Source organism: Bradyrhizobium sp. USDA 3311, assembly GCF_054062495.1.
This window is the reverse complement of sequence record NZ_JBSSFI010000001.1, coordinates 6,038,244-6,259,485: the sequence shown is the minus strand read 5'-3', so window position 1 is coordinate 6,259,485 and position 221,242 is coordinate 6,038,244. Positions and strand designations below refer to the sequence as shown.

The following is a 221,242-nucleotide window of genomic DNA, read 5'->3' as shown; positions in this document are numbered from 1 at the left end:
CATGCCCGGGCGGCTCTGTCGCGAACTGTCTCGTCGGCATCGGCGAGCATAATTGCGTAGGCATCGACGAGCGGCATGCCGCGGAGATGCGGGGGGACAGTCTCGGAAAAGCGCTCCCATTCCCTTGGAAAGATGCGCCCGACATCCCCCGTGATCCATTGCACCTCTGCACGCGATGTCGTCGTCACGAATCCGAGCACCATCGCCTTCACGCGTCGCGGATGAGCTTGTGCGTAGGCGAGGCCCAGCGTGGTGCCCCAGGACAGGCCCAGGATGATCCAGCTTTCGACACCGAGCAGCTCGCGCAGCCTCTCGATGTCCGCGACAAGGTGAGCGGTGGTATTGCTTGCCAGGTTCGACCCAACTGACTTGCGAGCGGAAGGCTGCGACCGGAGCCACGCTGATCGAACAGCACAGCCCTGTAGACATCAGGATCGAAAAATCGTCTTTGACCGACAGAGCAGCCCGTGCCCGGACCGCCATGCAGGAAAAGCGCCGGCTTGCCCGCGGGATTGCCGCAACATTCCCAGTAGATCTGGTGGCCGTCGCCCACATCCAGCAATCCAGTCTCGTACGGCTCGACAGGCTGGAACTGGGCCATCGCTTTCTCCTCGTGCCTTTTGGCAGCCTTTCTCTATGCCGCAATAGCGGGCTTTGGCAGGCCGGATCTATCGGGCGAACGAATTTAGCGCGGCCACCGGATCGCGACGGCGCGGATGAACCCACGGAAAAGCCGGCGCGACCAATGCTCGGCTTCATAAGGTCCTCATCACATGAGCTGGAAGAAGAAATACGCGATCGGTTGCCTGATTGCCCTGTTCGTTTTCACGGCCATGGACTCCTACGATCGCCCCAACAGGGACGTTCGCTTTGGAGCTGTCATCGTGATGGCGGCTGTATGGCCCGTCACAGTGTCCGTCATTTTGGGCGGAGCCGTCGGCGGGATGGTTCGCGATGGCTTGCCCAGCGAGAGCTAGGCAGGCCCTCGGCTCCCGAGAACCGAGGCTTCGACCTGTTCGGCGCCGAGCAACGGCGAACGAACCTGATGCGGCCCGCCGCTGAATTTCTCGCCGTCTGCGCTTAGGCAGCGATCCGCTGCTCGGCAGGCGCCGTCAGGAGCTTGAGCACTTCGGCATGCTCGAGGTCAGGGACCGCGATCGCCGTATGGCTGTAGGTCGCATGGCTGCGTGATTTGGCGATCTTGTCCAGGATCGCTTTGCCCTTGATGACGTGGAGGCCCATGCCCTCTTCGGAAGGGAAGATCGCCAGCACGACGTCATAGGCCGCGATGACGGCTCTGAGCGCCTCGGCCTTGTCTTCGGCGACATCGACAAACACGCGAACATCGGCCGCGAGTTCACGCAGCTCGTGAAAATCCAGCACTGTGGGGATACTCCAACGCAACGATACCAAGGGGAGCTTGGATGCGTTGGGTTACTGAAGTGTCAACAACACGGCTCGAACCACAGGTTTCACGGTGAGGTGTCTTGCTGAGCTGGCTGGATGAGGTGGCTTGCGGCCGCCCGTGAACGCCGTTTTCGCGCGCGAGCGCTACGTCACTTGCGTTAAGTCACTTGCGCTAAGTCACTTGGCGTAGCCCTGGGACCGGAGCCACGCGATCTTGCGATCGCCGTTGATCCAGTCGTCGGCATCCGCCTTGCTGGTAAATCCGGTGATTTCGCGCTGCTCGTGGTCGGGGTAGTCCGCCAGGATCTTCCAGTCGCCATCGGCGATCCGGACCGCTCTAAACGTCACTTTTGTTTTGGCCATGCGCCACTATGCAACAAATGCTTTCGAAAGAGAACCGGTTAGGGGCTTTCGTGACTTCGGCTAATACGGGCATCGCTGCTGCCTGCTGGCGAACCGGCAGAACCCTCTATGGACATTGCTGAATTCGATTCGGCGCGGGTCGATGCAAGCGCTGTCATCCCGCCGAAACAGGCGGAACCGACGTCAAACTGCGGCTTGCGTTTTCGGCCCCGATGGGTTCTAAGCCCGGTGACTTCCTGACCGCTGGCATGAACACAAAGCGCGCTGCGCGGCTTTGTCGCGTGCCCGGCACGGTTACCCCACAGCCCGCGCGCACCCCATTCAGAAGGACGTTTGACATGGCGAAGATGACCAAGACTCAATTGATCGACGCGATTGCCGAGGGCACGCAGCTTGCGAAGAACGACGTGAAGTCGGTCATCGAGTACATGGCGACGGTCGGCTACAAGGAGCTCAACGAGTCCGGCGAGTTCGTCATTCCCGGTTTCGTGAAGATGTCGGTCGTGAACAAGCCGGCGACCGAAGCCCGCATGGGCGTCAATCCCTTCACCAAGGAGCCGATGCAGTTTGCGGCCAAGCCCGCGAGCAAGTCGGTGAAGGCATCGCCCCTGAAGGTCGCCAAGGACGCCGTCTGATCCTGCCATCGCGCACCGCTTGCGTGCCCAGAGCCCCGTTCCGATGATGTCGGAGCGGGGCTCTTTGTTTTGTCTCTTTGTTTTTGTCTTGGGCGGCGCGATGTCCGCAAAAGCGAAAGCCCCGCCTGGGGGGAGCGGGGCTTTCTGATGGGGATGAAGCCTGGGGGAAGCTTCAGGAATGAGACGCGCCAGCCCAGTAAAAGGTTCAGCCTTCCGAAGAAGAGAAAGAGAAAACCCCGCGCTTTCGCGCGGGGCTTTCCAAACTGACGGCGATGGGATTTCAGCGCCTGGCCGTCAGCCGTAGATCAAACCTGGGGTAGAAAATCCAAAAAGCAACAGCGCCGCCGTGACGGAGTATGTTCGTCAGGCGGCGCTGCCGTATGACTGGGCGCTGAAATCCCCAGCCTCGATGGGTCTTTGCGGCGCCCAAAAGGTTCAAGACGATGGGCGTGGGAAATCGCGCGAGAGGGCTGGACTTTTTGTTCTCATTTTGTTCCTATGGGCCATCATCTTTTAGAATCCTTTGGGAGGTGACTCATGACCGTCGAAAAACAGCGCGAAGTGATCAGACTCTGGAACGAGCTCAGGAAGGTCGAGGGGCCGGCCGCAGAAGAACTCCGCATCCAGATTCTCGAATGCTTCTCCGAGAAGGCCAAGGAGAAGCGCGCGGCGTGATGCGCGCGCGGGCGGACGCCGGCCGCGATGGCGCACGAGATCGCCATCGTGGTTGCGGCGGTCTCGATATTTCACCACCGAAGATGTCTGCCGGCGAAGACGTGAGCGCACGCGGTTTCATCGATCGTTAGGAATCGATTCTCGCTTATTTTCCCGACTCCGATTCGTTCTTCGAGAACGAAATGGAGTCGGATGCAGAACAAGTTGCGCGTCCTCGATGTCGATGCGAGCGTGCGTGTCAGAACGAGACAGCCTGAAGTCTCGCACAGTGCCGTTCTCGTCTTTCGCGCAGGAGATGAGCGAGGAGAGAGCGACATGGATGCATGCTGGTTGATCGGGATGTTCGCCGAAATCGCAAAGGTGTTTTGGTCTGACAGGAGTGCAAGGCCATACGCGAGACTGCGCAACGGCGCTCGATCGGTGCCGCAGGTGATGCCGCTGCGATCGACGCCGGCCGAGACGACGTGACGAGAATCTTCGCGCGCGACACCACCCGTTAAGAGTTGCTCCGCGCCGATTTCTTCGATTCCGATTCGTTCTTCGAGAACGAAATGCGGGCGAAGCTGGAACAAAAACGGTCGGCGAGGGGCGGGCCTGCCTCGGCGATCGCGCGATGCCTCAAGCGGCTGGCCGAGATCCAAACGGCGCTGCGCCAACTCCTAACGAAAGCTTGCGCGGGAAACGATAACCCTATTCGGTTAGGTTAAAAGCCCAATCGCGTTGCGCTTGCCGCGGGTTGGAGTAGGTGTCTGGCAACGACAAGAAACGACTTTGCCAAGAAGCCACTTTGCCATGACACCTTTTTCAGAGCCGTCCTTTTATCAAGGCGACCGCCACACCTACCGGCGCGTTGCGATCGTCGGCACGCTGTTCTGTCTCGCTTTCGTGCTAATCAGTTTTTCGCTGCGGCAGCAAGCCGAGGACACGCGCGTCGCGGTCAAGGCCGACCGGCTGGTGCGCACGGCAGGCCAGGCGCCGCACACCAACTAGCGCTCGTCACCACCGATCCGGTCGTCGGCCGCTGCGCGCGGGCACGAGGTGCCGCGGCTCGCGAGCGCGACGAAGCCGGCATAGCCGGACAGGTTGAGCAAGACTTCGAGCCACACGGGCATGTCGAACATATCGAACCTCACTTGCGTGAAGACAACCTTAACTTGCATGCGCGGCGCTTGTTCCCGGCTCGCGCAAAAGAGATCCGCTAGCAAGAAGTCCGCCTAGAGCCGGGAGGAGGGATCGAGCCGCCGGCCGAGGGTCGCGACGGACTCGGAGGAGGGCTGTTCCCTGAGGAACTCGGCGATGGCCCGCGCCAGCTCGCCGTCGCTCATCGGCGTCGGCGGCGGGCGCAGCGCGCCGACACCGAAATTGCGGACGATCTCGTCGTAATGTCGATCGCCGGATCCGGGAACGAGCCGGCGGATCCGGGCAAGCAAAGCGGATATCGGCAATCCTTCCTCCTCGGCCTTCCGCCCCGCCGGCAGCCGTTGTTCTCTGCTGCCCATTTGCTCCCGTGGAACAAAAACCCCGCCAGCATCGCGGAGGATACTGACGGGGCTTTCGTGCTGGGCCTTCACCGGATAGCGGAGGCTTCGCACTTGCAATTCCAACCGCCGCACGGCGACTTCGTTCCGCCTCGCATCGATTTTTTTTGACCGGCTCCGGTTCCGCGCCGCGCGCAACCATCAAACGGCACTCGCGTTGTCACCCCAGACGCGAAGGAGGAGCTCATGAAAAAGACACTGGCAGTTCTGGCCACCGTCGCAGCCGTCGGCGTGACCGCGGTGGCGGCGCCTGCGCCTGCTGAGGCGCGCGGCCGCGGCATCGGCCCGGGCCTCGCGTTCGGTCTTGCCGCCGGCGCGATCACCGCGGGCGCGATCGCCGCGTCCCACCCCTACGGCTATTACGGCCCTGGCTACGGCTATTATGACAGCCCGGGCTACTATTACGGACCTGGCCCGTACGCCTATTATGGCGACGGACCGTATTACTATCGCCGCCACTATTACCGTCACTGGTAACGGCGGGGGTAAGTGAAAAGCCCGGAGCGATGCTCCGGGCTTTTTTCATGCGTGGCGATCAGGCGCGTGCTACGGCCAGAGCGAGGGTCGCTCGACCTTGCGTGCGTTCTCAAGCGTCGACACGAAATACTCTTCGCGCTCGCGCTTGAACTTCTCCTGGGTGGCACGGAAGGCGGCGACACGGGCGGCGATCTCTTCGCGTTCACGGATCTTGCGTTGTTCGTCTTCGGTCATGTCCATCCCCTCTGTTCACACTTGGACGATGTTACTCGGGTTGTTTTTACAGGGTCGTGTTTACGAGTGTCCTCAAGCGCTGCCGCCGCACCGGGCCTTGAGTCGCATAACACATGCATTGGCGCTTCTGATTGGGGCGTCAATGGGGAGGAGGCATTGCAGGATTGTGATATGCGATGGGCGGAAAAAATTGCCGAGCGCACCTGCGTTCGCAGTTGATAACAGCGTCAACAATCTTGTCGCTTGCGCATCTTGCAGCTAGCGCAAGACCAAAGCGGGAGGCGTGCGATTGATTGCATCGGATCTTCGCAGCGGCGTTGAACGTCTCGGCGACATGATCGCCGAGGCGAAGACCATCGTACCGTTCACCGGCGCCGGCATCTCGACCGAATGCGGCATCCCCGACTTCCGCTCGCCGGGCGGCATCTGGACGCGCAACCGTCCGATCCCGTTCGACGAATTCGTTGCGAGCCAAGAGGCCCGCGACGAATCCTGGCGCCGGCGCTTCGCGATGGAGGAGACCTTCGCGGCGGCAAGGCCCGGCCGCGGCCATCGCGCGCTCGCCTCGCTCTACCGCGCCGGCAAGGTCCCCGCGGTCATCACCCAGAACATCGACAATCTGCACCAGGTCTCGGGCTTCGCGCACGAGCACGTGATTGAACTTCACGGAAATACTACTTATGCGCGATGCGTCGGATGCGGGCAGACCTATCAGCTCGACTGGGTGAAGCGCCGATTCGACCAGGACGGCGCTCCAAACTGCACCGAGTGCGACGAGCCGGTGAAGACCGCCACGATCTCGTTCGGCCAGATGATGCCGGAGGAGGAGATGCAGCGCGCAACCGCGCTGTCGCGCGCCTGCGACCTCTTCATCGCGATCGGTTCCTCGCTCGTGGTGTGGCCGGCAGCGGGCTTTCCGATGATGGCGAAGCGCGCGGGTGCACGTTTGGTGATCATCAATCGCGAGCCGACCGAACAGGACGACATCGCCGACCTCGTCATCCGCCACGACATCGGCGAAACGCTCGGACCCTTTGTCGGCAATTGAGGCGTTAGTTTGATTCGCGGCTGTGCAAGCTGTTCATAGGTTCCGGCGAATCTCTTTTTTGTCTATGCGCCGCAACCGGGAGTGTTATCTTTTGAGTCGAAAGATTCGCGTCGCGTCGAATTGAGAACATTCTCTTAAGACGCGTGATTCGAGCTCCGCCAATGTGGCGGGTTGCATGGCAGTGTGGGGTCCGGGGTTATGGGGTCGTCGGACGGATTTGAGTCCAAAAAGCTTGGAGTTCCCGGACAGGGCACGTCGCCGGGGCGCATGACGCCGGGCGAGCACGGCAGCGGCCGCGAGAGCGGGCTCAGCCCGTTCACCGGCCTTGGCGAGGCCAGCGCCAACCTCGTCGAAGTCCACGGCGTCATCAAATGGTTCGACGCGTCGAAGGGTTACGGCTTCATCGTTCCCGACAATGGCTGGCCGGACGTGCTGCTGCATGTCACCGTGCTTAGACGCGACGGCTTCCAGACCGCCTATGAGGGCGCGCGCATCGTCGTCGAATGCATCCAGCGCGCGAAGGGCTACCAGGCCTTCCGCGTGGTCTCGATGGATGAGTCGACCGCGATCCATCCGGCGCAGATGCTGCCGCCGCGCACCCATGTCACGGTCACCCCGACCAGCGGGCTGGAGCGGGCCCAGGTCAAATGGTTCAACCGGCTGCGCGGCTTCGGCTTCCTGACCTGCGGCGAGGGCACGCCCGACATCTTCGTGCACATGGAGACGCTGCGCCGCTTCGGTATGACCGAATTGCGCCCCGGCCAATATGTCCTGGTCCGCTTCGGGCCTGGTTCCAAGGGCATGATGGCGGCCGAGATCCATCCCGAGACCGGATCGCCCGGACCGCAGTCGCACTAGCGGCGGCAGGATCGCCAATTCCCGCAATCGTGAGCAGGCGCGCGCCGGCTGACCGGCGCGCCTCTGGCTTTTCGGGCGGTCGCCGCGTAGGACTGTTCCATTCCCACGCCCTGAGTGCCATCCCATGAATCTTGATCGAAAGGCTGTCTGGTCCGTTGCGAAGGGCTGGCTTGCCGCCATCCTGCTCATCGCCGGCGTCGTCGTGGCGGGCGGACCTGTCCGAGCCGCGAGCTTCCAGCCGCTCGAGATCGTCACCAAAAGCGGCGTGCAGGTGTTCTCGGTGGAGATGGCAACGACCGAGGAGGAGAAGCAGACCGGCCTGATGTACCGCAAGGAGCTGGCCGACGGCAAAAGGCATGCTGTTCGACTTCAATCCCGAGCAGGAAGTGTCGATGTGGATGAAGAATACCTATGTCCCGCTCGACATGATCTTCATCCGCGCCGACGGCCGCATCCTGCGCATTGCCGAGAACACCGAGCCGCTGTCGACCAAGATCATCTCGTCCAAGGGCCCCGCGCGGGCCGTTCTGGAGGTGGTGGCGGGAACGGCGCAGAAATACGGCATCCGCCCCGGCGATCGCGTCGGCCACCCGCTGTTCGGCAGCAAATAGAGCCGTCCGGTGGGGGCCTTCCCGGCCTTGCCGGCGCCTTTAGGACGCTTGCTGGCGCTTTGGGAAGCGTGTATCGACAGGGCTCGCCGGACATTCGGGGTATAGCGCAGCCTGGTAGCGCGGCAGTTTTGGGTACTGCAGGTCGTTGGTTCGAATCCAGCTGCCCCGACCACCTAACCTATTGATTCCTCACGCTGCGATTCTGACTTTTCGACCGCGATTCTGACATGCGGTTCTGACGTTGTTCTTCTCCTGAACGAACGCCTCGATGTCGGGGGTTAGGCGAAACCACTCGCCGGTGACGCGTGAACACTTGAAACGCCGGTGCAGCTGTCTCTCGGTGAGAGCGGAGCCGGGCATCGAGAGCAGCAGCTCTAGCTGGAACGGAAAGAACGTCTGCAGCTGGCGCTGGCGTTGCTGCACATCCTTGGAAAAACCGATCTTCACGTTCTCGCCCGCCTTGATGACGTAGATGCTGCCACGAGCCGAACGGACCTTTCGGTCCGGCTGGGCGAGCCAGTCCTCCAGGTCGAGCGTAAGCTGCCGGGCCCGCGCCTCGACCTGCTCCAACTCGACCTGGGCTGGTTCACCGATGCCGTGCCAGAGCCGGACGCTGCGCGGCTGGAAGCCCGTTGATAGCCGCGAAATTTGGGAGGCCGACCAGTACCAGGTGAAGAAGCCGTTCGGCTTTGGCAGCCTTTGAACGCCAGGAATACGCTTACGCGCCGTCATCATTGCCTCCGTTTTCGCCGCCGGCGCGCGCCTGCTTGCGCGCCTCGGCGATGGTGACGATTTTCTTCTTGGCCCGATTGCGCAGGTAGCGCCCCGTCGTGGTGACGTTGGTGTGAGTGAGGCCTGCCGAGATCAGCGTGGTATCGACTCCGGCGTCGTCGGCTTCGCCGGCGCCGCCGGCGCGGGCGTCCATGCTCCAAACCTCGTCGGGGATCTTCGCCACCTGGGCGATCTTGCGGAAGGCCTTGACGAAGGTGCGGTAGCGGATCGGCTGGCCCAGTTCGCCCTTGATGATGGCGCCCGTGCGCTCCTCCATCGGCACTTGCTCGAGCAGCGGGAACAGGAGGTCGTAGATCTGCAGATCGAACTCGACCGCGGCCCTGTATTTCGATTTCGAGGTACGCGTGCGCCAACGCCAACCCGGGATCTTCTCCCAGGTGAAGAAGCCGGCCCATGTCTCGTTGTCGGTGTGCAGCAACGCGATGCCAGCCGGGAATTTGGCGCCTTCCTTGCGCTTCTGCCATTTGCCGATGATGTCGCCCTGGCGGAGCATCAGCTCGAACTGCGCGGCCGTTGCGATGGAGAGATAGAGCGCGCGGTCGCGACTGATCAGGCCCTTGTCGACCATCTCGCCCGCGGCACGTACGAAGTCGCGCACCTGCTGGTAGGTGAGCTCCTGCTCGCGCGCGCCCTCGCGCTCGAACTGGATCTTGGCGAGCTCCTCCGCGAGCAACTTGCAATCCGCATGGCGCAGCGCCGCCATGAACCGCAGCACGGTCCGCACCATGGCGACCGCGTTGTGCGCCCGGGCGATTCGCTCGGGTCCGAACCAGCGCTCGCCGTCGTCGATATATTCGACGCCTTTCCTCCACTCGCGGTACCAGGCCTGTACGTCGAGCACTGTGCAGTTTTTGACGCGTCGGTGGCCGACGCTCTCGATGATGACCTTCAGATCCGCGAGATAGCCACGCCGCGTGGTGTCGCTGATGTTGTAGTTGAAGGCGGAATTCGGGTGCTCCTGGTAGATCTGGCACGCCGTCTTGATCGTCCCGTCGTACCGCGTGCGCGTCAGCGAGGGCTCGTTTGTCTCGAGCTTCTTCTTCTCGGCTTCGATGTGGGACCGCAGTTGAGCAGTGTAGCCGCGACATAGTTCCCCGATCTCCTCGTCACTCGCGCCCGGTGGCAACGGAATGCAGGTGTCGGGAAACCCCATGGGGTCGCGAGTGACTTGGCTGGCCACCCAATACGGGAGGTTGTGGCGGCCGATCTTGAACCCTGGCCTTTCTCCGCGGCGGGGCATGCTTGAAACCCGGTTCGTCTTCTTCGGCAGCGTCTGCGACTGCGACTGCGACCCCTCCATGTGTTCCAACCCCGTTCTGAGAGTCCAGCCACTCCTTGACCTTCGGGTAGTAAAAACCGCCCCACGTCTCGCTCTGCGGTGGAAAACCCTTGAATTTCTGTGCGTTCTTCACAGCCGCGCGGAAGCTGTCGCGGCCGAGCGCCGGCGCCACTCGGCGGTGTAGCTCGTCCCAACTGACGTAGAGGCCCGCCGATTCGTCGCGCGTGCGCCTGGCCTCGGGCTCGTTCATGACGCCGGCATCTCCGACATGCGCCTGACGCACTCGCGGATCATCAGCTGCGCGTTGCGTAACTGCTCGGCGCCTGGTGGCGGACATTGGGACAGGCGCATCGCGAGCTGGGCTTCAGCGATGCGCAGTTTGAAGATCGTGCCAAGCTGCCAGGGGCGCTCGTCGCTCATGACGTAAACCCCAATTGACACCGCGCGCAGTAGCCGGACGTCTCGTTGAGCCAGATCGGCGCGTGACCGGCGCCGGTGATGGATGCCTGGCAACGCTGCGCGCTGAACAGCCCCCCTTCCACAGGTGCCTCGTCGTCGGGCGGCAAGCACTGCGAGCACATCGGCGTGGGCTCGAGCGAGACCCAGAAGCAGCCGCCAGGGCAGGCGGCGTCATCGGTGCAGCCGCAGCCAGCGCAGGAAAGACCCGCGGTGCGCGGCCGCGTGTTCAGCTCGACGGGGTCGCAGCGCATGCCTTCCTCCTGGGTGAGAACTGCCGCGAAAAAGCGAAGCCGCTGGCGTAGGAAAACAGGTCCCAGCCGAGCGGCGCGAATTCGGCTTCCTCGCCGTCCTTGCGGCCAGCGGCATAGGCGACTGCATCGATGTGCAAGCCGGCCGCGGTCGCCTGCAGCAGGCGCGAGCGCGTCTCCGCCAACAGCACGTCGCGAAAGGTGGAGCGGGATGCGGGTTCGATACCGCGATCTCCGGAGGGGAAAGTCTCCGGCGCTTTGCTTAAGCTAGTCCCGCGTGAAAGATCTCTCATCCGACGGCTCCCACGACCTTGCGGAGAGTCGCTTCCTCGAGAGCGTGGACGTCGTCGAGGCAGAGTGCGGTAAGCCCGGTTCGCGCCAGGATGTAGGAGGCGCAAGCCGCGCGGACGATGTCGATGTCGACGCGCTGCAGCTCGCCGGCTTTCAGAAGCGCCATGAGCCGATCGGCGATGTCGCGGGAGCCATAGTGAAGCTCGTCCGAAGAGAGGAAGCGCCTCATTGCTCCGCTCCCCGGACAAACCCGTAGCGCTTCTCGTTCAGCGCACGCAGCTGCTGCGCCAGCGTCAGGCGTGGCACGACTCCGCCGCCGATCTTGGCCTTCTGCTTCGAGCGCCGGCCGCAACGCATCGAGTGGCGGCCGAGACCGGGACCCTTGATGCCCAGGTGGCGCTTGCGCACTTCGTTCGCCTTGGCGGCCAGCGGCGTCACGACCTCGTTGTTATCGCGCTGGTTGCATTTGCGATGACCGACGCCAACGCAATTTCCGCCGAAGCAGGCGGGCACGTCGATGTGCGAGCGGTCCCACGCCTGGTCGGGCGTGACGGGCAGATCGCAGTGAACGCAGATGGGATGCTCGCCGCGGCCGGCCTGGTAGGCCTTGAAGGCTTCACGCGAATACAGGCGCTCGCGCGCCTTCGATCCGAATTGCCACTTGTACGCCATGCTTTCCCTCATGAGCGCGATGTGAAAAGGCGCGGGCCGGATCGGGGGTATCCGGGGCTGGCCGGGATTTGATCCGACCCGCGCGTGCCGCCGACCGACGCGTACGGGGTCAGCGGAAGTCTAGGGAGGGACCCGCGTTCGACCTTCGGGCCATCGGGGCAGGTAGGAATCGCTCCGACGCCGAACACGCTACGCATCTTGCGTAGACATGTCAACGCAGAATGCGTAGTAGACTGTACGCAAGATGCAAAACACGGCAGATGGGAAAAGTTGGGAACTAGCGCGGCTTAATCCAGGTGATGCGGGCGGCCCACGCGATTTCTTGGTCCCGCAGCGTGGGTTCTGTCGACGATTCAAGGTCGTAGCGATCGCGCTTACGGCCTGGCTGAAGGGTGCGAATCAGCACGTCGCCGTTCTTCACGGCGACCACGCACAGCTTTCCAATCAGATCCTGGGTCGGCTTCTTTTTCTCATCGTCGAAGAAGTACAGCCAACCGCTATCGGCTACCCCCCGCAACGAGGCCCCCGCGTCCAGCGCAACGGTGGCAATCCCTGCATGAGGTGGGACCTCAGTGCAATCCTTATATGCGTCGACCTGGTAAAAGACGACTTTCCCGCCCGGTTCAACTTTGCCGATGATTTTAACGGGTTGCTGTTTCGTGATCGGGGATCCCTCCGCCTCCAGGATCCATTCCCAACGAACCCCGTAAGCGCGGGCATAGCGCTTCGCGGCGGCGCGGGACGGGGCGCGATCGCCATTTTCGTGGCCAAGATAGGTGGAGACAGTCCAACCGAACGCACGCGCAGCCTCGGTTGGTGTTTTGTAGCGCCCATGATGGTGGCGCGCCCAGCGCAGTCGCTCGGAAGGCGATTCTAACCCCATGACCCCAATCTCGCAAAATGCGTTACGCAGGTGGCGTTGACAGCGCTACGCAAGATGCGTAGCGTTCGCCGCATGGACTGGATTGCAGAGATCATCGATTCGCGGGGCGGCACCGTCGCAGTTGCAGCTGCGATGGAAATCCCGGAATCGACTGTTTCTTCGTGGAAATCTCGGGGGTCTATCTCGCCCGGGTACTGGCCCTTGCTGCTCCTGCTCCCCGTTAAGCGCGGGGGGAAAAAGATCTCACTCACTCAGTTTGCAAAACTTGCCTGTGCGGCCGATGCCGATCGCCTTGCCCGCGATCGGCGGAAGACGGCCGCGTAACGCCGGAACCTTAGTGCGTGTGCGACCGAGAGTCGAATCGCTCCGGTTGCGAGCGGCTGAAGGAAAGTTTGTGTGCGTACGCGTAGCCCCTTCAACCAAGCTAAGGCCGCAGCATATGAACTCCCTTCGCGACCGCTGGCACCGCTCCGCCTTCGTCCGCTACTTCGCTGATTTACCCGCGATCGACCGCGCAACTTTTTGGGTCGCCGTGGCGCTGGCATTCGCGCTCGCGATCTCGATCGAGCGCATTGCGCACGCGCCGGCGGCCGAGATCCTGGCCCCATTTGATGTCGACGTGAGGCTCGCAAGCTCATGACAGACGGCGCCGCTGATCCGTTCGACGTCCGCGGCGAGGTCGTCACTCAGCATTTCGATGGCACGGCGGGGAGCTGGCCCTTCGGCTCGCTGCGGCCGATGTCCTACGACCTCATCATGATCGACCCGCCTTGGCCCACCCAGATGCGTTCGAAGAAGGGCGAGGGGAAGAGCTCGAGCAAGCACTATGCTTCAATGTCGTTCGAGGCGATCCGGGCGCTTCCGGTGCATCAGCTCGCGGCAGACGATTGCATGCTGTTCATGTGGTGCACTTGGCCGCTGCTACTTTGGGGCGGCGATCCCACGAAGCACTTCCGCGATTTTGACGCGTCATATTCGCCGGTCGGCGCCTGCCTGAAGGCCTGGGGCTTTCGCTATGTGACTGGCGGTGCCTGGTTGAAGCGCAAAGCGCGCGGCGGCATCGCCTTCGGGCCCGGCTATCGCGCGCGGTCGGCCTGCGAGCCGTTTCTGCTCGCCGTGTATGGCGAGCCGAAGAACTCGCGCTCGCATCGCAACTTCATTGACGGTCTGGCGGAAGGGCACTCGGTGAAGCCGGCCGAGGCCTACGCCTGGTGCGAGACGTATATGCCCGGCGCCCGCCGCGTCGAGCTGTTCTCGCGGACGCCGCGGCCGGGCTGGGACACCTGGGGCAACGAGGCCGGGAAGCTCGGGGGCGCACCATGAAGCCAATCGGCAAGGCAATCGAGCAAGCTGAGAAGAAGCTCCGCTATCGCCAGTATCACTGGTGCCGCCGCCCCAACGGTTTCTCGGACATGCCGGTTTGGCGCGTAGTGGCGCAATATGCCGGCTTGCCGCTGGTCGCTGTGCTCGCGGTGGTGAACCGCCTCGAGGAGCTCGCCAACAACGCGGCGAACTTCGGAGAGGAGCGGGGCAGCGTCGCGAGTTTCGACGCCGACGAGTTCGGCGCGGCCCTCGGTCTCGCGAGCGAGGAGGTGGCGCGGATCTTCGCCGCGCTTGAGCACGAGAGGGTGCGCTGGGTCGAGGAAGGTTGCGTGCGCACCTTCCACGACCGCAACCCCGACCGCGAGGAAGACAAGCAGGATGTCCGCGATCGCCAGCGCCGGTCGCGCTCGCGGAAGCGGATCCGCGAGTGCCTGGCGCGGCTAGCCGCCATGGGCAAGCTGGACGAGCGCGAGCGAACTTCGATCGAGGTGACGCTAAAGGGGCTGCCGGATGGCGAACTCGTCGAGCTGCAGGTGCGGCTTGCAAAGAGGGAGCGGGAGCCGGTCACGCTGTCACAAAGTGACCGATGTGACAACGTGACGGTCACGCCAGAGAAGACCAAACCATCAGATCAGGACCAAAACCCTGTGACGCAGCTTGGCGCGACCGCCGTCCCTGTCGATCCCGCAGTGTTCGCGGAGACAGCGAAGGCTCTGCAATGGCTTAAGGGTGACGGCGAGGCCCTCGTCACGCACAGGCTCGGCGGGCTGCGATCAAGTGCCGGCAAGGCGATCGAGCGCTGGCAGGTCACGATGTGTCACAACGCGCCCGCGCTGGCACAGACCATCTACCGGTCGCTCGCCACCCAGGCCAAGGGCGAGGCCTTCCGCACGCTCATCGAGAACCAGGTCGCGCGGCGGGCGGCCGAAATGATCGCGCCGGCGCTGCCGTTGCCGCCGATGGCGCTGAAGAGGAGGGGCGATGGCTGAGGAAACGACGAACGGTGGCGGCATGCCCGGGCCGGGCCCGGCCAAGAGCCGCGGCCAGGAGATCCTGGAGCGCATGCTGGGGCAGTTCAACCGGGTGCTCCGGATTCGGCATCAGCTCGAGAAGGTCCGCGACCAGATCACGCCAGGGGAGACGAGGCCACCTACAGCGGCGCGGGCGGCGGCGACCGGCCAAGCCACGAGCTTTTTCGGCGCGCTGGATCTGCTCTGCGACAGCAATGACGAGCTGCTCGACGAGCTCGAGCGGTCGGTGATGGAGATCGGGGATCTCTTCTAATCCTCAGGTTTCACGCGAGACCAGTACTATAACTAGTTGCAATTCAGGCCTTTTCTCTCCATTTTTGACCCGAGGGGAGGGGCTTCATTTGCCCATTGATAGCCCACCGGGATTTCCTCCCGGCGAGATCGGCGCACGGTTCAACCAGGTGCGCGACCTGCGCGCCGGGGAGTTCGTCTATGTGCGGATGGAGGTTTGGCGGGACCCGGCCAACCTCGACATCATCTCGTGCAAGTTGCTGCGGCCGGCAGCAGATCAGAGAGCCTTCCGCGATCGCTGGTCAATCCTCCTGGTGCCGCACTCCCAGATCGTCTGCCGCGAGCCGAAGGTGATGGAGGCGGACGGCGGCCTCGTCCGGGCGGTCTCGATCGAAGAGCGTTAACCGCGCGGCTTAACCGTTTGCTTAGCAGGTCCAGCTAACCCTTTCTCACCCAAGGGGTTATTGTGCCATGCGTCCCGCCCCAGAGGCCTTCCGCCTGACATTCCTGCTGCCCGATGGCGCAGCGGCGCTTTCCGGCTTCCACCAGCCATCGCCGGAAGGCTGCGCGCTTGACGTGCGCTGGCCGCTGGTCGCGATCGCAGGTCCGTCGCGCAAAGCCGTGTTCGACCACGCGGCGCGGCTCCTGCGCGCCTCCTGCCGGCATCTGCCGCCCACCTCGGTCTCGGCCTACCTAACGACACCGGCGCAGCCGGCCGGGCGCGACGCCTGGTCGATCGCCGTCAACGCTGACGTCTCGTTCTCGCCGACCGGGCTCGACGCCGAATTTCCGATTCCCCCGACCGGGCAGCCGCCGCCGCGGCGCCTGCACCTGGTCGAAGGGGGACGCGGCTCGTGAGGGCTGCAGCGGTGGAGGCGGCGCCGGAATTCGCGCGCCAAAGAGGGGACTCAGTATGGCGCGCGCAGGCCGCAAACGTAAGAACGGACCACGCCACCCCAACGGTCAGCTGAAGAAGCCGAAGAAGAAAGACGTCGACGACCGCGTGCGCACGCTGCGGCAGCCGCACCGGCGTGCGTTGGCGCACGAGCTGCGCGCCGCCGGCGCCGATTTTGACGAGGTGCAGAAGTACACCCGCGGCGAGGAGGCTGAATCGCCGATCGGCCGGCTTTGGGCTGCAGGACATCTGAAGCTGCCGGCGGATGTCGACGACCAGCCGGCGCGCGATCGCTACGACGCCGGCAACATGTTCGCGCAGGTGGTCGGCGCCTATCGCAGCGTGATCGAGTCCCCGCGTGACGTCGCCGGAAGCGGCCGCGGTTATCCGTGCGATCCGCTCGGCTGTCATGCGCAGGAGCAGCTTCCGGAGGACGAGCGCTGGATTCGCTGCGAGTGCCGGGCGCGCCGGCGCCGGTACACCGAGGCTTACGAAGCGCTGGCGCACGGGCTGCGCATGCTGCGCGTCGAGCTCGAGCACGGCACGAAGATCCACCCGCTGCTCAAGCGCTCGATCGCTGAACATCAGCGGCTGTGTGAGGACGAGGCCTATGTGCCCGCGGCCGCGGAGCGCCGGCGCGTCGTCATGGCGGTCACTCGCGTTGCGATCCACCGCGAGGCGATCCCTGAGCAAGAGCTCATTTACCTTGTTTCCGGGCTCGAGGAGCTGCGCCAGCATTTCGGGTTGACCGCGAAGCGCAGGCGGAGGCACTCTCGAAATGCAAAATGAGAAATTGCGCCTGCGGGGCCGATCGGCCCGGCAGGCGTTGGTATTTCGGGGGTGGTGATGTGATCGATATCGCCACCGCCAGGGAGCTCGATGAGCTCGCGGCCCGCATAGCGCGGATCCGCCCCATCTCGAACTCGAATCCGCACGCCTTCTACGAAGAGCGATCGGAAGTGGCCAGCCAGGTCCGCGCCCTCGCGACGCGTCTGCGCTGCGGCGACCAGGTCGTGCCATCGGACGCCGCGGATGTACCGGCGCCGATCGGCCGACAGGTCGAGCGGAAGCGGGTTGTCCATGTTGGCGGCCGAACAACGCTGGTGCTCGAACGCCTGGCGCGGGCCAAGTTCGTGCTCGAGCGCGCTGGCGTCCGATAACAGCGTTTCACGGACGCCAGGCTGACAAGCGTTTCCCCGCGCTGTGACAAGTGGATCCCTCTTTTCGTCAACCCCATGCCAAGCGGAGCACCCCGATGGGCAACTGCACTCTCGTCGTTCACCTGACCGGCTCGCACCACAACCGCAAGAACCGCGATGCGAACCGCATGGCGGCCAAGTTCGTCGACGAGCTGAAGGCGGCCGGCCACAACGTCGAGCATGCCTCGTTCACGAGCGGCGGGCGAGAGGACCTGCTTAACGAGTACACGGGTACGCGCGCCGCACCACACGACGATTAGGACGCCGATCGCGGTTTCTAGAGCCGCGGTTGCGAGAGGGTTGGCCCGCCGCAGCACCCGAATGGGCGGCATGGCCTTAGGCTTGCGGAGGAAGATCGGGACCGGCTCGCCGACGGGCGAGGGGTCACTGGTTTCCGGGAAGCGCCCTCGAACCTTTCTTGCAGGGTAGAGCAGCGGTAGCTCGCTTGGCTCATAACCAGGAGGTCGTCGGTTCGAACCCGACCCCTGCAACCAATTCCCGACCCGGGACCGCCCGGGCGTCGCGCCGCCTTTCCGGCTTTAGCGGGCCGCGTCGAGAACCTAGAAGCCGGCGCGCTTACGGCGCCTCAACAGAGGGCCACAAGGGCGCGGTGCGCTGGAAGATGCGCCATGGCCGGCCTCGTTCGCGAGGCGTCCGGAGCTGGGGCTTCCAGCCGCGAATTTCACCGTCATCACCGGGGTAATCGGCGCGAGATGCCCGGCATTATCAGGTGAGGATGGACAATGGCGTCGACCGAGCTCGTCGACCCGATGGCCTCGGTGCGGGCCTATCTCGAGGCGGAGAAGAGCGACAACACTCGCCGCGCTTACGCGAGCGACTGGGCCGACTTCGTCGCCTGGGCAGAACGGGTATCATGCCCGACCTTGCCGGCGGCACCGATCGACGTGGCACGCTACCTGGCGCAGCTCGCCGACGGCGGAAAGAAGACGTCCACCATCCAGCGCCGCACCTCGGCGATCGCCTCGGCTCACAAGGCGGCCGGCTTGGAGCCGCCGACGAATTTCGAGGGCGTGAAGGCCGTCATGCGGGGCATCCGCCGGCGCGTCGGGAAACGCAAGCGCAAGGCTGCGCCCGCGACGGCCGAGCTGCTCGTTCGGGCCATCGAGGCGATTCCCGCCACGAAGCGCGGCCTGCGCGATCGCGCGCTGGTGCTGATCGGATTCGCCGGCGCATTCCGCCGGTCCGAGCTTGTCGCGATCGATATTTCGGACCTGGAGCGGCATAAAAAGGGCCTGCTGGTGCATATCCGGCGGTCCAAGACCGATCAGGAAGGCGAGGGCGCCGATCTTCCGATTCCCAACGGCAAGATGCGCGTCGTCGACGCCCTCGATACCTGGCTGGCCGCGGCCGGCATCACCGAAGGGCCGATTTTCCGCAGCGTCGATCGCCACGGCAATATCGGCGCCGGCGCGCTGACCGATCGCCAGGTCGCCCGCATCGTCAAAGAGGTTTGCTGCCGCGTCGGGATCGATCCCGAGACCGTCGCCGGGCATTCGCTGCGCGCCGGGTTCATCACCAGCGCGCTCGAGGCCAAGGTTGATCCGCTGAAGGTCATGCAGCAGTCGCGCCACGTGAAGGTCGACACGCTGAAAGAGTACGACCGGCGCGAGAACGATTTCGAGCACCACGCCGGCAGCGAATTTCTCTAGGCAGGATTCCACCGGCAGCGCCGTTGCTGTAGGAACGTCGCATGGCGACACGTCGACGGTTCTTGGCTCTGCTGGGTGTTGGTTCTGTTTCGGCTCCGATCGCCGCGAAGGCGGCCGCAGAAGCTGAAGCGGCGAAGCTTGCCGGGATATCGGGCGGTCTGTCGGCCGGGGCGGGAGGGTCTCTACCTTCGACGTGTGCTCCTAGCGCTGACAGCGGATTGCGGTGGCTTCCTTACGAGGAGCGGCTGGAGAAGATCGCGCTGTATGTCCGCACTGTCGGGCTACCGCGAGTCGTCGAGCAGGAGTTTTGGGAGAGGGCGCGCTCTGTCACTGCCCTCGATCCCGATATCGCAGGCAAGCGCTCCTGGAGTCTCGCGGCGAAAATCCACGAGCAGCGGCAGCGCAACTACAGGCGTCTGCTGGATGAGATCGAGGCGCGCCCGGTGCAGCTCGCGAAGCGGTCCGCCTTTCAGAAGCTGCTTGGCTTCGAGCTGCCCTGGTAGGCTCACGCGGGCGGGTAGGGTCCTAAGATCTCGGCGCGCCGGTTCTTGACGTTGTGCGCGGCGCACATGGCGCACATTCGATAGGGGCCTTCTTCTCGATGCTTCCAGCCGACCATCGAGACGGCCGGTGCGTTGCACGGGATGTACTTCTCGCGCGAGAGGATCGAGGCCTCCTCGCAACGATGCTCTCCGGCTTTTAGGTCCATGGCTTCCACCAGCGGGGCTTGGGCTTGGGCTTGAGCTTGTGCGGGACAACTCTGACCGCAGCGACGCCGGCGTAGCGATTGTCGACCTCAAGTATGTCGGCCCCGACCCATTCGAATGGGATCGGCGCGCCGGTCTCGAGATCGACCACTTCGATATCGTCGTATCGGCCTAGGACGAAGCGGTGAAGGTTCAGTCGGCACTTCTCGGGCATGCCGCTCTCTATAGCACGTCTGGTGTCCGATAATCGCTCTTCCCGGACGTCAGGATTTGACGCGGAGAGTCGGCCGTGATTCCCTCTTCCCGCAATACTCCGAGCGCGCTGTCCGACAGGCGCGGCACATGAGGAACGGCTGCAGCGGACAGGCGGCCTTCCGAGGGGCCGGCAGCAATGCCGGCCCTTTTCATTGAGAGGTGCTGATGCTCGCAGCAAAAATCCTCGAAAATTTGCTGTGCTGCGGGCTCGTTGATGAGCTTTTTGTTCGCTGATGTCGGAAAATGCTGCTGTTCCGCTGCGGAAAGCTAAGCATGAGGCCGTTTTGCAGGCCTATTTTGCCGACCCGGCCCGGGTTGGTTTTAAGGCCTATCTCGCTGTTTATCCTCGATCTTCTGACGCGGCGGCGAAGACCGGTTTCAGTCGTTTGCTCAAGAATGTTGAGTTCGCAGCTCGACTTCAATTTTTGGATGCCGGCGTAACCGAGAAGGTCGTCGAGAAGGCGGCCATCACGATCGATGACGTGATCGCCGAGCTCGCCAAGATCGGCTTTGCTAACGCCAAGGATTACATACGCGTCACCGCCGACGGTGACCCGTATGTGAACCTCGGCGAGATGACGCCGGAGCAATCGGCTGCTGTGTCGTCGATCACGGTCGAGGACTACAAGGACGGACGCGGCGATGATGCGCGCGACGTCAAGAAGATCAGCTTCCGCCTTCACGACAAGCGCGCGGCGCTCGTCTCGATTGGCGAGCACCTGGGCGGCTTCAAGAAGCGCCACGAGCACACCGGCGCCGACGGTGGTCCGATCAAGCACGACGTCGATGTGGAGCAAGTGTCCGAGGTCGAGTTTGCCCGGCGCATCGCCTTCGCGCTCGAGAAGGGCATGCGGGCGCCGAAGCCGACGCCGTCGACGATCGCCAGACCTAACGGGACGAAGGGGAAGAGTTCATGAGCGCTTCGCTACCTTGGATGACAGCGTCCGACGGAGAGCCGGCTTTGCACGCGCAGCTTCGCAAGGCGTTTAACACGCTGTCGCAGAACGGCTGCTCGCTTTCGCCGAGTGAGTTCTTTCCGATCGCGTTCGGGATCTACATGGTCGGGGCCAATGAGGGCGCTGGCTCCCAGATTGAGCACGCGCAGGCCTGCGCGGAGCGCGCCCTCGGCCGCAAGGTAGACTTCACCCCGATCGGGTAGATTGCCCTCTGCCCTTGACGAGCTGCTGGCGCGCATTCAGGCGCTGCCGGCGGACGTCCAGGACGAGGTCAAGAACGATGCGATGTCGGCGACGGCTGAGCATCGCTGGGTGCCGAACATCGGGCCGCAGACCGCGGCCTATTTCTGCGAGGCGGACGAGCTGCTCTACGGCGGGGAGGCCGGCGGCGGCAAATCCGACCTGCTGCTTGGCCTGGCGCTCAACGAGCACAAGCGGGCGAGGGTGCTCCGGCGCGTCAACCAGGACGCGGCCGAGCTCGGCGATCGCCTGGTCGATATCCTCGGCACCAGCAAGGGCTATTCGGCGAAGCCGCCCACCTGGCGTAATGGCGGCCAGCTGATCGAGCTGCGGGGCTGCGAACACGAGAAGGACAAGCAGCGCTTCAAGGGCAAGGCCCGCGATTTCATCGGCTACGATGAGCTCGCTGACTTCCTCGAGAGCCAGTACGTCTTCATCAACACTTGGAACCGCTCGGTCGACCCGAACCAGCGCTGTCGCGTTGTGGGCGCAACCAACGGCCCAACCACGGCCGAGGGGCAATGGCTCGTTCGGCGCTGGGCCGCCTGGCTCGATCCGACCCATCCGAAGCCGGCCAAGGACGGCGAGCTTCGCTGGTACCTGCAGACGGAGGACGGTGAGGTCGAGGTCGACGGGCCGGGCCCGCACGACGTCAACGGCAAGCCGCGGCGCGCCACCTCGCGGACGTTCATCCGCTCGCGGCTGTCGGACAATCCGGATCTCGCGGCCACCGACTACGGCTCGAAGCTCGACGGCCTGCCGGAGGAGCTGCGCAGGGTCTACCGCGACGGCGATTTCACGTCGTTCCTGAAAGACGACAACAACCAGGTTATTCCGACGGCCTGGATCGAAGCCGCGATGCAGCGCTGGGAGAACAAGATCCCGGCGCGCACCGCGATGACGGCGATGGCCGTCGACGTCGCGCCTGGTGGCGGCGACCAGCGCGTGATTGCGTGGCGTTACGGTGGCTGGTTCGCGCCGCTCGATGCCGAGAAGGTGGTCGACAAGAGCGGCCGGCTGACAGCCGCGTCGGTCGTGAAGCACCGCCGCGATCGCTGTCCGGTCGTGGTCGACCTCGGCGGCGGCTGGGGCGGCGACGCGGTCATTGCGATGAAGGACAACGGCATCGCCGTCTACGCCTTCATGGGCCTCAACCCGTCGACCGCGCGAACGCGCGACGGCAAGCTGAAGATCTTCAACAAGCGGGCCGAGGTCGCCTGGAAATTTCGCGAGGAGCTCGATCCCAGCCAGGAAGGCGGCTCCGCGATCGCGCTGCCGCCGGATCCCGAGCTGAAGTCGGATCTCGCGTCCTATCGCTGGTTCCTGTCGCCGCAGGGCATCAAGCTCGAGGACAAGGATGACCAGAAGGATCGGCTCGGCCGCTCGCCGGACCGCGGCGACGCGGTGCTGATGTGCCTGGCTGAAGGCGAGCGCGTCGTCGAGCGCGAGCTCCGCAAGAGCCGCGGTGGCGGCACGCCGCGCGTCAACATCGGCCACTCCCAACTGAAGAAGAGGCGTTAGCCAATGGCCAATCCGCTCTACACCGTCGAGCCCGACCGCTACATGAGCGCCGGTAACGCTCACTGGCCCGCGCGCTACGCGACGGCGATCACGCCGAGCGATGTCGCGAACGTCGCGATCGGTCCGGCCGGCTGCTACGCGAAGAAGCTCTACATCGGTGTTGCTGGCGACGTCACGGTGATCACGGCCGGCGATAACTCCAACAACGGCCTCGGGACGCCCGTGCTGTTCAAGGCCGTACCTGTTGGCATCCTCGACGTGCAGGTTCGCGCCGTCATGGCGACGGGCACCGCCGCGACCAACATCGTCGGCCTGGCCGACTGATCTCTCTCGTCCCCATCGTCAACCCGGAGCGCCGCCATGGCCCTTTCACGTGCAGCTAAAGCAGACGACGTCCTCGTTTCCATTCACCCGCGCCGGCTCGGCATCGTCGGCGACGGGCTTCCCGGCTCGACCAGCGCATTGCTGCTCGACGGCAAGGTGATCGGCACCTCGCGCAACCCGATCAAGGTGTGCCAGGTCGCCAGCAACGGCGCCGGCGCCGTGACGCTCGCAGGCGCCGTTGTCGGTGACGTTGTTGAGAGCGTGGTCAACCTGACCACGCCTGGCGACGTCACGAGCTCGTTCGAGTCGGTCATCTCAGTCGCGGGCCAGATCCAGCAGACCGCGGCGACGAACCTGTCCGCCGCGCAGTGTCTCTTCCAGGTCAGCCCGCGCAGCTAATCGCTGATGGGCCGTTTCGACACCGCTGACGGGGAGGTCATCCCCTACAGCGACAAGCGGCCCGATCGGTCTGAGCCCGCTCGCGGGCCCGAATTCCTGCTGCCCGGCGAGGATGCGCCGCGGCGCTGCGGCGTCGATCCCGACATGCCGCCAGTGAGCGATCGCCGGCCACGCGTGCGCCGAGGATACGAGGAGCTGAAGAGATGAGCGATCTGTTTGGCGGCGGCTCGACGGTGGTCCAGGCGCCGACGCCGCTGCCTCCGCCCACCATGCCTGATCCGAATTCGCCGGCGAACATTGCCGCAGGCCGCTTGCGGGCCGCGCAGAATTCTGCGCGCGACGGTCGGCAATCCACCATTCTCACGGCTGCGGGCAGCCGCCTGCCGACGATCGCTGGTGGCGCGCTCGGCGGCTCCCGCGCATCCGGTGGCTCGAGCCCGGGCACCGGCCCGGCCGCGCAGCCGTATTCTTCAACATCACTCTGAGGGGTTCTTGATGGCTTCGAAGGTCAACCCGCTGCTTGCAGCGGTGCTGAAGGAAATTCCCACGGCCGACTCGTCGCGCGCGCAGCGCATCGCGTGGCTGCGGCTCGTCGCGATGACGATGGACACGGTGTACGGCGCGCCGGAGGGCGCGCTCGAGCTGCCGGACTTTCTCGGCGCGCCGAGGTCCGAGCCGGCTGCCGCCGCGGCTCCTGTCGCGATCGTAGCGGCTCCGCCGCCGCCGGCGCGACCGCAGGTAGTGCGCAGCGTCGAGCCTCCGCGCTTCTTCATCGATCACGCCGGTTTCGCCCGCCGCAACTTCGATACCGGTAGTGATGGTCGGATCGAGATCCTGGCTGAGGCGGTCCCGATCTCCTCCAGCGAGGTCGGCGGCGACACGCTTTACGATGACCGAGGCGAGCACGGCGATCTAGGGTCGATCGTATGGGCCGATGGCAGCCGTGGCGTGCTCGGCAAGCGCCTCAACATCTCCGCGACCCCCGATCGGGCCTGATCGCATGCGCGCCCGCGTTCGCGAGCTGATGCAGCAGGGCGATGGCGAGTTCGCGAAGTGGTATCCCGTCCATACGCTATGGCAGACGCTCGCGGACAACTTCTACCCGATGCGCGGCGACTTCACGCGCGAGCGCTGGATGTCGGAGGAGTTTGCAAGCTACCTGATGACGGGCCGGCCGGCGCTGGCGCATCGCGATCTCTCCAACTCGCTCGCCGCGCTGCTGCGCCAGAAGGACAGCCAATGGTTCGTGGCGCGGACGCGCTCCGATGAGGTCAATAACGACAGCGATGCCCGGCGCTGGCTCGATCGCGCCAGCGGCATTCAGTACCGCGTGATGTACGCCCAGCAGGCGAACTTCGTCCGTTCGATGAAGGAGGCCGACCAGGACTATTCCGCGTTCGGCCAGGCGGTGCTCGAGATCCGCCCCAACGGCCGCTATGACGGGCTTTCCTACGCGACGCACCACCTCAAGAACTGCGTCTGGTTCGAGAATTCCGAGCACCACATCGACGGCCTGCATCGCAAGTGGCGGCCGCAGGCGCGCCAGCTCAAGCAGAAGTTCCCGAAGACGATCGCCCCAAAGGTCGACAAGCTCTGCACTGACGATCCGTTCCGCGAGCTCAATTGCCGGCACATCGTGCTGCCATGGGACGAGTACGACTACCGGGATCCGGGCGGCCGCGGCGTGCGCGCGCCATTCGTCTCGATCCACATCGATATCGAGAACGAGACGATCCTCGAGGAGACGCCGCTGCGGGTGTTCTCCTATGTCGTGCCGCAGTGGGCGCGTGTTTCGAATTCGCCGATCGCCTATTCGCCGGCGGCGGTTCTGGGCCTGCCCGATGCCCGCATGCTGCAGGACATCACACTCACCATCCTCGAGGCGGGGCAGAAGGTCGTCGACCCGCCGATGATCGGCGTTGGCGAGGCGATCAACGGCGACACCAATCTGCAGGCCGGCGGCGTGACCTGGACCGACGCCGATTACGACGAGCGCACCGGCGAGGTGCTGCGGCCGATCACACTCAATCCGGAGGGCCTCAAGTTCGGCGCCGAGCGTGAGGAAGTGATCACGCAGATGATCGACCAGGCCTTCTATCTCAACCAGATCCGGATGCCGACGGTCACCAAGGAGATGACCGCCGACGAGACCGAGCGGGTCTACCAGGAGTTCATACGCCAGGCGGTGCCGCTGCTCGAGCCGATCGAGACGGACTATTCCGGCAAGGTCTGCGACGTCACGTTCCAGACGCTGATGGACATGAAGGCCTTCGGGCCGCTCGAGGAGATCCCGAAGATCCTCTCGAACCACGACATCAAGTTCGACTTCGATTCCCCGCTGCAGGCCGCCAAGGACAAGCTCAAGGTCGGCAACTTCCAGCAGTCGATCAAGATCGTGGTCGAGGCAATGCAGGTGAAGCCTGACGTCGTCGACAATTTCGATTTCGACAAGGGCACGCGCGACGCGGTGATGGCCCAGGCCGGCGCCGAGTGGATCGTGCCGGAGAAGGTGCGCGACCAGACCCGTGCCGACCGCGCCAAGCACCAGGCGATTCAGCAGGGTGCCCAGACCGTCGCCGCGGCCGGTGATGCCGCGCAGCGCGTCGCCGGCGCCGTCAAATCGGCCGGCGATGCCGCCCAGGCGATCCAGCAGGCGGGTATCGGCCAGTGAGAGCTCCGCGGCCTCGATCGACGGCGCCGACGAAAGTGAAGGGCGCCGGTCCGTCGTGGCCCTGGTCTCCCGTCGTCAACTTCGAGGACGCTGACGTGTTCGCGCTGCAGGCGGTCGCGAATGGCAATGCGAGCTCCGGCCAGCAGCAGCGCGCGATCGCCTTCATCCGGAACGCCATCTGCGAGGGCGAGCGGCTGTCGTTCATGCCGGGCGGGGAGGACGGCCGCCGCGCCACCGACTTCGCCGAGGGCAAGCGCTTCGTGTCCGTCCAGATCCGCCGCTTCCTCAACATGCGGCCCACGACCGTCAAGACCAACGGGGCGCCGCCGGCGATGCCTGCGCCAGTCCCAGCCCCTGAGACCAGCACCTGAGGTGACCCATGCTTCTCCGTAACCTGCTGACCACCACCGCGCCGTTCCTGATGAACGCTGAGGGAGGCGCTGGGGGCGGTGGCGCCGGCGTGGTCGTTCCGGCCGCTGGCGGTGCTCCCGCTGGCGGCGCTGCTCCGGCCGCGGGCTCGGCCGCTCCAGCCGGGGGTGCGCCGGCAGCAGGCGCTGCGGCACCCGCTGCAGGCGCCCCTGCCGCGCCCGCCGGTGGCGCGGCTCCCGCGGCTGGCGCTGCTGCCCCTGCCGCTGGAACGCCTCCCGGTGACTCAGCCCCGGCCGCTGGTGCGGCGGCCGCACCGGGCACCATCGCGGGCGGTGCCGCGCCCAAGCCCACTGACGGCGCTCCGCCGGCGCCGGCGACCTTCCCCGAGAAGTGGCGCGAGGAGCTCGCCGGCGGCGATGCCGCCTTCGCCAAGGTGCTCGAGCGCTACGCGAGCCCCAAGGCCTTCGCCGACGCGCACCGCGCCCTCGTCGCGAAGGTATCGTCCGGCGAGCTCAAGAACGTCGCCAAGGCGCCTCCGGAGAACGCCACCCCGGAACAGATTGCCGAATGGCGCAAGGAGGCTGGGCTTCCGGCCGACGCCAAGGGCTATGTCGACGGGCTCAAGCTGCCGAACGGCGTCGTGCCTGGCGCGGCCGACAAGCCGCTGCTCGAGGGATTCGCCGCCCACGCGCTCGCCAAGAACATGTCGCCCGACGCGTACAACTCCGCGGTCGATTGGTACTTCGCCAACGTCGACGCCCAGACCAAGGCGAGGGCGACTGCCGACCACAACTTCGCCAGCGAGGCGGTGCGCACGCTCGAGGCGGAATGGGGACCGGCCTTCACGGAAAACCAGAACCGCATCGGCGCGCTGTTTGCGGACACTCCGGAAGTCGCCGAGATCCTGTTCAACGCGCGCGATTCCAAGGGCCGAATTATCGGCAACATCCCCGAGGTGAACCGCGCGCTCGCGCAGCTGCACCGCACGGCCTATCCGGCCTACACGCCGACCACGCCCGACAACGCCTCGTCCGCGCAGGCGGTCGCGACCGAGATGTCGCAGATCGAGGCGCTGATGGGCGATCCGCGCTCGAAGTACAACGAGAAGAATTCCTCCGGCCAGCTCTCCGAAGGCGCGCTCACGATGCGCGCGCGTTACCGCACGCTGATCGAGCAGCAGGAAAAGAACAAGCAGCGCGCTGCTTAAGAGATACGAAGTCCGCGCTGGGACTGACGGCCGCCCCCCGCCGTCCTCCAGGCAAACGCAGCGGCGCCGTTTCGGCGCAGCGCACGACAATAGCCCGCCAGGTTCCCCACCGGCGGGTCGCGGCAGAACAATTCGCAACGATGTCGACCGGACACCCTCGAGCGAGGCGAGAGCTTTGCGCGAGCGCCGGCGCTCGTTCGATCCCACCCGCCAAAGCGTAGCCCCGCACATCGCAACGAGCCGGCCCCGCGCGTCACGCGTGGTCACCCCGGCGCGCGCGATCGCGGTCACCCGAAACGGAGGCACCGACACATGCATCTCAGAGGTGTAGCCAAATGGCTGACACAGCCTTCCAGGTTCAATACCGCAAGGAAGCGATCATGGGTTTCGAGTTCGGCGTGTCCGATCTCCGAACCTGCGTCACGACCGAAGCGGTCATCAAGGGTAACCAGGCCGTCTTCGAAGTAGCCGACTCGGGCGGCTCTTCCGCGGTCAATCGCGGCGTCAACGGTCTCATCCCGGCCCGCTCCGACGATCTCCAGCAGTACACCGCAACCCTCGTCGAATGGCACGACCTGGTCCGCCGGACCTCGTTCAACCTGTTCGCTTCGCAGGGCAACGGCTCGACGATCATGCAGCGCACCACCCGCAAGGTGATGAACCGCAAGATCGACCTCGACATCATCTCCGCGCTCTCGCTCGGCACCAACCACACGGCCTCGAGCGGCGCCGGCAACGTCATGAACCTCGCCACCACGGTGAAGGCGCTGACGATCCTGGGCAACAACCAGGTGCCGACGGAAGAGGAAGACAACATGTTCTTCCTCGCGACGCCGGCGGCGCGTGCGTACCTGCTGCAGACGCCCGAGTTCACCAAGGGCGGCGAGTATGTCGAGATCAAGCCTTTGGTCGGACCGTCGCGGCGGTTCTATCGCTGGGCCGGCTTCAACTGGATCTTCTCGCCGTTGCTGCCGAACATCGCGACCAACAACGAGACCTGTTTTGCGTTCCACCGTGAGGCCATCGGCCACGCGGTGAACACCGGCGAAATGCAAGCCCTCGCCGGCTATCACGAAGAGCAGGACTACTCCTGGGCTCGCACCACCTGCTTCATGGGTTCGCAGCTGCTGCAGAACAAGGGCGTTGTCCTCGTTCCGCATGACGGCTCGGCCTATGTCGCCGTCTAAGGGAGGGCTCTGAACATGACGTATCAGACCTCTCAACTCTCCCTGTGGACGCAGACGATCGAGGGCAACTTTAAGGAGTGGCTCTACATCTCTGCGGATCCGCTCGCGACCATCCTGGGCACCGGCTATTTCTCCGACGCGGGGCAGAAGCGCCTCAACGTCGGCGATCTCGTCTGGGTGATGTCCGGCACGCTAAATGCGGCGACGGTGACCGAAGGCGCGGAAGTGTTTCCCGCGACCCCCGGCGTCGGCGGCGCATTCTCGTCCGCTCCGACCTGGCAGCCGTGTTTGGTTGCCTCGGTTAGCGCGGCGGGTGCGGGCACGCTGGTGGCGGCGGCACTGCCGGCGTCGTCTGGCGTCGCGAACTTCCGCAACCTGCTCGATGGCGGTGATTTCACCGTCAACCCGTGGCAACGCGGCACGTCGCAGGCGGCGGATATCACCAACACCGTCACCTACATGGCGGACCGCTTCTTCACGGTCGGCGGCGCCTCGAGCGCCATCAACTGGTCGAAGCAGGCCGACACCGGTGTTGCCGGGTTCGCGCAGGCGCTGCGGTGGCAGCGCAAGTCGGCCAACGCCGATACTGCGAAGATCCAGATGGGCCAGGTCCTCGAGACCGCGGACTCGATCCGCGCGCAGGGCCAGCAGGTCACGCTGTCGTTCTACGTGAAGTGCGGCGCCAACTTCCTGGGGTCATCCGCGAACTTCACTGCGGCGATCGTGTCCGGCACCGGCACCGACCAGAGCGCAGCGAACCTTGCTGCGGGCACCTGGACTGGGCAGGCGACGGTGGCGTCACAAGTCGTGGCGCCGACGACGAACGACCAGCTGGTCATCCTCACCGGCACCGTGCCGGTGGGTGCGACCCAGCTCGGTGTCCTCCTGAACTACACGCCGAGCGGCAACGCGGGCGCCAACGAATGGCTGCAGTTCAAGGGCTTCCAGCTTGAGATCGGCGGCCAGGCGACGGTGTTCGAGCATCGCGATGCCCAGGTCGAGCTCGAGATCTGCCAGCGCTATTGCTGGGTGACCAACGAGCCCGCGGCTGGCGTTGTCGTCGGCGCCGGCATGAACACCACCGCTGCGATCCAGGTGTTCTACATGGCGACGCCGGTGCAGATGCGTATCGCGCCGACGGTGACTGTCACGGCTGGTACCTTCAAGACCAACCAGGCCTCCGTGGCCACCGCGACCACGATCACCGCGGGCACCACGCACACGCCGAACGCGATCTCGATCAACGGCAACTCCGCCGGCACGCAGGGCCAGGCAACCCTGCTGCAGGGCGGTGGTGGCGCGGGATCGATCGTCGCCAACGCCGACTACTGAGACTTCCACACCAACAGAGGCGGCGGGATCCTTCCCGCCGCCTTTTCCATTTCCCGAAACCAGAGGTGACCGATGGGTGCTCCCGACGACGAGAAGGCCAAAGCTGACGCTGCGGCGAAAGCTGCTGCCGAGGCCGCTGCCCCGAAGGGCGCGAAGAAGGCGAAGCCTGACGAGGCGGACGCCGAACCGCGGCGGGTCGTGCCGCTGCCGGTCACGCGCTGGCAGCTCGGCGAGTTTCTCAACAACCGCCATTCGGTTTCGCCCGCGGTGGGTACGCCGTTCGAGGACGTGCTGCGTCCCGAATTCTGGGCCAACATCGTCCGCATGCAGCCGGGCGACATCATCGAGGTGCGGCCCGAGGACCAGAGCTATTACGCCGAGCTCTACGTGCTCAAGCGGGAGCGCAACTCGGCGACCGTCGCGGTCATCCGCGAGCCGGTGAAGCTCGAGGCGGCTTACAAGCCGCTGCCTGGCGAGGTGCTGTTCTCGGTCGAGTTCGCCGGCCCGATGGCGAAATGGCGCGTCGTGCGCCGCTCCGACAAGTCCGTCATGAAGGACAAGTTCGGCACCGAGGGTGACGCCCGGCGCTGGCTTGCCGATTACGAGCGCGTGGTGGCGGCATGAAGACCGCCAACGAGAACGTGCTGCGACTGCTTGCCAGCGTGATCGCGAATGCGCGCGCCGGCAACGTTGAGGCCGTGCTGATCATCCCGGTGACGCCGGAGGGCGCGCCGGACGTGGTGTTCGGCGGCTCCATGGACCTGATGCCGTCGGTCAATCTCGGCGCCGACATGTTCAAGCATCAGCTGATGGTGCAGGCGACCCGGATCGAGCACAAGCCGACGACGTCGATCGTGCGGCCGGTGGGCGGCCTTCAGTCGTGACCGACAAGCTCACGCTCTACAACCTGGCGCTCGCTCATCTGAACGAGCGCCGGCTTGTCTCGCTCAATGAGCAGCGTGAGCCGCGGCGGGTGCTCGACGATTTCTGGCCGAGCGTCGCGGGCTACTGCCTCGAGCGCAAGATCTGGAACTTCATGCTGCGCACGGTCCAGATCGACGCCTCGTCGACCATGACGCCGGCGTTCGGCTATCTGTTCGCGTTCGCGATTCCCGACGACTGGGTGCGCACACGCTGGATCTCGACCACGCCGGAGATGCAGCCGCCGCTCAACGACTACAAGGAAGAGACCGGCTACTGGTTCGCCAACTTCACGCCGCTCTTCATCACCTACACCTCGAACGATCCGCTCTACGGCATGAACCTCGGCGTGTGGCCGTCCTCGTTCGAGGACTATGTCAGCCTGCGCCTGGCGGGGCAGGCCTGCGGGCGCATCACCGGCAAATCGGAGCTGCTGCAGGGTCCACAGGGCCTGATCAAGCGCGAGGAGAAGGCCTACAAGATCGCGGCCTCAAACTGCGCCATGAACGACGCGGTCGGCTTCGCGCCCGTCTCGAGCTGGGTACGCGCCCGCCGCAGCTACGGCCGCACCGGGCCCGGCGGCGACACGCCTGGCTCCAGCCTGATGAGCTGATGATGTTCGGGCGTTTCCGCGGCGTGATGGCGTATGGCAACGGCCTTGCGCTCGAGCGCGCGCCGGCGCCGGTCGATCCCAGCAAGCCGGATCCGCGTGCACGCGCCGAGATGGAGGCCTTCGACCTGCTGCCTCCGGAGGCCAGGGAGGCGGTTCGCAGCAGCGCGAACGATGTCTCGTTGGTCGGCAAGATCGTGCGCATCCGAAACATGGGCGCGCCGCGCTCGGTGCTCGAGCGGCTGCGATCGCGGAGCCTGCTGCCTTACCAGGTGGGCGAGGGCGGCGTTCTTGCCGAGATGGTTGCCGAAGAGCTCGGCGGAGCTGGCAAGCAATAGATGGCGCGCATCAACGCCTCGATGTTCGCCTTCAACCGGGGCGAAGTGTCGAGGGCTGCGCTTGCGCGCGTCGACAACGAGCGGCTCCGCCTCGCCGCCGAATGCCAGCTCAACTGGCTGCCGACAGTGATCGGCGAGATGACGCTGCGGCCAGGCCTGCAGATGATCAACGAGGTCTATAACGACGCTGCCGGCGTGATGGTCCCGTTTATCTTCTCCAAGACGGACACGGCGCTGGTCGAGCTCACGCCTGGCATCATGCGCATCGAAATCGCGGGCCAGTTGGTCACGCGAGCGGCGGTCGGCACGGCGGTGCACGATCCAAGCTTCTCCGGCGCCGGCGGCTACTGGACAACCGCCAACACGACTGCCGGCGCTACGGCCACCCTCAGCGGCGCCCAATGCGCGCTGGCGGCGCCTGCGATCGGCTCGATCGCCCAGGTGCAGCAGGTCCTCAGCGTCTCGCCGGCCGATTACGGCAAGGAGCATGGGCTCCGCGTCGTGGTCTCCAATGGTCCGGTGACGCTGCGCGCCGGAACAACCGCGGGCTTTGCCGATCTGATCCCGCAGACCTCGATCGACACCGGCACGCATTCGCTCGCCTTCACGCCGAACGGGCCAAACGTCTATCTGCAGATCGAGTCGGTCGACGCCTGGCAGAAGGTGCTGACGAGCTGCAGCATCGAACCCGCCGGCGTCCTCACCCTTCCGACGCCATGGCTCACGATCGATCAGCTCGATTCGCTGCGGTACGATCAGTCCGGCGATATCATCTTCTGCACGGCGTACGGCCTGCAGCCGTACAAGATCGAGCGGCGCTCGGCCCGCGGCTGGTCGGTGGTGCTCTGGAGGCCTTCGCGAGGCCCGTTTACGTCGGTCTCCGACGGGTCGGTGCGGCTCGGCAATGTCATCTCCGGAAACGCCACCATGCAGGCGAGCCGGCCATTCTTTACGCCGGGCTGCGAGCAGCAGATCGTTCAGTTTTTCGCCGAGACGCAGTTCTATCCGACCTCTGTGGCCGGGCAGGGCGCCTGGTCGCCGGCGGTGCGCGTCACCGGCGTCGGCGCGACCCGCAACTATGCATGGACGGTCAGCGGCACCTGGTCGGGCACTGTCAGCCTGCAGCGCTCCTTCGACGGCGCCGACAGCGGGTTCACCACCGTTGCCACCTTGACCAGTAACGGCACTCTCAACTCCACGACCGGCGGTTCGAGCTCGACGCCCGATCTGGACAATGTCATCGCCTGGGAGCGCGTGGGCTTCGACCAGGGCGGCTACACGTCCGGGGTCGCGAACGTCGTCAGCAGCTACTCCAGCGGAGGCGCGTGGGGCGTCGCGCGGATCCTGCAATACCTTTCGCCGACGCAGGTCAGCGTCGAGGTGCTGGTGGCGGCGCCCTCCAATACTCCGACCGGCAATTTCATGATCTCGGACTGGTCGACCGCGAACGGCTGGCCGACCTCGGTTGGCTTCTTCGAGGGGCGCCTTGGGATGGCCTCGGGTGTCGAGCTCGCGCTCTCGCAGTCGGACAATTACACCGGCTTCGCCGACACGGACCTCGATGGCAACGACCTTGGTGACGCCGGGGCCATTATCGAGGTGTTCGGCTCGGGCCCCCTCGACCGTGTCAACTGGCTGCTCCCGCTGACCCGGTTGCTCTGCGGCCGCGAGCAGTCGATCGAGAGCGTCCGTTCCTCGAGCTTCGACCAGGTGCTCACGCCTTCGACGGTGTCGACCAAGCCGTGCGCTACTCGCGGTGCTGCCCGTGCCAAGGCTGTTCGCCTTGATACATCGGGGATCTTCATCAGCGAGGACGGCAGCCGCGTCTACAAGCTCACCTTCACGCCGCAGGCGATGGACTACACCGCGAGCGACCTGACGCGGCTCAACACGGATATCGGCGAGCCGGGCTTCGTCGACATTGCCGTGCAGCGCCAGCGCGACACCCATGTCTGGCTGCCGAAGGCGGACGGCCAGGCGGCGGTGTTCATGGACGAGGCCGCTGACGAGATCGCCTGCTGGTGGAGAATGCAGACCCTCGGCGTGATCGAGAACGTCTGCGTGCTGCCGGCGCCCTCGGGGCCGGAGAACCAGGTGTTCTTCACCGTGCGGCGGGTCATCAACGGCATCACCAGGCGCTTCCGCGAAAAGCTGGCGCCGCGCCTCAATTGCATCGGCGGCCCGATCAACCAGCTGTTCGACTGCCACCTCGTCTACCAGGGCGCGGCGGGTGTCGACCGTGCAGGTCCCCTGGCTGCCGAGCACCGTTGTCGGCGTATGGGCTGACGGCGCCTATCTCGGCTCCGCGACATCGGACGGGAGCGGCAATGTGGCGATGCCCGATGGCAGCAAGCATGCAAACATCGTGGTCGGGCTGACCGGCGAAACCTTGCAGGGGACAGCGCAGGAGCCGGATCGGGCGCCGATCGCTTCGGTCACCGTGCCGGCCGCCTACAACGGCTATCCCGCCGAGGTGTTCGCCGACGGCCGCCGCATCGGTGTCATCGACGTCTCAGGGGGCGCCATCACGTTGCCCGGCGGCCGCACGGCGTCGGCCATCACAGCCTGCGTCGGCTACGTCGCTCCGTTCATGAGCGCGAAGCTGGCCTATGCGGCCGACGGTGGTACCGCCATCAACCAGCGCAAGAAGATCGACCATGTCGGGCTCTTGCTGCTCAACACCTCGCCGCTGGGCCTGCAGATCGGCCAGCGCATGGATCTGCTCGATCCGCTGGCCGCCATCGACCAGGACGCGGCCGTCGCCGCTGGCGCCATCTGGGACCAATACGATCAGCAGATGCAGGAAGCGCCGGGCCAGTGGGATACCGATGCGCGGCTTTGCATGCTGGGCGCCGCGCCGTATCCCGTCACGGTCAACGGCACCGTCATCGGCGTGACGACCAACGGCTAAGGCGTGCGGGTCCAGCTTCGTCCGACCGTTGCCGCGGATCTCGCGCAGGTCACCCATGAGACGCTGCCGATACGGATCCGCGCCATCACGGCGCTGGTGTGGGATGACTACGAGCAGCGCGATCGCGTGCTCGGCGTCGGTGGCATCGGCTACCGCGAGGACGGCGTCATCATTGGCTTTGCCTCGATCAATGACGAGTTCCGCCGCTACCCGGCTGCGCTGCATCGCGCGGGACTCGCGATGATGCGGGTGATCCGCGAATCCGGCGTGCCGCAGGTGATCGCTCTCGCCGATCGGCGCATCGCCGCGGCGGAGCGCTGGCTCGTCCGGCTCGGCTTCGAAGCGGTCGACGAGGGTGGCGTTCGTTTGTTTGTCTGGAATGCGGTGAGGTCGCGGCATGGCTGATCCGATCACCGGCTCGCTGATCCTTTCCGGGATCGGCGCCGGCGTCTCCGCGGCCGGCACGATCGCAGGCGGCGCCAATGCCGCAGCGCTCGGCCAGAGCCAGCAGAACGAGGCGAACTACCAGGCCGCGCAGATCCGCGAGAACGCCTCGAGCGAGATTGGCGCGGCGCAGCGCCAAATGCTGGACACCCAGCAGAAGACCCGCCTGGCGCAGAGCACGCTCACCGCCAGTGCCGCCGGCAGTGGTTTCGTTGCCAGCGTCGGCTCGCCCGAGGCGATCTCCGAGAGCATCGCGCGCCGCGGCACCTATGAGGCCGCGATGCAGCTGTTCCAGGGCGAGAACGCCGCGACCGGCGATCTCAACAAGGCTGCCGGCGTCGAGATGAGCGGCAAGCTCGCAGCAGAGGGAGGCCAGATGCAGGAAGAGGCGGCCGACTTCTCCGCAATCGGCAATCTCGCCTCCGCCGGCGGCTCGATGTTCAAGAACTATTCCACCATGAAGACCGGCTCGACCGGCGCGACGGCGTACGGCTAGGGCATGGCGAAGCTTCCTGATCTCGCCACCTTCTCGTCACGGGTCGGCGTCGAGGGCCCGCGTGCCGTCGGCTCGTATGACCTGTCGCCGCTCGCCCGCGGCAATGCCGCCATGACGCAAGGCGTCGAGACACTCGGCAAGGGCGTGCAGGCGGTCGGCAACGACGTCGCCGCGGCCGCCGAGGCCAACGATCGCTATAGCCTGGCGATCGCCAAGGCCTCGTTCAACATCGACCACTCGAACCTGCAGGACGGCCTCAAGCACGACCAGGACTATGCGACGCTGCAGCCGCGCTACATGGAGCAGGCGCAAGCGCTGCAGACCAAATGGGCCGACACGCTCTCAAATCCGAACCTGCGCGCCCGATTCAATGCCGAGACCGGCCAGTCGATCGCCAGCACCAACTCGGTGGTGAAGGATCACGCCTGGACGCTCGAGGGCAACACCAAGCTCGCCGACATCGAGGACCGCGGCAAGGCGCTTTCCGACGCCGCGATCGCCGACCCCATGAACGAGGCCAAGTTTGGCACCGGCCTGCAGAACTACGGCGACATGGTCGACGCGATGGTCGCTAAGGGTTGGCTGACGCCAACGCAGGCCGCGCAGAAGAAGGACGCCTGGGCGCATTCCGCCGGCGTCGGCGTCGGCCTGGCGCGGGCCGATATCGACCCGACCGGCGCGCTGAATGAGGTCCGCGCTGCGCCTGGCACGCCGGAGCAGATCGACAACCGCATCATGCATGTCGAGGGCCCGGGCAAGGATCCGCGCTCGAGCGCGGTCGGCGGCTTCATCGACCAGACCTGGCTCGACCTGGTGCGGGCAAAGCGTCCGGATCTCGCCGCCGGCAAGAGCGATGCCGACATTCTCGCGCTCCGCGCTGACGCTGGCCTGCGCACCGAAATGACGCGGGCCTATCGTGAGGAGAACAGCGCTGCGCTCAAGGCACAGGGCCTGCCGGCGACGCCGGGCAATATCTACCTCGCGCACTTCCTCGGGCCTGGCGCGGCCACCGCGGTGCTGAAGGCACCGCCCGGCAAGCCCGTCGCCGACGTGCTGATGGACGTCTATGGCGATCCGAGGAAGGTGCAGCGGATCATCGACGCCAATCCGAAGGTGCTCGGCGGCCAGCTCGCCGGCTCGGTCGTCAACTGGGCGAACGGCCGCATGGGCGGCGCCGTTCCCGGCGGCAATCACCTCTATGACTGGCTTGACGACAACCAGCGCCGCCAGATCGCGGGCTACGCCCAGAACAAGATCGACGCTCTTCAGCTCGACCAGCAGTCGACGCTGAAGCAGCGGGTCGAGGACACCGCAGCGGAGGCCGCGCGCACCGGCTACGCCACCAACCCGGTGACGCAGTCCGAGTTTGTCGCGGCGAAGGGCGTGGTGGATGGACCGAAGGCCTACGCCGAATACCAGGCCGGGTTGAAGACCGCGGCCGACATTTCGAACCTCGCGCGCATGTCTATGGCCGAGCAGGACGAGCTCCTCAGGAGCTACGAGCCGAAGCCAGGCGAGGGCTATGCCGCGGCGGCCGAGCGGCAGGATGCGATTCGCAAGGCGATCGTCGCGGTGCGCAAGGAGCGCGACGCGGATCCCGCGACCTTCGCGATCAACCGCGTGCCGGCGGTCAAGGCGGCGTTTGACAACTTCTCGGAGATTAGCCGTGACCAGGCGGCGACACCGGAAGCGAAGTCGCTCGCCGCGCGCGACTACGTCAACAAGGCTACCGAGCGGCAACTCGCCGCCGGCGTCGCTCCTGAGGACGTCAAGGTCGTCCCGGCCGGTTACGTCGACAATCTCGACAAGGCGTTCACGTCTGTTGCGACGTCCGAGGACCCACAAGCCCGGGTCGGCCTGATCGCACGCGTCAACCAGGAGAAGGCGCTATGGGGCGATGTCTGGCCGAAGGTCATGGGCCAGCTGCCTGCAACGACCCAGCCGATCGTCCGCGCGATCGCCGCCGGTGCCAACCCCGTGGCAATGTCGCGGCTGCTCTCGCTGCCGCCGAAGGAAAGCCCCGTCGCCATCCTCAAAGAACAGGATGAGGTCACCGCGCGCAACATGATGAAGGCGACAAACGCCGCAATGGCGCCGTGGCGCTCGACGCTGGTCGGTCCGCAGCAGGAAGCCTACTTCAATGGTTATAACGGCCTCGTCCAGAAGCTCGCCGCGCTCTACATCCGCGATGGCAACACGTCCGCCGAGACGGCTGCGACCAACGCGTTCAACGCAGTGATCGGCGATCGCTACGAAATCCGCGACACGTGGCGGCTGCCGAAGGACCCGAAGCTCAAAATCGATGCCGACGCCGTGCAGCTCGGCACACTGATCGCGCGGCAGGAGCTCGAGCGCGGCCCGCGTTCGGAGGACAGTGCCGCGCAGGCCGCTGCAGAGCTCAAGCTCACGCCGCAAGAACAGGCGCTCTATGCGCGGCACCTAACCAATCTGCGCGGGCCAGGCGGCGTCGACAACGCCGACGGCTCCCGCTCAACACTCTATCAGTCGGTCGTGGAACATAACGGCCGCTTCTACAACGTGCCGACTGTTTGGAACGGCAAGATCGAGGCGGAGAAGTTCACGCGGCCTTCTGATGGCAAGGTCTTCGATGTTCCGAACGCCACGGCGAAGCGCAACATCGAGAGCGCTGGCTGGGACAGCTTTCCGTCCTACGCGACGGCCAAGGAGGCCGACGACCGCTACGAGGCGATGCACAAGTACATGGAGCAGGACACGGCGCGATACCGGGACGCTCGCGCCGGCAGCCCGTTCGGAAGCCTACGCCTGCAGGTCAATGATTTGGGTGTATCCGACAACGAGGCCGACTCGCGCCGCAACTTCGCGCGCAACGGCGTGTTCGTCACCTCGCCGAACGAGGACGGTCTCAACATCGCCTACAACACGGCATCCAGCCCCGGCTTTGTTAGCGACAAGGACGGCAAGCGGATCCTCCTGACCTGGGACCAGCTCGCGAAGATCGGCGGCAGCAAGGAGGCGCGCGACGCCGCCTTCATCGCATCAATCAACACGGCGGCTCCGGGCCTGTGAGCGACGTCCTCCCCGAGCCGGAAGACTTCGGCGCGCCGCTGGCGTCGGAGGCTCACACCTCGTTCGGCGGCCAGCTCACGGCCGAATGGGCCAACACGCTTGACCCGAAGAACTCGCTATCCGGCAGTTACATCTACCGCCGGATCCGCGAGGGCATCGCTGGAGGCTACACGCCGCATGACTGGGACGGCGTCGGCACGCCCGAGCAGCAGATGGCCCTGCAGGACATCGAGCAGCGCGCCCGCGACGCCATCCCTGATACCTCGATCGAAGACGCCAGGGCGCGGCTCAAGCAGGAGGGCCTCGAGAAGGACGTGCACCTTCCGGCCGACCAGCCCTCGATCAAATCGCCGGTACTGGATCTGATGATCCAGGAGGCCCATGACCGCAGAGATCGCGAGGCTGCGATCTCGCGCGGGCCGGACAGTTTCTTCCCCAACGCCCTCGGCTTCGTGACATCGATGGGCGTCGGCATGATCGACCCCGTCAACATCGCCGCGTTCTCGATACCGGTGCTCGGCGAAGCGCGTGTCGCCCGCATGGTCGCCGCCGGCGGCGACAGCCTGCTCGGTCGCGCGGCCATCAAGGCCGGCCAGGGCGCGCTGCAGGGCGGCGTGGGGACCGCCGTACTGCAGCCGGCCGACTGGTGGCTGCATACTCGCGATGGCCAGGACTACACCATGGCCGAGGCGATGCGCTCGGTGGTGATGGGTGCCGGCATGGGCGCCGGCTTCCACGCGATCGGCGGCGGCTATCGCGACCTCCGCGCCAGAATGCGCGGCCTGCCGCTCGAGGGCTCGCCGCAGGACCTGCTGCTGCGCGGTCTGATGACCGGCACCCACGTCCACGCCGACCAGCTCGATGCCGACGGCGTGCCGATCGGCGACGTGCCCGGGATGGAGGATCACGAGGTGCCCGGCGTCGCGCCGGCGCCGCACCAGGTCGCGGCCGTCATCGCCGACCTGCCGCCGGCGGCAAAGGAAGACGTGGTGCACGCGGCGATGGCCGACGTCATCAACGGCACGCCAGTGCGCGCTGCCGAGGTGCTCAACATCGCGGCCGATCACGACCCGCGCATCGCGGAGAGCTTCGAGGCCTGGCACGGCTCGCCGCATGATTTCGACCGGTTCGATATCTCGAAGCTCGGCACCGGCGAGGGCGCGCAGGTCTACGGCCACGGCCTGTATTTCGCTGAGAACGAGAAGGTCGCGCGGAGCTACAAGGCGACCACGAGCGACAAGGCCTTCGTCAACAAGGTCGCGGAGCTCTACGACCAGTACATGTCCCCAGGAGACGCGTGGGCCGAGATCGAAGGTCACTGGGATGAGTTCTCGCCTGGAGAGCAGCGGCTAATGAAGGCGCTGCAACAGGACGACTGGCTCGGTTACGATTATCCGCATCAGGCGGTGAATGCCGCGCTCCGCAGCCTGCATAGCTACGACGCCTCCCCGGAGACCGCCGCCGCCGCTCGCGCGATAGGCCACATGTACCGCGTGAAGATCAACGCGAACCACGAGCATTTCCTAGACTGGGATGCCGACCTTTCGGTGCAGCATCCCCGTGCCCGGGCAGCGATTGAGAACCTCTTCAGCGATCATGGCGTGTTCCGAGGCGGGGCTATAACGGGTCGGGAACTGTACGAACATCTCGCGGCGGAGCAGCTGCGAGCGCGTCGCGCAGAGCAGGATGGCGTGCATCGGAGCCAAGGCTACCTTGGCGCGTCTGCAGCGCTCGCTGAGGCCGGCATTCCGGGGATCAAGTATTTCGATAAGAAGTCGCGAGCCCAGGGCGAGGGCACCCGCAACTTCGTCGTATTCAACGACAAGCACATCGAGATCACGCACAAGAACGGCGAGCCGGTCTCGATCGAGCAGCTCCGCGGCACTCCGGAGGCGCGGGTTGAGGCGGCCGGGCAACCGAAGATCCCCGACCTGACGGACACCACCGAGGCCCCGGTTGCGGTACGTGGGGCGCCGGAAGCCGCTGCGATTCCCGATTTGGGGACCACGCCGCCCGAACCTGCACTCGACACCACGGTGACGATCAATGGCCAAACGACTAGGATCCGCGGGAAAGCCGCCGCGCCGGAGAAGCCCGTTCCGCCGGCGCCAGATCGCGGCACCCAACTCGCGGCCGCTGCGCAGGATCCGCGCTGGCGCGAGCTCGCCGACGTAACCCCTGACTACAACGAGCCTGACGTGCTCGAGGAATCGCGGGCCGCCGACCACGTTGAGGAGCCGGCCTCAGTCGCGGCGCCGGAACGCGCGCTCACCGCCCTCGAGCAGGAGGCCAAGCGCGCCGATGAGATCTGGCGCCAGATCGAACCGACCCTAACGGAGTCGGAGCGGAAGCTGTTCGGTGACGCGCTCGACCAGCTCAAGCTCGACAAGGACGCCCGGGACAAGATCATCTCGGACGGCGTTGCCTGCCTACTCGGAGCGATCGGCTGATGGCCCGCAAATCCCGCAAGGACTGTTTCGACGAGATTGCCGAGAAGAGCGGCCGGCCGCGCGAGGAGGTGCAGGACGCGCTCGACGAGATCTTCAATCGGGCCGAGGGCTATGAGCACGACGGCATGTCGCGCGACGACGCCTATGACCGCGCCCGCGATGAGTTCCTGAAACAGTCGATGGAACAGGATCTGCTGCGCCGGCGGGCTACGATCCTCGACATGCGCAAGGAAATCGCGCTGCATCGCTTCATGACCTCGATGAAGGAGGCCATCACCAAGCTTTCGCCGAAGCACGCCAAGACCGCAATGCGGCTCGCGCTCGAGGCCAAGCTCGTCGGCGTCAACCTGCCGTTCCTGAAGAACCGGCTTTCGGTCGACGCACAATATGTGGCGCTCCGCCGGCAGCTGATCGGCGGCTTCGCCAACGACCTCGAGCGGGCGGGACTACTGAAGGTGTTCGCGACCAAGCACCTCGAGGACAAGTGGACGGATGAGCTGTTCGAGCTCAACCGCGAGGCGCTGGGCAAGCCTGGCATCACCAAGGATGCCCAGGCGCTGGCGATCGCCAAGATCGTGCGCAAGTGGCAGCGCCAGTCAATGGCGATGCTCAACCGCGAGGGCGCGTGGGTGCGATCCTACTCCGGTTACGTAACCCGCTCGTCCCACGACTCCTACCGAATCGGAAAGGCCGGAATGGAGAAGTGGGTCAACGAGACGCTCGATCGGCTGGACCTCAAGCGCACCTTCGGCACCACCGACCGGCAGGCTGCGCTCGACGCGCTGCGCCAGATGTGGGAGCCGATGCGGACCGGCGAGCATTTCGACTACGGCAAGCCGATCGAGGAGCCGCTTTACCCCAACGTCGCCAAGCGAGCGTCCGCCACCCGCGAGCTGCACTTCAAGAGCGGCAAGGACTGGCGGGAATATAACCAGGCCTATGGCGTCCACAATCCGACCCACACCATCGTGCAGTCGCTATCGACCGCGGCGCGTCGCACGGCGCTAATGAAGGAGTTCGGCACCAGGCCGGCCGAGGCGTTCGAGCGCACCATCGCCTTCGCCAAAGCGACGATGCAGGCGGAGGCCTCGGCGCGCGTCTCGAAGCTGAACGCAATGGAAGCCGCCAACCGCGAGCAGGCGACGCCGGCGCTCCAGGCCAAGATCGACGCGCTGAAGGCCGAGATTGCCGCTGCCCCGGATCAGATGGGCGACTGGAAGAAATGGGAGCAGCCGCTGCGCAATCGGTTCGCGCAGATCGATGGCTCGAGCCAGCGCCCGGTCAACAAGACCCAGTCCGACGTGCTGTCCAACTGGATGGCGATCCAGCGCATGTCGAAGCTCGGCCGCGTGGCGATGACGCACTTCGCCTCGCTGCCGACCAAGGCGATGGAGGCCCGCTACTGGGGCATTCCCTTCGCCGAACGTTACATCTCGCTGTTCCGGGGTCTCACCGAGGGTGCTGAAGGTAGCGCCAAGCGCGAAGCCCTCGACGCGACGCTCGTCGCGTTCGAAAACCGGCTCGGCCACATGATGGCGATGTACGACGTCGCCGACGCGCCGAGCGGGATGATTGGTCGGATGGAGGCCATCTTCTTCAAGCTGACCGGCGTCTCCAGCGTGATCGACAATCAGCGCGGCGATGCCGAGGCGATGTTCGCTTCGCACCTCGGTGGCAAGCGAGGGCAAGCCTGGGCCGATATCGGCCCCAAAGAGCAGCGTGTGCTCAAGGGCTTTGGCATCGGCGAGGCGGAATGGAAGGCGCTGCACGGCGTCGAGTGGACCAAGGTGGGCGACCGCACGTACCTGTTCGCCAACGACGCGCTGAAGCTCTCCGACGAGCAGATCAAGGCCTACATTGCGGAAGCCCATCCGCCTGGTACCGGGCTGATGACAACCGCGGAGGACATCGCGAAAGTGCGCGAGGATCTCGCGCTGCAGATCGCCACCGCCTATACCGACCGCGCCGGCTACGCGATCCCGATGCCGGGCGCGCGCGTGCGGGCGATGCTGTTCGGCAAAAACTTCGTGCCCGGCACCGCGATGAACACGGCGCTGCGGCTGTTCTACCAGTTCAAGATCTGGCCGGCCGATATGATCACCCGCGCTTGGGAGCGCGAGATCTACGGCACGATCGGCGACAGCCGGTACGATCGGGTGTCCGGTGTGGTCGAAGCCGCCGTCGGCGCCATCATCTTCGGCGTTGCCGCCGAGGGCGTGCGTGACCTGGTGCAGGGCAAGGACCCGATCGCCAAGTTGCGGGAACACCCGATCGCATCCGTCCTCGAGGGCATGCAGCGCTCTGGCATTGGTTCGCTGATTGGCGATTACCTGCTCGGCCAATTCGATCGCCATGGCTTCTCGGCTGTGGCCTCATTGGCCGGTCCGACCTACAGCCAGATCGATACGCTGATGGGCATCCTGCATGGCGATGGCAATTCAATCATCGGCGCCGGCTCCGACGCGTTGTTCGGCACCAACACCGCCGAGCACAAGGGCCAACATCCCTGGCGATCGCGCGCGACCGAGCTCTTGAAGTTCACCCGCGATAATACGCCCGGCATGAACCTCTGGCTGACGAGCTGGGCGACCAACGCCCTGATCTGGCACCGCCTGCAGGAGTGGATCAACCCGGGCTATCTGCAGCGCGCCGAGCGCCTGCAGAGGGAAAAGTCAGGGATTTCCTACCTGGTGCCCCCGAGCAAGATCGACCGCTTCATCACCGGCCGTTAATCGCCCGCGATCCAGCGCCCGAACCTGCGCCGCAAATGCCGGGCCGATGGCGCAAAAGCGAATCGCATCCCGAGCCAGAATAGAAGCGCGACGCCGAACCAGATTAGCGGCACGATAAAGGTATGGGCGTCGGTGACGATGCGCGCAACTTCCAACGCGTGGCCCTCCGAAGCCTTCGGCGGTCCCCAGTCTTCCGGCTCGGGCAGATTATCGGTCACTGCCGTTGCCGCATCATGCCGGCGAGGGTGCCGCTGCCTTGCAACGCCATCGAGATCAGAGCGACGATCGGGAACGGAAAGGCCAGCAGCGCGGCCTGCCACCATGGCCAGTGCCAGCCGTGATTGGCGCCGTAAAACGCAAGGGCCGCCGTGGCGATCGATCCTAGCGGTACCGAAGCGGCGATGAAGAACAGGATCATGGCCACGATCCAGCCGAAGCCGAGCCATTGCTCGATGCCTTCGAAGAAAGCCGCCAGCTGGAATAGGCCGAGAAGGCAGTAGAGAACGAAGATGATGGGCATGGCGTTCGGTGTCCATATTTCATGATTCTAGCTTAGGTCGCGCGGACCGTTTCACGCCGCGGCCGAAGTCGGCAAGTCCCGTTTGAGCCAGTTTACCGTCGAGAAGGCCGTCCTTTTGGGCGGCCTTTTCGCTTTTGGAGGACCTCGATGGCAATCGTAGATCGTCGGGGAACGACGCTGGTGAGCGTTCCTCCGACGCTGAACATCAACACGACTGCGCCGCTGACAGGTGGCGGAAATCTGTCGGCCGACCGGACGCTCGGAATAGCGCTCAACGGCAGCCTGCAGGTCGTCGGAGGGCTGCTCGCCGTCGCGCAATCGAACGCGCTCTCGCACCAATGGGTGACCGGGTTTGACACCAACGGCCTGCCGTTGCGGTCGCAGCCGGGTGTGGCCGATATCGCGAACGGGCAGGGGCTGACCGGCGTCAACGATACCAACGTCACGATCGGAATCAGCGTCGGCGGCGTCGCAGCTCTGCTGTCGGCGACGCAGATCACGATTGGCTGGAACGGCACGCTGGCGGCGGCGCGGCTCAACTCTAACGTCGTGCAGGGTGTAACGAACGACACCAACATCACGGGATCGATCGCGGGCCAGGTCCTCACCCTCGGTTGGACAGGAACGCTGGCGGCCGGCCGGCTCAACTCCAACGTCGTGCAAGGCGTTACGAACGACGCCAATGTCACGGGCAGCATCGCCGGCCAGAACCTTACGCTCGGCTGGACGGGCCAGCTGTCGCCGGCGCGCGGCGGCACCGGGGTGAACAATGGTACGTCGACGATCACGATCGGCGGCAACGTCACCTTCTCGGGCGCCTTCACCACGACCTTCACCGTCGGTGCGGCCACCAACGCGACGCTGCCCTCGGGCACTCACACGCTCGCAGGCCTGGACGTCGCGCAGACCTGGAGCGCGGTGCAGCAGTTCGCCGACGGCGACTTCCAGCTGAAGGGCGCGACCTCCGGCACGTTGACGGTCAAGGCCGCGGCGGTGGCCGGTAGCAACACCATCACGTTTCCCGCGGGCACGACCGACTTCTCCTCGACCGGCGGCGCCTCGCAGTTCGTCAAGCAGAACAGCACCGGCGGTCCGCTGACGGTTGCGCAGCCCGCGCACGCGGATCTTTCGGATTACGCGACCGGCACGTGGACGCCCGTCCTGCAGGGCGCCACCACGCCCGGCACGTTCACCTATGCGGTCCAGGTCGGGAGCTACGAGAGGATCGGGCGACTCGTGGTCGCGCGCTTCAACATCTCGATCTCGGCAACGAGCGTCTCGCCCGTCGGAGCGCTGTCGATCACTGGCCTGCCGCTCACAAGCGCGAACGTGGCCAACGACGACGGCGCCGGCAGCATCATAATCATGAAGGGCATCAATCTCGATGCCAACTACAGCTGGCTCGCGCCAGTGATCGCGCCGAACAGCGCGGCGATTCTCCTTTTCGAAAATTCCAGCAGCAGCAACACGAACAGCCCCATCCAGATCGTGGGCGGGAATGTTGCCGGCGCGACGCCGCAGCTGGCTGGCGTGGTCATGTATCACCTGTAAGAGGCCGAAGTGGGCATCAACTCCATCAGCGGCAACACGCTGCTCGCGACGGGATTCTTTCCTCCGTGTCGCGTCGCAACGACTGGCGCCAACATCACCCTTTCCGGGCTACAGACGATCGACGGCATTGCCCTCAATTCCGGTGATCGCGTGCTGGTCAAGGACCAGGCGGACCAGACGACGAACGGCATCTATGCCGTGAGCACCGGCTCCTGGGTGCGCACCGGCGATGCACAGAGCAACACCCAGTTCTTCCAGGGCATGGCGGTGTGCGTCGCCGTCGGGACCATCAATGCGCGGCTGATCTTCATCTGCACCACGACGGATGACCCCGTCGTCATCGGCACGTCGCTGGTGACGTTCTCGCCGTTCGGCAACACACTGCTCAATACCGGCTTCTTTGCTCCGTGCCGGGTTGCGACCACGGGCAGCAACATCGCGCTTTCAGCCCTGCAGGTGATCGACGGCGTGCAGCTCGCTGCCGGCGATCGCGTGCTGGTCAAGGACCAGACCAGCACGATCCAGAACGGCATCTATACAGCTAGCGCCGGCGCCTGGTCCCGGTCGACCGATGTGCAACCGAACACGAGCTTCTTCCCCGGTATGGCCGTGAACGTGGCCTCGGGCAATGCGAACGCCGAGATCATGTACATCCTCAATTCCACCGACGATCCGGTGGTTATTGGGACCTCGCACATCAGCTTCGCGCCATTCGGCGTGACGCCAGCGCTGATCGCGATTGTGCGAAAAGAACGCTGGCTATCCGACGTTCCCGGGGTGGATTTCACTGGCGCGACGGACTGCACGGCACTGGTGCGCCAAGCGATCTTGGGCGCCCAGGCCGCGAGGATGCCGCTCAACATCGATCCCGGAACGGTGCTGATCAACGGCGCGGTCATTGATGGCCCGTGCTCGATCTTCGGATGCGGCCGCAGCGAGAGCATGCTGCAGATCAACGGCGCGACGGGCAACGGCCTCTTGATCAACACGCCGAGCGAGGTGCAGATCGAGTCGCTTTGGATCCGCGGCGCACCGGGCGCTTCGGCCGGCGCCGGCATTTCGCTGGCCGGCGGCGCGTCGCAGAACCTGTTCTCGACCTTTCGGGACCTCCTTGTCGACCAGTGCGCGGCGGGCTTCGCGACCACGACGGCGGCAGACTGGACCATCGACAACTGCGTCTTCAATGTCTGCACGGTGTACAGCGTCTTCGTCCAGGACACCTACAATCCGGACGCCGGCGACAGCCAGATCGTCTCGTCCACTCTTGCCGGTGCTGCCGGCTCGACTTTGATCTACCAAGCCTCGAGCGGCGGTCTGAAGATTACTGGCAATAAAATAATCGGTGGCGCTTACGGCTATCGGATGGTGTTGCCGGACAATACCCAGACGGTCGACCTCCTGTTCACGGGCAACAGCGTCGAAAACCAGACTGCTGGCGGCTTGCAGATGGTCCGCTCGTCCTCGCTGGTCGGATCGACGTTCGCCAATGTCGCGATCACGGGAAATCAATTTGCGCAGGGGCTGGGCGCTGTCACCACGCTGGCGCAGATCGGCGACGTCAATACGGGCTGGCTGTTCAACGTTGCGGTGACCGGAAACGTCTTTACGCTGTCGGATCCGCATTCGACGGCCCTGACCATGAATGCGGTCTCCGATTGGGTCGCGAGCGGCAACATATTCTTTGGTCCTACTGGCGCGAACAGCTGTTTCGGCATCGCGACGTTGGGCACCTCTGGACCGGGTCGGATCGGGGCAAATCTGTTCGAGAATATCAATACGCCGATCAGCAATGGCTCCGTCGCGGTTTTCGTTGATCCGCTCACTCAGCACGGCTCGGTCAATATCACCACGTCGACAGCGGTTGGTGCCCTCTTTAGCGGCAGCATAACGATCACCTTCTCGCAGCCGTTCCTGACTGTTCCGCGGCTCAAAGTTGTCGTGACGGACACCTCGAGCGGCCTGTCCGCCACTGTCGGCGCGGTCACGAAGACTCAGGCGACGATCTTTGCTTTCGGCTTCACCAACGGCGCCTCGGTGCAGGTGCTCTGGGAAGCGTTCGCGGACGCCTAATTCACTTTCAACCAGGAGAACCACCATGGACGTGCTGTCGATCGCAGCCGGCGCCGCTGGCGTTGGCGTTGCCTATTTCCTCTATCTCTGCGCCACCAAGGGCCTGCCGGTCGCCTGGGCATGGCTCAAGGCCAAGTGGAATGCGGGCAAGGCGGGCCTGGCTGTCATCGAGCAGGATGTTGCCGGGGTGACCACCCGCGTCGGCTCGCTCGAGAACAGCTTCGCGCTGTTGCAGGGCGAATTCGATAACGTGAAGGCCCTGCTGCGGCCGGCGCCGGCCGCGACGCCTGCGCCCGCGGTCCCCGCGGCTCCGGTGCAGGCGGCAGCGCCTCAGCCCGCTGCTGTGGCCCAGCCGGGAGCCTCCGCCTGATGCGCCGCTATAGCCAGGCAGCGCGCCAGCGCGTGACGGAGCCGTGGGAGGAGTGTGTCCTCTACGTCTACGACGACAAGGTCCCGAAGGTGCACGGCCGCTATCCCGAATGGGATGGGGGCGAGGTGAGGGGAACCCTCACGATCGGCTTCGGCCATACCGACGCCGCCGGCGGCCTGCAGATCCATAAGGGCCTCCGCATCTCGCGCGAAGAAGCGGACGAGCTGCTCTCGTCAGATCTCGCACCTTGCGAGCACGCGGTGAATCGCCTGCTGAAGGCGGAGGTGACGCAGCATCAGTTCGATGGGCTGGTCGACACCTACTTCAACTGCCCGACGGGCGCAGTCGCCGCGATCAAGCTGATCAACGCCGGCCGGATCGACGCCGTGCCCGCCAAGCTGCTGCAGTACACCTACTCGAAGGGTGAGCACATGCAGGGCCTGGTGAATCGGCGCAACGCCGAGATCGCCTGGTTCAACACGCCCGACGAGGCTGAGCCGCCGCCGGCGCCGAATCCGGAGGTGGTCTTCTCCCCGAAGGGCGAGCGCAATCCGCCGCCGAAGACCATGACCCAGTCCAAGACCGGCGCCGCCTCGCTCTCGATCGGCGCCAGCGCGATCGCCTACATCGTCAAGCAGGCGAACGAGGTGCTGGACCAGGCGCGCGAGCTGCAGGGCAAGGTCGCGGATCTTGGGCTCGGCGACGTGCTCGCCTCCCTCACACATAGGCCGGAGGTCGTGCTCGGCATCGCGGTGGTGGGGCTTGCCGCCTTCATCTGGTTCGATCGCCGCTACAAGCTGGTGAACGACCATGTTTGAGGGCATTGCCGAATTCCTCTCCGCCTGGCGCACGGTGGTCCACGTTTCGGAATGGACGGGACTCTTCGTCGGCGCGCTGGCCGTCCTCGGGCTGCTGGTCTACCTCGATCCGCGCCTGCTAAGGCCGGCGGCACGGGGGCTGATCGCCGTCGGCATCGGCTATGCCGGCCTGCTCGTTGGCGACCATATCGGGCGTGCCGACGTCAACGCGCAATGGGCGGCCGCGCGCGAGGCAGCGATCGCGCAGCAGAAACAGCGGGACTCGGACGTCGAGCGCGAGCTCGAGGACAAGTATGCCCCCCGGCTGGCCGAGCTCCAGCACCAGGCAGCCGACAACAAGCGAAAGGCGGATGGTTATGAGCAGAAGCTGCTTGCAGCGATGGCGAAGGATGCTTCTCGCAAGCCCGGTACGCTTGGCGGTTGTGAGCTCGGCGCTGCTGCTGACCGCGTGCCAAAGCGGAAATAGCCTCGCCACCTTCGGCGCCGGCGACGGGCGACTCACGGTCGACCTGCCGGCTGTTTGCGAGGCCTTCCTGCAGCCCGTGCCGCAGCCGCAGGTAAGCCGCAAGACTGACGGCCGCGTGGCCTATACCCGTGCCGCGGACGCGCTGGACGAGGCCAATAGCCGCATTGAGAACGCCGCGGAGTGCCACCGCGACGAACGCGCCGCCTACGGCGCAGGAAAGGACAAGCCAAAATGACCGTCCACCGGATCCCGCGGGCCACCATGGCCGAGCGCCTGACCGCGCTCGAGCTGCGCGCCGACGGCCACGACAAGCGTGCCGACGCGCACGAGAAGCTCGTCCAACCGATGGCGACCCAGCTGAAGGAGCTCTATGACGCCTGGACGACAGCCGTGAAGATATTCCGCGCGGCCAACCAGCTGTGGGTGAAACTGGGCGCCCTAGGCGCCGGACTTCTGGGCGCGGCCGCGGCGGTGCTCACCATCGTGGAGAAGGTGAGGATCCTCTTCGGCCACTAATTCACACACTTTCCCCATCTGACCGCCGCCGGGCCTCGGGCCCGGCGGCGGGGTCTTTTTGCGTTTACTTAACAAATCAGCCAGATTCTCCGGCCTCGCAACCGAGAGGAGCACGCATGCGCGTCCACATCGTCATGGATCAGACCGGCGACAGTCGGCACACATTCGACCCGGCCGACGCCGAAGCCGTCCGCCTGGCCGAGGAGCGCTTCAAGGAGCTGACTGGGGCGGGCTTCACCGCAGCGGAGCGCACGGGCGCCGGCGAAGCAAAGGTCACCCGCACGTTCAATCCGGAAGCTCCGGAGACCCTGTTCTTCCCGAGGCTGCAGGGCGGCTAGCGCCGTGGCGAGCATGCCTGAGGCGCTCGCCGGCATGACGCGCGAGCAGCTCGAGGAACTGGTGAGTTCGTCGATTTCTAGTCCGCCAAGGTGGGTCGGGCTGGATTTCGGCCGCGGCGAGCTGGTCTATTCGGCGGACCAAATGACGATCGACGGTGTCGCGGTGACGTCGGGCGATGCCGTCCTGGTGTCAGATGGCGACGTGCTGGTCGCACGCGAAGCGCCGGCGCCGGTCGGTTTCGAGCTGCGATGGGTCCCGCGCCAGGACCTGGCCGCGCGCAGTCCGGAAACCGTCTACACCGCGCAGTTGCCACGCGGCGAGAATCCACTTCCAAGCGCGGACGAGATGCGCGGGATGGCCGAGCAGCTCGAGGCGCGCATCGCGCAGTCGTTTGCCGTCCCCGCCGCAGCGCTACAGGAGTCCGCCGGCCTTATCGAGCGGATGTGGGAATTCGCGCGGGCGCGCGCTCGTTACGAGAACGACCTTGTCGCCTTCGGACGCGCGGAGGTCCCCTTGACAGCGACACCTTACGAGGCGTGGTACGGCGGCATGATGCCGCCCGGCCGCGGCGGACAGCGCAAGGCGGCCGAGGAGCGCGGCGAGAAGTTGCTGCGCGAATGGCTGACGCCCGAGCAGCTCGCGCAGTACGACGCGCGCGGCGATTTCGAGGTGAGGGGCGAGGCGAGCGGCAGGCGCTATCGCATCGTCCGCGGCGCGTCCTTCAACGTGCTCGAGCTTGACAGCAAGGGCCGGATCGGCGCGCGCATCTGCTTCATGCCCGAGGGTGACCTTGTCTTCGGCGACATGATGCTCGCTCAGAAGATCGCGCTCGAGACCAACGAGCGTGCGGCCCTTGATGTCGCCAACCGGGACGATACGCGGTGGGGCTATATGGTCGGCTGCGGTTGCGCAGCCTGCCGGTCCGAGTACCGCGAGCAGCGGCGGACCGTGGGCGAGTGGCGAAACCTCGCCGGAGAGACTGTCGCCGCGCCGGCTCCCATCACAACCCAGAATTTCCGGATCGAGCGCCGCGAGGAGCCGCGGGCGCAGCCGCGGATCGATCCGAACTCGTGGATGGCGAACTGGGGCTCGATGGGAAGAGCTCTCCTTGCAGAACGGGAGCAAGGTCGCTCGTCGCGACGAGGTCGGCGTCGTCGCTGAACTTCACGATTGCCTTGGTGATGCCGCGGGCGGCGCGGTCCTCGAGCGTGCCGGAGATCCAGCCTTCGCGGCCACGGTAGCAGCCGCGCAGGATCCGGACTGGGGTCTTAGTCGTAGAGCGGCTGGACCTTGAAGCCGTTGAGATACGACTGGGCGCCATGCTCGTCGATGTGGCCGTGGGTCTCGACCAGGATGCCGCGGAGCTGCGGCGCCGGCGTGGCCGGGGCGTTGGCGTCCTTGGCGGCATCGGAGGGACGCGCCTGGTTGGCGGTGCTGGCGCTACTGGCGCCCGCGCCGGCGGAGGCCTGCCGCGGGATGCTCGCGAGCGTCAGCTCGACGAGCGCTTTGACAGCGATCGGCGCGCGCGCCTCGTGCAGCATGCTGCGGGCGTGGTCGACGTTGCGAGCGAAGAACGAGACGGCGAAGCTCATGTGGACTCCTAGGTGGTGGACGGGGGCCCTTGCTGGGGCAGCTCATGGCCGGCGCCAGTGTCCTGCGGAGGCGTTGCCGGCTGGGTGGCGGGCGCCACCGGCGGGGGCGGCGAGGCGGCCTGGGGGGCATCCTGCGGGGCAGGAGCGGGCGCCTGGTTAGTGGCCGGGGTGGGCAGCGAGGGCGGCGGAGCGGCCTGGGAGACCGATTGCGGGGCGGGGGCGGGAGCGGGCGCCTGGCCGGCGCCGGCGATCTGGGCCTGGAGAGCGTCGGCTTTGGCGGCCTGGCCCTTCTGGTAGGGCATCCACTCGGCATAGCCGCGCGGGGCCTGCTCGGCCGTCGGAATCGGGTCACCCTCCTGCACCACGATGATCTCGGTGCCGGGATAGGCGACGCCGTCGTGGCTGATGATCAGGAGGTTGACCAGACGCGGGTCGTGCACGAAAGCGACGTGCGCCGCGTGCGGCTGGGCGGAGGGATGCGATCCGGGCGGTCGGTACCAGATAGCGCGGCCGACGGTGGGCTCGATCATTAATCCTCTCCTTCGGGTTCGGCGTGAAGCTTGACGCGCACCTGGCCATAGGTCGCGCGCTTGATGATGGACTTGACCTCGACCAGGCCCTCCTCGAGGAGCTTGTCGCGGCGCGAGTCGCGCAAAGCTTGCCAGACCTCGATCTGGAGGACGGGCGCTTCGCCCGTGACCTGCTCGGGGGTCGGCGGGGAAACTGACACGTGGCCGAGCTCGTCGAAGGCCTCGCGGAATTTGCCCTCGTCACCGGCGAGCTTCTTCAGCCTGGTGTTGATCGCCTCGATCCGCGTGAAGATCGTCAGGTTGTCGCGCCGGATCTCCAGGAGCTCGCGGCATAGTGCCTGGCGCGGCGTATCCTTCGGCTTTTGGGCCTTCTTGGCGCGCGGCTGGCATGGAACCCCTGGTCGCGCGGTATGCGGGACTAGATCCGCGCGAGGGCCGAAATGTTCCATAATCCTGTTAAGGGATAGTTTCCGACCGATTGAGCACCAGCCCTTCCAGCAGGAAGGTCAGGATCCGCCGATCGTTCGGACTGGCGCCGGGCGCCAAGGGGGCATCGTTGCTCGCCAGACTGATCGTCCATGTGCTGGCCTCGGCTACACTTCGGGGCACGCTCACCATGTAGTCGCGGCGGCTAAGGTCGATGGTGAATCGGCCGGCCTCCACTCCATTTATAGAGACCGTCATCGATCGCTCGCAGCTAGCTGAGACCAGCCGCAGCGTGATCGCTCTTGTCGGCTCCTTCGGCCGGAGGCGTATGACCGCCTCGTCGTTGCGGGCCCAGCGGCCAGTTGACTCTGGCGACCACCAGCCCGCGATGAAGTCGATGTCGCGGCCATCACTTCCGGCAGGGGCGAACTCGTCTGCGGCCAGGGGCTCGCGAGGTGGCGATACCATTCTCGTTTGAGCGAGCTCCAGCGCAAAGATCTCGCTGCTGACGGTGTTGAAGATCGGCTGCGCAAGGTGCGCGCTTTGGACCGATGGTCCGGCTTCGTGGAGCCGCTCTGTCAGACGGCGCGTGACGATCGCCCGGCCTTCGTCAATGACGTGGTAGTGCGTGTCCTTGATAAACTCAGGGGGCATCCAAAAGTCGTTGGGATCGCCCATGATCTCCAGGCCGGCCGCCGAGGCCATAGTTCGGATCTGCCCGGATATATCATGCAGCCAATCCTGGTCCCGGTAACAGTCGGACCCTACAACCACGGGCCAGGTGAGAACGACGCGCACGCCGCGCGCCTTCGCCTGGCGCAGATTGTTGAACGCCGAACCAAGTCGTGCGGGAAGCTCGCGCCCTGGCGCGCCCAGTGTGGCTTCGGAGCAGCCGTCGCGGCTCACCTTTGGAGCCGGATTGGAGCTGTCCGCCGGTGCGGCGTCGCCCGTTCCGGACGAATACAGCATCGCTCGCGTCAGCCGATCTGCAGCGCGATGGACCCCATCGGTCTGCTCGATTGGTGAGGGCGTAGAGAGCTGCTTCCTGACGTTGCGCCACACGGCGCGGGCGACGATCGGAAAGGGGGTCGTGAGGATCCTGCGCGCCCGCTCAGTCGGGGTCTGCGCCCAGAAGTACTCGGTGATCAGCTCGAGGGAGAGCCGCGCATAGCCGGCGTCGCCATCGGGGTCAAAATAGCCCTGCCATTCGATAGGCATGATGACCACGTCGCCTGGCCGGGCAAACCGGAGGATCCGCCTCGAGCGATCGACGAACGAATAGCCCGCGTTATCGGCTACGTTGATCGCCGTCATGTTGAAGGCGTTGGCGAGCTCGCCAGCATCAATTCCGTGGTGACCGTTCGAGCCGGAGTCGACGATGATACGAGGTCCTGGCGTGTGCTCGAGCAGAAGCCATTTGTAGGTGCTTGGGATGCTGTTTTTCGGAATGGTCAACATGATCAATCCGACATAGGCCAGCGTCGCCATCGCGAAGCTTAGCGCGACACCCGCCAGAAGGGCGAGCGGCCTGCGGAGGTTTACCCCGCGAACGTCAGAAGTTGAAATAAAGAAAGGGCGATTCATGCATACTCGCCTTTGAAACGACAATCACAAGAATCAGCGATCCGAAAGCAACGCTGGCGAAGCGCGGATCGAAACGCTCGGCCTCGAGGCTCTCGGTCAGCCGGCGAGCATTTGGCGCGAACAGGGCGATCAACGCCGCAAGCGTAAGCAACGACAGAAACTCGATCTCGAGAACAGGGACGCCTGTCGTGGCCGCGCCACCGATGAACATAGCCTTCAGCATTGCGATCGCTCCGCCGATCGTCGTTGCACGGAAGAACACCCAACCGATGATGGTGGCGACGAATGTGAGGGCCCATGTGGCGGCACGCGAGGGCAGGGCGTCAGAGACGCTGAAGCGCTCCCGGACACCGTGGTTGATCAGAAGCAGCAGGCCGTGCCAGGCACCCCAGATGATGTACGTCCAGGCCGCGCCGTGCCAGAAGCCGCCGATCACCATCGTCAGAAAGAGATTGAGATAGTGCCGGGCCTTGCCGCGTCGATTGCCCCCAAGCGGGATGTAGAGATAGTCCCTCAGGAATTGCGACAGCGTCATGTGCCATCGGCGCCAGAACTCCACGATCGACGATGACTTGTAAGGCGAGTCGAAGTTCCACGGAAAGCGAATGCTGAACATGCGGGCGAGGCCGACCGCCATGTCGCTGTAACCGGAAAAATCGAAATAGAGCTGGAACGTGTAAGCCAAGGCGCCGGCCCACGCGGCCGTTGCGCTGAGGATGTCTCCACGATCGGCAGAGGCGAAGACTGTATCAGCCATGGGGGCGAGGTGGTCGGCGAAAATAGTCTTCTTGGCCAGACCGATCAGAAAGACTAGCAGACCGAACACAATGTCATTCGCGCGAGCGGGGAGGCTTGGTCGCGACCGAAACTGCGGAATCATGGCCGAGTGGTGGACGATTGGGCCCGCGAGAAGATGAGGAAAGAAGGTAACGAACAGCGCGTATTCGACGAAGCCGTGACGGCCTCGCTTGCCCTTCAATGCGTCGACCAGGTAGGCGATTTGGACGAAGGTGAAAAAGGAGATGCCGAGCGGCAGCACCAAGTCCAAAAACGGGATCGACGTCCCGAGAACTGCATCGACATTGGCGATGAAGAAGTTGGCATATTTGAAGACAGCGAGCAGCGCCAGATTGCCCACAATGCCTGATGTCGCGATCGCCCTCGCATAGGGTGGCGCAGCTAGGATCGCGCGGCCGAGCCCATAGTTGACCGCGACTGAGCCGACGAGGACCGGGACGAGATTGAGTCGCCACCAGCCGTAGAAGAAGATTGAGGCTAACAGCAGAAAGGCGAACGATAGCCGGTATAGCCCAAAGACCTGGAGGGCCGTGTAGCCCAGCAGTGCGACAGGCAGAAAGTTCAGAATGAACACGGTGGAGTTAAACAGCAAGATCGCCCCCAATGCGCTCAAGTGGCTGCTCCGTAGCCCCTATCGGATCGCAACCGATGAGTCCATTCAGGCGCATAAACGATCAGAGATTGTCGCCCCCCGGCCACATCCCAAATGCGACATGCCGAAATCGCACGCGTCTAAGGAGACGGGCACCCTGCGAGGCGGAGGACGCCGCCAACGATCACCCCTTTGTCCTGCGGCGCGCATGCACGCGGCGGAAAAGCCACATAAGCGGCGACAGAGAGGGTGACGACGGTCAGTGAGGCGAGGGCGAGCTTCATCATGGCGGCGCCCAATATATCCCGCGCCGGCGGCCAGGTCCGCATCCCAAATGGGACATGCAGGTAGCCGCTAGAGGACGCGCTAACGATCGTGAAGTCCGGTGTCGAACACGGTCCGGCTGGCGCTTCCGCCGCGCTCTTCGCGACGCAGCTGTGCCAACCCTCGATCGATGCAGTAGCGCATGACACGCGAGAGCTTCCGGTTCACGTAGACGCGGCCGTTTGAGCCCCAATACGGAGGGCGGCATTCGGCGTTGACGTGACGTAGGAACGCCATCGCCCGAAGATGCTTCTTCCTCTTGTCCTTGCTCACAGCACCATCCGCATGTCGAAGGAGACGAGTTCGCGGCGCACCTCGATCTCCTTGAGCTCGCGCTCGAACTGCGCGTTGTCAGGGTCCTTGCGGACCTGCACGATCGAGATCCAGGCGGTGACCTCGATGCCGCTTTCCGTCTTGCCGTGCCACACGCGCGCCGGCACACCTTGCACGCGCTCGATGGTGCCGGTGGATTCGAGAATGAGCTTCATGAAGGTTTGCCTCTCAGGAGAGCTTTGACCCACTCCGGCATCTGCGGGCGCTCTCCGATGAACCTGCAGATGTGGCAAACGGGAAAATCGAAATCGTCGCTGATGACCTGGATGACCAGCGTGCCGCAATCGGTGCAGGTGAATTCGCGGGTGCCGTCCGCGTTGTCCGTGAAGGGAGACGTCATTCCTTCGGTCTCCGCTTTCCCTTGATGGCGTGCGCGGCCTCCTGCTGCATGTTCTCATAGGCCATCTCGAGCTCCTCGAGGTGGCTGCAGCCGTACTGGCCCGCGCGTCGGCGCAGCTGGTCGGCCGTCTGGTACTGGCGCGCGATGCGCTGAAGCGCGTCGTAGTATCGTTGCTCGTTGCTCACGCTGCCTCCTGTCTGATTGGAATGTTGGTGCCGACCGGAAGCCGGGTGCGGCGACGGTCCCAATGGGCGACGCCGTCAGCACGGTCGCTCGCGCTGATAGGCAAAATTTGCCGCGTGCCTTCCCAGCGCCCGTAGCCGTTCAGCAGGCCGGTGAGTCCGCGCCTGGACCAGCTCATAGGCCATAACCGGATCCAGCCGAGGTCGACGAACATGGCGATCGCGACCGGGCCGAGATATTCGACCTCTTCGTCGAGGACCTTGCGATCGCGCGCCATCAATTGAACCCCTCAATGAATCGCCGTGCTTCGTTGGGATCAGAGAGGTGACCGCCCATCATCATCATCGCGCCGAGCACGATACCGGGATGGTCCTCGAGTTCCGGATGCTTCTTCAAGTCGCTGATCATGGAGCCCAAGCCGTCGACGTGCTTCCCACGGTCGCAATATTCGAGCGCCCGCTGCTTGCACCAGGCGAGGTGTTCTTCGCGCGTCCTCACGTCATTTCCTCCAGGCAGCGCGGGCACGTCACGGTGCCGTCGTCGCGATTGGCGGTGCACCAGATCTTCTCGCCTGCGGCGGAATAGCCGCAGCCGAGTTGCTTGTAGAAGGCTGGGACGTCGATGCCGCAGACAGTCTTGGCGCGTTTGGTCGTGACGAAGAGCCAATGCACGCCGGTGGCCGGCGGCGGCACCGGTGCGGGCGTAGGCGCCGGCGGTGCGGGCATCCAGTCTGCGACCGTCGCTGAAGCCGCGAACATGTCGAGCTGCCTGGTCATTGCCTGACTCCCGTCGGCGGCTCGTCGGCGATCCTGTCGAGCTTGGCACCCTCGACGCGCTGCTTGAGGATGAAGGCCTCGAGCACGGCGATCATGTCCTCACGGTTCGCGCTCGAGCAGTAGTTGAAGCGGGGCAGGCGGTCCTCGCCTGGTGGCGCATCCTTTTCACCGATGAAGAGCGTCACGTGGTAGTTCGGCCCGAGCTGCCTCTCCACGATGCGGACGATGCCCGGCATCATCTCCCGCAACCCGAGCTGAACTGGCCCATGGCGTTCCGGGAAGATCTCCTCGGGTCTCGCATCGCGCGAGAGCTTGCGCTGCGCGCGTCTGTCCTTACGGTTCACGGCGCACCTCTGGTTCCGGCTGCTCGTCCCGCTTCACGGCCGAGACGCCGACGGGTGGCATGAAATCGCAGATGAGGTGGACCTCGATCTCGCCCCCACCATTGAGCAGTGCGAGCTGCTCCGCGTCGGGCTTCCACGCGAAATTGTGCTGCTTGTACGGACCGTAGCGATCGACGCGAACCCAGAGATCGCCGCAAGGCCCGGCCTCTTTCTCGTTCCAGTTGCGCGGCTTGCCGAAGTTAGCTGTCGCGCCGCGTATTTTCACGAATGGCATTGTTAGCGTTCCCCTTCCTTTTGACCGCGCGAAAGTGCCAGTGCATCGCGGCGGATTGCACGGTAGTCGGCGAGCACGTCAACAATCGTGCCGCCTGTCTCGGGCTTACAAAGTCGTTCGATGATCCCAACTGTCTGCGGTTCAGTCGAAGTGAGGGCAGCGATCCGCTCATGTAGGGAAAGCCACTTGCCATCCTTCGTGCATGGCGCGTCGGCATTGTCCAATGCGGTTTCAATTTTCTCGTAAGTCGAGTCGTCCAGCTTACCGCCCGGCAGCATCTGAGCGAACTCACAGGTCAGTTCCGTCGTGGCGGCCGGTGCGGCGTTGATTTGCGACAGAACGGTGCGAAGGCATTGCACAATCCATGCGCGACGATGAGATGCGAAGGCTTTCTTCGTGTCCCAATCTGGCGTGGTGAGGTCTTCGATCAGCGTCTGAATTTCGCGCGCTGGGGGTAGCTTGGCCGTGTCGGCAGATGAGCTTTGGTTAGATGCGGTCATGAGTTGCTCGCCTCCGCCGGCGCCAGGCTCATGCTGCAGCCGCAGCACTTCGGCCAGCCATCGCGCAGACACTTGGCCGCGTCGACCTGGCGCGGCTTGCCGCAGCGGGCGCAGAAGACCTTGCCGTTGAGCAGCGATGGATGGCTGCGCGCAATCTCCTCGTAGAGGACCTGGTGGCGTGTGAAGATGTCGATGGCTTGAACTGTCATGCGGCGGCCCCTGTCAGCTCCTTGAGTTGCTTGCACAGCGCGCCGATCGAGTGGAGCAGCTCGGGCGCGATCTTTCCTTTCTCGACCGCCGCCAGCACGAGCTCGGCGGCCGTGAGCGCGGTGAGCACGCGCTCCTGATTGTTGACGTAGCGGATCAGCTCCTGGGCGAGGCCCCGCGCGTTGGAGCATTCGATCGTGATGGTCTCTTCCTCGTGGCCGTCGACGATCAGCACGGCTTCATCGAAGGGCGAGCGGTGGTCGGAGAGCTCGAGGTGGGGCAGGGCGGTCATGGGGCCCGCCTTTCCGGCATGCCGTTGTACTCAACGCCGTTGAGCAGCCGGCCTGCGCGTCCCTTGCCGACGTTAAACATCTGCATGGCGCCGGAGCCTGAAGCATAGGTCTCCGGCCCGTATCCGCGATGCTGCGAGCCATCGGCGTGCAGGACGAGCGAGTCGACCTTACAGCGCCGGCGTCCTTCAGGATCACGCGCCGGTGCCGGGTGGTAGAGACTGTTCACCAGCTCGTCGGTGGTCGCACAGACCGGCAGCCATGCGCCCCACTGCTTGAAGTGAAACGGCACGCCGGCGGCCGCGCATTGCCGCTCGATCGCGCGCGGCCAGCTGTGATGCATCGGGCGTGCGCCGTCGCCGCTTTCGCCGCCGACGATGACCCAGTCACCAAGCCAGTCCGCCTCGATCGGACCGAGCAGCGGCTCCATGGAGAAGAAGCGGATGGCCGCCGGCGTCTCGCGCAGATGCTGCTTGCGCTCCTCGTACTCCTGCTGCCGCTCCGTCGAGACGCCAAGCCAGACATTCGGCAGCGGCCATCCCGGCCAGTCCCGGTCGTGCCAATTCCGGTGCTGCCTCGCAATCACACGACCGACCCCATCGTCGACATAGCGGCGCATGCGGTCGGGACGTTTTGTCAGCACCTGAAACGTGTGATGCGGCGCCGAAGCCATCACGGCGAACACATCGTCGATCCACTCGTCCGGCACGTTCTCGTGGAAGAGGTCGCCGTGGGCGCAGACGAAGATCATCCGCGGCCGCGTCCACTCCAGCGGTTGGCGGAGCCACTGGTCATTGAACCGGACCTTGCCGTTCCAGACCGGCCCGTTCTTGCTCTCCTGGGTGAGGCCGCGCCGCGAGGGATGGTTGCGCATCCGCGTGCCGGCGAGCTTCATCGCGTAACAGCGCGCGCAGCCAGGCGAGAGGATGCTGCAGCCGGTGATGGGGTTCCAGGTCGCGTCGGTCCACTCGATGTCGGAATGGTCAGCCACGGCGCGCCTCCAATCCGGCCGCGCGGGCCTCGTTGAGCTCGGCCATGGCGGCATTGCTGCCGCCGCGATCGGGGTGGCGATCGCGCGCCAGGCGCCGGAAGTTGGCCTCGATGGTCTCAACGGTGGCGTCCTGGCGGACCTGGAGGGTGTCCCACCACTTCTTCGGCGCCGGGAGGGCGGCAAAGCCGGTGAAGGCGCGCTCGAGGATCTGGGCGCCGCCGTGGCGCTCGATTGCCCGCATGGCCTCCAGCGTGGCGGCGATCGCGGCCAGGTTGTCCCGAACCCGGTGGTAGGCATCGATGGCGATGACGCGCATCGGGCCGGCCTTCTTCTGGAAATAGACCGCGACGCCGGGGTCTCCGGGTTCCCCCTGGTCGCCCCGGGGCAGGCCGGCCAGGTTGAGCTTCAGGTTAGTCGAGACGATCGAGTCGTCGGCGACGTTCACGCCGAGGCGCTCGAGCTCGACCTTCACCCGCTTCATGGCGTCGGCCATGGTGATGTCGGCCTTGCCCTTGTGGCCGCCGCCGGAACCGTTCGACCGCCACTCCTGCTTGCCGAACTGGCCGCTCTTCCGACCGCGCGATCGCGGCCAGCCCTCCGGCCATTGGAGGGGGTAGGCTGGGATGCTCATGTTGACCCTGACAGTTGGGGGGAACGGGTACGCGGGACGCCACTCACTGGCGCGCGTCGGACTGCCAGAATCGCAGGGAGGTTTAGGAGGCGGTCAGGCCGGGTTTGGGGTCACTATCAGAATCGCCTTCAACGATTCCAATGGGTTGAGGTTGGTTCGAATCCAGCTGCCCCGACCAGTCCCGAGGTCGAATCTCCTTCATTTCCTTCGAAATTTCGACTCGCGGATCCCGGGCTCAGAACAACAGCCAATCGGCGAGACGCCAGGCGATCCAGGCGAGGGCGCAGATCCAGCCCAGCATGACGATCCCGGCGACGCCGAGTCCGCAGAGTGCGAACAGCGAGTCTCCGGGCTCCGGCGCCTCGGAGAGTTTCTCGGTCGTATCGATCTGGCTCACAGCATCCCCCTTGCCTTGCGGCCCGTTGTTCATTGGTCTCTTCTCGCTCGACGAAATTCACCGACCGGGCTCCAGCTCACACGGACGTGAGACGCGATGACCGTCCGTCCATGGCGGGCGCGCGCTGATCGTTGGCGCTCGCCAGGACCCCGGACGGATGGGAAGAAGCTGCAACGCGCCGCGCGGCGATTGGTTGCGGCCGTCCGGCGCGGAACATGCGTGCCGGATCGAACTTTCTCACGCGGCCAGCGCCTGCTTTGCAGACCCGGCGCGTTCGGCCTGAAGCCCTCGCGCTCGTTGCTTGCGCAGCCCGACTTCCGCGCGATTTTTCAAGGCATTGGCGCGGTCGGCCCGACGCAGAATTACCAAAGATTCATCGAACCTTTGGCTGTCGCCATGGACATATGGATGTTGGGGATTTCAGCGCCCAATGCCTAACGGACGCCGCCAAGCGATAATACTCCGCTTGCGCGGCGTTGCGCTTTTCAAACGTCTTTTTTGCAGGCGTCGCGATCTTCAGACGTCGCGTTCTTCAGAATTGCCCAATCAGCTCGAGGCGTGCCAGCCGGGCGGAAACGGCACGAACGGCCAGACCATCTGGTTGTCGTTGGCGGCCCTTGGCGGTTCGTGAGCCGACGTCCTGACGGCCGGGACAGGCGGCGTCGATCGCACCGCCAAGCGCAGACATGCACACTGCAAATTCATTGTGGTCGCCCCAGCCAGTATGTCTTTTTTCAAAACGTCCGAGTCTTAAACCTTCGAGTCTTCAAAACTTCCGAGTCTTCTTCAAAATCCAAGTCGTCTTCAAATTCCAAGCTCTTTAAAAACGCGACGTCAGCTCAAATTGAATCGCGGGTCCCGAAAACGGCGCACTCACTCTCAAATCATGCATGCATTGTAGAAAAACCGGCGCCGGCTTTCAACCAGCCCGGCCACCAGTTCGCGACTGGTAAGGTTGATGGGTTAGGTTAAGGGCGAGCGGTTGTTGCGGCCACTTTGGCGATCGTTATCAGATCGGTGCCGGCTCGCGATGGGCTGCCTGGAATTCGTGCTCACACAAGATCACAGTTCGTCGCGGCGCGCGTATCCTGTGAGTTCTGTGTCATGTCTTTCGATCGCAACTTAAAAACGGCCAGCCCGCAGTCGAGCTGGACCGAAATCTGGCACCTCTGGACCGTGATCGTGCCGCGCCGCTCGATCAACGGGCAGCTCGTTTACGGCAAGGTCTGGCGCCGGCACGACGGCCGCGACTGGATCTACAAGAAATTCACCGAGTTCGACGGCGAAGAAGCGGCCTGAAGCGATGCGATCGTGAATCGTCATCCCGCTTTCAGGTTGGTGCCTGCACGCGCGGCAGCGGCAATTTGAAGTGACGTTTCGCGTAAGCGACGATCTCGTTGTCGGAAGGATGGTCGGCCGTTTCCACTGCGGCAATCCGCTTGGCGACATCTGGCGCGTTGGCGCGGATGTGGCTGGCGAGCTCGGTCTTCGCGTTGGCCGGGCCGATGATCAGGACTTCGCCGGCATCGGCGAGGGCTTTGGTCACCTCAGCGTAGAACGTCTTGTCAGGCGCGGCATGGCCGCTGCCGATCTCATTGGCCTTGTGATGGAGATGACGCGTTGCCAGATGCGGATGCAGCGTGATTTCGTCGGAGCCGCTCAGGCCGAGATGGAAGATCCGGGCCTGCGTGTGGTCGATCCATACAATGGCGTGAAAATGAGAGGGCATGTGCTTGGCCTTGTCCGGGAGGAAGCGCCGACGTCGGTGCGGCGGCGCGAGTCGCGGCGACACTAGGTCGGCTGACGCCGGCCCTGGTTGACGCAGGTCAATCCAATCCCGGACGAACCACCGACAGCGGCGTCGGAACGGCGGACGTCCCGGCTCAGGCGGCCTTTGCCGCGGCCGCCGGCTTGGGCGGCGGGGGCTTCAGCGGCTTGTCCTGCCGCTTCGACCACGAGATGTAATACGCCACCGTCGTCATGATCGCGATGCCGGCGATGCTGACGAAGAGCTGCGCGAACAGCGAGCCCGAGCTCATCGACAGCTCGAAATGGCCGACGAAGGACAGGAACACGCCGACGCAGAACACCGCGAGCGATTGCTGGCCGCAGACGATCAGGGGATCGAACACCTTCCATTCCAGGCCCGGCCAGTCCTTCGGCACGAAGCGGATCACCAGGATCACGATCACGACGAAATGGATGAAGCGGTACGGCGCAAGGTTGGTCTTGTCGTTGGGGTTGAAGGCCGAGAACAGCCATTCCGGGAACATGCCGCCGATGGCGGGGAAGCGGCCGGCCATGGTCATGACCAGTGCGAACAGGAGATAGCCGAGGCAGAGCCACAGCGTGATCGGCGAATTGATCAGCGTCATCGAGCGCCGCGCCCCGCCCATCGCGCACCAGGCGCCGAACACGAACAGCACCTGCCAGGCATATGGATTGAAGTACCACTGGCCAGCCGGATAGGCGGTCAGGTTCCAGCCGAAATGGCGCGCGGCGAGCCACAGCACGATCGACAGCACCATCGTCAAATCGGGCTTGCGCAGCATGAACCACAGCACCGGCGGAAACAGTCCCATCAGCACGATGTAGAGCGGCAGCACGTCGAGATTGAGCGGCTTGAAGCGCAGGAACAGGCCCTGGCGCAGCGTCTCGGTGGCGTTGTCGACGAGGCCGGCGACGTTGAACTCGTTGATCATATCTGAATCGCCGAAGCGCAGCGCCAGATAGCTGATCGAGGCGATGTAGATCACGAACAGGATGATGTGGGCGACGTAGAGCTGCCAGACCCGCTTGGTCAGGCGCGTGGCGCCGACGATGAAGCCGCGCTCCAGCATCATGCGCGCATAGACGAAGGAGGCAGTGTAGCCGGAGATGAAGACGAACAGGTCGGCCGCGTCGGAAAAGCCGTAATTGCGCGTCGTGATCCAGTTCACGACGTTGTCAGGGATGTGGTCGAGGAAGATCGCCCAGTTGGCGACGCCGCGAAACAGGTCGAGCCGGAGGTCACGGCCTTTTTCAGGGAGCGTGGCGTTGATGTTCAGGAAGGCCATGCGACGGGAGCTCTCGGAGGGGATAGATGCGCTGATGTCGGCGAGGCAGTGCGGCCGGGCTGAATCCCGGCGCGGAAGGCGGGTACGGAATTGTCACGGTGCAGCATAATGACTATACCGTCGGTAAGGGTGACCGGGGGGCCGGAATCACCGATCAGTTCCCGATCGGTGTCTCTATACTATCCCTGAGGTTTCCACCAACTGCCACCCTGACGCATCGAAATCGAACGAAAAGACGAAAAGGCCCGGACCACCCCATGACCGCACGCATTTTCAAGCCCGCCAAGAACGCGATGCAATCCGGCCGGTCCAAGCCCCGGGAATGGCAGCTCGACTACGAGCCGGAGCAGCCGCGTGCGGTCGAGCCGCTGATGGGCTGGACCTCGTCCGGCGACATGAAGCAGCAGATCACGCTGCGCTTCGACAGCAAGGAAGAGGCGGTCGCCTATTGCGAGCGCAAGGGCATCGCCTACCAGGTCATCGAGCCCCAGGATTCGATCCGCCGGCCGGTCGCCTATGCCGACAATTTCTCGTTCCGGCGCGGCGAGCCCTGGACGCATTGAGGGGGCAGGTGGCTGCTCCGACTTCATACGACGTGACGTACTCGTCATGCCCGGGCTTGTCCCGGGCATCCACGTTTTGGGCCGCGTGAAAGAGCGTGGATGGCCGGGACATAGGCGAGCGGAAGCGACGCCGTCCTTCAGACGGCTATGCCCGGCCATGACGGTGGGGCGGTATTCCCCCGAACTCGATAGCGCCGCGCCCTTGGCTCTTGGCACCAATTCCGCCTCATGCTTCGCTGGTCCCGGCATCACGGGATCAGGGCGAGGTGGGGGATGGCCGGGCGTGACCAGCTCGACGGCGTCGATCTGAAGATCTTATCCGAGCTGCAGCAGGACGGGCGGGTGCGCAACAACGAGCTGGCGCTGCGCGTCGGCGTGTCCGCGCCCAACTGCCTGCGGCGGTTGAAATCGCTGTTCAGCCGCGGCGTGATCCGGGCGGTGCGCGCCGTCATCGACGAGCGGCTGCTCGGCTATGAGGTGGTGTCGTTCGTCTCGATCCAGCTCGGCAGCCAGGCCCAGCCGGTGCTGGAGGCGTTCGAGGGCTCGATCGCTGCGATCCCGCGCATCCAGCAGTGCTGGCGGATTTCGGGCGAGACCGATTATCTCTTGAAATGCGTCGCGCCGAGCGTCGAGAGCATGCGCCAGCAGCTGCTGCATTTCGCCGCGATGCCCGACGTGAAGAACGTCCGCAGCTTTCCGGTGCTGGGCGTCGCGAAGGACGTGCCGCTGCCGTTGCAGGAGGTTGCGGCGGCGGCGGCGGGATAGGAGATCGCTCCGCCGGTGTGAGGCTCACAGAGACTGCGAAGGAGCTGAAATCATGTATATCGCAGGCTTCGTCAATCCGGTGCCGGAGGACAAGATGGAGGCCTATCGCCGATGGGCCGAGAACGGGGCGGCGCTGTTCAGGGAATACGGGTGTCTGGAGATCGTCGAGTCCTGGGAGGACAACGTCCCCAGTGGCACGCACACCGACTTTCGCCGCGCCGTGAATGCGAAGGACGGCGAGAAGATCGTCTTCACCTGGCAGGTCTGGCCCGACAAGGCAACGCTCGAGGCCGCCGAAGCCGGGATGGGCGACGACAAGCGATTTGAGGCTGCGGGCGACATTCCGTTCGACCCGAAGCGTCTGATCCTGGGCTGCTTCAGGCCGATCCACGTCATGGGGCGCCAGGACCGGTAAGGGCGTCGTAGCGGAACTATATATCTTAGTAACTCACATAAGTTTGACATGTGATTTGCGAAGCCCTGCAATGCGCCGGATCGTGATTGTCGGTCCCTGCGCGCTGCCTAGATGCAGGGTGTGAGCCTCAGCCTGCATCGCACGCTGGGGATGCTTTTGTGGGACCCTTAGCAGGAAAAGACATCATGACATCGACTTCGAAGACGATCGCAGCGTCTGCTGCGGCGCTGTGTGCGTCTGCGTTTTTTGTTCTGTCGGCACCGGCTGCGAAGGCCGACGATTACTGCATCACCAACGGCGCCCAGGCCGCTCACGGCTGCGGTTATCCGACGATGGAAGCCTGCCGGCAGGCGGCAGGCGGCATCGGCGGCTCGTGCTCGCAGGCCGGCGGCGCGAAGACCACCAACGACGCGCTCGCCTTCCAGCCGAAGCAGACGCAGTCGCGCACCAAGCCTCGTTCGGGCGCGCAAAACTAACGCCTGACGTCGAGACCGGATCCGGGACATTGCGGCCTCCGAGAGTGATCTCGGAGGCCGTTAACTTATGACAAGCAGACAACAATGCGCTTCGGCGCGCATCAGCGATACCTTCCGCGAAACTCGCGCGGTGAGGCGCCGGTCCAGCTGCGGAAGGCGCGGGAAAAACTCTTCTCGTTGCGGAAGCCGGCGATCTCCGCGATCCGCTTGATCGGGGTGCGGCCGCGCATCAACTCCTGCTTGGCGAGCTCGAATTTTGTCTCTTCCTTCAGATCGCGCAGCGAGGTCGCTTCCTCGCGCAGGCGCCGGTGCATGGTGCGGGTGGAGAGCGCCAGCTCGCTTGCGACATCCTCGGCGCCGAGACTGCGTCCGCGCGCATTGCGCAGCACGCGGCGCACGCGCTCGACCAGCAGCCGGTCGCGCCGATAGGGCAGCACGGTCAGCCGCAGCGCGCCCTTGAGCATGCTGTCGAGATCGGCCGGGCTGCGGGTCAGCGGCAGTGAAAGATAGTGCTTGTCGAACACGATGCGGGCGCCATCCGCATCAAAGCTCAAATGCCTGCAGAAGATCGTCGGATAGACCGAGACGTGGTCCGGCTCGGAATAGGGAAACTCGGCCGCACGCAGCGCGATCGCGGAATCGACGGCCCAGCAGGAGAAGCCGAGGACATAGCGGAGCAGGGTGACGAGGCAGAATTCGCGCAAGGGGCCGAGATCGCGCTGCTCGCGAAGCGAGATGGTCGCGGTCTCATCACCAAGCGAGAGCTCGAACAGCACGTCCTCGGTTAGCAGGCGATGATGCCGGCACCAGCGCTTTAGCGCGACTTCGAGATTGGGGGCCGTGATCGAGGCGCGGCACAGCATGCCATAGGTTCCCCAAGGCAGCCGGCGCGAGAACCAGCCTAGCGCCTCGTCGTCGAGCTCGCGCATGGCGTGGCCGGCCAGCGCCTCGAACTGGGCCGCCGTCACCCGTCCGTCCTGGGATCGAACGAGATCCTCGGTGACCTGCCCCTTGCCCAAAGCCTCGGCCGGATCCCGCCCGTAAACGGCATAAGCGGCAACCACACCGCGGACGAAGGCGGCTGGGGTCATGGCGCGGCGGGGCGTCGCGGTTGCGGCTTGGAACGGCATGAAAAATCCTCGCCAAAGTTGGCGGAAAATGCAACCTTTTCGACCGCCAGGACGCCCGGGCGGGGGTAGGTTCGGACCCGACAAGAATACGGAGGAATCGCCTTGAACATCCCGAGCATCGATTTCGATCTGGGCGAAGACATCAGCATGCTGCGCGACACGTTGCGCGCCTTCGTGGAGGCGGAGATCGCCCCGCGCGCCGCCGAGATCGAGAAGGCCAACCTGTTCCCGGCGGATCTCTGGAAGCGCCTTGGCGACCTCGGCCTGCTCGGCATGACGGCACCGGAGCAATATGGCGGCTCCAACATGGGCTATCTCGCCCATATCGTCGCCATGGAGGAGATTTCGCGCGGGTCGGCAGCCGTGGGCCTGTCCTACGGCGCGCATTCCAACCTCTGCGTCAACCAGATCCGCCGCAACGGCAACGACGCGCAGCGCGAGCGCTATCTGCCAAAACTGATCTCCGGCGAGTATGTCGGCGCGCTGGCGATGTCCGAGCCCGGCGCCGGCTCCGACGTCGTCTCGATGAAGCTGCGTGCCGACAAGCGCGGCGACCGCTACGTGCTAAACGGCTCGAAAATGTGGATCACCAATGGCGGCGACGCGGACGTGCTGGTCGTCTACGCCAAGACCGATCCGGAGGCCGGCCCGCGCGGCATGACTGCCTTCCTCGTCGAGAAGGGCTTCAAGGGATTTACCCACGGCCAGCATCTCGACAAGCTCGGCATGCGCGGCTCCAACACCTATCCCTTGTTCTTCGACGAATGCGAGGTGCCGGCGGAGAACGTGCTTGGCAAGGTGGGCGAGGGTGTCAAGGTGCTGATGTCAGGCCTCGACTATGAGCGCGCGGTGCTCTCCGGCGGTCCGCTCGGCATCATGGCCGCCTGCATGGACGCGGTCGTGCCCTACATGCACGAGCGCAAGCAGTTCGGCCAGCCGATCGGCGACTTCCAGCTGATGCAGGGCAAGCTCGCCGACATGTATTCGACCTGGCAGGCGACCCGCGCCTATGTCTACGCGGTCGGGCGCGCCTGCGACCGTGCCAATCACGCGCGCACCCTGCGCAAGGATGCCGCGGCTGCGATCCTCTATTCCGCAGAGAAGGCGACGTGGATGGCGGGCGAGGCGATCCAGGCGCTCGGCGGCGTCGGCTACACATCCGAATTTCCGGTCGGACGGCTGTGGCGCGACGCCAAGCTGTACGAGATCGGCGCCGGCACCTCGGAGGTTCGCCGCATGCTGATCGGCCGCGAGCTGATGGCCGAGACGGCGTAGGTCCGGCGCACTTGGAATTGCCGCGGTCCCACCTGGCCGCGGCCTCTCACCAGATCACCAGAAACGCGGGACAACATGCCGCTCCATTCCAGCATCGATCCGTCGTCGTCAGACTTTGCGCGCAATTCCGAGGCCATGCGCTCCCTCGTCGCTGACTTGCGCGAAAAGCTCAGCCAGGTCGCCGGCGGCGGCGGCGAGGCCTCGCGCAACCGCCACACCTCGCGCGGCAAGATGCTGGCGCGCGAGCGCGTTGACCTCTTGGTCGATCCCGGGACCTCGTTCCTGGAGCTGTCGCCGCTGGCGGCCTACGGCCTCTATGGCGGCGACGTGCATTCGGCGAGCGTCGTCACCGGGGTGGGGCGCATCTCGGGCCGCGAATGCGTGATCGTCGCCAACGACGCTACCATCAAGGGCGGCACCTATTATCCGATGACCGTGAAGAAGCATCTGCGCGCGCAGGACATCGCGCGGCAGAACAATCTTCCCTGCGTCTACATGGTCGATTCCGGCGGCGCCTTCCTGCCGCTCCAGGACGAGATCTTTCCGGACGAGCGCCACTTCGGCCGCATCTTCTACAACCAGGCGCAGATGTCGTCGCAAGGCATCCCGCAGGTCGCGATCGTGATGGGGTCCTGCACCGCCGGCGGCGCCTATGTGCCGGCCATGTCGGACGAGAGCATCATCGTGCGCAACCAGGGCACCATCTTCCTCGGCGGCCCGCCGCTGGTGAAGGCGGCGACCGGCGAGGTGGTGACCGCGGAGGAGCTCGGCGGCGCCGACGTGCATTCGCGGCAATCAGGTGTGACCGATCACTACGCGCAGAACGACGCCCACGCGATCGGCATCGCCCGTCGCATCGTCGGCACCCTGAAGCCGTCGAGCCGGCCGAACCTCAACATGCATCCGCCGCGCGATCCGCTGTTCGCGGCCGAGGAGATCTACGGCGTGGTGCCGGTCGATGGCCGCAAGCCGTTCGACGTGCGCGACATCATCGCGCGCGTCGTGGACGGGTCGGAATTCGACGAGTTCAAGAAACTCTACGGCACGACGCTGGTGTGCGGCTTCGCCCATATCTGGGGCTATCCGGTCGGCATCATCGCCAACAACGGCATCCTGTTCAGCGAGAGTTCGTTGAAGGGGGCGCATTTCATCGAGCTGTGCTGCCAGCGCGGCATTCCGCTGGTGTTCCTGCAGAACATCACCGGCTTCATGGTCGGCAAGAAGTACGAGGCCGGCGGCATCGCGCGCGACGGCGCCAAGCTGGTCACTGCGGTCGCGACGGCGTCGGTGCCGAAATTCACCGTGGTGATCGGCGGCTCCTATGGCGCCGGCAATTACGGCATGTGCGGCCGCGCCTACTCACCGCGCTTTCTCTGGATGTGGCCGAACGCGCGCATCTCGGTGATGGGCGGCGAGCAGGCCTCGATGGTGCTGAGCCAGGTCCGGCGCGACAATATCGAGGCCAAGGGCGATAGCTGGTCCAAGGACGAGGAAGACAAGTTCCGCGAGCCCATCCGCGCGCAATATGAGAGCCAGGGCCATCCGTACTACGCGACCGCGCGTCTGTGGGACGACGGCGTGATCGACCCGGCCGACACCAGGCTCGTGCTCGGGCTTGGCCTCTCGGCGGCGTCGAATGCGCCGATCGAACCGACGAAATTCGGCCTGTTCAGGATGTGATGCGATGGACCGCTCAAAGCTCTACCGCCGTTTTCGCACCCTCCTGATCGCCAACCGCGGCGAGATCGCCTGCCGCGTCATTCGCACCGCCCGCGCCATGGGCCTGCGCACAGTCGCGGTCTATTCCGAGGCCGACCGCGACGCGATGCATGTCGCGCTCGCCGACGAGGCCATACTGCTCGGCCCCGCGCGGGCGCGTGACAGTTATCTCAATGTCGAGCGTCTGATCGAAGCCGCGCGAAAGACCGGGGCGGAGGCCGTGCATCCCGGCTACGGCTTCCTGTCGGAGAATGCCGAGTTTGCGCATGCCTGCCTCGACGCGGGGCTGGTCTTCGTGGGGCCGACCGCCGGGATGATGACGGCGATGGGCTCGAAGTCCGGCTCGAAAGCGCTGATGGAGAAGGCGGGCGTGCCGCTGGTGCCCGGCTATCACGGCGAGGCCCAGGACGAGGCGACGCTGGCGAAGGCCGCGAACCAGATCGGCTTCCCGATCCTGGTGAAAGCGTCCGCCGGCGGCGGTGGCCGCGGCATGCGGATCGTGCGCTCGGCGGCCGAGCTCGGGCCCGCGATCGTCAGCGCCAAGCGCGAGGCCAAGGCCGCGTTCGGCGACGACCGCATGCTGATCGAGAAATATGTCGACAATCCCCGCCACATCGAGGTGCAGATCATCGGCGACAGCCACGGCAATCTGCTCTCGCTGTTCGAGCGCGAATGCACGCTGCAGCGCCGGCACCAGAAGGTAATCGAGGAAGCGCCGTCGCCGACCCTCAATGCGGCACAGCGCGAGACGGTCTGCGCCGCGGCGCGGAAGGCGGCGGGCGCGGTGAACTATGTCGGCGCCGGCACCATCGAGTTCGTCTCCGACGGCAAGGACGTGTTCTTCATCGAGATGAACACGCGTCTCCAGGTCGAGCATCCCGTGACCGAGCTGGTCACCGGGATCGACCTCGTCGAATGGCAGCTGCGCGTCGCCTTCGGCGAGGCGCTGCCGCTGAAGCAGGACGAGATCCGCCTCAACGGGCACGCGGTCGAGGCGCGTGTCTACGCCGAAAATCCGACCAAGAACTTCATGCCGTCGGTCGGAAAGATCTCGACCTGGCGGCTGCCCGCGGAGACCGGCGGCCTGCGCATCGACGCGGGCTATCGCGAGGGCGACAGCGTCTCGCCGTATTACGATGCGATGCTCGCAAAGATGATCGCCTGGGCACCGACCCGGGATGTCGCGATCGAGCGGCTGAACCGCGGACTGGAGGACTCCGACGTTCGCGGCATCGTCACCAATATCCCGTTCCTGTCGGCGCTGATCACGCATCAAAAAGTGCGGGCGAATGCGATCGACACCGGCTTCATCGAGCGCGAGCTGGCGGTGCTGACGCAGGCTACGCCTGCGCCCGGCGAGCTCGAGCTCTGCGCCGCGGTCGCCGCGATCGTGAACCACGAACGGCAGGCCGCGCAGGCCGAGGCGAATTCGCCCTGGCAGACGTTCGGCTGGATGCCGGTCGGCCGCCGTCAGCGCAGCTTTGCCTTCCGCGTCGGACATGGTGTCGGACATGGGCCCGAGCAGAAGATCACCCTCAACTACGGCAGCGGGCCGTCGACGCTGGTCATCGGCGAGCGCGAGCTGGCATTCGCGATCGCGCCGCGCGATGGCGGCTTCGATCTGACGCTCGACGGCGTCAAATCCCAGGTCGCCGCCGTGATCGACGGCCATGAGCTCTATTTGCGCACGCGCCACGGCCGCTTCGACCTGCATTGGGTCGATCCGTTCGGCGGCGAGACCGAGGAGCAGGCAGGCGCGGACAAGATCGCGGCACCCTTGCCGGGCACGGTCGTCGCGGTGCTGGCCGAGGAGGGCGCAACGCTGGAGAAGGGCGCGCCGATCCTCACCCTCGAAGTGATGAAGATGGAGCAGACCCTGCGGGCGCCCTATGCCGGCGTGCTGACGTCGATCAAGTGCAAGGTCGGCGACATCGTGCAGGAGGGCGTCGAGCTCGCCGTGCTCGAGCCTTCGGGAGAATGAGATGAGCGAGCCCGTCCGCATCATCGAGATGGGGCCACGCGACGGCCTCCAGAACGAGAAGACGCCCGTGAGCGTCGAGGCCCGCATCGCCTTCGTCGAGGCGCTGGTCGGAGCCGGTCTCAATACGGTCGAGGTCGGCGCCTTCGTGTCGCCCAAGGCGATCCCGCAAATGGCAAGCTCCGATGCCGTGCTGCGCGGCGTGAGCCATATAACGGGTGCCGAATTCCACGTGTTGGTGCCGAACGAGAAGGGCTATGACGCCGCCCGCGCCGCGGGCGCGAGGGTGGTCTCGGTGTTCGCGGCAGCCTCCGAAGGCTTTTCGCGGGCCAACATCAACTGCACGGTCGCGGAGTCGATCGAACGGTTCAAGCCGGTGCTGGCGCGCGCCAAGACCGACGGCATCAAGGTGCGCGGCTACATTTCCTGCGTGCTGGGCTGTCCGTTCGACGGCGAGATCAAGCCGAAGGCGGTGGCCGATCTTGCTAGCACGCTGTGGGACCTCGGCTGCTACGAGATCTCGCTCGGCGACACCATCGGCGTCGGCACCCCGGCCAAGGCGAAGGAAATGCTGCGCGCCGTCAGCGCCGACATCCCCGCCGCCAATCTCGCGATGCACTTTCATGACACCTACGGCCAGGCGCTCGCCAACCTCTATGCCGGGCTGGAGCAGGGCGTCCGCGTCATCGATGCCGCCGCCGGCGGCCTCGGCGGCTGCCCCTACGCCCCCGGCGCGACCGGCAATGTCGCGACCGAGGATGTCGTCTACATGCTCGAAGGCATGGGCATCAGCACCGGCGTCGACATGGAGAAGCTGTTGGCGGCGACGAACGAGATGAGCGGCGTGCTGGGCAAGCCGCCCATGAGCCGCGTGGCGTCCGCGCTGAATGCGAAGAAGAAGCGAACTACGTCCTAATTTTCGTAGGGTGGGCAAAGGCGCATGGCGCCGTGCCCACCATCTCTCCGCGATCGAATTTGGAAATGGTGGGCACGCTTTCGCTTTGCCCACCCTACGAAATACGCTGTCAGGCCGCCTTCAGCCCGACATCCGGCAAACGCGGCCGGCTCTTGAGCGCCTTGACCATCATGGCCTCGACCTCGGCCTTCTCCTGCGGCAGCAGCGCGAGGCGCGGCGGACGGGTCAGCGCGGTGCCGCGGCCCATGATGTGCTCGCACAGCTTGATGCACTGGACGAGGTCCGGGCGCGCGTCGAGATGCAAGAGCGGCATGAACCATTCGTAGAGCGGCATCGCCTCGGCATAGCGTCCCGCCTTGGCCAGGCGAAACAGCGTCTCGCCCTCGCGCGGGAAGGCGTTCGACATGCCGGAGACCCAGCCCACGGCGCCCATGGCGACGCTCTCGACGATAACGTCGTCGAGGCCTGCGAACAGCACGAAGCGGTCGCCGACCATGTTCCTTGTGTCGATGAAGCGCCTTGTGTCGCCGGAGGAATCCTTGAAGCAGACGACCGTCTCGACGTCGGCAAGCGAGGCGAGGATGTCCGGGGTGACGTCGTTCTTGTAGATCGGCGGGTTGTTGTAGAGCATCACGGGAAGGTCCGTCGCGGTGGCGACGGCGCGGAAATGCGCTGCGGTCTCGTGCGGCTTCGACGAATAGACCAGGGCCGGCATCACCATGACGCCGTCGATGCCGACGCGCGCGGCTTCCTTCGCCGTCTCGACCGCGAAAGCCGTGGTGAACTCGGCGATGCCGCACAGCACGGGCACGCGCCCGGCCGCGACGGATTTCGCCGTCTCCATGATCGCGACCTTCTCCTTGCGCTCCAGCGACGTGTTCTCGCCGACGGAGCCGCAGACGATCAGGCCGGAGACGCCGTCGCGGATCAGTCCGTCCATGACCTTTGCGGTCGCGTCGATGTCGAGCGAGAGATCGTCGTGGAATTGCGTGGTGACGGCCGGGAAGACGCCTTCCCAGGAAACGCGGCGGCTCATGGTCTTACTCCAAGTAAATTTCGCCGGCGGGGGGCTGGGGCCGCCGGCTGTGGTGAAGAGGATGGCGGGCGGGATCAGAGCGTAGCGCCGACCTTGCGCAATTCGGCGAGGACCGGAGCCTTGGGCAGCCAGATCTTGTCGAACTCGGCAATGACCGCCTCGGTGTCGCCGGCCGGCACCTGGCGGATCGGGATCGGCGCGTTCTTGAAATTCTCGATCAGCGCGGGTTCGTTGCCGGCGAGCTCGTCGATCTGCGCGTCCAGCGTCGTCTTGATCGTCTTGGCGATCAGCTCACGGTCGGCGGCCGGCAGCGACTGCCAGACCCGGCCCGAGACCACTGCGGCCATCGGCATGAAGACGGCGTTCATCTGGAGGATCACCTTCGAGACCTTGTCGAAGCGCTGGTTCCAGGAAAATTCGAGATCGGCCTCGAGGCCGTCGACCTGGCCGTTGGCCATCGCGTCGAACACCTGCGGCGTCGGGATCGGCGTCGGCGCCGCGCCGAGCGAGGAATAGAAATCGCGATAGACCGGCGTCGGGTTGATGCGCAGCTTCATGCCCTTGATGTCGGCGAGCGAATTCAGGTCCCTGGAGGAGAACACTGCGCGCATGCCGGTGATGCCCCAGCCGAGCCCGATCGTGCCGGTCTCCTGCGGCAGCACGTCGAACAGCTTCACCGCCGCGGGATGCCGCACGAATTTCGCGACCGCCGGCGTCGAGCGGACGATGTAGGGCGCATTGATCGCGGCGATGTGCGGGACGCGCGAGCCGAGCTCGGCGGCCTGGATGAAGCCCATGTCGAGCGCGCCGGACTGCAATTGCTGCATCATCGCGGGCTCGTTGCCGAGCTGGCCGGAGTGGAACACGGTCAGCGTCAGCCGACCGTTGGTGGCGGCCTTGAGCTCGTCGCCGAACTTGAGTGCGGCCTTGTTCCAGGAATGGCCGTTCGGCGTGATCAGGCCGAGGCGGAATTCCTTGGCCTGGGCGAGCGCCAGCGACGGCGCGAACACCGATGCGGCGGCGCTGGCGGCGAGAAAGCGGCGACGTGAAAGCGGCATGATCGGGCTCCTTTTGGACGGGCCTATTTGACGAGGATCAGCGAGAGCGAGGGGAAGAGCGAGAGCAGCACCAGCAGGACGCAGGAGATGACGAAGAAGGGCAGCGTCACCATGAACATCTTGCCGGGCTTGGCGCCGGTGACGGCGGCCGCGACGAAGAAGCAGAGCCCGACCGGCGGCGACAACAGGCCGAGCACCAGGTTGATCACCACGACGACGCCGAAATGCCGGGGGTCGATGTGATAGACGTCGGTTGCGACCGGCAGCAGGATCGGCACCGTCATGATCAGGCCGGGAATGCCGTCGATCACGGTGCCGATCACCAGCAGGATGACGTTGCAGATCAGCATGAAGCTGATCGGGTCCTTGGCGGCCGACTGGATCCAGCCGGCGGTCTCCTGCGGCACCTTGCCGAAGATCAGGACCCAGGAGAACACCGCGGCGGCGGCGACGAGGAACAGCACGATGGCCGAATAGATGGCACTGCGCAGCATCATCTGCGGCAGCTGGGAGAACTCGAACTCTTTGGTCCAGTATTTTCCCACCAGCGCCGCGGCGACGGCGCCGACGGCTGCGGATTCCGTTGCGTTGGCGAGGCCGCCGAGGATGGTGCCGACGATGACGATCGGGATCAGCAGGGTGGGCGACGTCCGCAGGATCGTCATGACGCGCTGGCGCGGCGTCTGATAGTCGGCGCGGGGATAATTGTAGATGTATCCCATCAGCGCGATGACGAGGCAGAACATCACGGTCAGGATGACGCCCGGCACGATTCCGGCGATCAGCATGTCGCTGACCGAGACCTGCGCGAGCACGCTGTAGACCACGAACATCACCGAGGGCGGGATGATCGGCCCGAGCATGCCGCCATAGGCGGTGAGGCCCGCCGCAAAAGTCTTATCGTAGCCCTTCTTCTCCATCTCCGGCACCATGATCTGGGCCATGATCGCGACCTGCGCGGTCGCAGATCCCAGGATCGAGGAGATGAACATGTTGGCGAGGATGTTGACGTAGGCGAGCCCGCCCTTCAGCGAGCCGACGAAGGCCATCGCCATGTCGACGATGCGGCGGGTGATGCCGCCGCCGTTCATGATCTCGCCGATCAGGATGAAGAGCGGAATGGCGATCAGGCCGTAGCTGTCGACGCCGCCGAACAGCTGGAGCGGATAGGACTGGAACAGCACCGGATTGCCGGATGCGGCGATGTAGACGAGGCCGGCGAGGCACAGGCAGAGCCCGATCGGCACGCCGACCAGCATGATCGCGACGAAGGCGGCAGACGTGATCATCAGTTGACCCCGTCGAGCTCGGAGAGCTGGAAGCCCCTCAGCGGCGTGCGCGGGACCAGCTCGAGATCTTCAAGTAGATTGGCGAGGCCGTGAATGGTCATCGACACCGCGAAGATCGGCAGCGTCAAATAGAGCACCCAGGTCGGCCAGTTCAGCGTCTGGGTGTGCTCGGTGTAGAGGAAGTTGAAGGTTTCGGCCGCGAGCTTGCGCCCGTCGAAGCCGGCGCGTGCGAGCCCGATCGGGTCCATCCAGAGCACGCAGGTGACGATCAGGGCGATGCCGAACACGACGACGAGACCTGTCGAGATCACTTTGGCGATCTTCTGGTGCTGCGGCGAAAGACGCTCCGTCAGCATCGTGACGGCGAAGTCCAGCCGCAACCGCGTCATGGCGGAGGCGCCGATGAAGGTCAGCCAGACCACGCAATAGACCGCGGATTCATCGATCCAGTAGATCGGGAAATGCGAGTAGCGGGTGACCACGTTCACCAGGATCAGTGCGGTGAGCAGGTACATCAGGCCCATCAGCGCCAGACGCTCGAAGGCCAGCAGCGCGCTCGACGCCCTGATCACAATCCGCCGGGCGCTGAGCGCGCCCGTATCCGGCATCGTCCCTTCGATCATCAAAGGCCCCAATCCCCCGTCAGAATTCTCGTGCCAAGGCAAAATGTATAATTTATACATTTTGGGTGTCAAACGGAGATTGCGGTCATTTCGGCGGCAGGACGCGCTTTTGCTGGGCACCTGCTTTTGTGGGGGGCTGGCTTTTGCTGGCGCCCTCAACATGCAAGAGAGGGACCGCTTTCTGCCGGACGAGTCGCGAAGAAAGACGGAAGGTCAGATGAAACAGCCTCTGAAGCATCGCACGTTATCGGCTGCGATCGTCGACCAGCTCCGGCAGGCGATCCTCGACGGCACCTATCCGGCGGGATCGCAATTGCGCCAGGATGCGCTTGGCGATGCCTACGGCGTCAGCCGCATTCCGGTGCGCGAGGCGCTGTTCCAGCTCGAGGCCGAAGGGCTGGTGCGCATCGTTCCGCAGAAGGGCGCCATCGTCTCGGAACTGTCACTGGACGAGATCAACGACGTGTTCGACCTCCGCCGCATCCTGGAGCCGCGCTTGCTGGCGCAGTCGGCGCCGCGCTTCACCGCGGAGGATTTCGCGGGGCTCGACGACATCCACAAGAGTTTCGAGAAGGCGATCAAGGCGCGCAACGTCAGCGAATGGGGCCAGCTCAACGCCGACTTCCACATGGCGCTCTACGTCCACGCCCCGCAGCCGCGCACGCGCGCGATCGTGCTGTCGCTGCTCCAGACCAGCGACCGCTACACGCGCCTGCAGCTCTCCAACACCAAGGCGATGGGGACGGCCGAGAAAGAGCACGCCCACCTGATCGCGCTCTGCCGCGCGCAGAAGGTCGATGAGGCCTGCCGGTTTTTGGAGCGGCACATCGAGGCCGTGCGAAAGGATCTGTTGCAGGTCGTGGCCGGCAGCACGATCGCGCCGAAGTCACGGCGGAAGGAGAAATCGTAGGGTGGGCAAAGGCGCATAGCGCCGTGCCCACCGTCTAGGCGTCGTACATTCTGGTGGGCACGCTACGCTTTGCCCACCCTACGGAAGTTGCGATTGCCGCTACCTGCTCCCGTCCGGCCCCATCACGAGATCCGGCAGCGCGGTCGATATCCCCGGCACGAAGCACAGCAGCAGCACCGCAAGCATCATCAGCAGCACGAAGGGCAGGGTGCCCCAGATCACCTCGCTGAGGGGAATATCGGGCGCGACGTTGCGGATGACGAAGATGTTCAATCCCACAGGTGGGTGGATCAGCCCCATCTCCATCACGATGGTCATGACCACGCCGAACCAGATGATGTCGAAGTTCGCGGCGCGTAAGGGCGGCAGGATGATCGGCGCGGTCATCAGGATGATCGAGACCGGCGGCAGGAAGAAGCCGAGCACGACGACCATGACGAGGATCGCGAACAACAGGCCCCAGCGCGGCAGATGCATCGCGACAACGGATTCGGCGACCGATTGCGAGATGTGCAGATAGCTCATCACGTAGGAATAGAGCAGCGACATGCCGATGATCATCATCAGCATGGTCGATTCCCGGATCGTCGACTTCATGATCGGCGCAAGGTCGCTCGGCCGCCACACGCTGTAGATCGCGGCGATCAGCCCCAGCGCGAGGAGCCCGCCGAGGCCGGCGGTCTCCGACGGCGTGGCATAACCGCCATAGAGCGCAATCATGACGCCGGTGAGCAGCAGCACGAAGGGTATTACGCGCGGCAGCACGCTGAAACGCTCGGCCAGCGTGTACTCGTCGCGGGCGAGAATTGCGGCTTCCGGTCCGCCTTTCCTGTAGATGGCCTCAGCGGCGGCATATTCCCGGCGGAAACGGATCACGGCATAGGTGCCGAACAGGGACACCAGCAGCAGGCCCGGCCCGATGCCGGCGAGGAAGAGACGCCCGAGTGACTTTTCCGCCGCGACCGCGAACAGGATCATGGTGATCGAGGGCGGCAGCAGGATGCCGAGCGTGCCGCCGGCGGCGATAATGCCCGCGGCAAAGCCGCCGGAATAGCCGCGCTTGCGCATCTCGGGGATGCCGGCCGAGCCGATTGCCGAGCAGGTCGCTGGGCTCGAGCCCGCCATCGCCGCGAATAGCGCGCAGGCGAACACGTTGGCGACGCCGAGCCCGCCGGGGACGCGATGCAGCCAGGCATGCAGGGCCAAATAGAGATCCTGGCCGGCACGCGACTTGCCGATCGCCGCGCCCTTCAGGATGAAGAGCGGGATCGACAGCAGCGTGATCGAGGCCATTTCCTCGTAGACGTTCTGCGTCACCGTATCGAGGGAGGCCGACGGCATGTAGATGCCCATGAACACGACCGCGACCGCGCCAAGTGCGAAGGCGATCGGCATGCCCGAGAACATCACGACCAGCGTCGCAATCGCGTAAGCTAGGCCAATACCGAAAACGCTCATGGACGCCTGGCTCCTGCGAAAGGCAGCGCAAGCTGCACGAGAATCTGGACGCAGAGCAGGCTCATGCCGAGCGCCATCAGCGAATAGGGAATGGCGAGTGGCGGCGACCACATCGAGTTCGAGACTTGGCCGTCGACATAGGCCTCATGGGCCAGCGTCCAGGACTTCCAGGTGAAGAAGGCGCAGAACATGAATGTCGCGGCATCGACCAGCCAGAGCCTGATCCGGTTCGCCAGCGGCGAGAGCAGGCCGACGAAAGCCTCGATGCCGATATGACCGCGGTTCTGCTGCACATAGGCGGCCGTCATGAAGGTCGCGCCGACCAGCAGGAACACGGCGGCCTCGTCCTGCCAGTAATTGGCGGCCTTGAACAAGGCGCGGCTCAGCACGCTGTAGCTCAGGATGGCGCAGGCCGCGACCAGCGCGATCGCCGCGAACACGACGATGATGCTGTTGAGGATGGCGAGACCGCGATCGATCGCCGCCGCAAGGCCGGTCCTTGCGGCAGCGTTGGCCTGGTCGTCACGATCCGGAAGCGGACCGTGGCTCATGCCGCGACGTCGGTGGCGAGCTTGAGCAGGTTCGCGGCGGTCGCGGTCTTGGCGCCGTAATCCTTCCACGCGGTGTCGCGGGCGATGTCGCGCCACTTTCCGACGGTCGCGGCATCGAGCACCGAGACCTTGGCGCCGGCCTTCTCGTAGACCTTTGCGACCTCGACGTCGTCGTCCTGCGCGCCCTTGCGGCCGAAGACTTCGAGCTCGGCGCCGACCGCGAGCAGCACGTCCTGCTGGTTCTTCGGCAGCTTGTCGAAGATCGCCTTCGACATCATCAAGGGCTCGAGCATGAACCAGTAGGAGGCGCCCGCGCCCGAGGTCAGCGACTTCGCGACCTCTTCGAGCCGGAACGAGATCAGGCTGGTGGAGGAGGTGAGAGCGGCGTCGCAGGCGCCGGTCTGCATCGCCGCGTAGATTTCGTTCGAAGGCACCGACAGCACCGAGGCGCCGGCGGTCTGGAGCACCATGTCCATCTCGCGCGAGCCGCCGCGCACCTTCATGCCTTTGGCGTCTTCAGGCGCGACGATAGGCTTGGAGCGGCTGGCGAGGCCGCCGGCCTGCCACACCCAGGTGAGCAGGATGATGCCCTTGTCGGCGAGGAAGTCGGAGAGCGCCTTGCCGACCGGCTCCTTCTTCCAGCGCATGCCCTGGTCGTAGGTGGTGACGAGGCCCGGCATCAGGCCGATATTGGTCTCCGGCAATTCGCCGCCGGCGTAAGGCATCGGATAGAGCGAGATATCGAGCGCGCCCTTGCGCATCGCGGAGAACTGCGCGTTGGTCTTGATCAGCGAGGAGTTCGGATAGATCTCAGCGGCAATGTCGCCATTGCTGCGCTTGGCGACTTCGGCGGCGAACATGCGGCAGAGCCGGTCGCGGAAATCGCCCTTGTCGATGGTGCCGCCCGGGAATTGGTGCGAGATCTTCAGCGTGGTCGCGGCATGCGCGGTGCCAGTGCCGAAGCGGAGAATGGCGGGTGCCGCGACGGCGGTCGCGAGCAGTTGGCGGCGCGTGAGCATGGTGTGATTCCCTTGGACGGTTCTTGTTTGGTGTGATTTGGGTCAGGCCTTGTGAGACCGGTGCCTGGGCCCATCCTAGCCGGTCTTTCGCCCGATGTTCTCTCATCTGATAGTTCGAGACCGAATGCCGCGGCAAGTGCCGGCCGTGCTGCGCTGCACACTTCTGGTCCTCCTAGGCCAGGCGGAACGAGGGACGGCGGCGGCGCGCAGAAATTTATCAGCGACCGCGTAACAACGCCGCGTGGCAATCCGTCGAGATTGAATAGCGGCGTCCGTCGCTGACAAACACCATCTCGAAGGGAAGACCAATCATGACCATTCGCACCCGCATCGCGCTCGGCGTCTCGGTTGCCGCTCTCTCGCTTGGCCTCGCGCTGTCGCCGGCCGCCTTTGCCCAAGACAAGATGGGCGACAAGATGGGCAAGGAGGACGGCATGATGAAGAAGGACACCATGTCCAAGGACGGCATGAAGAAGGATGCCATGACCAAGGACGACGGCATGAAGAAGGATCACATGTCGAAGGACGGGATGAAGAAAGACGACGGGATGATGAAGAAGAACTGATCTTCCATCGTCGCGGGAGGCGTTTGCGCAAGGCAGACGCGCGCTCTCGAAAGTCCGGAGCGGTCCCGTGGACCGCCCCGGAGCGATGTCTCAGCGCAAGTTCAACTGAATGTGACTTGTGAACGTTACTTGCGCTTGGCCTTGCGGGCGGCGTAACGGGCGTCGCGCTTGGCCTTCTGTTCGGCCTCGAGCGCAGCCGCTTGGGCGGCCGCTTCCTCGGCCTCACGCGCAAGTCGCGCAGCTTCCGCGGCCTTGGCTTCTTCCTCAAGGCGCTTCTGCTCGGCCTTTTCCGCCTCGCGCGCAGCCTTTGCCTCGGCGCGCTTGGCCGCGAGCGCCTCACGCTCGGCACGCTTCGCCGCAACCGACGGATCATCCGGTCCCGGTTGGGATTTGAATTTGTTCAAAAGATTTTTGCGGGCGTCCTGCGCCGCCTTTTGCCGGTCTGCGAAACCTGGTTCCCTGAATCCACTCATCGACGAGCCTTGTCTTCCTCGCTTTCGACCCTACATCACTGCGTGTTGGTACGTCGGCTGGGCATAGCAGGCGCCACGCGACGCAGATGCGTGTACATCGCCGCGCGTCGCAACGCCACCCAAATCGCAGCCGACCAGGTAGACGAAAATCGCCTCCCGACGATCCTCGTAGCCCGGAAAAACTGCCGAATTGTGATGTCCCTCATAAGGGAGCACGCGGAGCGGCGCCTAGCGTCCGCGCCAACGAGACGGAGCACGGGCATGATGATCTTCCGATTGAGCCTGAAGGCGCTCGCAATCACCGTCGCTGTCGCCGCCTTGGCCGGCGCCGCGTTCCTGCTCGCCCGTCCGCAGCCGATCGAAAGTGCCGTCCTGGGCGCCGACTGGGAGTGCAGCCAGACCGCGTTCGTGCTCACGACTTGCGCACCACGCGTCCGTGAGGCGATCCCCGCGGTCGAAACCTCGCGCAAGGATGCGATCCGGGCGACCCGAGGCTGAACCGGAACTGATTGCGATGTGACGCGACGCCGCAGAGGTGTTAAAGCTGGCTCGCCCAAGTGATCAGCCGGTCATGACCACTCCCGAGTCTCAGCCCAAGCCCGAACCGGGTGACCGGCCCAAATCCCCGCCAAGACCTCAATCCGGTGACAACCGCCGCGGCGCGGTCGCCGGCCTGATTATCGCGATAGTGATCCTCGGGGTCGGCTGGTGGCTGGCCCGCGATCTCACCGCCGCCAGCAAGATGCAGGACTGCCTGATGTCGGGGCGAAGCAATTGCAACGTGATCGAGCCGGCCCGCTAGAAGGCCTCCAATGCTGTCCTCTGCAGCTCTTTGGGCCGAAAAATCGCCGTGATCTTAATCATTTGTAACGGGACTTAGCCGATCAGGCAGGTCAGTCATGTCAGCCGGCATCAGCCCAGCGCGCGGCGAATCGTCTATCGCGCTGGGACCACGGCAATCGAAAGTGTAGGGGGGCAAGCACGCATGAGTGCGTCCAGCAGCAAGAAGATCATCATTCCCTTGGTTTCGGCCATGTCTTTGCTCGCGCTCTCGGCGCAGGCGCAGGAAGCCAGGCCACCGAGGGACGCCGGCCAATTTCCGGCAGCGCCAGCTCCGGGCTTACCGTCCCAGAACAATCAGAACATGCGCAAGGGCCCCCCGCCGCAGCAGGCGGCCCGGCCTGCGCCGCAGCCCGGCGGCCAGCCCCATGCGGGCCCCGGGGCCGGTCCGCACAATGCGGGCGGCCCGCCGCCCGGACGTAACTACGCCAGGGGGCCCGCACCGGCGCGCGACTGGGGCGGACACGCCTATCGCGGCCACGTCGCCTGGGATGGCGGGCGCTGGCGCCACGAGGTCCACAACGGCCGCTCCGGCTGGTGGTGGGATGTCGGCGGCGTCTGGTACTATTATCCGCAGCGGATGGCCGGTCCGCCCGGCTATATCTCGGAGGAATATTACGACGACGTGCCGGTGGCTTACGCCCCGCCGCCGGTTGCCTACGAACCGCCGCCTCCGCCGCCGCCGGCTGATCCCGGCGCAAGCGCGCTTGGCGGCGCCATCGTCGGCGGCGTGCTCGGCGGTCTGATCTCGGGCAACGCGTCGGGCGCGGCCGCGGGCGCCGTGATCGGCGGCGCCACCGGCGCGATCGCCGGTGCTACGGCTGCCTCGCGTCCCGGCTACTACCTGGCCGAGGGCAATTGCTACTACCGCTATCCGAGCGGCCAGTATGTGCAGGCCGATCCTCGCGCGTGTTACTGAGGGTCCAGGCAGCTCTGAAATGAAGAGGCGGGCGAAAGCCCGCTTCTTTTTTGTCCGGGTTTGTCGTCTTGGCTTGGCGCCGCGGCGGAACGACTGATTGCCGCGCGCCTACGACACCAGCCAGGTCATGAACGCCATGAGGCCCCAGACCAGGCCCGCGATCCAGGCCAGCATCACGATGCCGATGGTCGCAAGAAAGGTGACGCCGAACGCGTCGGACCTTTTTCGCGGTGTGGGGACGTGAGCCTCAGCTGCTGCTTCTCGTGTCATGACCGCAAGACCACCCGTGCCTTCTCCCGTCTTTGGGAGCGCTGAGATGTTCTAGCCGAGACGCCGGGCGCAGGCTGTGACGCAATTCACATCCGTCCGAATGACGCCGAGTCTCACGGGTTCGTGCGGTATGGGCGTCGCACGGTCGCCGTGGGGCGCGTTAAAACCGCGGGTGCAGTTTCATATGATGCACAATTTAAGCGTGTTGAAATCGCTCACGACAACGCTGATTATCCGCAATCATACGGACGAAATTGCCATGCACTTGTCCAGATCGGACGGCTAGAATCCGCCCATGTGTAACAAGTACGATCCACAGCACGAAGCCGAGGCGGCAATGAAGCGCGCCGCGGCATCAGAAGGCCCGGACCGGCAGAGACTCATCGAGCTCGCCATTGCCTGGCATCAGCTGGCACGCGACCGGCGCGACGATGAACCGACGGAATAGTCGGATCAAGCCGACGACTGCCGGCCGAATCCTTGAGCCTGCGATCCACCGCAAGCGACGTTACACGCCGCGATCGATTCCTGCCGGTTTCGACCCGTGCTCGTAATCCTGGATGCATGGTCGATCCGCCGAACGGCGATTCTGGTCGCTCCCGCCCGCCAGCGAACGAACGGCGAAGGCCAGCTGATGCTGGCTCGCCGCGACGTTCATAATGGAAGCTTGTGCCGCCGCGAGGTGTCTTGCGATCGCGCCGGAGTTCAAGTCCACGCCCGCATCGATCGCCAGAAACGACATTGCGCCTACGGCAATTCCGGACGCGACAGCCATTCTTGTCCAATCAGATGACGGCATCACAAAACCTTCGACACCATTCCTGCATGCCGGATAGGTAGGATTCTCTCGTCGCCTGGACAGGCCTGCGCACGCTTTGTTGAAGTGCGCTGGATCTGCAAATCACGCCGCCACGGAGATCGCGGGCCGGGGTAATTTCTGGCTCTCGTCGGCTCGGCTCAGCCCGAACGAAGCCAATCCGCTCGGAGAGTTAAGACTGGCGATCCCAGCAGGACTCGAACCTGCAACCCGCGGAGTAGAAATCCGCTACTCTATCCAGTTGAGCTATGGGACCGTCTTGAGGCCGCTCTTGAGCCGGCCTCGGCTACCGTCTGCCGGTCTTCTATCACGCCAAATATGAAAAATCCGCACGTCCGCCAAGCCTGAACCGAACCGTTTTCCTCAATGGCGCGACAAAACGGAACGGTGGGGTGTCAGGGTGCCGGGTTGAGCGGCGGCGGACCGGACGATGGATCACATCGCCGGGAACGCTGAACAGCTTCCGGGACACGGCCGCCGGTCGACCGGCTAGATATTGCTGCGCCATTAGGACGGCGTGCGCGGCGATATCTTGATCGGTCTCCTCTGGGCCTGCCTTGTCATGGCGAATGCGACGTTTTGCACCTCTGGTTCCATCGCCTTGAGTCCGTCACCTTTCCACGCATTTCATGCGACAAGCGGCGTTCGTCCGCGATTTCCGGGAGTCCATCCATGATCGGTCTTGTTCGCGCCGTCACAATCTGCGCCGCGCTGGCGCTCGGCCTTTCGGCTGCGCAAGCCGCCGACAAGGCTTTCAAACGCGACGATCTCGCCGATTCCGCGATCAAGCTCGAGGCCCAGATCAAGAGCGAGGCGGGACCGGTCGCCAAGACCAACGCGACGCTGCGCACGGATGCTGACGCCGCCTTCCGGCGCAATGATTACCGTGCCGGCCTGTCGGTGCTCGGCCAGATTGCGGCCACGACGCCTGACGATGCCGGCAACTGGCTGCGGCTTGCCAAGGTGATCTTCCAGATCTGGCCGAAGAACTCGAGCGAGCAGACGTTCCTTTTGGAGCGCGCCTCGACCGCGGCCTACATCGCCTATCAGCGCGCCGGCAATCCGGGCGAGGAGGCCGACGCGCTCGCCGTGCTCGGCAAGTCGCTGGCCGAACGCAAGCTGTGGCGGCCGGCGCTGGACGCGCTGCGGCTGTCGCTCGACATGCGCGAGGTCGCCGACGTCCGCGGCCAATACGAGAAGATGCGCGACGAGCACGGCTTCCGCCTGCTCGACTATACCGTCGATTCGGATTCGGCCAGTCCGCGCGCCTGCTTCCAGTTCTCGGAGGAACTCGCCAAGCGCACCGACTTTGCGCCGTTCCTCGCGCTTGCGGGCCAGGACAAGCCGGCGCTGTCGGCCGAAGGCAAGCAGCTCTGCGTCGACGGCCTGAAGCACGGCGAGCGCTACAACATCAATCTGCGCGCCGGCCTGCCGTCCACGGTGAAGGAGGGGCTGCCGAAATCGGCCGAGTTCAACGTCTATGTGCGCGACCGCAAGCCCTTCGTGCGCTTCACCAGCCGCGCCTATGTGCTGCCCAGGACCGGCCAGCGCGGCATTCCCGTGGTCAGCGTCAACACGCCCGCGGTCAACATCAACGTCTTCCGGATCGGCGACCGCAACCTGATCAACACGGTGGTCGACAGCGACTTCCAGAAGACGCTGTCCAAGTATCAGCTCAGCGATCTCGGCGACGAGCGCGGCGTGAAAGTCTGGACCGGCGAGCTCGCGACCGCGATGACGCTGAACCAGGACGTCACCACGGCATTCCCCGTTGACCAGGCACTGGGCGAGCTCCAGCCGGGCGTCTATGTGATGACCGCCGCGGCCAAGGGCCCGGGCTCGGACGACGAGTACCAGCTCGCCACGCAATGGTTCATCGTCTCCGATCTCGGCGTGTCGGCCTATTCCGGCAACGACGGCATCCACGTGTTCATCAACTCGCTGGCCTCGACCGAGCCGGTCGGCAAAGCCGAGGTGCGACTGGTCGCGCGCAACAACGAGATCCTGGCCACCCGCAAGACCGACGATTCCGGTCATGTGCTGTTCGAGGCCGGCCTTGCGCGCGGCGAGGGCGGCCTGTCGCCGGCGATGCTGACGGTGACGGGCGAGAAGGCCGACTATGCCTTCTTGAGCCTGAAGACCTCGGCCTTCGACCTCAGTGACCGTGGCGTGGCGGGCCGCGCGGTGCCTGTTGGCGCCGATGCCTTCGTCTATGCCGAGCGCGGCGTCTACCGCTCCAGCGAGACCGTCTATCTCACCGCGCTCTTGCGCGACGGGCAGGGCAATGCCGTCACCGGCGGGCCGATGACCCTGGTGGTCGAGCGCCCTGACGGCGTCGAATACCGCCGCGCCGTACTGTCCGACCAGGGCGCCGGCGGCCGCACGCTGTCCGTGCCGCTCAACTCGGCTGTGCCGACCGGGACCTGGCGAGTGCGCGCCTTCACCGATCCGAAGGGCTCGTCGGTCGGCGAAACCACCTTCATGGTCGAGGACTATGTCCCCGACCGGATCGAATTCGAATTGTCTGCCAAGGACAAGCTGATCAAAGCTAACGCTCCAGTGGAGCTTAAGGCCGACGGTCATTTCCTCTACGGCGCACCCGCCTCGGGTCTCCAGCTCGAAGGCGACATGCTGATCGCGCCCGCTTCGGAACGTCCGGGTTTTGCCGGCTACCAGTTCGGCGTCGCCGACGAGGAGACCACCTCGAACGAGCGCACGCCGCTTGAGAACCTGCCCGAGGCCGACGCCAACGGCGTTGCCACCTTCCCGGTGACGCTGGACAAGCAGCCGGCCTCGACCCGCCCGCAGGAGGCGCAGATCTTCGTCCGCATGGTTGAGACCGGCGGCCGCGCCGTCGAGCGCAAGCTGGTGCTGCCGGTCGCGCCCGCGAGCGCCCTGATCGGCGTCAAGCCGCTGTTCGGCGACAAGAACGTGGCCGAAGGCGACAAGGCCGAGTTCGACGTCGTGTTCGTCTCGCCCGAGGGCAAGACGTTGCCGCGTGACGGCCTGCGCTACGAGCTCCTGAAGATGGAGTCGCGCTACCAGTGGTATCGCCAGAACAATTACTGGGAGTATGAGCCGGTCAAGTCGACCTCGCGCGTCGCGGACGGCGACCTCACCATCGCCTCCGATAAGCCGTCGCGGGTCTCGCTGAGCCCGCGGCCCGGCCGCTACCGGCTCGACGTCAAGTCGAGCGACGCTGACGGGCCGGTGACCTCGGTGCAGTTCGACGTCGGCTGGTATTCCGACGGCAGCGCCGATACGCCGGACCTGCTGGAGACCTCGATCGACAAGCCGCAATATGCCTCCGGCGACACCATGACGGTGTCCGTCAACGTGCGCAGCGCCGGCAAGCTCACCGTCAACGTGCTCGGCGACCGCCTGCTGACGACGCAGACGATCGACGTCAAGGAAGGCACCGCGCAGGTGAAGCTCCCGGTCGGCAAGGACTGGGGCACCGGCGCCTATGTGGTGGCGACGCTGCGCCGTCCGCTCGATGCCGCCGCCCAGCGCATGCCGGGCCGCGCCATCGGCCTGAAATGGTTCGGCATCGACAAGCAGACCCGCACGCTGAGTGTGAAGCTGACGCCGCCGGCGCTGATCCGGCCGAACGCGATGCTGAAGATCCCGGTCAGGCTCGACGGGCTCAATCCGGGCGAGGACGCCAAGATCGTCATCGCCGCGGTCGATGTCGGCATCCTCAACCTCACCAATTACAAGCCGCCGGCGCCCGACGATTACTATCTCGGCCAGCGCCGCCTTTCCGCGGAGATCCGCGATCTCTACGGGCAACTCATCGACGGCATGTCGGGCACGCGCGGCCAGATCAAGTCCGGCGGCGATGCCGGCGCGGCCGAGCTCCAGGGCTCGCCGCCCGCGCAAAAGCCGCTCGCGCTCTATTCCGGCATCGTCACGGTTGGCGCTGACGGCACCGCCGAGGTGAGCTTCGACATTCCGGAGTTCGCCGGCACCGCACGTGTCATGGCGGTGGCGTGGACCGCGACCAAGCTCGGCCGCGCCAACACCGACGTCGTGATCCGCGATCCCGTCGTGCTGACCACGACCTTGCCGCGCTTTCTGCTCAATGGCGACCACGGCACGGTCAACCTCGAAATCGACAATGTCGAGGGCCAGGCCGGCGACTACGTCATCAACGTGAAGACCAGCGGCCCGGTGAAGATGACCGGCAATCCCGCGACCACGGTCAAGCTCGCCGCCAAGCAGCGCAACGCGTTCTCGCTTGCGCTCGATGCGACCGCGGCGGGACAGGCGACGCTCGACGTCGACATCAAGGGGCCGAACGGGCTTCCACTCGCACGCCACTATGCGTTCGACGTCAAGGCGGCGACGCAGGTGCTGGCGCGGCGTTCGATCCGGACGCTGGCGAAGGGCGAGAGCCTGACGCTGACCTCGGACATGTTCTCCGACCTCGTGCCGGGCACCGGCAGCGTCTCGGTCTCGGCGAGCCTGTCCACGGCGCTCGATGCGGCGACGATCCTGAAAGCGCTCGACCGCTATCCCTATGGCTGCTCGGAGCAGATCACGAGCCGCGCCATGCCGCTGCTCTATGTCAACGAGCTTGCGGCCGGCGCCCACCTCGCCATGGACACCGAGGTCGACCAGCGCATCCGCGACGCGATCGAGCGGCTCCTGGCGCGACAGGGCTCGAACGGCTCGTTCGGACTGTGGTCGGCCGGCGGCGACGACGCCTGGCTGGATGCGTACGTCACGGACTTCCTGACCCGGGCCCGCGAGAAGGGCTTTGCGGTGCCGGACGTGCTGTTCAAGAACGCGCTCGACCGCGTCCGCAACTCCGTCGTCAACGGCAATGAGCCGGAGAAGGACGGCGGCCGCGATCTCGCCTACGGCCTCTACGTGCTTGCACGGAACGGCGCGGCTCCAATCGGCGACCTCCGCTATCTCGCCGATACCAAGCTGAGCAACCTCGCGACGCCGATTGCGAAGTCGCAGCTCGCCGCGGCGCTCGCGCTGGTCGGCGACCGTAACCGCGCGGAGCGGGTCTATGGCGCTGCGCTCGACAGCCTCGCGCCCAAGCCGGTGCTGGAGTTCGGCCGCACCGATTACGGCTCGCAGCTTCGCGATGCGGCGGCGCTTGTCTCGCTTGCCAGCGAAGGCAACGCGCCGAGGGCGACGCTGACGCAGGCGGTGTCGCGGGTCGAGACCGCGCGCGGGCTGACGCCCTACACCTCCACGCAGGAGAACGCGTGGCTGGTGCTGGCGGCGCGGGCGCTCGCCAAGGAGAACCTGTCGATCGAGGTCGACGGCCAGCCGGTCAAGACCGCGCTCTATCGCAGCTACAAGGCGGACACGCTGAGCGGCAAGCCGCTGAAGATCACCAACACCGGCGATGCTCCGGTGCAGGCGGTGGTCTCGGTGTCGGGCTCGCCCGTCACGCCGGAGCCGGCGGCGTCCAACGGCTTCAAGATCGAGCGCAATTACTTCACGCTCGATGGCAAGTCCGCCGACATCAGCAAGGTCAAGCAGAACCAGCGCTTCGCGGTGGTGCTGAAGATCACCGAGGCCAAGCCTGAGTACGGCCACATCATGGTGTCCGACTATCTGCCGGCGGGCCTTGAGATCGACAATCCGAAGCTGGTCTCGTCCGGCGACAGCGGTACGCTGGACTGGATCGAGGACGGCGAGGAGCCCGAGGATACCGAGTTCCGCGACGACCGCTTCACGGCGGCCGTTGACCGGGCCTCGGACTCCAAGTCGGTCTTCACCGTCGCCTATGTTGTCCGCGCCGTTTCGCCGGGTAAATACGTATTGCCGCAGGCTTATGTCGAGGACATGTACAACCCCTCGCGCTACGGCCGGACGGGCACGGGGAACGTCGAGGTACGGGCGGCGAAGTGAGTGGAGCGCAGATGAGCGAAGCCAACCAAGTGTCTCGTCATTCCGGGATGGTCCGAAGGACCAGACCCGGAATCTCGAGATTCCGGGTTCGGCTCTTCGAGCCGCCCCGGAGTGACGGAGAAGGAGGGCGCACCACCATGCGCATCCTTTCCGTCCTCGCCTTCACACTCATCCTCGCCATCACCGCCTTCGTCGCGTGGGTCTACTCGCTCGGCCCGCTCCCGCTCGACGAAGCGCGGCAGGTCTCCACCACGATCGTAGATCGCAACGGCAAGCTGCTGCGGGCCTACGCCATGGCTGACGGCCGCTGGCGGCTTCCGGTCGACGCCAGGACGAATGTCGATCCGATCTATCTCAAGCTGCTGCTCGCCTATGAGGACCAGCGCTTCTACGCCCATGACGGCATCGATCCGCTGGCGCTGGGGCGCGCCGCGCTGCAGTTCTCGACGCGCGGCCACATCGTGTCCGGGGGCTCGACCATCACCATGCAGCTGGCACGGCTGATCGAGCCGCGGCGGCAGCGCTCGCTCTATGCGAAGCTGCGGCAGATGGTCCGCGCGATCGAGATCGAGCGGACCCTCGGCAAGAGCGAAATCCTCGACCTCTATCTCGCGCTGGCGCCTTATGGCGGCAATCTCGAAGGCATCCGCGCCGCCTCGATCGCCTATCTCGGCAAGGAGCCGAAGCGGCTCTCGCTGGCTGAAGCCGCATTGCTGGTGGCGCTGCCGCAATCGCCGGAGACGCGCCGGCTCGACCGCTATCCCGATGCGGCGCTCAAGGCTCGCGACCGCGTGCTCGACCGCATGGTCGAGGAGCACGTGGTCAGCCTCGATGACGCAAAGCAGGCCAAGGCCGTGCCGGTGCCGAAGCTGCGCAAGCCGATGCCGGTCCTGGCGCCGCATGCGTCCGACACCGCGCTTGCGACGGTCAAGGATGCGCCCGTCATCAAGCTGACGCTGGACGCCAATCTTCAGAAGGTGCTGGAACCGCTGGCGCGCGACCGCGCGGTTGCGCTCGGTGCGAACATCTCGGTCGGCATCATCGTGGTCGACAACGAGAGCGGCGACGTGCTCGCGCGCGTCGGCTCGGCTGATTATTTCGACGAGAGCCGGGCAGGGCAGGTCGACATGACGCGCGCCATCCGCTCGCCAGGTTCGACGCTCAAGCCCTTCATCTACGGCCTCGCCTTCGAGGACGGCTTCGTCCATCCCGACAGCCTGATCGACGACCGGCCTGTCCGCTTCGGCTCTTACGCGCCGGAAAATTTCGACATGACGTTCCAGGGCACCGTGCCGGTGAAGAAGGCGCTGCAATTGTCGCTGAATGTGCCGGCGATCGTGCTGCTCGACCGCGTCGGCGCGAGCCGGCTGGCGTCGCGGCTGCGGCAGGCCGGCGGCAATCTCATCCTGCCCAAGGACGAAGCGCCAGGGCTTGCCATGGGGCTCGGCGGCGTCGGCGTGACGCTTCAGGACCTTGCGCAGCTCTATGCCGGGTTTGCCCGCCTTGGAACCACCAAGCCGCTGCGCGAGGTCGTGGCTGCCAGAGACGACCGCGAGCCGCTGCGGCTGCTCGATCAGGTCGCGGCCTGGCAGGTCGGCAACGTGCTGCTGGGCACGCCACCGCCGGAAAACGCCGCCCACAACCGGATCGCCTTCAAGACCGGCACATCCTACGGCTATCGCGACGCCTGGTCGGTCGGCTTCGATGGCCGCATGACCATCGGCGTCTGGGTCGGTCGGCCCGATGGAGCGCCGGTTCCCGGCCTGATCGGCCGTGTCGCCGCCGCGCCCATCCTGTTCGACGCCTTCGCCCGGACCGGTAAGACGCTGGCCCCGCTGCCGAAGCCGCCCAAGGGAACCCTGGTCGCCAGCAACGCCAAGCTGCCGCTGCCCTTGAAACGGTTCCGCCCGGTCGGGGAACTGGTGCGGACCGGCAGCGAGCAGGCGCTGCACATCCAGTTCCCGCTGAACGGCTCGCGGATCGACGTCGATCGGTCGGGTGGCTCCGAGGCCGCAGCCATGCCGGTTAAGGTCGCCGGCGGCGTTCTGCCCATGACCGTCATGGTTAATGGCACGGCGCTCGGCGAGATCGACGGGCGCCGCCAGCGCCTGATTGATCCGCCCGGTCCGGGCTTTGCGCGGCTCACTGTGATCGATGCCACTGGCGCCGCGGACACAGTTGTCATTCGAATTCAATGACCCGGCCTTAAGCGGTTGTCGGAATGACGGTTTCAGCGTAAGCGGAACCAATGGCCGAGACCTACCCAAGCCCCCGTTTTGGAGCCCCCCGCGAGCCGAAATCGCCCGTCAATCCGGGTAGCCGGCTGGTGTCGATGCTCGATGTCGTCACGGCTAGCCACGCCCGCGCGGTGGCCTTTCTGGTGCTGTGCGCGCTGCTGCTGTTCCTGCCGGGCTTCTTCACGATCCCGCCTGTCGACCGCGACGAGGCGCGCTTTGCGCAGGCCACCAAGCAGATGGTCGAGAGCGGCGACTATGTCGACATCCGCTTCCAGGAGGACGTCCGCTACAAGAAGCCGGTCGGCATCTACTGGCTGCAATCCGCGGCGGTTGAAACCGCCGCGGCGCTCAAGCTGCCGAAGGCCGAGTTGCGGATCTGGGTCTACCGGCTGCCGTCGCTGCTAGGGGCGATCGGCGCCGTGCTCATGACCTATTGGGCTGCGCTCGGCTTCGTCACGCGGCGCGGTGCGGTGCTCGCGGCGCTCTTGATGTGCGCCTCGGTGCTGCTCGGCGTCGAGGCGCGGCTCGCCAAGACCGATGCGATGCTGCTGTTCTGCGTGACCGCCGCGATGGGCGCGATGGCGCGGGCCTATCTGTCGTGGCAGCGCGCCGAGGACGAGACGCATCCGCCCTGGAGCTGGCCCGCGATCTTCTGGACCGCGCTCGCCGTCGGGATCCTGATCAAGGGGCCGCTGATCCTGATGTTCGCCGGCCTGACCATCGTCGCACTGGCGATCCAGGACCGCGATGCCTCCTGGCTGTGGAAGCTGCGCCCGCTCTGGGGCCTGATGTGGATGCTGGTGCTGGTGCTGCCCTGGTTCGTCGCGATCTTCTGGCGCGCGGGCGATGCCTTCTTCGCCGATTCCGTCGGCGGCGACATGCTGAGCAAGATCGGCGCGCAGGAATCCCATGGCGCGCCGCCCGGACTGTACCTCGCGCTGTTCTGGATCACCTTCTGGCCGGGCGCGCCGCTCGCGGCAATGGCGGCGCCTGCGGTGTGGCGGGCGCGGCGTGAGCCCGGTGCGCAATTTCTGCTGGCCTGGCTGGTCCCGTCCTGGATCGTGTTCGAGGCGGTGCTGACCAAGCTGCCGCATTACGTGCTGCCGCTGTACCCGGCGATCGCGATCCTGACCGTCGGCGCGCTGGAGCGGCGCGTGCTGTCGCGCTCCTGGCTGATGCGCGGCTCGGCCTGGTGGTTCGCGATCCCCGCGGCCGCCTCGATCATCGCTGTGGTCGGCGCGGTGATGCTGACGCGGCAGCCGGCTTTCGTGGCCTGGCCGTTTATCGCGGCGTCGCTGATCTTCGGCCTGTTCGCCTGGTGGCTGTTCGACACCAACCACGCCGAGCGCTCGGTGCTGAACGCGCTGGTCGCAGCCTTGATGCTTGCGGTCGTGGTCTACGGCATCGTGTTGCCGTCGCTGACGCCGGTGTTTCCGAGCATCGAGGTCGCGCGTGCTCTGCGCAACGTCACCTGCGTCGGGCCGAAGGCGGCCGCCGCCGGCTATCACGAGCCGAGCCTGGTGTTCCTGACGGGCACCCAGACGCTGCTCACCGACGGCTCGGGCGCGGCTGACTTCCTGCGGCAGGGCAGCTGCCGCTTCGCGCTGATCGAGCAGCGCTCGGAGCGCAGCTTCGTGCAGCGCGCCGAGGCGATCGGGCTGCGTTACAAGGTCGGCGCCCGCATCGACGGCTACAATTTCTCGCAAGGGCGCGCGATCTCGATCTCGATCTTCCGCTCGGAAGGCACCGAATAGGATGCCGGCCTCGACCAACATCGCGCCGCGGCCGAGCTATCCCGCGCAGTTTCTGACCGTGACGGGGCGTGCGCTGGCGCAGCTCGTGCGTTCGCCCTCGCATTCGCGCCGCGCCGCGGCCGCGCGAAAGCTGGCGCGCCATTCGCTATGGCTCAGCGCCGCGGGCGCGGCCCTGGTCATCGCGCTGATGCTGGCGTTCGACCTGACTGAGATCCAGTTGATGCCGGCGCGCGGCACGCCCGGCCTGTGGCCGATCCGCATCCTGACCGATTTCGGCAAGGACGAGTATGTGCTCTCGGCGCTGGCCGTCGCCCTCGTGGTCGTGGCGCTCGTTGCGGCCGGCCTTTACGGCACCCGCCGCGCGCTGCTGCTCGGCCTCGGTACGCGGCTCCAGTTCCTGTTTCTATCCGTTGCATTCTCGGTGTTGATCGCCGAGATCCTGAAATATCTCATTGGCCGCGGACGTCCGTTCGTCGGCGGCAAGGCCGACCCGTTCAACTTCATCCCGTTCGAGGGCAGCGGGGCCTATGCCAGCCTGCCATCCGGCCATGCGGTGACGGCGTTCGCGCTCGCTTTCGCGGTGTCCGCACTCTGGCCGCGGCTGCGCGTCTTCATGTTCACTTACGCAATCGTGATCCTGCTGACGCGCCTGGTGCTGCTCGCGCATCATCCGAGCGACGTCGTGGCCGGCGCCCTGGTCGGCATGGTCGGCGCCATGGCGGTCCGCTACTGGTTCGCGGCCCGTAGGCTCGGCTTCGCCATCCGCGCCGACGGCAGCATCTTGGCCATTCCAGGACCGGTCGGCGGCCGCCTCAAAAGGGTTGCCCGCGGGGCCTCCGCCCCATAAAAGCGGCTGCCTGCCGGGGCCGCCGGTTCCCCGAGGCGCAGGCCAATTCCAACCACGAGCCTCATTTGTCGACGTCCCAGCCTTCGGTTTCCATCGTCGTTCCCGTGCGCAACGAAGCCGACAACATCGCGCCCCTGATCGAGGAGATCACCGCGGCGCTCGACAGCCGCTGGGATTACGAGATCATCTACGTCAATGACGGTTCGACCGATACGACCGGCGAGCGGCTCAAGGCCATCATGGCGCAGCGGGGCAATCTGCGTCAGCTCCGACATGCAAAATCCGGTGGCCAGTCCGCTGCCGTGCGCAGCGGCGTGCGTGCCGCGCGCGGCGCGATCGTGGCCACGCTCGACGGCGACGGCCAGAACAATCCGGCATTCCTGCCGGACCTGATCGCGGCGGTCGAGAAGGGCGCCCATGTCGGGCTCGCCGCGGGCCAGCGCGTCGGACGCAAGGACACGGGCTTCAAGAAATTCCAGTCGCGCGTGGCGAACAAGGTCCGAAACAGCATCCTGAAGGACGGCACGCGCGACACCGGCTGCGGCCTGAAAGCATTCCGGCGCGAGGTCTTCCTCGCGATGCCCTATTTCGACGGGCTGCACCGTTTCCTGCCGGCACTGGTGCGGCGTGAAGGCTACGAGATCGCCTATGTCGACGTGATCGACCGGCCGCGCCGCTCCGGCGTGTCAAATTACGGTTTCTTCGACCGGCTATGGATCGGCATCATGGATCTGGCCGGCGTGTGGTGGCTGATCCGACGCAAGAAGCCGACGCCCGACGTGACCGAGGTGACACCTCATGACTAGCCTTCTCAACTATCTGCACGACGTCTTCGTCGTGAAATTCGACGCCTGGGTGATCCTGGGCTTCGTGGCGCAGGCGTTCTTCACCATGCGCTTCGTGGTGCAGTGGATCGCGTCCGAACGTGCGCGCAAGAGCGTCATGCCGGTCGCGTTCTGGTTCTTCTCGGTCGGCGGCGGTGCGCTGCTCCTGGTCTACGCGCTCTATCGCAAGGATCCCGTGTTCATCGCGGGCCAGGCGCTTGGCCTCGTCGTCTACCTCCGCAACGTCTATTTCATCATCATCAACGGCAAGCAGGTCTCGAGCGAATAGCTCGCTCTTGCGTGCCTCATCGGCATGAACAAGTTACAGGCCGTCCTGTTCACGTCAGTCTTTCTGGTCGGCCTGCTGTTACTCGGGCTCGGCCTGTTCGAGCTCGGCAGCACCGTCGCGTTCCTTGTGCGGGCCGAGCAGACCGAAGCGCGGTTCATGGGTGCCGTCGCGCGGACCGGCGGGAATCATGGCGGAACGTTTCTCTATCCGTCGTTTCAATTCACGACGATCGACGGGCGCTCGGTGACGCTCACGTCCTCGTCGGGCTCGACCGCCCAGCCTTATTCAGACCGCGAGCCGGTCAAGATTGCCTACGATCCCCGGCGGCCCGAGGACGCGCGGCTGCTGTCGTTCCTGACGCTGTGGATTGGGCCGGTCCTGCTTTGCGGCGCGGGCCTGCTGCTGGCAGGCGGCGCGGTTCTTGTTCGCGCCGGGCTAGCGCGGCAACGCCGAGGCCGCGCCTGAGGCGGGCAGGGCGGCCGTCTCGGTCTCGGTCCTGCGATACGGCTCGCCCGCGGCATCCAGCACGGGATAGGCGACCGAGCAGATGTGCGAATGGATGCGGCGCAGATCGCGCAGCACGTCGAGGTGCAGCGAGGTGGTCTCGATGGTCTCGGGGCGGCCCTCGCGCAGGCGGTCGAGATGGCGCTCGACGGCGGCAAGCTCGGTGTTCTTCAGCGTGGTCTTCTCCACCAGCAGCTTGCGCGCTTCATTCGCATCGCCCGACATGAACACGCCGAAGGCGATCCGCAGCGATTCCATCGTGCGCTTGTGGAAGGCGGCGAGCTCCTCGGAGCCCTCGGCCGAGAACTGGAAGCGGCGCTTGATCTTCTTGGTCGCAAGCTCGCTCAGGCTCTTGTCGATGATGTCGCCGATGTGTTCGAGGTTGATGGCGAAGGAGATGATCTCCATCGCGCGCCGCCCCTCGCTCTCGTCGAGGCTGCCCCGCATCAGTTTCGTCACGTACAGCTTGATGGCTTCATCCAGGCCGTCGACGACATTGTCCATCTTCGAGACCTGGTCGACCAGGGCGCGGTCGCCCGTCATCATCGCGGCCATGACCTTGCGCAGCATCACCTCGACGAAGTCGCCCATCCGCAGCGTTTCGCGGGCGGCGTCGGCGAGCGCCAGCGACGGCGTCTCCAGCGCGGTCTCGTCCAGATAGCGCGGGCGGGCCGGATCGGTGTCCTGGATGCGGTCGGGCAGGAGGCGGGTCAGCAGGCGCGACATGGTGTCGAGCAGGCCGATGAAGATGATGGCGGTGCCGACATTGAAGGCGATGTGGAAGGCGGCCGTCATCCTGGCGAGATCTGGCTGCCAGGCGTGCATGTGCTCCGCGATCACGCTCAGGAATGGCAGCACCAGTGCAATCCCGATCACGCGATTGACGAGATTGCCGACCGGCAGGCGGTAGCTCGCGGGATCGTCGCGCCTGGCCCCTTCGAACACGGGGTTGATGGCGCTGCCGAGATTGGCGCCGAGCACCAGAGCCAGGGCCGCGTAGGGCGTGATGAACTGCGAATAGGCCAGCGACATGATCAGCAGCACGCTGGCGACGCTCGAATGCACCGCCCAGGTGACGAGCGCCGCGATGACGATGCACAGGATGGGATCACCGGTGATCGCCGACATCACGACGCGCACGCCGGGTGCATTCTCGGCCGGCGCCAGCGTGTCGAGCAGGATGTGCAGCGACAGCAGCATCAATCCGAGGCCGATGCAGACGCGGCCGACGTCCTTGATCCGCGAGCGCGGTCCGGAGCGGAAGGCGACGAGGCCGAGCACGAACAGCACGGGCGCGACGGCAGCAATGTTGAACGACAGCACCTGCACGATCAGCGTCGTGCCGACGTTGGCCCCCAGCATGATGGCAAGCGCTGCGGCGAGGCTGACGAGGCCCTCGGCGGTGAACGAACTGGTGATCAGGGCTGTCGCGGTGCTGCTCTGGAGCAGCGCGGTGAGCCCGAGGCCGGCGGCGAACGCGCTGACGCGGTTGCCGAGCGCCTTGCCGAGCAGGCGGCGGAGGTCCGGGCCGAAGGCGCGCAGGATCCCGCTGTGGACCATGTGCAGTCCCCACAGCAACAGCGCCACGCCGCCCATCAGATCGAGCAGAACCAACGTTCCCATGCTCCGTGTCCGGATTGGAGTCGATTGGTGAAGCTAGCGCCAAATGTCTGGGGATCAAACCATTTGTTGGCGCGTCGGCGTTAACGTTTGCGGCGGCTGCGCGTTCCCGCGGCGCGCGTTGGCGCGTCCGCAGGCGCGATGCCTTTTGAGCAGGCTCACATTGCTGCCTTGAGGGCAGCGAAGCCGCGATCGAGATCCGCTTTGAGGTCGTCGGTGCTTTCGAGCCCGATATGCAGACGCAGGGTAGGGCCGCCCGGCGCCCACTTGGTCGCGGTGCGATAGCCGTCGCAGTCGAAGGGAATCGCAAGACTTTCGAAGCCGCCCCAGGAGAAGCCCATGCCGAACAGCTTGAGCGTGTTGAGCATGGTGTCGACGGCCTTCTGCGGGGCCGGCTTCAGCACGATGCTGAACAGGCCCGAGGCGCCGGTGAAGTCGCGCTTCCAGATCGCATGGCCCGGATCGGTCTCGAGCCCGGGATGCAGCACGCGCGCGACCTCGGGACGGCTTGCGAGCCAGCGCGCCATGTCGAGGCCGGAACGATGATGCTGCGCCAATCGCACCGATAGCGTGCGCAGGCCGCGCAGCGCCAGGAAGACGTCGTCGGGGCCGGCGCAGACGCCGAGCAGGCGGATGCCCTCGGCGATCTGCGGCCAGGCTTTTGCGTTGGCCGAGATGGTGCCGAACATGATGTCGGAATGGCCGCCGATATATTTGGTCGCCGCCTGCATGCTGATGTCGACGCCCTGCTCGAGCGAGCGATGATAGAGCGGGGTGGCCCAGGTGTTGTCGTCGATGACGAGCGCATCGCGCGCATGCGCGACCTCGGCGATGGCGCGGATGTCGGGCATCTCGAACGATTGCGAGCCCGGCGCCTCCACCAGCACCGCACGCGTGTTGGGCTTGAACAGCTTGTCGATGCCGGCGCCGATCAGCGGATCGAAATAGGTGGTCTCGACGCCGTAGCGGGCGAGCATGCCGTTGCAGAAATTGCGCGAAGGCCGATAGACATTGTCGCAGACCAGAATGTGGTCGCCGGTCTTCAGCACCGAGAGCAGGGTGGTGGAGATCGCCGACAGCCCGGATGGCACGATGCCGACGCCGGCGCATTGCGGCCCCTCCAGCGCCATCAGCGTGTCCTGGAACGCCCTGGTCGTCGGGGTGCCGTGGCGGCCATAGGTGAACTCGCCGCGATGGGCATGCAGGTCCTCGGCGGTCGGATAGAGCACGGTCGAGCCGTGGAACACCGGCGGATTGACAAACCCCTTCTGCGCCTTGGTGTCGCGGCCGGAGGTGACCAGCCGGGTCTCGGCCTGCTGCTGGGAGGGGTGCGAGGAATCCATGCGCCTGCTTTCAAAACTGCGTTTCCGCCGGGCGCGATGCGCCCCGCTGGCCGGCCGAAAGGCCGCTGTCGTTAATAACAGAACACAGAAGAGTCCCGTCAACCCCTTGACCCGGCTCGCCAGTCGTTCTGTGATGCGTAGGTGCTATTCAGTCGCCGCATGTTGAGGGGCCTGCCGCGACCTTCGATCCATCGTCTGACCGGACCTTGCGCTACAGCCATAATGGCGGGCGCCTGCGGCGGGGATTAAGGTATGGCCTCCCGAGATCGGCGAGTGTTCGGCAAGGTTTTCCAGCATGACTCTTGCAAGGCTCACCCTGGCAGAGACGATCCTGAGACAACATTCCTGACCTTGAGACGACCCTTGAAAGGCCTTCCCCCCATGAAACGCGTAACCCTGGCTCTCACTCTTGCTCTCGCCGCCGGCCTGACTGCCCAAGCCGCCGATGCGCAAACGCTCAAGACCGTCAAGGACCGGGGCACGCTGTCCTGCGGCGTCAGCCAGGGCCTGCCGGGCTTCTCCGCGCCCGATGACAAGGGCAACTGGACCGGGCTCGACGTCGACGTCTGCCGTGCGATCGCGGCGGCCATCTTCAATGACCCGACCAAGGTCAAGTTCGTGCCGACCTCGGCCAAGGACCGTTTCACGGCGCTGCAATCCGGCGAAATCGACGTGCTCTCGCGCAACACCACCTGGACCATTTCGCGCGACACCTCGCTGGGCGCCAACTTCACCGGCGTGACCTATTATGACGGGCAGGGCTTCATGGTGAAGAAGTCGCTCAAGGTGAATTCCGCCCTCGAGCTCAACAGCGCCTCGGTCTGCGTGCAGACCGGCACCACCACCGAGCAGAATCTGGCCGACTACTTCAAGGCCAACAACATGAAGTACGAGGTGATCGCGTTCGGCACCAACGACGAGACGGTCAAGGCCTATGAGGCCGGCCGCTGCGACGTGTTCACCACCGACCAGTCGGGCCTCTATGCCAACCGCCTCAAGCTCGCCAATCCCAATGACCACATGGTGCTGCCCGAAATCATCTCGAAGGAGCCGCTCGGCCCGATGGTGCGCCACGGCGACGACCAGTGGTTCGACATCGTGAAATGGACGCTGTTTGCCCTCGTCACCACCGAGGAGCTCGGGGTGACCTCGAAGAACGTCGACGAGAAGGCGAAACTGGAAAGCCCTGAGCTGAAGCGCGTGCTCGGCAGCGACGGCAATTTCGGCGAACAGCTCGGCCTGACGAAAGACTGGGTGGTGCGGATCGTGAAGGCCACCGGCAATTACGGCGAGGTGTTTGATCGCAACGTCGGCGCGGGCTCGCCGCTCGCCATCAATCGCGGCCTCAACAATCTCTGGAACAAGGGCGGTCTCCAGTACGCGCCGCCGATCCGCTGATCCCGCTTGAGCGGCACGCGGCGATGAGCACCGAGGCTCGAAAACCGCCGGCCCAGATCGCGCTGAAGATCAGGCGCATTCTGGGCGGCAAGGCAGGCTGGAACGGCGTCGCCGTCCAGTTTGCCTTCGCGGCGATCCTGGGCTGGATCGGTTATGAGATCGTCTCCAACGCCCGCGCCAACCTCGAAAACCAGCACATTGCCGCCGGCTTCGGCTTCCTCAGGAACAATGCCGGCTTCGACGTCAACCAGACCCTGATCTCCTACACCGGCTCGGACACGTTCCTGCGCGTGTTCATCGTCGGGCTTCTGAACACGCTCGTGGTCTCGGTGGTCGGCATCTTTTTCGCCACCGTGATCGGATTTATCGTCGCGCTGTGCCGGCTGTCGCCCAACTGGCTGCTGTCGCGCATCGGCGAGCTCTACGTCGAGATCATCCGCAACCTGCCGCTGCTGTTCCAGATCCTGTTCTGGTACCTGGCGGTGCTCGCGGCGCTGCCAAATCCCCGGCAGAGCATTTCGCTGCTCGGCATCGCCTTCGTCAGCAATCGGGGCCTCGTCATTCCCCGTCCGATCGGCGAGAGCGGGTTCGAGCCGTTCCTGGCGATGCTGGTCCTCGGCATCGTCGCATCGCTGGCGTTGCGCTTCCATGCGCGGCGCGCGCTGTTCCAGCGCGGGCAGGTGATCCGCATCTGGCCCTATGTGCTGGGCCTGCTGTTCGGGCTGCCGCTGGTCACGATGCTGGTGTTCGGTCTGCCCTTCACCTTCGAGCTGCCGCAGCTCAAGGGCTTCAATTTTGCCGGCGGGTCGCGGATCATCCCGGAGTTCGTGGCGCTGACGGTCGCCTTGTCGACATATACCGCCGCCTTCATCGCCGAGATCGTGCGCGCCGGAATCCTGTCCGTGCACAAGGGACAGATGGAGGCGGGGTCCTCGCTGGGCTTGAGCCGCGGCACCACGCTCCGGCTGATCGTCGTGCCGCAGGCGATGCGCGTCATCGTGCCGCCGCTGACCAACCAGTATCTCAACCTCACCAAGAACTCCTCGCTGGCGGTCGCCATCGGCTATCCCGACCTGGTGTCGGTGTTCGCCGGCACCTCGCTGAGCCAGACTGGACAGGCGATCGAGATCATCGCCATGACGATGGGCGTCTATCTCTTGATCTCGCTCGTCACCAGCGCCGTCATGAGCGTCTACGGTTGGCGCGTCAGCCGGAGTCTGGGCGCATGACCGACATCACCTCTTCCAGCTTCGTTCGCCAGGACCTGCTCACCGAGCGTCCCGCGCCGGTGAAGACCACGGGCTTCGTCGGCCTGATGCGCACGCGCCTGTTCAACTCGCCTACCAACATTCTGCTCACGATCGTGGGCGCCCTGCTGCTCTGGTTCACCATCATTCCCTCGGTCAGGTTCCTGATGGTCGATGCGGTCTGGGCCGGCAAGGATCGCACGGCCTGCCTGGCCGAGAATGCCGGATTTGCGGTCGGCGCCTGCTGGCCCTACATCCAGGCCAAGCTGCCGCAACTGATCTACGGCTTCTATCCCGAGGCCGAGCGCTGGCGGGTCAACCTCACGCTCATCCTGGCGGCGGTCCTGCTGGTGCCGCTGCTCGTTCCGCGCCTGCCGTCGAAAGGGCTGAACGCCGGCCTGTTCTTCTTCGCCTTTCCGGTGGTCGCATTCTTCCTGCTGCGCGGCGGCGGCATCACCGGCTTTGGCCTGAGTTGGACGGCCGGCCTCCTGCAATTGTTCGACGACAGCATCATCGGGGCAGGGCAGGCCCTGCTCAATCTCAGCAAGACGTCGGCCATCGCCCCATTGCTGTGGGTCGTTGGCAACCTCGTCGTGCTTGTCGGCACGGCGATCTACTGGCTGATCTTTCCGCTGACCTGGCTGCGCAATCAGCTCCAGGGAACGGGCCAGTCGGTCTGGGTCGATTTCGCCATCACCGCGGTGATCGTCTCCCTGATCGCCTTCCTTCTCGGCGGTGGTGTGCGCGCCGGCTGGCGTGCACTCGCATCGAGCATTGCCACCTTCGTCGCCATCGCCATCGTGATCAAGCTGATGGAGCTCGATCATGGCGGGCTGCCGGTCGTGGAGACGAGCCTGTGGGGCGGCCTGCTGGTGACGCTGGTGGTGTCCGTCACCGGCATCGTCACCTCGCTGCCGATCGGCATCGCGCTGGCGCTGGGCCGCCGCTCCACCATTCCGCTGATCCGGATCTTCTCGATCGCCTTCATCGAGTTCTGGCGCGGCGTGCCGCTGATCACCGTGCTGTTCTTCGCGACCTACATGCTGCCTCTGTTCCTGCCCGGCAATTTCACGGTCGACGGTCTGGTGCGTGCACTGATCGGCATCGCGCTGTTCACGGGCGCCTATCAGGCCGAGAACGTTCGCGGCGGGCTTGCTGCTATCCCGCGCGGGCAGGGCGAGGCCGCGGCCGCCCTCGGGCTGTCCTGGTGGAAGACGACCTCGCTGATCGTGCTGCCGCAGGCGCTGCGCCACGTCATTCCGAACCTCGTCAACAGCTTCATCTCGCTGTTCAAGGACACTTCGCTGGTCTCGATCGTGGCGCTGTTCGACCTCCTGGGCTCGCTCAGGGCCTCGTTCTCGGATCCGAAATGGTCGACGCCGTCCACGGCGTTCACGGGTTTCGCGTTCGCGGGGATCATCTATTTTCTGTTCTGCTTCGGAATGTCACGCTACTCGCTGTTCGTCGAGCACCGCCTCAACGCCCACCGCCGCAACTGATCGAGGCCACCATGTCCGACCCCATCGTCAAGATTTCCGGCCTGAACAAATGGTACGGCGAATTTCACGTCCTGCGCGACATCGACCTCGAGGTGAAGAAGGGCGAGCGCATCGTGATCTGCGGGCCCTCGGGCTCCGGCAAGTCCACGCTGATCCGCTGCATCAACGCACTGGAGGAATTCCAGGAGGGCGAGATCGTCGTCGACGGCATCGCGCTCGGGCCGAACCTCAAGCATGTCGACGCGGTGCGCCGCGAGGTCGGCATGGTGTTCCAGAGCTTTAACCTGTTCCCGCATCTGACGGTTCTGGACAATTGCACGCTGGCGCCGATCTGGGTCCGCAACATCCCCAAGAGGGATGCCGAGGCAACCGCGATGAAATTCCTGGAGCGGGTCAAGATCCCGCACCAGGCCAACAAGTTTCCGGGCCAGATGTCCGGTGGCCAGCAGCAGCGGGTCGCGATCGCGCGCGCGCTGACGATGAACCCGAAGGTGATGCTGTTCGACGAGCCGACCTCGGCGCTCGACCCCGAGATGGTCAAGGAGGTCCTCGACACCATGGTCGACCTCGCCGGGGAGGGCATGACCATGCTGGTCGTGACCCACGAGATGGGATTTGCCCGCGAGGTCGCCAACCGCGTCGTGTTCATGGACGCCGGCCAGATCATCGAGGCCAATACCCCGAACGAGTTCTTTGCCGCCCCCCAGCACGCCCGCACAAAACTGTTCCTGAGCCAGATTCTGCGGTGAGCGCCTGAAAATCCGGCGGCCTCGCTGCTCCAACCGACCCACCAGCTTCGCACCATGCGAATCAGCTTGCCTCTTTTCGGACCATCCTCCGGAGAGAGACCTTGCAGAGCAGAGTCGGCGCGCGCGCATACCAGAATGCGCGTTTGGAAAAGAAGCTGAGGAAGCAGGCGGACGCCGTCATGTCCTTCGCGATCGAGGCGCTCGGGCAGGGTAGATTTGACGAAGTCGAGATCCTTTGCCGCGAGATCCTGAAGGAGGTTCCGGATCACTTCCACGCCACGCACCTGCTCGGCCTGCGCGCGTTCGACGGCGGGTGGCTCGAGGACGCGCAATTCCTGCTTGAGCGCGCGGTTGGACTCGATCCGCGTTCGCCCGATGCCCATGGCAATCTCGGGGCCGTGTATTTCGCGCTCGAGAGGTTCAAGGATGCCCGCGCATGCCAGGAGAAGGCCATTGCGCTGAAGCCGAATTGTCCGATCACCCTGACCAATCTCGGCAATACGCTGCTGCACCTCGGCCTCGCCAAGGAGGCGATCGAACTGCACGAGCGCGCCATCAGGCTGAAGCCGAACTATGCCGATGCATTTTGCAACCGCGGGATGGCGGAACTGATGATCGGCCAGTTTGAGCGTGCCGGGGTGGACTTCGATCGCGCCCTGTCGTTTCAGCCGCGTCACGCCGAAGCGATCGCCGGCAAGGCTATGGTGAGCCTCGAGCTCCGGCACTTCGAGGCGGCGGAGGCCGCCTTCGAAGCTTCGCTCGCGCTCAAGCCGGGCTCACCGCGGATTCTGGTGCAGCGCGGACGGCTCCATTTGACCCTGTACCGGCTGGAGCAGGCGGCCGCGGATTTCGATGCAGCGCTGGCGCAATCACCACGGAACGAGCTCGCGCTGTGCTGGAGGGCGCAGGTCGACATTATGGTGAGGAACACGGCGGGGGCGATGGCGGGCGTCAAGACCCTGCTCGAGGTCAATCCGCAATCCGAGGCGGGCATGTCGCTCCTGGCCTCTTGCTATGCGAACCAGGGAGACATCGCGACGGCGCTCGAATATCTTGATGCGGCGCTGGCGATCGCGCCGGACTTTCCGGAGGCCATCGGATACAAGATTTTCGTGCTGGATTACCTGCCGGAGGCCGATTTCGTGGTCCAGCAGGCGGCACGAAAATATTGGTGGGATCAGATCGGCGCCAAGCTTCCGCAAAGGGCCCTGTCGCCGCGCGATCTCGATCCGGACAGACGGATCGTGATCGGATATGTCGCGTCCGAATTCAGGCAGCATTCGGCGGCGTACACCCTGTTGCCGGTGATGCGCCATCACGATCACGCCAAGTTCAAGATCGTCTGCTATTCCTGCTGGCCGTTGCAGGATGGGATGACCGAGAAGTTCAAGGCTTGCGCAGACGTCTGGGTCGAGGCCGCGCAGTTTTCGGACGATGAACTGGCCGATCGTATCCAGGCCGACGGGATCGATATTCTGATCGATGTGTCCGGACATACGACCGGCAGCAGGCTCCATGTTTTCTCGCGGAAGCCGGCCCCCATCCAGGTCACGGGCTTCGGGCACGCAACAGGCACGGGCCTTCAGACGATGGACTACGTGCTCGCGGATCCGATCTTCATTCCGCAGTCGGCGCGCCACCTGCTGGCCGAAAAGGTCTATGACCTGCCGAGCCTGATCACGATCGATCCCATCCTGGACGTGCCACCTTCGGAGCTTCCCATGCTCCGCAACGGCTATGTGACCTTCGGTGTGTTCAACCGCATCTTGAAGATCTCGGACGAGGCCATCCGGGTGTGGTCGAAGGTGATGCGTGAGGTGGCGGGATCGAAGATCATCATCAAGAACGGGCTGCTCGACGATCCGATGCTGCGCGACGGTCTGATCGCGCGGTTCGTGGCACAGGGCATCGCCGAGGAGAACGTCATCTGCATGGGCTCGACCTCGCGCCGCGAGCATTTGCGGGCCTTTGCCAATGTCGACATTTCGCTCGACACCTTCCCGCAAAACGGTGGCATCAGCACCTGGGAATCCCTCTATGCGGGCGTCCCGGTTGTCGCCAAGCTCGGCAACGGCTCCTCGTCGCGCGCCGGCGGCTCCATCGTGGCGGCCGTCGGTCTCGGCGACTGGGTTGCCGATGACGACGAGGGCTATGCCGCGATCGCGTGCAAATTTGCCGCGCAGCCTGCCCATCTGGCGAAGCTGCGCGCGGATCTGCCGGCGCAGATCGCCAATTCACCCGCCGGCAACGTCGAGATCTACACGCGTGAGGTCGAGGCGGGATATCGCCAGTTCTGGCGCGACTATTGTGCCGAGGCCTCGGAAACATGCGACGTTGCGTAGGCACGTCCGCCGCGCCGGACCGCGACGTCCGAGGCCTGAGATGATCGACATCAGCTTTGGATGGTGCATGCCCGAGGCTGGTCCCGAGCCAGATCCCGCGCGGGGCACCGGAAGATCCCGGGGTGTTGCCGGTCCAGCCGATCGGGCGGCCTCGGCCGCGAATCAGTTAGACTCTCGGTACGGCCATCCTCCGGAGAGTAACCTTGCAGAACAGCGGCGGCGCGCGCGCATTCCAGAACGCGCGATTGCAGAAGAAGTTGATGAAGCAGGCGGATGCCATCATCTCCGCCGCGGCCGCCGCCTATGGCCAAGGCAAATTTGCCGAGACAGAGGCGCTATGCCGTGAGATCCTGAAAGCGCTTCCGGATCATGTCGACGCCTTGCACCTGCTCGGGATGTGTGCGCATGACGGCCGCCGCCTGGAGGAGGCCCGGGAGCTGCTCGAGCGCGTGATTGCGCTCGATCCGCGCCTGCATGACGCCCATAACAACCTGGCGACCGTGCACTTCGACCTCGGTAATTTCGAGGAGGCGCGGCGGTGTCAGGAGAGGGCCATCGCGCTGAAGCCGAATTTCGTGGTCGCGCTGACCAACCTCGGCAATACGCTGATGCATCTGGGGCAGTACGAACAGGCGCTCGAACTGCACGAGCGCGCAATCAAGATCAAGCCGGACTACGCCGATGCGTTCTGCAATCGCGGAATGGTCGAGATAGTGCTTGGACAGATCACGCGCGCCAAGGAAAGTTTCGATCGCGCCTTGCTGTTTCAGCCGCGTCACGCCGAGGCAATCGTCGGCAGCAGCATGGTCTGCATGGAGCTCCGGCACCACGAGGAGGCGGCAGCCAAGCTTGCCACGGCGCTCGCGATCAAGCCCGGCTCGCCGAGGATTCTGGCCCAGCGAGGGCGGCTCAGTTACGAGTTGCAGCGCCTGGAGCCGGCGCTTGCGGATTTCGAGGCCGCGCTTGCCATTTCGCCCAAGCTCGAACTGGCCCTCCGGGGCAAGGCACAGGCCTGCCTCGTGATGGGGAAGACCGCGCAGGCGATGGCGGCCGCAACGGCCTTGATCGAGCAAAATCCGCGCTCCGAGGTCGGCTTGGCGCTGATGGGATTCTCTCATTCAAATCAGGGAGAGATGGACGCCGCGATCGAATATCTCGATCGCGCGCTGGCGATCCGTCCGGACTATGGAGATGCGATCAGGGGCAAGATCTTCTTGCAGGACTACCGCGCCGAGGCCGATTTCGCGCTCCAGCAGGCGGTACGACGAGATTGGTGGGACTTGATCGGCTCCAAGCTGCCGCGGCGGACGCTGCCGAAGCGGCCGCTCGATCCGGACAAGCAGATTGTGGTCGGCTATGTCGCTGCCGAATTCCGGCAACACTCGGCGGGCCTCACCTTGCTACCGGTGCTGCGCCATCATGATCACGCCAACTTCAAGATCATCTGCTATTATTCCTGGCCGGGAGCGGACGAGTACACCGCCATGTTCAAGTCGCTGGCGGACGTCTGGGTCGACGCCTGGGACCTTTCGGACGACGAACTCGCCGATCGCATTCAGGCTGACAATGTCGACATCCTGATCGACGTTTCGGGCCATACGACCGGTAACAGGTTGCAGGTTTTCGCGCGAAAGCCTGCCCCCATCCAGGCCACTGGGTTCGGACACGCGACGGGCACGGGCATGCAGACCATGGACTATGTGCTCGCGGATCCCGTTTTCATTCCGCCGTCGGTCCGGCATCTGTTTCCCGAAAAGATCCACGATCTGCCGTGCCTGATCACGATGGAGCCCGTCTCGGATCTGCAGCCGTCCGAGTTGCCGATGCTCCGCAACGGCTACGTCACCTTCGGCGTGTTCAACCGCATCTACAAGATATCGGATGATGCGATCCGTGTGTGGTCGCGGATCATGCGCGAGGTTCCGGGATCCAAGATCGTCCTCAAGCACGGTCTGCTCGATGATCCCCTGCTGCGCGATAGCCTGATCGCGCGTTTCGTGGCGCAGGGCATTGCCGAGGAGAATATCACGTGCCTCGGCACCACCTCGCGCAACGACCACCTGATGGCCTTTGACAAGATCGATATTTCGCTCGACACGTTCCCACAGAATGGCGGCATCAGCACCTGGGAATCCCTCTACAAGGGCGTTCCCGTCGTCGCCAAGCTCGGCATTGGAGCCTCTTCGCGTGCCGGCGCCTCAATCGTGGCCGCCGTCGGTCTCGGCGACTGGGTCGCCGAGGATGACGATGGCTATGTCGAGATCGCCCGCAAGTTTGCATCGCAGCCCGATTATCTGGCGAAGTTGCGCGCGGGATTGCCGGCTCAGATCGCAGCCTCGCCCGCCGGCAATGTCGAGATCTACACGCGTGAGCTCGAAGCGGGTTACCGCCAGTTCTGGCGAGACTATTGTGCCGCCGCCTCGGAGAGCGGCGACGCTGCGGTAAGCGGGACAGACGCACCTAGCGGTTCCTGAGCCGGATCCTGCAGCGAGCCCCGGAATAGCCCGGAAGGATTTCCGGTCCCGCCGACCGGCCGGCCCGCCGCGCGAATCAGTTAGACTCGCCGCGGGCCATCTTCCGGAGAGACACCTTGCAGAGCAGCGCCGGCGCGCGCGCATTCCAGAATGCGCGATTGCAGAAGAAATTGAAAAAGCAGGCGGACGCCGTCATCTCTGCCGCGGCAAGCGCCTATGGCCAGGGCAGGTATGCGGAGACCGAGGCGCTCTGTCGCCAGATCGTGCAAGCCGTTCCGGATCATTTCGACGCCACGCACCTGCTCGGCCTGTCTGTGCAACAGGGCGGGCGCCTGGAAGAGGCGCAACAGCTGCTCGAGCGCGCGATCGCGATCGATCCGCGTTCGCACGAGGCCCACAACAATCTCGCGGCCGTGTACGTCGTTCTTCAGAAATTCGAGGCCGCTCGCGCCTGTCAGGAGAAGGCGATCGCGCTGAAGCCGAATTTCACGCCGGCCCTGACCGGCCTCGGCAATACCTTGCTCAACATGAACCTGCCCGAGCAGGCGATCGAGATGTACGATCGCGCGATCAGGCTAAAGCCTGACTATGCCGACGCGTTCTGCAACCGTGGCCTGGCCGAGCTTGCGCTGCGCCAGCTTGATCGCGCCAGGCAAAGTTTCGAGCGGGCGCTGCTGTTTCAGCCGCGAAACGTGGAGGCGCTCGTCGGCAAAGGTTTGGTCAATATCGAGCTCAAGAACTTCGACGAGGCAAAGGGCGCGCTCGAGGCGGCGCTCGCGATCAGGCCAGGTTCGGCGAAGATCCTGGCGAACCGCGGACGGCTCAATTTTGAGATGTCGAGGTTGGAACAGGCGGCTGCGGATTTTGACGCAGCCCTTGCGATTTCGCCCAAGCTCGAGGTGGCCTTGCAGGGGAAGGCGCAAGTCTCGCTCGCCGTGGGAAATACGGCGCAGGCGATCCTGGCCTGCACCACGTTGCTGGAGGAAAATCCGCGCTCCGCGAGCGCGATGGCGCTGATGAGTGCTTGTTTTGCAAACCAGGGAGAGATCGCGCCGGCGATCGAATTGCTGGATGCCGCGCTGGCCATTGTGACGGATGCCAGCCTGATCGGGCGGAAGATCTTTTTCCTGGACTATCTCTCCGACGCCGATTTCGCTGTTCAGCAGGCCGCCCGAACGCAGTGGTGGGACGCAATCGGCGTCAAATTGGCGCAAAGGAAGCTCGCGCCCCGGCAGTTCGATCCCGACAGGAGGATCGTGATCGGCTATGTCGCTGCCGAGTTCTGGTTCCACTCGGCAGGGTTCACGCTGTTGCCAGTGCTCGCTCATCACGATCATAGCAAATTCGAAATCGTCTGCTATTCGTGCTCACCGGTACGAGATGAAGTGACCGCCAAATTCGAGTCGCTGGCGGACGTCTGGGTCGAGGCCGGGCGGCTCTCGGACGATCAATTGGCCGATCGCATCGAGGCCGACAAGGTCGATATCCTGATCGACGTGTCTGGACACACGACCGGCAACAGGCTCCCTGTCTTTGCGCGGAAGCCGGCCCCCATCCAGGTCTCTGGATTCGGACACGCGACCGGCACCGGCCTTCGGACCATGGACTATGTGCTCGCGGATCCGGTCTTCATTCCGCAATCGGCCCGCCATCTGTTGGCCGAGAAGGTCCATGATCTGCCCTGCCTGATCACGATCGATCCGATCCTGGATGTGCCGCCCTCGGAGCTTCCGATGCTCCGCAATGGCTACGTGACCTTCGGCGTGTTCAACCGGATTTACAAGATTTCGGATGAGGCGATCCGCGTTTGGTCGCGCGTCATGCGTGAGGTGACCGGGTCGAAAATCATCATCAAGCATACTATGCTTGACGATCCCTTGGTGCGCGACCGCCTGATCGCGCGGTTCGTGGCGCATGGCGTCGCCGAAGCAAACATCACTTGCCTGGGCTCGAGCCCGCGCGCCGAGCATCTGCGGGCCTTTGCCAATGTCGATATTTCGCTCGACACGTTCCCGCAAAATGGCGGCGTCAGCACCTGGGAATCCCTCTATGCGGGCGTTCCGGTCGTCGCCAAGCTCGGTAAAGGTGCCTCCTCGCGCGCCGGTGCCTCCATCGTGGCGGCCGTCGGTCTTGCCGACTGGGTTGCCGATGACGACGCGGGCTATGCCGCGATCGCGTGCAAATTTGCGGCGCAGCCCGCTCATCTGGCGAAGTTGCGCGCGGATTTGCCGGCTCAGATCGCGGCCTCGCCCGCCGGCAATGTCGAGATCTACACGCGCGAGGTCGAAGCGGGTTATCGCCAGTTCTGGCGCGACTATTGTGCCGTGGCTTCGGAGCGCGGCGAGGTGGCGTGAACGGGCCGAACCGCGGCGATCAAACGAAGGGCGGCTTGATGTTGCTGCGCTTCTCCAGCCATTCCGGCACCGGAAGGTTCTTGGCGCGCATGAAGTCCGCATTGAACAGTTTTGACTGATAGCGGCTGCCGGAATCGCAGAGCACGGTGACGATGGTCTTGCCGGGGCCGAGCTGCTTGGCGAGGCGTATCGCGCCGGCGATGTTGATGCCGGTCGAGCCGCCGAGGCACAGGCCCTCGTGCTGGAGCAGGTCGTAGATCTCCGTGACGGCGTCAGTGTCGGGAATGAGATAGGCGTCATCGACCTTCGCGCTCTCGACGATCGCGGTCGCCCGGTTGAGGCCGATACCTTCGGTGATCGAACCGCCCGGCGTCGCCTTGGCTTCGCCGGTCCTGAAATACTCGAACATCCCGGCACCGTGCGGGTCGGCGCAGGCGATCCGGACGTTCTTGTTCTTTTCCTTCAGAAGGCGGCTGACGCCGGCGAGCGTGCCGCCGCTGCCGACCGAGCAGACGAACCCGTCGACCTTGCCGCCGGTCTGCTCCCAGATCTCCGGCCCCGTGGACTCGTAATGCGCTTTCGCATTGTCGAGATTGTTCCACTGGTCGGCGAACAGCACGCCGTTAGGCTCGGTCTTGCGCAGCTCGTCGGCGAGCCGGCGGCCGACATGCTGGTAGTTGTTGGGATTGGCGTAAGGAAGCGCCGGCACCTCGATCAGCTCGGCGCCGCACAGCTTGAGAAAGTCCTTCTTCTCCTGGCTCTGCGTCTCCGGGATCACGATCAGCGTGCGGTAGCCGCGGGCACTCGCCACGACAGCGAGCCCGATGCCGGTATTGCCGGCGGTTGCTTCCACCACGAGGCCGCCGGGCTTGAGCTCGCCGCGCTTCTCGGCCTCCAGGATCATCCACTTGCCGGCGCGGTCCTTCACCGACTGGCCCGGATTCATGAACTCGGCCTTGCCCAGAATGGTGCAGCCGGTCGCCTCCGAGGCGCGCTTGAGCTTGATCAGCGGGGTGTTGCCAATGGCTTCGACAACGTCGTTTCGAATGGTCATGTCAGGGGGAAATCACTGGCAAGGGGTTGATCAGGTTGGCCAGAACCTAGTGCCTGGGAGGCCAAAGGGGAAGGCTTTTGCGCTGCGGCGAAACGGGTGGAAGTGCTCCTCCGGGCAACCATATTTCGGGGGAAGATGAGCGCGGGCGATCCTGAGCTGCGGCGCCGGATTTCGGTGGAATGATTTGTCCGACAACTGTCAGGGCATGGAAGATAATGGTCGTCGCGATCAACCTTGGCGCCCAATCTCCGCCGGAGCGAGATGGCGGACGACACATCTGCACAACAGCTGCATATTCCTTATCGATCACTGCCGGCTTCGTGACGATGGCCCGCCGCGGTTTGAGGTGGAGCCAAAGCCGCATAAAGCTTGTTGCCGACCAATGCTCCGCCGGATCAAACGGATCCGTGTGGGTGTGGCGCCAATATCACATGAAATCTTGGTAAGCTTGAATCCGCTTCGCGATGGCGGAAAAATACGAGAAGTCTTTGCAAGACAGCCATATCTTGCACTTTCATGGCGCGGATATCCGCGCATCCGGGTCGCCATCTCGCACCTGCGGGACTGTCCCGCTGTTCCGCGCCCGGCTAGTATAAAGCTCAAAGTTCCGCTGAAAGCATCACCGTTGTGATCGAGCTACACGAAGCCCCCCGACTGTCCGGCCGCGAATCGGTTAATCCGGCTGCGCGGTGGCGGCTCGGTCTGCCCGGCGGGGGGTGGAAGTGACACAGCATGTTCTGGCGACCGTCATGCGGCGGTCTCTGGGTTCTGCGTCCCGGACGCGTCGTGCGGCGCGCTGGCTTGCGGTGCTGTGCCTCGCCGCCGGTTCGGGCGGTTGCGTGCTGACGCAGGATCTTCCGGATCCCGCGCTCGATGTTCCCGCGCAGTACAAATACGCCGGGAAGGGGGATACGCCGCCGTCGCTGGATTGGTGGCGCGGCTTCCGTTCCGCCGAGCTGACGCAGCTGATGGAGGAGGCGCAGACCGTCAACCTCGACATCGCGGCCGCCGTCTCGCGCATCGTCCAGGCGGACGCCCAGGCGCGGCAGGCGGGCGCTGCGCTGCTGCCGAGCGTGTCGACCGGCGGATCGGAAACCTATTCACGCACCTCGGGCTCGTCGTCCTCGGGTCTCACCAACGGCGGCCGCGAGGTCGTCAATTATTCGGCTTCGCTGAGCGCGAGCTACCAGCTCGATTTCTGGGGCCAGAATCGCGACGCACTCCAGACCGCGGAGGAGACAGCGAACGCCAACCGTTTCGATCGTGACGTCGTCGCGCTCACGACGCTGGCGAGTGTCGCCAACGCCTATTTCCAGGTGCTGACCTCGCAGGATCGCCTCAGGACCTCCCAGCGCAACATCGCGAGCGCGCAACGCATCCTCGATGCCGTCAAGGAGCGTCGCAAGGCCGGCACCGGCACCGATCTCGACGTTGCCCAGCAGGAGAGCGTGGTCGCCAACCAGAAGGCGCTGGTGCCGCCGCTGCGCCAGACGCTCGACCAGAACGTCAACGCGCTCGCCGTGCTGGTCTCGCGCCCGCCCGAGAGCGTGCGCGTGCTCGGCGGCTCCCTGGACCGGATCGCGATCCCGCGCGTGACGCCTAGCCTGCCGTCGGAGCTGCTGACGCAGCGGCCGGACATCCGCCGGCAGGAGGCGCAGCTCGCCTCGGCGACCGCGAACATCGGCAATGCCCGCGCGCAGTTCTTTCCGACCATCCAGCTCACCGGCAATGGCGGCTATCAGAGCTCGGCGCTGGTGTCGCTGTTCCAGCCGCATGCGGCCTTCTTCCAGCTGGTCGGCAGTGCCACCCAGCCAATCTTCGACGGCGGCAAGATCCTCGGCAATTTCGAATTTGCCAAGGCGCGGCAGGACGAACTGCTCCAGACCTACCGCAAGACCATCGTCCAGGCCTTCGCCGACGTCGACAATGCGCTGTTCTCGATCAAGCAGACTACGATCAAGCTGCAATTGCAGCGCGATGTCGTCACCGCCTCGCGGCGCGCGTTCGATCTGTCGGAGCAGCAATTGCGCGCCGGCACCGCCGATATCGTGACCGTGCTCAACACCCAGCTGACCCTGTTCCAGGCGGAAGACGCGCTGTCGCAGGCCCAACTCGCACGGCTTCTCGCCATCGTCAGCCTGTATCAGGCGCTCGGCGGCGGCTGGGAACCGAGGATGGAGAAACCGGTCAATGCTCTTTAAGCCGGATAAGAAGGATGACGCGAAGGCGGGGACGGTGAGGAAATCGTCGCGCGGCGGCTTCATCCTGACTCTGGTCACGCTCGCGATCCTCGGCGGCCTCGGCTATCTCGGCTGGACCGTGTGGCATCAGCAGCCGCAGCAGGCGAACGGCCGCAACCAGCGCCCCGATCTGCCGGTGCCGGTGCTGGCGGCAACGCCCCGCATCCAGGACGTCCCGGTCTATCTCGACGGCGTCGGCGCGATCCGCGCGCTCAACACCGTCACCGTGCGCTCGCAGGTCGACGGCAAGCTGATCGCGGTCAATTTCACCGAAGGCCAGGACGTCAAGAAGGGCGACGTGGTCGGCGAGATCGATCCAGCGCTCTATCAGGCGACGTACGATCAGGCGGTCGCCAAGAAGGCGCAGGACCAGGCCCAGCTCGCCAACCAGCGCATTGACCTCACCCGCTATGAGCAGCTCGCCGCCTCCAACGCCGGCTCCAAGCAACAGGCCGATACGCAGCGCGCGCTGGTCGCCCAGACCGAGGCGCTGGTGAAGGCCGACCAGGCCGCGATCGACAATGCGGCGGCGACGCTGAGCTATACCAAGATCGTTGCGCCGATCTCGGGGCGCGCCGGCCTGCGCCAGGTCGACCAGGGCAACATCATCCACGCCGCCGACACCACCGGCCTCGTCGTCATCACGCAATTGCAGCCGATCGCGGTGTGGTTCAGCCTGCCGCAGCAGCAGATCATGCGAGTCAATGCGGCCGCCGCCAAGGGCGCGCTCGCGGTCGACGTGTTCGGCAACGACGGCGTCACCGTGATCGACACCGGCAAGCTGACCGGCATCGACAACCAGGTCGACCAGACCACCGGCACGCTCAGGCTCAAGGCTGAGTTCCCCAACGCCAATTACCAGCTCTGGCCGGGCCAGTTCGTCAATGTCCGCCTCAAGGTCGAGACCTTGATGCAGGCGCTGGTCGTCCCGACGTCGGCGGTCCAGCGCGGTCCGATCGGCACCTTCAGCTATGTCATCGGCGAAGACAACGTCGTCTCGGCCAAGCCCGTGACGGTGACCCAGCAGAACGAGCATGACGCCGTCATCGCCAGCGGCCTGTCGGCGAACGACCGCGTCGTGACGACAGGCTTTGCCAATCTGTCCGATGGCTCAAAGGTCGTCGTCGGACGCGACGACCAGACGCCGTCGGCCGACCTCGCGCCGCGCAAGCGCTCGCGCGGGCCGGACGCTCAGAAAAAGGATGGCGCCAAGGACGGCCAAAAGGACGGCGAGCCCCGCGCCAAGCGGAGCAGCAGCGAAGGCGACCAGAAGGGACAGACCGGGCCGGCACCGGGACCCGGGGCAACGGGAAGTGGAGCCAAGCAGCCATGATCCCGACAACAGCCGCCTGAGCGGCAGGCGCATCCCATGGGTGTCTCCGAACCCTTCATCCGCCGTCCCATCGCGACCTCGCTGCTCGGCATCGCGCTCCTGATCGGCGGGCTGCTGGGCTATTTCTCGCTCCCGGTCTCGGCGCTGCCGCAGGTCGACTTCCCGACCGTGCAGGTGACGACGCAGCTGCCGGGTGCCAGCCCCGACGTGATCGCCTCGCTGATTACCGCGCCGCTGGAGCGGCAACTCGGCCAGATCCCGTCGCTGTCGGCGATGAACTCGACGAGCTCGTTCGGCGTCAGCCAGATATCGCTCCAGTTCGACCTCAACCGCGACATCGACGGCGCGACCCAGGACGTCCAGGCCGCGATCAACGCGGCGGCCGGCGTGCTGCCCAAGACGCTGCCTTATCCGCCGACCTACGCCAAGGTGAACCCGGCGGATGCGCCAGTCATGACGCTGGCGCTGCGTTCGGACACGATCTCGCTGCGGGCGATGAGCGACATCGCCGATACGCTTCTGGCGCAACGGCTGAGCCAGATCTCCGGCGTCGGGCGCGTCTCCGTGCTCGGCGGGCTGAAGCCGGCCGTGCGCATCCAGGCGGATCTGGCGCGGCTGGCGGCCTATGGCATCGCCATGGAGGATCTGCGCACCGCGATCGCCAATGCCAACGTCTCGGGTCCGAAGGGCTCGCTCGACGGCGCGCAGCAATCCTACATCATCGCCGCCAACGACCAGATCGCCGCCGCCGAGGCCTACAAGCCTGTCATCATCGCTTATCGCAACGGCTCGCCGGTCACGATCGCCGACGTCGCGCAGATCGTCGATGGCCTGGAGAACGACCGCACCGGCGGCTGGTACCAGGGCACGCCGGCCGTCATCATCGACATCCAGCGCCAACCCGGCGCCAACGTCATCGACGTCGTCAGCCAGATCCGCGCCGAAATCCCGAAGGTCCAGCGCGCCATTCCGGCCGGCGTGAACCTCACCATCGTCTCCGACCGCACCGTCACCATCCGCGCCTCGGTGCGCGACGTGCAGTTCACGCTGATCCTCAGCGTCGTGCTGGTGACGCTGGTGGTGCTGCTGTTCCTGCGCTCGCTCAGGGCCACGCTGATCGCGGGCGTGGCGTTGCCGCTGTCGCTGATCACGAGCTTCGGCATCATGTATTTTGCCGGCTTCAGCCTCGACAATCTGTCGCTGATGGCGCTCACCATCGGCACCGGATTCGTCGTCGACGACGCCATCGTGATGATCGAGAACATCGTCCGCCACATGGAGAACGGCGACGGGCCGATGGAGGCCTCGCTGAAGGGCGCCAGCGAAATCGGCTTCACGGTGATCTCGCTGACGGTGTCGCTGATCGCGGTGTTCATCCCGCTTCTGTTCATGTCGGGCCTCGTCGGGCGGATGTTCCGCGAATTCGCGCTGACGCTGACGATCGCAGTCGTGACCTCGGCCGTGGTCTCGCTGACGCTCACGCCGATGATGTGCTCGCGCCTGCTTCGGCATGCCCATGAGGAGCTGGCGGTGCCGGGCCTTGCTGCCATCAGCCGCTTCATCGACCGCACCGTCGAGTTCTATCACCGCACGCTGCTCTGGGTTCTGGAGCGCCAGCGCGCCACGCTGGTCGTGACCTTCGCCACGCTGATCGCAACCCTCGTCCTCTACGTCGTGGCGCCAAAGGGCTTCCTGCCGCTTCAGGACACCGCCTCGATCACGGCGGTGACGGAGGCCGGACCCGACGTCTCGTTCGCGGAGATGCAGAAGCGGCAGGCCGAGGCCGCCGACGCCATCAAGGCAGACCCCGACGTGGTCGGCGTCGTCTCGGTGATCGGCGCCGGCTCGGTCAATCCGACCACCAATGTCGGCCGTCTCGTCATGACCTTGAAACCGCGCGGCGAGCGGCGTGACGACGTCAGCGTGGTCGTGACCCGGCTGAAGCAGAGGGTGTCGGGCATCCCCGGCATGACCGTCTATTTCCAGCCGGTGCAGGACGTGCAGATCTCGACCCAGTCGAGCCGCTCGCAATACCAGTACACGCTGACCGGCACCGATGCGGCGCTGGTGTCGGAATGGGCGCGCAAGCTGGTTGCGGAGATGCGGCGCGATCCCTTGTTCCGCGACGTTTCCTCGGAGGCGCAGGAGGGCGGCCTGCGGGCGCAGCTCGATGTGGATCGAACGCGGGCGGGCCAGCTCGGCGTGAGCCTGCAAGGCATCACCGACACGCTGAACGACGCCTTCGCGCAGCGGCAGATATCGACCATCTACGGCCAGGCCAACCAGTACCGCGTCGTGCTGGAGGCGTTGCCGATGTACCAGCGCGATCCCTCGATCCTGTCGAAGCTCTATTTGCCGGGCGCCGCGAGCGCCATCGTCGGCGCGCCCAACGCCCAGGTGCCGCTGTCGGCGGTGGCGACGCTGAAGCGCACCACGGCGCCGCTGGCGATCTCGCACCAGGCGCAATTCCCGGCGATCTCGCTCAGCTTCAACCTCGCGCCGGGCGCAGCCCTCGGCGATGCCGTCGAAGCGGTGAAGACGATCGAGACCCGCATCGAAATGCCCAACAGCATCGTCGGGGTCTATGCCGGCGATGCCGCCGAATTCGCCAAGGCGCTCGCCGGCCAGCCCTGGCTGCTGCTCGCCGCCGTCATCACGATCTACATCGTGCTCGGCGTGCTCTACGAGAGCTACATCCACCCGATCACCATCCTGTCGACGCTGCCCTCGGCCGGCGTCGGCGCGATCCTGGCGCTGGTCCTGTGCGGACAGGATCTCTCGGTGATCGGTCTGATCGGCATCATCCTGCTGATGGGCATCGTCAAGAAGAACGCGATCATGATGATCGACTTCGCGCTCGAGGCCGAGCGCGGGCAGGGCATGTCGCCGAACGAGGCGATCGTGCAGGCGTGTCTCCTGCGCTTCCGCCCGATCATGATGACGACGCTGGCGGCGCTGTTCGGCGCGCTGCCGCTGGCGATCGAGAGCGGCACCGGCGCCGAGCTGCGCTTTCCGCTCGGCATCTCCATCATCGGCGGCCTGCTGCTGAGCCAGCTCCTGACGCTGTACACCACGCCCGTGATCTACCTGGCGCTCGACCGCATCAACCGCCGCCTCGAGCAGGCGCTGCCGCCGGCCGAATCCGGCGGCCCGCCGGTCGCGGGCGCGACCGAGGGGATGCAGTGATGGCATCGATCTCGGAGCCCTTCATCCGCCGCCCGGTCGCGACCACGCTGCTGTCGATCGGGTTGTTCCTGCTGGGTGTCGTCGCCTACGAGTTCCTGCCCGTCGCCTCGGTCCCGAACGTCGACTTCCCCGCCATCTTCGTCTCGGCCAGCCGGCCCGGCGCCGACCCTTCCGTGATGGCGGCGACTGTGGCCTCGCCGCTGGAGCGGCGGTTAGGTGAGATATCGGGCATCAACCAGATCACCTCGACGTCGTCGCTCGGCGTCACCAACATCCAGCTCCAGTTCGACATCGGCCGCAACATCGACAAGGCCGCGCGCGACGTGCAGGCCGCGATCAACGCCTCGTTGGTGGACCTGCCGAGCGATCTGCCGACCCTGCCGCGCTTCCGGAAAGCGAACACGGCCGGCGCGCCCGTCTTTGTGCTGGCACTGACCTCGAAGACACTGTCGGCGAGCGCGATCTACGACGTCGCCGATACGGTGCTGGCGCAGCGCATCTCGCAGGTGCCGGGTGTCGGCGACGTCACGGTCAGCGGCGCCGACCAGCCGGCCGTGCGGGTGCAGCTCAACCCCGTCGCGCTCTCGAACGCCGGCATCGCCACCGACGACGTGCGGACCGCAATCGTCAACGCCAATCCACTTGGTCCCGTCGGCATCTTCAACGGCGAGCGCCAGAGCGAGACGCTGTCGCTGAACAAGCAGATGCGCACCGCGAAAGAGTTCCGCGACATCGTCATCAAGAGCTCCAACGGCAATTTCGTCCGGCTTTCCGACGTCGCCGAAATCGAGGACTCCGTCCGCAACGCCCGCTCGATCGCCTGGTTCAACAAGCAGCCGGCGGTGCTGATCCAGATCACCAAGCAGGGCGATGCCAACGTCATCGACACCGTCGACCGCGTGAAGGCGCTGATCCCCGAGCTGAAGCAATGGATTCCGGCCGGCGTGGACATTTCCACCCTGGTCGATCGCACCAGCACGATCCGCGCCAGCGTCCTCGACATGCAGTGGACCCTGCTGGCAACCGCCATCCTCGTGATGCTCGTCGTGTTCGTGTTCCTGCGGCGGATGACGCCGACGATCGCGGCCGGCATCTCGGTGCCGCTGGCGCTGGCCGGCACCTGCGCCGGGATGTGGGTCGCGGGCTTCTCGATCGACAATCTGTCTCTGATGGCGCTCGCCATCTCCGTCGGCTTCGTGGTCGACGACGCCATCGTCATGATCGAGAACATGTTCCGCAATCTCGAGCACGGCATGCGGCCGTTCGAGGCGGCGCTGGAGGGGGCCAAGCAGATCGGATTCACCGTCGTGTCGATCAGCCTGTCGCTGATCGCCGCCTTCACCCCGCTGATCTTCATGGACGGCATCGTCGGCCGCCTGCTGCGCGAATTCTCGCTGACGCTCACCTTCGCGATCCTGGTCTCGACGCTGGTGTCGCTGACCGTGACGCCGATGATCTGCGCCCATTACATCCGGCAGACCACCTCCGGCACGGCGACGCTGTTCGATCGCCTGATCGAGGGCTCGCTGTCGCGCATCGTCGCCTTCTACACCCGCACCCTGCGCACCGTGCTGGAATTCCCGCTGCTGACGCTGCTGGTGTTCTTCGCCACCATCGGTCTCACGGTGACGCTCTACATCAAGGTCCCCAAGGGTTATTTCCCGACCGACGATTCCGGCTTCGTCATCGGCGCGACGCGCGCCTCGGCCGACATCTCGTTCCAGTCGATGCTCGGCCTCCAGCAGCGGCTCGCCGACATCGTGATGCAGGATCCGGCCGTGGCCGGCATCGGCTCGACCGTCGGCAGCGGAGGCGGGGGCCCGGGGGCGGCAACCTCGAACCGCGGCACCATGTTCATCAGCCTGAAGCCGCCGGAGGAGCGCGACCACGTCTCGACACAGGTCGTGATCGACCGTCTCAGGCGCGCGCTGTTCCCGGTGCCCGGCATCCGCCTCTTCATGTTCGCCGCCCAGGACGTGCGCGCCGGCGGACGGCAGAGCGATTCTGACTACCAGTACACGCTCTCCTCGACCGATCTCGACCTGTTGCAGAAATGGGCGCCGATCGTCGCCAAGCGCATGGAGAGCGTCGAAGGCATCACCGACATTTCCAGCGATCGCGATCCCGGCGGGCTTCAGCTGACGCTCAGCATCGACCGCCAGAAGGCCTCGGCGCTCGGCGTCAAGGTTCAGGACATCGACAACGCGCTGAACAACGCGTTCTCGCAGCGGCAGATCTCGATCATCTACACCCAGCGCAACCAGTACATGACCGTGCTGGAGATCGACCCGAAATTCCAGGTCGATCCCTCCAACCTCGATCGCATCTATGTCGCCGGCGCCGGCGACGTGCAGGTGCCTCTGTCGGCCGTGGTGCGCGCGACGCGCGGCCTTGCCGCGCTCGCGGTCTATCATTCGCAGTCGTTCCCTTCGACCACGGTGTCGTTCAACCTGTTGCCCGACGTGCCGCTCCAGGCCGCGACGCAGAACATCCAGCGCGCGGTCGAGGAGCTGCATATGCCGGAAGGCATCCGCGGCAGCTTCGACGGCAATGCCGGCGATTTCGCCAGGACCAGCGGCCGCCAGCCGCTGCTGATCCTCGGCGCGCTCGTGGCGATGTATATCGTGCTCGGGGTGCTCTATGAGAGCCTCGCCCATCCGCTCACGATCATCTCGACGCTGCCCTCGGCCGGCCTCGGCGCGCTGCTGGCCCTGCAGATCACCAACACGCCGCTGACGGTGATCGCCTTCGTCGGCATCATCCTCTTGATCGGCATCGTCAAGAAGAACGGCATCATGATGGTGGACTTCGCGCTCGACGCCGAGCGCCAGCGCGGCCTGTCCTCGGCGGAGGCGATCTTCGAGGCCTGCCAGGCCCGGTTTCGCCCCATCCTGATGACGACGATGGCGGCGCTGTTCGCCGGCATTCCGCTGGTCGTTGCGACCGGGCCCGGCACCGAGCTCCGCCGTCCGCTCGGCATCACCATCATCGGCGGCCTGTTCGTCTCGCAGATCCTGACGCTCTACACCACGCCCGTGATCTACCTGCTGATCGACCGCCTGCGGCGGCGAACAGGGCCGCGTCCGCTGCCCGCACCGGCGGAATAGGTTGTTGAACCGCCGTGCAAAGCGTATAGCGGCGGCCATGTCGAACCCTACTGCCGCCGCGCCGGCCGACCCGATCCCCGAATGTCCGCACTGCCAGAAGCCGATGCCGCTGTGCATCTGCGACAGTGTCGCGCCCATTGAAAATCGCCTCGGCCTCTTGATCCTCCAGCATCCGCAGGAGCAGGACAGGGCGCTCGGTACCGCGCGGTTGACTGCGAAGCACTTCCCCAATGCCGTGGTGCGCGTCGGCCTGTCCTGGCCGAGCCTGTCCAAGGCGCTCGGGCAGCCGGTCGAGAATGCCTCCCACTGGGCCGTGCTCTATCTTGGCTCGGCCCGCGCGGCCGATCTCGAAGCCGAGGCCGAGATCGTCGCGCTCAACCGCAAGGGCGAGGTCGCGGACAACCAGCGCGCGATCCTCGGCAAGCTCGAAGGCGTCGTGCTGCTCGACGGCACCTGGAGCCAGGCCAAGGCGCTGTGGTGGCGCAATCCGTGGATGCTCAAATGCCAGCGCGTGATCCTCAACCCGTCGCGCCCCTCGCGCTACGGGCGCCTGCGCAAGGAGCCGCGCAAGGACGGGCTGTCGACCATCGAAGCGGCTGCTGCGATCCTGGCAGGCCTAGAGCGGCGCCCCGACATCGCCGAGACGCTGCATGCGAGCTTCGAGCGGATGCTGACGCGCTATCGCGAGGTGCAGGCGGAGATGCCTGAACTGGCGCCGAAGCCGGTGGTCAAGGACCGCCGGCGCGGTGTCCGGCGGGGCAAGCGAGCCTGAGGTCGGCCTACATCATCCGCGCGATCCTGCTGGTTCGCCGCTGCCGGCGCGACCGAGGAGATTCTCGGCCGATATCTCGCTGGCGCGAAGGCTTAGCCGCCCGGTCGGGGTTGCCTAAGCCATTGATCCCCTATATTGGTCCGCCCTTACGGGGCCACGTGGCGGAGTGGTTACGCAACGGTCTGCAAAACCGTGTACACCAGTTCAATTCTGGTCGTGGCCTCCATCACAAGCTTCTGATTTTTCAGCCAAAAAATCAAATTCGGCGCAGGTTCCACCGATGCCGCTCGCCGTCGGCTGCCGGGGTGAGGCGGGACGCTGCCACCGGGTTTGCCCGGGGCTTGGCGGAAACCAGCGATTCAGGCCCGATGGCATAGACTTCGCATCTGCGAAGTGATGCGTCACGAACCCTGAAAGCTGGAGAGCACGTGAGCGACGTCGTTCGATTTGTCCCGAAATCCGAGCTGGAGCGGGCCCGTCTCATTCGCGAGGCCCGTGCGATCTATGACAGCATCTTTCCGCCGGCCGCACCCGACCGGGTGCCGCAGGACGGCGAGGAGCGCGTCAAGAATTGATCGTGGCCGCGCCGGGTTCCGGCGCATGGCGATGCCAAACCGCCCAGCAGGCGGGGGCGCATCTGTTCACGGTGAAGGTGGCCTCAGCAGGCCGCGTACCAGCCGTCGGGAAACGGCAGCATGGGCCAAGCGCCCTCATTGTCATTGGCGGCTTTGGGCGTTGCGTCGAAGCTCCACGAGCGGGGCACGAATTCCTCCTCCGGCGCGGGCGCAAAATCGTCATGGACCATGGCGTCGCGGACGGCATCCAGCAGCAAGTTGAATTCGGCTTCGCTCATCGCACCCTCCGGAACGCGGATGGCGCAATGTCGCAAAGCCGGTTTGTTTCCCGATTGAGCCGATCGTTCGCATTTTAGCGATCCGGCGATCAGGTCCCGTATGGTTAGCGATTCCTGAAAATCCCCGCGAGAACTTAGGCGTCCCGGGCTGGCTGCCCGTGTGAAAGGGATCACATTCTCCGCGATTTATTTCTCCTACCCCTGCACACAACCGGCCAACGCGGGCCGGGCAGACAGGAGACTTCGTCATGAAGGCAAGGTTCTTGCGGTTTGCGGGTGTGAAGAGCCGGGCGCGCCGTGCCTCCACGGTCGGACTGTTCCTGACGCTGTTTGCCTCCGCGGCTCACGCGCAGCAGGGAACGGCGGAGCAGCGCCGGGCCTGCACCCCCGACGTCTACCGGCTCTGCGCCGGCGAGATCCCCAATGTCCGCGCCATCACGGCCTGCCTGCGCCGTAACCGGTCAAGCTTGAGCGAGGCTTGCCGTTCCGTGTTCGATCAGGCCGGCGGCTGACATAGCGGGTCTGTGAGTTTGTGCGCAGCAAGTGGCTCGTGCGGCCTCGCGAATCCGGCATAGTCACCCTGTGGATATGCTGCGGACAGGCTGTGGAGGGGCGTGATCTGCTTTGGATATCGCACGCAGATGCGTCCGTAACGCGTCACATCTCTGTCAAATGACCCAACCGAATGGTTCCCTGATCGTGCAGACCCCTGCGTGATACGAGATCATTTGGTTCCACCGAATTCGGAATATCGATTCACCGCGCGCAAAGCCTGCGAACAGTTTTTGTGCAGCGGCTTGCCCAAATTGCGGGCCCCCTCCATCCAATTTTTTGTACGCCCGCGGACAAGCTTTCCCCGGCGCACTCCACCTAGGCTCGCTCCCGAGATCTGGAACATGGCCAGTGCCATGACAATTCGAAGGAGCTGGATATGGAGAGACGGGTATTGCCCCAAGTACGGAGGAACGTGCGGCGGGGGATCGCACGCTCATCGTTGCCGTGGCACAAGGCCGCGCTCGGCGCCGCCATCGCTCTCGGCGTTCTCGCCGCACCGCTCAGCGCGCAGGCCGCAGCGCCCGCCGCCTGCGCCGCGCTCCAGGGGAAATATCCGGATTGGAAGGGCAAGACGCTCGTCAACGCCATCAACCCGCACACGCCGGGCTATGAGACGATCGATCCCAAGGACCCTAGCAAGTATATCGGCTTCGACATCGATCTTGGCGAGGCCATCGGCGAATGCCTCGGCTTCAAGCTGACCTACAAGCCCGTGGTGTTCGCGGCGCTCCTGACCACACTCGCCGCCGGACAGGCCGACATCGTCATCTCCGACATCTACGCCACCAAGGAGCGCGCCAAGGCCGCCGACTTCATCACCTACTCGAAGGTGTTCGATGGCGTGCTGGTCGCCAAGGGCAATCCGAAGGGCATCAACGGCATCAACATGTCGATGTGCGGTGCGGCCGCCGCGGAAAACACCGGCTATGTCGAGGTGCCCCTGATCCAGGCGCTGATCCCGGAATGCAAGAAGGCCGGGAAGGCGGAGCCGACCATCCAGCTCTACGACAACAACGCCAACTGCATCCAGGCGATCCTCGCCGGCCGCGCCGACACCTATGTCAACGACGTCAACACCGTCGACAGCGCGGTGAAGGCCTATCCGGACAAGCTGGAGAAGGCGATCGCGGTGACGATCCCGTATTCGGTCGGCATTGCCGTCCCGAAAGACAAGCCGAAATTCCGCGACGCCGTGCTCGCCGCGCTGATCGAGGTGCAGAAGGCCGGCACGCATATGGAGCTTCTCAAGAAGCATGGGCTCGACGTGAACAACTTCAAGGAGCCGGACATCCTGACGGCTGACTGATGTCGCTGTTCCTCCATTACCTGAGCATGCCGTATCTGCTCGAGGGCATCGAGCTCACCCTCGAGGTGACCGCCCTCGGGCTCGGCGGCGGATTGATCCTCGGATTGATCCTCGCCGGCATGCAGCTCTCCCGCTTCTGGCTGCTGGCGGCGATCGCCAGGGCCTACACCGTGATCTTCCGCGGCACGCCGCTGATCCTCCAGATGGTGTTCGCCTACGACGCGCTGCCGCATATCGGCATCAAGCTGCCGGCGGTGCTGGCTGCCGGCCTCGCGCTCGCCTGCAACGAGGCGCCGTTCATCGCCGAGATGCTGCGGGCCGGCGTGCTCGGCGTCGACCGCGGGCAGGTGACCGCCGGCCAGGCGCTCGGCATGACGCCGCGGATCCTGATGTGGCGGGTGATCGCGCCGCAGGCGATCCGCACCATGATCCCGGCCTTCGGCAACGAGGCGGTGAGCGCGCTGAAAAATTCCTCGCTCGCCTCCGTCGTCGCGGTCCAGGAGCTGACGCTGCGCTCGACCCAGCTGGCGTCCTCGACCTTCGACTTCTTCTCGATCTTCTTCGCCTCGGGCCTTCTGTATCTCGTGCTGACCGCCACCATCAGCGTCATCCAGCTGTTCGTCGAATGGCTGCTCGATCTCGACCGTGCCAAGGGCCGCGAGCGCAAGCTTGCTGATTACCTGCCGTGGCGCCGCGTCGATCTCGGCACCAAGCTCGAACTTGCAGCCGTCACCGTTGATGATCCGGAGCCCGCACAAGCAGAGCTCACGGACACCGCGCCGCTGGCGCTGACCCGCGAGGAGCGCACCCGCCGCGCCGCGACGATCGCGCGCAACAACATCGCGGTCGAGGCCAAGGACCTCACCAAGAGCTATGGCCCGCAAAAGGTGCTTAGAGGTCTCGACCTCACGGTCCGCGTCGGCGAGGTGGTCGCGCTGCTCGGCCCCAGTGGCTCCGGCAAGAGCACGCTGCTCCGCTGCATCAATCATCTCGAAAACTGGGACGCCGGCACCGTGCGCGTCGGCGGCCGGCGTCTCGGTTTTGACGACGACGGCAAGCTGCTGTCGCCGCGGGCGATCGCCAACGAGCGGGCGACCGTCGGCGTCGGCATGGTGTTCCAGCAGTTCAATCTGTTTGCCCATTTGTCGGCAAAGGAGAACATCGCCGGTCCTCTGCGATGGGTCCACGGTATGCCCCGGATCGATGCCGAGCGCCGCGCCACCGAGCTGCTCGACCGGGTCGGGCTGTCGCACCGCGCCGATGCGCTGCCGCGGCATCTCTCCGGCGGCCAGCAGCAGCGCGTCGCCATTGCGCGGGCGCTTGCGCCGAACCCCAGCGTGCTGCTGCTGGACGAGCCGACCTCCGCGCTCGATCCCGAGCTCGTCAACGAGGTGCTGGAGGTGATCCGGCGCCTCGCCATCGACGATGGCCTCACCATGATCATCTCGACGCACCAGATCCGCTTCGCCGATGAAGTCGCCGACCGCGTCGCTTTCCTGAGCGGCGGCACGATCATCGAGGAGGGGCCGGCGCACGAGGTGCTCTCCAACCCCCGCAATCCGCTCACCGCGCGCTTCCTCAGCATAATGGAAGCCGACAAGACACCGGAGGCGGTCCGATGAGCGCAGTCTCCACAAGGTTCAAGACTCCCGAAGAGGCCACCTCATGACGCATTTCACGCTGCCGGTTTCGCCGAAAACCGTTCACTGGGGCTATTTCTCCAAAACGGTCGCTCCGGCCCTGACGCTGCGCTCGGGCGACCGCGCCACCATCGAGACGCTGACCCATCACGCCAACGACGATTACGAGCGCATGATCCAGGGCGATCCCGGCGCCGAGAGCGTGTTCCAGTGGACGCGCGAGCACAAGGCGGTGGCGCGGCGCGGCTCGGGCCCCGTCGAAGGCCCGTTCATCCGCGGCGCGGGCGAGGGGATCGGCGTGCACCTCCTCACCGGCCCGGTCGCGATCGAAGGCGCCGAGCCCGGCGACATTCTCGAAGTGCGCATCCTCGATATCAGGCCGCGGCCGAGCTGCAGCGCCTGCCATGCCGGCCGCTGCTTCGGCTCCAATGTCGCAGCGAACTGGGGCTTTCACTACCACGACCTGATCGAGGAGCCGAAGCCGCGCGAGGTCGTCACCATCTTCGAGCTCGACACCTCGGGCGAGCCCTACGCGAAGGCGGTGTACAACTATGTCTGGACGCCGCAGACCGACCCTGATGGCATCGTGCATCCGACCATCGACTATCCCGGCGTCCGCGTCGACCACGCCACCATCAGGAAGCGCGAGAACATCCTCGCAAGCATGAAGGTGCCCGCACGATTGCATTTCGGAACCATGGGCCTTGCGCCGTCGGAAGCCGATTTCGTCAGCTCGATCCCGCCGAGCTACACTGGCGGCAACATCGACGACTGGCGCATCGGCAAGGGCGCGCGGATGTTCTATCCGGTCGCGGTTCCCGGCGCCTATTTCTCGGTCGGCGATCCCCACGCCGCCCAGGGCGACAGCGAGCTCGGCGGCACCGCGATCGAGACCTCGCTGACCGGCGATTTCGAATTCATCCTGCACAAGAGGGCCGATCTGGCCGGCACCAATCTGGAAGGCCTCGACCATCCGATGCTCGAGACCGAGCAGGCCTGGTCGTTCTACGGCTTCACCTATCCGAACTATCTCGCAACCCTCGGTGCCGACGCACAGACCGAGATCGCCAATCACTCGAGCCTCGACCGTGCGATGCGCGATGCGTTCCGCAAGCTGCGCCGGTTCCTGATGACCGTGCACAGCCTCAGCGAGGACGAGGCGATCTCGCTGCTGTCGGTCGGCGCCGATTTCGGGATCACCCAGGTGGTCGATGCCAATTGGGGCGTCCACGGCACGATCCGCAAGAACATCTTCCGGTGCGACTAATCTCTCCGTCTTGTCATTCCGGGGCGACGCAAAGCGTCGAACCTGGAATCCATTTCACCACCGTCTTCTGCACCCGATGGATTCCGGGTTCGCGCTTCGGCGCGCCCCGGAATGACGAGCGTCAAGACGAGCTCATCATGCTCTAACATGTTGAAAGTTAGACTGTTTTCGGAATGAACAGATGACCAGCGAGCCCCATTTGCGGCCCGTCGCAGCGACGGAGGATCGCGTGCGTCTGGCACAGAGGTTGCTTCGATCAACTGCAATCTGGGTTGATCCGATGAGCTTCCGGCCGTTCACGAGCGAGTCCTACGCGCAAGACGACCGCCCCGAAGCCTGGCGGGACGTGCTGGCTGCCGTCGGCCTGCAACCGGCGACCGGCCATTCCTTCCTTGACGGACATGCAACCGCATCGCATCGCCATACTGCGGGCGTCGCGCTGACGCGCATGGCCGCGGGCGCGCAGACCATCGGTCCGCTCTCGCAATTCAACGAAGACATTCCGATCGCACTGATGCCGGTCGAGGACGGCATGGTGCTGAAGAGCGCCGGCGGCCACCGCATCGTTCCCGTCGGACATCTCGTGCTGCTGCCGCGCATCGGGGACTGGAGCATCGTGTTCCAGCGCGACATGCGCGCGATCGTGCTGTCGGTGACCTCCGAAGCGCTGCACGGGCGCTTCTCGGGCAAGCCGCGGCTCGGCGAGCCCCGCGTCGTGCCGCCCGGCGGCTTTGCCGATGTGTTCGCGCGCCTGCTCGATGCGACCGCGCGCACGCTCGACAGCTTGAGCGATGCCGAATGGAATGCGGTCGCGCAGAGCCTCGTCGATCTCCTCCTGACGCTCGCGCATCAACTGGCGGCCTCGACGTCCGAGGCTGGCTCGAGCGCGACACAGGCGGCGCTCCTGCACCGGATCTGCCAGACCATCGAGCGCCGGCTCGACGATCCCGAGCTGGTGCCCGCGCGCGTCGCTGAGGCCGAGGGGATTTCCGAGCGCTACCTGCAAAAGCTGTTCGAGACGGTCGGCGATAATTTCACCCACTACGTCCGCGAACGCCGGCTCCAGCGCGCCTGGGCCGACCTGTCCAATCCGGCGGAGGCGCATCGCTCGATCTCGGAGATCGCCTACGCCTATGGCTTTGGCGATTCCGCGCATTTCAGCCGCGCCTTCCGCCATCGCTTCGGTCTGCCGCCGCGCGAGTTTCGCCAGCAGGAGGCGGAGCGGGCGACCTCGCAGCACGGCGTCGCCGGTCAGCGTGGCTGGCCGCAGGAGGCGCTGGCGCAGCTCCGGGTGCATCCGAGCGTGGAGGCACGCAGCAGCGTCGCGTGTGCCGGCGCCGAGGAGCGCACAACAACGGAGCGCAGGCATCACCATCTCCCGGTCGAGGCCAGCCGCGTCCATTGGGGCTATTTCAGCCGCTCATTGCAGCCACAGATCGAGATCGCTTCGGGTGACACCATCACCATCGAGACGCTGACCCAACACGCCTCCGACGCACCCGACATGATGATCGCGGGCGATGCCGGCGCCGAGAGCGTGTTCGGATGGACGCGCGATCGAAAGAACGTCGATCGCCGCGGGGCAGGGCCGATGGATGCCAGCGTGTTCGGCCGCGGCGCCGGCGAGGGGTTTGGCGTGCACATCTGCACCGGGCCCGTCGCGGTGAAGGACGCCCAGCCCGGCGACGTTCTGGAAGTGCGCATCCTCGACATCGTGCCGCGCGCAAGCCGCAATCCGATCCATGTCGGCCGCGTGTTCGGCTCCTCGGTCGCGGCGTGGTGGGGCTATCACTACAACGAGTTTCTCGGCGGTCCGAAGCCGCGCGAAGCCGTGACGATCTACGAGATATTTGACGACACCGACGCGCCGCACGCCCGCGCGCTGTATTCCTACCGCTGGGAGCCCCAGACCGATCCGTTCGGCGTGGTGCACGCGACCTACGACTATCCCGGCATTCCCGTCATGCCCGCCACGATCAAGCGCCGCCACGCCGTGCTCGACGGAATCCGCATTCCCTTGCGGCCGCATTTCGGCGTGATCGCGGTGGCGCCGCGCGAGGTCGATTTCGTCGACTCCGTGCCGCCGTCCTATTTCGGCGGCAATCTCGACAATTGGCGGCTGGGGAAGGGGGCGGCCGTCTATCTTCCGGTCTCCGTCCCCGGCGCGCTGCTGTCGGTCGGCGATCCCCACGCAGCCCAGGGCGACGGCGAACTCAGCGGCACCGCGATCGAGTGCTCGATGACCGGCACCTTCGAGGTGATCCTGCACAAGAAGGCCGACCTTGCCGGCCAGCCTTTCGCCGATCTCTCCTATCCCCTGATCGAGACCACGACCGACTGGGTGTTGACCGGCTTCAGCCATCCCAACTATCTCGCCGAGTTCGGCGCGCAGGGGCAGAGCGAGGTCTACGCTAAATCCTCGCTCGACCTTGCCATGAAGGATGCCTTCCGCAAGATGCGGCGCTTCCTGATGAACGTGAAGGGCCTCAGCGAGGACGAGGCGATCGCGCTGATGTCGGCCGCCGTCGATTTCGGCGTCACGCAAGTCGTCGATGGCAATTGGGGCGTGCACGCCATCCTCAGCAAGCGCCTTTTCGAGAACGCCTCCTAACCCCAAGGATATCCCAAGTGAAATTCCACATGATCAGCGGCGGACCGAAGCCGGTCGCGCCCTTCAGCCACGCCGTCGAGACCGACGGCTTTGTCTTCGTCACCGGCCAGATGCCGGACACGCCGCAGTCGCCGGGCGTGCTGCCCGACGGCATCGTGGCGCAGACGCGAGCAGTGATGGAGAACCTGAAAGTGGTTTTGGCCGGCATCGATCTCGGCCTCGAGCACGTCGTGATGACGCGGATCTACCTCACGCGTTTCAAGGAAGACTACGCCGCGATGAACGAGACCTACCGCACCTACTTCGCGCCCGACCGGCTGCCGGCCCGCACCTGCGTCGGCGTCACCGGGCTTGCCTATGACGCGCTGATCGAGATCGACCTGGTGTGCCGGCGGCCGTGAGGCATGTGTGCTTTGTAGGGTGGGTTAGCCGAGCGGCTGCGCGAAGCGCTGGTCGGCTGGCGTAACCCACCACTTCTGCTTCTGCGGAGATAGACAGTGGTGGGTTACGCTGCGCTAACCCACCCTGCGACCCCACAATCCCTTGCGTTGCCCGTCGGGCAAGACACCCAAGCCGCGGGTCAATCCGCTCAGGCGAAAAGATTCCACTTTACCGAAATTCGGCTTTGGCGTATTCGTGCGCCACCTCATCCCGGTCAGAGGGGCGTATCGCGATCGTCACGACACGCGGGGTGAGCTGCGGTGGACGCCAGTCACATCGGCGCGAGGGCATCGCAGGGCGGGCAACCGTGAGCGAAGGCCGTCGCGCACACGACCGGTGTGATTTGCGTACGGCAAAACCGTGTCGTCCTGGCGCCCGGGGTCTGTGCGCCAAGTCTTGCGGTGATGCGGCGGCCCGACCGGGCACTCGCATCAGCGATCCGCAAGGCGACGGGCGCAATAGTGCATCGCTCCCCGGGGAGAGCGCGGCATAAGCCGTCAAACCACTGCGCAGGGAAGGCCGGTTGTTATGGCTTCACCTGTATGCCGCTGTGCAGATTTTCGTAGCCACCTTTCGCACAGTGGACCTCGGGTGCCAGTCGGCACCCGGTCTTCCCTGCGCCCTTTGAGAGGAGGGTGACGAGATGAGGCAAAAGCTCGGGCGAGATGAGCCGCGAGGACACGAAGGTGTGTCTGCAAGGTCGTAGGATGGGTACAGCACTTGCGAAACCCATCATGCTTCGGCGCGCGCAGAAAAAGCTTTGATGGGTTTCGCTTCGCTCTACCCATCCTACGAATACTCCGTCATTGCGAGCGCAGCGAAGCAATCCGGACTGCCGCCGCGGAAAGATTCTGCTTCGCTGCGCTCGCAATGACGGCGCTAAGAGAGTCGAGCCCCAATTCTGGTCTCGTGCCCCGGACGCTGCGCAGCACGAAGTGACGCGCTGCAGAGCCGGGCCCATGCCACAGCGTACGTTGCGGCTTCCTGGGTCCCGGCTTTGCGCCGCAACGTTTCACGTTGCAGCGCGTCCGGGACACGAGAGCGAGCAGCAAGCACCAAGCACCGTTGCCGAACGCTCCCTCCATTTCGCCTCAAATTGCAACCCGCGCGTGCAAGAAGTCTTGATCGGCTGTGATCTAGGGGTGATCGCCAGCCTTGAACGCGCCAAAGCCCGTCAGCGACCAACTCATAGAGTGCATAAGGATCAGTGGAACGTGATCGGCCTGGAAACGCGCCGTCCGCGCTGCGTTACAGGCTTGCCCCTGACCCGGCCGCCAAGGCCGCCATGGAGGCGACATTCCAGGCCTATGACCGCATGATGGAGATCCTGGACGAGGTTGCGCGGACCCATAACGTGGGTTCCAACGTGGTCCTGCTCCACGCCCATGCCTATGAGCCGATCCGGAAAGCAACCGCACTGCCGTCGCGGCTGGTGACGCTGGGTCTGCGCGACCGCGCCGACTATCGCGCCGCGCAAGGGCGCCGCCTGCCGCTCGACGACAAGCTCGCCAAGATCAAGGGGCCCGCCACCATTTCGATTGCGACCGTGCAAGGGCGCTTCAGCGTGCCCTTCGACTACGCCGGTTATGCCGAGGGCTGGGGGCAGAGCGCGCCCGCACACCTGATCCGCACCGACGACGGCTTTGAAGTTCACTACGGCGTCACGCCGAACAGTCTGCCAGAGGAGGAGAATGCCATGGATACCATCGCTGCCGCCCCCGACAATTTCCTGTCCCGGGTCGGGCGCCTGATCGCCGGGATCGCCTATGACGCGATCGAGCAGGCGGAAGGCAAGAACAAGCTGAAAGTGGTCGGCCAGGCCATCCGCGAGATCGAGCGCGCCGAAGCTGAGGCCCGCGACGCGCTCGCGGCGGCGCGCGCCGAGGAATACCGCCTCAACGCGCGGCGCACCGAGATCGAGCGCGAGATGACCGATCTCACGGCCAAGATCGAGAGCGTGATCGCGGACGGGCGTGATGATCTTGCGCGCGCCGGCATCGCGCGCCAGATGGATCTGGAGGCGCAGTTCGAGGTGCTCTCCCGCGCCATCGACGAGAACAACGAGAAGATCGAGAGTAGCGTGACGTCGCTGCGCGCCGTGCTGTCGGCCTTGCAGGATGCCGAGCAGCGCCGCGCGGATCTCGAAAAGAGCGAGGCCCACGCAAGCCACCAGGCCGCGACGTCACCCCGGAAGCCCGGTGGTGCCTCGGCTGCGGCGAAGGCGCTGCGTGCGGGCAGGGCGGTGGCGCGCGCCACCGGCGTGCCGGCTGCCATCCCGTTTTCAAGCGACATCGACGAGCTCAGCACGTTGCATCGCGACAAGGAGATTGCAGCGAGGCTGGCGCGGTTGAAGTCGCGCTCCTGAGTAATGTGTCATGAGCGCACTGCTCGAACACGTCATGGCGCCCGAGGTCCGGCCGTTCGCGATCGCGGCGGCCATGATCGTCATCGTCGGCTCGCTCGAGGTGGTCACGATGCTGGTCGGGGCCTCGTTGAGCGAGATGCTGGGCACCAGCATCGATTTCAGTCACCCCAGCGACAACGGCGTGCTCAACGCCATTTCCTGGATCAATGTCGGTGGCGTGCCGCTGCTGATCTTCCTGCTGCTGGCGCTCGGCGCGTTCTCGATCACCGGCTTCCTGATCCAGGACGTCGCGCGGATGGTCGCCGGTCCCATGCCGGCGACGGTCGCCTCGATCGGGGCCGTCGCCGTCTCGGTTCCGCTGGTCCGCGCCGCCAGCCGCGGCATCGCGCGGGTCATTCCCAAGGATGAAAGCTATGTCGTCGGTCTCGGCGACCTCGTCGGCCGCGTCGGCGAGGTCGTCATCGGTCCGCTCGACCAGGGGCCGCCGGGCCGTGTCAGCGTCGCCGACGTCCACGGCAACAGGCACTTCGTCTGGGCGGTCGCAGCGCCCGCATCTGGACCATTGGAGCAGGGAACCATGGTCCTGCTGGTGGATCGCGCCGGCACCCGCTTCGTCGCGGTCAGGGCCGACGATGAACTCAAGCCGTCCAAGCCGACTCTAAGCACTTAGCCAGCCAAGCTCATTAGCGGAGAAAGTCATGTTCGACATCGCAGTCCCGGCCATGATCGGCGTCGCGCTGATCGTCGTCCTGGGGATCGTCTTCACCATCCTTTACAAGCGCGCCACGCGCGACGAGGCCTTCGTGCGCACCGGCCTCGGCGGCAAGAAGGTCGTGCTCGACGGCGGCGCGATGATCCTGCCGATCTTCCACTCCTATGCCAGCGTCAATCTGAAGACGTTGCGGCTCACCGTCGAGCGCAAGGAGCGGGAATCCCTGATCACCAAGGACCGCCTGCGCGTCGACATCGTGGCCGAGTTCTACGTGCGCGTCCGTCCCGACGACGAGAGTATTGCGCTCGCCAGCCAGACGCTGGGCGCGCTGACCAATGACGCCGAAGCCCTGCGTAACCAGGTCGAGGCAAAATTCGTCGACGGCCTGCGTTCGGTGGCGGCCACCATGTCCATCCTCGAACTGCAGGAAAAGCGCAGCGATTTCGTCAAACACGTGCAGGCGACCGTGGAGTCGGACGTAAAATCGAACGGTCTCGAGCTTGAATCGGTGTCGCTGACCAAGCTCGACCAGACGGATGTGAAGTTCTTCAACCCTGAAAATTTCTTCGACGCCGAAGGTCTCACCCAGCTCAAGACCATCACCGAAACCCGCCGGCGTGACCGCAACGCCATCGTGCGAGACAACGAGGTGGCGATCGCCCAGAAGGACCTCGAGGCGCGGCAGCAGACGCTGACCATCGAACGCACCAAGAAGGAAGCCGAGCTCTCCCAGGAGCGCGACATCGCCAACAAGACCGCCAGCACCCGTGCGGAAGTCGCGACGGCAACGCAGACAGCGCGCCTGACCGAGGAGAACGCCCGCATCGACACCGACCGGGCGGTCGCCGAGAAGGAGGCCGGCGCCAAGCAGGTCAAGGAGACCGCCGTGATCGAGTCGGATCTGGCGATCAACAAGCGCAAGACCGACGCGCAGCGCGAGATCCAGATCGCGACCCAGGAGAACGAGATCCAGATCGCGGCCAAGAGCAAGCAGACCTCGGAAGCCGTCGCCGAGGCCAAGACGGCCGAGGCGATCGCCGTCTCCGCGGAGGAAAAGGTCGTGACCGCGCGTGCCGTCGAGGTCGCCGATCGTGCCCGTCTCACCCAGGTGCTTGCCGCGCGCACCGAGGCCGAGCGCAAGTCGACCGAGGTGATCGTGGCGGCCGAAGCCGAGAAGAAAGCCGCGCTCGATCGCGCCGAGGCCACCAAGACGCTGGCGACGGCGGAGGCCGAGTCCAACAAGATCAAGGCGGTCGGCGTCCGGAACATCGGCGAGGCGGAAGCTGCCGTCATCACCATGAAGAACGAGGCGCAGAACAAGCTCGGCAGCAACGTCATCGACTTCGAGATCGCCAAGAAGCGGATCGAGATCATGCCGTCGGCCCTCGCCGAGATGGTCAAGCCGATCGCCAACCTGAAGGACGTCCGCATCCTGCACACCGGCGGCGCATTCGGCGGCAATGGCGCCGGCGGAGGCAATGTCGGCTTCGGCGAAGGGCTCGCGGGCGAGCTGCTCAAGGTGCACGCGCTGCGTCCGATGATCGACGAGATCCTGCGCCAGAGCGGTTTTGCGCCGGGCGATGATCCCGTGCAGGCGCTGGTCGGCGCCGTGACGGGCAAGAGCAACGGCGCCGCTGTGCCGGCGCCCGCGGCGGAGAAAACGAACGCCGCCGATCTATGAACGCCCGTTCATTGCTGCGGAGAATTCGAATCGATAAGAAATCCCTGTGCGCGTCTCGCGTCGCGCACAGCTCCGGAGTGCTGATCGAGGCGTGTTGAACGTTTCGATCACGCTCCGGACGAACCGTTGGAGGCAACGCCATTGGTTGCCGCGGCGCCTGCGCCGATCGACGTCAGGCGCTTAAAGCCTGTTTCGATCGGGGGAATTTCACATGAAGTATTTTCTGGCTGCACTGGTCGCGATCGGTCTTTCGATCGCCGCCACACCGTCGTTCGCGGCGGACGCCCGCAACGTCACCGTCGTCAACGAGACCGGCTATGCCATCAAATTCCTGGGCTTCAACGCGCCGGACGATGGCCTGGACGAATGGGACAACGAACTCGACAAGGTTTTGCAGAACCAGGCGAGCACCTATGTCGAGTTCGACGATGACGACGAGGGATGTGTCTGGAACATCCGCGTCGACTGGCAGAACTACGACGAGTCGGTGCTCTGGAAGAACGTCAACCTCTGCAAGTTCACCGCGCTGCGGCTGCGCTACGACTCCGGCACCAAGACCACGTCCTTCGTCGCCGAATAGTTTTCCGCCCGACATGGCCGGAGGAGGGGCCGTCCGGCCCTTCCTCAGGCGCGTTGCGGAAGATGACGAATTCGTCCTTTGCAAGCGCAACCGGCTTTGTTATACGCAGCCGCGCGCGAACGAACGGTTCGCCCTTTCCTCGGTAGCTCAGCGGTAGAGCATCCGACTGTTAATCGGATGGTCGCTGGTTCGAATCCAGCCCGGGGAGCCAAATTCCGTCTTAATTTCAGTAGCTTGCAGTCGCGCCTTGATGTGGCGTGCGATGTCGCTCGGGCCATCTCTCAGCACGGTGCGTGCCCGAATCCGACGCAGAATCGTGTTCAAGCAAACGTGTCCCGACCGCTGCTTCGCCACCGTGCGGCTTGGCACCAAATCGACTTAATTCAAATCAAGCTTGGCAGGGCCGGACCCTTACGGAGCTGATTCCCATGCCCCACATCCAGATCGACCGTGCCCACCTGGCTCCCTCGATTCTGCCGGCCGACATTCCCGAGCTCAGCGACGACGAATGCATCGCCTGCCTGGCGCGCGCGGTCGAGACGCCCGATTCGGCGCGGCTGGACGAGGTCGCCGCCCTGATCGGCCGCCTCGCGGTGACGATCGAATAGTCCATCGCCCCCTGATGCGGCGAGTCGCGGAGGCGTTGGCCGGCGGAGGCCAACGGCCATGTTGCGTTTTCGCCGGGCATGTTCCAAAGATGCCGGCAACTTTCGTCCGCGGCATCGTCCGCATTTCAGGGTCCGCAAATGTCCGGTTTCTCGACCGCGCGCCTCAAAATGGTCGATGGCCAGGTGCGCACCAACGACGTCACTGATCGCCGTGTCCTCGACGCCATGCTCACGGTTCCGCGCGAGGCCTTCGTGCCGGCGAGCCGCCAGGCCTTGGCCTATCTCGACCTCGACCTCGATGTGAGCGAGGGCGGCGGCAAGCGGTTCCTGATCAAGCCGCAGCTGACCGGTAAGCTGCTCCAGGCCGCCGAGATCGGCGAGGGTGACAACGTGCTGGTGGTCGGCTGCGCCACGGGCTACCTCGCGGCACTGGCCGCCAAGCTGGCGGGTCGGGTTACCGCGACGGAATGCGATTCGGCTCTCGTTGCGAAAGCCAAGGACGCCTTCGCCGCCCTCGGGCTCGCCAATGTCACTTGCAAGGCCGCTTCCTGCACCGAGGGTGACCCCTCTGCCGCACCGTATGATGTCATTATCCTCAATGGCGCTGTCGAGGTGACGCCGGAAGGGCTGCTCGGGCAGCTCAGGGAAGGCGGGCGTCTGGTGGGGGTATCTGCCGAATCCCGGCCGCCGCGGGCCGTGATCGTGACCCATACCCACGGCGAATTCGGCCATCGGGCGCTGTTCGATGCCGCCGCCCCGGTCCTCCCAGGGCTGGAACGGGCCGCCGCCTTCGTCTTCTGACGCTCCAAAGCCCGTTAAAATCCCGTTCTGAATCAGAAGTGTGGCCGGGATGCTGCACGTGAAGAGTTTCCACCGAGAACTACCTTGAGGTAGTTCCGTCGCGCCAATCCGCGTCCTATGTTGCGACGGGGCAACGACTCCACTCGGTAGACGGTAACCCAGCTCGCGGGCACGAGCCGGACGTTAGAATGAACGGAATTTTTGGGATGCATGGGGTGAAGCTCTTCACCGGAGCTGCGGTTTCGGTCTTGGTGCTGGCGCTTGCCGGGCCGACGCCTGCCTTGGCGGACACGATCGAGGCCGCCTTGGTGCGCGCCTATCAGAACAATCCGCAGCTCAACGCACAGCGCGCCCAGGTGCGCTCGACTGACGAAAACGTGCCGCAGGCCTTGTCAGGCTATCGTCCCAAGGTCGCGCTGACGGCGAGCACCGGGTATCAATATCAGGATATCCAACAGGTGCAGAGGGGCCCGGGGATCCATGAACCCAATCCTCTTCAGCCCAACGCCGCCAGCCTGACCATCAACCAGACGCTCTACAACGGCAATCAGACCGCCAACAGGACGCGCGCTGCGGAGAGCCAGGTCTCAGGGTCTCGCGAGGGGTTGCGCGTGCTCGAGCAGACCGTTCTGCTGCAGGCCGCCAGCACCTACATGGACTACCTGCGTGATGCGGCAACGCTCGAAGTTCAGCGCAGCAACGTGCGCGTGCTCGAACAGACGCTCAAGCAGACGCGCGATCGCTTCAATGTCGGCGAGGTTACCCGCACCGACGTGGCGCAATCCGAAGCGCAGCTGGCTGCGGGCAGGACGCAGGCTCTGACCGCTGAATCGAATCTCACGACGACGCGCGCGAACTTCCGCCGGATCATCGGCAACGAGCCGACGAATCTTGCCCCGGGCTCGCCGGTCGACCGCTTCCTGCCCGCGACGATCGCCGCCGCGGTCAATCTCGGTTTGGTCGAGAACCCGAGCGTCACGGCTGCGATGTACGGCATCGACGTCAACTATCTCCAGGTCAAGATCAACGAAGGCGCGCTGCTGCCGACGGTCACGGTTCAGGCGGGCATCACCCAGCAGTTCCAGCAGACTCTGACCGTCTTCCGAACGACGACCGCTTCCGCCATCGCGACGGCTTCCGTGCCGATCTATCAGGGCGGCATCGAATATTCGCTCATCCGCCAATCGAAAGAGAACCTGGCGCAGCAACGCCTGAATCTTGAAACCACTCGCGATCAGACCCGCGCCAACATTGTGCAGGCCTGGGGCCAGCTGGAGGCCGGCAAGGCGCAGGTGCAGTCCGCGCAGGCGCAGGTCACGGCCTCCGAAATCGCGCTGAACGGCGTGCGCGAGGAAGCCAAGGCCGGCCAGCGCACCACGCTCGACGTGCTCAACGCGCAGCAGGCGCTGGTGAACGCACGCGTTGCGCTCGTCACTGCGCAGCATGACCGCGTGGTGGCGTCCTATTCGGTGCTCAACGCGGTCGGCCGTCTCGCGCCGCAGGTGCTCGGTCTCAACACCACGGTCTACGATCCGAGCGTGCACTACCAGCAGATCCGCGACAGCTGGGCTGGTGTGCGCACGCCCGACGGGCGCTGATTCCCATAAGTGTCCGGTCAGCCTCGCAAACAGCCGAGGCCGACCGGCGCTTTGCTTGCAATCATCAAAATCCCTGACATAGCCTTGCCAAGAAGATGCGGGTCGATTCGCCCCCGCACTGATGTCGTGTGCGTAAAGCTTGAGTGCCGAGGGCAGGGGCGCACCGCCGCACGTTGAGCCGTGATCTGGGGACAAGTCGGCCTGCCGCGACGAAAATGTCGGGGCGTCCGTTGCGGAACCGGCCAATCCTGCCGTGCTTGGTGTAAAACAACGCATGCGAGGGCGTTGATGATGTGGAGTCGGAGATGACGCAGCCTGCAAAGGTCACAGAACCCTCGATGGAGGAGATTCTGGCCTCGATCCGGCGCATCATTGCCGACGACGAGGCCAAGCCGCCGCCGGCAGACACCGCGAAGCCCGAGAAAGCCGCGGCGCCGGCAGCGCCGCCGAAGCCGATGAACGACATTCCGCCATCCAAGGTCGCACCCGCCAAGCCCGCTGCCGAGAAGCCCGCCCCGCCGCCGGCCGCAAAGCCGGCGCCGCCCCCGCCGCCTGCACCTGCCGCGGATGTCGGGCCGAACAGCCAGGACGATATCGATGCGCTGCTGGCGGGGCTCGACACAGCCACGTCAGCGCCCGAGGTCCGCGCTCCGGAACCTGAGCCGGAGCCCGAGCCCGACGTGCTCGAATTGACCGACGACATGGCGATGGACCCGGAGCCGACGCCGCCTCCGCCGCCGCCGAGCTTCCGCAAGGTCGAGCCGCGCGACGATCTCGAATTCGCCGAATCGCCGCCACCGCGCCCGGCGTCGCCGCCGTCCTACGCGTCGGTGGATTTCGATGCGCCGCCGCCGCCGCTGCCGCCGCAGCAGCCGATCCTGGCGCAATCGACGGTCTCGGCGGTCGAATCCGCCTTCAACTCGCTGGCTCATACGGTGCTCAGCAGCAACGCGCGGACGCTGGAGGACCTGGTCAAGGAGATGCTGCGCCCGATGTTGAAGTCGTGGCTCGACGACAACCTGCCGGGCCTGGTTGAACGCATCGTCAAGGCCGAAATCGAGCGGGTCTCGCGCGGCGGCAGGTAGCGCCGGCCGCGGAGCCCTCATAAAGCCCCGCTTGTACGTCACATTTGGCCTCTCGACCGGGCCGGGAAGCCGTTTTGCCGCCAGGCTCTCCGTTGACCTTTTCGTTGACTTGCCCCCCGCGCGCGGCTTTCTAGCAGCCCCATGATCGAGAAAAATTACCAGCCCGCCGATATCGAAGCCCGTATGTCCGTGGTGTGGGAGGACAGCCTTGCCTTCAAGGCCGGCCGCCCCGACCGCCGCGACGCAGTGCCCTTTACCATCGTGATCCCGCCACCGAACGTGACGGGCTCGCTGCATATGGGCCACGCCCTCAACAACACGCTCCAGGACATCCTGTGCCGGTTCGAGCGCATGCGCGGCCGCGACGTGCTGTGGCAGCCCGGCACCGACCATGCCGGCATCGCCACCCAGATGGTGGTCGAGCGGCAGCTGATGGAGCGCCAGCAGCCTGGCCGCCGCGAGATGGGCCGCGAGAAGTTCCTGGAGCGGGTCTGGCAGTGGAAGGCCGAGAGCGGCGACACCATCATCAACCAGCTCAAGCGCCTCGGCGCGTCCTGCGACTGGTCGCGCGAACGCTTCACCATGGACGAGGGCCTGTCCAAGGCCGTCATCAAGGTGTTCGTCGAGCTGCACCGCGATGGCCTGATCTACAAGGACAAGCGGCTGGTGAACTGGGACACCAAGCTCTTGACCGCGATATCCGATCTCGAAGTGCAGCAGACCGAGGTCAAGGGCAGCCTCTGGTATCTGCGCTATCCGATCGAGGGCAAGACCTTCAGCCCCGAGGATCCCTCGAGCTTCATCGTCGTAGCCACGACGCGCCCGGAGACCATGCTCGGCGACACCGGCGTCGCCGTGCATCCCGATGACGAGCGCTATCAGAAGCTGATCGGCAAGCACGTCATTCTGCCGCTGGTGGGCCGCAAGGTCGAGATCGTCGCCGACGACTATTCCGATCCGGAGAAGGGCTCGGGCGCGGTGAAGGTGACGCCGGCGCACGACTTCAACGACTTCGAGGTCGGCAATCGCCACGGCCTGCGCCGGATCAGCGTGCTCGACAAGGAAGGTTGCCTCGATCTCCTCGACAACGAGGACTACCTGCGCGACCTGCCGGAAGGCGCCGCGCAATTCGCCGAGGAGTTCAACAAGGTTGACCGCTTCGTTGCGCGCAAGCGCATCGTCGAGCGGCTGGAATCGTTCGGCTTCGTCGAGCGGATCGAGCCGCACACCCACATGGTGCCGCACGGCGATCGCTCCAACAGCGTGATCGAGCCGTACCTGACCGACCAGTGGTATGTCGACGCCAAGACACTCGCAAAGCCCGCGATCGCGGCGGTGCGTTCGGGCGAAACCAGCTTCGTGCCGAAGAACTGGGAAAAGACCTATTTCGAGTGGATGGAGAACATCCAGCCCTGGTGCATCTCGCGCCAGCTCTGGTGGGGCCACCAGATCCCGGCCTGGTACGGGCCGGACGGCAAGGTGTTCGTCGCCGAGACCGAGGAGGAGGCGATCAGCCACGCGCTCGGCTACTACGTCGAGCAGGAGGTCATCACGGCCGAGCAAGGCCGTGAGATGGCGCTCGACCGCAACAAGCGCGAGGGCTTCATCACCCGCGATGAGGACGTGCTCGATACCTGGTTCTCCTCGGCGCTGTGGCCGTTCTCGACGCTGGGCTGGCCCGAAGACGCACCCGAGGTGCAGCGCTACTACCCGACCAACGCGCTGGTGACCGGCTTCGACATCATCTTCTTCTGGGTCGCCCGCATGATGATGATGGGCCTGCACTTCATGAAGGAAGTGCCGTTCTCGACGATCTACATCCACGCCCTCGTCCGCGACGAGAAGGGCGCCAAGATGTCGAAGTCGAAGGGCAACGTCATCGATCCGCTCCACCTGATCGACGAATACGGTGCGGACGCGCTGCGCTTCACGCTGGCCGCGATGGCGGCGCAGGGACGCGACATCAAGCTCGCCACCAGCCGCGTCGAGGGCTACCGCAATTTCGCGACCAAGCTCTGGAATGCGTCCCGCTTTGCCGAGATGAACCACTGCGCCGTGCCCGAAGGCTTCGAGCCGGCGAAGGCGAAGGAGACGCTGAATCGCTGGATCGCGCATGAGAGCGCACACACCACGCGCGAGGTGACCGAGGCGATCGAGGCCTATCGCTTCAACGATGCCGCCGGCGCGATCTACCGCTTCGTCTGGAACGTCTATTGCGACTGGTATGTCGAGCTCGCAAAGCCCGTGTTGCTTGGCCCGGACAGCCCCGCCAAGGACGAGACCCGCGCCATGGTCGCCTGGGCACGTGACGAGATCCTGAAGCTGCTGCACCCCTTCATGCCCTTCATCACCGAAGAGCTGTGGGAGGTGACGGCGAAGCGCGACGGCCTGCTGGCGCTGGCCGCGTGGCCGCTGAAGCCGGCCGAGCCGACGCCGGAGCAACTGGCGATGTTCGCCGCAGCCGCCGGGCCGACCGATCCGTTGATCTCGCCGGCCCTGATCGTGCCGATCTTCGACCATGCCGACTTCACCGATCCCAAGGCTGAAGCCGAGATCGGCTGGGTGATCGACCTCGTCACGCAGATCCGCTCGGTGCGCGCCGAGATGAACATCCCGCCGGCGACGCTGACCGCGCTGGTGCTCGCCGGCGCGTCGACCGAGACCAGGGAGCGCGCGCCGCGCTGGAGCGACGTCATCAAGCGTATGGCGCGGCTGTCGGACATCTCCTTCGCCGACCGCGCGCCTGACGGCGCCGTCCAGCTCCTGGTGCGCGGCGAGGTGGCCGCGCTGCCGCTCAAGGGCGTGATCGACGTTGCCGCCGAACGCACCCGTCTCGACAAGGAGATCGGCAAGGCCGACGCGGACATCAAGCGCGCCGAGTCCAAGCTGGCGAACGAGAAATTCGTCGCCAACGCGGCCGAGGAGGTCGTCGAGGAGGAGCGCGAAAAGCGCGAGGCGGCGCTGGCCCGCAAGGCCAAGCTGCTGGAGGCGCTGGAGCGGCTGAAGCAGGCGTCGTAGCCTCGCTGTCATTCCGGGGCGGCTCGAAGAGCCGAACCCGGAATCTCGAGATTCCGGGCTCGCGTCTTCGACGCGCCCCGGAATGACAACTACTTCGGAAACGGCTTGCTCAGAAACTTCGAGCCCTTGACGCCATAGCGCCAGGGCAGCTCGACAGCCTTGGTGATGCCGATCCGGATGCCTGTCGCCACCTCCAAATCCTCCGTCCGCGCATGCAGCGCGATCGGCGGCCGGTCCAGCGGCAGGGCATTGTGCGCGATGGTGATGCCGAGCGCCTCCGTCAGCTTGCCCGGGCCCGAGCACAGCGCGTGCAAGTCCTGGAGATGACGGCGGCGGCGCATTGCGGCGATGCCGTGCGTCGGCTCCAGCGCCCGGATCAGCACCGCCGCGGCCGAGCCTTCCGCCTCGCAGACGAAGTTCACGCACCAGTGGATGCCGTACGAGCGGTAGACATAGGCAAAGCCGGGCGGGCCGAACATGACCTGGTTCCGCGGCGTCGGGCCGTTGTAGGAGTGCGCCGCCGGCTCGGTATGATGATAGGCCTCAACCTCGACGATGAGGCCGCCGACGCCATCGACCAGCATGGTGGCGCCGATCAGGTCGTGGGCGACCTCGCGGACGCTGCGGCCAAAAAAGGCGCGCTTCAGGGGCTTGCCGAGCCGCGGGGGAGAAGTCTTCGAGGTTGGAGCCATTCGAGGTGAGAATCGTCTGAGAACAGAGCAGGATATTGCCCATATCTGCCATGTTCCCTGAAGCGGTGCGAGCCGGGTTGCGATGCCGGGCAAGACCGACTAGGTAGGACCTGAACAGACCGGACACCTCATGGTCGTTATTGTCGATACCATCTCGAACCCGCTGCGCCCGCGCCACCCCGAAAAGGTGAATCGCCCCGATTCCGCTTCACCGCCGAAGCCGGACTGGATCCGCGTGCGCGCGCCCAACACCCGCGGCTATGCCGACACCCGCAACATCGTGAGGGCGAACGGCCTGCACACGGTGTGCGAGGAGGCGGGCTGCCCGAATATCGGCGAGTGCTGGGACAAGAAGCACGCGACCTTCATGATCATGGGTGACACCTGCACCCGTGCCTGCGCCTTCTGCAACGTCAAGACCGGCCTGCCCAACGCGCTGGATGCGGCCGAGCCGCAGAACGTCGCCGAGGCTGTGGCCAAGCTGGGCCTCGCCCACGTCGTCATCACCTCGGTCGACCGCGACGACCTCGCCGATGGCGGCGCCGAGCATTTCGCCCAGACCATCCGCGCCATCCGCGCCGCATGCCCCTCGACCACGATCGAGATCCTGACGCCTGACTTCCTGCGCAAGGAAGGCGCGCTGGAGGTCGTCGTCGCGGCGAGGCCCGACGTCTTCAACCACAATCTCGAGACCGTGCCGTCGCGCTATCTCACGGTACGCCCCGGCGCGCGCTACTTCCATTCGATCCGGCTGTTGCAGCGGGTCAAGGAGCTCGATGCGTCCATCTTCACCAAGTCCGGCATCATGGTGGGCCTGGGTGAGGAGCGCCACGAGGTGCAGCAGGTGATGGACGATCTGCGCTCGGCCGATGTCGACTTCCTGACCATCGGGCAATATCTCCAGCCGACCCGTAAGCATCACGCGGTGATGCGCTACGTGCCGCCGGACGAGTTTTCGTCCTATGAAAAGGTCGCCTACACCAAGGGCTTCCTGATGGTGTCGGCGAGTCCGCTCACCCGCTCGTCGCATCATGCCGGCGAGGATTTCGCGAGACTGAAGGCTGCGCGGGCAGCTCACGCCCGCTGACGTATCATGCATCGAGTTTCGAGCAAGCACCGCGTCAACCACAGTGCGTCCGAGATGTTTGATCTGGTCGCCGATGTCGAGCGCTACCCGGAGTTCGTGCCGCTGTGCAGCGCGCTGAAGGTCCGCCAGCGCATGGCGAAGCCCGACGGCACCGAGGTGCTGGTCGCCGACATGACGGTGTCGTTCAAGCTGGTCAAGGAATCCTTCACCAGCCGCGTGACGCTCGACCGTGCCAACCTGAAAATCCTCGTCGAATATCTGCAAGGCCCGTTCCGTAATCTGGAAAACCGCTGGACGTTCGAGCCCAAGGGCGAGGGCGTCTGCGACGTCGGGTTCTTCCTCGCCTACGAGTTCAAGAGCCGCATGCTGGCGATGCTGATGGGCTCGATGTTCGACGCCGCGTTCGCGCGGTTTTCCACCGCGTTCGAGAAGCGCGCGGATGCGATCTACGGCCGGCCGAAGCTGGCGTCGACGTAAGGCGTAGCCTCTCCGCCGTCATTGCGAGGAGCTATTGCGACGAAGCAATCCAGAGCCTTTCCGCGGATGGATTCTGGATTGCTTCGCTACGCTCGCAATGACAGCGGGGCTCAATCAACGGCCTTCACGATATCCGGCGGCTGCGAGGCATAATACGCCGCGGCCTGCTCGATCTCCTGTGGCGTCATCGCGCGGGCGATGTTGCGCATCTGCTGGCTGATGTCGTTGCGCCGCTCGCCTGAGGCGAAGGCCTGCAGCTGCGCCTTCATATAGGCCTCGGATTGCCCCTCCAGCCACGGGCTGCCGGTCTTGTTGTCGAGGCTGCCATGGCAGGCGCCGCACGGCGCGATGCCGCGGATCGGCGCGCCGTAGATGACGATGTTGGGTTTCGGCAGAAGCGGCGTCGGATGATAGGCTGGTAGCCGCGGCAGATAGGCGTAGTAGTTCGCGAGGTCGGCGATCTCCTGGTCGGTCAGGTTGACGGCAAACGGCGACATCACGGCATTGGTGCGCGCGCCTGAGCGGAAATCGTGCAGCTCCTTGTAGATCACGGCCGCATACTGACCGGCGAGGTTGGGCGAGTCCGCGCGGCTGATGCCGGTCGGGCCATGGCAGATCGCGCAGCGCTGCGCGAGCGTGGCGCCGCGGCCAATCGCCTCCTGGCTCGGACGCGACAGCGTGTGCGAGGTGAGCACGACCTCCGACAGACGCATGCTCTGCTCGGGCGCCGTCACGCTTGCCGCGCGCCGCGGCACGCCGGCGGCGCTACAGATCGCATCCCAGACATTGGCGAACTGCACCCAGGGCTGCGCGAAGGGCAGCACGATGAAGCCTGCGATCGCCGTCACGACGAGGATCGCGGCGGTGATGCCAACGCCAATCTTGAAATGGCCGTTACGGAAGGTGAAGAGGTCGCGCGTGCTCATCACTGCGCTCCCACATAGACGGCCGGCACCGACGTGCCCTCGGTCAGTGCCAGCGTCAGGATCGGATAGCCGTAATTGGTGATGGTCAGGGCGATCATCAGCGCCACCCACAGCGCATGGGTGTTGAGCGCGACCGGCACCGTCGCCGGCTGATGCACCGCCAGCGCGAAGCGATAGGGGCCGGCATCAGCCTGAGGCGCACGCATCCCTCGGGCCAGAATGACCAGGAACAGGATGCCCGAGGTCAGCAGGATGAAACCGCCGATCGCGGAGAATGTGACGGAGAGCGCCTGCGGCGCGATCGCGGGATCGCCGAAGTCGAAATAGGCCATGCGGCGCGGCATGCCCAGGATGCCGACCCAATGCCACGGGAAGGTCGTGACAATCATGCCGATGAACCACAGCCAGAGCTGGGTGCGGATCAGGCGGAGGTCGGTCAGCTCGCGCCCGGTCAGATGCGGCCACAGATCATAGGCGATCGCGAAATACATGATCACGATGGCGCCGCCGAAGATCAGGTGGAAATGGCCGGTGATCCATTGCGTGTTGTGGATCGACGCATCGAGCTGATAGCTCATGTTGATGAGGCCGCCGGCGCCGCCGAAGCCGAGCATGACGAACGAGAACGCGAGCGCCAGCATCATCGGATTGTCCCAGGGCAGCGCCCGGATCCAGCCGAACAGGCCGCGGCCGCCGCGCAGGCGCGCCGCGATCTCGACCGAGGCGCAGATCGTGAACACCGTCAGTAGCGTCGGCAGTGCGACCAGTGCGGTGAAGGCCGAATGGATGAACTTGAAGCCGGCGCCGACCTGCGGATCGGCGAAGGTGTGGTGCATGCCGATCGGCATCGCCACCACCAGGAACAGGATGAAGGAGATCCGCGCCATGCTGTCGGAATAGACCCGGCCGCCGATCGCGCGCGGCACGATGGTGTAATAGGCGATGTAGGTCGGCATCAGCCAGAAATAGACGATGGCGTGCAGCGTCCAGGAGAAGAACACGCGGGCAAGACCGGCGTCGATCGTCGCCTTCAGCCCCGCCGCGACCGGAATGATCTGGAGCAACAGCTCGAGCGCGGCACCGACCGCGGTCCACGCCCACAGATAGGAGCCGGCGACATTGGCGAACATCGCGAGCGGCACCGGCGCGCCGGGATGGGCTTTTCGCCAGACGCGCAGATTGACCGACATCAGCGCGACCCAGATCCATGAGCCGACCACGACCAGCACGACACCGAGGTAGTAGAAGACGTTGCCGATCAGCGGCGGATAGAAGGTGTAGAGCACCGAGGCGCGCCCGAGCGCGATCGGGATCACGGCCATGATGCTGCCGGCAACGATCAGCCAGAAGCCGGCCCAGGCCCAGCGCACGCCGACCAGGCGCTGCTCCAGCGCGGACTCGCTGATGGCGTAGCCAAAACCCATCGCGACCAGGGTCGGGAACACGTAGCCCATCACCGTGCCGTGCGCCGTCAGAGAGCGGTAGTAGAGCTCGGGGTTGGAGAGCCAGGTGCCGATCGGGCTGCGGATGAACATTTGCCAGGCGCCGAGCGTCAGCGCGACGCCGAACAGCGCAAACGCAAACCAGAAATGGGCGAGGATGAGCTTCCTATTGGCCAACACAGCTCAGCCTCCCGCCGCCCTTCGCCCGATCGGCGAAGTCGGTCTTGTCGATCACCTTGACCTTGCCCCACATGCCCTCGTGGCCGAAGGAGCAAAACTCCTGGCAGGGCATCAGATAGTCGCCGGTCCTGGTAAAGCGCATCAGCTGCTCTGAGATGTAGCCCGGCACCAGCATGGTGTTGACATTGGTGCCCTGGATCAGGATGCCGTGCACGACGTCGGCGCTGGTGGCGCGGAGCGTGATCGGCGTGTCCACGGGCACCACGATGCAGGCCGGCGTGAAGGAATATTGCTGGCCGATCGCGCGCACCGTGACGTTGCCGTTGGCCTCCAGCACGCTGCCGAGATTGCTCTCGACGAATTCACCGGAAAGATGAATCCGCGAGGGATCGGTGGTCTCGACACGCGGTTGCGGCATGGTCGCGCGATGGATGCCGGCGAACGCCGCCAGCACCGCCATACCAACGATGATGATCACGGCGATGGTCGCCCAGCGCCGCTCGACGCGGGCCGCGACCTCGGCGCTGCGATGGGTGTCCTCTGCGCTCATTGCAGCGATCCGCGCGGCAGGAAGACGAACAGATAGAAGGCGAGCCACATCGCGACCACGCAGGCCGTAGCGATGCCGGCGAGCACGATCGCGCCGGACGGGCCTTGCGCGACGACCTCCTCGACAGCCTCGTCGGCCGCGGCTGGGCTGGTCGGCGGATCGGAATTGATCATGATGGATCTCTAGCGTCCTCAGTTCAGCGGTGCGGAGCGCAGCTCGTTGGCCTCGCGGGCCGAGACCGGCGTGCCGCGATTGCCCCAGGCGGTGCGGATGTAGGAGACGACGGCGGCGACCTCATTGTCGGAGAGCAGGCCCGCGAACGGCGGCATGCCGTAAGGCATCGGATTGCCCTTGGTGCCCGGCGGATAGCCGCCGTTGAGCACCATGCGGATCGGGTTGACCGCCGACTGCATCTCGATCGACTGGTTGTTGGCGAGCGGCGGCCAGTGCGGCGGCTTGCCTTCGCCCTGCGTGCCATGACAGCTCGCGCAGTTCTTGTCATAGACTGTCTTGCCGAGGCTGATCAGCAGGCTGCTCTCGGTGGTCGGCAGCGCCGAGCTCGCCGGCGGCGGCGGGGAGGGCTCCGAGATGCCCTTGAGGTACACCGCCATCGCCTTGGTGTCCTCGTCGCTCAGATATTGCAGGCTGTTGTGCACGACTTCGGCCATCGGGCCGTAGACGACACCGCGGGCCGAAACGCCGGTCTGGAGCAGGTCGGTGATGTCCTTGATGCTCCAGTCGCCGAGGCCCGCCTCGCGGTTGGACGTGAGCGAGGGCGCGTACCAGTTCTGCATCGGGATCAGGCCGCCCTTGAAGGCGTCCGATTGCGAGGTGCCGCCGAGCGCGTTGATCGGTGAGTGACACATGCCGCAATGGCCGAGGCCCTCGACCAGATAGGCGCCGCGGTTCCACTCGGCAGACTTGGTCGGGTCCGGCTTGAACTCGCCCTCGCTGAAGAACAGCGTGCGCCAGCCGAGGATGAGCTGGCGGTTGTCATAGGGAAAGCGCAACTCGTGCGGCCTGTTCCTCTGGCTGACCGGCGGGATCGAGCGCAGGTAGGCGAAAATCGCGTCGCTGTCGGCGCGCGTCACCTTGGTGTAGGAGGCGAACGGCATCGCCGGATAGATCAGCCCGCCATCCGGGAAGCGGCCATTGTGCATCGTCCTGTAGAAATCGTCCGCGCTCCATTTGCCGATCCCGGTCTCCGGATCGGGCGTGATGTTGGAGGTGTAGAGCGTGCCGAACGGCGTCGGCATGGCGCGGCCGCCGGCGAACAGACGGCCTTCCGGTGCGGTGTGGCAGGCGGTGCAATCGCCGGCGCGGGCGAGATATTCGCCGCGCGCGATGATATCGCCGGTCTTGTCTTTGTCCTGCGCCTGCGTGGCCGTCGTGAACGCGGCGAGAGCGAGGAGCGTGATCGACAGTCTTGAGCCCATCATCCGCCTCGTCAGTTGGGCTGGCTGCCGCAGCCAAAAGGCAGCGCGTAGGTGCCTTTCGGCACGGGAGCCGGGTTCGCGGGCGCCGGCCGCGTCGCGAGCCAGGCTGCAACGGCGGTGACGTCGGCCTCGGTCAAATGGCCGGCGACGAGCTGCATGCAGTCGGGCGATTTCGCCGTGCGGTTGCCGTAGCGCCAGGCGCCGAGTTGGGCGCTGATGTAAGGCGCGCGCAAGCCGAGCAGTCCGGGGATGCCGGGCTGCATGCCCGTGAGTCCGGGACCATGGCAGCTCACACAGGCCGGAATGTTGCGGCCCGCATCGCCGCTGGTCGCAAGCTGCTCGCCCTGCGCCAGCACGTCCTTGCTGACCTCGCTCGGCGCCGGTTGCGGCAGCGGCGGGTGCTCGGTGGCAAAATACTCCGCCATCGCCTCCAGATACGGATCCGGCAGGAATTCCAGCAGATAGTTCATCGGCGGATATTTGCGCCGGCCGCTGCGGAAGGCGAGGAGCTGGTTGTAGAGATAGCCGGCGGGCTTGCCGGCGAGGCGCGGGAAATAGACGTCGCTGGTGCCTTCGCCCTTGTTGCCGTGACAGGGCGTGCAGGCCTCGACCCGCGCCGCCATCGTATCCGGCGGCTGGTTGGCCGTTTGTGCGGCTGCGCCGTCAAGGGCGGCCAAGATGGCAATGGCCAGAGCAGTGGTGCGAGCGAACAATTCGTCGCCCTCCAGAAGGCTGGGCCGGTTGATTCCGGACCACAACATAGAGCGGCATTATTGCGCCAATATGGTCGCGCGCAAGTTCGGATGGGGACGATGACGTTTGGTCGCGCTCTTGCACTGCATATAACGATCGGATTCGACAAGATTTGCGTGCTTTTTGAAAAGCAAGCGCGGCATCTCAGTCTCGCGGCGCGTCTTGCCCGAGCCCTGTTTCGTGCTTCCATTGACCTCGACACAAAACACAGCTGGGTTCAGAAGGCGGAAGATCGCTACGCTGAAGCTAACGGATGTTGAGTGGCCTACAGGGGTTGACCGTGGACCACATTGCTCTGACGATCTTCAAGGAAATCGCGGACACCGATCTAGCGACATGCGGGACTTCTGCTGCGGCGTCCCGGGCATCGCTTCGCTCACCCGGGCTACGGGACTCACCCCCGCGGTGACCGCGGCGGCCTGCGCTTCGCCGCATGCCGGCGCGGCGACCGCGTCACACGGGGGCGCAAGCGGCTCGCGGCGGCGCGTTGTGGCTTGGCCGTGACTTGCGGGCCGCGGGCGAGATCCATCAGCATGCGCAGCGCCTCGACGACGGAGCGCTGGCGGACCGCGGTGCGGCCGATCGCGCCGAAACGGTGCTCGCGATGGATGATGCGGCCGTCGCGTGCGGCGGCGGCGAAGTGCACGAGGCCGACCGGCTTGCCGGGTGTGGCGCCGCCAGGGCCGGCGATGCCGGTGATGGCGACCGCGAGGTCGACACCGGCACGCTCCAGCGCGCCGATCGCCATCGCGGTTGCGGTCTCCTTGCTGACCGCGCCGAAATTGGCGAGCGTACCTGCTTCAACGCCGAGCATCGCGCGCTTGGCGTCGTTGGAATAGGTGACGAAGCCGCGGTCGATCACGTCGGAGGAGCCGGGGATGTCGGTCAGCGCGCCGGCAACGAGCCCGCCGGTGCAGGACTCGGCCGTGGCGATCGTCAGCTTGCGCATCCGGCACAAATCGAGCAGCGAGCGGGAGAGGGCGCGTGCGTCGCTGCCGGCCATGGCCTAGACGCTCCAAGTCTTCTCGTTAAACGGCAGGCGGATGGTGGCGCTCGCGGTGGCCGCGATGCCTTCCTCGCGGCCGGTGAAGCCGAGCCGCTCGCTGGTCGTCGCCTTCACCGCGACGCGCGAGATGTCGACGCCGGAGATCTCGGCGATGCGCGCGCGCATGGTGTCGCGCAGGGGGCCGATCTTTGGCCGCTCGCAGATCATCGTCACCTCGAGATTGGCAACGCGGCCGCCGCGCTGGGCGACGCGTTCGATGGCGTATTTCAGGAACTGGTCGGAGGAGGCGCCCTTCCACTTCGCATCGCTCGGCGGGAAGTGCGAGCCGATGTCGCCGTCGGCCAGCGCGCCGAGGATGGCATCCACCAGCGCATGCAGGCCGACATCGCCGTCGGAATGCGCCAGGAACCCCTTGCTGTGCGGCACGCGAACGCCGCAGATCATGACGTGGTCGCCTTCGCCGAAGGCGTGGACGTCGTAGCCCGTGCCGGTCCTGATGTCGCCGAGCTGGGCGGCCAGGCGCGCTTCCTCGCGCACGAAATCTTCCGGGAGTGGTGAGCTTCATGTTGGCAACATCGCCTTCAAAGGTTGCAACCGTCAATCCCGCCCATTCGGCAATCGCGGCATCATCGGTGAAATCGCTGCGTCCGTCTTTCGCCGCGCGACGATGCGCCTCGAGGATGACGTCGAAACGAAAGGATTGCGGCGTCTGTGCGATCCGCAGGCGAGCCCGATCCGGCGTGTCCTCGACGTTGCCGCTCGCGCCGGTGAGCTTGATGGTGTCGGTGACGGGAACGACGGGGATCGCGGCGCCGGTGCGGCTCGCCGCATCGATCGCGCGCGAGATCACACCTTCCGAGACGAAGGGACGCGCAGCGTCGTGGATCAGGACGATGTCGGGCTGGTGCTTTGCGAGCGCTTCGAGACCGGCAAGCACCGAGCCCTGGCGCGTGGCGCCGCCATTGGCCGGCGGCTCGTGCTTCAATCCTGCGACCGCTGCCGTGAACATGGCGCTGTCGTCGGGGTTGACCACGGGCTGCACTGCAAACACGTCGGGGTGGCGGCTGAAGGCTTCCATGGCGCGATAGATCACGGGCTGGCCGCCGATCTCGCGATATTGTTTCGGCCCGCCGGCGCCGGCGCGCAGGCCGCGACCTGCCGCGACAAGAACGACTGCGGTGCGCTGTGATTTCGCCATAGGACTCAAATACTCAGTTGCTAATGAAAGAGTCGGAAGTGGGTGATTGCCGGCATGCCTCTAGCACGGCAGGCCCGCAAAAAAAGGGGGTTTCCCTGGATTGTGGGAAACAGCAATTTGCTGCACTGCACTTGAAAGATTTGCAGAACTGTCTAAACTGTAGGCATGACGCTTGACTGCACAAGAATTGTGCGCAAGATAGGTCATGGCAGGTGCGATGAGGCCCTGCGAGTGAATGAGACCACTGTGACCGGCTCGGCAGGATCAGGCTCCAAGCCCTTGAAAATAGGCGATATTGAGGTCGCCACCCCGGTCTTCCTGGCACCGATGTCGGGAGTGACTGACTCGCCCGTCCGGCGGTTGGTCGCCGAGCTTGGGGCAGGTCTGGTGGTGTCCGAAATGACCGCCAGCGATGAGCTCGCCAACGGCCACCGGATGTCCCGGTTGCGCTGCGAAGCGACCGGAATCGGTCCGCACGTGGTGCAGCTCGCCGGCTGCGAGGCGCACTGGATGGCCGAAGGCGCCCGGATCGCCGAAGCGGAAGGCGCCGATATCATCGACATCAATATGGGCTGTCCGGCCCGCCACGTCACGGGCGGCCAGTCCGGCTCGGCCCTGATGCGCGATCTCGACCACGCTGTCGGCCTGATCGATGCGACGATCGCGGCGGTGAAGGTGCCGGTGACGCTGAAGATGCGGCTCGGCTGGGACGACCGCAGCCGCAATGCGCCGGAACTGGCGCGGCGCGCGGAAGCCGCGGGTATCAAGCTCGTGACCGTGCATGGCCGCACCCGCTGCCAGTTCTACAAGGGCGAGGCCGATTGGGATGCGATCCGCACCGTGCGCGAGGCGATCTCGATTCCGCTCATCGTCAACGGCGACATCACCTCGTACGAGAAGGCGCTCGCGGCGCTCGAATCCTCCGGCGCCGACGCCGTGATGATCGGCCGCGGCGCACAGGGCCAGCCCTGGCTGCCCGGCCAGATCGGCCGGCGCCTGAAGGGCGGGGCGGCGGAAGCCACGCCGTCGCTCGCGACGCAACTCCATTATGTCCGCACGCTTTATGAAGGCGTGTGCGCGCTCTACGGCCTGCGCGTCGGTCTCAAGCATGCCCGCAAGCATCTCGGCTGGGCGCTCGACGTCGCCGCCGATGCGAGCCGCGCGCCGGTCGAGAAGCTGAAATCCTGGCGCCGGACAATTCTGACGTCCGAAGATCCCCGCCTCGTTCACCAGTCACTGCAAGATGCCTTCGACGACTTCGCATGGAGCGCTGCTGCATGAGCTCAGCCGCTGAACAACGTCGGCCGCTACCGTCCGACAGCGATGCGATCCTGGACGCGCTTCCCAATCCCGTGCTCCTGATCGGGCCGGACGGCAAGATCGTCGCCGCCAACATCGCAACCGAAGCCTTCTTTGAGATCTCGACGCAATTCCTGAAGCGGCAGTCGCTGAAAGAGCTGGTGCCGTTCGGCAGCCCCTTGCTGGCGCTGATCGACCAGGTGCGCTCGTCGAACTCGCCGGTGAACGAATACAAGGTCGATTTGGGCACGCCCCGCATGGGCGGCGATCGCCAGGTCGATCTGCACGTCGCCCCGCTCACCGAGCGGCCCGGCCATATCGTGGTGATGCTTCAGGAGCGCACCATCGCCGACAAGATGGATCGGCAGCTCACCCATCGCAGCGCCGCGCGCTCGGTGATAGCGCTAGCAGCGATGCTCGCGCATGAGATCAAGAATCCGCTCTCCGGCATCCGCGGCGCGGCGCAGCTGCTGGAGCAGCAGGCCTCGTCCGAGGACCGCATGCTGACGCGGCTGATCTGCGACGAGGCCGACCGCATCGTGACGCTGGTCGACCGCATGGAGGTGTTCGGCGACGAGCGTCCCGTGGTGCGCGGGCCGGTCAATATCCATTCGGTGCTCGATCACGTGAAGCGGCTGGCGCAGTCGGGCTTTGCCCGCAACATCCGCTTCATCGAGGACTACGATCCCTCGCTGCCGCCGGTGCTGGCGAACCAGGATCAGCTGATCCAGGTGTTCCTCAATCTCGTGAAGAACGCCGCCGAAGCCTTGATCGACGTGCCCGATGCCGAGATCCAGCTCACCACCGCGTTCCGCCCCGGCGTGCGCCTGTCAGTCCCCGGTCAAAAATCCCGGGTATCCTTGCCGCTCGAATTCTGCGTGAGGGACAACGGACCAGGCGTGCCGGACGATCTTCTGCCCAACCTGTTCGATCCCTTCGTGACCACCAAGCAGACCGGCTCGGGTCTGGGCCTCGCCCTGGTCGCAAAGATCGTCGGCGATCACGGGGGCATCATCGAATGCGAATCTCAGCCGCGCAAGACCACCTTCCGCGTGCTGATGCCGATGTATTCCACATCGGTCAAACATGCCGATCACAGCAGTCGCGACGGCTCTGCCGGGAAGTCGTCGTCTGCATCACAGGGGGCAAAATGAGGATTAACAATGCCCGCAGGTAGCATTCTCGTTGCAGATGACGACACCGCCATCCGCACGGTTCTCAATCAGGCTCTGTCCCGCGCCGGCTATGAGGTCAGGCTCACCGGCAATGCCGCAACGCTATGGCGCTGGGTCAGCCAGGGGGAGGGCGATCTCGTCATCACCGACGTGGTGATGCCGGACGAAAACGCCTTCGACCTGTTGCCGCGGATCAAGAAGATGCGGCCGAATTTGCCCGTCATCGTCATGAGCGCGCAGAACACCTTCATGACGGCGATCCGCGCCTCCGAGCGCGGGGCGTACGAGTATCTGCCGAAGCCCTTCGACCTGAAGGAGCTGATCGCCATCGTCGGCCGTGCGCTCGCCGAGCCGAAGGAGCGAACCTCGACGCCGGACGAGGACGCCGAGATGGAGGCGATCCCGCTGGTCGGCCGCTCGCCGGCGATGCAGGAAATCTACCGCGTGCTGGCGCGCCTGATGCAGACCGACCTCACCGTGATGATCACGGGCGAGTCCGGAACCGGCAAGGAGCTGGTGGCGCGCGCGCTGCACGATTACGGCAAGCGCCGCAACGGCCCGTTCGTCGCCGTCAACATGGCGGCGATCCCGCGCGACCTGATCGAGTCCGAGCTGTTCGGCCATGAGCGCGGCGCCTTCACCGGCGCCAACACCCGCGCCTCGGGCCGGTTCGAGCAGGCCGAGGGCGGCACGCTGTTCCTGGACGAGATCGGCGACATGCCGATGGAGGCGCAGACCCGCCTGCTGCGCGTGCTCCAGCAGGGCGAATACACCACCGTCGGCGGCCGCACCCCGATCAAGACCGACGTGCGGATCGTTGCGGCCTCCAACAAGGATCTGCGCGTGCTGATCCAGCAGGGCTTGTTCCGCGAAGACCTGTTCTTCCGCCTCAACGTCGTGCCGCTGCGGCTGCCTCCCTTGCGCGAGCGCATCGAGGATCTGCCGGATCTCGTGCGCCACTTCTTCGCGCTGGCCGAGAAGGACGGCCTGCCGCCGAAGAAGCTGGATGCGCTGGCGCTGGAGCGGCTGAAGCAGCACCGCTGGCCCGGCAACGTGCGCGAGCTCGAAAATCTCGCCCGGCGCCTCGCGGCGCTCTATCCGCAGGATGTGATCACGGCCTCCGTCATCGACGGCGAGCTTGCGCCGCCCTCGGTCAGCCCCGGTGCCGCGGTCCAGCAGGGCGTCGACAATCTCGGCGGCGCGGTGGAGGCGTATCTGTCCTCGCACTTCCAGGGCTTTCCGAACGGCGTGCCGCCGCCGGGCCTCTATCACCGCATCCTCAAGGAGATCGAGGTGCCGCTGCTCACGGCCGCGCTGGCGGCGACCCGCGGCAACCAGATCCGCGCCGCGGACCTGCTCGGCCTCAACCGCAACACCCTGCGCAAGAAGATCCGGGACCTCGACATCCAGGTCTATCGGAGCGGGGGCTAGTTCTAGCTCGCCGCCTCGGACGGTGGCTCAGCTCCCCCTACCAAGGCGGAGCTGAGCCTGTCCGGATCGCGCTGGCCTTGATGGCTGACGCGGTGAGCAGAAGTCCGAATCGGACTGAATTGTTCCGCCGGAACATTCAAATGAGTCATTCGACCGCGGGGTGCGGTCTCGCGCCTATCTGACCAGTCGGGCTGACGCCGGCAGCATGGCCACGTCAGCCGGTGCCTGTCTGCCGGGGCCGTTGACCAGCAGGTCGGAAGCCACGATCAGCAGCAGAACGGCCGCGACCATTATCGCGAGAAAGAACCTGTCCATCCCAGTCAAGCCGGAATAGACGGATTCCGTTCCCGCTGGCCCGGCGTGCCCTGTGGATGCGCCGGTCCGTCGCGGCACAGGCGCCGCGGAATTGTCGCAATTCGGCAACAATGTGGTACGAATACATCAGTATCCGCCGCCGCCGCGGACCCCTGTTTTCAGCACCCATTGCCGGAATGACCAGCGCAGACACCTCGGCCGCATCCTTTGACACGGCCCCAGCTGAAGAGCCCCGACGCTGGTCGCCGCGACGCTGGCTGGCGCCCTTTGCCGTGGCGCTGGCGCTGCTGTCGGGCCTGCTGACCTTCCTGGTCCTGACTGGCCTCACCAGGATCGATCCGACGCCGGAGGTGGTCCGCACGTTCTATCTGATGAATGCGGGCACGATCCTGCTCCTGGTCGGGATCATCGTCCGCGAACTCTGGCAGCTCATCCTGGCGCGCCGGCGGGGCAGGGCGGCGGCACGTCTCCATGTCCAGATCGTCAGCCTCTTTTCGATCGTGGCGGTGCTGCCGGCCGTGCTGGTTTCCGTCGTCGCCAACGTCACCCTCGAGCGCGGCCTCGACCGGTTGTTCTCCGGGCCGACCAAGGAGGTCATCCAGAATTCGCTGAACATCGCGCGGGCCTATATGCAGGACCATGCGCAGCTGATCCGCGGCGACATTCTCGGCATGGCCAACGATATCGCGCACGCCCGGCCGCTCTACGACCAGGATCGGCGGTCGTTTCGCGAGCTGCTGACGGCCAGTGCCAGCTCCCGCAATCTGCCGGGCGCGATGATCATCGACAAGAACACCAACATCCTGGAATCCGCCGACACCGGCATGCGGCTGGCCTATTCGCCGCCGGCGCCGGACTTCCTCAGCAACGTCAACGAGTCCGAGCCCGAGATCGCGGTGCTGCCGGATGCGAGCTTCGTCGCCGCGGTGATCCGCCTGCGCGCCTTCAGCGACACCTTCCTCTATGTCGCGCGGCCGCTCGATCCGAACGTGGTCAACCAGCTCAAGCAGACCGAGGTCAGCGTCGCCGAATATGCCCAGATCGAGTCGCGGCGGCTCGGCATCCAGGTCGCCTTCGCGCTGATGTTCGCGGTGATCGCGCTGACCATCCTGATGGCTTCGGTGCTGATCGGGCTGAACTTCGCCAACTCGCTGGTCTCGCCGATCCGGCGGCTGATGAACGCGGCCCACACGGTCTCGACCGGCGACCTTCACGTGAAGGTGCCGGTGCACCAGTCGGAGGGCGATCTCGCCCAGCTCGGCGAAACCTTCAACAAGATGACGCAGGAATTGCGCAGCCAGCGCGACGAACTGGTCAACGCCAGCGACCTCATCGACAGCCGTCGCCGCTTCATCGAAGCGGTGCTGTCCTCGGCGAGCGCCGGCATCATCGGCGTCGATACTTCGGGCAGCGTCGGCATCCTCAACCGCTCCGCCGAGAAGCTGATCGGGCACTCCGAAGCGGAGACGCTCGGCCATGCGCTCTCCGACGTCCTGCCGGAGCTCGACGAGATGATGAAGACCGCGCGGGAAGGCACCCAGCGCCTGGTGCAGGGCCAGATCACGATCACCCGCGACGGACAGGAGCGCAACCTCTCGGTCCGCGTCAGCGCCGAGAAGAACCAGCCGCACGACAGCTACATCATCACGCTCGACGACATCACCGAGCTGGTGTCGGCACAGCGCACCTCGGCCTGGGGCGATGTGGCGCGCCGCATCGCCCATGAGATCAAGAACCCGCTGACGCCGATCCAGCTCTCGGCCGAGCGCATCCGCCGCAAGTTCGGCAAGGACATCACCGAGACCAAGGACAAGCAGATCTTCGAGCAGTGCACCGACACCATCGTGCGCCAGGTCGACGACATCAGGCGCATGGTCGACGAATTCTCGCGCTTCGCGCGGATGCCGAAACCGGTGATGGAGGGCGAGGACGTCGTCGACACCGTGCGGCAGGCGGTGTTCCTGATGAAGGTCGCCCACCCCGAGCTCGATATCGAGGCCGAGTTCAAGGAAGATCCGTTGCGCGCCCAGTTCGACCGCCGGCTGATCTCGCAGGCGGTCACCAACATCGTCAAGAACGCCACCGAGGCAATCGAGCAGGTCCCGCCGGAAGAGCTCGGCAAGGGCCGCATCGACGTCGTGGTGTCGCGCGAGGGCGAGGACGTGCTGATCGACGTCATCGACAATGGCATCGGCCTGCCCAAGGTGGCGCGCTCGCGGCTGCTCGAGCCGTATGTGACGACGCGGGCCAAGGGCACCGGCCTTGGCCTTGCGATCGTCGGCCGCGTGCTGGAAGACCATGGCGGGCGCATCGAGTTGAAGGACGCCTCCGACTTCCGCGCAGGCCAGCGCGGCGCCTGGATGCGGATGCGCTTTGCGATCTCCGGCACGCCGGCGAAGACCGAAGGGACCGAGGAGGCGCCGGCCGTCAAGAATACGCGCGAGGAAGCGACCGCGGAAACGGTCAAGGATGCGGCGAAGGAAGCGGAAATCGCCAAGGAATCCATCAAGGGCACCGAAACAAAAGGGCCGGCAGCCGAAACCAAAGAGCCGGCTGAAAAGACCAATGATTCAACGAAGATCGAAGCCTCAACAGGCAGCTGACAAGACAGGCGCGACCCATGGCAAGTGAAATTCTGATTGTCGATGATGAGGCCGATATTCGGGATCTCGTTGCGGGCATCCTCGAGGACGAGGGGTTCGTCACCCGGACTGCACGCGACAGCGACTCGGCCCTGGCCGAAATCGCCAACCGCAGGCCGCATCTGGTGTTCCTCGACATCTGGCTCCAGGGCTCCAAGCTCGACGGCTTGCAGCTCCTGGAGCAGGTCAAGAAGGACAATGCCGACCTGCCGGTCGTGATGATCTCCGGCCACGGCAACATCGAGACCGCGGTCGCCGCAATCAAGCGCGGCGCCTACGACTTCATCGAGAAGCCGTTCAAGGCGGACCGGCTGATCCTGGTCGCCAACCGAGCGCTGGAGAACTCGCGGCTCAAGCGCGAGGTCAAGGAGCTGAAGCAGCTCGCGCCGAGTGCAAGCTCGCTGGTCGGCCGCTCGCCCAGCATGAACCAGCTGCGCCAGACCATCGAGCGCGCGGCCAAGGCCAACAGCCGCATCCTGATCGTCGGCCCCGCCGGCGCCGGCAAGGAGCTGACTGCGCGCACGCTGCACACGGCCTCGGGCCGCGCCGACGGTCCCTTCGTTGTCATCAACGCCGCCGCGATCACGCCCGAGCGCATGGAGCACGAGCTGTTCGGCGTCGAGCAGTCCAATGGCGAGCAGCCGCGCAAGCCGGGCGCGCTCGAAGAGGCGCATGGCGGCACGCTGTTCATCGACGAGATCGCGGACATGCCGCGCGAGACCCAGAACAAGATCTTGCGCGTGCTGGTCGAGCAGTCGTTCCAGCGCGTCGGCGGCACCGGCAAAGTGCAGGTCGACGTGCGCATCATCTCCTCGACGGCGCGCAACCTGGAGGAGGAGATCGCGGCCGGCCATTTCCGCGAGGACCTCTATCATCGCCTCTCGGTCGTGCCGATCCGCGTGCCCGCACTCTCGGAGCGGCGCGAGGATATTCCGGAGCTGATCGACTACTTCATGGAGCAGATCTCGGCCGGCAGCGGGCTGCCCAAGCGGCAGATCGGACAGGACGCGATGGCAGTGCTGCAATCGCATGTCTGGCCCGGCAATGTGCGCCAGCTCCGCAACAACGTTGAAAGAGTCATGATTCTGGCCGCGGGCGGACCGGAGGTCATCATCACCGCCGACATGCTGCCGCAGGACGTCGGCTCGATGGTGCCGGCGATGCCGACCAGCAACAATGGCGAGCACATCATGGGCCTGCCGTTGCGCGAAGCGCGCGAAGTGTTCGAGCGCGACTATTTGATTGCACAGATCAGCCGTTTTTCAGGAAATATTTCTCGCACGGCTGAGTTCGTTGGCATGGAACGGTCGGCACTGCACCGAAAGCTGAAGGCACTCGGCGTAGGTTAGAACGCTGCGAGCGAATTGGATACCGGCCCGCATACAGAGATCGCCGCGACGTCGTGGCGGCTCGTCAGGGATAAGCGAGGAAAATCATCGATTTCCGTAGTTTTTCGGGGCAATAGGGCATGGGCTGCCGCGTGAAGCGGCTTGCCTAATATCCCGACCTGTCCTCTAATCGAACCGCTGTTCCTCCGAGGGGGATCTCATGAGGAGCGGCAACCGGAAGAGGCCCCGAATTTCACAAAGAGGGCCGCAACCGGTGCAATAAAAAGAAACTCAAAGCGAGAAAAAAACAATGGCGGCAGACCGCGCACAAAACCTACAGGACACCTTCCTTAATCACGTTCGCAAAACCAAGACGCCACTGACGATCTTTCTGGTCAACGGAGTGAAGCTCCAGGGCATCGTGACCTGGTTCGACAATTTCTGTTTGCTGCTTCGGCGCGACGGTCACTCGCAGCTCGTCTACAAGCATGCGATCTCGACCATCATGCCGGGCGCTCCGATCCAGCTGTTCGAAGGCGGCGAGGATCAGCCGGCTTGAGAGTGACCTGATTGGAACCCCGGAATTTCGACGGGGATGCCGACCGTTCGCGGCCGGCAGGGGCTAAGCAAACGGGGCGGGTGCTTGTCATCGGCCCCTACTTGCGTGTGCGCGCGGGCGGTACCGACGCGCAATCGGAAAGCCATGTCGTGCGTGACGCCGAGGCCCGGCTCGATGAAGCCGCGGGCCTCGCGCGCGCGATCGATCTCGTCATCGCCGACGCCATCATCGCGCCGATCAGCCAGATCCGTCCCGCCACCTATATCGGCAAGGGCAAGGTCGAGGAGATCGCCGCGCTGGCCAAGAGCCTCGACGTCGAGCTCGTGGTGATGGATTGCGCGCTGGCGCCGATCCAGCAGCGCAACCTCGAGAAGGAGCTGCACGCCAAGGTGCTCGACCGCACCGGCCTGATCCTGGAAATCTTCGGCCGCCGCGCCAAGACCAAGGAAGGCTCGCTCCAGGTCGAGCTCGCGCATCTCAACTACCAGCGCTCGCGCCTGGTGCGATCCTGGACCCATCTGGAACGCCAGCGCGGCGGTTTCGGCTTCATGGGCGGTCCCGGCGAGACGCAGATCGAGGCCGACCGCCGCCTGATCCAGGAGCGCATCTCCAAGCTCGAGGGCGAACTGAAGAAGGTGCAGGCGACGCGGCGGCTGCATCGCGCCGGGCGCCAGCGCGTGCCGTATCGCGTCGTCGCATTGGTCGGCTACACCAATGCCGGCAAGTCGACGCTGTTCAACCGCCTGACGCGCGCCGACGTGCAGGCCGCCGACATGCTGTTTGCAACCCTCGATCCGACCCTGCGCGCGCTCACCCTGCCGCATGGCGGCAAGGCGATGCTGTCCGACACCGTCGGCTTCATCTCCAATCTGCCGACGCAGCTCGTTGCCGCCTTCCGCGCCACGCTGGAGGAGGTGCTGGAAGCCGACGTCATCCTGCATGTCCGCGATATCTCGCATGAGGACGCCGAGGCGCAGCAGAGCGACGTCGATGCGGTGCTGCGCCAGCTCGGCATCAATCCCGACGATTCCGGCCGCATCATCGAGGTCTGGAACAAGATCGACCGTTACGACGCCGAGCAGCGCGAAGAGCTCTTGAACATCGCCGCGCGCAGGCCGGAGGATCATCCGGCGATGCTGGTCTCGGCCGTGTCAGGCGAGGGGGTCGACGCGCTGCTCGCCGCGATCGAGGAGCGGCTTGCGGCCAAACGCACCACGCTCGATCTCTCGATCGACGCCGGCGACGGTGCCGGAATCAGCTGGCTGCACCGCAATTCCGAAGTGCTGGCGAAAGAGCTGCACGACGGCCGCTTCGACATGACCGTGCGGGTGGACGAGACCAAGCGCGATATCGTGGTGAACCGGTTCGACGCCGTGCCGCGTCTGTCGGCGTAAGCCACGCTTCGCGTCCCGGATTGCGCTTCGCTCCGACCGGGCTACGAACCGAGAAGATCACTTGGACAGGTCGAGGCGCATGAACTGGTTGTGCGGGCTCGCCTGATAGTCAGCGAACGGCTCGCAGGATACGAAACCGGCGCTCCGGTACAGCGAGATGGCGGGAGCGTGCAGCGGCGCTGTGCCCGTCTCCAAACTGAGTTGCTGATATCCTCGCTTGCGGCCCTCGGCAATGATGTGGTGCAGCAGAGCGCGTCCGACCCCGCTACGCCGCGCAGTGGGCGCAGCGCGCATCGACTTCACTTCGCCGTGCGTCTCATCCAATTGCTTCAAAGCCCCGAATCCAGCCAGCACATCGCCCTGCCAGGCCGTCCAGAACGTGACGCTCGCAGCCGAAAGACCGCTCGCGTCCAGCGCCTGCGCATGCTCGCCCATGACGCTGCGGAGCTCTTCCAGATGATGCGCCAACAAATAGGCGACATAGGGGGCCGTCGGATCGTCCTGCCTGATTTCCACGTCGCGCCCCCCGCATCAGATTGCCGTCTTCGCCGCATTCCACAGCGCGTCCATTTCCGCCAGCGACGCCTGCTCCAGCGTCCGGCCCTGCGCTTCCAGAGAGCGCTCGATATAGGCAAAGCGGCGCTCGAACTTTGCGTTGGTCGCGCGCAGCGCGGCTTCCGGATCGGCATCGACATGGCGGGCGAGGTTGACAAGGGCGAACATCAAATCGCCGGTCTCTTCGGCGATCTCCTGCTTGTCATTGCGATCCAGCGCGGCCTCGATCTCGTCGGCTTCTTCGCGGATCTTTTGCAGAACCGCGCGCGGGTCGTTCCAGTCGAAGCCGACGGTGGAGGCCTTGCGCTGCAGCTCCATGGCGCGGGTCAGCGCAGGCTGGCCGGCCTTCACGCCCGAGAGCAGGGATTTGTGCGACGGAGCTTCCTCCGGCGGCCGGCGCGCAGCGCGCTCGGCTTTCTCCTCGGCCTTGATGCGGTCCCAGACTTCCTTGACGTGGGAGGAGGCGAGATTGCCGTCCTTGTCGGCGAAGACATGGGGATGCCGCCGGATCATCTTGCGGGTGATGGCCTCGACCACGTCTCCAAAGGCGAACGCGTTCTGCTCCGAAGCCATCTGGGCGTGGAACACGACCTGGAGCAGGAGGTCGCCGAGCTCTTCGCGCAAATCGTCGAGATCGCCGCGGGTGATGGCGTCCACCACCTCATAGGCTTCCTCGATCGTGTAGGGCGCGATGGTCGCAAAATTCTGCTCGAGGTCCCAGGGACAGCCGGTCACCGGCGTGCGCAGCGCGGCCATGATCTCGATCAGGCGGGAAATGTCGCGGGAAGGGGTCATTGCGGGCCATTGCTCCTGGGTCTCCAGCCTTATGCCAAAAGCGGCCCGCCGATCCCAGCGCGGCGCGACGGAACGGGCCGATTTCCACCGATTGGCGGGCCCGTTCCGCAGTGCTAAAGCGCGGGGCCATGAGTGACGCATTTTCATCCGAAACCGCCCTGGTGCTGTTCTCCGGCGGGCAGGACTCCACCACCTGCCTTGCCTGGGCGCTCAGCCGCTTCGCGCGCGTCGAGACGCTGGGGTTCGACTACGGCCAGCGCCATGCTGTTGAGCTCGCTTGCCGTGATCGTCTGTTCGATGGCCTCAAGGGCCTGCGCGCGGATTGGGCGGACAAGCTCGGCGAGAGCCACACGCTGTCGATCCCGACCTTAGCCGCGATCTCGGACACGGCGCTGACGCGCGACGTCGCGATCGCGATGGGCACGGACGGCCTGCCCAACACCTTCGTGCCCGGCCGCAATCTGGTGTTCCTCACCTTTGCCGCGGCGCTAGCCTACCGGCGCGGCATCACCCACATCGTCGGCGGCATGTGCGAGACCGATTATTCCGGCTACCCCGATTGCCGCGACGAGACCGTCCGCGCCATGCAGGCCGCGCTCTCGCTCGGCATGGCCCGTAAATTCGAGCTGCATACGCCGCTGATGTGGATCGACAAGGCCGCGACGTGGAAGCTCGCGCATGACCTCGGCGGCGAGGGCCTCGTCGATCTCATCCGCGAACAGTCGCACACCTGCTATCTCGGCGAACGCGGCGCGCAGCATGAGTGGGGATACGGCTGCGGCGAGTGCCCGGCGTGCAGCCTGCGGGCGAAGGGGTGGAACGAGTACGTGGCGCACAGGTAGCGTCTCAAACTCCACCGTCATAGCGAGGAGCTCTTGCGACGAAGCAATCCAGAATCCCTCCGCGGAAAGATTCTGGATTGCTTCGCTGCGCTCGCAATGACGGGTGTGGTTCGACCTACCTAAAATCCTCCGGCTTCAGCTCAATCGGCTTGCCGTGCGGCGTCCTGTCGGCGGCGTGGTCCCAGGCGTCGCGGTAGCGGTGCAGCGTCTCCGTGGATGCGACACCCTTGCGTGCGACGAGCCCCTCCAGCGTGGCGAGCCAGTGCAGGTAGTAGGTTTCGCCCGTATCGGGGTCGCCGGCGGCCTGCGCGCGCTTGATCTCGGAGGCCAAGGCTGCGGCCCATTCCGGCCAGGTGAACACGCCGCGCTCGTGCAGGCTCAAGGCCATCGCGAACGCATGGGCCTCCCAGGGCGCGCGGAACACCGGGCCGTCGTCATCGCGCGGAATGCTCGGAATGGCCGCGGTCGCGGCGGCAGCAAGCGTGCTGCTCATCACGCCAGGTCCAGATACGGCTCGAACGCGTCGATCGAGACCTTCGAGGTCGGATCGCCATCCGCGCCCCAGAGATCGCTGCCCTCGAACACGACCGTGTAGAGCCATTGCGGATTTTCGCCGAGCTCCATCGCCGCCGAATCCGGAAAGACGTGGCAGCCATGGTTGAGCTCGACCACGCCGACATGGCCACGGACATAGCGCGGCAGCCGCGTGTGCGTCGCCGGATGGATGTTTTTCGCCCGCACGCGATCGCCGATGTTGAATTTCGCTGGCGCCGGGGCAGGGCGGGCGAACTTGCCGCGCACCATGACGCGCTCGACATTGGCGAGGTCGAACTTGCCATGCTTGAGCGCCTTCGCAGGCTGGATCGCGTGGCCGGCGGCGACCTCCTCGCGGGTGAGGTAGCCCTTCTCGATCAGCATCTCCTCGAGACCGAGAAACCATTTCTTGTAATAGGAGCTTGACAGGTACACATCCGGCGGCAGCGTCTCGCGATAGAAGCGCGAGGTGTCGATGTTGAAGGCGCCGGCGGCGCCCATCGCGCGCACCATGGCGAGAACGCGGGATTCCCATTCCTCGTGAAACATCGGTTCGTTCGGCTCGGGCTCGACCTTGCCGAACCCGTCCATGCCGCCCATGTCGTGCACGCCGTTCATGACGGCGCTCCCGGCGTCTTGGGGAATCCGGTGCCGATCATGGAATCGCGCGTGACAAGCTCGGCGAGCTGCTCCTCGCTCCAGCCCTCCGTACCCTCGGGCCGCATCGGCAGCACCAGGAAGCGCGTCTCGGCGGTGGAATCCCAGACGCGAACTTCGATATCCTTGGGCAGCGCGACGCCGAAATCGGCGAGCACGCCGCGCGGGTCCTTCACCGCACGCGAGCGATAGGGCGCGGCCTTGTACCAGACCGGCGGCAGCCCCAGCATTTCCCAGGGGTAGCAGGAGCACAGCGTGCACACGACCATATTGTGCCGCTGCGGCGTGTTCTCGACCACGACGAGATGGTCGCCGACGCGGCTGACATGGCCGAGCGTGCCGATCGCCTTCGAGCCATCCTCGAGCAGCGCCTGCTTGAAGGCCGGATCGGTCCAGGCCTTGGCGACGACGCGGGCACCGTTGTGCGGGCCGATCCTGGTCTCGTAGGCCTGGATGATGGCATCGAGCGCGGCCGGCTCGACATAGCCTTTTTCAGTCAGGATCGTCTCGAGCGCGCGCACGCGCAGCTCGGTCTCGGACAGTTCGGAATGGTCGTGATCGTGGTGATGATGATGGTCGCTCATGGACGGAAGATAGTCCCAGAATCCGGGCCTTGTCGAGGCGAAGACTCTGCTAACATCGGGCCATGGGATGGGTTGCACGAACCGGAATAACCGCCGCAATCGCGGCTCTTGTCGTATTCGCAGCGCAGGATGCGCGCGCCGCGAATGGCGCCTATGCGGTGGATGCCGCCGACATCTCCGAGGTCGGCTCCTGCAAGGTCGAAAGCTGGCTGTCGACGGCTTCAAACACCGATGTCGAGGCAGTCGCCAATCCCTCCTGCGTCGTCGATCCTTTCAGGCCGATCGAGCTGAGCATGCAGACCATCCGGGCCCGCAGCGACGGCGACTGGAGCACGACGGTCGCTCCGAAAGCCAAGACGAATTTCGTCCCGACCGGCATCGGCCGGTGGGGATTGTCGGCTTATGGCGGCGGATCATTCGATGCGGCGACCGGAGAGGCGCTATCCGCCTTTGCCGTCATCCCCGCGACCTTCCGCCTGTCCGAGACCATGCGCGTCAACGTCAACGGCGGCTGGCTCTGGGATCGCACGGTCGATCGCCACTATCTGACCTACGGCATCGGCTTCGACTGGAAGTTCACCGACACGTTGCAGTGGACGATCGAGGCCTTTGGCCAGGCCGGCGCGTCCGAGATCGCGAGCGTCGTGCAGCCGCGCTTCCAGACCGGCGTCCGCTACCGGCCGAACGAGATATTCTCCGTCGACGTGATCTACGGCCGCAACATCACCGGCGAGAACGCCAACTGGATCACCATCGGCACCACCATCCGGTTTCCGGTCCGCGGCAGCGAGCCCGAGCACCGGCGCACCGGGCATTTGTGACCGCGAGGGAAAATCAGGCACCGGGCGGCAGAACCCGCGTCAAGCCATTGATCGCGCCGCGGACAGTCCTTATACGCCGCGCAGGGACAAGAGCGGCCCGGCCAACGGGCGGCACGACGCAACGACAATCGAGGGGGAGGGCCCATGGCCGCGAGCTCACAGGCACCTGAGGCGAAAGGGTTTCGCTGGAAGCTGATCGCACCGCTCGTGGTGTGGCTGGCGATCTATCTGTGGCCGGTGCCATCAGGGCTCAACGTCAATCAATGGCACTACTTTGCGGTGTTCGCGGCCGTCATCACCGGGCTGATCCTGGAATCGATGCCGGTCGGCGCGGTCGGCCTGATCGGGCTGACGGTTGCCGGCGTCGGCGGCTATATCGATCCCGATCCGACCAAGTCGCTGCGCTGGATGCTGGCGGGATTTGCCGAGAGCACGGTGTGGCTGATTGTCGGCGCCTTCGTGTTCTCGATCGGCTATCGCAAGAGCCAGCTCGGCCGGCGCATCGCGCTGGTGCTGGTGCAAAAGCTCGGCCGCAACACGCTCGGCCTCGGCTATGCGGTCGCGATGTCGGACTTCCTGCTCGCGCCGGCAACGCCCTCCAACACCGCGCGCAGCGGCGGCATCGTCTATCCCATCATCAGCAACATCCCGCGCATCTATGGCTCCGAGCCGGGACCGACCGCCGGCAGGATCGGCACCTATGTGATGTGGACCGCGTTCGCGGCGACCGCGGTCACCAGCTCGCTGTTCTTCACCGCGCTCGCGCCCAATGCGGCGGCGCTCGCCATCGCCAAGAAGACCGTCGGGGTCGAGGTGAGCTGGGGCCAGTGGTTCATCGGCTTTGCGCCGCTCGGCATCCTCCTGATGATCCTCGTCCCGCTGCTCAGCTATCTGGTGTGCCGGCCCGAAGTGAAGCGCAGCCCGGAAATCGCCGAATGGGCGGCAAAGGAGCTCAGCGAGATGGGCCCGATGTCGCGCAACGAATGGATCATGCTGGCGCTGATCGTGCTCGCGATGTTCCTGTGGATCGCGGGCTCCAGCCCGGACATCAACGTGCCGCTGCTCGGCTCGAACTTCGTCAACGCCACCACCGTCGTCTTCATCGTGATCTCCTTGATGCTGGTCACGGGCGTGATCGAGTTTGCCGACATCGTCAGCGAGAAGAGCGCCTGGGAGGTGTTCTTCTATTTCACCTCGCTGCTGACGCTGGCCTCGGGCCTCAACGAGATCGGGTTCATCAAATGGTTCGCGACCGAGTACGCAAAGCCGCTCGCCGGGCTGTCGCCGTCAACCGCGATGATCCTGCTGGTCGCGCTGTTCTTCTGGATCCACTATTTCTTCTCCAGCATCACCTCGCATGCGGCTGCCGTGCTGCCTGTCGTACTCGCGGTCGGCTCGGGCATTCCCGGCCTGCCTGTCACGACGCTCGCCATGCTCTGCATGTATTCGCTCGGCCTGATGGGCGTGATCTCGCCTTACGCCACGGGGCCGGCGCCGATGTATTTCGGCAGCGGCTATATCGGGAAGGGCCAGTTCTGGGGTTTTGGCCTGATCTTCGGGCTGCTCTATTTCGCAGGCCTTCTGTTGATCGTGCTGCCCTGGTTGCAGGTCCGCTGAGCCGGGCGAGACTGATGCCCCCGGCAGATGAATTTTCTTCGCCGGGGCGGGATTTGGAAAACTTCGTCCAACTCCCTGCAAATATCTGACATTGCAAGAAAGACCCGTTCGGGCGATGGTGCATGCTGCGGTGCAGCGCGCTCGACCCGGGCGCCCGGTCGCAGTTTCATTCCCCGTCGCGCGATGCGACCTGGTTCCCGTGCGCCCCCTGGGACACGCGGCAAGCGAACTATTGTACAAGAAGGCCGCCGCCATGAACGCCCACCAATCGCTCGCGATCGGACAGAGGATCGAAACGCGCGATGCGATTTCACCTGCCGCGACCGCGCCGGACGCGATGGTCCGTTTCGAAGGCATTTCGAAGACCTATCCGGCCTATCGCGGCAAGCCCGGCGTCAACGCCCTGCAGGACATCGACTTCGCGATTCCGCGCGGCTCGATCACCGGCGTGATCGGCCGCTCCGGCGCCGGCAAGTCGAGCCTGGTCCGGCTGATCAACGGGCTGGAGAAGCCGACCACGGGACGCGTGATCGTCGACAACAAGGATATCTCGGCGCTGGCGGGCCGCGAGTTGCGGCTGGCGCAGCGCTCGATCGGCATGATCTTCCAGCATTTCAACCTGCTGTCGTCGCGCACCGCGGCCGACAACATCGCGTTGCCGCTCGAGATCGCCGGCTGGGCCAGGGCGGATATCAAGGCCCGCGTCGCCGAGCTGCTGGCGCTGGTCGGCATCGCCGACAAGCACGACCGTTATCCCTCGGAACTGTCCGGCGGCCAGAAGCAGCGCGTCGGCATTGCGCGGGCGCTGGCGACACGGCCGAGCGTGCTGCTGTCGGACGAGGCGACGTCCGCGCTCGATCCGCAGACCACGCGCGCGATCCTCGATCTGCTTGCCAACATCAACCGCGAGCTTGGCGTGACCATCGTGCTGATCACCCACGAGATGTCCGTGGTGCGCCAGCTCGCCAGGGAAGTCGTGGTGCTCGATGCCGGCCATGTCGTCGAGAGCGGCCACGTCGCCGACATCTTCACCCGTCCCAAACATCCGATCACGCAGTCCTTCCTGGCCGAAGTGGTCGGCGACAGCCTGCCGGTGTCGCTGGCGAGCCGGATCGTGTCGGAGCCGTCTGCCGGCGGGCAGGCCGTGATCCGCGTCCAGGTGCGCGGGGCGGGGGCCGGCGACACGCTGGTGGCGCGGCTCGCGCGCGAGCTCGGCCTCGACGTTGCGCTGCTTGCGGCGCGTATCGACGAGATCGGCGGCCAGCACGTGGGCTCGCTCACCCTTGGTATCCCTCTCGGTATTTCCAGCGGCGAAGACGCGGTGACGCGGACGCTCGCCTGGCTCTCTCAATATCAATTCCCGGCGGAGCGTCTCGGCTATGTCGCCTGAACTCATCAATTTGATCATCCAGGCCACCTTCGAAAGCCTGTACATGGTCGGTATCGCAGCGCTGCTCGGTACCGCCTTCGGCCTGCCGCTCGGCGTGTTCCTGGCGACCAGCCGGAAAGGGGAGCTGTTCGCGGCCCCCGTCGTCAATCGCGTGCTCGGCATCGTCGTCAATGCGACGCGCTCGACGCCCTTCATCATCCTGGTCGTCGCCATCATCCCGTTCACGCGGCTCGTCGCCGGCACCTCGATCGGTTCGACCGCGGCGATCGTGCCGCTCACCATCGCCTCGACGCCGTTCATCGCGCGCCTCGTCGAAGCCGCGATCCGCGAGGTCGACGGCGGCCTGATCGAGACCGCGTCCTCGTTCGGGGCTTCCCCGATGCAGATCGTGTTCAAGGTGCTGATCCCCGAGGCATTGCCCGGCTTGTTGCTGGCGCTGACGCTCGCGGTGGTGAGCCTGCTCGGCTACTCCGCCATGGTCGGCGCCGTCGGCGGCGGGGGCCTGGGGGATCTCGGCATCCGTTACGGCTACCAGCGCTTCATGCCGGAGATGATGCTGGCCGTCGTCGTCGTGCTGATCGCACTGGTCCAGCTCGTCCAGAGCGCCGGCGACTATCTGGCGGGCCGGGTCAATCGCCGGCTGCGGCATCGCTGACACAAGCTTCTACACACCGGAGAGCTCAATGCGCTTTCCGGCAACGCTCGCGGCTGCAGCCAGCGAGTGATGTCGCCTTCGTCAGCGTGAATTCACTCCGCCGCCAGTTCGACCTCGCTCGCGGTGGGCAATCCGATCGACGGCGGGCCGGCAACCAGGCTGTCGAGGTCGACCAGCAGCAGATCGGCAATGTGGGTGAGCTGGTGGAGCGGGATGCTGATCTCGCCGTTCTCGGCACGTGACACGTAATCGGGCGAGACGCCAATGAAGTTCGCAATCTGGAGCTCGGTATAGCCCCGTGCTTCGCGCGCGCCGCGCACCTGCGCGCCGATATGCTGCCGGTGCAGAGCCTGCTCTGCTTCGGTCATCATGAGGGCTTGCTCGTCCAGGCTCGCAACACCGTCCGCGAATGCGACGCCGAGCAGTCTGCGCTTCTGCCATGCCACACGACAGGGTTTTCGCAGCCCGTCGGCAAAGATCAGCGTGGCCTCCTTCGGAAACGACAGCGACCAGTCGAGCTTCAGCCTTGCGCCCGTGCCTGATACGTCCGAGATCGTGCAGGGGATGCTGACGATGCCTCTGGCGCCGTCAAACTCGATGATCCCGGTCCTCGCGGTCGGTTGCCTGGTCGCAGCGCGCAATTCGCTCATGGACGTCGAACCCCGGGTGCCCAGCACGCGCTGGCACAGAACGTTGCGGCGCGTTCCGCAAAATGAATGAAGTATCCCGCAGCTGAATCTACCTCCTGGGTTCCTCAGGCTCAATCGAGCCTGGCGGGCATGGTAAAGGATTCGTTCTCCGCGCTCGCCTTCGATGTCGGCGGATGTCCTGTCCGGTCGATCGATCGTGTTCGTCTAGAAGGATTCCAAATCCGGAGCACATGCACGTTGGGTCGCGCATGGGCGCATTCGCCGCAGTTGCTGCGCACAGCTCTGGAGAAATTCTAACGCTGTTCCTATCGCACTCCGAAATCGCCTGCGTTAGGGCGGGGCATCAAGAACGATACCGGCAAAGCCGGCAGTGCGTGGGGCCTCGCAAGACGTGACCAACTTCCAACTTCCTTCGCGTTCCCAAACGCGTCTTCGACAGCTTCAGGTGTTTTTCTTCGGCGCCGTCAGCACATTTTCTCTCGTCGCCCCCTTCGGTTCGGTGCAGGCGCAGACGCAAATTCCCGCGGTCTCCGTTGAAGCGCCGGCTCAGCGTGCCCGTCCCGCGGCGGTTGCTTCGTCGCGACGGTCGGCAACGACGCGCAGCTCCCGCACCAATCGTCACGCTCCCGCGCAGCAAGCCGCGCCAACCCAGTCGGCCTCGAACGGCGCCACCGGCGAACGCGCCAACGGTCCGGTGCGCGGGTTCGTCGCCACGCGCAGCGGCACCGCCACCAAGACCGATACGCCGCTGATCGAAACGCCGCAGTCGGTGTCCGTCGTCACCACCGACCAGGTCAGGAACCAGGGCGCGGTCTCGATCGGCGAGGCCCTGCGCTACACCGCCGGCGTCAGCGGCGACGTCAATGGCGGTTCGGACACCCGCTTCGGCGCCCTCCAGATCCGCGGCTTCGACACCACCATGTCGGGCCTCTACGTCGACGGCCTGCGAATCCCATCGAGCAACTACGTGCATTTCAACGGCCTCGATCCCTACGGCGCCGAGCGCCTCGAGGTCCTCAAGGGGCCGTCCTCGGCGATGTATGGCGGCAGCGGCACCGGCGGCATCCTCAACTACGTGACCAAGCTGCCGACCGCTCAGCAGTTCGGCGAGGTCTCGGTCTCCGGCGGCAGCTTCAACCGCTATCAGGGCCAGTTCGACATGGGCGGCTCCGCCAACAAGGACGGCACCGTGCTGTGGCGGCTGACCGGCGTGGTCCGCGACGGCGAGACCCAGGTCGACTTCACCAAGGACAACCGCGTCTTCATCGCGCCCGCAATCACCTTCAAGCCGAACGAGGACACCACCATCACGATCCTGGCCAACTACCAGAGGGACCGGGCAGGGTGGGGCCTCCAGTTCCTGCCCGCCTCAGGCACGGTGTGGCCGAACAACGGCCGCACCATCCCGGTCTCGTTCTTCGCCGGCGTGCCGAGCTTCAACGCGTTCAACACCGAGATCGCAACCGCCGGCTACCAGCTCTCGCACAATTTCACCGACAACATCACGTTCCGGCAGAACCTGCGCTACGCCTATCAGCACAACGAGGAAAAGGTGTTTTACGGCGGAGGCTATACCGACGAGGCCGCGGGGCAGCTCGCGCGTTTCGGCAGCTACAGCAACTCGTACATCAACTCCTTCGCGGTGGACAACCAGCTCCAGGGCAAGTTCACCACCGGCATCCTCAGCCACACCACGCTGGTCGGGATCGACTATCGCAACACCTCCTTCCGCGACACCGCCTTTGGCGTCACGACCTCGGCCCCCGAGATCAACGTGTTCAATCCGGTCTATAGCTACGATTGGACCATCGGCGCGATGAGCGACAACACCGGCGTCAAGCAGTCGCAGGTCGGCCTCTACGCGCAGGACCAGATCAAGCTCGGCCGGCTGTCGTTCCAGCTCGGCGGTCGCCAGGATTTCGTCACCACGCAGGTCGACAGCGGTATCTTCGACACATCGGTCTCGAAGGATGCTTCGGCCTTCACTGGCCGCGCCGCCGTGATGTACAATTTCGACAACGGCGTCGCGCCGTATTTCAGCTATTCCGAGTCGTTTCTGCCGGTGCTCGCGACCGGACCGGGCGGCCAGCTGCTCAACCCTGAAACCGGCGTGCAGTACGAGGTCGGCGTCAAGTACCAGCCGATCGGATGGAACGCGCTGTTCACCTTCGCCGCCTTCGACCTGACGCGCGACAACGTCGTCACCTACGCGCCTCCGCTGAACGTTGCTGAGCAGACCGGTCAGGTGAAATCGCGCGGCATCGAGCTCGAAGGTACCATGTCGCTCGCCGACGGCTGGAACCTGCGCGCCGCCTATGCCTACGTCGACGCCATGCTCACGCAGGATCCGGTGAATGTCGGCAAGGCGCCGGTCACCGTGCCGCTCAACCGTGCCTCGCTGTGGAGTGACTACACGCTTCAGAACGGGCCGCTCGCCGGCCTCCAGTTCGGCGGCGGCGTCCGCTATGTCGGCGCGACCTGGGGTGACGATGCCAACACGTTCAAGGTGGGAGCCTCGACCGTGCTGGATGCGCTTGTTGCCTACACCAGGGACAATTGGCGCCTGTCGCTGAACGTCACCAACCTTGCCGACACGCGCTATGTCGCCGCCTGCTACAGCCTGTCGGGCTGCTTCTACGCGGAAGGACGCAAGGCCATCGGCAAGCTGACCTATCGCTGGTGAGTTCAAATTGAAAACGATCCGGCAAGCGGGACCGGACCTGTTTAGTGAGAGACGACGATGAGAGCGATATTCGGCGGGCTGCATCGCTGGGCGGGACTGCTCACGGCCGGATTCCTGTTCTTCTCCGGCATCACCGGCGCGATCATTTCCTGGGATCACGAGATCGACGACGTCCTGAACAGCCACCTGTTCGACGTCACCAGCAAGGGACCGGCCATTCCCTCGATCGAGCTCGCCAAGCTGATCGAGCAGCGCGATCCCCGCACGCGCGTCGTCTATCTCTTCATGACGCCGGAGGAGGGCCACTCGCTGTGGTTCTTCATCATGCCGCGGATCGATCCCGCGACCGGCAAGCGCTATGCCCTCGACTACAATCAGGTCTTCCTCGATCCCAACACCGGCGTCGAGCTGGGGCGGCGCTATTGGGGCGCGGTGTGGCCGGTGACGCGGGAGAACTTCGTCTCGTTCCTCTACAAGCTGCACTACACGATGCACATCCCGGAGTTCTGGGGCAGCGATCGCTGGGGCATGCGCCTGCTCGGCATCATCGCCATCATCTGGACCATCGACTGCTTCGTCGGCTTCTACCTGACCCTGCCGTCACGGCGCAGCGCGAAGGCCGCGCGGGCGCCGCAAGTCACGCGCCAGCTCGAACGCGGCTTCTGGGCGCGCTGGGCGCCGGCCTGGACCATCAAGACGTCGGGCAGCGCTTACCGGATCAATTTCGACATCCACCGCGCCTTCAGCCTGTGGACCTGGGGCGTGCTGTTCGTCATCGCCTTCACGGCGTTCTCGCTGAACCTCTATTTCGAGGTGTTCTCGCCGCTGATGAAGATGGTGTCGAACTACACGCCCACGCCGTATGAGCAGCGGCCGTACCGCGATCTCGACAATCCGATCGAGCCCAAGGTGACATTTGCCGACATCGCCGCGCGCGCGGCGGCCGACGGCAAGGGGCGAGGGTGGTCCACTCCGGTCGGCGCGCTCAGCTACGGCCCCGCTCACGGGGTCTATGCCGCCGCCTACTTCCATCCCGGCGACGACCACGGCGCCGGCGGCGTCGGCCCGGCGCAGCTCTATTACGACAGCGAGGACGGCCGTCCGCTCGGCGCGCGTCTGCCCTGGGTCGGCACCGCCGCCGACATCTTCGTGCAGGCGCAGTTTCCGCTGCATTCAGGCCGCATCGTCGGACTGTTCGGCCGCATCCTGATCTCGATCATGGGGCTGGTGGTGGCCGCGCTCTCGGTCACCGGCGTCGTGATCTGGTGGCGCAAGCGCCGCGCCCGTGTCCGGGTGCGCGAGACCGCCGCGATGCGCCTGAGCCGGCAGCTCACGCCGGCGGAGTAGGGCGCTCACGCCCCCGCCGGTGATCGCAACGGCTTACGCGTTGATCGGAATCAAATCCGCCCCTGGGAACCTCCGCTAGCTTCGCGGGGTGTTTAACCCGATTTGCAGTTGCGTCAGCCAGGGCTTGGAGGCCCATGTTTGCTGTCCTCTCCGATAAGAGGGCCAGGCACTCCAGGACAGGTGGACGCGAGAGGATTGTGATGCGCACTTACTATTTCGACATGAAGGATGGCGTTCCGGCTCGGGATAAGTCAGGTCTGGAGTTTGGAAGCGATGGCGCCGCCATTGCCCACAGCAAGAGCCTGGCGGAAGACGTTCGCACGAAAAGGCCGGGAGGACATCCAGATCTCCGGATCGTCGTCATCGATGAGAACGGCCGCGAAGTTCATCGCGAGCCGGTATATTCGAAGAACCGTTGACCATCGCGGTCCACTTGCGCCGGCGGAGCAGGGCCCCACGACGGCGCGGCGACCACCACGCATGAACCTTCCCGCGAAACAGAGGCACCAAGACTGAAGACAGCTCTTGCTTCGTGGGATCGTTATGAAGTGCCTTGCCTTACTCTGCCTGCTCGTCCTGGCTGCGCCTGCCCATGCGGCCACTCCCGAGCAGCGCTATCTCGAGCTGCGCGATCGCTACATCGCAAAGTTCTCGAAGGCTGCGGAAAACGACGAGACCTCCAGGCAGCACGATGCGGCGCTCGACGAGCTGACAGGCGTGCTGCGCGGCTTGGTGGGGCCGGTCGCGATCAAGGGGCTTCCGGCAGAGGGCAAGTCGAACGCCGATACGCTTTTCAAGGGTGACTCAGGCTTCGGCCATCTCGACGGGCTCGGTTTTGCGTCGGAAGGCGACAAGCTGCAAGCCGTGGTGACGACCACGGCGCTGCTCAAGCACTGGCTGCGCGAGCATCGCGAGGACGGCATGCCGCAGGAGACCGGCGCCGCATTCAAGTCGGATCGCTTCTACTATCAAGCGATCCAGGACTCCGCCTTCGCCAAATATGCCGAGCTGCCGGTCACCAAGCCCGCATCCGCGAGCGCCGCGGTTGCGGTGCTCGGCGTGCGCGGCAATGGCGATCTGAAGGGGCCGCCGCATGAAATCGACGTCGTCGCGATCCAGGGCGAGAAGGTCTTCTTTCTCGCCTCATCGGACGCCGTGAAGACGACGCCGATCCCGGCCTGCGAGAAGGTCTGGAAGCAGATGATGGCGAGGCCCATCGACAAGAAGGATCCGCGCGGCGACATGACCCGCGAAGACAATGCCATGACGGCCTTCACGGCGTGCTTCGCCAAGGAAGCGCCAAGCCAGAGCTGGTTCGCGGCCGCCGTCAAGAAGGCGCAGAGCCAGTTGGACCTTCTGCCGCTGCGCTAGCTTTGCTGCATCGTCACGACCTTGGCCGGCCGGTGCCTTTGCACGTCAAATGACAACCAAAAATGTCAGCACAGGCGCCATAATGACGCGGGCGCTCCGAAGTCGGCGAAAAGATTCGCTTTCAATTCCCTGCTGCAATGATAACATCCCCAAGTTGTATTTTTTAAGGACATTTCCCATGACCCATGCGCTCAATCTCACGCTGAAGATCAAACAGGATGCCGCGACACAGGCGCAATTGAAGAACCTCGAGGCGATCTTCGCCGACAAGGTTCAGCCCTTGATCGAAGCGGCGCTGAAGAAATCCAGGATCGTTCATTTCGCGCGCGTCGTCGTCATCGGCAACGAGTACATCCAGGTCATCACCGAATATGAGGGCTCGCATCGGGAATACACCGAATTCTTCCGGCGCGAGCTCACCCCGGTCTTTGCGGCGATATTTTCGCTGGCAGATATGGGCGACAAGGAGCTGGACGTCACGAACCCCAATGCATTTTTCGAATTCTCCAAGAATCGCAACGAGCGTTCGCTGGGCAAGGCGACCGATGGCTCGACGGACATCAACGGCCGGCTGGCTGTTCTCGGCTTATGACCACATGACGGTCGAGGAGATCCTGACAAAGCTCGGGAAATAGCATTGCGGGCACATTCGCTCGCCTGTTGAGCGACGTGCCCGGCTCTGTGGCTGGCTATTGAGCGTTCCCACAAGGACAGATGCGATGGTGGATCTTGCCAATTTGCAGGCGATCATTGCCCGAAGCTCCACCAAGCCGCTGCTCGCGGTGCTGCTGTTCAAGTTCGGCGACGCCGGCCGTGCCCGGGAATTCCTGCGCCAATGGATACCGCGGACTGCGGCGGGAAGGGCGCCGGACCCCGCTGGGCCGGCCTTCCACTTCATGTTCAGTTGGAAAGGTATAGAGGCGCTGATGGCGGGGCGTCCCGGCTTCGACGTGGCGCAGGGGCGTCGGGAGTTCGACGTCTTTTTCGTGGATCCGGCGCAGGCGCCGGACGGCGGCGTCGCGGAGCAACTCGGTTTCTCCGGAACCAGCGCTCCGGCTGCGTGGTGGGATGGCAAGTTCAAGTCGGGTGATGTCGATCTCGCCATTCACATCGGGTTCGACACAGCCGAGCAGAAATCCGATTGCCTCGCAGAATTGCGACAGTCGGCGGCAAGCTTCGGTGTGCAGGAATTAACGCTCGAAGGTTGGGACTACAGCGCGCTGTCCGGCAGTCTGCCGGCCGACGGCCGCCTGCATTTCGGCTACCGGGATGGAATTACCGCCCCCAACATCGACTGGCAGGACGCTGGCACGCCCGGCACGGTCGACTGTCGCGAGATCGTCGTCGGTTATCCGAACGAAGCGTTTCCCACGGCGCCGCACAATCCCGGCCCATGGCAGGACTTTGCGCGGGATGGCTCCTTTGTCGGCTTGTCGTGGGTGTATCAGGACGTCGCGGGCTTCAACAAATTCCTTCAGGACAACGCGCCGCTGGCGGCGCCGCATGTCGGCCCGGAACTGGCCGAGGAGTGGATCGCCGCAAAGCTCATGGGACGCTGGCGGCACGGATCGCCGCTGTCCAGGTTTCCGGACGCACCGCCGTCGACCCCGCAATTGGATGATTCATTCGGCTATGGCGACGATCCGGATGGCGTCAAATGCCCGCTCGGGGCCCACATTCGAATTGCCAATTGCCGCGATCAGCCGATGAAATATGCCAATCACGTTCGCTTTCCGAAAGGGCCGCCGCGCGTCATCCGACGCGGATTCTCCTATGGGCCCCGCCTGGACAGCGTGCAGGACGATGGCAAAGACCGCGGCATCGTCGGGCTCTTCTACTTCGCCAGGATCAACGAGCAATTCTATACGATCCTGAGATGGATGCAGAAGACGGAGTTCGCCGATGCCTACAAGAAGCTCCCGAACGGCTACAATGCCCAGGATGCCCTGACCGGGAATCGCCGATATCCGAAGGCTGAAACCCAGTTCTTTGTCCCTCTGAAGGACAACTCCTCCGTGACCTTTCGGTTGGAGGAATTTATCCGTTTCAAGGGGGTTGCAGTCCTGTTTGCGCCGAGCATGAGAGCGCTCAATACGATGATTTCAGCCTAGCGCGCAGTGCCGCCGCGATTCCAGCCGCGGCCGCCCTCAGCCGCTGATCGTCCCCTCACGCGAGTATCTGGCATTACGGTTCAGCACGTAGCCGCAACGGGTGATCAAGCGCGCGCTCGATGGCACGCTGATTGGGAAGGGTCAGTGACAGAGACTGCCGCGCCCAAACAGCGTCATTCGTGCCCTCAGTACGGGGAGTAGTATTGGCGGCGATAGGGATAGGCGTCGCCGTAGTACCCTGGCGCAGCGTACCTTGGCTCGTAGTACCCGGGCCCGTAATTGCTGGACCCGTAGGCCCCATAGGCGGCGGCTCCAGCCGCGGCGCCCAAGATGCCGAGCCCGATTGCGGCCCCGGGAGCGCCGTAGTAGCCGCGACCGCGGTAGTGGCGTCTGTAGTAGACCTCTGTCACTGCGGACGAAGAAACCGCTTGCTTCAGGAGACTCGTGCTCGGCGAGATCGGAGCTGCCCCTGACGGGAGCACCGAGCCGAGGATCGCCGCGCCGAAGAACGAGACGGCAACCACGCATTTCATTGTCTGCTGGTTCATGATCGTATCCTTTCGAATTTGGAGCATCTCAAGCGGCAAGTCACTTGCGTGCCACTGGCCGAGAAAGAAGCTCGACGCGGGGCACTCTTGAGGGGCGCTGGTGGCGGCGGATTTGAGGATTCGTGGTTCTAACGAACTCACAGACCCGCCTCCGTACTCACGCTCCGACTTAGCCGATTACTTGGCGCAAGTTACTTGGCACAAGTTTACTTGGCGCAAGTCTTGTCCGCCTTCATAGCTGCTTCTGCCGAAGCCTTTGTCGTGTGAGCGGCGCCGACAACCTTCATGGTGCCGCCGGCAGGCTGGCTCTCGACGATCTGACACTTCATGGTCGCGGTATCCTGAGCCAGGTAGAACGAGGAGGGCGATTGGCCAACGGTCTTGCCCGTCTCAGCTGCGACTGACGGAGAAGCGAATGCGAGAACGGCGACTGCCGCCAATAAAATTCTTTTCATAGTATCCACCAATTGTTACGCGTCCGGATCGGACAAAGAATGAACAGGGCGGACCGACAAGGGTTCCCGCGATCGCCGATTTGTTTTTTGCGCGTGCACTGATGGAACGAAAAACAATGCGCTTGGGCGGAAGCCGTGCGCAAGAAATCACGCAGAGTGCCTCAGCCGGCGTGCGACCCAGTCAGATCAAAGCGCACTCCCACCGCGATTCCAGCCGCGGCCGCCTTCGCCAAAGATCTCGTAGCCGGCCGCCGTCACCGCGACCGTGTCCTCGAGCTTGATGAAGCCGCGCTTCGGATGCTTCATCGTGGTTTCGATCGAGACCACCATGCCGGGCTCTAGCGGCAGCCGTGCGTCCGTGTCGTCATAGGGAACCGGACCCGTGGCGGTCAGGCGAGGGGCCTCGTGGCTGACGAGGCCCATGCCGTGGGCGAGGAAATCGGTGCAATCACGCTGGGTGATCTGGGCGAGCTGCCGCTTGGCCGCGACGTAGATGTCGCCGCCCATGGCACCCGGCCGGACCGCGGCGAAGGCGGCGCGCTGCACCGCCTCGATCTCGGCCAGACAATCCCTGAGCTCGGCATCGGGCTCGCCCAGCACCGCCATGCGGGCGAGGTCGCCGATATAGCCGTGAAAATTGCCGCCGGAGTCGAGCGACAGCACCTCGCCTTGCTCCCACCGCTGCGCCGACGGCGCGCGGTTGTGGCTGTTGCCGCAGGCCAGCAGGCAGTATTCGAAGGTGAGCCCGCGGTTGACCTCGGCGATGCGCAGTGCGTCCGACAATTGCTGCTTGGTCGTGCCGGGACCGTGCCCGGCGATCACCTCCAGCATCGCGGCGATCACCAATTCAGACGCAGTCTTCAGCTTGGCCAGTTCGTCCGCGGACTTGACCGCGCGCAGACGCTCCAGGACGAGGAGGGCGTCCTTGAGCGCGGCGCCGGGCAGGGCGTCGGCAAGCGCCCGGCCCGCATCCATCGGCAGGAACGCCATCTCGACCCCGACCCGCTTCATCGGCACGCCGGCGTCCTTCAGGGCCGCGACGGCCCGCGTGATCGCGTCGACCGAGCCGCTGGACTCGGTCCGGACCTGCGGCACCCAGGGCGGCGCCACGACGCGCTGATGGGTCTCCAGGCGGTGGCCGAGATAGACGGACTTTTCCGGCGCGCCCTTGGGATAGACCAGGACGGGCAGATAGCGGCTGACGCCCATGGCATCCATGTAGTCGAAGAAGATCGCGCGCTCGGCCCCGAGCAGGTACTGCACGTTGTGCTTGGAGGTCGCGATGAGTACGTCGAGGCCGGCTGCTTCCATCAGGCGGTCGAGCTTGGCGGCATCGAATGGAATAGCGCGCGAGCCGGTCGCGCCGGCGACGTTCAGCTCCATGATGGACCTCCCAATAGGCGACGGTTTGCACCGCCTGTGTTCTTGCCTGCGACCATCCGAGCGACCGTCGGATCGTCGCAGCGCGCCGCGAATGTCCGCCGGGAGCGGGGTTCTGGGTAGCTGCGGATTTGGCTGGCCTGACCTGCACGACCATATCCATGATTCGCATAAGGTATATTATGGAATATATTTATATACAATCAGATCAAATATTTAGACGGAATTCCTGCCATCCCGGCTTCGCTCCGGCGCGACTTTCGGCTCGGCCCTCGAACGTCGTCCCAACTCTTGACGGCTACTGTGCATGGGGTTGTTTTTCGCTTTTTGAATCCGGCTCCATGTGCCGAAAGCGATATTGCGGTGAGTTGGTCCGGCTGCAATAAGCGAGGCTTCGCGAGATCGCAGATGACCTTCTGACTTTCCGTCCGTATAGGTTTGCGTCTCAGAACAACAACAAACCTTCCGAGGAAGCAGACCCATGAGCTTTTCCCGACGCACGCTTCTCAAGGCCTCCGCCGCGACCGCGGTCCTGGGCGGCCTCAGCGCGCCCCATGTGGCCCGCGCCCAGAGCGCCGAGTTCAGCTACAAATACGCCAATAACCTGCCGGACACCCATCCGCTGAACGTGCGCGCCAGGGAGATGGCGGCGGCGATCAAGAGCGAGACGAACGGCAAGTTCGACCTTCAGATCTTTCCGAACAACCAGCTCGGCTCCGACACCGACATGCTGAGCCAGATCCGCTCCGGCGGCGTCGAGTTCTTCACGCTGTCGGGCCTGATCCTGTCGACCCTGGTTCCGGCCGCGTCCATCAACGGCATCGGCTTCGCGTTCCCGGACTACGACACGGTCTGGAAGGCCATGGACGGCGATCTCGGCGCCCATGTCCGCGGCGAGATCAAGAAGGCCGGCCTCGAGGTCATGGACAAGATCTGGGACAACGGCTTCCGCCAGACCACGTCCTCGACCAGGCCGATCACCGGTCCCGACGACCTCAAGGGCTTCAAGATCCGCGTGCCGGTGTCGCCGCTGTGGACCTCGATGTTTAAGGCGTTCGATGCAGCGCCCGCCTCGATCAATTTCAGCGAAGTCTATTCCGCGCTCCAGACCAAGATCGTCGAGGGTCAGGAGAACCCGCTGGCGATCATCTCGACCGCAAAGCTCTACGAGGTGCAGAAATACTGCTCGCTGACCAACCACATGTGGGACGGCTTCTGGTTCCTGGCCAACCGCCGCGCCTGGAGCGCGCTGCCGGAGGACGTCCGCACGATCGTCGCCAAGAACATCAACGCCGCCGCGGTCAAGGAGCGTGAGGATACCGCCAAGCTCAATGCCAATCTCCAGCAGGAGCTCGCGGCCAAGGGCCTGACCTTCAACCAGCCCGCGGTTGCGCCGTTCCGCGACAAGCTGCGGACCGCCGGCTTCTATGCCGAGTGGAAGGGCAAATATGGCGATCAGGCCTGGGACCTCTTGGAGAAGGCCGTCGGCAAGCTCTCGTAACGCGTTGGGGCCGTCATGGCTCATGTCGAGGTTGAGGTGACCGAAGCGGCGGGCGAGGTGGCTGTTCAGTCCCCTCGCCGAGCCTCTCTGCTGGCTTCGCTCGAACGCCTCCTCGGCCTCGCCGTCGAAATCCCGGCGGCGACCCTGGTCGTCGCCGAGATCGCGATCCTGTTTGCCGGCGTGGTCGCGCGCTACGGCCTGCACCGACCGCTGATCTGGTCGGACGAGCTCGCCTCGATCCTGTTCCTGTGGCTGGCCATGCTGGGCGCGGCGGTCGCATTCCGCCGCTCCGAGCACATGCGCATGACCGCCGTGGTCGCAAGCGCCGGACCCGCGATGCGGGCCTATCTCGACCTGGTCGCGACCGCTGCGGCGCTGGCGTTTCTGGCGCTGATCGTGTGGCCGTCCTGGGACTACGCTTACGAGGAAAGCTTCATCACCACGCCGGCGCTCCAGATCCCGAACATCTGGCGGGCCGCCGCGCTGCCGGCCGGCATCTGCCTGATGGCGGCGTTCGCGCTGCTGCGGCTGCTGCGCGCCGCCGATGTCCGCATGGTGCTGACGGCCGTGATCTCCGTTGCCGTCGTCGTCGGTCTGTTCTGGCTGGCGCAGCCATATCTGCGGCCGCTCGGCAATCTCAACCTTGTCATCTTCTTCGTCGGCGTCGCCGGATTCTGCGTCTTTGCCGGCGTTCCCATTGCGTTCGGCTTTGGCCTCGCGATCTTCGGCTATCTGGCGCTGACCACGCGCACGCCCGTCATGGTGCTGATCGGGCGGATGGACGAGGGCATGAGCCATCTCATCCTGCTCTCGGTGCCGCTGTTCGTGTTCTTGGGCCTGCTGATCGAGATGACCGGCATGGCGCGGGCCATGGTGGCGTTCCTGGCGAGCCTGCTGGGTCATGTCCGCGGCGGCCTGCACTACGTGCTTGTCGGCGCCATGTACCTGGTCTCCGGCATCTCCGGCGCCAAGGCCGCCGACATGGCCGCGGTCGCGCCCGTGCTGTTCCCGGAGATGAAGCAGCGTGGCGCCCGTCCCGGCGATCTCGTCGCGCTGCTTGCGGCGACGGGGGCCCAGACCGAGACCATTCCGCCGAGCCTCGTGCTGATCACGATCGGCTCGGTTACCGGCGTCTCGATCGCGGCGCTGTTCACCGGCGGCCTGCTGCCGGGCGTCGTGCTCGCGATCACGCTCTGCATGCTGGTGTGGTGGCGCTACCGACACGAGGACATGAGCCATGTCCGCCGTGCCACGGTGGGCGAGATCGGCAGGACCTTCATCGTCGCCCTGCCCGCGCTCGCGCTGCCCTTCGTGATCCGCTACGCCGTGGTCGAGGGCATCGCCACCGCCACCGAAGTCTCCACCATCGGCATCGTCTATGGCGCCCTGGTCGGCCTCCTGGTCTATCGCCGCTTCGACTGGCGGCGGCTGTTTCCGATGCTGGTCGAGACCGCGGCGCTGTCGGGCGCGATCCTCCTGATCATCGGCACGGCCACCGGCATGGCCTGGGGCCTGACGCAGTCAGGCTTCTCGCGCTCGCTGGCGGCGGCCATGACGGGACTGCCGGGCGGCGCGGCGACCTTCATCGCCGTGTCCATCCTGGCCTTCACCATTCTCGGCAGCGTGCTGGAGGGCATCCCGGCGATCGTGCTGTTCGGGCCGCTGCTGTTCCCGATCGCCCGCGCCGTCGGCGTGCACGAGGTGCACTATGCGATGGTGATCATTCTGGCCATGGGTATCGGGCTATTCGCCCCGCCCTTCGGCGTCGGCTATTATGCCGCCTGCGCCATCGGACGCGTTGACCCGGCCGAAGGCATCAGGCCGATCTGGGGCTATCTGCTGGCGCTGCTGGTGGGGTTGATCATCGTCGCGATCTTCCCCTGGATCTCGATCGGATTTCTTTGAAGCGCTTTGAGGAGGTGTCGATGAGCGAACGGCAGAACCCGTACAATATCGGCCTCGACAAGACGCCCGCCAACTACGTGCCGCTGAGCCCGCTGAGCTTTCTCGCGCGCAGCGCCGCGGTCTATCCCGATCACGTCAGCACGGTCTATGAAGGCCGCAGCTTCACCTGGGCACAGACCTATGAGCGCTGCCGGCGCTTTGCGTCGTATCTCGCCGGCAAGGGCATCGGCGTCGGCGACACCGTGGCGGCGATGCTGCCGAACATCCCGGCCATGAACGAGGTGCACTTCGCGGTGCCGATGACCGGCGCCGTGCTCAATGCGCTCAACATCCGCCTCGATGCACCGTCGATCGCGTTTCAGCTCGATCATGGCGGGGCCAGGATCATCCTGGTCGATCCCGAGTTCTCTAGCGTCATCGCCGATGCGCTGGCGCAGATGAGCGGACCGAAGCCGTTCGTGATCGACGTCGACGATGCCGCCTTCAAGGGGGGAATGCGCATCGGCGAGATCGAGTATGAGGCCGCGGTCGCGCAAGGCGATCCTGATTTCACCGCGATCCCGCCCAGGGACGAATGGGACGCGATCGCGCTGAGCTACACCTCGGGCACGACCGGTAATCCCAAGGGCGTCGTCACGCATCATCGCGGCGCTTATCTCAACGCCGTCAGCAACATCCTGGCCGGCAATCTCGGCCAGCATCCGGTCTATCTCTGGACGCTGCCGATGTTCCATTGCAACGGCTGGTGCTTCCCCTGGACCATCGCGGCCTCAGCCGGCATCAACGTCTGCCTGCGCAAAGTCGAGCCGACCAAGATCTTCGAGTTGATCAAGCAGCACGGCGTCACCCACATGTGCGGCGCGCCGATCGTCTACAACACGCTGATCAACGCCCCCGACGCGCCCAAGGAAACGCCAACGGGCAATGCCGCCCGCCGCGTCGTCGGCCTGATCGCCGGCGCCGCGCCTCCGGTTGCGGTGCTGGAAGGCGCGGAAAACATCGGCATCAAGCTCACCCACGTCTATGGCCTGACCGAGGTCTACGGCCCCGCCTCCGTCTGCGCCGAGCAGCCCGGCTGGGACGAGCTTCCGCCGGCCGAACGCGCGCGGATGAAGCGCCGGCAGGGCGTGCCCTACCCGCTCGAGGAAGGCGTCACCGTCATCAACCCGCAGACCATGCAGGAGGTGCCGCGCGACGGCGAGACCATCGGCGAGGTCATGTTCCGGGGCAACATCGTCATGAAGGGCTACCTCAAGAACGAGAAGGCGACGAAGGAGGCCTTCGAGGGCGGCTGGTTTCACACCGGCGATCTCGGCGTGCTTGACGAGCACGGCTACGTCATCATCAAGGATCGCTCCAAGGACATCATCATCTCGGGCGGCGAGAACATTTCCTCGGTCGAAGTCGAGGACATCCTCTATAAGCACCCGGCCGTGCTGTTCGCCGCCGTGGTCGCCAAGCCCGATCCGAAATGGGGCGAAGTGCCTTGCGCCTTTGTCGAGCTGAAGGACGGCGCCAGCGCGACCGAGGCCGAGATCATCGCCTTCTGCCGTTCGCACATGAGCGGCTTCAAGACGCCGAAGGCAATCGTGTTCGGGCCGATCCCGAAGACGTCCACGGGCAAGATCCAGAAATTTCTGCTGCGCAACGAGGTGGGATCAGCGAAGGCAATAACCGCCTGAGCTGATCTCCCGTTTCAAGGCTGCTGCGCTCAGCGCGTCTCCAGCCGCAGGCCGTCGTACGCCGGCACCACGCCCGGTGGCAGCGACTGCCGGATGACTTCGTAATCGACGTCGGCCGTCATGTTGGTGATGACCGCGCGCTTCGGCTTGAAACGTTCGATCCAGGACAGCGCGTCATTGATGCTGAAATGGCTGACATGGCTGGTGTAGCGCAGCCCGTCGACAATCCAGAGGTCGAGATTTTCCAGCGCGCCCCAGCTCTCGCGCGGGATGTCGTTGAGGTCGGGCGTGTAGGCGGCGTCCCCGATGCGATAGCCGAGCGCGGGAATGTTGCCGTGCTGCACCAGGAAGGCCGTCATCATCACGGCGCCGCCCTTCCCCAGAATGGTCTGGTTTTCGCCCGCCTCGATCGAATGCCGCGTCAGGATCGGCGGGTAGTCGCTGCCCTCCGGCGCGATGAAGCAATAGGAGAACCGCGACAGGATGTCCTTGGCGGTCGACTGGTTGAAGTAGGTCGGGATACGCCGGCGCATGTGCATGACGACCGAGCGCAGGTCGTCCATGCCGTGGGTCTGGTCGGCATGCTCGTGGGTCAGGAACACCGCGTCGATGTGGTCGACATTGGTCGAGAGCAATTGCTCGCGCAGGTCCGGCGAGGTGTCGATCACGATCCGCGTGGTGCCGTGCTCGGACGTCCGTTCGACCAGCAGCGAGCAGCGGCGGCGGCGGTTCTTCGGATTGCTCGGGTCGCAGGCGCCCCAGCCGAGCGCCGGGCGCGGCACGCCGGCGGAGGAGCCGCAGCCCAGGATCGTCAGCGTCAGCGTCATGCGGCTCCCGGAATCAAGCTGTCACCTTGGAGAACAGGCGGAAGAAGTTTTCGGTGGTCTGGCGCGAGATCTCATCAAACGACACGCCACGCGCTTCAGCCAGCACTTTTGCGACCTCGACCACATAGGCCGGCTCGTTGCGCTTGCCCCGGAACTTGCCGGGCGCAAGGTAGGGCGAGTCTGTTTCAACCAGAATACGGTCAGCCGGCAACTCGGCCGCGAGCGCGCGCAGCGCCTCCGACTTCTTGAAGGTCAGGATGCCCGTGAAGCCGATGTACAGGCCGAGCGATACCGCCTTCAGCGCCAGCTCGCGCCCGCCCGTGTAGCAATGCAGCACGGCGCGAAACGATCCGCGTGCTACCTCCTCTTCCAGGATGCGGCCGCAATCCTCGTCCGCCTCGCGGGTGTGGATCACCAGCGGCAGGCCGGTCGCGCGTGCAGCCGCGATGTGGGCGCGAAAGCCCCTCGCCTGCGCTTCCGGCGAGCCGTTGTCGTAGAAATAGTCGAGCCCGGCCTCGCCGAGCGCCACGACCTTGGGATGCTGCGTCAACGCGATCAGCTCGTCCGGCGAGATGCCGTCCTCCTCGTCCGCGTTGTGCGGATGGGTGCCGACCGAGCAGTAGACGTCGTCGTAGCGCTCGGCGATGGCCAGAAGCTGGTTCAACTTTCGCACCCGCGTCGAGATCGTGACCATGCGGCCGATGCCGGCCGCTCGCGCACGTGACACGATCCCGTCGAGATCTTCCGCAAAATCGGGAAAATCCAGGTGGCAATGACTGTCGACAAGCATCGTGCGAACGCCTTAGGCCGCCGGCTCGATGTAGCGCGGGAAGGCCGGCGTCGGCGCGGGCAGCGTCGAGCCGGGCGCGATGCGCTTGGCGCCGCCGAGCGCCGCAAAATTGCGCTCGCCCTCGGGGACACCGAGGCTATCGAGCAGCAATACCGAGGCGGTCGGCATCGCCGGCTGGGCCAGGATCGCAATCTGGCGCACGACCTCGGCGGTGACATAGAGCACCGTCTTCTGCCTGGCAGGATCGGTCTTGGCGAGCGCCCACGGCGCCTCGCCCGCGAAATAGCGGTTGGCTTCCGCGACCACGGCCCATACGGCGTTGAGCCAGTGATGGATCTGCTGCGTCGCCATCGCCTCGCGGCTTGCTGCGATCATGCCGTCGGCCATCGCCAGGATGGCCTTGTCGTTGTCGCTGAACTCACCCGGCTCCGGCAGCACGCCGCCGAGTTGCTTGGCGATCATAGACAGCGAGCGCTGTGCAAGGTTGCCGAGATCGTTGGCGAGATCGGCATTGATGCGCGCGACGATGGCCTCGTGGTTGTAGTTGCCATCCTGGCCGAACGGCACCTCGCGCAGGAAGAAATAGCGCATCTGGTCGACGCCATACTGGTCGGCGAGGTTGAAGGGATCGACGACATTGCCGACCGACTTCGACATCTTCTCGCCCCTGTTAAACAGGAAGCCGTGGGCATAGACCCGCTTCTGCACGGGAATGCCGGCCGACATCAGGAACGCCGGCCAGTACACCGCATGGAAGCGGATGATGTCCTTGCCGATGATGTGCACATCGGCCGGCCAGTAGCGCCAGTTCTTGTCGCTTTCGTCGGGGAAGCCTACCCCGGTGATGTAGTTGGTGAGCGCGTCGACCCAGACATACATCACGTGCTCTTCGTCGCCGGGCACCTTGACGCCCCAGTCGAAGGTGGTGCGCGAGATCGAGAGATCGCGCAGTCCGCCCTTGACGAAGCTCACCACCTCGTTGCGGCGCGAGTCCGGGCCGATGAAAATCGGGATTATCGGTGTACAGCTTGAGCAGCTTCTCCTGATAGGCGGACAGGCGGAAGAAGTAGCTCTTCTCCTCGACCCATTCGACCGGCGTGCCTTGCGGCCCGAGGCGCACGCCGTCGTCGTTCAGGCGCGTCTCGTCTTCGGCGTAGTAGGCTTCGTCGCGCACCGAGTACCAGCCCGCATAGGTGTCGGCATAGATGTCGCCGTTCGCTTCCATGCGCCGCCAGATCTCCTGGGTGGAGCGGTGGTGCTGCTCTTCGGTGGTGCGGATGAAACGGTCGAACGACACGTTGAGCCGCTCGTCCATCGCCTTGAAGCGGGCCGCGTTACGGGCCGCGAGCGCGGACGGGGTCAGGCCCTCGTTCTGCGCGGTCTGAATCATCTTCAGGCCGTGCTCGTCGGTGCCGGTCAGGAAGAACACGTCCTTGCCGTCGAGCCGTGCAAAGCGTGCCAGCGTGTCGGTGGCGATCGCCTCATAGGCGTGGCCGATATGCGGGTTGCCGTTGGGATAGGCGATCGCGGTCGTGATGTAGAAGACGTTGTCGCGCGCGGGGGCCGCTGCGGGCACGGCGGCTTGCGCAGCTGCGACGGGATTCGGCGCGCGGGGCGCCTTGGGTTTCGACACATTGGGCTTCACAGCCTTCGGCGGCGTGGCGACAGGCGTCGGTGCGGCGGTCACGGCAGCCGCAGTCACCTTTGCCTTCTTCGCAGGAGCCTTCTTTGTAGGAGACTTGGCCGGTTGTTTGGCCGCTTTCTTCGCCGCCTTCTTGGCGCCGACCTGCTTCTTCGCAGCCTTCTTGCCGGCCTTCTTTGCCGTCTTCGCAGCGCTCTTCTTCACGCCCTTCTTGGCGGCAGCCTTCTTGGTCTTATTGACCTTCTTGGCAGCTTTGCGCGCGAGCGCCTTCACGGCCTTTTTGGTGGCCTTCTTCGCAGCTTTCTTGCCGCTCTTGCGCTTGACGGATTTTTTAGCTCGCGTTGCCACGACGAATTCCTTTACCGGCTTCTCGAAATTTGGAGACGAACCTGCGTTAGGTTATTGTTTTGAGCATGATCCTCTTGGAAAACCGCTACACACTTTTCCGGATCATGCTCTAGCGCGTTGCGTCCGCCAGCCAGCCGAACACCGAGAAAACCAAGGGCTTTCGCTCCAGATTGTAGGTTTCGGTGTCGCGCGCGGCGCGGACGATCTTTTCCCATACCTCAGCTAGGCGCGCAAGGCGCGGCAGGTTCTGGTTGGCATTGGCCTCATCCGCGTGCAGCCGTTCCGCGATCCAGCGGTCGATGCCGTCGATGAAGGCCGCAAGCGCGACGCGGTCGCTGGTGCCGAGCGAATCGCCGAGCGTGTGCAATTCGCGCGGATCGACCTGTGGCAACCGCGCCAGCAGCGCCGCCGTGCGCTGCTGGAGTTTCAGCGCATCGCCCCCGAGCAGCGTCAGCGCCCGCGCGACGCTGCCCTCGGAAGCCTCCGCCGCCTCGCGCAACGCCAGGTCGGTCGGAGCGAGGCCGGCCGCTTCGGCGGCAGCACCGATCACCTCGTCCGTTCCGAGCGGCCGCAGGCGCAGCTTGCGACAGCGCGACTGAATTGTGGCGAGCACGCGCGCGGGCGCGTGGCTCACCAGCAGGAACAGCGATTGCTGCGGCGGTTCCTCCAAGATCTTCAGAAGCGCGTTAGCCGCATTCGGATTGAGCTCGTCGACCGTATCGACGATGCAGACGCGCCAGCCTTCGGCTGCTGCCGTCGAGCCGAAGAACGAGATCGTCTCGCGCGTCTCATCCACGGTGATCACGGTGCGCATCACGCCGCGGTCGTTCGCCGTGCGCTCCAGTGTCAGCAGCCCGCCATGGGACTCCGCGGCGACCTGGCGCGCCACGGCGTCATCAGGGTCGACTGCCAGGCTCTCGGCGCGCTGTACGACGTCCGCCAGCGGCTGGCCGTGCGCCAGCACGAAGCGCGCCATGCGGTAGGCCAGCGTCGCCTTGCCGATCCCCTGCGGCCCGCCGATCAGCCAGGCATGCGGGATGCGCCCGCTGCGATAGGCCGACAGCAGCGCCGTCTCGGCTTCGCGATGGCCGAACAGACGGCTGGTCTCGCGCGGATGCGGAATGGCGCTCTCGCGCTCTGCCTGACGCGGGCTCATACCGACACCACCGAGGCCGGCGTCGGAAGGAGACGATCGCGCAGTGCGTTCCAGACGCGGCCTGCAACCGTATCCGGATCGGAATTGGCGTCGATCAGCACGCAGCGCGCGGGCTCGTCCGCGGCGATCTTGCGATAGGCCTCGCGCAGGCCCTGGTGGAAGCTGAGCTGCTCGCCCTCGAACCTGTCAGGCGTGCCACTGCCGCGACGGGCGGCGGCGCGCTGGAGGCCGATCTCGACCGGCAGGTCGAGGATGATGGTGAGGTCCGGCTTGAGATCGCCGATCGTAACGCGCTGCATCGCGTTGATCAGACCGGGAGAAACGCTGCCGAGGCTGCCCTGATAGGCGCGCGTCGAGTCGGCGAAGCGGTCGCACAGCACCCAAATGCCCTGCTTGAGCGCGGGCTCGATCACGGTGTGGACATGGTCATCGCGCGCGGCCGCGAACAGCAGCGTCTCGGCTTCGGGGCCGAGCAGCTTGCCCATGCCCGACAGCACCAAATGGCGCATGATCTCGGCACCCGGCGAGCCGCCCGGCTCGCGCGTCACAAGGGTGCGCATCCTTGCTGCCTTGAGGCGGTCGGCGAGCTTCTTGATCTGGGTGGACTTGCCAGTCCCCTCGCCGCCCTCAAAGGTGATGAAGCGTCCGCGTCCGGACGGCCGCTGTACCGCACTGTCACTCATGGTCAGAGCTTCTCGGCGCCTGCGCGGAACATGCCGATCACGAGCTCGCTGGCGCCGTCGATGGCGCGACGCATCGTCGAGCCGGTGCCGACCGCTTCAGCCGCATAGACCGGCGTCTCCACCGCGATGTTGCCGCTGCGCCAGACCTTCACCACACCGACCTTCTGGCCGGCTTCGACCGGGGCCCGCACCGGGCCACTATAGACGACGCGCGCGATCAGCTTGTCGCTGCCGTTCTTGTGCACCATCACCTTCACGGGCGTCTTGGCGACCAGCTTCACCGAGCGGCTCTCGCCGCCGAACACCTTGGCGTAGCCGACAGGCTGGTCGGCCGCGATCAGCGTGCGGGTCTCGAAATTGCGAAAGCCCCATTCCAGCATCTTCTTGGCTTCGGTGGCGCGATCCTCGGGGTCTTCGAGCCCGTTGACGACGACGATCAGCCGCGTGCCATTCTGCACGGCCGAGCCGACCATGCCATAGCCGCCCTCCTTGGTGTAGCCGGTCTTGAGGCCGTCGGCGCCTTCCATCGAGTTGAGCAGCGGATTGCGGTTGGGCTGCCGGATCTTGTTCCAGGTGTACTCTTTCTCGCCGAACAGTTTGTAGAACTCCGGAAAGTCCAGGATGATGTGGCGGGCGAGGATGCCGAGCTCGCGCACCGTCATCTTGTTGCCGGGGTCGGGCAGACCGTTGGAGTTGCCGAAGGTCGACTTGGTCATGCCGAGCTCGCGGGCTCGCTTGGTCATGAAGTCGGCGGCAAAGATGCGCTCATTGCCCGCCATGGCCTCGGCCAGCGCAATGCAGGCGTCGTTGCCGCTCTGGATGATCGCGCCATGCAGGAGATCGTCGACCGAGACCTTGCTGTTGATGGCGGCGAACATGGTCGAGCCGCCCGACGGCGCCCCGCCCCTGCGCCAGGCGTTCTCGCTGATCCGGTATTCGTCGGTCAGCTTGATGTCGCCCTTCTGGATGGCGTTGAAGACGACCTCCGCCGTCATCAGCTTCATCATGCTGGACGGCGCGCGCAGCTCGTCGGCGTTCTTCTCGAACAGCACGCTGCCGCTGGAGGCCTCGATCAGGATCGCGGTGGGGGCATCGCCGTCAAAGCCGGTATCTTCCGCCTTCTTGGCGCCCTGGATGCTTTGGTTGGCGGCGTAGAGCACGCCGCACCAGCCGAGGCTCGCGAGCAGCAGTCCGGCAACAAGCGCGCGCACCAGCATGCCGCAGGTGAAGCGGCTGCGACGGAGCGAAATGAGACGAAATGCCATGGCCAAGCCCTGAGAGCGGCGTTCTAACAGTTGGAACCGGCGCGAACAACATGAGGCAGGTGCCGGAACCCGAGATTGCACGATTCTCGTCACGCCCCTATCGTGGCACCTCATATTTCTCGACCAAACCCCTGAAACAAGGCGGAAAAGCGATGTCTTCCACCCGCGTGATCAAGGCCAACGGGATCGACCTGTTCATCCGCGAGGCCGGCCAGGGACCGCTGGTCGTGCTGTGCCATGGCTGGCCGGAATTGTCCTATTCCTGGCGCCACCAGATCTCGGCGCTGGCGGCCGCCGGGTTTCACGTCGTCGCCCCCGACATGCGCGGCTACGGCCAGAGCGCGGCGCCGGCCGACGTGAGCGCCTATTCGATCTTCGACACGGTCGGTGACATCGTCGGCCTCGTGCAGGCGCTTGGCGAAAGCAAGGCCATGGTAGTCGGCCACGATTGGGGGGCGCCGGTCGCCTGGCACGCGGCGCTGTTCCGCCCCGACATCTTCACGGCGGTGGCCGGCCTGAGCGTGCCGCCGCCATTCCGCGGCCGCGGCAAGCCGCTCGACCTGCTGCGTCAGGGCGGCGTGACCAACTTCTACTGGCAGTATTTCCAGGTGCCCGGCGTCGCCGAAGTCGAGCTCGAGCGCGACGTCGCCCGCACCATGCGCATCGTGCTCGGCGGACGCGGCCTCGCCGATCCCTCCGCGGCCATGTTCGTGCAGGAGGGTAAGGGCTTTCTCGGCCACGCGACTGCCGATGAGCCGCTACCGGACTGGCTGAGCGAGGCCGACCTCGCCTACTTCACCGAGACATTCCGCAAATCCGGCTTCCGCGGCGGGCTGAACTGGTATCGCAACCTCGACCGCAACTGGGAGCTGACGGCGCCCTGGCAGGATGCGCAGATCCACCAGCCGTCCCTCTTCATTGCCGGTTCGAAAGACGCCGTCATTACAGGCCTGATCGGCGCCAAGCGCGTCAACGAACTCGAGCGCGTGCTGCCAAATCTCACACGAAAACTGATCATCGAAGGCGCCGGCCATTGGGTGCAGCAGGAGCGGCCCGACGAGGTCAACGCTGCGCTCGTGAAATTCCTGCGCGAAGCGTCGGCGCGCTAGCCGATGTCCTTCTTCATTGCGATGTGAGCGGCGCCCGCCTGCTCCGTCTCGGCGAATCCGCGCCGAAGGTAAAACCGGCGCGAATCCTGTTCTAGGCGTTAGCCAGCGACGTCAGAACCGCTCGGTGATTGTCCGGGTTTAGTAGAGGCCGCGGCCGCTCAGGATGCTGCGGGCCTCGGCGGCGCCGTCGGAGGCATAGGCGGCCGAGGGCGCGCTCTCGGTGGCGTAGCGGCCGTCCTCGTCATAGGACACGGCGCGCGCGTTCTGGAGCGGCCGGCCCCGGCTGCGGCTCGAGGCCGACATTTCCGAGGTCGAATTGAGCGAGGCCATGTCGGCCGTGCTATTGCCGAGACTGTAGGGCCGCCCCTCCGGCATCGGAACCTCGCCGCGGATGGCGCCACGGTTCGACGAGGGCAGCTCCGGCACGAATGGCCTTGCCGAGGCGACCCGGACCATCGAAGGCGACGGCGCCGGGATCCCGGTGCGCAGGGTCGCCATCAGCTGGCGGTCGTCGGAACCTTCCAGCGGCGCCCGGCCGACATATTCGACGCGGACCTTGGCGACGCCATTGCCTTTGAATTCAAGGAGTTCGGCGGCTTTGTTCGAGACGTCGATGAGCCGGTTGCCGTGATAGGGGCCGCGGTCATTAACGCGGACGATCAGTGACTTGCCGTTCGAGATGTTGGTCACCCGGGCATAGGACGGCATCGGCAGGGTCGGATGCGCCGCCGTCAGCGAGGCCATGTCGAACACCTCGCCATTGGCGGTCAGGCGGCCATGGAAATCGTCGCCGTACCAGGACGCCATGCCCTCGGCACGATAGTTGACGTCCTCCTCCGGCACATAGGTCCGGCCGGCGACGACGTAGGGCTTGCCGACGCGGTAGGTGCCGCCGCCCTTGGGGACCGGATCACCCAAAGCCACGACCCGGGGGCTCGAGGACACGCCATATTTCGGGTCGACGCGGCTGGCGAATTTGTTGGAGGACGCGCAATTGGCGAGCGCGAGGCAGGTCGCGGCCGCCGCAACACCACGCGCGGCCCGCAATACCGAATCTGACCGTCGGATCCCCATTCGCCCCAAATACCATTTCGCCGGAGGCGTACCCACCCCGCTTCGACGGGGAGCGCTGTCCGGTCCTTTGCTCCGAGGCGGCCCACCACCGCTTCGGACGTCGTGACGATATCGCAACCCGAACACGGCGGAAATGGGGAGCCCGCGGCGATCGCGCGGAGATGGTAAACGGCGCGTTCGCTTTCCCCCGTTCATCTACGGAGCACAGGCACCTGCTCGGTGCCACTCCTGGACATTCTGTTGCGCTAAATCCTCACTCCACCCCCATTGTCGCGCCACTCACTGGAATTCTTTTGACTGTGCAAGGCCGCACGCGTTCTCTCGCATGCAAGGGCGGGATTTGGAATTTAACGATGATCGAGACGGTTTCGGCACTGATGGGTCTGGTAAGCGCGGGGATCTTCCTGGCCCATGCGTTTGAAGGTTACCGTACGAGGGCCTGAGGCACTCGCGCGGGCGGCAAGCATCACCTCTTTCAAGACGGCACGTTCGGGCAATTTCAAGCGATCCGATCGAGCATCGCAGACGAGAGCGGCAGGTGTCCAATGCGTAACCATGACCTCGTATCCGATGGCTTCCTGGCATTGACCGCAGGCGGTCTGGTGCTGTTGTGCTCGAGCCTGGTGGCGTTGGCCTTCGGCTGATCACAGCCCCCCTTTCCCGGCGTTTCCGACCACGACCGTACGGCCCCGCAACACGGGTGTTTGTCCCGGAATTGTCCCGCTCCCGTTTAGTTGATTGAATTTCCGCGTTCGGCGCCTCGACTCATTTCAAGAGGCCATCACCAACGAAGGTGACGCAATGCTTGCCGAGAAATTCTTCCTGGTCCTGGAATCGCTGATCCGCGGCGGCCGGACCTATCCGGACGGAAGTCCAAGGGTCATCAGCACCTCCCCGCATATCCCGGTGAAGCTGCCCGACCGGAAATAGGCCGGATCGTTTTCGCGCTCCGTCGCGCGCCGCTCAGCGCAGGCCGAGCAGCGAGCGACGATAGAAGCCGTCGCGGGCCTCGCCGAGGCAAACGAAGCTGCCGTCAAAACCCTGGCCGTATCGCTTCTGGCCCCTGGCGTAGTAGACGCCCTTCCTGAAATCCAGCCAGACCACCTTGTCATGCGGACAATGGCGCTGCGCTTGCGCCTCGTAGCGAAACGGCGTCAACGGCGTAGCCGACACCTCGCCCCCGCCAAGCATCATCATCGCCGCAACAAGCGCGATCCTCCCGGGCCCACTGCCAAAGCCGCTCCGCACGTCCCGCCTCCCGCGATCCAGGCCGTCGCGACGGCCGCCCGGCACGGTAGCACGAAACGGCACGATCCCTGGAAGGCTGCAAGCGCACCGCGCGTCTTCCGCCGGCCATCTTGTCGGGCTACGTGAAAGCGATCATCTCGATGCGAGGATGCTGCCTGAATGTCGGTTGAGCCTGCCCCCACGACCGAAGCCCGCCCGCCCTCGCCGCGCCTCGGCCTGCTGCCGATGATCATCTTCGGCTCGCGCTGGCTGCAACTGCCGCTCTATCTCGGACTGATCGTGGCGCAATGCGTCTACATCGCGCTGTTCCTCAAGGAGCTCTGGCATCTGTCCTGGCACGCCCTCGATCTCACCGAACAGCAGATCATGATGAGCGTGCTGGCGCTGATCGACGTCGTGATGATCTCCAACCTGCTGGTGATGGTCATCGTCGGCGGCTACGAGACGTTCGTTTCGCGGCTCGATCTCCAGGGCCATCCCGACGAGCCGGAATGGCTCGGCCACGTCAATGCGAGCGTCCTGAAGATCAAGCTCGCCATGGCAATCATCGGCATCTCCTCGATCGCGCTGCTGCGCACCTTCATCGAGGCCGGCAATCTCGGCTCGAACCGCGCCGGCTTCACCGAGACCGGCGTGATGTGGCAGGTGCTGATCCACATCACCTTCATCGTCTCGGCGCTCGGCATCGCCTATGTCGACAAGCTCAGCGATTCCGGAATGCGCAACAAGCATGCCGAGTAGGACCAGCCCGCTCACCTTGCGTCCCACCGCCTGGCAGAGGGGCAATTCTCTCACGGCCTCGGCGGCGAGCCCATCGAGATCGCCCACATGGTGCTGTGAGCGCCTAACTGCGCGGCGCTCACTCTTTGGCTTCGAGTTGCTGAATGGCCTGATGCAGGCATTCCTGGAACTTCGCGGCGACCTGCTCGCGCGCCACCCCCTTGGCGGCGAGATCGCCTGACACCTTGTCCAGGACCTCGTCCATCGTCCGGCTCTCCAGATGGTCCGTCGCCAGCGCCGTGGAATAGCTCTTGGCGGCATCGCCGCTGAGCCCGAGCTGGCCGGCGGCCCAGAGCCCGAGCAGCTTGTTCGACCGGGCCGTGGCCTTGAATATGAGCTCCTCGTCGTGGGCGAATTTGGCTTCAAAGCCCTGCTCGCGCTTGTCGAACGTGGTCATGGTCAGCTCCATTGCGTTTTCGCTGCTGCGGATCGGACTGGCTGGGAGCGAACGTCTCCGTCTTTCACGTCAGTTGAGGATCATTTGAATCTTCCGGCGGAAGCCAAACGCCGTCAAGCCCGCCGCTTGCGGCAGGCCCGGCCATCACGGCAGCCGGCCAGCTCCGCGCCAGCCAGACCGGCTACAGGAAAGCGTTTACTCTTTGTTAAGTGGACTCAGCGCCGCATAGCCCGGGGACATCGAGAGCTGACGCATGAACAGAGAGCTGCGGGAGTTTCGACGGCTTGAACGGGTCTGCCTGGAGCAGGCCGCCCTCTCCACCATGGACCTTGCACGACACGGACTGCTCAAGGTCGCCGACGATTGCCGCATCGCAGCCGAAGCGATCGAGGCCCAATCGCCCCGCGGGGCATTGGCAGGCGCCGTCCAGGCGCTCAAGCTCGCCTTCAGCACGACGCGCACGCCGCAACGGCACTAGGTCCGGCCCGGCTGGAATACATCCGGAGGTTCTGGCGCGGCGACCGCGTTCGGTCAGTCCTTTGCCGTCGCTGCTTCGCGTGCGAGCCGCTCGGCCCGCAGCCGTTCCTTGTTGGCGTAGAACTGCTTCTGCGCCTCCTCGTGGTCGCGCATGGCCTTTTCAGCCTCGATCCGGCGTGCCGCATCGCGCGCCTGACGCTGTTCGGGGGTCAAGGGTTTGCGTCGGAAGGAAAGATCTTCGGTCATGGCAAGACAACGCGGACGCAGCGAAAGAGTTCCCCGAACCGAACCGGAAGCCCTGCCGCAACCGAATAAAGAAACGAAATATCAGATAGTTAGAGGCGCCATCGAGAGCCGGCTCGACCTATTTCTTTGCGCGCGCCGGCTTGACGCCGACGAGCGGGCATTTCGGCGCGGCCCGCTGGAATTTTCGAAAACAACCCCATGCACAGTAGCCAATGCGTTTGGGATCAACAGCTTGGGCGTCCCACCCCCGCAAGGCCCTTTGGCACGTCGGGCAAAACAGGAGTATACTGCTATTATTCCGAAATACATCGGCGCATCGTCCCTTGCCCCGATGCGTTCAGCTTCCTTTGGGAGCGGTCCGTGACTGCGACTCGCCAAGGCCGGGATTGATGGCCAGCGACCCGCCCGCGGCGCCGCCGGCTTCATAGGCCGCCATCGACACCATCCGGCCGGTGCTGCGCTGGGTCCGGAGCTTGAGGTCGAGCTTGTCGAATTCCGCATCGACCACCGAGGTCTTGAGCACGACCAGCCCGCGACCGGTGCTTTCGTTGACCTGATCGCGACCGGCCTTGATCGCCTGCAGCCTGTCCGCGATTGACGCCACCATGCCGAGCGCGAAGGAGGCATTGGCCAGATGCCGCTCCTGGTGCCGGAACCTGCTGTAGTCGACCGAGGTCTTGAAGCGACCAAGCTCGGCGCGCACGGCGCCGTCGATCAATTCCGCCAGATAATGCGCGACCTCGACATCCGCGCCGAGACCAAAGAACACATAGCTGCTCTCGCCGGCCGCATTCTTCTCGCGCCAGACCCGACAATCGCAGAAATGAGCGATCGCGCCGATGCAATCGTCCAGAGGAATTCGCTTCTTGCGATGGGTCTCAAAGACCCTCCGTTCGCACGGCGACGCCCGCAGGTCGACGTCGGAGAGCGACAAATCGTGGCGATCCAGCAGCTCGGCGACCTTGGCGGCGGCCGACAGCGCCTCTTCCTCGGTGCAGCCATTGGCGATCGTCTTGGCGCGCAACGCCTGGATGCGAAGCTTGAGCTTGTCGAGCGCGGCCGGATTGGACGTCTGGTTCACCGATTACCTGCCCGGGAAAGCCCGACCGATCGTATGGCGGAAGGGGTGTCTGTCAAACCGCGCCCATTGATGCCGCAATCGGCGCGATGTTATGCTCGTCGCAGAACCGGGGGTTTTCTCGATGCGCAAAATCGCCGTCGCTGTCATGTTTGCTCTGATCGCACCGACCGCATTGGCGCAGGACCATGTTCCAATGTATGGCGAACAGTCCCAGGACAAGACGGAGACGCAGAAGGCGGACGACATTCGGGCTGAGCGCGCCTATCAACGCTCCCTCGGCAACGTTCCTGACCAAAAGGCCGTAGATCCGTGGGGAACTGCCCGCGGCGACGAAGCGTCGAAGAAGCTGGCCGCACCGCCTAAATCAGTAGTGAAACATTCGTCCAAGGCCAAGAGCGGCAGCACCCCCAACTAACGAATTTTAAAGGAGGCCCGCCGGCGTGAACCGGCCGCCCGAAGTTCGGCCCTACACATTTCGGTCGAAACTGGCGGAAGGGGTGGGATTCGAACCCACGGTACCCTTGCAGGCACGCCGGTTTTCAAGACCGGTGCCTTAAACCACTCGGCCACCCTTCCAAACCCGGAATGGCTGTCGCTTAACGTAGTCGACGGCGCAAGGCAACGCGAAGTTGGCCCCTCGTCCCCCTCGGCCGCCCTGATCTGTCAGGCGAGCGTCAGCCTGTTCCCTTAGCCTGGGTTTCTCAGCAATCCCGGACACTGGCGACATCTCCCAGGGCGTCGCTGGTTGCGAGGCCCGGTTTGGAGTCGCCTCCGTTTCCGGGCCTCGTTTGCTGCCCCCAAAGCAAAACGGCGCCCCGTGAGGAGCGCCGCATGGAATTGTTCGTCGCTGCCTTGGCTCAGTAGCCGCAGGACGCGCAGCCCATCTGCACCGGGGCGTAATAGGAATAGCCGGGCGAGACCATCTCGACGCGCCGACGCGTAGCGTATTGCGGCGGGATGTGCTCGTACCGGACGCTACGGGCGACCAGGAGCGGGCCGCCGCCTTCCGCCACCATCGAACCGCGGCGCGGGCCAGAGTCAAATTATCAATCCCTTGGGCTCCGGAACGCCGGCGAACTTACTGCGAGTCGTGGGTGTGGAAGGTGGTTCAAGCTCCCTTGCGAGTCGCTGGCCCCGCCTGGGTCCCTTTAAGGACATCTCGCTCAAGGACGCGCGGCTCGCATGTGCTCCCGCAACTGCGGCCAAAGTGTTATGGACAGAAGCAACTTTTACGAGTAGTCACCCCTGATTGCAGTCGGGGGTCATTGCCTTGTTAAGGTTGCTAGGCGGCATAAGCTGGCGCCGCTATATCGCGTTTGGCGCTGTGAGTATGGCTTTCGGGCTTCTTCTCGCATTCACGATCTCGGCCGTCCTAGATCCGTTCGGACGCCTCCGACTTAGCGAGGGCGATCAGATCGGATTCATCGAAGAACGACCGGTGATGGTATCCCGCGCGCTCAACCCTCAATTCAACTCCGCGATCATCGGTAACTCTTCCTCCATGCCGTTGATGCCTGCATCTCTGAGCGCATCGACCGGCCAGAGGTTTGTGTCTCTCTCGATTTCCGGCACTGCAGCTCCCGCTTCAATTGCAACAATGTCGTTCTTCTTGGCTCAGCATCCTGACACCAAGATGATTGTCGCAGCGTTGCTTCCGGAGACATGGTGCGGAGCCGATTTCCAGGAGCATCGGCCCTTCCCGTATTGGCTCTACTCATCAATGTCGCGCTACCTAATCGGCCTTGCCGGCGAAACGTCCTTCAAGCTGTTCAAAACGATATCTTCGAACCGCCGATCGGTGAAAGCCGACGGATATCAGCCGTGGATAGCAATTGACGGCTATCACCCATTTATCGGGCCATTTGTCCATTACGACATCGACACGGTGCGGGCGATCCTAAGTGGTAATGCGAGACCAGAGAAATCCTCCAATTCGACGGGCCGTTTCCCGGCAATCCAGCGTCTCGTAGATGTCGTCGGCCGCTCATCGCCAGCTTTCTTTGTACTCGTTTGGACACCGCGCTACGTTAGCTACACTCCGCGGCCAGGCAGCGACGCCGACAAAACAGACCGTGATTGTAAGAGCACTCTAGTGCAGTCAACGTCAGGCCTTCGGCATATCAGGGTGCTCGACTGGTCTAGCGAAGATCGTTCAGAAAATCACGATGTCGCAAACTTCTACGATGCCATTCACTATCGACGCGCCTATGCGGCACTTATTGAGGACAGCATCAGGGACGCTATACCGACCGAACTCAAAGGGCCCTGAACTTGCTGTTTAATTCGTTCGGCTATCTCGCCGTCTTTCTTCCTGCGGCTTGGCTCGTCTATTTCGCGTGCTGCAGCTGGTTGCCCAACTGGCGGCTCGGCACTCTACTCGCGTTATCAATCGTCTTCTATGGTTATTGGGATCCGCGCTTTATCCCTCTGATCGCTCTGTCCATCGTGATTAACTGGCTCGCTGCGTGCTGGTTTGTCCGCACATCCCAATCCTGGATCATCTATAGCGCGATCTGCGCCAACCTCTTGGCGCTCGCGGTGTTCAAATATCTAAACTTTCTGCTCGGCCTTCTGCCTATTCGATGGGCCGCCCCTCAGTTTGATATAGCGCTGCCGCTCGGAATCTCCTTCTTCACCTTCCATCACGTCATGTATCTGACGGACCTGCGGCGGAAGCTTGCGCCACAATATACGTTGATCGAGTATGGACTCTACATTGCATTTTTCCCGCAGGTACTTGCTGGGCCGCTGGTTCGCTGGCGCGAGGTCATGCATCAACTCGCAAGACCTTTTTCGGGCGACGATGCACAATGGAAGCGCGCAGCAAGCGGGCTGATGCTGATCATTCTTGGCCTTTGCCAGAAGACCATGCTTGGTGACAACCTTGCCGTAATCGCCGATCCGGTCTTCAAGGCGGCAGAGACTTCGCCTGTTACACCCATCGATTCTTGGATCGCTACTCTAGCCTTCACTTTCCAGATATTCTTTGACTTCTCGGGCTATACCGACATGGCGATCGGATCGGCTCTGCTGTTTGGCATCAAACTGCCGCAGAACTTCGACGCTCCTTATCGCGCAACCACGCTGCAGGACTTTTGGCGACGATGGCACATGACGCTGTCTCGCTTTTTGCGTGACTATTTATACATTCCACTCGGTGGCAATCGGCATGGTCTCGTTGTCCAGCTCTGGGCTCTTCTCGCGACTATGACGCTCGGCGGTCTATGGCATGGCGCCGGCCTAACCTTCGTCGCCTGGGGCATTCTGCATGGCGCAGGACTTGGAATAGACCTTCTTTGGCGACGGTCCAAATTGCCCATGCCAGCAATAATCTGTTGGCCATTGACCTTTCTGTTTGTTGTTTTCGGCTGGGTGCTATTCAGGGCTCAGCATTTTGATTCGGCGATACACATCTACCAGGCGTTGATCTGGAGCAGGAGCGCAGGCACCGATGGTCATCTCGACCTTAAATTGTCCGCGATCGTCATCTGCATTGCCGCAGCGCTAGCTCTAGTGCTTCCCAACACGTCCGATCTGGTATCCCGGGTTCAATCGAAGCCGGTGTACGCGGTCGCCTTTGGTCTTCTCGCCGCCTGCGCGGTGCTATCACTGAACGCCAGCGAGAGCTTCGAATTCATCTACTTCCGCTTCTAACTTTAGAACACTGCGTCTCAATAGGTCGTTCCCGTCACGTTGCCGATGGCACTGCAGCTTTCACTCTTCCTTATCGCGATCGCTGTCGTGGCCAGCCTAATCTACACTGGCCTAGAGGCACCGATCAGAGCTGGCCCCGCAAATTCGGACAGTAGCTTGAGTGGATTTTCTGCCTGACAGCGGCGAGGATTCTTGCTGCGAATCAGGAGCGAAGATGACGAAGAAGAGCCGCCGGACGCATTCTCCGGCATTCAAGGCGAAGGTTGCTTTGGCTGCGGTCAAAGGCGACAAGACCCTGGCGGAGCTGGCGCAACTGTTTGATGTTCATCCGAACCAGATCACGATCTGGAAAAACCAGCTCCTGGAAGGCGCCGCCGGCGTGTTTGGGCATGACAAGACATCGGCCGAGACGCCGGTCGATTTGAAGGCGTTACATGCCAAGATCGGCGAGCTGGCGTTGGAAAACGATTTTTTGTCCGGCGCGCTCACCAAGGCGGGCCTGCTGAGCGCAAAGCGATGATCGACCGCGGTCATGATCTTTCTATCGTGCGCCAGGCGAAGGTCCTGAAGCTGGCTCGCAGCACGGTCTACTATGAACCTCGGCCAGTTTCGGCCGAGGACCTTGCCTTGATGCGTCGGCTCGATGAGCTGCATCTTGATTATCCCTTCGCGGGAGCGCGTATGCTGCGATCGTTGCTGCGGCGGGAGGGGGTATACGCCGGTCGCCGCCACATCGCGACGCTGATGAAGCGCATGGGGATCGAGGCGGTCTATCGTCGCCCGAACACGAGCAAGCCGGCTCCGGGTCACAAGATCTACCCGTACCTGTTGCGCGGATTGAAGATCGACCGGCCCGACCATGCGTGGGCAATGGACATCACCTACATTCCGATGCGGCGTGGCTTCGTCTATCTCGCGGCGGTCGTCGATGTGTTCAGCCGACGGGTCCTGGCCCATCGCGTCTCGATCACAATGGAGGCGGCCTTCTGCGTCGAAGCGGTCCAGGAGGCGTTGGCGAAGCACGGCAGGCCCGAGATTTTCAACACGGATCAGGGCAGCCAGTTCACCAGCCTCGAGTTCACCGATGTGCTGCTGGACGCGAAGATCGCCATCAGCATGGACGGCAAGGGCGCCTGGCGCGACAACGTGTTTGTCGAGCGGCTCTGGCGCACGGTCAAATACGAAGAAGTTTATCTCCGCGCCTACGACAGCGTGTCCGAGGCGCGAGCGTCAATTGCCAAGTATCTGGCCTTCTACAATCAGGGACGCCCTCACTCGAGCCTTGACGGGCGCACGCCCGACGAGGCTTACTTCGGCACGCAAGCTATGGTGATGGCCGCATGACCGTCGCCGACGATTTTGTCGTCGCTCTGGTCGGGCTACGCCCTCCCGACGCAACGACAAAATCGTAAAGCCCCGCGTTCAGCATAACCCGGCAGGAATCCACTTAAATCCAGCGGGGCGCTGTCCAAACAACCGGGGCCAGCTCTATCCTCGCAGCCGGCGGGCGTCTGATCGGCCGCATGGGCCGCATCAGCACTACATCGACGAACTCGCGCGCATGGAGAGGCTGTGCCGCGGTATGGCGGAAGCGAGCAGGGTGCCAGGCGAGGCCATTGCCCTGCTTGAACTGGCTGAAGACTACGGTCGAGAGGCTGCCAAAAGGACCGTGGTTAGGGCCGTAGATCGCACGCGACGCATCCGGAAAAGGCGCGCAATATCAGCAAGGTTGACAGGACACCCCCTCTTCCGCGAGTACCGAGGCATTCCGTCCTTCTCCGGCCCCACGGCGAAATCAGAGGCCGCCCGGACCGACCGATTGCTTCCGCCGGTCGAACGGCACCTCAACGCAGCCGCAGGTGCGCGCTGATCTCTGCATCCAGCACGAGGTCATCGCGTGCGCCGAGCAACCAAAGTTCGTCCGCCTCGACCCGCAGCAACGTGCGTGACCACCAGCGCTCGATCATCGCCGCCAGGATTGCGGCCTCGTCAGAATCGAGATCGTCCATCAGATTCCAGAGTCCGACCACGTAGAGGTCCGTTGTCGGGCGACCGAGCACGCGCTGGACGGTATGGAAGAGATTCACGCCATCGCGCTGCTCGGGGTAGACCCGCAGATAGAGACGTCCCCGGTTCACATTTCCGGAGAACAGCCCTCGGACCTCGACCCTGATGGGGCCGAGCCCGGCCAGAGCCACGTGACAGGCAGGTTCGATGGCCGGCGGCTCGGAGCCGAGGCCACCGCAGATGGTTGCATGCAGGCGCTCCCGCCGCCTGTCCATCACGTGCCATGCCACCTTGCGAGCAAAGCGAGCCCTCCGCAGTTCCGCATCGAGCGCCTGAAAAGCCGGGGAGGCTTCGAGTGCATCGGCTGAGACGGGCAGCACCACCGAGTAAGCCGTCGGGTGACGTCCCATGTCGTAGGAGGTGCCATCCTTCGCTGCGATCACGCGAGGATCGTGAGGGGCGACCAAAGGCAGATGCGCCAAACGGTAGGGATCGTCGAGCATCATGCCTTGACCGGGAGCGAAACGCGTCCGGCTGCGCTCGTAGGCAAGTGCGTCGTCACTGCAAAATATGTCCGCCATGCTTCCTCTCGCGATCGCCGACCATGGCAGGGGCGGTCAGGCGCATCCAGCTTCTGTCATGGCCCCCTTCTCATCGAAAGCTCGTTCCGCGCAGCACGGAAACGAATGGGCAAGATTATATCCGGCGGTCTGTCAGGCGAGCGTCAGCCTATTCCCTTAGGCTGTATTCCTCAGCAATCCCGGACACTGGCGACATCTCCCAGGACGTCGCTGGTTGCGAGGCCCGGTTGGAGTAGCCTCCATGTCCGGGCCTCGTTTGCTGATGCGCAAAAGAAAACGCGGCGCCCGATGGGAACGCCGCGCCAAACGTTCTCGCCGCCTCGGCTCAGTAGCCGCAGGACGCGCAGCCCATCTGCACCGGGGCGTAATAGGAATAGCCGGGCGAGACCATCTCGACGCGCTGGCGCGTTGCGTATTGCGGCGGGATGCGCTCGTACTGGACGCCGGGCGGGGCGACCATCACAGTCTGCGGCACCATCACGGTGCGGTACTGCGCGGGCGTGCGGTGCGCGACGGTTGCGCCGGGCGACACCATCACGGTCTCATCGACGGTGCGGTATTGCGGCTGCACGTATTGCTGCTGATAGCAGGTCTGGCACGGCGGCGGCGTGTAGCAATTGTAGCAACCGGCGGAGGCCGCGCCCGTCATGGAAATCGCGGCGACGATTGTTGAGAAAACGACAGCAAGAGTACGAGACATTGTGGTGGTGCCCCAGTTGCCCGAAATGGATTTGCGAAGGTCGCAGCAGTATACGCGGCAAAATCCTAAGCTGCCGAACTTCGTTGAGGCATCCTTAATGCGAACGGCCGGCTTTCGCCGGCCATTCAGGACTTATTGACCATGCGCGACCGCGGCACTCGCGATCGCGCGCGCAAGCCGCGCTCAGTTCGAGCGGCGCTTCACTTCGCGCACCGCGCCGCGCGCGGCGCTGGTGGTGAGCGCAGCGTAAGCCTGGAGCGCGGTGGAGACGTTGCGCTTGCGGCCCGTCGCCTGCCAGGCGGCGTCCCCCTTCGCCTCTTCCGACGCGCGGCGCTTGGCGAGCTCCTCGTCGGAAACCTCCAGCGTGATGCTGCGGTTCGGAATGTCGATCGCGATAAGGTCGCCGGTCCGCACCAGGCCGATGTTGCCGCCCTCGGCGGCTTCCGGCGACAGATGTCCGATCGACAGGCCGGACGAGCCGCCCGAGAAGCGTCCGTCGGTGACGAGCGCGCAGGCTTTGCCGAGGCCCATCGATTTCAGATAGCTGGTCGGATACAGCATTTCCTGCATGCCGGGGCCGCCGCGCGGGCCTTCGTAGATGATGACCACGACCTCACCGGCGACGACCTTGCCGCCCAAAATGCCGTCGACGGCCGCGTCCTGGCTCTCGAACACGCGCGCCGGGCCGGAGAATTTCAGGATCGAGGCGTCGACGCCGGCAGTCTTCACGATGCAGCCGTCCTGGGCGAGGTTGCCGTAGAGCACGGCGAGACCGCCATCCTTGCTGAAGGCGTGCTCAAGATCGCGCACCACGCCCTTCTCGCGATCGGCATCGAGCTCGTCGTAGCGACGCTCCTGGCTGAAGGCGACTTGCGTCGGGATGCCACCGGGCGAAGCGCGATAGAAGGTGCGAACCGCCTCGCTCTTGGAGCGCTTGATGTCCCAACGCTCCAGCGCGTCAGCCATGGTCGGCGCATGCACGGTCGAGACCGACGTATCGATCAGGCCGGCGCGATCGAGCTCGCCGAGAATGCCCATGATGCCGCCGGCGCGGTGCACGTCCTCGACATGGACGTCGGCAACCGACGGCGCGACCTTGCAGAGCACGGGAACGCGGCGCGACAGTCGGTCGATATCCTTCATGGTGAACGCGACCTGCCCTTCGTGAGCCGCCGCAAGCAGATGCAGCACGGTGTTGGTCGAGCCGCCCATCGCGATGTCGAGCGTCATCGCGTTCTCGAACGCCTTGAAGTTCGCGACGTTGCGCGGCAGCACCGAGGCATCGTCCTGCTCGTAATAGCGGCGGACGAGATCGACGATGGTATGGCCGGCCTCGACGAACAGCCGCTTGCGGTCGGCATGGGTCGCGACCACCGAGCCGTTGCCGGGCAGCGCGAGGCCGAGCGCTTCGGTCAGGCAGTTCATCGAATTCGCGGTGAACATGCCCGAGCAGGAGCCGCAGGTCGGGCACGCCCAGCGCTCGATCACCTTGACGTCTTCGTCGCTGACCTTGGAGTCCGCCGCGGCAACCATGGCGTCGATGAGGTCGACGGCCTTGGTCTTGCCCTGGAGCTTGACCTTGCCGGCCTCCATCGGCCCGCCCGAGACGAACACGGCGGGGATGTTGAGCCGCAGCGCCGCCATCAGCATGCCGGGCGTGATCTTGTCGCAATTGGAGATGCAGACGAGGCCGTCGGCGCAATGGGCGTTGGCCATGTACTCGACGCTGTCGGCGATCAGCTCGCGCGACGGCAGGCTGTAGAGCATGCCGTCATGGCCCATTGCGATACCGTCATCGACCGCGATGGTGTTGAATTCCTTGGCGACGCCGCCGGCCTGCTCGATCTCGCGGGCGACGAGCTGGCCGAGGTCCTTGAGATGGACATGGCCGGGCACGAACTGGGTGAAGGAGTTGACGACCGCGATGATCGGCTTGCCGAAGTCCGCGTCCTTCATGCCGGTCGCGCGCCAGAGGCCGCGGGCACCCGCCATGTTGCGGCCGTGGGTGGTGGTGCGGGAGCGATAGGCTGGCATGGCGGTTTCCGTCCTCGGTTTGGCTGGCCGGCGGGAAAATGGAAGCCGCCTCAGGCCTTTCCGGCCGGATAGCGCACGGGGTCGGCTGGCGCAACGGGAACTTGGGCCGGACAGGGCCGGATCGGTCTTTCGCAGGCCTCCCCTGCTCCCGGCGCGGCCTATTTGAAGGACGCGTCGGCGCCGGGCAGACGCTGTAGCTAGCGCTTCGGCTTGGGCAGCACAATTCTCCCCTGTGAGGCAACGTCGCCCCACTTGGCGGACCACCCGACTTCCGAGGCCGAGGATGGCTCGATGCCTGCCTGACCTCGGGCCCCCTGCAGTGCAAACAGGGCGCCCTGGGGATCGACACATCGTGCGATCCAGCAGCCATCGGGCAATTCGATCGGACCCTGGAGGATCCGGCCTCCACCGGCATTCACCTGCTTAGTCGCAGCGCCGATGTCGTCGACATTGAAGTAATGCAGCCAGCATGGCTGCGCTACGCTCGGAAGTTTCGTCAGCATGCCGCCGACCGTTTGTCCGTCCGCCGAAAACAATTGATACCAGTCCGCTGGATCGGCTTGAGCGTCGGCCTTCTGCCAACCAAATAATGCTCTGTAGAAATCGAAGATCACGGTCCGGTCGCCGGCCAATAGCTCGTGCCAACCGACGCGCCCCGGCTCGTCCAGCCCGCCCGGCTTCGATCGGCCATGTGTCGGTTCCTCGATCAGACCGAACGTCGCCTTCTGCGGATCGGCAACGACTGCTATTCGGCCAATGTTGGTGTCGGTCGGCGGCACAAAGATCGTGCCTCCGAGACGCCTGATCTTCGCGGCGGTCCCGTCCAGGTCATCGACGGCGACGTAACCCATCCATCTCGGCGTTGCCCCCAATCTCCGCCCCTCGTCCGGGATATCCAAAAGTCCGCCGACCGGAACGCTGCCGCTGCGAACCACCGTGTAAGCCAGCTTCGGAGTCGACTCATCCTTCAAACCCCAGCCGACGGCCTTGCGATAAAATGCGCCTGCTGCCGCGACATCCGTGGTCAGGAGTTCGTACCAAGCGAAACGTCCGAGTTGATCTGCCACGCCGATCTCTCCGTTCAAGCCTGGGTGCGATTGCGGCACCGCACCAAGCTGCACTCCGTGCGCGCCCGCCATGTACGTGGATTAGTGATGCCCTGTGTCAACGGGTCGAGCCGATGCTGTTCATGAAGATGAATACACTTTGAACGTGCGGCGCCACGCTTTTGGGCGCGCAATTGTTGCCTGCCTTATTTTCCGGGCGTAGAGTTAGCGCGGCTGGGATGCTTCTTGCAATGCACGGAGGTTCGACCATGCGGCAGGCGAAGCGATCTTCTAAAACGAAGAAGCGAGTAACCAAAGTCGCCGTGCCTGCGTTCGGGGCGGCAGGCCTGACTTTTTCGCTAGCGGGAGGCGCATCGGCATCGGCCGTGCCGGCACCCGACGTACAGCATATGCCGAACCTTGTACCGGGTCAGGCAATCACGCTCGATGAAGAGGAAATGGCCGACGTTAGCCTCGCCACCTTCCATCTCTTCGACAAGGAAAACGTCGGTAGCCGCGTGCAGTTGGCATGGCGCGGATGCGGTGGTTGCCGCGGCTGCAGAGGCTGTCGAGGTTGCCGCGGTTGCCGATGTGGCGTCGGTTGCCGGTGTGCTGGATGTGCTGTTGGTGTTGTAGGGTGCGCCGTATCATGCGCGGGTTGCTGCGCATCGTGGGGGCGCTGCCGCTGGTGCTAGGCCTCGGCGCGTTCCGAATTGCCTGTCCACAAGCCGACATATCTCATTGGCCGGCCCCTTTGTCACGGCCGGCCAAATGCTTGGTTTCTCTACGGCGCTTGCATCGATGGCTTGCCGGTGACGGGCGAATTTGTTTCAACTCTCTGGGAAAATACCAGCGCGCGGGCACGACGATCCATCTTGCGCCGGCGATCTGACGTAACGGCAACCGGATCGGCGTGCTGACGCAATGAATGCCAATAGCAAGACCCGCGTCCCGCGGCAGACCCGCAAAGACCTCCTCCGATTTGCACCGAACTTCACCGCCTACTTACTGCCTCCCGATGCGGTTTGCCTCTATTCCGAGGATCGCAAGTTCTTCCTGCACGGCGAACTCTACTGCGCCTTGGCCACCGCGATCGGAGAACATGGCAACGCCAGGCCGGCGATCATTCGCCAGCTTTCGAAGCGCTTCCCGGCCGACAAGATCGAGGAGGCGATCAAGCGGCTCCTCGAGCGCCGATATGTCGTTGCGCGGGTATCGCCAGCATTCGACGAAGCCGTCGGCGGTTTTTGGGCAAGCCTCGGCCTGTCTCCGGAAGTCGCGGAGCAAAATCTTCGCAGTTGCTCCGTGCGGATCGAGTCGATTGACGTCAAAGGCGCCAAGGAGCTGACCGCGGCCTTGAGTAAGCTCGGCGTTCAAATCGCCAAGCGCTCGCCGAAGCTCACGATCACGCTGGTGAACGATTATCTTGACCGCCGGCTCGCCGAACTGAACCAGGAACGCGTAGCCGGCAAGACGCATTGGCTGTTGGTGCAGCCGTCCGGCGCGTTTCCGCTGGTCGGGCCCATGTTCAAACCGGGCGAAAGCTCGTGCTGGACTTGCCTGTTCGATCGCATGATCCGCAACAGGGAGATCAAGGGGTTTCTTGACCGGGGACCGGCGCGTGCGGTCGCCATATCGCCGCTCGTCAACCATCCCGTCGGACGGACCGCAATCCATTTCGCAGCCGTCGAGATCGCCAAGGCAATCGCCTCGGGCTTTCGCACTGATCTGCGCGATCACATCGCAAGCTTCGACCTGGCCGGCGCCGTCATCGCAAAGCACTATGTCGCGCGACGCCCGCAATGCCCAACCTGCGGCAGCAAGAAGCTGCACAACCCGCGCCGATCCCCGGCCCTGGTCGAGATCGCCGAAGGCAAGAAGCTCGTCATGACCAGCGGTGGATATCGCACCATGACGTCGCGGGCCACGGTGTCGCGCTTCCGCAAGCATGTGAGCCCGCTGACCGGCGTGGTCACGCGGCTTGAGCGGATCGAGGCCGATCTGCCGATGAACACCAATTACTTCGCCCAGCATAATTTCTCCGCGCCGGCCCACAGCATCGACCAGCTCAGGTCCGGATTGAGCGGGGGCAGCTTTGGCAAGGGCTCGACTGCCGAGCAGGGCGAGGCCAGCGCGCTGATGGAGTCGATCGAACGCTATTCGGGCATTTTCCAAGGCGATGAGATCAGGACGACGCGCCGCTTTGTCGATTTCGCGCCCGGCGACGCGCTTCTTCCCAACGACGTCCAACTCTTCAGCGAAACGCAGTTCAAGAACAGGTTTCTCCAGCCGCCGGACGATCCCCATCCGGTTCCCGAGCCGTTCGATCCCTCGACGAGGACCGAGTGGTCGCCGGTCTCATCGTTGCGCGACAAACGCTTCAAATATCTGCCGACCGGCCTGCTGTACTTCTTCTATGGCGGCTTTCATACCGATTCCAACGGCTGCGCGGCCGGCAATACCCGCGACGAAGCCATCGTTCAGGGCTTCCTGGAACTGATCGAGCGCGATGCTTACGCGATCTGGTGGTATAATCAGGTGCAGCGCGCCGCGGTCGATCTCGAGCAGTTCGACGATTTCTATGTCCGGGATCTCCAGGCTCAATTTGCGGATGCCGGGCGCAAGCTGTGGGTGCTCGATGTCACCACCGACCTCGGCATTCCGACTTACGTGGCTATCATGCACTGGATGCAGAATGGACACGAAAATATCGAGTTCGGTTCCGGCGCGCATTTCGACCGCCACATAGCCCTGTTGCGCTCCCTCACCGAACTGACCCAATTTATGTCCGTCGGCATGATGGGCGGCGCAAGCGGCGAGAAGCCGACACTTGACGGTGTCACGCCGCTGCGCCTGGAAAACTACCCGTTCCTGACACCGAGCGACCGCCCGATCGTCCCTCCGGCGCCGAGCCTCAAGCTCCACGACAATACGCGTGATCAGGTCATTGCCTGCGTCGAGATCGCCGCCCGTGCAGGCTACGATTTCCTCGTCCTCGACCAGACACGTCCCGACGTCGAGGTTCCGGTCGTCAGAGTGCTCGTTCCCGGCTTGCGTCATTTCTATCGCCGCTTCGCACCGGGCCGCCTTTACGATGTGCCGGTGAAGCTCGGATTGTTGGACCGGCCGCGACTGGAAAGCGATCTGATTTCATTCCTTCCGCACACCTGAAGGGTTGCTCTTTCGTGCGCACCTCCAGGAAAACACCGACCGGAAAGATCGCGCCAGACATTGCGGCCCGATTGAGCCATCGCTTCTCCCTCCAGATGCAGGCGGACGGAAACGTCGCCGCCTCTCTGGGCGACTATTCCGTCAACCTCGGACAATTCAGTAAGGCCGCGATAGACCGCGCGCGACACCTGAGCACCGGCCTTCCGCTCGCTTCGTTTGCAGGCAAGAGCACCCTCGCCAGGGAAATCGACGCCCTGGTGCATCGCTTGGCCCGGCAGGGGCTTCTGGAATATCGCCTCTCCTCCTCGCGCGACGAGCGGGACCTCGTGGTCATCGAGCCTCAAGTCCCCGAATACTGGCCGCGACGCGCGAAGCTGGGCAGCCGTGATACCATTGTGTTGTCGCGCTTTGCCTATCTGCGCCGGCGCGGCAATGAGATGGTTCTGGAATCGCCACGCGCCGGCGCGCTGTTCCGGATTGGCGATCCCGCCGTCGCCGCCACCCTTGCTGCGCTGTCGCAGCCTCAGAAGATCGGCAAGCTCAACCGGAAGGCAGCCACTTTCAATCTCTGTCTGCTCGAACTGTTGGTGGAAAGCCGGATCCTGCTCAAGCTCGATGCGAAAGACGGACAAGGCCTGCGAGTGAATGAAGGCGACGGCAGTCTCGTTCTCTGGGATTTCCATGACCTGGTGTTTCACACGCGGAGCACGGAGGGGCGGCAAGCCAATCCGGTCGGCGCCGCTTTCACCTATGCGAGCATCGTTCCGCCGCTGCCTGCGGTGCGCCCGCCCTGGCCCGGCAGCAAGATCGACCTACGCAAATTCTCCTCCCCGGAGCCGAACTCCCGCTTCTCGAAGCTGTTGCGCGAACGCCATTCAACACGAGATTTCGACGACAAGAATCCTGTCACGCTCGGCGAACTCGCACAGTTTCTCGACACCACCGCGCGCGTCGTGTCCGAATGGAAGAGCGGCCCGTATTTTGACGGCGGTCCCGACGTCACCTACAGCACGAGGCCATATCCGTCGGCGGGCAGCGCCTACGAGCTGGAATTGTACCTGACGGTCTCGAACTGCGAAGGGCTTGCGCGCGGACTCTACCACTACGATGCAGGGAGCCACGCGCTGGTGGCGATCAGCGCCTCCACCCAACAACTCCAGGCGCACGCGGTGGCAGCCCAGTTCGCCATGGACGCGCCGGGTCAGCCACAAATCCTGATCACGATCGCGGCGCGCTTTGGGCGGGTCTCCTGGAAATACAGCTCGATCGCATATTCGTTGATCCTGAAGGATGTCGGCAGCCTGATCCAGACGTTTTACCTGGCCGCGACCGATATGGACCTCGGCGGCTGCGCCATCGGGAGCACCAACATCGACCTGTTCGCGACAATGACGGAGCTGGAATTCCATATAGAGGGCCCGGTCGGTCAATTCGCGCTCGGGCGCGGCAGGAAGCTCGCTATCCCGAGCTAGAAGCTCGGGCAGTTCGGCGCTCGCCTCACGCCAGTCGCGCTATTGCAGGGTGGGATCGAGCCGGTCGCGCAGCCAGTCGCCGATCACGGAGACCGCCAGCGTGGTGACGACGATGGTGGTCGCCGGCGCCAGCATGATCCAGGGCGCCCGGGTGAGGTATTCGCGGCCGTAGCCGACCATGTTGCCGAGGCTGGTCATCGGCGGCTGCACGCCGAGGCCGAGGAAGGACAGGCCCGACTCCATCAGGATCACCTCGGGGAAGACCAGCGTCGTCGACACGATCAGGGTCGAGGCGATGTTGGGCAGGATGTGCCGGAGGTAAATCCGCGACGGCGTCGCGCCGAGCTGACGGACCGCGGCGGCATAGCCTTGGGCGTTGGCGGAGATGGCCAGTCCCCGCGCGATGCGGGCGTAGCGCTCCCAGCCGAACAGGCCCATCAGGCCGATCAGCAGCGGCAGCGAATTGCCGAAGAAGGCGAGCACGGCCAGCGCCATGATCAGGAAGGGCATGCTGGCCTGGAAATCGGTCAGCATCAGCACGAGCTGCTCGACGGTCCCGCGGAAATGCGCGGCGAAAAAGCCGAGCGTGGTGCCGACAATCGCCGAGATCGCGGTGGCGCCGAAGGCGATCAGGAGCGAGATACGGATCGAGACGAGGAGGCGCGACAGCACGTCGCGGCCAAGCTCGTCGGTGCCGAGCCAGTGCGCGACATTGCGGGGCGACGCCAGACGATTGCGCAGGTCGAGCTGGGTGTAGCCATAGGGCGCGATCTTCTCGGCGAAGGCCGCAATCACCAGCATCGCGACGATCCAGGTGACCGCAAGCGCGACAGACACCGGGATCGCCGGCAGGCTGATGCGGCGGCGGACGCTAGAGCCCTTTCCGTTCCGATGAAATCGGAACGGGGCTCTAGATTCCAGTTTTGACGCGTTTTCTCTACGCGAACCGGTGTCCACTTCGCTTGAAAACGCTTCGGTGTCCTTCAGCGTCGCGTCGGTCATGCATGCGCTCCCTTGGCGCGCAGCCGCGGATCGAGGAAGCCGTAGAGGAAGTCGACGACCAGGTTCGACGTGACCATGGTCAACGCAACCAGCAGCAGGATGCATTGCACGACCGCGAGGTCGCGGTTGGCGACGGCGACGACAAGCAGGCGCCCTACCCCCGGCCACGAAAACACGCTCTCGACCACGACGGCGCCCGCGATCAGCGTTCCCACCATGAAGCCGAGAATGGTGACGGTCGGGATCGCCGCATTTGGCAGCGCATGCGAGGTCACCACCCTGCGCCACGGCACACCCTTGGCGGAAGCCGTACGGATATAGGGCTGGCCCAGCACCTCCAGCATCGCGCTGCGGGTGAAGCGCGCCAGCACCGCTGCGCCGCCAAGGCTCAGCGTCGCGATCGGCAGGATCGCGTGACGCCAGCTGTCCTGCCCGCCCGACGGCAGCCAGCCCAATTGCACGGCGAAGACGAGAACCAGCAGCAGCGCAAGGACAAAACTCGGCACGGTGAACCCGGCGACCGCCGTCATCATCACGGCACGGTCGATCGCAGAGCCGCGATGCAGCGCGGCGTAGATGCCGGCGGGGATGCCGAGCCCCACCTTGAAGACGAAGGCCGGCAGCGTCAGCGCCAGCGTTGCCGGGATGCGCTCCAGCACGAGCTCGATCGCGGGGCGGCCGTCGCGCATGGAGCGGCCGAGCTCGCCTTTGGCGATGGCGCTGAAGTAATCGAGATACTGAAACCAGATGGGATCATCGAGGCCCCAGGCTTTGCGGAAGGCCGCGATGACCTCCGGTGGCGCTTCCGGTCCCAGGATCATCAACGCAGGATCGCCCGACAGCCGCAGCACGACGAAAGCGAAGGTGACGACCAGGACGATCGTCAGAGCCGCGCGCCCGATCCGAATGGCAAGATAACGCCCCATCACGCGGCGTCCCGCGTTTCGACCTGCGGACCGGTCACCAGATGGCACGCGACCTGCCTGTCGCCGCCGACGACCGAGAGAACCGGCACTTCGCTCGCGCAGCGCGCGATCGCGCGCGGGCAACGCGGATGGAAGGCGCAGCCTTGGGGACGCGCGGCCGGGTTCGGCGGATCGCCAGCCAGTACGATGCGGCCCGCGCTGCGGCGGCCGGGCGCCGGCGAGGCCGAGACGAGTGCCTGCGTATAGGGATGCTCCGGCCGCGCAAAGAGATCGTCGGCGCTGCCGATCTCGACGATGCGGCCGAGATACATCACGGCGACGATATTGCTGATCTGGCGGACGACGCGCAGGTCGTGGCTGATGAAGAGCAGCGTGAGACCAAGCTGTGCCTGAAGATCGGCGAGCAAATTCACCACCTGCGCCTGGATCGAGACATCGAGCGCGCTGACCGGCTCGTCGCAGACGAGGAAATCAGGTTTTGTCGCCAACGCCCGCGCCAGCACGATGCGCTGGCGTTGTCCGCCCGAGAGTGCGCCGGGATAGCGCGCGCCATGCGCAGGCGTCAGTTCGACCGCCTGCAGCAATTCGCGCACCCGCTCATCGCGTTCGCCCGGCGTACCGAGGCCATGAATGTCCAAGGGCTCGCGGATCTGTGTCGCGACCGGCAAGCGCCGGTCCAGCGCTCCCAATGGATCCTGGAAGATCATCTGCATGCGCGCCCGCTGCGCGCGCCACGCCTGCGTGCCAGGCGCCGCCATGGGCTTGCCGTCAAACCGCACCTCGCCGCGATCGGGCGGCTCGAGGCCGAGCACGATGCGACCCGTGGTGGATTTACCCGAGCCGGACTCGCCGACGAGGCCCAGCGTTTCGCCCTTGGGGATGGCCAGCGAGACGCCATCGACCGCATGGACGGCCGTGCTCCGGCCGAACATCCCGGAACGCATGCTGTAGCTGCGCGAGATCGCGGACACTTCGACGAGCGGCGCGCTCATTCGGCGGCGATCCCAAGCAGTGCGCGGCGCGAGGCCTCGGCCCGGATGCACGCGACCGCGCGGTCGTTCGTGATCGGTGCCAGGCTCGGCGCGGCGAGGCCGCACGGCCCGGCCGCCAACGCGCAACGCGGCGCGAACGCACAGCCATCAGGCATACTCGCGGGATCGGGCACCGTGCCGGGAATGGCGGTGAGGCGCCGGCGCGGACCGTCGAGCGGCGGCAGCGCGCCGATCAGGCCTTGTGCGTAGGGATGCACGGGATCGGCGAAGAGCTGGTTGGCCGGCGCCTCCTCGATGATGCGGCCGGCATACATCACGGCGACGCGGTCGCAATTCTCGGCGACGACGCCGAGGTCGTGGCTAATCAGGACCATCGCCATGCTCATCTCGCGGCGGATCGACGAGAGCAGCTCCAGGATCTGGGCTTGAATGGTGGCGTCGAGCGCGGTGGTCGGCTCGTCCGCAATCAGCAGGTCGGGATTTCCGGCGAGCGCCATCGCGATCATGATGCGCTGCACCTGACCGCCGGAGAATTCATGCGGATAGGCGGACAGCCGCCGGCCTGCGTC

The 221,242-nt window shown here is 65.0% G+C and carries 228 protein-coding genes, 6 tRNA genes and 3 pseudogenes (2 of these 237 only partly in view); 142 read left to right on the top strand and 95 right to left on the bottom strand.

The window, feature by feature from the left end:
- Both ACVWW6_RS30175 and ACVWW6_RS30170 read right to left on the bottom strand, forming a co-directional pair.
- Positions 1-299, bottom strand: partial view of an alpha/beta fold hydrolase gene (locus ACVWW6_RS30175; RefSeq protein WP_456683198.1) — the 5' end (the start) only. 352 nt of this gene lie to the left of the window's left edge; 299 of the gene's 651 nt are visible here — the first part of the coding sequence; the start codon lies at positions 297-299; its stop codon lies beyond the left edge, outside the window.
- The gene (locus ACVWW6_RS30170; RefSeq protein ID WP_456681911.1) at positions 209-601 is read right to left on the bottom strand and encodes a hypothetical protein; all 393 of its coding nucleotides are present in this window, start codon (positions 599-601) and stop codon (positions 209-211) included. The genes ACVWW6_RS30175 and ACVWW6_RS30170 overlap by 91 nt, the downstream gene beginning before the upstream one ends.
- Before the next feature lie 172 nt (positions 602-773).
- On the opposite strand from ACVWW6_RS30170, the gene ACVWW6_RS30165 reads away from it, so the two are divergent.
- Positions 774-977: a hypothetical protein gene (locus ACVWW6_RS30165; protein ID WP_028171322.1), complete on the top strand. Its 204-nt coding sequence runs from the start codon at positions 774-776 to the stop codon at positions 975-977.
- Positions 978-1,080: 103 nt separating this feature from the next.
- Here ACVWW6_RS30165 and ACVWW6_RS30160 read toward each other — a convergent pair whose 3' ends face one another.
- Together ACVWW6_RS30160 and ACVWW6_RS30155 are read right to left on the bottom strand one after the other, a co-directional pair.
- A complete protein-coding gene (locus ACVWW6_RS30160; protein ID WP_028171323.1) occupies positions 1,081-1,383 on the bottom strand; it encodes a hypothetical protein in 303 nt (100 codons plus the stop codon).
- A 201-nt stretch (positions 1,384-1,584) separates the two neighbouring features.
- Complete coding sequence (locus ACVWW6_RS30155; protein WP_027542681.1) at positions 1,585-1,770, bottom strand: hypothetical protein; 186 nt, start codon at positions 1,768-1,770, stop codon at positions 1,585-1,587.
- A gap of 338 nt (positions 1,771-2,108) precedes the next feature.
- Between ACVWW6_RS30155 and ACVWW6_RS30150 the strand changes: the two genes are divergently transcribed.
- The 4 genes from ACVWW6_RS30150 (at position 2,109) to ACVWW6_RS30135 (ending at position 4,070) form a co-directional block, all read left to right on the top strand.
- Positions 2,109-2,405: an HU family DNA-binding protein gene (locus tag ACVWW6_RS30150; protein WP_027542683.1), complete on the top strand. Its 297-nt coding sequence runs from the start codon at positions 2,109-2,111 to the stop codon at positions 2,403-2,405.
- Between the two features lie 537 nt (positions 2,406-2,942).
- On the top strand, positions 2,943-3,080 hold the full coding sequence (locus ACVWW6_RS30145; protein ID WP_171901269.1) for a hypothetical protein: 138 nt from the start codon (positions 2,943-2,945) through the stop codon (positions 3,078-3,080).
- A gap of 192 nt (positions 3,081-3,272) precedes the next feature.
- A complete protein-coding gene (locus ACVWW6_RS30140; protein ID WP_456681910.1) occupies positions 3,273-3,548 on the top strand; it encodes a hypothetical protein in 276 nt (91 codons plus the stop codon).
- Positions 3,549-3,872: 324 nt separating this feature from the next.
- The gene (locus tag ACVWW6_RS30135; RefSeq protein WP_011087178.1) at positions 3,873-4,070 is read left to right on the top strand and encodes a hypothetical protein; all 198 of its coding nucleotides are present in this window, start codon (positions 3,873-3,875) and stop codon (positions 4,068-4,070) included.
- Here the strand turns inward: ACVWW6_RS30135 and ACVWW6_RS30130 are convergent.
- The gene (locus tag ACVWW6_RS30130) at positions 4,067-4,240 is read right to left on the bottom strand and encodes a hypothetical protein (protein WP_011087179.1); all 174 of its coding nucleotides are present in this window, start codon (positions 4,238-4,240) and stop codon (positions 4,067-4,069) included. The genes ACVWW6_RS30135 and ACVWW6_RS30130 overlap by 4 nt on opposite strands.
- A 54-nt stretch (positions 4,241-4,294) precedes the next feature.
- Entirely contained in the window at positions 4,295-4,672 is a 378-nt protein-coding gene (locus ACVWW6_RS30125; RefSeq protein ID WP_456681909.1) for a hypothetical protein, read from the bottom strand.
- 132 nt (positions 4,673-4,804) lie between these two features.
- Here ACVWW6_RS30125 and ACVWW6_RS30120 point away from each other — a divergent pair, with 132 nt between their 5' ends.
- Entirely contained in the window at positions 4,805-5,095 is a 291-nt protein-coding gene (locus tag ACVWW6_RS30120; protein ID WP_060911939.1) for a hypothetical protein, read from the top strand.
- Between the two features lie 69 nt (positions 5,096-5,164).
- Here ACVWW6_RS30120 and ACVWW6_RS30115 read toward each other — a convergent pair whose 3' ends face one another.
- The gene (locus ACVWW6_RS30115) at positions 5,165-5,329 is read right to left on the bottom strand and encodes a hypothetical protein (protein ID WP_164933808.1); all 165 of its coding nucleotides are present in this window, start codon (positions 5,327-5,329) and stop codon (positions 5,165-5,167) included.
- 289 nt (positions 5,330-5,618) lie between these two features.
- Between ACVWW6_RS30115 and ACVWW6_RS30110 the strand changes: the two genes are divergently transcribed.
- The 4 genes and pseudogenes from ACVWW6_RS30110 (at position 5,619) to ACVWW6_RS30095 (ending at position 8,018) form a co-directional block, all read left to right on the top strand.
- Complete coding sequence (locus ACVWW6_RS30110; RefSeq protein ID WP_028171327.1) at positions 5,619-6,377, top strand: SIR2 family NAD-dependent protein deacylase; 759 nt, start codon at positions 5,619-5,621, stop codon at positions 6,375-6,377.
- A gap of 198 nt (positions 6,378-6,575) precedes the next feature.
- Positions 6,576-7,235, top strand: a complete 660-nt coding sequence (locus tag ACVWW6_RS30105; RefSeq protein WP_038967130.1) for a cold-shock protein — start codon at positions 6,576-6,578, stop codon at positions 7,233-7,235.
- Between the two features lie 124 nt (positions 7,236-7,359).
- Positions 7,360-7,846, top strand: a pseudogene (locus ACVWW6_RS30100) (DUF192 domain-containing protein).
- Between the two features lie 95 nt (positions 7,847-7,941).
- Positions 7,942-8,018, top strand: a tRNA-Pro gene (locus ACVWW6_RS30095).
- Between the two features lie 17 nt (positions 8,019-8,035).
- Here ACVWW6_RS30095 and ACVWW6_RS30090 read toward each other — a convergent pair.
- The 8 genes from ACVWW6_RS30090 to ACVWW6_RS30055 form a co-directional block, all read right to left on the bottom strand.
- Entirely contained in the window at positions 8,036-8,578 is a 543-nt protein-coding gene (locus tag ACVWW6_RS30090; protein WP_456681908.1) for a GIY-YIG nuclease family protein, read from the bottom strand.
- Positions 8,565-9,791, bottom strand: coding sequence for a tyrosine-type recombinase/integrase (locus ACVWW6_RS30085; protein WP_456681907.1), 1,227 nt, complete (start codon positions 9,789-9,791; stop codon positions 8,565-8,567). The genes ACVWW6_RS30090 and ACVWW6_RS30085 overlap by 14 nt, the downstream gene beginning before the upstream one ends.
- A 372-nt stretch (positions 9,792-10,163) precedes the next feature.
- The gene (locus ACVWW6_RS30080; protein WP_456681906.1) at positions 10,164-10,337 is read right to left on the bottom strand and encodes a hypothetical protein; all 174 of its coding nucleotides are present in this window, start codon (positions 10,335-10,337) and stop codon (positions 10,164-10,166) included.
- A complete protein-coding gene (locus ACVWW6_RS30075; protein WP_456681905.1) occupies positions 10,334-10,627 on the bottom strand; it encodes a hypothetical protein in 294 nt (97 codons plus the stop codon). The genes ACVWW6_RS30080 and ACVWW6_RS30075 overlap by 4 nt, the downstream gene beginning before the upstream one ends.
- The gene (locus tag ACVWW6_RS30070; protein WP_456681904.1) at positions 10,603-10,809 is read right to left on the bottom strand and encodes a hypothetical protein; all 207 of its coding nucleotides are present in this window, start codon (positions 10,807-10,809) and stop codon (positions 10,603-10,605) included. Before ACVWW6_RS30070 ends, ACVWW6_RS30075 begins: the two co-directional genes overlap by 25 nt.
- A 104-nt stretch (positions 10,810-10,913) precedes the next feature.
- A complete protein-coding gene (locus ACVWW6_RS30065; RefSeq protein ID WP_456681903.1) occupies positions 10,914-11,144 on the bottom strand; it encodes a hypothetical protein in 231 nt (76 codons plus the stop codon).
- Complete coding sequence (locus tag ACVWW6_RS30060; protein WP_456681902.1) at positions 11,141-11,587, bottom strand: hypothetical protein; 447 nt, start codon at positions 11,585-11,587, stop codon at positions 11,141-11,143. The genes ACVWW6_RS30065 and ACVWW6_RS30060 overlap by 4 nt, the downstream gene beginning before the upstream one ends.
- Before the next feature lie 277 nt (positions 11,588-11,864).
- The gene (locus ACVWW6_RS30055) at positions 11,865-12,470 is read right to left on the bottom strand and encodes a helix-turn-helix domain-containing protein (RefSeq protein WP_456681901.1); all 606 of its coding nucleotides are present in this window, start codon (positions 12,468-12,470) and stop codon (positions 11,865-11,867) included.
- Between the two features lie 54 nt (positions 12,471-12,524).
- On the opposite strand from ACVWW6_RS30055, the gene ACVWW6_RS30050 reads away from it, so the two are divergent.
- The 13 genes from ACVWW6_RS30050 (at position 12,525) to ACVWW6_RS29990 (ending at position 19,322) form a co-directional block, all read left to right on the top strand.
- The gene (locus ACVWW6_RS30050) at positions 12,525-12,794 is read left to right on the top strand and encodes a carph-isopro domain-containing protein (RefSeq protein WP_456683197.1); all 270 of its coding nucleotides are present in this window, start codon (positions 12,525-12,527) and stop codon (positions 12,792-12,794) included.
- Positions 12,795-12,909: 115 nt separating this feature from the next.
- Entirely contained in the window at positions 12,910-13,110 is a 201-nt protein-coding gene (locus ACVWW6_RS30045) for a hypothetical protein (RefSeq protein WP_456681900.1), read from the top strand.
- Entirely contained in the window at positions 13,107-13,793 is a 687-nt protein-coding gene (locus ACVWW6_RS30040; RefSeq protein WP_456681899.1) for an MT-A70 family methyltransferase, read from the top strand. Before ACVWW6_RS30045 ends, ACVWW6_RS30040 begins: the two co-directional genes overlap by 4 nt.
- A complete protein-coding gene (locus ACVWW6_RS30035) occupies positions 13,790-14,782 on the top strand; it encodes a hypothetical protein (RefSeq protein ID WP_456681898.1) in 993 nt (330 codons plus the stop codon). The genes ACVWW6_RS30040 and ACVWW6_RS30035 overlap by 4 nt, the downstream gene beginning before the upstream one ends.
- Positions 14,775-15,077: a hypothetical protein gene (locus tag ACVWW6_RS30030; protein ID WP_456681897.1), complete on the top strand. Its 303-nt coding sequence runs from the start codon at positions 14,775-14,777 to the stop codon at positions 15,075-15,077. Before ACVWW6_RS30035 ends, ACVWW6_RS30030 begins: the two co-directional genes overlap by 8 nt.
- 88 nt (positions 15,078-15,165) lie before the next feature.
- Positions 15,166-15,459, top strand: coding sequence for a hypothetical protein (locus tag ACVWW6_RS30025; RefSeq protein ID WP_456681896.1), 294 nt, complete (start codon positions 15,166-15,168; stop codon positions 15,457-15,459).
- 67 nt (positions 15,460-15,526) lie between these two features.
- Positions 15,527-15,913, top strand: a complete 387-nt coding sequence (locus ACVWW6_RS30020; protein WP_456681895.1) for a hypothetical protein — start codon at positions 15,527-15,529, stop codon at positions 15,911-15,913.
- A 55-nt stretch (positions 15,914-15,968) separates the two neighbouring features.
- Positions 15,969-16,739 (top strand): hypothetical protein, encoded by a 771-nt coding sequence (locus ACVWW6_RS30015; RefSeq protein ID WP_456681894.1) that lies wholly within the window; start codon positions 15,969-15,971, stop codon positions 16,737-16,739.
- 59 nt (positions 16,740-16,798) lie between these two features.
- Positions 16,799-17,110 carry a hypothetical protein gene (locus ACVWW6_RS30010; RefSeq protein WP_456681893.1) on the top strand — a complete coding sequence of 104 codons (312 nt, stop codon included), beginning with the start codon at positions 16,799-16,801 and terminating at the stop codon, positions 17,108-17,110.
- A gap of 95 nt (positions 17,111-17,205) precedes the next feature.
- Positions 17,206-17,409, top strand: coding sequence for a hypothetical protein (locus ACVWW6_RS30005; RefSeq protein WP_456681892.1), 204 nt, complete (start codon positions 17,206-17,208; stop codon positions 17,407-17,409).
- 159 nt (positions 17,410-17,568) lie between these two features.
- Positions 17,569-17,643, top strand: a tRNA-Met gene (locus ACVWW6_RS30000).
- 249 nt (positions 17,644-17,892) lie between these two features.
- Positions 17,893-18,819, top strand: a complete 927-nt coding sequence (locus ACVWW6_RS29995; protein WP_456681891.1) for a site-specific integrase — start codon at positions 17,893-17,895, stop codon at positions 18,817-18,819.
- A 41-nt stretch (positions 18,820-18,860) separates the two neighbouring features.
- Positions 18,861-19,322, top strand: coding sequence for a hypothetical protein (locus ACVWW6_RS29990; protein ID WP_456681890.1), 462 nt, complete (start codon positions 18,861-18,863; stop codon positions 19,320-19,322).
- A 2-nt stretch (positions 19,323-19,324) separates the two neighbouring features.
- Here ACVWW6_RS29990 and ACVWW6_RS29985 read toward each other — a convergent pair whose 3' ends face one another.
- Together ACVWW6_RS29985 and ACVWW6_RS29980 are read right to left on the bottom strand one after the other, a co-directional pair.
- Positions 19,325-19,528 (bottom strand): hypothetical protein, encoded by a 204-nt coding sequence (locus ACVWW6_RS29985; protein ID WP_456681889.1) that lies wholly within the window; start codon positions 19,526-19,528, stop codon positions 19,325-19,327.
- Positions 19,519-19,740 (bottom strand): hypothetical protein, encoded by a 222-nt coding sequence (locus ACVWW6_RS29980; protein ID WP_456681888.1) that lies wholly within the window; start codon positions 19,738-19,740, stop codon positions 19,519-19,521. The genes ACVWW6_RS29985 and ACVWW6_RS29980 overlap by 10 nt, the downstream gene beginning before the upstream one ends.
- Before the next feature lie 274 nt (positions 19,741-20,014).
- Here ACVWW6_RS29980 and ACVWW6_RS29975 point away from each other — a divergent pair, with 274 nt between their 5' ends.
- The 24 genes from ACVWW6_RS29975 to ACVWW6_RS29860 all read left to right on the top strand — a co-directional run bounded on the left by ACVWW6_RS29975 (position 20,015) and on the right by ACVWW6_RS29860 (position 43,937).
- Complete coding sequence (locus ACVWW6_RS29975) at positions 20,015-20,698, top strand: terminase small subunit (RefSeq protein WP_456681887.1); 684 nt, start codon at positions 20,015-20,017, stop codon at positions 20,696-20,698.
- Positions 20,695-20,940: a hypothetical protein gene (locus tag ACVWW6_RS29970; RefSeq protein ID WP_456681886.1), complete on the top strand. Its 246-nt coding sequence runs from the start codon at positions 20,695-20,697 to the stop codon at positions 20,938-20,940. The genes ACVWW6_RS29975 and ACVWW6_RS29970 overlap by 4 nt, the downstream gene beginning before the upstream one ends.
- Before the next feature lies 1 nt (position 20,941).
- A complete protein-coding gene (locus ACVWW6_RS29965; RefSeq protein ID WP_456681885.1) occupies positions 20,942-22,498 on the top strand; it encodes a terminase in 1,557 nt (518 codons plus the stop codon).
- A gap of 3 nt (positions 22,499-22,501) precedes the next feature.
- Positions 22,502-22,822 (top strand): spike base protein, RCAP_Rcc01079 family, encoded by a 321-nt coding sequence (locus tag ACVWW6_RS29960; protein ID WP_456681884.1) that lies wholly within the window; start codon positions 22,502-22,504, stop codon positions 22,820-22,822.
- A 36-nt stretch (positions 22,823-22,858) separates the two neighbouring features.
- Positions 22,859-23,221: a hypothetical protein gene (locus tag ACVWW6_RS29955; protein ID WP_456681883.1), complete on the top strand. Its 363-nt coding sequence runs from the start codon at positions 22,859-22,861 to the stop codon at positions 23,219-23,221.
- A gap of 6 nt (positions 23,222-23,227) precedes the next feature.
- Positions 23,228-23,428, top strand: a complete 201-nt coding sequence (locus ACVWW6_RS29950; RefSeq protein ID WP_456681882.1) for a hypothetical protein — start codon at positions 23,228-23,230, stop codon at positions 23,426-23,428.
- Positions 23,425-23,706, top strand: a complete 282-nt coding sequence (locus tag ACVWW6_RS29945) for a hypothetical protein (RefSeq protein WP_456681881.1) — start codon at positions 23,425-23,427, stop codon at positions 23,704-23,706. Before ACVWW6_RS29950 ends, ACVWW6_RS29945 begins: the two co-directional genes overlap by 4 nt.
- Before the next feature lie 10 nt (positions 23,707-23,716).
- On the top strand, positions 23,717-24,217 hold the full coding sequence (locus tag ACVWW6_RS29940; protein ID WP_456681880.1) for a hypothetical protein: 501 nt from the start codon (positions 23,717-23,719) through the stop codon (positions 24,215-24,217).
- Between the two features lie 4 nt (positions 24,218-24,221).
- Positions 24,222-25,892: a portal protein gene (locus ACVWW6_RS29935; protein ID WP_456681879.1), complete on the top strand. Its 1,671-nt coding sequence runs from the start codon at positions 24,222-24,224 to the stop codon at positions 25,890-25,892.
- A gap of 95 nt (positions 25,893-25,987) precedes the next feature.
- Positions 25,988-26,263 carry a hypothetical protein gene (locus ACVWW6_RS29930; protein WP_456681878.1) on the top strand — a complete coding sequence of 92 codons (276 nt, stop codon included), beginning with the start codon at positions 25,988-25,990 and terminating at the stop codon, positions 26,261-26,263.
- Positions 26,264-26,271: 8 nt separating this feature from the next.
- Complete coding sequence (locus ACVWW6_RS29925) at positions 26,272-27,468, top strand: hypothetical protein (protein WP_456681877.1); 1,197 nt, start codon at positions 26,272-26,274, stop codon at positions 27,466-27,468.
- Between the two features lie 335 nt (positions 27,469-27,803).
- The gene (locus ACVWW6_RS29920) at positions 27,804-28,655 is read left to right on the top strand and encodes a phage capsid protein (RefSeq protein WP_456681876.1); all 852 of its coding nucleotides are present in this window, start codon (positions 27,804-27,806) and stop codon (positions 28,653-28,655) included.
- Positions 28,656-28,670: 15 nt separating this feature from the next.
- Positions 28,671-29,987 (top strand): hypothetical protein, encoded by a 1,317-nt coding sequence (locus tag ACVWW6_RS29915; RefSeq protein ID WP_456681875.1) that lies wholly within the window; start codon positions 28,671-28,673, stop codon positions 29,985-29,987.
- A 72-nt stretch (positions 29,988-30,059) separates the two neighbouring features.
- Complete coding sequence (locus tag ACVWW6_RS29910; protein WP_456681874.1) at positions 30,060-30,611, top strand: hypothetical protein; 552 nt, start codon at positions 30,060-30,062, stop codon at positions 30,609-30,611.
- Positions 30,608-30,871: a hypothetical protein gene (locus tag ACVWW6_RS29905; protein ID WP_456681873.1), complete on the top strand. Its 264-nt coding sequence runs from the start codon at positions 30,608-30,610 to the stop codon at positions 30,869-30,871. The genes ACVWW6_RS29910 and ACVWW6_RS29905 overlap by 4 nt, the downstream gene beginning before the upstream one ends.
- A complete protein-coding gene (locus tag ACVWW6_RS29900) occupies positions 30,868-31,521 on the top strand; it encodes a hypothetical protein (RefSeq protein ID WP_456681872.1) in 654 nt (217 codons plus the stop codon). The genes ACVWW6_RS29905 and ACVWW6_RS29900 overlap by 4 nt, the downstream gene beginning before the upstream one ends.
- 2 nt (positions 31,522-31,523) lie before the next feature.
- On the top strand, positions 31,524-31,856 hold the full coding sequence (locus tag ACVWW6_RS29895) for a hypothetical protein (protein ID WP_456681871.1): 333 nt from the start codon (positions 31,524-31,526) through the stop codon (positions 31,854-31,856).
- Entirely contained in the window at positions 31,857-34,142 is a 2,286-nt protein-coding gene (locus ACVWW6_RS29890; RefSeq protein ID WP_456681870.1) for a hypothetical protein, read from the top strand. It begins immediately after the preceding gene.
- A complete protein-coding gene (locus tag ACVWW6_RS29885; protein ID WP_456681869.1) occupies positions 34,087-34,767 on the top strand; it encodes a hypothetical protein in 681 nt (226 codons plus the stop codon). Before ACVWW6_RS29890 ends, ACVWW6_RS29885 begins: the two co-directional genes overlap by 56 nt.
- 3 nt (positions 34,768-34,770) lie before the next feature.
- Positions 34,771-35,172: a hypothetical protein gene (locus ACVWW6_RS29880; RefSeq protein WP_456681868.1), complete on the top strand. Its 402-nt coding sequence runs from the start codon at positions 34,771-34,773 to the stop codon at positions 35,170-35,172.
- The gene (locus tag ACVWW6_RS29875) at positions 35,165-35,707 is read left to right on the top strand and encodes a hypothetical protein (protein WP_456681867.1); all 543 of its coding nucleotides are present in this window, start codon (positions 35,165-35,167) and stop codon (positions 35,705-35,707) included. Before ACVWW6_RS29880 ends, ACVWW6_RS29875 begins: the two co-directional genes overlap by 8 nt.
- 3 nt (positions 35,708-35,710) lie before the next feature.
- Positions 35,711-38,755, top strand: a complete 3,045-nt coding sequence (locus ACVWW6_RS29870) for a hypothetical protein (protein WP_456681866.1) — start codon at positions 35,711-35,713, stop codon at positions 38,753-38,755.
- A complete protein-coding gene (locus ACVWW6_RS29865; protein ID WP_456681865.1) occupies positions 38,752-41,205 on the top strand; it encodes a hypothetical protein in 2,454 nt (817 codons plus the stop codon). Before ACVWW6_RS29870 ends, ACVWW6_RS29865 begins: the two co-directional genes overlap by 4 nt.
- Entirely contained in the window at positions 41,205-43,937 is a 2,733-nt protein-coding gene (locus tag ACVWW6_RS29860) for a hypothetical protein (protein ID WP_456681864.1), read from the top strand. Before ACVWW6_RS29865 ends, ACVWW6_RS29860 begins: the two co-directional genes overlap by 1 nt.
- On the opposite strand, the gene ACVWW6_RS29855 is transcribed toward ACVWW6_RS29860, so the two are convergent.
- Entirely contained in the window at positions 43,934-44,155 is a 222-nt protein-coding gene (locus ACVWW6_RS29855) for a hypothetical protein (RefSeq protein ID WP_456681863.1), read from the bottom strand. The two genes, ACVWW6_RS29860 and ACVWW6_RS29855, sit on opposite strands and share 4 nt — an antisense overlap.
- Entirely contained in the window at positions 44,152-44,457 is a 306-nt protein-coding gene (locus tag ACVWW6_RS29850; RefSeq protein WP_456681862.1) for a hypothetical protein, read from the bottom strand. The genes ACVWW6_RS29855 and ACVWW6_RS29850 overlap by 4 nt, the downstream gene beginning before the upstream one ends.
- A 147-nt stretch (positions 44,458-44,604) precedes the next feature.
- On the opposite strand from ACVWW6_RS29850, the gene ACVWW6_RS29845 reads away from it, so the two are divergent.
- The 9 genes from ACVWW6_RS29845 (at position 44,605) to ACVWW6_RS29805 (ending at position 51,748) form a co-directional block, all read left to right on the top strand.
- Positions 44,605-46,008, top strand: coding sequence for a hypothetical protein (locus ACVWW6_RS29845; protein ID WP_456681861.1), 1,404 nt, complete (start codon positions 44,605-44,607; stop codon positions 46,006-46,008).
- Between the two features lie 150 nt (positions 46,009-46,158).
- A complete protein-coding gene (locus ACVWW6_RS29840; RefSeq protein WP_456681860.1) occupies positions 46,159-48,078 on the top strand; it encodes a right-handed parallel beta-helix repeat-containing protein in 1,920 nt (639 codons plus the stop codon).
- A 25-nt stretch (positions 48,079-48,103) separates the two neighbouring features.
- Positions 48,104-48,448 (top strand): hypothetical protein, encoded by a 345-nt coding sequence (locus ACVWW6_RS29835; RefSeq protein ID WP_456681859.1) that lies wholly within the window; start codon positions 48,104-48,106, stop codon positions 48,446-48,448.
- Entirely contained in the window at positions 48,448-49,266 is an 819-nt protein-coding gene (locus ACVWW6_RS29830; protein ID WP_456681858.1) for a lysozyme, read from the top strand. The genes ACVWW6_RS29835 and ACVWW6_RS29830 overlap by 1 nt, the downstream gene beginning before the upstream one ends.
- The gene (locus ACVWW6_RS29825; RefSeq protein WP_456681857.1) at positions 49,259-49,732 is read left to right on the top strand and encodes a hypothetical protein; all 474 of its coding nucleotides are present in this window, start codon (positions 49,259-49,261) and stop codon (positions 49,730-49,732) included. The genes ACVWW6_RS29830 and ACVWW6_RS29825 overlap by 8 nt, the downstream gene beginning before the upstream one ends.
- Positions 49,689-49,967 carry a hypothetical protein gene (locus ACVWW6_RS29820; RefSeq protein ID WP_456681856.1) on the top strand — a complete coding sequence of 93 codons (279 nt, stop codon included), beginning with the start codon at positions 49,689-49,691 and terminating at the stop codon, positions 49,965-49,967. The genes ACVWW6_RS29825 and ACVWW6_RS29820 overlap by 44 nt, the downstream gene beginning before the upstream one ends.
- Positions 49,964-50,248, top strand: coding sequence for a hypothetical protein (locus tag ACVWW6_RS29815; RefSeq protein ID WP_456681855.1), 285 nt, complete (start codon positions 49,964-49,966; stop codon positions 50,246-50,248). Before ACVWW6_RS29820 ends, ACVWW6_RS29815 begins: the two co-directional genes overlap by 4 nt.
- 116 nt (positions 50,249-50,364) lie before the next feature.
- Positions 50,365-50,586 carry a hypothetical protein gene (locus ACVWW6_RS29810; protein ID WP_456681854.1) on the top strand — a complete coding sequence of 74 codons (222 nt, stop codon included), beginning with the start codon at positions 50,365-50,367 and terminating at the stop codon, positions 50,584-50,586.
- 4 nt (positions 50,587-50,590) lie between these two features.
- Complete coding sequence (locus ACVWW6_RS29805) at positions 50,591-51,748, top strand: hypothetical protein (RefSeq protein WP_456681853.1); 1,158 nt, start codon at positions 50,591-50,593, stop codon at positions 51,746-51,748.
- A 107-nt stretch (positions 51,749-51,855) separates the two neighbouring features.
- On the opposite strand, the gene ACVWW6_RS29800 is transcribed toward ACVWW6_RS29805, so the two are convergent.
- The 19 genes from ACVWW6_RS29800 to ACVWW6_RS29710 form a co-directional block, all read right to left on the bottom strand.
- Positions 51,856-52,179, bottom strand: coding sequence for a hypothetical protein (locus tag ACVWW6_RS29800; protein ID WP_456681852.1), 324 nt, complete (start codon positions 52,177-52,179; stop codon positions 51,856-51,858).
- Between the two features lie 8 nt (positions 52,180-52,187).
- Positions 52,188-52,709: a hypothetical protein gene (locus ACVWW6_RS29795; RefSeq protein WP_456681851.1), complete on the bottom strand. Its 522-nt coding sequence runs from the start codon at positions 52,707-52,709 to the stop codon at positions 52,188-52,190.
- On the bottom strand, positions 52,709-53,158 hold the full coding sequence (locus ACVWW6_RS29790; protein WP_456681850.1) for a hypothetical protein: 450 nt from the start codon (positions 53,156-53,158) through the stop codon (positions 52,709-52,711). Before ACVWW6_RS29790 ends, ACVWW6_RS29795 begins: the two co-directional genes overlap by 1 nt.
- Before the next feature lie 7 nt (positions 53,159-53,165).
- A complete protein-coding gene (locus tag ACVWW6_RS29785) occupies positions 53,166-54,719 on the bottom strand; it encodes a hypothetical protein (RefSeq protein WP_456681849.1) in 1,554 nt (517 codons plus the stop codon).
- Positions 54,688-56,130 carry an MBOAT family O-acyltransferase gene (locus ACVWW6_RS29780; RefSeq protein ID WP_456681848.1) on the bottom strand — a complete coding sequence of 481 codons (1,443 nt, stop codon included), beginning with the start codon at positions 56,128-56,130 and terminating at the stop codon, positions 54,688-54,690. The genes ACVWW6_RS29785 and ACVWW6_RS29780 overlap by 32 nt, the downstream gene beginning before the upstream one ends.
- A gap of 572 nt (positions 56,131-56,702) precedes the next feature.
- Entirely contained in the window at positions 56,703-56,921 is a 219-nt protein-coding gene (locus ACVWW6_RS29775) for a hypothetical protein (RefSeq protein ID WP_456681847.1), read from the bottom strand.
- Complete coding sequence (locus ACVWW6_RS29770) at positions 56,918-57,106, bottom strand: hypothetical protein (RefSeq protein ID WP_456681846.1); 189 nt, start codon at positions 57,104-57,106, stop codon at positions 56,918-56,920. The genes ACVWW6_RS29775 and ACVWW6_RS29770 overlap by 4 nt, the downstream gene beginning before the upstream one ends.
- Positions 57,103-57,291 (bottom strand): hypothetical protein, encoded by a 189-nt coding sequence (locus ACVWW6_RS29765; protein ID WP_456681845.1) that lies wholly within the window; start codon positions 57,289-57,291, stop codon positions 57,103-57,105. Before ACVWW6_RS29765 ends, ACVWW6_RS29770 begins: the two co-directional genes overlap by 4 nt.
- Positions 57,288-57,566 (bottom strand): hypothetical protein, encoded by a 279-nt coding sequence (locus ACVWW6_RS29760; RefSeq protein WP_456681844.1) that lies wholly within the window; start codon positions 57,564-57,566, stop codon positions 57,288-57,290. Before ACVWW6_RS29760 ends, ACVWW6_RS29765 begins: the two co-directional genes overlap by 4 nt.
- Entirely contained in the window at positions 57,566-57,787 is a 222-nt protein-coding gene (locus ACVWW6_RS29755) for a hypothetical protein (protein ID WP_456681843.1), read from the bottom strand. The genes ACVWW6_RS29760 and ACVWW6_RS29755 overlap by 1 nt, the downstream gene beginning before the upstream one ends.
- Complete coding sequence (locus tag ACVWW6_RS29750) at positions 57,784-58,065, bottom strand: hypothetical protein (protein WP_456681842.1); 282 nt, start codon at positions 58,063-58,065, stop codon at positions 57,784-57,786. The genes ACVWW6_RS29755 and ACVWW6_RS29750 overlap by 4 nt, the downstream gene beginning before the upstream one ends.
- Positions 58,062-58,409: a hypothetical protein gene (locus ACVWW6_RS29745; protein WP_456681841.1), complete on the bottom strand. Its 348-nt coding sequence runs from the start codon at positions 58,407-58,409 to the stop codon at positions 58,062-58,064. The genes ACVWW6_RS29750 and ACVWW6_RS29745 overlap by 4 nt, the downstream gene beginning before the upstream one ends.
- Positions 58,399-58,683 carry a hypothetical protein gene (locus ACVWW6_RS29740; RefSeq protein ID WP_456681840.1) on the bottom strand — a complete coding sequence of 95 codons (285 nt, stop codon included), beginning with the start codon at positions 58,681-58,683 and terminating at the stop codon, positions 58,399-58,401. The genes ACVWW6_RS29745 and ACVWW6_RS29740 overlap by 11 nt, the downstream gene beginning before the upstream one ends.
- A 2-nt stretch (positions 58,684-58,685) precedes the next feature.
- Positions 58,686-59,183 (bottom strand): hypothetical protein, encoded by a 498-nt coding sequence (locus ACVWW6_RS29735; protein WP_456681839.1) that lies wholly within the window; start codon positions 59,181-59,183, stop codon positions 58,686-58,688.
- Positions 59,180-59,392, bottom strand: a complete 213-nt coding sequence (locus ACVWW6_RS29730) for a hypothetical protein (protein WP_456681838.1) — start codon at positions 59,390-59,392, stop codon at positions 59,180-59,182. Before ACVWW6_RS29730 ends, ACVWW6_RS29735 begins: the two co-directional genes overlap by 4 nt.
- Positions 59,389-59,682, bottom strand: a complete 294-nt coding sequence (locus tag ACVWW6_RS29725) for a hypothetical protein (protein WP_456681837.1) — start codon at positions 59,680-59,682, stop codon at positions 59,389-59,391. Before ACVWW6_RS29725 ends, ACVWW6_RS29730 begins: the two co-directional genes overlap by 4 nt.
- Positions 59,679-60,671, bottom strand: a complete 993-nt coding sequence (locus ACVWW6_RS29720) for a DUF5131 family protein (protein WP_456681836.1) — start codon at positions 60,669-60,671, stop codon at positions 59,679-59,681. Before ACVWW6_RS29720 ends, ACVWW6_RS29725 begins: the two co-directional genes overlap by 4 nt.
- Entirely contained in the window at positions 60,664-61,302 is a 639-nt protein-coding gene (locus ACVWW6_RS29715) for a J domain-containing protein (protein WP_456681835.1), read from the bottom strand. The genes ACVWW6_RS29720 and ACVWW6_RS29715 overlap by 8 nt, the downstream gene beginning before the upstream one ends.
- Before the next feature lie 235 nt (positions 61,303-61,537).
- On the bottom strand, positions 61,538-61,732 hold the full coding sequence (locus tag ACVWW6_RS29710; RefSeq protein ID WP_231166472.1) for an RNA-binding protein: 195 nt from the start codon (positions 61,730-61,732) through the stop codon (positions 61,538-61,540).
- A gap of 1,071 nt (positions 61,733-62,803) precedes the next feature.
- Here ACVWW6_RS29710 and ACVWW6_RS29705 point away from each other — a divergent pair.
- On the top strand, positions 62,804-62,998 hold the full coding sequence (locus tag ACVWW6_RS29705) for a hypothetical protein (protein WP_060912286.1): 195 nt from the start codon (positions 62,804-62,806) through the stop codon (positions 62,996-62,998).
- A 31-nt stretch (positions 62,999-63,029) separates the two neighbouring features.
- Here ACVWW6_RS29705 and ACVWW6_RS29700 read toward each other — a convergent pair whose 3' ends face one another.
- Complete coding sequence (locus ACVWW6_RS29700) at positions 63,030-63,428, bottom strand: hypothetical protein (RefSeq protein ID WP_028171331.1); 399 nt, start codon at positions 63,426-63,428, stop codon at positions 63,030-63,032.
- Positions 63,429-63,582: 154 nt separating this feature from the next.
- Entirely contained in the window at positions 63,583-64,755 is a 1,173-nt protein-coding gene (locus ACVWW6_RS29695) for an OpgC domain-containing protein (protein ID WP_456681834.1), read from the bottom strand.
- Between the two features lie 257 nt (positions 64,756-65,012).
- Here ACVWW6_RS29695 and ACVWW6_RS29690 point away from each other — a divergent pair, with 257 nt between their 5' ends.
- The 4 genes from ACVWW6_RS29690 to ACVWW6_RS29675 all read left to right on the top strand — a co-directional run bounded on the left by ACVWW6_RS29690 (position 65,013) and on the right by ACVWW6_RS29675 (position 66,974).
- A complete protein-coding gene (locus tag ACVWW6_RS29690; RefSeq protein ID WP_456681833.1) occupies positions 65,013-65,318 on the top strand; it encodes an ETC complex I subunit in 306 nt (101 codons plus the stop codon).
- 273 nt (positions 65,319-65,591) lie between these two features.
- Positions 65,592-66,083 carry an Lrp/AsnC family transcriptional regulator gene (locus ACVWW6_RS29685; protein WP_028171333.1) on the top strand — a complete coding sequence of 164 codons (492 nt, stop codon included), beginning with the start codon at positions 65,592-65,594 and terminating at the stop codon, positions 66,081-66,083.
- A 52-nt stretch (positions 66,084-66,135) separates the two neighbouring features.
- Positions 66,136-66,498 (top strand): DUF1428 domain-containing protein, encoded by a 363-nt coding sequence (locus ACVWW6_RS29680; protein WP_456681832.1) that lies wholly within the window; start codon positions 66,136-66,138, stop codon positions 66,496-66,498.
- A 185-nt stretch (positions 66,499-66,683) separates the two neighbouring features.
- Positions 66,684-66,974, top strand: coding sequence for a DUF3551 domain-containing protein (locus ACVWW6_RS29675; protein ID WP_161534999.1), 291 nt, complete (start codon positions 66,684-66,686; stop codon positions 66,972-66,974).
- A 101-nt stretch (positions 66,975-67,075) separates the two neighbouring features.
- Here the strand turns inward: ACVWW6_RS29675 and ACVWW6_RS29670 are convergent, their stop codons facing one another.
- Positions 67,076-68,104: an AraC family transcriptional regulator gene (locus ACVWW6_RS29670; RefSeq protein ID WP_304553225.1), complete on the bottom strand. Its 1,029-nt coding sequence runs from the start codon at positions 68,102-68,104 to the stop codon at positions 67,076-67,078.
- A gap of 147 nt (positions 68,105-68,251) precedes the next feature.
- On the opposite strand from ACVWW6_RS29670, the gene ACVWW6_RS29665 reads away from it, so the two are divergent.
- From ACVWW6_RS29665 to ACVWW6_RS29650, 4 genes are all read left to right on the top strand, one after another.
- Positions 68,252-69,379: an isovaleryl-CoA dehydrogenase gene (locus ACVWW6_RS29665; RefSeq protein WP_304553801.1), complete on the top strand. Its 1,128-nt coding sequence runs from the start codon at positions 68,252-68,254 to the stop codon at positions 69,377-69,379.
- Positions 69,380-69,454: 75 nt separating this feature from the next.
- Entirely contained in the window at positions 69,455-71,059 is a 1,605-nt protein-coding gene (locus ACVWW6_RS29660; protein ID WP_161534997.1) for a carboxyl transferase domain-containing protein, read from the top strand.
- Positions 71,060-71,063: 4 nt separating this feature from the next.
- Positions 71,064-73,079, top strand: a complete 2,016-nt coding sequence (locus ACVWW6_RS29655; RefSeq protein WP_456681831.1) for an acetyl/propionyl/methylcrotonyl-CoA carboxylase subunit alpha — start codon at positions 71,064-71,066, stop codon at positions 73,077-73,079.
- A 1-nt stretch (position 73,080) separates the two neighbouring features.
- Positions 73,081-73,992: a hydroxymethylglutaryl-CoA lyase gene (locus ACVWW6_RS29650; protein ID WP_456681830.1), complete on the top strand. Its 912-nt coding sequence runs from the start codon at positions 73,081-73,083 to the stop codon at positions 73,990-73,992.
- A gap of 109 nt (positions 73,993-74,101) precedes the next feature.
- Here ACVWW6_RS29650 and ACVWW6_RS29645 read toward each other — a convergent pair whose 3' ends face one another.
- The 4 genes from ACVWW6_RS29645 to ACVWW6_RS29630 form a co-directional block, all read right to left on the bottom strand.
- On the bottom strand, positions 74,102-75,028 hold the full coding sequence (locus ACVWW6_RS29645; RefSeq protein ID WP_304565117.1) for a dihydrodipicolinate synthase family protein: 927 nt from the start codon (positions 75,026-75,028) through the stop codon (positions 74,102-74,104).
- Positions 75,029-75,102: 74 nt separating this feature from the next.
- Positions 75,103-76,086, bottom strand: coding sequence for a TRAP transporter substrate-binding protein (locus tag ACVWW6_RS29640; protein ID WP_456681829.1), 984 nt, complete (start codon positions 76,084-76,086; stop codon positions 75,103-75,105).
- A gap of 23 nt (positions 76,087-76,109) precedes the next feature.
- Positions 76,110-77,375: a TRAP transporter large permease gene (locus ACVWW6_RS29635; protein WP_011087197.1), complete on the bottom strand. Its 1,266-nt coding sequence runs from the start codon at positions 77,373-77,375 to the stop codon at positions 76,110-76,112.
- Positions 77,375-77,983 (bottom strand): TRAP transporter small permease, encoded by a 609-nt coding sequence (locus ACVWW6_RS29630; RefSeq protein ID WP_271557924.1) that lies wholly within the window; start codon positions 77,981-77,983, stop codon positions 77,375-77,377. Before ACVWW6_RS29630 ends, ACVWW6_RS29635 begins: the two co-directional genes overlap by 1 nt.
- A 232-nt stretch (positions 77,984-78,215) precedes the next feature.
- Here ACVWW6_RS29630 and ACVWW6_RS29625 point away from each other — a divergent pair, with 232 nt between their 5' ends.
- The gene (locus ACVWW6_RS29625; RefSeq protein ID WP_271557478.1) at positions 78,216-78,908 is read left to right on the top strand and encodes a GntR family transcriptional regulator; all 693 of its coding nucleotides are present in this window, start codon (positions 78,216-78,218) and stop codon (positions 78,906-78,908) included.
- 99 nt (positions 78,909-79,007) lie between these two features.
- On the opposite strand, the gene ACVWW6_RS29620 is transcribed toward ACVWW6_RS29625, so the two are convergent.
- From ACVWW6_RS29620 to ACVWW6_RS29610, 3 genes are read right to left on the bottom strand one after another with little or no spacing between them, the layout of a single operon-like run.
- Positions 79,008-80,366: a TRAP transporter large permease gene (locus tag ACVWW6_RS29620; protein WP_011087200.1), complete on the bottom strand. Its 1,359-nt coding sequence runs from the start codon at positions 80,364-80,366 to the stop codon at positions 79,008-79,010.
- Positions 80,363-80,917, bottom strand: a complete 555-nt coding sequence (locus ACVWW6_RS29615; RefSeq protein WP_060912279.1) for a TRAP transporter small permease — start codon at positions 80,915-80,917, stop codon at positions 80,363-80,365. The genes ACVWW6_RS29620 and ACVWW6_RS29615 overlap by 4 nt, the downstream gene beginning before the upstream one ends.
- Positions 80,914-81,936, bottom strand: a complete 1,023-nt coding sequence (locus tag ACVWW6_RS29610) for a TRAP transporter substrate-binding protein (RefSeq protein ID WP_456681828.1) — start codon at positions 81,934-81,936, stop codon at positions 80,914-80,916. Before ACVWW6_RS29610 ends, ACVWW6_RS29615 begins: the two co-directional genes overlap by 4 nt.
- A gap of 311 nt (positions 81,937-82,247) precedes the next feature.
- Between ACVWW6_RS29610 and ACVWW6_RS29605 the strand changes: the two genes are divergently transcribed.
- Positions 82,248-82,502: a pentapeptide MXKDX repeat protein gene (locus ACVWW6_RS29605; RefSeq protein ID WP_028171344.1), complete on the top strand. Its 255-nt coding sequence runs from the start codon at positions 82,248-82,250 to the stop codon at positions 82,500-82,502.
- Positions 82,503-82,627: 125 nt separating this feature from the next.
- On the opposite strand, the gene ACVWW6_RS29600 is transcribed toward ACVWW6_RS29605, so the two are convergent.
- Complete coding sequence (locus tag ACVWW6_RS29600) at positions 82,628-82,975, bottom strand: DUF6481 family protein (RefSeq protein ID WP_028171345.1); 348 nt, start codon at positions 82,973-82,975, stop codon at positions 82,628-82,630.
- A gap of 261 nt (positions 82,976-83,236) precedes the next feature.
- Here ACVWW6_RS29600 and ACVWW6_RS29595 point away from each other — a divergent pair, with 261 nt between their 5' ends.
- The 3 genes from ACVWW6_RS29595 to ACVWW6_RS29585 all read left to right on the top strand — a co-directional run bounded on the left by ACVWW6_RS29595 (position 83,237) and on the right by ACVWW6_RS29585 (position 84,734).
- Positions 83,237-83,473, top strand: a complete 237-nt coding sequence (locus ACVWW6_RS29595; protein WP_028171346.1) for a hypothetical protein — start codon at positions 83,237-83,239, stop codon at positions 83,471-83,473.
- A 73-nt stretch (positions 83,474-83,546) separates the two neighbouring features.
- The gene (locus ACVWW6_RS29590; RefSeq protein WP_456681827.1) at positions 83,547-83,777 is read left to right on the top strand and encodes a membrane protein; all 231 of its coding nucleotides are present in this window, start codon (positions 83,547-83,549) and stop codon (positions 83,775-83,777) included.
- A 183-nt stretch (positions 83,778-83,960) separates the two neighbouring features.
- Positions 83,961-84,734, top strand: a complete 774-nt coding sequence (locus ACVWW6_RS29585) for a hypothetical protein (protein ID WP_456681826.1) — start codon at positions 83,961-83,963, stop codon at positions 84,732-84,734.
- Between the two features lie 108 nt (positions 84,735-84,842).
- Here ACVWW6_RS29585 and ACVWW6_RS29580 read toward each other — a convergent pair whose 3' ends face one another.
- The gene (locus tag ACVWW6_RS29580) at positions 84,843-85,004 is read right to left on the bottom strand and encodes a hypothetical protein (RefSeq protein WP_011087208.1); all 162 of its coding nucleotides are present in this window, start codon (positions 85,002-85,004) and stop codon (positions 84,843-84,845) included.
- A gap of 295 nt (positions 85,005-85,299) precedes the next feature.
- Between ACVWW6_RS29580 and ACVWW6_RS29575 the strand changes: the two genes are divergently transcribed.
- Positions 85,300-85,452, top strand: a complete 153-nt coding sequence (locus ACVWW6_RS29575) for a hypothetical protein (protein ID WP_165448158.1) — start codon at positions 85,300-85,302, stop codon at positions 85,450-85,452.
- 60 nt (positions 85,453-85,512) lie between these two features.
- Here ACVWW6_RS29575 and ACVWW6_RS29570 read toward each other — a convergent pair whose 3' ends face one another.
- Both ACVWW6_RS29570 and ACVWW6_RS29565 read right to left on the bottom strand, forming a co-directional pair.
- A complete protein-coding gene (locus ACVWW6_RS29570) occupies positions 85,513-85,779 on the bottom strand; it encodes a hypothetical protein (protein ID WP_456681825.1) in 267 nt (88 codons plus the stop codon).
- 221 nt (positions 85,780-86,000) lie between these two features.
- Positions 86,001-86,077, bottom strand: a tRNA-Arg gene (locus tag ACVWW6_RS29565).
- A 416-nt stretch (positions 86,078-86,493) separates the two neighbouring features.
- On the opposite strand from ACVWW6_RS29565, the gene ACVWW6_RS29560 reads away from it, so the two are divergent.
- From ACVWW6_RS29560 to ACVWW6_RS29530, 7 genes are all read left to right on the top strand, one after another.
- Positions 86,494-91,698 (top strand): alpha-2-macroglobulin family protein, encoded by a 5,205-nt coding sequence (locus ACVWW6_RS29560; RefSeq protein WP_456681824.1) that lies wholly within the window; start codon positions 86,494-86,496, stop codon positions 91,696-91,698.
- Positions 91,699-91,835: 137 nt separating this feature from the next.
- Positions 91,836-93,896 carry a penicillin-binding protein 1C gene (gene pbpC / locus ACVWW6_RS29555; RefSeq protein WP_456681823.1) on the top strand — a complete coding sequence of 687 codons (2,061 nt, stop codon included), beginning with the start codon at positions 91,836-91,838 and terminating at the stop codon, positions 93,894-93,896.
- A 50-nt stretch (positions 93,897-93,946) separates the two neighbouring features.
- The gene (locus ACVWW6_RS29550; RefSeq protein ID WP_028174101.1) at positions 93,947-95,689 is read left to right on the top strand and encodes an ArnT family glycosyltransferase; all 1,743 of its coding nucleotides are present in this window, start codon (positions 93,947-93,949) and stop codon (positions 95,687-95,689) included.
- 1 nt (position 95,690) lies between these two features.
- Positions 95,691-96,536: a phosphatase PAP2 family protein gene (locus ACVWW6_RS29545; protein ID WP_304553245.1), complete on the top strand. Its 846-nt coding sequence runs from the start codon at positions 95,691-95,693 to the stop codon at positions 96,534-96,536.
- Between the two features lie 65 nt (positions 96,537-96,601).
- Positions 96,602-97,342, top strand: coding sequence for a glycosyltransferase family 2 protein (locus ACVWW6_RS29540; protein ID WP_404522383.1), 741 nt, complete (start codon positions 96,602-96,604; stop codon positions 97,340-97,342).
- Complete coding sequence (locus tag ACVWW6_RS29535; protein WP_011087215.1) at positions 97,335-97,649, top strand: lipid-A-disaccharide synthase N-terminal domain-containing protein; 315 nt, start codon at positions 97,335-97,337, stop codon at positions 97,647-97,649. Before ACVWW6_RS29540 ends, ACVWW6_RS29535 begins: the two co-directional genes overlap by 8 nt.
- A 24-nt stretch (positions 97,650-97,673) precedes the next feature.
- On the top strand, positions 97,674-98,114 hold the full coding sequence (locus ACVWW6_RS29530; RefSeq protein ID WP_028174099.1) for a DUF3592 domain-containing protein: 441 nt from the start codon (positions 97,674-97,676) through the stop codon (positions 98,112-98,114).
- On the opposite strand, the gene ACVWW6_RS29525 is transcribed toward ACVWW6_RS29530, so the two are convergent.
- Positions 98,085-99,776 (bottom strand): Na/Pi cotransporter family protein, encoded by a 1,692-nt coding sequence (locus ACVWW6_RS29525; protein WP_028174098.1) that lies wholly within the window; start codon positions 99,774-99,776, stop codon positions 98,085-98,087. The two genes, ACVWW6_RS29530 and ACVWW6_RS29525, sit on opposite strands and share 30 nt — an antisense overlap.
- Before the next feature lie 155 nt (positions 99,777-99,931).
- Entirely contained in the window at positions 99,932-101,116 is a 1,185-nt protein-coding gene (metC, locus tag ACVWW6_RS29520; RefSeq protein ID WP_028174097.1) for a cystathionine beta-lyase, read from the bottom strand.
- Between the two features lie 381 nt (positions 101,117-101,497).
- Between metC and ACVWW6_RS29515 the strand changes: the two genes are divergently transcribed.
- The 7 genes from ACVWW6_RS29515 (at position 101,498) to ACVWW6_RS29485 (ending at position 113,179) form a co-directional block, all read left to right on the top strand.
- Positions 101,498-102,514 (top strand): amino acid ABC transporter substrate-binding protein, encoded by a 1,017-nt coding sequence (locus ACVWW6_RS29515; protein WP_028174096.1) that lies wholly within the window; start codon positions 101,498-101,500, stop codon positions 102,512-102,514.
- A 23-nt stretch (positions 102,515-102,537) separates the two neighbouring features.
- Positions 102,538-103,743 (top strand): amino acid ABC transporter permease, encoded by a 1,206-nt coding sequence (locus ACVWW6_RS29510; RefSeq protein WP_060912270.1) that lies wholly within the window; start codon positions 102,538-102,540, stop codon positions 103,741-103,743.
- Positions 103,740-105,260: an amino acid ABC transporter permease gene (locus ACVWW6_RS29505; RefSeq protein ID WP_304553247.1), complete on the top strand. Its 1,521-nt coding sequence runs from the start codon at positions 103,740-103,742 to the stop codon at positions 105,258-105,260. Before ACVWW6_RS29510 ends, ACVWW6_RS29505 begins: the two co-directional genes overlap by 4 nt.
- An 11-nt stretch (positions 105,261-105,271) precedes the next feature.
- Positions 105,272-106,009 carry an amino acid ABC transporter ATP-binding protein gene (locus ACVWW6_RS29500; protein ID WP_028174094.1) on the top strand — a complete coding sequence of 246 codons (738 nt, stop codon included), beginning with the start codon at positions 105,272-105,274 and terminating at the stop codon, positions 106,007-106,009.
- A gap of 101 nt (positions 106,010-106,110) precedes the next feature.
- Entirely contained in the window at positions 106,111-108,351 is a 2,241-nt protein-coding gene (locus tag ACVWW6_RS29495) for an O-linked N-acetylglucosamine transferase family protein (RefSeq protein ID WP_456681822.1), read from the top strand.
- 203 nt (positions 108,352-108,554) lie between these two features.
- The gene (locus ACVWW6_RS29490) at positions 108,555-110,825 is read left to right on the top strand and encodes an O-linked N-acetylglucosamine transferase, SPINDLY family protein (RefSeq protein ID WP_404522376.1); all 2,271 of its coding nucleotides are present in this window, start codon (positions 108,555-108,557) and stop codon (positions 110,823-110,825) included.
- A 116-nt stretch (positions 110,826-110,941) separates the two neighbouring features.
- Positions 110,942-113,179 (top strand): O-linked N-acetylglucosamine transferase, SPINDLY family protein, encoded by a 2,238-nt coding sequence (locus ACVWW6_RS29485; protein ID WP_404522375.1) that lies wholly within the window; start codon positions 110,942-110,944, stop codon positions 113,177-113,179.
- 19 nt (positions 113,180-113,198) lie between these two features.
- Here the strand turns inward: ACVWW6_RS29485 and ACVWW6_RS29480 are convergent, their stop codons facing one another.
- Positions 113,199-114,233: a cysteine synthase A gene (locus ACVWW6_RS29480; protein ID WP_028174090.1), complete on the bottom strand. Its 1,035-nt coding sequence runs from the start codon at positions 114,231-114,233 to the stop codon at positions 113,199-113,201.
- A 749-nt stretch (positions 114,234-114,982) separates the two neighbouring features.
- Here ACVWW6_RS29480 and ACVWW6_RS29475 point away from each other — a divergent pair.
- From ACVWW6_RS29475 to ACVWW6_RS29445, 7 genes are all read left to right on the top strand, one after another.
- The gene (locus ACVWW6_RS29475) at positions 114,983-116,434 is read left to right on the top strand and encodes an efflux transporter outer membrane subunit (RefSeq protein ID WP_456681821.1); all 1,452 of its coding nucleotides are present in this window, start codon (positions 114,983-114,985) and stop codon (positions 116,432-116,434) included.
- Positions 116,424-117,806: an efflux RND transporter periplasmic adaptor subunit gene (locus ACVWW6_RS29470; protein ID WP_304553254.1), complete on the top strand. Its 1,383-nt coding sequence runs from the start codon at positions 116,424-116,426 to the stop codon at positions 117,804-117,806. The genes ACVWW6_RS29475 and ACVWW6_RS29470 overlap by 11 nt, the downstream gene beginning before the upstream one ends.
- A 36-nt stretch (positions 117,807-117,842) precedes the next feature.
- Positions 117,843-120,992 (top strand): efflux RND transporter permease subunit, encoded by a 3,150-nt coding sequence (locus tag ACVWW6_RS29465; protein ID WP_060912266.1) that lies wholly within the window; start codon positions 117,843-117,845, stop codon positions 120,990-120,992.
- Positions 120,992-124,099, top strand: a complete 3,108-nt coding sequence (locus ACVWW6_RS29460) for an efflux RND transporter permease subunit (protein ID WP_161534978.1) — start codon at positions 120,992-120,994, stop codon at positions 124,097-124,099. Before ACVWW6_RS29465 ends, ACVWW6_RS29460 begins: the two co-directional genes overlap by 1 nt.
- Positions 124,100-124,136: 37 nt before the next feature.
- Positions 124,137-124,871 carry a tRNA-uridine aminocarboxypropyltransferase gene (locus ACVWW6_RS29455; protein ID WP_028174085.1) on the top strand — a complete coding sequence of 245 codons (735 nt, stop codon included), beginning with the start codon at positions 124,137-124,139 and terminating at the stop codon, positions 124,869-124,871.
- A gap of 152 nt (positions 124,872-125,023) precedes the next feature.
- A tRNA-Cys gene (locus ACVWW6_RS29450) sits at positions 125,024-125,097 on the top strand.
- Between the two features lie 202 nt (positions 125,098-125,299).
- A complete protein-coding gene (locus ACVWW6_RS29445; RefSeq protein ID WP_165448159.1) occupies positions 125,300-125,446 on the top strand; it encodes a hypothetical protein in 147 nt (48 codons plus the stop codon).
- An 83-nt stretch (positions 125,447-125,529) separates the two neighbouring features.
- On the opposite strand, the gene ACVWW6_RS29440 is transcribed toward ACVWW6_RS29445, so the two are convergent.
- Complete coding sequence (locus ACVWW6_RS29440; RefSeq protein ID WP_456681820.1) at positions 125,530-125,724, bottom strand: hypothetical protein; 195 nt, start codon at positions 125,722-125,724, stop codon at positions 125,530-125,532.
- Between the two features lie 248 nt (positions 125,725-125,972).
- Here ACVWW6_RS29440 and ACVWW6_RS29435 point away from each other — a divergent pair, with 248 nt between their 5' ends.
- The 16 genes from ACVWW6_RS29435 (at position 125,973) to ACVWW6_RS29360 (ending at position 145,992) form a co-directional block, all read left to right on the top strand.
- Entirely contained in the window at positions 125,973-126,236 is a 264-nt protein-coding gene (locus tag ACVWW6_RS29435) for a hypothetical protein (protein WP_028174083.1), read from the top strand.
- A gap of 419 nt (positions 126,237-126,655) precedes the next feature.
- Complete coding sequence (locus ACVWW6_RS29430; RefSeq protein ID WP_011087235.1) at positions 126,656-127,585, top strand: ABC transporter substrate-binding protein; 930 nt, start codon at positions 126,656-126,658, stop codon at positions 127,583-127,585.
- Complete coding sequence (locus tag ACVWW6_RS29425; RefSeq protein WP_456681819.1) at positions 127,585-129,207, top strand: amino acid ABC transporter permease/ATP-binding protein; 1,623 nt, start codon at positions 127,585-127,587, stop codon at positions 129,205-129,207. The genes ACVWW6_RS29430 and ACVWW6_RS29425 overlap by 1 nt, the downstream gene beginning before the upstream one ends.
- 43 nt (positions 129,208-129,250) lie before the next feature.
- Positions 129,251-130,492 (top strand): acetamidase/formamidase family protein, encoded by a 1,242-nt coding sequence (locus tag ACVWW6_RS29420; RefSeq protein WP_456681818.1) that lies wholly within the window; start codon positions 129,251-129,253, stop codon positions 130,490-130,492.
- 280 nt (positions 130,493-130,772) lie between these two features.
- A complete protein-coding gene (locus tag ACVWW6_RS29415; protein ID WP_456683196.1) occupies positions 130,773-133,103 on the top strand; it encodes an acetamidase/formamidase family protein in 2,331 nt (776 codons plus the stop codon).
- Positions 133,104-133,120: 17 nt separating this feature from the next.
- Positions 133,121-133,504: a RidA family protein gene (locus ACVWW6_RS29410; RefSeq protein WP_011087239.1), complete on the top strand. Its 384-nt coding sequence runs from the start codon at positions 133,121-133,123 to the stop codon at positions 133,502-133,504.
- Between the two features lie 1,247 nt (positions 133,505-134,751).
- On the top strand, positions 134,752-135,909 hold the full coding sequence (locus tag ACVWW6_RS29405; RefSeq protein WP_456681817.1) for a PspA/IM30 family protein: 1,158 nt from the start codon (positions 134,752-134,754) through the stop codon (positions 135,907-135,909).
- A gap of 10 nt (positions 135,910-135,919) precedes the next feature.
- A complete protein-coding gene (locus ACVWW6_RS29400; protein WP_456681816.1) occupies positions 135,920-136,579 on the top strand; it encodes an OB-fold-containig protein in 660 nt (219 codons plus the stop codon).
- A gap of 28 nt (positions 136,580-136,607) precedes the next feature.
- Positions 136,608-138,302: a flotillin family protein gene (locus ACVWW6_RS29395; protein WP_456681815.1), complete on the top strand. Its 1,695-nt coding sequence runs from the start codon at positions 136,608-136,610 to the stop codon at positions 138,300-138,302.
- 211 nt (positions 138,303-138,513) lie between these two features.
- Positions 138,514-138,882, top strand: a complete 369-nt coding sequence (locus tag ACVWW6_RS29390) for a hypothetical protein (protein ID WP_060912259.1) — start codon at positions 138,514-138,516, stop codon at positions 138,880-138,882.
- 136 nt (positions 138,883-139,018) lie between these two features.
- A tRNA-Asn gene (locus tag ACVWW6_RS29385) sits at positions 139,019-139,093 on the top strand.
- A gap of 217 nt (positions 139,094-139,310) precedes the next feature.
- Entirely contained in the window at positions 139,311-139,490 is a 180-nt protein-coding gene (locus ACVWW6_RS29380; RefSeq protein ID WP_011087243.1) for a hypothetical protein, read from the top strand.
- Between the two features lie 138 nt (positions 139,491-139,628).
- Complete coding sequence (locus ACVWW6_RS29375) at positions 139,629-140,291, top strand: protein-L-isoaspartate O-methyltransferase family protein (protein ID WP_271612597.1); 663 nt, start codon at positions 139,629-139,631, stop codon at positions 140,289-140,291.
- A 206-nt stretch (positions 140,292-140,497) separates the two neighbouring features.
- The gene (locus ACVWW6_RS29370; protein ID WP_456683195.1) at positions 140,498-141,889 is read left to right on the top strand and encodes a TolC family outer membrane protein; all 1,392 of its coding nucleotides are present in this window, start codon (positions 140,498-140,500) and stop codon (positions 141,887-141,889) included.
- A 305-nt stretch (positions 141,890-142,194) separates the two neighbouring features.
- Positions 142,195-142,974 (top strand): PopZ family protein, encoded by a 780-nt coding sequence (locus ACVWW6_RS29365; protein WP_456681814.1) that lies wholly within the window; start codon positions 142,195-142,197, stop codon positions 142,972-142,974.
- Between the two features lie 141 nt (positions 142,975-143,115).
- The gene (locus ACVWW6_RS29360; RefSeq protein ID WP_456681813.1) at positions 143,116-145,992 is read left to right on the top strand and encodes a valine--tRNA ligase; all 2,877 of its coding nucleotides are present in this window, start codon (positions 143,116-143,118) and stop codon (positions 145,990-145,992) included.
- A gap of 89 nt (positions 145,993-146,081) precedes the next feature.
- Here the strand turns inward: ACVWW6_RS29360 and ACVWW6_RS29355 are convergent, their stop codons facing one another.
- Entirely contained in the window at positions 146,082-146,684 is a 603-nt protein-coding gene (locus ACVWW6_RS29355; protein WP_161534968.1) for a DNA-3-methyladenine glycosylase, read from the bottom strand.
- A 130-nt stretch (positions 146,685-146,814) separates the two neighbouring features.
- Between ACVWW6_RS29355 and lipA the strand changes: the two genes are divergently transcribed.
- Both lipA and ACVWW6_RS29345 read left to right on the top strand, forming a co-directional pair.
- On the top strand, positions 146,815-147,771 hold the full coding sequence (gene lipA / locus ACVWW6_RS29350) for a lipoyl synthase (RefSeq protein ID WP_092182026.1): 957 nt from the start codon (positions 146,815-146,817) through the stop codon (positions 147,769-147,771).
- 6 nt (positions 147,772-147,777) lie between these two features.
- Positions 147,778-148,248, top strand: coding sequence for a type II toxin-antitoxin system RatA family toxin (locus ACVWW6_RS29345; protein WP_027542754.1), 471 nt, complete (start codon positions 147,778-147,780; stop codon positions 148,246-148,248).
- Between the two features lie 110 nt (positions 148,249-148,358).
- Here the strand turns inward: ACVWW6_RS29345 and ACVWW6_RS29340 are convergent, their stop codons facing one another.
- From ACVWW6_RS29340 to ACVWW6_RS29315, 6 genes are read right to left on the bottom strand one after another with little or no spacing between them, the layout of a single operon-like run.
- Entirely contained in the window at positions 148,359-149,174 is an 816-nt protein-coding gene (locus ACVWW6_RS29340; RefSeq protein ID WP_028174071.1) for a c-type cytochrome, read from the bottom strand.
- Complete coding sequence (locus tag ACVWW6_RS29335; RefSeq protein ID WP_456681812.1) at positions 149,174-150,796, bottom strand: b(o/a)3-type cytochrome-c oxidase subunit 1; 1,623 nt, start codon at positions 150,794-150,796, stop codon at positions 149,174-149,176. Before ACVWW6_RS29335 ends, ACVWW6_RS29340 begins: the two co-directional genes overlap by 1 nt.
- Positions 150,783-151,346, bottom strand: coding sequence for a cytochrome C oxidase subunit II (locus ACVWW6_RS29330; protein WP_456681811.1), 564 nt, complete (start codon positions 151,344-151,346; stop codon positions 150,783-150,785). Before ACVWW6_RS29330 ends, ACVWW6_RS29335 begins: the two co-directional genes overlap by 14 nt.
- The gene (locus tag ACVWW6_RS29325) at positions 151,343-151,519 is read right to left on the bottom strand and encodes a hypothetical protein (RefSeq protein WP_202633012.1); all 177 of its coding nucleotides are present in this window, start codon (positions 151,517-151,519) and stop codon (positions 151,343-151,345) included. The genes ACVWW6_RS29330 and ACVWW6_RS29325 overlap by 4 nt, the downstream gene beginning before the upstream one ends.
- An 18-nt stretch (positions 151,520-151,537) precedes the next feature.
- A complete protein-coding gene (locus tag ACVWW6_RS29320) occupies positions 151,538-152,782 on the bottom strand; it encodes a cytochrome c (protein ID WP_161534963.1) in 1,245 nt (414 codons plus the stop codon).
- Positions 152,783-152,793: 11 nt separating this feature from the next.
- Positions 152,794-153,405, bottom strand: a complete 612-nt coding sequence (locus ACVWW6_RS29315) for a c-type cytochrome (RefSeq protein WP_231166733.1) — start codon at positions 153,403-153,405, stop codon at positions 152,794-152,796.
- A 189-nt stretch (positions 153,406-153,594) separates the two neighbouring features.
- On the opposite strand from ACVWW6_RS29315, the gene ACVWW6_RS29310 reads away from it, so the two are divergent.
- On the top strand, positions 153,595-153,795 hold the full coding sequence (locus ACVWW6_RS29310; RefSeq protein WP_129557617.1) for a hypothetical protein: 201 nt from the start codon (positions 153,595-153,597) through the stop codon (positions 153,793-153,795).
- Positions 153,796-153,929: 134 nt separating this feature from the next.
- Here the strand turns inward: ACVWW6_RS29310 and ACVWW6_RS29305 are convergent, their stop codons facing one another.
- Positions 153,930-154,538: a CinA family protein gene (locus ACVWW6_RS29305; protein ID WP_011087256.1), complete on the bottom strand. Its 609-nt coding sequence runs from the start codon at positions 154,536-154,538 to the stop codon at positions 153,930-153,932.
- Positions 154,539-154,541: 3 nt separating this feature from the next.
- Positions 154,542-155,739: pseudogene (locus ACVWW6_RS29300) on the bottom strand (bifunctional 2-C-methyl-D-erythritol 4-phosphate cytidylyltransferase/2-C-methyl-D-erythritol 2,4-cyclodiphosphate synthase).
- 279 nt (positions 155,740-156,018) lie between these two features.
- Here ACVWW6_RS29300 and dusB point away from each other — a divergent pair.
- From dusB to hflX, 7 genes are all read left to right on the top strand, one after another.
- Positions 156,019-157,020, top strand: a complete 1,002-nt coding sequence (gene dusB / locus ACVWW6_RS29295) for a tRNA dihydrouridine synthase DusB (protein WP_161537076.1) — start codon at positions 156,019-156,021, stop codon at positions 157,018-157,020.
- Positions 157,017-158,192 carry a two-component system sensor histidine kinase NtrB gene (locus ACVWW6_RS29290; protein ID WP_011087259.1) on the top strand — a complete coding sequence of 392 codons (1,176 nt, stop codon included), beginning with the start codon at positions 157,017-157,019 and terminating at the stop codon, positions 158,190-158,192. The genes dusB and ACVWW6_RS29290 overlap by 4 nt, the downstream gene beginning before the upstream one ends.
- A 9-nt stretch (positions 158,193-158,201) precedes the next feature.
- Positions 158,202-159,644: a nitrogen regulation protein NR(I) gene (gene ntrC, locus ACVWW6_RS29285; RefSeq protein WP_028174062.1), complete on the top strand. Its 1,443-nt coding sequence runs from the start codon at positions 158,202-158,204 to the stop codon at positions 159,642-159,644.
- Positions 159,645-160,135: 491 nt separating this feature from the next.
- The gene (locus tag ACVWW6_RS29280) at positions 160,136-162,562 is read left to right on the top strand and encodes an ATP-binding protein (RefSeq protein ID WP_456681810.1); all 2,427 of its coding nucleotides are present in this window, start codon (positions 160,136-160,138) and stop codon (positions 162,560-162,562) included.
- A 17-nt stretch (positions 162,563-162,579) separates the two neighbouring features.
- Positions 162,580-163,950 carry a nitrogen assimilation response regulator NtrX gene (gene ntrX / locus ACVWW6_RS29275; protein WP_011087262.1) on the top strand — a complete coding sequence of 457 codons (1,371 nt, stop codon included), beginning with the start codon at positions 162,580-162,582 and terminating at the stop codon, positions 163,948-163,950.
- A gap of 289 nt (positions 163,951-164,239) precedes the next feature.
- Positions 164,240-164,488 (top strand): RNA chaperone Hfq, encoded by a 249-nt coding sequence (gene hfq, locus ACVWW6_RS29270; protein ID WP_007591126.1) that lies wholly within the window; start codon positions 164,240-164,242, stop codon positions 164,486-164,488.
- 11 nt (positions 164,489-164,499) lie between these two features.
- Complete coding sequence (hflX, locus tag ACVWW6_RS29265) at positions 164,500-165,882, top strand: GTPase HflX (protein ID WP_456681809.1); 1,383 nt, start codon at positions 164,500-164,502, stop codon at positions 165,880-165,882.
- A gap of 57 nt (positions 165,883-165,939) precedes the next feature.
- On the opposite strand, the gene ACVWW6_RS29260 is transcribed toward hflX, so the two are convergent.
- Together ACVWW6_RS29260 and mazG are read right to left on the bottom strand one after the other, a co-directional pair.
- Complete coding sequence (locus tag ACVWW6_RS29260; protein ID WP_011087264.1) at positions 165,940-166,398, bottom strand: GNAT family N-acetyltransferase; 459 nt, start codon at positions 166,396-166,398, stop codon at positions 165,940-165,942.
- 15 nt (positions 166,399-166,413) lie between these two features.
- Positions 166,414-167,232 (bottom strand): nucleoside triphosphate pyrophosphohydrolase, encoded by an 819-nt coding sequence (gene mazG, locus ACVWW6_RS29255; protein WP_271557559.1) that lies wholly within the window; start codon positions 167,230-167,232, stop codon positions 166,414-166,416.
- 128 nt (positions 167,233-167,360) lie between these two features.
- Here mazG and queC point away from each other — a divergent pair, with 128 nt between their 5' ends.
- Positions 167,361-168,074: a 7-cyano-7-deazaguanine synthase QueC gene (gene queC / locus ACVWW6_RS29250; RefSeq protein WP_304565087.1), complete on the top strand. Its 714-nt coding sequence runs from the start codon at positions 167,361-167,363 to the stop codon at positions 168,072-168,074.
- A gap of 115 nt (positions 168,075-168,189) precedes the next feature.
- Here queC and ACVWW6_RS29245 read toward each other — a convergent pair whose 3' ends face one another.
- From ACVWW6_RS29245 to nthA, 3 genes are read right to left on the bottom strand one after another with little or no spacing between them, the layout of a single operon-like run.
- On the bottom strand, positions 168,190-168,567 hold the full coding sequence (locus ACVWW6_RS29245) for a nitrile hydratase accessory protein (RefSeq protein ID WP_161534959.1): 378 nt from the start codon (positions 168,565-168,567) through the stop codon (positions 168,190-168,192).
- A complete protein-coding gene (gene nthB, locus ACVWW6_RS29240) occupies positions 168,567-169,226 on the bottom strand; it encodes a nitrile hydratase subunit beta (protein WP_011087268.1) in 660 nt (219 codons plus the stop codon). The genes ACVWW6_RS29245 and nthB overlap by 1 nt, the downstream gene beginning before the upstream one ends.
- Positions 169,223-169,849, bottom strand: a complete 627-nt coding sequence (nthA, locus tag ACVWW6_RS29235) for a nitrile hydratase subunit alpha (RefSeq protein ID WP_456681808.1) — start codon at positions 169,847-169,849, stop codon at positions 169,223-169,225. The genes nthB and nthA overlap by 4 nt, the downstream gene beginning before the upstream one ends.
- A gap of 62 nt (positions 169,850-169,911) precedes the next feature.
- On the opposite strand from nthA, the gene ACVWW6_RS29230 reads away from it, so the two are divergent.
- The 4 genes from ACVWW6_RS29230 to ACVWW6_RS29215 all read left to right on the top strand — a co-directional run bounded on the left by ACVWW6_RS29230 (position 169,912) and on the right by ACVWW6_RS29215 (position 174,332).
- The gene (locus tag ACVWW6_RS29230; protein ID WP_456681807.1) at positions 169,912-170,670 is read left to right on the top strand and encodes a hypothetical protein; all 759 of its coding nucleotides are present in this window, start codon (positions 169,912-169,914) and stop codon (positions 170,668-170,670) included.
- Between the two features lie 144 nt (positions 170,671-170,814).
- Entirely contained in the window at positions 170,815-172,287 is a 1,473-nt protein-coding gene (locus ACVWW6_RS29225; RefSeq protein ID WP_456681806.1) for a DASS family sodium-coupled anion symporter, read from the top strand.
- Between the two features lie 253 nt (positions 172,288-172,540).
- On the top strand, positions 172,541-173,677 hold the full coding sequence (locus ACVWW6_RS29220; protein WP_211433385.1) for a methionine ABC transporter ATP-binding protein: 1,137 nt from the start codon (positions 172,541-172,543) through the stop codon (positions 173,675-173,677).
- Entirely contained in the window at positions 173,667-174,332 is a 666-nt protein-coding gene (locus ACVWW6_RS29215; RefSeq protein WP_011087273.1) for a methionine ABC transporter permease, read from the top strand. Before ACVWW6_RS29220 ends, ACVWW6_RS29215 begins: the two co-directional genes overlap by 11 nt.
- Positions 174,333-174,424: 92 nt before the next feature.
- On the opposite strand, the gene ACVWW6_RS29210 is transcribed toward ACVWW6_RS29215, so the two are convergent.
- Entirely contained in the window at positions 174,425-174,982 is a 558-nt protein-coding gene (locus tag ACVWW6_RS29210; protein WP_038967570.1) for a helix-turn-helix domain-containing protein, read from the bottom strand.
- A gap of 694 nt (positions 174,983-175,676) precedes the next feature.
- Here ACVWW6_RS29210 and ACVWW6_RS29205 point away from each other — a divergent pair.
- From ACVWW6_RS29205 to ACVWW6_RS29180, 6 genes are all read left to right on the top strand, one after another.
- On the top strand, positions 175,677-177,665 hold the full coding sequence (locus tag ACVWW6_RS29205; protein ID WP_456683194.1) for a TonB-dependent siderophore receptor: 1,989 nt from the start codon (positions 175,677-175,679) through the stop codon (positions 177,663-177,665).
- A 57-nt stretch (positions 177,666-177,722) separates the two neighbouring features.
- Positions 177,723-179,012, top strand: coding sequence for a siderophore utilization protein FsrB (gene fsrB / locus ACVWW6_RS29200; protein ID WP_456681805.1), 1,290 nt, complete (start codon positions 177,723-177,725; stop codon positions 179,010-179,012).
- 200 nt (positions 179,013-179,212) lie between these two features.
- Positions 179,213-179,431 (top strand): DUF6894 family protein, encoded by a 219-nt coding sequence (locus ACVWW6_RS29195; RefSeq protein ID WP_038967569.1) that lies wholly within the window; start codon positions 179,213-179,215, stop codon positions 179,429-179,431.
- 124 nt (positions 179,432-179,555) lie between these two features.
- Positions 179,556-180,383 carry a hypothetical protein gene (locus tag ACVWW6_RS29190; RefSeq protein WP_456681804.1) on the top strand — a complete coding sequence of 276 codons (828 nt, stop codon included), beginning with the start codon at positions 179,556-179,558 and terminating at the stop codon, positions 180,381-180,383.
- 178 nt (positions 180,384-180,561) lie between these two features.
- Complete coding sequence (locus ACVWW6_RS29185; protein ID WP_456681803.1) at positions 180,562-180,975, top strand: hypothetical protein; 414 nt, start codon at positions 180,562-180,564, stop codon at positions 180,973-180,975.
- A 127-nt stretch (positions 180,976-181,102) separates the two neighbouring features.
- Positions 181,103-182,494 (top strand): Dyp-type peroxidase, encoded by a 1,392-nt coding sequence (locus ACVWW6_RS29180; protein ID WP_456681802.1) that lies wholly within the window; start codon positions 181,103-181,105, stop codon positions 182,492-182,494.
- A 185-nt stretch (positions 182,495-182,679) separates the two neighbouring features.
- Here ACVWW6_RS29180 and ACVWW6_RS29175 read toward each other — a convergent pair whose 3' ends face one another.
- From ACVWW6_RS29175 to ACVWW6_RS29165, 3 genes are all read right to left on the bottom strand, one after another.
- Positions 182,680-183,042, bottom strand: coding sequence for a hypothetical protein (locus ACVWW6_RS29175; protein ID WP_231166479.1), 363 nt, complete (start codon positions 183,040-183,042; stop codon positions 182,680-182,682).
- A 206-nt stretch (positions 183,043-183,248) separates the two neighbouring features.
- Complete coding sequence (locus tag ACVWW6_RS29170) at positions 183,249-183,371, bottom strand: hypothetical protein (RefSeq protein ID WP_256380385.1); 123 nt, start codon at positions 183,369-183,371, stop codon at positions 183,249-183,251.
- Between the two features lie 312 nt (positions 183,372-183,683).
- A complete protein-coding gene (locus ACVWW6_RS29165; protein ID WP_028174043.1) occupies positions 183,684-184,880 on the bottom strand; it encodes a M24 family metallopeptidase in 1,197 nt (398 codons plus the stop codon).
- A 478-nt stretch (positions 184,881-185,358) separates the two neighbouring features.
- Here ACVWW6_RS29165 and ACVWW6_RS29160 point away from each other — a divergent pair, with 478 nt between their 5' ends.
- From ACVWW6_RS29160 to ACVWW6_RS29150, 3 genes are read left to right on the top strand one after another with little or no spacing between them, the layout of a single operon-like run.
- Positions 185,359-186,378, top strand: a complete 1,020-nt coding sequence (locus ACVWW6_RS29160) for a TRAP transporter substrate-binding protein (RefSeq protein ID WP_011087282.1) — start codon at positions 185,359-185,361, stop codon at positions 186,376-186,378.
- Positions 186,379-186,393: 15 nt separating this feature from the next.
- A complete protein-coding gene (locus tag ACVWW6_RS29155) occupies positions 186,394-188,283 on the top strand; it encodes a TRAP transporter large permease (protein ID WP_456681801.1) in 1,890 nt (629 codons plus the stop codon).
- A gap of 20 nt (positions 188,284-188,303) precedes the next feature.
- Positions 188,304-189,965 (top strand): acyl-CoA synthetase, encoded by a 1,662-nt coding sequence (locus ACVWW6_RS29150; RefSeq protein WP_456681800.1) that lies wholly within the window; start codon positions 188,304-188,306, stop codon positions 189,963-189,965.
- A 29-nt stretch (positions 189,966-189,994) separates the two neighbouring features.
- Here the strand turns inward: ACVWW6_RS29150 and ACVWW6_RS29145 are convergent, their stop codons facing one another.
- From ACVWW6_RS29145 to ACVWW6_RS29120, 6 genes and pseudogenes are all read right to left on the bottom strand, one after another.
- Positions 189,995-190,792, bottom strand: coding sequence for an MBL fold metallo-hydrolase (locus ACVWW6_RS29145; RefSeq protein ID WP_404522344.1), 798 nt, complete (start codon positions 190,790-190,792; stop codon positions 189,995-189,997).
- 13 nt (positions 190,793-190,805) lie between these two features.
- The gene (locus tag ACVWW6_RS29140; protein ID WP_011087286.1) at positions 190,806-191,582 is read right to left on the bottom strand and encodes a TatD family hydrolase; all 777 of its coding nucleotides are present in this window, start codon (positions 191,580-191,582) and stop codon (positions 190,806-190,808) included.
- Between the two features lie 12 nt (positions 191,583-191,594).
- Positions 191,595-193,572 (bottom strand): annotated as a pseudogene (metG, locus tag ACVWW6_RS29135) (methionine--tRNA ligase).
- A gap of 109 nt (positions 193,573-193,681) precedes the next feature.
- Positions 193,682-194,728: a DNA polymerase III subunit delta' gene (locus ACVWW6_RS29130; RefSeq protein ID WP_456681799.1), complete on the bottom strand. Its 1,047-nt coding sequence runs from the start codon at positions 194,726-194,728 to the stop codon at positions 193,682-193,684.
- Positions 194,725-195,411 (bottom strand): dTMP kinase, encoded by a 687-nt coding sequence (gene tmk, locus ACVWW6_RS29125; RefSeq protein ID WP_028174037.1) that lies wholly within the window; start codon positions 195,409-195,411, stop codon positions 194,725-194,727. Before tmk ends, ACVWW6_RS29130 begins: the two co-directional genes overlap by 4 nt.
- 2 nt (positions 195,412-195,413) lie before the next feature.
- Positions 195,414-196,676 (bottom strand): D-alanyl-D-alanine carboxypeptidase family protein, encoded by a 1,263-nt coding sequence (locus ACVWW6_RS29120; protein WP_456681798.1) that lies wholly within the window; start codon positions 196,674-196,676, stop codon positions 195,414-195,416.
- A 152-nt stretch (positions 196,677-196,828) separates the two neighbouring features.
- Between ACVWW6_RS29120 and ACVWW6_RS29115 the strand changes: the two genes are divergently transcribed.
- Positions 196,829-197,785, top strand: coding sequence for an alpha/beta fold hydrolase (locus ACVWW6_RS29115; RefSeq protein ID WP_304553430.1), 957 nt, complete (start codon positions 196,829-196,831; stop codon positions 197,783-197,785).
- Positions 197,786-197,923: 138 nt separating this feature from the next.
- Here ACVWW6_RS29115 and ACVWW6_RS29110 read toward each other — a convergent pair whose 3' ends face one another.
- Complete coding sequence (locus tag ACVWW6_RS29110; RefSeq protein WP_456681797.1) at positions 197,924-198,859, bottom strand: septal ring lytic transglycosylase RlpA family protein; 936 nt, start codon at positions 198,857-198,859, stop codon at positions 197,924-197,926.
- Positions 198,860-199,660: 801 nt separating this feature from the next.
- Between ACVWW6_RS29110 and ACVWW6_RS29105 the strand changes: the two genes are divergently transcribed.
- Positions 199,661-199,789 carry a hypothetical protein gene (locus ACVWW6_RS29105; RefSeq protein ID WP_256380384.1) on the top strand — a complete coding sequence of 43 codons (129 nt, stop codon included), beginning with the start codon at positions 199,661-199,663 and terminating at the stop codon, positions 199,787-199,789.
- 33 nt (positions 199,790-199,822) lie between these two features.
- On the opposite strand, the gene ACVWW6_RS29100 is transcribed toward ACVWW6_RS29105, so the two are convergent.
- On the bottom strand, positions 199,823-200,056 hold the full coding sequence (locus ACVWW6_RS29100) for a hypothetical protein (protein ID WP_456683193.1): 234 nt from the start codon (positions 200,054-200,056) through the stop codon (positions 199,823-199,825).
- Between the two features lie 210 nt (positions 200,057-200,266).
- Here ACVWW6_RS29100 and ACVWW6_RS29095 point away from each other — a divergent pair, with 210 nt between their 5' ends.
- Entirely contained in the window at positions 200,267-200,848 is a 582-nt protein-coding gene (locus tag ACVWW6_RS29095) for a TIGR00645 family protein (protein WP_011087294.1), read from the top strand.
- Positions 200,849-200,966: 118 nt separating this feature from the next.
- Here the strand turns inward: ACVWW6_RS29095 and ACVWW6_RS29090 are convergent, their stop codons facing one another.
- The gene (locus tag ACVWW6_RS29090) at positions 200,967-201,284 is read right to left on the bottom strand and encodes a DUF1476 domain-containing protein (RefSeq protein ID WP_038967566.1); all 318 of its coding nucleotides are present in this window, start codon (positions 201,282-201,284) and stop codon (positions 200,967-200,969) included.
- Between the two features lie 253 nt (positions 201,285-201,537).
- On the opposite strand from ACVWW6_RS29090, the gene ACVWW6_RS29085 reads away from it, so the two are divergent.
- Complete coding sequence (locus tag ACVWW6_RS29085) at positions 201,538-201,762, top strand: hypothetical protein (protein WP_060912232.1); 225 nt, start codon at positions 201,538-201,540, stop codon at positions 201,760-201,762.
- A 53-nt stretch (positions 201,763-201,815) separates the two neighbouring features.
- On the opposite strand, the gene ACVWW6_RS29080 is transcribed toward ACVWW6_RS29085, so the two are convergent.
- Complete coding sequence (locus tag ACVWW6_RS29080) at positions 201,816-202,007, bottom strand: hypothetical protein (protein ID WP_028174031.1); 192 nt, start codon at positions 202,005-202,007, stop codon at positions 201,816-201,818.
- Positions 202,008-202,344: 337 nt separating this feature from the next.
- Positions 202,345-203,088 (bottom strand): DUF7168 domain-containing protein, encoded by a 744-nt coding sequence (locus tag ACVWW6_RS29075; protein WP_456681796.1) that lies wholly within the window; start codon positions 203,086-203,088, stop codon positions 202,345-202,347.
- A gap of 121 nt (positions 203,089-203,209) precedes the next feature.
- Between ACVWW6_RS29075 and ACVWW6_RS29070 the strand changes: the two genes are divergently transcribed.
- Positions 203,210-203,503 carry a hypothetical protein gene (locus tag ACVWW6_RS29070; RefSeq protein ID WP_161534942.1) on the top strand — a complete coding sequence of 98 codons (294 nt, stop codon included), beginning with the start codon at positions 203,210-203,212 and terminating at the stop codon, positions 203,501-203,503.
- A gap of 71 nt (positions 203,504-203,574) precedes the next feature.
- Here the strand turns inward: ACVWW6_RS29070 and ACVWW6_RS29065 are convergent.
- Positions 203,575-203,664, bottom strand: a tRNA-Ser gene (locus tag ACVWW6_RS29065).
- Positions 203,665-203,945: 281 nt separating this feature from the next.
- Positions 203,946-204,104 (bottom strand): hypothetical protein, encoded by a 159-nt coding sequence (locus tag ACVWW6_RS29060; protein ID WP_456683258.1) that lies wholly within the window; start codon positions 204,102-204,104, stop codon positions 203,946-203,948.
- 314 nt (positions 204,105-204,418) lie between these two features.
- Between ACVWW6_RS29060 and ACVWW6_RS29055 the strand changes: the two genes are divergently transcribed.
- The 3 genes from ACVWW6_RS29055 (at position 204,419) to ACVWW6_RS29045 (ending at position 208,086) form a co-directional block, all read left to right on the top strand.
- Positions 204,419-205,357 (top strand): hypothetical protein, encoded by a 939-nt coding sequence (locus tag ACVWW6_RS29055; protein WP_304553441.1) that lies wholly within the window; start codon positions 204,419-204,421, stop codon positions 205,355-205,357.
- Positions 205,358-205,359: 2 nt separating this feature from the next.
- Positions 205,360-206,742 (top strand): MBOAT family O-acyltransferase, encoded by a 1,383-nt coding sequence (locus ACVWW6_RS29050; protein WP_456681795.1) that lies wholly within the window; start codon positions 205,360-205,362, stop codon positions 206,740-206,742.
- A 214-nt stretch (positions 206,743-206,956) separates the two neighbouring features.
- A protein-coding gene (locus ACVWW6_RS29045; protein ID WP_456679960.1) for an IS3-like element ISRj2 family transposase occupies positions 206,957-208,086 on the top strand; the annotation gives its coding sequence in 2 pieces (ribosomal slippage) (positions 206,957-207,209 and positions 207,209-208,086; 1,131 coding nt in all).
- 500 nt (positions 208,087-208,586) lie between these two features.
- On the opposite strand, the gene ACVWW6_RS29040 is transcribed toward ACVWW6_RS29045, so the two are convergent.
- The 4 genes from ACVWW6_RS29040 to ACVWW6_RS29025 form a co-directional block, all read right to left on the bottom strand.
- Positions 208,587-209,330 (bottom strand): hypothetical protein, encoded by a 744-nt coding sequence (locus tag ACVWW6_RS29040; protein ID WP_456681794.1) that lies wholly within the window; start codon positions 209,328-209,330, stop codon positions 208,587-208,589.
- A 325-nt stretch (positions 209,331-209,655) separates the two neighbouring features.
- A complete protein-coding gene (locus ACVWW6_RS29035) occupies positions 209,656-209,979 on the bottom strand; it encodes a hypothetical protein (protein ID WP_304565067.1) in 324 nt (107 codons plus the stop codon).
- 234 nt (positions 209,980-210,213) lie between these two features.
- Positions 210,214-212,064: a dihydroxy-acid dehydratase gene (ilvD, locus tag ACVWW6_RS29030; RefSeq protein ID WP_456681793.1), complete on the bottom strand. Its 1,851-nt coding sequence runs from the start codon at positions 212,062-212,064 to the stop codon at positions 210,214-210,216.
- Between the two features lie 197 nt (positions 212,065-212,261).
- The gene (locus ACVWW6_RS29025; protein WP_456681792.1) at positions 212,262-213,131 is read right to left on the bottom strand and encodes a VOC family protein; all 870 of its coding nucleotides are present in this window, start codon (positions 213,129-213,131) and stop codon (positions 212,262-212,264) included.
- 903 nt (positions 213,132-214,034) lie between these two features.
- Between ACVWW6_RS29025 and ACVWW6_RS29020 the strand changes: the two genes are divergently transcribed.
- Both ACVWW6_RS29020 and ACVWW6_RS29015 read left to right on the top strand, forming a co-directional pair.
- Entirely contained in the window at positions 214,035-216,281 is a 2,247-nt protein-coding gene (locus ACVWW6_RS29020; protein ID WP_456681791.1) for a TOMM precursor leader peptide-binding protein, read from the top strand.
- A gap of 95 nt (positions 216,282-216,376) precedes the next feature.
- A complete protein-coding gene (locus ACVWW6_RS29015) occupies positions 216,377-217,753 on the top strand; it encodes a SagB/ThcOx family dehydrogenase (RefSeq protein ID WP_456683192.1) in 1,377 nt (458 codons plus the stop codon).
- A 39-nt stretch (positions 217,754-217,792) separates the two neighbouring features.
- Here the strand turns inward: ACVWW6_RS29015 and ACVWW6_RS29010 are convergent, their stop codons facing one another.
- The 4 genes in view from ACVWW6_RS29010 to ACVWW6_RS28995 are tightly spaced (each overlapping or abutting the next) and all read right to left on the bottom strand, a layout consistent with a single transcriptional unit that may run on beyond the window.
- Positions 217,793-218,755 carry an ABC transporter permease gene (locus ACVWW6_RS29010; RefSeq protein ID WP_456681790.1) on the bottom strand — a complete coding sequence of 321 codons (963 nt, stop codon included), beginning with the start codon at positions 218,753-218,755 and terminating at the stop codon, positions 217,793-217,795.
- Positions 218,752-219,681: an ABC transporter permease gene (locus ACVWW6_RS29005; RefSeq protein ID WP_304553454.1), complete on the bottom strand. Its 930-nt coding sequence runs from the start codon at positions 219,679-219,681 to the stop codon at positions 218,752-218,754. The genes ACVWW6_RS29010 and ACVWW6_RS29005 overlap by 4 nt, the downstream gene beginning before the upstream one ends.
- Entirely contained in the window at positions 219,681-220,673 is a 993-nt protein-coding gene (locus ACVWW6_RS29000) for an ABC transporter ATP-binding protein (RefSeq protein ID WP_060912224.1), read from the bottom strand. Before ACVWW6_RS29000 ends, ACVWW6_RS29005 begins: the two co-directional genes overlap by 1 nt.
- Positions 220,670-221,242, bottom strand: the 3' portion of a protein-coding gene (locus ACVWW6_RS28995; RefSeq protein WP_011087314.1) for an ABC transporter ATP-binding protein. It continues 411 nt past the right edge of the window; the window shows 573 of its 984 coding nt (coding positions 412-984); its start codon lies beyond the right edge, outside the window; its stop codon occupies positions 220,670-220,672. The genes ACVWW6_RS29000 and ACVWW6_RS28995 overlap by 4 nt, the downstream gene beginning before the upstream one ends.

Excerpts from the sequence above, each read along its gene's own strand:
- ACVWW6_RS29380 (WP_011087243.1), top strand. The coding sequence starts at position 139,311 with ATGCCCCACATCCAGATCGACCGTGCCCACCTGGCTCCCTCGATTCTG.
- ACVWW6_RS29155 (WP_456681801.1), top strand. The coding sequence starts at position 186,394 with ATGGCTCATGTCGAGGTTGAGGTGACCGAAGCGGCGGGCGAGGTGGCT.
- nthA (WP_456681808.1), bottom strand. The coding sequence starts at position 169,849 with ATGAGCGACCATCATCATCACCACGATCACGACCATTCCGAACTGTCC.
- ACVWW6_RS30130 (WP_011087179.1), bottom strand. The coding sequence starts at position 4,240 with ATGCAAGTTAAGGTTGTCTTCACGCAAGTGAGGTTCGATATGTTCGAC.
- ACVWW6_RS29375 (WP_271612597.1), top strand. The coding sequence starts at position 139,629 with ATGTCCGGTTTCTCGACCGCGCGCCTCAAAATGGTCGATGGCCAGGTG.
- ACVWW6_RS29600 (WP_028171345.1), bottom strand. The coding sequence starts at position 82,975 with ATGAGTGGATTCAGGGAACCAGGTTTCGCAGACCGGCAAAAGGCGGCG.
- ACVWW6_RS29975 (WP_456681887.1), top strand. The coding sequence starts at position 20,015 with ATGTCGGAAAATGCTGCTGTTCCGCTGCGGAAAGCTAAGCATGAGGCC.
- ACVWW6_RS30040 (WP_456681899.1), top strand. The coding sequence starts at position 13,107 with ATGACAGACGGCGCCGCTGATCCGTTCGACGTCCGCGGCGAGGTCGTC.
- ACVWW6_RS30135 (WP_011087178.1), top strand. The coding sequence starts at position 3,873 with ATGACACCTTTTTCAGAGCCGTCCTTTTATCAAGGCGACCGCCACACC.
- ACVWW6_RS29505 (WP_304553247.1), top strand. The coding sequence starts at position 103,740 with ATGACCGACATCACCTCTTCCAGCTTCGTTCGCCAGGACCTGCTCACC.
- ACVWW6_RS29085 (WP_060912232.1), top strand. The coding sequence starts at position 201,538 with ATGAACAGAGAGCTGCGGGAGTTTCGACGGCTTGAACGGGTCTGCCTG.
- ACVWW6_RS30090 (WP_456681908.1), bottom strand. The coding sequence starts at position 8,578 with ATGACGGCGCGTAAGCGTATTCCTGGCGTTCAAAGGCTGCCAAAGCCG.
- ACVWW6_RS29650 (WP_456681830.1), top strand. The coding sequence starts at position 73,081 with ATGAGCGAGCCCGTCCGCATCATCGAGATGGGGCCACGCGACGGCCTC.
- ACVWW6_RS29810 (WP_456681854.1), top strand. The coding sequence starts at position 50,365 with ATGCGCGTCCACATCGTCATGGATCAGACCGGCGACAGTCGGCACACA.
- ACVWW6_RS29130 (WP_456681799.1), bottom strand. The coding sequence starts at position 194,728 with ATGAGCCCGCGTCAGGCAGAGCGCGAGAGCGCCATTCCGCATCCGCGC.
- ACVWW6_RS30075 (WP_456681905.1), bottom strand. The coding sequence starts at position 10,627 with ATGCGCTGCGACCCCGTCGAGCTGAACACGCGGCCGCGCACCGCGGGT.
- ACVWW6_RS29315 (WP_231166733.1), bottom strand. The coding sequence starts at position 153,405 with ATGGCGGCGCGGGTCGAGGCCTGCACGCCCTGTCACGGCAACAAGGGC.
- ACVWW6_RS29640 (WP_456681829.1), bottom strand. The coding sequence starts at position 76,086 with ATGCCGCTTTCACGTCGCCGCTTTCTCGCCGCCAGCGCCGCCGCATCG.
- ACVWW6_RS29175 (WP_231166479.1), bottom strand. The coding sequence starts at position 183,042 with ATGAACCAGCAGACAATGAAATGCGTGGTTGCCGTCTCGTTCTTCGGC.
- ACVWW6_RS29460 (WP_161534978.1), top strand. The coding sequence starts at position 120,992 with ATGGCATCGATCTCGGAGCCCTTCATCCGCCGCCCGGTCGCGACCACG.
- ACVWW6_RS29145 (WP_404522344.1), bottom strand. The coding sequence starts at position 190,792 with ATGACGCTGACGCTGACGATCCTGGGCTGCGGCTCCTCCGCCGGCGTG.
- ACVWW6_RS29480 (WP_028174090.1), bottom strand. The coding sequence starts at position 114,233 with ATGACCATTCGAAACGACGTTGTCGAAGCCATTGGCAACACCCCGCTG.
- ACVWW6_RS29690 (WP_456681833.1), top strand. The coding sequence starts at position 65,013 with ATGACCGCACGCATTTTCAAGCCCGCCAAGAACGCGATGCAATCCGGC.
- ACVWW6_RS29670 (WP_304553225.1), bottom strand. The coding sequence starts at position 68,104 with ATGCCGTTCCAAGCCGCAACCGCGACGCCCCGCCGCGCCATGACCCCA.
- ACVWW6_RS29990 (WP_456681890.1), top strand. The coding sequence starts at position 18,861 with ATGGCGACACGTCGACGGTTCTTGGCTCTGCTGGGTGTTGGTTCTGTT.
- ACVWW6_RS29955 (WP_456681883.1), top strand. The coding sequence starts at position 22,859 with ATGGCCCTTTCACGTGCAGCTAAAGCAGACGACGTCCTCGTTTCCATT.
- ACVWW6_RS29220 (WP_211433385.1), top strand. The coding sequence starts at position 172,541 with ATGAACGCCCACCAATCGCTCGCGATCGGACAGAGGATCGAAACGCGC.
- ACVWW6_RS29635 (WP_011087197.1), bottom strand. The coding sequence starts at position 77,375 with ATGATCACGTCTGCCGCCTTCGTCGCGATCATGCTGGTCGGCGTGCCG.
- ACVWW6_RS29415 (WP_456683196.1), top strand. The coding sequence starts at position 130,773 with ATGAGCTTCCGGCCGTTCACGAGCGAGTCCTACGCGCAAGACGACCGC.
- ntrX (WP_011087262.1), top strand. The coding sequence starts at position 162,580 with ATGGCAAGTGAAATTCTGATTGTCGATGATGAGGCCGATATTCGGGAT.
- ACVWW6_RS29355 (WP_161534968.1), bottom strand. The coding sequence starts at position 146,684 with ATGGCTCCAACCTCGAAGACTTCTCCCCCGCGGCTCGGCAAGCCCCTG.
- ACVWW6_RS29160 (WP_011087282.1), top strand. The coding sequence starts at position 185,359 with ATGAGCTTTTCCCGACGCACGCTTCTCAAGGCCTCCGCCGCGACCGCG.
- ACVWW6_RS29400 (WP_456681816.1), top strand. The coding sequence starts at position 135,920 with ATGAGCGCACTGCTCGAACACGTCATGGCGCCCGAGGTCCGGCCGTTC.
- ACVWW6_RS29770 (WP_456681846.1), bottom strand. The coding sequence starts at position 57,106 with ATGACGTCTCCCTTCACGGACAACGCGGACGGCACCCGCGAATTCACC.
- ACVWW6_RS29700 (WP_028171331.1), bottom strand. The coding sequence starts at position 63,428 with ATGCCCTCTCATTTTCACGCCATTGTATGGATCGACCACACGCAGGCC.
- ACVWW6_RS29940 (WP_456681880.1), top strand. The coding sequence starts at position 23,717 with ATGGCTTCGAAGGTCAACCCGCTGCTTGCAGCGGTGCTGAAGGAAATT.
- ACVWW6_RS29310 (WP_129557617.1), top strand. The coding sequence starts at position 153,595 with ATGACGTTTGGTCGCGCTCTTGCACTGCATATAACGATCGGATTCGAC.
- ACVWW6_RS29630 (WP_271557924.1), bottom strand. The coding sequence starts at position 77,983 with ATGCCGGATACGGGCGCGCTCAGCGCCCGGCGGATTGTGATCAGGGCG.
- ACVWW6_RS29830 (WP_456681858.1), top strand. The coding sequence starts at position 48,448 with ATGCGCCGCTATAGCCAGGCAGCGCGCCAGCGCGTGACGGAGCCGTGG.
- ACVWW6_RS29750 (WP_456681842.1), bottom strand. The coding sequence starts at position 58,065 with ATGACCAGGCAGCTCGACATGTTCGCGGCTTCAGCGACGGTCGCAGAC.
- ACVWW6_RS29305 (WP_011087256.1), bottom strand. The coding sequence starts at position 154,538 with ATGGCCGGCAGCGACGCACGCGCCCTCTCCCGCTCGCTGCTCGATTTG.
- ACVWW6_RS29120 (WP_456681798.1), bottom strand. The coding sequence starts at position 196,676 with ATGGCATTTCGTCTCATTTCGCTCCGTCGCAGCCGCTTCACCTGCGGC.
- ACVWW6_RS29870 (WP_456681866.1), top strand. The coding sequence starts at position 35,711 with ATGGCGAAGCTTCCTGATCTCGCCACCTTCTCGTCACGGGTCGGCGTC.
- ACVWW6_RS29370 (WP_456683195.1), top strand. The coding sequence starts at position 140,498 with ATGCATGGGGTGAAGCTCTTCACCGGAGCTGCGGTTTCGGTCTTGGTG.
- ACVWW6_RS30150 (WP_027542683.1), top strand. The coding sequence starts at position 2,109 with ATGGCGAAGATGACCAAGACTCAATTGATCGACGCGATTGCCGAGGGC.
- ACVWW6_RS29665 (WP_304553801.1), top strand. The coding sequence starts at position 68,252 with ATGCTGCGCGACACGTTGCGCGCCTTCGTGGAGGCGGAGATCGCCCCG.
- ACVWW6_RS29055 (WP_304553441.1), top strand. The coding sequence starts at position 204,419 with ATGGCTTTCGGGCTTCTTCTCGCATTCACGATCTCGGCCGTCCTAGAT.
- metC (WP_028174097.1), bottom strand. The coding sequence starts at position 101,116 with ATGGATTCCTCGCACCCCTCCCAGCAGCAGGCCGAGACCCGGCTGGTC.
- ACVWW6_RS29685 (WP_028171333.1), top strand. The coding sequence starts at position 65,592 with ATGGCCGGGCGTGACCAGCTCGACGGCGTCGATCTGAAGATCTTATCC.
- ACVWW6_RS30055 (WP_456681901.1), bottom strand. The coding sequence starts at position 12,470 with ATGGGGTTAGAATCGCCTTCCGAGCGACTGCGCTGGGCGCGCCACCAT.
- ACVWW6_RS29090 (WP_038967566.1), bottom strand. The coding sequence starts at position 201,284 with ATGACCACGTTCGACAAGCGCGAGCAGGGCTTTGAAGCCAAATTCGCC.
- ACVWW6_RS29455 (WP_028174085.1), top strand. The coding sequence starts at position 124,137 with ATGTCGAACCCTACTGCCGCCGCGCCGGCCGACCCGATCCCCGAATGT.
- ACVWW6_RS29430 (WP_011087235.1), top strand. The coding sequence starts at position 126,656 with ATGGAGAGACGGGTATTGCCCCAAGTACGGAGGAACGTGCGGCGGGGG.
- ACVWW6_RS29390 (WP_060912259.1), top strand. The coding sequence starts at position 138,514 with ATGAAGTATTTTCTGGCTGCACTGGTCGCGATCGGTCTTTCGATCGCC.
- ACVWW6_RS30045 (WP_456681900.1), top strand. The coding sequence starts at position 12,910 with ATGAACTCCCTTCGCGACCGCTGGCACCGCTCCGCCTTCGTCCGCTAC.
- nthB (WP_011087268.1), bottom strand. The coding sequence starts at position 169,226 with ATGAACGGCGTGCACGACATGGGCGGCATGGACGGGTTCGGCAAGGTC.
- ACVWW6_RS29510 (WP_060912270.1), top strand. The coding sequence starts at position 102,538 with ATGAGCACCGAGGCTCGAAAACCGCCGGCCCAGATCGCGCTGAAGATC.
- ACVWW6_RS29290 (WP_011087259.1), top strand. The coding sequence starts at position 157,017 with ATGAGCTCAGCCGCTGAACAACGTCGGCCGCTACCGTCCGACAGCGAT.
- ACVWW6_RS29005 (WP_304553454.1), bottom strand. The coding sequence starts at position 219,681 with ATGGGGCGTTATCTTGCCATTCGGATCGGGCGCGCGGCTCTGACGATC.
- ACVWW6_RS29945 (WP_456681881.1), top strand. The coding sequence starts at position 23,425 with ATGAGCGATCTGTTTGGCGGCGGCTCGACGGTGGTCCAGGCGCCGACG.
- ACVWW6_RS29760 (WP_456681844.1), bottom strand. The coding sequence starts at position 57,566 with ATGGCGCGCGATCGCAAGGTCCTCGACGAAGAGGTCGAATATCTCGGC.
- ACVWW6_RS30065 (WP_456681903.1), bottom strand. The coding sequence starts at position 11,144 with ATGAGGCGCTTCCTCTCTTCGGACGAGCTTCACTATGGCTCCCGCGAC.
- ACVWW6_RS29010 (WP_456681790.1), bottom strand. The coding sequence starts at position 218,755 with ATGACCGACGCGACGCTGAAGGACACCGAAGCGTTTTCAAGCGAAGTG.
- ACVWW6_RS30145 (WP_171901269.1), top strand. The coding sequence starts at position 2,943 with ATGACCGTCGAAAAACAGCGCGAAGTGATCAGACTCTGGAACGAGCTC.
- ACVWW6_RS29095 (WP_011087294.1), top strand. The coding sequence starts at position 200,267 with ATGTCGGTTGAGCCTGCCCCCACGACCGAAGCCCGCCCGCCCTCGCCG.
- ACVWW6_RS29420 (WP_456681818.1), top strand. The coding sequence starts at position 129,251 with ATGACGCATTTCACGCTGCCGGTTTCGCCGAAAACCGTTCACTGGGGC.
- ACVWW6_RS29000 (WP_060912224.1), bottom strand. The coding sequence starts at position 220,673 with ATGAGCGCGCCGCTCGTCGAAGTGTCCGCGATCTCGCGCAGCTACAGC.
- ACVWW6_RS29180 (WP_456681802.1), top strand. The coding sequence starts at position 181,103 with ATGGTGGATCTTGCCAATTTGCAGGCGATCATTGCCCGAAGCTCCACC.
- ACVWW6_RS29655 (WP_456681831.1), top strand. The coding sequence starts at position 71,064 with ATGGACCGCTCAAAGCTCTACCGCCGTTTTCGCACCCTCCTGATCGCC.
- ACVWW6_RS29340 (WP_028174071.1), bottom strand. The coding sequence starts at position 149,174 with ATGAGCACGCGCGACCTCTTCACCTTCCGTAACGGCCATTTCAAGATT.
- ACVWW6_RS29980 (WP_456681888.1), bottom strand. The coding sequence starts at position 19,740 with ATGCCCGAGAAGTGCCGACTGAACCTTCACCGCTTCGTCCTAGGCCGA.
- ACVWW6_RS29680 (WP_456681832.1), top strand. The coding sequence starts at position 66,136 with ATGTATATCGCAGGCTTCGTCAATCCGGTGCCGGAGGACAAGATGGAG.
- ACVWW6_RS30085 (WP_456681907.1), bottom strand. The coding sequence starts at position 9,791 with ATGGGGTTTCCCGACACCTGCATTCCGTTGCCACCGGGCGCGAGTGAC.
- ACVWW6_RS29325 (WP_202633012.1), bottom strand. The coding sequence starts at position 151,519 with ATGATCAATTCCGATCCGCCGACCAGCCCAGCCGCGGCCGACGAGGCT.
- ACVWW6_RS29360 (WP_456681813.1), top strand. The coding sequence starts at position 143,116 with ATGATCGAGAAAAATTACCAGCCCGCCGATATCGAAGCCCGTATGTCC.
- ACVWW6_RS29425 (WP_456681819.1), top strand. The coding sequence starts at position 127,585 with ATGTCGCTGTTCCTCCATTACCTGAGCATGCCGTATCTGCTCGAGGGC.
- ACVWW6_RS29795 (WP_456681851.1), bottom strand. The coding sequence starts at position 52,709 with ATGATCGAGCCCACCGTCGGCCGCGCTATCTGGTACCGACCGCCCGGA.
- ACVWW6_RS29825 (WP_456681857.1), top strand. The coding sequence starts at position 49,259 with ATGTTTGAGGGCATTGCCGAATTCCTCTCCGCCTGGCGCACGGTGGTC.
- ACVWW6_RS29060 (WP_456683258.1), bottom strand. The coding sequence starts at position 204,104 with ATGGTGGCGGAAGGCGGCGGCCCGCTCCTGGTCGCCCGTAGCGTCCGG.
- ACVWW6_RS29935 (WP_456681879.1), top strand. The coding sequence starts at position 24,222 with ATGCGCGCCCGCGTTCGCGAGCTGATGCAGCAGGGCGATGGCGAGTTC.
- ACVWW6_RS29195 (WP_038967569.1), top strand. The coding sequence starts at position 179,213 with ATGCGCACTTACTATTTCGACATGAAGGATGGCGTTCCGGCTCGGGAT.
- ACVWW6_RS30120 (WP_060911939.1), top strand. The coding sequence starts at position 4,805 with ATGAAAAAGACACTGGCAGTTCTGGCCACCGTCGCAGCCGTCGGCGTG.
- ACVWW6_RS29105 (WP_256380384.1), top strand. The coding sequence starts at position 199,661 with ATGCTTGCCGAGAAATTCTTCCTGGTCCTGGAATCGCTGATCCGCGGC.
- ACVWW6_RS29915 (WP_456681875.1), top strand. The coding sequence starts at position 28,671 with ATGACGTATCAGACCTCTCAACTCTCCCTGTGGACGCAGACGATCGAG.
- ACVWW6_RS29230 (WP_456681807.1), top strand. The coding sequence starts at position 169,912 with ATGGGATGGGTTGCACGAACCGGAATAACCGCCGCAATCGCGGCTCTT.
- ACVWW6_RS29615 (WP_060912279.1), bottom strand. The coding sequence starts at position 80,917 with ATGAGCCACGGTCCGCTTCCGGATCGTGACGACCAGGCCAACGCTGCC.
- ACVWW6_RS29925 (WP_456681877.1), top strand. The coding sequence starts at position 26,272 with ATGCTTCTCCGTAACCTGCTGACCACCACCGCGCCGTTCCTGATGAAC.
- ACVWW6_RS29500 (WP_028174094.1), top strand. The coding sequence starts at position 105,272 with ATGTCCGACCCCATCGTCAAGATTTCCGGCCTGAACAAATGGTACGGC.
- ACVWW6_RS30060 (WP_456681902.1), bottom strand. The coding sequence starts at position 11,587 with ATGGCGTACAAGTGGCAATTCGGATCGAAGGCGCGCGAGCGCCTGTAT.
- ACVWW6_RS29040 (WP_456681794.1), bottom strand. The coding sequence starts at position 209,330 with ATGGCGGACATATTTTGCAGTGACGACGCACTTGCCTACGAGCGCAGC.
- ACVWW6_RS29245 (WP_161534959.1), bottom strand. The coding sequence starts at position 168,567 with ATGAGCAGCACGCTTGCTGCCGCCGCGACCGCGGCCATTCCGAGCATT.
- ACVWW6_RS29660 (WP_161534997.1), top strand. The coding sequence starts at position 69,455 with ATGCCGCTCCATTCCAGCATCGATCCGTCGTCGTCAGACTTTGCGCGC.
- ACVWW6_RS29845 (WP_456681861.1), top strand. The coding sequence starts at position 44,605 with ATGGCAATCGTAGATCGTCGGGGAACGACGCTGGTGAGCGTTCCTCCG.
- ACVWW6_RS29330 (WP_456681811.1), bottom strand. The coding sequence starts at position 151,346 with ATGAGCGCAGAGGACACCCATCGCAGCGCCGAGGTCGCGGCCCGCGTC.
- ACVWW6_RS29705 (WP_060912286.1), top strand. The coding sequence starts at position 62,804 with ATGTCTTTCGATCGCAACTTAAAAACGGCCAGCCCGCAGTCGAGCTGG.
- ACVWW6_RS29560 (WP_456681824.1), top strand. The coding sequence starts at position 86,494 with ATGATCGGTCTTGTTCGCGCCGTCACAATCTGCGCCGCGCTGGCGCTC.
- mazG (WP_271557559.1), bottom strand. The coding sequence starts at position 167,232 with ATGACCCCTTCCCGCGACATTTCCCGCCTGATCGAGATCATGGCCGCG.
- ACVWW6_RS30155 (WP_027542681.1), bottom strand. The coding sequence starts at position 1,770 with ATGGCCAAAACAAAAGTGACGTTTAGAGCGGTCCGGATCGCCGATGGC.
- ACVWW6_RS29785 (WP_456681849.1), bottom strand. The coding sequence starts at position 54,719 with ATGAATCGCCCTTTCTTTATTTCAACTTCTGACGTTCGCGGGGTAAAC.
- ACVWW6_RS29775 (WP_456681847.1), bottom strand. The coding sequence starts at position 56,921 with ATGAAGCTCATTCTCGAATCCACCGGCACCATCGAGCGCGTGCAAGGT.
- ACVWW6_RS30030 (WP_456681897.1), top strand. The coding sequence starts at position 14,775 with ATGGCTGAGGAAACGACGAACGGTGGCGGCATGCCCGGGCCGGGCCCG.
- ACVWW6_RS29215 (WP_011087273.1), top strand. The coding sequence starts at position 173,667 with ATGTCGCCTGAACTCATCAATTTGATCATCCAGGCCACCTTCGAAAGC.
- ACVWW6_RS29015 (WP_456683192.1), top strand. The coding sequence starts at position 216,377 with ATGCAGGCGGACGGAAACGTCGCCGCCTCTCTGGGCGACTATTCCGTC.
- ACVWW6_RS29730 (WP_456681838.1), bottom strand. The coding sequence starts at position 59,392 with ATGACAGTTCAAGCCATCGACATCTTCACACGCCACCAGGTCCTCTAC.
- ACVWW6_RS29110 (WP_456681797.1), bottom strand. The coding sequence starts at position 198,859 with ATGGGGATCCGACGGTCAGATTCGGTATTGCGGGCCGCGCGTGGTGTT.
- ACVWW6_RS29920 (WP_456681876.1), top strand. The coding sequence starts at position 27,804 with ATGGCTGACACAGCCTTCCAGGTTCAATACCGCAAGGAAGCGATCATG.
- ACVWW6_RS29435 (WP_028174083.1), top strand. The coding sequence starts at position 125,973 with ATGAAGGCAAGGTTCTTGCGGTTTGCGGGTGTGAAGAGCCGGGCGCGC.
- ACVWW6_RS29890 (WP_456681870.1), top strand. The coding sequence starts at position 31,857 with ATGGCGCGCATCAACGCCTCGATGTTCGCCTTCAACCGGGGCGAAGTG.
- ACVWW6_RS29150 (WP_456681800.1), top strand. The coding sequence starts at position 188,304 with ATGAGCGAACGGCAGAACCCGTACAATATCGGCCTCGACAAGACGCCC.
- ACVWW6_RS29740 (WP_456681840.1), bottom strand. The coding sequence starts at position 58,683 with ATGCCATTCGTGAAAATACGCGGCGCGACAGCTAACTTCGGCAAGCCG.
- ACVWW6_RS29320 (WP_161534963.1), bottom strand. The coding sequence starts at position 152,782 with ATGGGCTCAAGACTGTCGATCACGCTCCTCGCTCTCGCCGCGTTCACG.
- ACVWW6_RS29905 (WP_456681873.1), top strand. The coding sequence starts at position 30,608 with ATGAAGACCGCCAACGAGAACGTGCTGCGACTGCTTGCCAGCGTGATC.
- ACVWW6_RS29515 (WP_028174096.1), top strand. The coding sequence starts at position 101,498 with ATGAAACGCGTAACCCTGGCTCTCACTCTTGCTCTCGCCGCCGGCCTG.
- ACVWW6_RS29280 (WP_456681810.1), top strand. The coding sequence starts at position 160,136 with ATGACCAGCGCAGACACCTCGGCCGCATCCTTTGACACGGCCCCAGCT.
- ACVWW6_RS29080 (WP_028174031.1), bottom strand. The coding sequence starts at position 202,007 with ATGACCGAAGATCTTTCCTTCCGACGCAAACCCTTGACCCCCGAACAG.
- lipA (WP_092182026.1), top strand. The coding sequence starts at position 146,815 with ATGGTCGTTATTGTCGATACCATCTCGAACCCGCTGCGCCCGCGCCAC.
- ACVWW6_RS29605 (WP_028171344.1), top strand. The coding sequence starts at position 82,248 with ATGACCATTCGCACCCGCATCGCGCTCGGCGTCTCGGTTGCCGCTCTC.
- ilvD (WP_456681793.1), bottom strand. The coding sequence starts at position 212,064 with ATGCCAGCCTATCGCTCCCGCACCACCACCCACGGCCGCAACATGGCG.
- ACVWW6_RS30015 (WP_456681894.1), top strand. The coding sequence starts at position 15,969 with ATGGCGCGCGCAGGCCGCAAACGTAAGAACGGACCACGCCACCCCAAC.
- ACVWW6_RS29595 (WP_028171346.1), top strand. The coding sequence starts at position 83,237 with ATGATGATCTTCCGATTGAGCCTGAAGGCGCTCGCAATCACCGTCGCT.
- ACVWW6_RS29100 (WP_456683193.1), bottom strand. The coding sequence starts at position 200,056 with ATGATGATGCTTGGCGGGGGCGAGGTGTCGGCTACGCCGTTGACGCCG.
- ACVWW6_RS29590 (WP_456681827.1), top strand. The coding sequence starts at position 83,547 with ATGACCACTCCCGAGTCTCAGCCCAAGCCCGAACCGGGTGACCGGCCC.
- ACVWW6_RS29575 (WP_165448158.1), top strand. The coding sequence starts at position 85,300 with ATGTGTAACAAGTACGATCCACAGCACGAAGCCGAGGCGGCAATGAAG.
- ACVWW6_RS29535 (WP_011087215.1), top strand. The coding sequence starts at position 97,335 with ATGACTAGCCTTCTCAACTATCTGCACGACGTCTTCGTCGTGAAATTC.
- ACVWW6_RS29620 (WP_011087200.1), bottom strand. The coding sequence starts at position 80,366 with ATGAGCGTTTTCGGTATTGGCCTAGCTTACGCGATTGCGACGCTGGTC.
- ACVWW6_RS29225 (WP_456681806.1), top strand. The coding sequence starts at position 170,815 with ATGGCCGCGAGCTCACAGGCACCTGAGGCGAAAGGGTTTCGCTGGAAG.
- ACVWW6_RS29850 (WP_456681862.1), bottom strand. The coding sequence starts at position 44,457 with ATGCCCATCATCTTCGTTCTCTACTGCCTTCTCGGCCTATTCCAGCTG.
- ACVWW6_RS29165 (WP_028174043.1), bottom strand. The coding sequence starts at position 184,880 with ATGGAGCTGAACGTCGCCGGCGCGACCGGCTCGCGCGCTATTCCATTC.
- ACVWW6_RS29070 (WP_161534942.1), top strand. The coding sequence starts at position 203,210 with ATGCGCAAAATCGCCGTCGCTGTCATGTTTGCTCTGATCGCACCGACC.
- ACVWW6_RS29790 (WP_456681850.1), bottom strand. The coding sequence starts at position 53,158 with ATGGAACATTTCGGCCCTCGCGCGGATCTAGTCCCGCATACCGCGCGA.
- ACVWW6_RS29950 (WP_456681882.1), top strand. The coding sequence starts at position 23,228 with ATGGGCCGTTTCGACACCGCTGACGGGGAGGTCATCCCCTACAGCGAC.
- ACVWW6_RS29470 (WP_304553254.1), top strand. The coding sequence starts at position 116,424 with ATGCTCTTTAAGCCGGATAAGAAGGATGACGCGAAGGCGGGGACGGTG.
- ACVWW6_RS29895 (WP_456681871.1), top strand. The coding sequence starts at position 31,524 with ATGTTCGGGCGTTTCCGCGGCGTGATGGCGTATGGCAACGGCCTTGCG.
- ACVWW6_RS30050 (WP_456683197.1), top strand. The coding sequence starts at position 12,525 with ATGCGTAGCGTTCGCCGCATGGACTGGATTGCAGAGATCATCGATTCG.
- ACVWW6_RS29020 (WP_456681791.1), top strand. The coding sequence starts at position 214,035 with ATGAATGCCAATAGCAAGACCCGCGTCCCGCGGCAGACCCGCAAAGAC.
- ACVWW6_RS29815 (WP_456681855.1), top strand. The coding sequence starts at position 49,964 with ATGACCGTCCACCGGATCCCGCGGGCCACCATGGCCGAGCGCCTGACC.
- ACVWW6_RS29395 (WP_456681815.1), top strand. The coding sequence starts at position 136,608 with ATGTTCGACATCGCAGTCCCGGCCATGATCGGCGTCGCGCTGATCGTC.
- ACVWW6_RS29140 (WP_011087286.1), bottom strand. The coding sequence starts at position 191,582 with ATGCTTGTCGACAGTCATTGCCACCTGGATTTTCCCGATTTTGCGGAA.
- ACVWW6_RS29210 (WP_038967570.1), bottom strand. The coding sequence starts at position 174,982 with ATGAGCGAATTGCGCGCTGCGACCAGGCAACCGACCGCGAGGACCGGG.
- ACVWW6_RS30080 (WP_456681906.1), bottom strand. The coding sequence starts at position 10,337 with ATGAGCGACGAGCGCCCCTGGCAGCTTGGCACGATCTTCAAACTGCGC.
- ACVWW6_RS29835 (WP_456681859.1), top strand. The coding sequence starts at position 48,104 with ATGGACGTGCTGTCGATCGCAGCCGGCGCCGCTGGCGTTGGCGTTGCC.
- ACVWW6_RS29525 (WP_028174098.1), bottom strand. The coding sequence starts at position 99,776 with ATGGGAACGTTGGTTCTGCTCGATCTGATGGGCGGCGTGGCGCTGTTG.
- ACVWW6_RS29735 (WP_456681839.1), bottom strand. The coding sequence starts at position 59,183 with ATGACCGCATCTAACCAAAGCTCATCTGCCGACACGGCCAAGCTACCC.
- tmk (WP_028174037.1), bottom strand. The coding sequence starts at position 195,411 with ATGAGTGACAGTGCGGTACAGCGGCCGTCCGGACGCGGACGCTTCATC.
- ACVWW6_RS29115 (WP_304553430.1), top strand. The coding sequence starts at position 196,829 with ATGTCTTCCACCCGCGTGATCAAGGCCAACGGGATCGACCTGTTCATC.
- ACVWW6_RS30035 (WP_456681898.1), top strand. The coding sequence starts at position 13,790 with ATGAAGCCAATCGGCAAGGCAATCGAGCAAGCTGAGAAGAAGCTCCGC.
- queC (WP_304565087.1), top strand. The coding sequence starts at position 167,361 with ATGAGTGACGCATTTTCATCCGAAACCGCCCTGGTGCTGTTCTCCGGC.
- ACVWW6_RS29725 (WP_456681837.1), bottom strand. The coding sequence starts at position 59,682 with ATGACCGCCCTGCCCCACCTCGAGCTCTCCGACCACCGCTCGCCCTTC.
- fsrB (WP_456681805.1), top strand. The coding sequence starts at position 177,723 with ATGAGAGCGATATTCGGCGGGCTGCATCGCTGGGCGGGACTGCTCACG.
- ACVWW6_RS29580 (WP_011087208.1), bottom strand. The coding sequence starts at position 85,004 with ATGACACGAGAAGCAGCAGCTGAGGCTCACGTCCCCACACCGCGAAAA.
- ACVWW6_RS29570 (WP_456681825.1), bottom strand. The coding sequence starts at position 85,779 with ATGGCTGTCGCGTCCGGAATTGCCGTAGGCGCAATGTCGTTTCTGGCG.
- ACVWW6_RS29440 (WP_456681820.1), bottom strand. The coding sequence starts at position 125,724 with ATGAGCGAAGCCGAATTCAACTTGCTGCTGGATGCCGTCCGCGACGCC.
- ACVWW6_RS30170 (WP_456681911.1), bottom strand. The coding sequence starts at position 601 with ATGGCCCAGTTCCAGCCTGTCGAGCCGTACGAGACTGGATTGCTGGAT.
- ACVWW6_RS29875 (WP_456681867.1), top strand. The coding sequence starts at position 35,165 with ATGGCTGATCCGATCACCGGCTCGCTGATCCTTTCCGGGATCGGCGCC.
- ACVWW6_RS29170 (WP_256380385.1), bottom strand. The coding sequence starts at position 183,371 with ATGAAGTGTCAGATCGTCGAGAGCCAGCCTGCCGGCGGCACCATGAAG.
- ntrC (WP_028174062.1), top strand. The coding sequence starts at position 158,202 with ATGCCCGCAGGTAGCATTCTCGTTGCAGATGACGACACCGCCATCCGC.
- ACVWW6_RS29585 (WP_456681826.1), top strand. The coding sequence starts at position 83,961 with ATGAGTGCGTCCAGCAGCAAGAAGATCATCATTCCCTTGGTTTCGGCC.
- ACVWW6_RS29710 (WP_231166472.1), bottom strand. The coding sequence starts at position 61,732 with ATGAACAACGGGCCGCAAGGCAAGGGGGATGCTGTGAGCCAGATCGAT.
- ACVWW6_RS29530 (WP_028174099.1), top strand. The coding sequence starts at position 97,674 with ATGAACAAGTTACAGGCCGTCCTGTTCACGTCAGTCTTTCTGGTCGGC.
- ACVWW6_RS29475 (WP_456681821.1), top strand. The coding sequence starts at position 114,983 with ATGCGGCGGTCTCTGGGTTCTGCGTCCCGGACGCGTCGTGCGGCGCGC.
- ACVWW6_RS29185 (WP_456681803.1), top strand. The coding sequence starts at position 180,562 with ATGACCCATGCGCTCAATCTCACGCTGAAGATCAAACAGGATGCCGCG.
- ACVWW6_RS29695 (WP_456681834.1), bottom strand. The coding sequence starts at position 64,755 with ATGGCCTTCCTGAACATCAACGCCACGCTCCCTGAAAAAGGCCGTGAC.
- ACVWW6_RS29465 (WP_060912266.1), top strand. The coding sequence starts at position 117,843 with ATGGGTGTCTCCGAACCCTTCATCCGCCGTCCCATCGCGACCTCGCTG.
- ACVWW6_RS29625 (WP_271557478.1), top strand. The coding sequence starts at position 78,216 with ATGAAACAGCCTCTGAAGCATCGCACGTTATCGGCTGCGATCGTCGAC.
- ACVWW6_RS29675 (WP_161534999.1), top strand. The coding sequence starts at position 66,684 with ATGACATCGACTTCGAAGACGATCGCAGCGTCTGCTGCGGCGCTGTGT.
- ACVWW6_RS30020 (WP_456681895.1), top strand. The coding sequence starts at position 15,527 with ATGCGTCCCGCCCCAGAGGCCTTCCGCCTGACATTCCTGCTGCCCGAT.
- ACVWW6_RS29970 (WP_456681886.1), top strand. The coding sequence starts at position 20,695 with ATGAGCGCTTCGCTACCTTGGATGACAGCGTCCGACGGAGAGCCGGCT.
- ACVWW6_RS29960 (WP_456681884.1), top strand. The coding sequence starts at position 22,502 with ATGGCCAATCCGCTCTACACCGTCGAGCCCGACCGCTACATGAGCGCC.
- ACVWW6_RS29715 (WP_456681835.1), bottom strand. The coding sequence starts at position 61,302 with ATGAGCATCCCAGCCTACCCCCTCCAATGGCCGGAGGGCTGGCCGCGA.
- ACVWW6_RS29610 (WP_456681828.1), bottom strand. The coding sequence starts at position 81,936 with ATGCTCACGCGCCGCCAACTGCTCGCGACCGCCGTCGCGGCACCCGCC.
- ACVWW6_RS29035 (WP_304565067.1), bottom strand. The coding sequence starts at position 209,979 with ATGACGGGCGCGGCCTCCGCCGGTTGCTACAATTGCTACACGCCGCCG.
- ACVWW6_RS29910 (WP_456681874.1), top strand. The coding sequence starts at position 30,060 with ATGGGTGCTCCCGACGACGAGAAGGCCAAAGCTGACGCTGCGGCGAAA.
- ACVWW6_RS30165 (WP_028171322.1), top strand. The coding sequence starts at position 774 with ATGAGCTGGAAGAAGAAATACGCGATCGGTTGCCTGATTGCCCTGTTC.
- ACVWW6_RS29800 (WP_456681852.1), bottom strand. The coding sequence starts at position 52,179 with ATGAGCTTCGCCGTCTCGTTCTTCGCTCGCAACGTCGACCACGCCCGC.
- ACVWW6_RS29860 (WP_456681864.1), top strand. The coding sequence starts at position 41,205 with ATGGCCCGCAAATCCCGCAAGGACTGTTTCGACGAGATTGCCGAGAAG.
- hfq (WP_007591126.1), top strand. The coding sequence starts at position 164,240 with ATGGCGGCAGACCGCGCACAAAACCTACAGGACACCTTCCTTAATCAC.
- ACVWW6_RS30140 (WP_456681910.1), top strand. The coding sequence starts at position 3,273 with ATGCAGAACAAGTTGCGCGTCCTCGATGTCGATGCGAGCGTGCGTGTC.
- ACVWW6_RS29190 (WP_456681804.1), top strand. The coding sequence starts at position 179,556 with ATGAAGTGCCTTGCCTTACTCTGCCTGCTCGTCCTGGCTGCGCCTGCC.
- ACVWW6_RS29365 (WP_456681814.1), top strand. The coding sequence starts at position 142,195 with ATGACGCAGCCTGCAAAGGTCACAGAACCCTCGATGGAGGAGATTCTG.
- ACVWW6_RS29345 (WP_027542754.1), top strand. The coding sequence starts at position 147,778 with ATGCATCGAGTTTCGAGCAAGCACCGCGTCAACCACAGTGCGTCCGAG.
- ACVWW6_RS29995 (WP_456681891.1), top strand. The coding sequence starts at position 17,893 with ATGGCGTCGACCGAGCTCGTCGACCCGATGGCCTCGGTGCGGGCCTAT.
- ACVWW6_RS30005 (WP_456681892.1), top strand. The coding sequence starts at position 17,206 with ATGGGCAACTGCACTCTCGTCGTTCACCTGACCGGCTCGCACCACAAC.
- ACVWW6_RS29550 (WP_028174101.1), top strand. The coding sequence starts at position 93,947 with ATGGCCGAGACCTACCCAAGCCCCCGTTTTGGAGCCCCCCGCGAGCCG.
- ACVWW6_RS30105 (WP_038967130.1), top strand. The coding sequence starts at position 6,576 with ATGGGGTCGTCGGACGGATTTGAGTCCAAAAAGCTTGGAGTTCCCGGA.
- ACVWW6_RS30115 (WP_164933808.1), bottom strand. The coding sequence starts at position 5,329 with ATGACCGAAGACGAACAACGCAAGATCCGTGAACGCGAAGAGATCGCC.
- ACVWW6_RS29645 (WP_304565117.1), bottom strand. The coding sequence starts at position 75,028 with ATGAGCCGCCGCGTTTCCTGGGAAGGCGTCTTCCCGGCCGTCACCACG.
- ACVWW6_RS29545 (WP_304553245.1), top strand. The coding sequence starts at position 95,691 with ATGCCGGCCTCGACCAACATCGCGCCGCGGCCGAGCTATCCCGCGCAG.
- pbpC (WP_456681823.1), top strand. The coding sequence starts at position 91,836 with ATGCGCATCCTTTCCGTCCTCGCCTTCACACTCATCCTCGCCATCACC.
- ACVWW6_RS29985 (WP_456681889.1), bottom strand. The coding sequence starts at position 19,528 with ATGGACCTAAAAGCCGGAGAGCATCGTTGCGAGGAGGCCTCGATCCTC.